The following is a 218573-nucleotide window of genomic DNA, read 5'->3' on the forward strand; positions in this document are numbered from 1 at the left end:
TGCCGTCGGCGGAGACCTCATGCGGCTTGCCGGCGATCTTGGCCTTGCAGACCTCCATCAGCTCGCCCGCGCCGCAGATCATGCACGAGGTCGTGCCGCAGATCTGCACGTGCGCCACCGAGCCGACCGGCTGCAGCTGGAACATGAAGTAGAAGGTCGCCACCTCGAGCGCGCGGATGTGGGCCATGCCCAGCATGTCGGCGACGTATTCGATGGCGGGCCGGGTCAGCCAGCCCTCCTGCTCCTGCGCGCGCCAGAGCAGCGGGATGATGGCGCTGGCCTGACGGCCCTCGGGGTACTTGCTGATCTGCGCTTCGGCCCAGTCCATGTTGGCGGGCGTGAAAGCGAAGCTCTCGGGCTGTTCGTGATGAAGACGGCGCAGCATGGCAAACGGACCTTCGGTTCATGTCGTGGGCCGGGGGCGAGACGCCACCGCGGCATTGGGACGGGGCCGGGCCCCGCCGCTCTGTAATCTGTCAGCCGGCCGCTGTCTCGGCGGCCTCAGCGTCAAGCGCCGCAGGCTCCGCCGCGGGGGCGCAGCTGCCGGTCACGAGGCGCACGCCGCCGGTGTCGGTGGGCACCGCCTGCTCGGTCTTGACCTTGTAGGAGGCGATGTCCTGCACCTGCTCGCGGGTCAGGCCGGTCTGCAGCTCGACGGGCTGGTAGTCGCCTTCGGAGACCAGCGCGCAGCCGATCGAGGTCACGGCGTCGTCCCAGGCCATGAGGTCCTGCTCGTCGGTGCCTTTCGGCGGCATGGCACAGGCGGCGAGAAGGCCGAGGGCTGCGAGGGCGGCGGAAACACGGATCATCGGTCAACCTCTCCGAACACGATATCGAGCGAGCCGAGAATGGCCGCGACGTCGGCCAGCTGGTGGCCCTTGCACAGGTAGTCCATCGCCTGCAGGTGCAGGAAGCCCGGCGCGCGCAGCTTGGCGCGGTAAGGCTTGTTGCTGCCATCGGCGACAAGATACACGCCGAACTCGCCCTTCGGCGCCTCGACCGAGACGTAGACCTCGCCCGCGGGGACGTGGAAGCCCTCGGTGTAGAGCTTGAAGTGGTGGATGAGCGCCTCCATCGAGGTCTTCATCTCGGAGCGCTTCGGCGGGGTGATCTTGCCGCGCGCCAGCACGTCGCCCTGGTTCTCGGGCAGCTTCAGCTTCTCGCAGGCCTGGACCATGATCTTCACGCTCTCGCGCATCTCGGCCATGCGGACGAGGTAGCGGTCGTAGCAGTCACCGTTCTTGCCGACGGGGATCTTGAAGTCGAACTCGTCGTAGCACTCGTAGGGCTGTGCGCGGCGCAGGTCCCAGGCGAGGCCGGAGCCGCGCACCATGACGCCCGAGAAGCCGTGCTGCTGGATGTCGTCCTCGGTCACCACGCCGATGTCGGCGTTGCGCTGCTTGAAGATGCGGTTCTCGGTCAGCAGGTCGTCGATGTCCTGCAGGCGGGCCGGGAACTGCTGGCACCACTCGGCGATGTCGTCGATCAGCTCGGGCGGCAGGTCCTGGTGGACGCCGCCGGGCCGGAAGTAGGCCGCGTGCAGGCGCGCGCCGCAGGCCCGCTCGTAGAAGATCATCAGCTTCTCGCGTTCCTCGAAGCCCCAGAGCGGCGGCGTCAGCGCGCCCACGTCCATGGCCTGCGTGGTCACGTTCAGCAGGTGGTTCAGGATGCGCCCGATCTCGCAGTAGAGCACGCGGATCAGCTGGGCGCGGCGCGGCACCTCGACCTTGCAGAGCTTCTCGATCGCCAGCACCCAGGCATGTTCCTGGTTCATCGTGCCGACATAGTCGAGCCGGTCGAAATACGGCAGGTTCTGCAGGTAGGTGCGGCTTTCCATCAGCTTCTCGGTGCCGCGGTGCAGCAGGCCGATGTGCGGATCGCAGCGCTCGACGATCTCGCCGTCAAGCTCGAGCACGAGGCGCAGCACGCCGTGGGCCGCAGGGTGCTGCGGGCCGAAGTTGATGTTGAAGTTGCGGATCTTCTGCTCGCCCGAGAGGGCGTCGTCGAAACCTTTGGAGCCGTCCATCACTTCGCCCCCTCCTCGGCCTTTTCATCGCCGGGCAGCACGTATTGCGCCCCTTCCCAGGGCGACATGAAATCGAACTGGCGGTATTCCTGCACCAGCTTCACCGGCTCGTAGACGACGCGCTTGAGCTCTTCGTCGTAGCGCACCTCGACATAGCCCGTGGTCGGGAAGTCCTTGCGCAGCGGGTGGCCGCGGAAGCCGTAGTCGGTGAGGATGCGGCGCAGGTCCGGATGCCCCGAGAAGAGGATGCCGAACATGTCGAACACCTCGCGCTCGAGCCAGTTGGCCGAGGGGTGCAGCGACGTGACCGACGGTACGATCTCGTCCTCGCGCACCGAGACGCGCAGGCGGATGCGGTGGTTCTGGTACATCGACAGGAAGTGGTAGACCACGTCGAAGCGCTTGGGGCGGTTCGGGTAGTCGACCGCGGTGATGTCCACCAGCGTCGAGAAGCGGCAGGTCGGGTCGGCGCGGAGAAACTCCACCATCCCGGCGATGTTCGCCGGGGCCACGTCCACGTTCAGCTCGCCATGGGTCACGTCCCAGGCGATCACGCAGTCGGGGCGCTTCGCCTCGATATGGGCGCCCAGTTCGCTCAGTGCTTGCGTCATTGCATCCCCTCCCGCGCTCAGCGCACGATCGTGCCGGTGCGGCGGATTTTCTTCTGCAGGGCCATCAGCCCGTAAAGCAGCGCTTCGGCCGTCGGCGGGCAGCCGGGCACGTAGACGTCGACCGGGACGACCCGGTCGCAGCCGCGCACCACCGAATAGCTGTAGTGATAGTAGCCGCCGCCGTTGGCGCAGGAGCCCATCGAGATCACGTAGCGCGGCTCGGGCATCTGGTCGTAGACCTTGCGCAGCGCCGGGGCCATCTTGTTGGTCAGCGTGCCGGCGACGATCATCAGGTCAGACTGGCGCGGGCTGGCGCGCGGCGCGGTGCCGAACCGCTCGAGGTCGTAGCGCGGCATCGAGGTCTGCATCATCTCGACGGCGCAGCAGGCCAGGCCGAAGGTCATCCAGTGCAGCGAGCCGGTGCGCGCCCAGTTGATCACGTCATCGACGGTGGTCAGCAGGAAGCCCTTGTCCTGCAGCTCGCGGTTCAGCGCCTGAGTCGCGACCTCACGGTCGCCACCGGCGGTGTTGAGCCCGGTCATCACTCCCATTCGAGAGCCCCTTTCTTCCATTCATAGGCAAAGCCCGCGGTCAGCACCGCGAGGAACGCCATCATCGACCAGAAGCCGACCATGCTCACGTCCTTGAACGCGGTGGCCCAGGGGAAGAGGAAGGCGATCTCGAGATCGAAGATGATGAAGAGGATCGAGACCAGGTAGAACCGGACGTCGAACTTCATCCGCGCGTCGTCGAAGGCGTTGAACCCGCATTCATAGGCCGAGACCTTTTCGGGGTCGGGGCTGCGCACCGCCAGCACGACGGCGGCGAGGATGAGCACGAGACCGAGCGCGACCGCTACGGCGAGGAATACGAGGATGGGAAGATATTCCCGCAGCATCTCGTCCACGTTGTGGCTCCTTTGCGAGGCGCACCGCAAGGCGGTGCGGAGACCATGGCTTTGTTGCCTTGCTGTGAGTGACTTATCGCCGAGTGAGAGCCGGGTCAACAACCGCCCAAGATATTCACGAATGATGAAAATACTTTCACGACAATGGGATACGGAAGCTTCCGCCGGGTAATCCCTGATGTTTCGAGATTTTTTCCGTCGACCGTTGCATACATTCTGCGCGGAGCCGCAGACTCAGCCCCTTGCGACTGCCGAAGAAAGCGCCATCCTCACGGACTCGCGAGGATGGCGGGGCATGTAAAGGCTCCCTAGCGGAATGCCTTGCGGGTTGCGGCCGCGGGGCCGCGCCCCCGGGTTCAGTCCTGCTGCGCCTGCACCCAGGGCGCCGGGCGCTTGTCGAAGAAGGCCGCGATGCCCTCCTGCGCCTCGGCGGTCTCCCAGCGCGCGGCGAGCGCGTCGATCGCCATGTCGACCTGCGCCGGTGTCACCTGCCCCGCCAGCGCATTGAGCAGCGCCTTGCTCTCGCGCACCGCCCCCGGCGCGCAGGCGAGATAGGGCGCGATCTCGGCCTCGACCGCTGCCTCCAGCGCCTCCGGCGCCACGACGCGGTTGAGCAGACCCAGCCGCTGCGCCTCCTCCGCCCCGAAGATGCGGGCACTCATGAAGACCTCGCGCGCCCTCGTTCCGCCCATCCGCGCGATCACGTAGGGGCCGATATTGGCGGGCAAGAGGCCAAGCCGCGTCTCGGTGAAGCCGAACTTCGCCCCTTCAACGCCGACCACCACGTCGCAGACCGAAATGAGCCCCATGCCGCCGCCGAAGGCATTGCCCTGCACCTTGCCGATCAGCGGCTGCGGCAGCGCCGCCAGCGCGGCCAGCGCCTCGGCGATGCGCCGCGACTCGCGGCGGCGGGTCTCGCCGTCCATCTCGAACTGCGCGCGCATCCAGGCGAGGTCCCCACCGGCGCAGAAGCTGCCGCCCTCGGCCGCCAGCACGACGACACGGACGCCCTCCTCCGCCGCCAGCGCCTCCGCCGCGGCGACCAGCTCGGTCATCATCTCCGCCGACAGCGCGTTGTGCTTCTCGGGCCGGTTCAGCACCAGCTCCGCCACGCCGCGCGCGTCGATGCGCGTCTCGATCAATGCCATCTCAATCCTCCATCGCCGCCGCGATCCGCGCCGCGGCCCCTTCCATTTTCTCCACCGCCGTGTCGATCCGCAGATCCGCCCCCGGCCAGGGCCGGTAGTCGCGCGCCTGCACCGCCGCCCAGTCCGGCAGGACGAGCCCCGCGACCTCCGGCGCCCGCGCCTCGACCCGCCGCCGGTGCTCGCCCGCGTCCGTGCAGAGCAGTTCCACCCGCAGCACCCGGTACCCCGCCCCCGCCGCCTCCCAGGCCTCCCGGGTCAGCGGCCAGGGGTTCACGCAATCGCCGATCACGTCGAGCCCCTGCGCCAGCGCGCCGCGCGCCACCGCCTGCGCCGCGGCATAGCCGCCGTCGGCAAGGTCGGTGAATGCCATGTGCGAGCCGCGCATCGCCTGCTCGATCGCGTCGATCCGCAGCCAGAGCGCCCCGGTCCGCGCCGCGAGCGCCCGCGCCACCGCGCTCTTGCCGACCCCCGGCAGGCCCGCGAGCACGACCAGCACCGCCACTCAGCCCGCCCGCATCCGGCGCGCCATGGCCGCGGCCTCGTCCAGCACCGCGCGGTCGAGCCCGGTCTCGTAGCCGAGCGCCGCGAGCCGGTCCGCCACCGCCTCTGTCGCCACGTTGCCCGCCGCCCCCGGCGCGTAGGGGCAGCCGCCAAGCCCGCCCACCGCCGCGTCGAAGACCCGCAGGCCCATGGCCAGCGCCGCCTCGACATTGTCGAGCGCCCGCCCGCCGGTGTCGTGGAAATGCCCCGCGAGCCGCTCGGGCGGCACGACCTGCACCACCGCCGCCAGCATCGCCGTCACCGCCTCCGGCGTCGCGCGCCCGATCGTGTCGCCGAGCGAGACCTCGTAGCAGCCCATCTCGTGCAATGCCTTCGCCACCGTCGCCGCCTGCCCCGGCGCCACCGGTCCATCATAGGGGCATTCGACCACGCAGGAGACATAGCCGCGCACCGGCAGCCCGGCCGCCCGCGCCGCCTCGGCCACCGGGGCAAAGCGCTCGAGGCTCTCGGCGATCGAGGCATTGATATTGGCGCGGCTGAACCCTTCCGAGGCCGAGCCGAAGATCGCCACCTCGTCGACCTTCGCCGCCAGCGCCGCCTCGAGCCCCTTCATGTTGGGCGTGAGCGCGGCATAGCGCACTCCCGGCGCGCGGATGATCCCCGCCATGACCTCGGCCGAGGTCGCCATCTGCGGCACCCATTTGGGGCTGACGAAGCTGGCGCATTCGATGCGGCGGAACCCGGCCCGGCTGAGGCAGTCGACCAGCGCGATCTTCTCCGCCGCCGGGATCAGCCGCGCCTCGTTCTGCAGCCCGTCGCGCGGCCCCACCTCGAAGATCTCGACAAACTCGCCCATCGCTCCGCCCTCTTCCCCTGACCTTCTTCTCTTTCCAAATACGCACGGCCCGGCGCCGCCGCCGGGCGCACCGCCGCTCAGGTGCCCGGCAGGTCCCAGGCGGGGTAGAACGCGCGGGTATAAAGCCGCTCGCCCTCGCCCGGCAGCGCCCGCCCGAAGCCCGGCCGCGCGGTGATCCGCCCGTACCAGTCGCCGAGCCGCTCCAGCCCCTCGATGGCGCGGAAGTGCCGCCCGATGTAGACCGCCTGCCCCACGGCGATGTCCGCCGCCGAGAAGCCGTCCAGCAGGTGATCGCCGCTCTTCGCCAGCCGCGCCTCGATCGCCTCGTAGCACTTGCCGAGCCGCGCCGCTTCCAGCTGCATGATCACCGGCGAGCGCATGTGATCCTCGCGCAGCATCAGGTGCTGCTGGGTGAGCGCCGCGCAATGCTGGCTCATGGTCTCGGCGAAATGCAGCCAGACGAGGTAGTCGCGCCGCTCCGCGTCGCCGCGCATCCGCCCCAGCCCCTTGTCGGGGTAGAGCTCGCAGAGATACTCGAGGATCGCGCCGGACTCGAACATGGTCTCGCCGCCGATCTCCAGCGCCGGCACCCGCCCGGCGGGCGAGAGCGCAAGGTAATCCTGCCGCCGCAGCGACTTGTCGAAGCGCTCGGTGACCAGCTCGTAGGGCAGCCCCAACTCCTCCAGCAGCCACAGCACGCGCATCGAGCGCGACTGCGGCACGTGGTGGAGCCGAATCACGCCTCCTCCTCCTCGAGCCGGATCAGCGCCGCCCCTGCCTCGACCTGCGAGCCGGCCTCGACCAGCACCTCGGCGACGATGCCGTCGCGCGCGGCGCGCAGCGTGTGTTCCATCTTCATCGCCTCGAGCAGCGCCAGCCGGTCGCCCGCCGCGACCTGCGCCCCGGCCTCGGCAAAGACCGCGACCACCTTGCCGGGCATCGGCGCCTCGACGAGGTTGCCGCCCGCCCCCGCCTCGGCCACCCGGTCGAGCGGCTCGACGAGGTCGAAGCGCATGCCGTAATGGGCAAAGACCGTCACGTGGCCGTCCTCGCGGAAATGCCCGGCGGCGGGGCGCCCGTCGAAGCTCCAGCGCCCCTGCGAGCGGGCGGCCAGCACCGTCGCCCCCCGCACATCGATCTCGACGAGATCCGCCCCCTTCACCCGCAGCACGCAGGGCAGATCCTCCTCGCCCCGGCGCAGCAGCACCGAGCGCGCCAGCGGCGCCCAGAGGGTGAAGCCCACCTCCCAGCCCGCCGCCCCATCGAGCCCCGCGAGCACCAGCGCAGCCTCGGCCACCACCTGCGGCGCCAGCTCGGGCACCGAGACCAGCGTCTCGAGATCGCGCCCGATCAGTCCGGTGTCGACCTCGCCAGCGGCAAAGCCCGCGTGCCCGGCCAGCGCCCCGAGGAAGGCGAGGTTGGTCACCGTCCCCGCCACCCGCGTGTGGCGCAGCCCCTGCGCCAGCCGGCGCAGCGCCACGGCGCGGGTCGGCCCGTGCACGATCAGCTTGGCGATCATCGGATCGTAGTGGGGCGAGATCGCATCCCCCGAGCGCACGCCGCTGTCGGCCCGCACGTCGGCGGGGAACTCCAGATGCGCGAGCCGCCCGGTGGCGGGCAGGAAGCCCGCCGGCACGTCCTCGGCATAGAGCCGCGCTTCGAAGGCATGGCCGTTTATGGAAAGCTCCTTCTGCGAAAGCGGCAGCGGCTCGCCGCCCGCCACGCGCAGCTGCCACTCCACCAGGTCGACGCCGGTGATCATCTCGGTGACCGGGTGCTCGACCTGCAGGCGGGTGTTCATCTCCATGAACCAGAACCCGTCGGGGCGCAGCCCGTCCGAGCCGTCGACGATGAACTCCACCGTGCCCGCGCCCTTGTAGCCGATCGCCTCGGCGGCGCGCACGGCGGCGGCACCCATGGCGGCGCGCATCTCCTCGCCCATGCCCGGCGCGGGCGCCTCCTCGATGACCTTCTGGTGGCGCCGCTGCAGCGAGCAGTCGCGCTCGAAGAGATGCACCGCCTTCTCGCCGTCGCCGAAGACCTGCACCTCGATGTGGCGCGGCGCGGTGATGTATTTCTCGATCAGCACCGCCTCGTTGCCGAAGGCGCCGCGCGCCTCGGCCTTGGCGCCCTCCAGCGCGGCGGCGAAATCCGCCGCCTTCTCGACCAGCCGCATGCCCTTGCCGCCGCCGCCCGCCACCGCCTTGATCAGCACCGGGTAGCCGATCGCCCCGGCCTCCCGCGCCAGCCGCGCCGGGTCCTGGTCCTCGCCGAGATAGCCCGGCACCACCGGCACACCCGCCGCGTCCATCAGCCGCTTCGCCGCGTCCTTGAGCCCCATCGCCCGGATCGCCGAGGCCGAGGGCCCGACGAAGATCAGCCCCGCCGCCTCCACCGCGTCGACGAACTCGGGGTTCTCCGACAGGAAGCCGTAGCCCGGGTGGATCGCTCCGGCCCCGGTCGCCAGCGCCGCCTCGATGATGCGCTCGCCGCGCAGGTAGCTCTCGGCGGGCGCCGCGCCGCCGATGCAGACCGCGAGGTCGGCCTCGGCCACGTGGCGCCCGCCCGCGTCGGCCTCGGAATAGACCGCCACGGTGCGCAGACCCAGCGCCCTTGCGCTGCGCATCACCCGGCAGGCGATCTCGCCCCGGTTGGCCACCAGCAGAGTGTCAAACATCGCGCCCTCCAAGCCCGTCCCGGCTTCCACATGGTAAAAATATCCCGGGGGAGTCGCCGCAGGCGACGGGGGCAGCGCCCCCATTTTCCCAAATTGCGGACCCTTGGCCCGCGGGGGCAGCGCCCCCTCTCTTCAAACACCCGTCCATCACATCCGGAACACGCCAAAGCGCGTCTCCTCGATCGGCGCGTTCAGCGCCGCGCTCAGCGACAGCGCCAGCACGGCGCGCGACTTGCGCGGGTCGACGCAGCCGTCGTCCCAGAGCCGGGCCGAGGCGTAGAGTGGATGCGACTGCTCCTCGAACATGTCGATGGTCGGCTGCTTGAAGGCGGCCTCCTCGTCGTCCGACCAGCTGCCGCCCGCGCGCTCGATGGCGTCGCGCTTGACCGTGGCCAGCACCCCCGCCGCCTGCGCCCCGCCCATCACCGAGATGCGGCTGTTGGGCCAGCTCCAGAGGAACCGCGGCTGATACGCCCGCCCCGCCATGCCGTAGTTGCCCGCTCCGAAGGAGCCGCCGACCAGCATGGTGATCTTCGGCACGTTGGTCGTCGCCACCGCCGTCACCATCTTGGCGCCGTGGCGGGCGATGCCCTCGTTCTCGTATTTGCGGCCGACCATGAAGCCGGTGATGTTCTGCAGGAAGACCAGCGGGATGCCGCGCTGCGAGCAGAGCTCGACAAAATGCGCGCCCTTCTGTGCCGCCTCGGAGAAGAGCACGCCGTTGTTGGCGACGATCCCCACCGGGCAACCCTCGACATGGGCGAACCCCGTCACCAGCGTCTCGCCGTAGCGCGGCTTGAACTCGTCGAAGCGCGAGCCGTCGACCATCCGGGCGATGACCTCGCGGATGTCGTAGGGGGTGCGCAGGTCGGCGGGGACCACGCCGAGGATCTCCTCGGGGTCATAGGCCGGGGCTTCGGGCGACTGCCAGTCGACGCCAGAGGGCTTGACCCGGTTGAGCCCGCCCACCGCGCGCCGCGCCAGCGCCAGCGCGTGGGCGTCGTCCTCGGCAAGGTAGTCCGCCACGCCCGAGAGCCGCGTGTGCACGTCGCCGCCGCCGAGCTCCTCGGCACTGACCACCTCGCCCGTCGCCGCCTTCACCAGCGGCGGGCCGGCGAGGAAGATCGTGCCCTGTTCCTTGACGATGATGGTCACGTCCGACATGGCCGGCACGTAGGCGCCGCCCGCGGTGCAGGAGCCCATGACCACGGCAATCTGCGGGATGTTCTTGGCGCTCATCCGCGCCTGGTTGTAGAAGATGCGGCCGAAGTGGTCGCGGTCGGGGAAGACCTCGTCCTGGTTCGGCAGGTTCGCGCCGCCGCTGTCGACGAGGTAGACGCACGGCAGGTGGTTCTCCTCGGCGATCTCCTGCGCGCGCAGGTGCTTCTTGACGGTCATCGGGTAGTAGGTGCCGCCCTTCACCGTGGCGTCGTTGCACAGCACCATGACCTCGCGGCCCATGACCCGGCCGATGCCCGCGATCACCCCGGCGCAGGGGGCGTCGCCGCCATACATGCCATGCGCCGCCGTGGCGCCGACCTCGAGGAAGGGCGTGCCCGGATCGAGCAGGTTGGCGACGCGCTCGCGGGGCAGCATCTTGCCGCGCGAGACATGGCGCTCGCGCGCCTTTTGCCCGCCGCCCGCGGCCGCCTGCGCGGCGGCCTGTTCGATCACCCGCAGCGCCTCGAGATGGCCGGCGCGGTTGGCCCGGAACGTCTCGGAGGACGGGATGGCCTGCGATTTCAGTTTCATGTGTCCTCCTGAACCCTTGCGCGCTCTGCCTCGGCCGTTGCACGAGCCTTCAGCTCCTTGCGGATCACCTTGCCGGTGACCGTCATGGGCAGCGCCTCAAGAAACGATATTTCCCTTGGGCAGGAGTAGGTTGCGAGACGCTCTTTCACCCATGCCTTCAAAGTTTCCGCATCCGTCTGCGCGCCCTCCTTCAGGACCACGTAGGCCTTGACGATCTCGGTGCGCAGCGGGTCGGGCTTGCCGACCACGCCGACGGTCAGCACCGCCGGATGGGTGATCAGGCAATCCTCGATCTCGGCCGGGCCGATGCGGTAGCCGGCCGAGGAGATCACGTCGTCCTCGCGCCCGAGGAAGCGCAGGTAGTCGCCCTCCCAGGTGCCGCGATCACCGGTCAGCAGCCAGTCGCCGCGGAACTTCTCGGCCGTGGCCTGCGGGTTCCGCCAGTACTCCAGCATCATCGAGCCCGAGCCCCGGCGGATCGCCACATCGCCCTCGCCCTCGGTGGGCTGGCCCTCGAGGTCGATCACCGCGATCTCGTGCCCCGGCACCGGCTTGCCGATGCAGCCCGGGCGCGGATCGAAGAGCGTGCCCGCCGAGCTTGCCACCATGTTGCATTCGGTCTGGCCGTAGAACTCGTTGATCGTCAGGCCAAAGGCGGCACGGCCCCAGGCCAGCATCTCGGCCCCGAGGGGCTCGCCGCCACTGGCGACCGAGCGCAGGCCGGGGATGCGGGCGTCCGCCGCCTTCAGCATGCGCAGCGCGGTCGGCGGGAAAAACACATTTTTCACAGAGTGTTCCGCGCAGATCTTCGCGCACTCCGTGACCTCGAACTTGGCCATGCGGGCGGCCACCACCGGCACGCCGAGCGCCAGCGCGGGCATCGCCACGTCGAAGAGCCCGCCGATCCAGGCCCAGTCCGCCGGGGTCCAGAGCACGTCGCCGGGCTGGCCGAGCCGGTCGTGGCTCATCTCGACACCCGGCAGGTGGCCCATCAGCACCCGGTGCCCGTGCAGCGCGCCCTTGGGCTTGCCGGTGGTGCCGCTGGTGTAGATGAGGATCGCCGGATCCTCGGGGCCGGTGTCGGCGACGGGGCTTTCCGAGGGCGCCTCAGGCAGGTCGGTGACGACATCCAGATCGAAGGGCGCGAGCATCGCCGCCCCCTCTTCGTCGGTCACAACCACCTTCGCCCCGCTGTCGCCGAGCCGCGAGCGCAGCGCGTCCTCGCGGAAGAGCTTGAAGAGCGGCACGGAAATGGCCCCCATCCGCCACGCCGCGATATGGGCGGCGGCGCAGAGCGGCGACTGCGAGAGCAGCACCCCCACCCGGTCGCCGCGCGCCACGCCGCGCGCCTCGAGCGCCGCCTGCACCCGGCGCGACATGAGCGCGAGCGCGCCATAGGTGACCCGGCCGCGGCCATGGTCGAGGATCGCCACCCGCGCGGGCTCGAGCGCTGCCCAGTCGTCGCAGACCTGCGCGGCCATGTTGAGCCGCGGCGGGAAGCGCCAGTCGAAGCGCGCCCGCATCTCGTCGTAGGTGCCTTCCGGCAGCGTCACTCTCATGTCTGCGGCCCCCTCCTGACCCGCGCGTGAAGGATGCGCCCCAGCCGGTCCATCTCGTAGACATGCGCAAGGTCCTCCCGCGCGCAGGTCACCACGATCCAGACCGGCGCCTCCGCGGGGCGCCCCGTGCAATCGCTTCTCTCGGCCCCCTCCGGGCCGGTCTCGACGTAGAGCGTGGCGGCGGCGGCGATCGCCTCGGTCTCCGTCAGCTCCGCCGCCTGCATCCCGGCCCGGTAGGCCACCAGCGCCACCAGCGCGAGAAGCGCCAGCACGGGGGCGTACCAGAGCGGCCGGGACGGCATGGTCAGCCCATTGCCGCCATCAGCTCGCGGCCCACCAGCATCCGGCGGATCTCCGAGGTGCCGGCACCGATCTCCATCAGCTTGGCATCGCGGAAGAGTCGCGCCACCGGCGCATCGGCAAGGAAGCCCGCCCCGCCCATCGCCTGCACCGCCTGGTGCGCCTGCACCATCGCCTGTTCCGAGGCGTAGAGGCAGCAGGCCGCGGCGTCCTGACGGGTCACGTCGCCGCGATCGCAAGCCTTGGCGACCTCGTAGACATAGGCGCGGGCCGAGTTCATCGCCGTGTACATGTCGGCGATCTTGCCCTGCATCAGCTGGAACGACCCGATCGGCTGGCCGAACTGCTTGCGCTCGGCCATGTAGGGCATGATCTCGTCGAGGCAGGCGGCCATGATGCCGGTGCCGATGCCCGCGAGCACCACGCGCTCGTAGTCGAGCCCCGACATCAGCACGCGCACGCCCTTGCCCTCCTGACCGAGGATGTTCTCGAAGGGCACTTCCACGTCCTCGAAGATCAGCTCGGCGGTGTTCGAGCCGCGCATCCCGAGCTTGTCGAAATGCGGGCTGGTGGAGAAGCCGGTCATGTCCTTCTCGATGAGGAAGGCGGTGATGCCCTTCGACCCGGCCTCGGGGTCGGTCTTGGCATAGACCACCAGCGTGTCGGCGTCGGGCCCGTTGGTGATCCAGTACTTGTTGCCGTTGAGGATGAAGCGGTCGTTCTTCTTCTCGGCGCGCAGCTTCATGCTGACCACGTCGGACCCGGCGTTGGGCTCGGACATGGCAAGCGCGCCGACGTGCTGACCCGAGATCAGCCCCGGCAGGTACTTCGCCTTCTGCTCCGGCGAGCCGTTGAGCTTGATCTGGTTCACGCAGAGGTTGGAATGCGCGCCGTAGGAGAGCGAGACCGAGGCCGAGGCCCGGGCGATCTCCTCGACCGCGACGACATGCGCAAGATAGCCCATGCCCGCGCCGCCGAATTCCTCGGGCACGGTGATGCCCAGAAGGCCAAGCTCGCCCATCTCGCGCCAGAGCTCGTTCGGGAAGGCATTGTCCCGGTCGATCTGCGCCGCCATCGGCCTGACGCGCTCCTGCGCCCAGCGGTGCACCATCTCGCGCAGCGCGTTGACGTCTTCACCCAGATCAAAGGTCATGACCGCGTTGAACATCAAACCGCCCCTCCCCTGGCAGTTATTGAACACTTGTTCATATCTAAGCGCGCGTCCCCGCACCCGTCAACAACAAAGGCGCGTGACCCGGTCGTGACCCCGAGGAACGGCCCGGCGGCCTCCGCGTTGGGGCCCTGAAGACAGGAAAAGGAGAGACGAGATGCCCAAGGATCACATGACCGACCTCAAGGCCGATTTCTGGAAACACCTGAAGGACGTGCGCGCCGGGATGCTGGCGGCGGAGGGCGAACGCCCGGTGCCGATGGCGCCGCACGCCGACAAGGACGAGAACGCCATCTGGTTCATCACCGCCAAGGGCTCGGCCGCCGACCGCGCCGCCAGGAACAGCGGCGAGGTGAACTTCCTCGTGGCCGACACCAAGGCGCATCTCTACGCCAACGTCGTCGGCACGGCGTCGATCTCGAACGACGAGAAGAAGCTCGACGAGATCTGGAGCATCGTCGCGAGCGCCTGGTTCAAGGACGGACGGGACGATCCGGCGGTCCAGCTGGTCAAGATGACCCCGAAGGAAGCCGAAGTCTGGGTCAGCGATGGCGGCGCCAGCTTCCTCTACGAGATCGCCAAGGCACAGATGACGGATGACACGCCCGATCTCGGCGCGCATGGTCGGGTGACATTCTGATCACCTCCCGGAGACTCGCCATGAAACCCGCCCTCCTCGCCCTCCTGTGCCTGCTGCCCTCGATGACGCTCGCGGAGCAGGTCGGCGAGGTGGGCGTGGACTGGGTCGGCAATGACATCGAGATCGAGGCCATTGCCGATCCCAAGGTGCAGGGCGTCACCTGCCACATCGCCTATTTCGACCGCGGCGTGCTCGACCGGCTGTCCAAGGGCAACTGGTTCGAGGATCCGTCGAATGCCTCGATCTCCTGCCAGCAGACCGGGCCGATCGTGATCGGCGACATCGACCGCGACAAGGATGGCGAGGACGTGTTCCGCACCTCGCGCTCGATCATCTTCAAGTCGCTGCGGGTGAAGCGCATCTACGACGAGAAGAACCAGACGCTGATCTACCTCGCCCACGCGGCGGAACTGACGGAGGGCTCGGCCAAGGTCTCGCTGTCGACCGTGCCGCTCTACGGCACCGAGGTCACCTGGGCCGGGAAGTGAGGGGTCAGGCGACCTTCGTCGCGTCGTAGCCGTAGATCCAGTCGAACTGGCCCAGCATCCGGTCGGGCGCCACGCGCCCCAGCATCCCCATGCCGAGATGCGCGACCCCGCGCAGCAGCGGGTTGCGCAGGTGGTACTTCCAGGCATTGCCGTTCGCCGCCTCGACCACCTTGACGCAGCGCTCGCGGCGCAGCTCCTGGTAGCGCGCCAGCGCGGCCTCCTGGTCGTCGATGGAGGAAAGGCAGGCGGCCAGTACCCAGGCATCCTCGAGCGCCATGTTGGCGCCCTGCGCCATGAAGGGCAGCGTCGGGTGCGCCGCATCGCCGAGGATCGCCACGCCCGGCCCGTGCCAGCGCCGCGCCACCGGATGGCGGAAAAGCCCCCAGAGGCCCGGCTGCTCGACCGCCGCCAGCAGCTGCGGCACCTCGCCGCCGAAGCCGGCGAAGGCAGCGCGCAGGTTCGCCGGGTCATCGAAGTGGGACCAGCCCTCCTCGGTCCAGGCGCGGCGCTCCTCGACCGCGACGAGGTTCACCATCCGCCCGCCGCGCAGCGGGTAGCTGACGAGGTGCCGCCCCGGGCCCATGTGCACCCGCGCCTCTGGCGGATGGCCGCCGAGGTTCGGCACCACCGCCCGCCAGGCCACCTGCCCGGTGAAGAAGGGCGCAACCACGCCGTTGAGCGCGCCGCGCAGCACCGAGTGCAGCCCGTCCGCGCCGATCACCAGGTCCGCCGAGCAGGAATCGCCGGTCGCCATCTCGAGCCGCACCGGCGCGCCGGGATGGACGGCGGCGACCTTCTGCAGGAGCCGCAGCTGCACGCCCGCGTCGCGCGCCGCCTGCGACAGCAGCCCGATCAGGTCGGCGCGATGGACGAAGTGGTATTCCTCGCCGGCCCGCAGCCGCGCGAGGTCGAGCCGCAGCACCTCGGTCCCCCTGCGGTGATCGCGCAGCGACACCGCCTGCGCCCGGCAGGAGCCCGCGCGCAGCGCCTCGCCGAGCCCGAGCGCCTCCAGCACGTGCAGCCCGTTGGGGCTGATCTGCAGCCCGGCGCCGACCTCGGCGGTCGCTTCGGCCTGTTCCAGCACGCGCACGTCGAAGCCGCGCTGGCGCAGCGCCAGCGCCGCGGCAAACCCGCCGATACCCCCGCCGATGATCGTGACTGACTTGCCGGTCACCCTGCCGCTCCCGCTTAAGGCGAAAAAGTAAAACGCCGGAGCCAATGGCCCCGGCGTCCTGTCTTGTCAAGCCTTTGGCCCCCCGGCTGCCGACCGGCGGTCCCGCGGGCTCAGTCGTCGCGATGCACCTTTTCACGGCGCTCGTGGCGTTCCTGCGCCTCGAGGCTCATCGTGGCGATCGGACGCGCGTCGAGCCGCTTGAGGCTGATCGGCTCTCCGGTCACTTCGCAGTAGCCGTATTCGCCGTGCTCGATGCGGCGCAGCGCCGAGTCGATCTTGGCGACCAGCTTGCGCTGACGGTCACGGGTGCGCAGCTCAAGCGCGCGATCGGTCTCTTCGCTGGCACGGTCGGTCACGTCGGGAATGTTCCGGGTGGCTTCCTGCAGCGCCTCGATCGTGTCGCGGCTTTCGGCGAGGATGTCGTTTTTCCATGCGATCAGCTTACGGCGGAAATACTCCGTCTGACGCTCATTCATGAAAGGTTCGTCTTCGGCCGGACGGTAATCGTCGGGCAGAAAAGTTTCGGGCTTCATTTCTGCTCCCTCTTCAAAACCGGTGTCCGGCGAGGAATTCCTGACCGGTCCCGGCACCCCTTGCGAGGCTGCTGTTATCCCACCCACCCCTCGATGTCACTACACAATGGGATAGGTCGCGAACGAATATTCGGCAGGTGCCCATTTTGTAACCACCATATGACAGGAAGGTTCCGGCACGCCCGGAATCGCCGCTTGAAGCGGTCCCTGCGCGCCTTTATCCCTGCATGCGTCGCCGTCGAGGAGGAGCCCGATGCAGGACCCCAAGAGCCTGAGTTTCCACGGAACCGACGCCTACGTGGCGACCGAGGACCTGACCATGGCGGTGAACGCCGCGATCACGCTCGAGCGGCCGCTGCTGGTCAAGGGCGAGCCCGGCACCGGCAAGACCGAGCTGGCGCGGCAGGTGTCGCAGGCGCTCGGCCTGCCGATGATCGAATGGTCGATCAAGTCCACCACCCGCGCCCAGCAGGGGCTCTACGAATACGACGCGGTGAGCCGGCTCCGCGACAGCCAGCTCGGCGAGGAGCGCGTGCACGACGTCGGCAACTACATCCGCAAGGGCAAGCTCTGGCAGGCCTTCGAGGCCGACGGGAAGGTCGTGCTGCTGATCGACGAGATCGACAAGGCCGACATCGAGTTTCCGAACGACCTGTTGCAGGAACTCGACCGCATGGAGTTCCACGTCTACGAGACCGGCGAGACCATCCGCGCCCGCCAGCGCCCGATCGTCATCATCACCTCGAACAACGAGAAGGAACTGCCCGACGCCTTCCTGCGGCGCTGCTTCTTCCACTACATCCGCTTCCCCGACGAGGCGACGCTGCGCCGCATCGTCGAGGTGCACCACCCCGGCATCAAGCCCGCGCTGCTGACCGAGGCGCTGACCCAGTTCTACGCGCTGCGCGAGCAGCCGGGGCTGAAGAAGAAGCCCTCGACCTCCGAGGTGCTCGACTGGCTCAAGCTGCTGCTGGCCGAGGACCTCGACGCCGCCGACCTGCGACGGGACGCCGGCGACGCACTGCCGAAGCTGCACGGCGCGCTCTTGAAGAACGAGCAGGACGTGCACCTCTTCGAACGGCTCGCCTTCATGGCCCGGCGGCAGCGCTGAGTCCCTGCCGCCGCGACAGAATCCTGCGAAGAGGCGCCGAAAGCGTCACGATTCCGTGTCCCCAGGGCCTCAGAATCGGTTGAAACCGTCGTTTTTCCGGCGAAAATCCCGTCGAGATTGACCTTTCCCGCCTGATTCCGGTACAAGCCCGCATCATGGCTGCCTCAGGGCGGCTCTTTCGGGCCATCCGGGCCCTTTCTCAGACGCGCGGGCCACGTTTCAGAGTCCGCATCGCATCGGACCTACATGACCAAGTTTACTGACCTGAACCTGAACCCCAAGGTGCTGAAAGCCATCGAAGAGGCGGGCTACGAGACGCCCACCCCGATCCAGGCAGGCGCCATCCCCCCCGCGCTCGAGGGCCGCGACGTGCTGGGCATCGCCCAGACCGGCACCGGCAAGACCGCGTCCTTCACGCTGCCGATGATCACCCTGCTGGCGCGCGGCCGCGCCCGGGCACGGATGCCGCGCAGCCTCGTGCTCTGCCCGACGCGCGAACTCGCGGCGCAGGTCGCCGAGAACTTCGACGTCTACACCAAGCACCTCAAGCTCACCAAGGCGCTGCTGATCGGCGGCGTCTCGTTCAAGGAGCAGGAGCAGCTGATCGACAAGGGCGTGGACGTGCTGATCGCCACCCCCGGCCGCCTGCTCGACCATTTCGAGCGCGGCAAGCTGCTGCTCACCGGCGTACAGATCATGGTGGTCGACGAGGCCGACCGCATGCTCGACATGGGCTTCATCCCCGACATCGAGCGCATCTTCTCGCTGACCCCGTTCACCCGCCAGACGCTGTTCTTCTCGGCCACCATGGCCCCCGAGATCGAGCGCATCACCAACACCTTCCTGTCCGCCCCCGAGCGGATCGAGGTCGCCCGCCAGGCCACCGCCTCCGAGACGATCGAGCAGGGCGCGGTGTTCTACAAGGCCTCCCGCAAGGACCGCGAGGCCACCGAGAAGCGCGCCGTGCTGCGCGCGCTGATCGACAAGGAAGGCGACGCCTGCACCAACGCGATCATCTTCTGCAACCGCAAGGTCGACGTCGACATCGTCGCCAAGTCGCTGAAGAAATACGGCTACAACGCCGCGCCGCTGCATGGCGACCTCGACCAGTCGCAGCGCATGCGCACGCTCGACGGCTTCCGCGACGGCTCGGTCCGCCTGCTGATCGCCTCCGACGTGGCGGCGCGCGGGCTCGACGTTCCGTCGGTGAGCCACGTGTTCAACTTCGACGTGCCGAGCCATGCCGAGGATTACGTGCACCGCATCGGCCGCACCGGCCGCGCCGGGCGCACCGGCAAGGCCTTCACCATCGTCGTGCCGAAGGACGAGAAGAACTTCGACGCGATCGAGGCGCTGATCCAGAAGGAAATCCCGCGCATCGAGTCGCCGCTGCGAGGCACGCCGGTCTCCGACGCGCCGGTCATCGCCGACGAGGAAGAGCGCCCCGCCAAGCGCAGCCGCTCGCGGTCGCGCCGCGGCGAACGCAGCGAAGCCGCCCCCAAGGTGGCCGTGCAGCCCGAGCCCGTGATCGAGGCCGCCGCCCCCGCCCCTGTCGCCGCCCCCGCCCCCGCTCCGGTCGAGACCGCCGAGCGCGGCGAGCGCGAGCGTGATCGCGGCCCGCGCGGCGGCGACAAGTCGCGCAACCGCGGCCGCAAGGGCGAACGCGAGACGACCGTGGTGGGCATGGGCGATCACATGCCCGAGTTCATCGCCCTCAGCTTCGAGCAGCGCCGCGCCAGCTGAGGCCGCGCGCTCCGGAAACGAAAGAGCCGCCCCGAGGGGCGGCTCTTTTCGTTCCGGCCGAGGCCACGCTCCAAGCGCGCGCCCCGTCTTCTCTTTCCAAATACGCCGGGGAGCGCGAGGGGCAGCGCCCCTCGCTTCCGCCGCCGGTCAGGCCAGCTTCGCGTCCATGGTGATCTCGGCGTTCAGCAGCTTGGAGATCGGGCAGCCCGCCTTGGCCTTGCCCGCCGCCTCGAGGAAGGTCTCCTCGGTCGCGCCGGGGATGACCGCGGTCAGCTTGAGATGGCTCTTGGTGACCGCGAAGCCGCCGTCGACCTGCTCCAGCGTGACCGTTGCGACGGTGCTGATGTCGTCGGCCTTGAGATCGTAATCGCCGAGGATATTGCTCAGCGCCATCGAGAAGCAGCTGGCATGGGCCGCTGCGATCAGCTCCTCGGGGTTGGTCCCGGCCTCGTCGCCGAAGCGCTTGTTGAACCCGTAGTTCTGCTTGTTCAGCACGCCGGACTCGGTCGAGACGGTGCCCGTCCCGTCCTTCAGCCCGCCCTGCCAGTTCGCCGATCCGCTCTTGTTGATCATGTCGGTGTCTCCCTCTCCTTGCCCCGCGGGGCGTTCGATAGCTGACCTAGCCCGCCGCCGGGCGAGGTCACGGGCGCGGGAAAAACTTCATCCGTCCCCCGCCCCGCCGTCCTCCGCATCGGGCTCCGCCGCGCGGTCGACATGGCCGAGGTCGCGCCCGGGGGCGATCACGTCGCGCAGGCGCTGCTTGATCTGCTTGGGCTCGGGGAAACCGCCGTCGCGCTTGCGCTCCCAGAGCAGCGTGCCGTCCACCGAGATCTCGTAGACCCCGCCGTAGCCCGGCACCAGCGTCACCCCGCCAAGATCCTGCCCGAAGCTCTGCAGCAGTTCCTGCGCCATCCAGCCGGCGCGCAGAAGCCAGTTGCAGCCGGTGCAGTAGGTGATCGAGACCACGGGCTTCGGCGGCTCGGGCGACTCGGGTGTGTCGGTCATGGTGCCTCCTCCTCAGAGCGGCAGCGCGTTGGTGTTCTTGATCTCCTCCATCGAGAGCAGCGCGGTGACGTTGTAGACCTTCACCTCGGAGATCAGCGCCTGGTAGAATACGTCGTAGGCGCGGGCGTTCTTCACCCGCACCTTGAGAATATAATCGATCTCGCCCGCGAGGCGATGCGCCTCCATCACCTCGGGCCGCTCGCGCAGCGCCTTGAGGAACTTGCGCTGCCAGTCGGCCTCGTGCTCCGACGTGCGGATCAGCACGAAGAAGCAGGCCTCGAAGCCCAGCTTCTCGGGGTCGGGGATGACCACCTGCGGGCCGATGATCCCGGCCTCGCGCATCTTGCGGATGCGATTCCACACCGGGGTCTTCGAGGACCCCACGGCGCGGGCGATCTCGTCCAGCGAGCGTCCCGCGTCCTCCTGCAGTTCCAGAAGGATTTTCCGGTCGGTCTCGTCGATCGTCATTGCTGTTCCGTCCTTTTGTCCGCATTGGAACGTCCGCCCCATCCTTAACCACGGAACGGAACGTGTGTCCTTATATTTCCGCCCCTCTGGCCGCAAGGGGGGACAAAATTCTATATTGAGCGGCAACGAACCCCTCCCGGAGTGTATCCCGATGCCGAAGCCCTTCACGCCCAAGGTCGTCACCGCAAACGCGCTGATCGAAGGCGACGTGATCTATCTCGCAGCCGACGACAGCTGGGTGCGCGATCTGACCAAGGCCGAGGTGATCACCGACGAGGCCATCGCGCAGATCCGCCTGCTCGACGCGCAGGCGCGCCCCTCGGAAGCGGTCGGCGTCTACCTCGCCGACGTCAAGCTGGGCGCAAGCGGCGCCGAGCCCACGCACTTCCGCGAGGAGTTCCGCCGCACCGGCCCCTCGAACTACTTCCACGGCAAGCAGGCCGAAGCCGACGCCTGACCCGGCGCCCCCTCTCGACACGAAAAGCGCCCAGGCCCGCAGCAGGAGACCCAGATGTACCGCTACACCGAGTTCGACACCGCCTTCATCCAGGAACGCAACCGCCAGTTCCGTGCCCAGGTCGAGCGCCGCATCGCCGGCAACCTGACCGAGGACGAGTTCAAGCCGCTGCGCCTGATGAACGGTCTCTACCTCCAGCTGCACGCCTACATGCTGCGCGTGGCGATCCCCTACGGCACGCTCTCCTCGGCGCAGATGCGCCAGCTCGCGCTGCTCGCCGAGAAGTGGGACAAGGGCTACGGCCACTTCACCACGCGCCAGAACATCCAGTACAACTGGCCGAAGCTCTCTGACGTGCCGGACATGCTCGACGCGCTGGCCGAGGTGAACCTGCACGCCATCCAGACCTCGGGCAACACGATCCGCAACGTGACCGCGGACCATTTCGCCGGCGCTGCCGCCGACGAGATCGCCGACCCGCGCCCGGTGGCCGAACTGCTGCGCCAGTGGTCCACCGACCACCCCGAGTTCCAGTTCCTGCCGCGCAAGTTCAAGATCGCCGTCACCGGTGCGCCGAACGACCGCGCCGTGATCAAGGCACATGACATCGGCATCGAGGTCGTCTCGAAGGACGGCAAGCTGGGCTACCGCGTGCTGGTGGGCGGCGGTCTCGGCCGCACCCCGATGATCGGCAAGGTGCTGTCGGACTTCGTGCCGCAGGAAGACCTGCTGCCCTTCGTCGAGGCCACCGTCTCGGTCTGGAACCTGCTTGGCCGCCGCGACAACAAGTACAAGGCGCGCATCAAGATCACCGTGCACGAGCACGGCATCGAGGAAATCCAGCGCCTCGTCGCGGAGCGCTTCGTCGAGACCAAGGCCGCCTTCAACGGCGCCGACCTCGAGCTCTTCGAGGAGATCAAGGCCAGCTTCGCCGCGCCCGCCTTCCGCAACGCGCCGGAGGACGAGTTCGCCGCCGCCTACGACGCGGACCCGGTCTTCCGCTCCTGGGCCGACACCAACCTCGCCGAGCACAAGGCGCCGGGCTATGCCATCGTGCAGGTCTCGCTGAAGGCGCATGGCCAGACCCCGGGCGACGCCTCGGCCGAGCAGATGCGCGTGCTGGCGGACCTCGCCGAGCGCTTCGGCCACGACGAGCTGCGCATCTCGCACGAGCAGAACGTGATCCTGCCGCATGTCCACAAGTCGGACCTGCCGGAGCTGCACAAGATCCTCAAGGCGCATGGCCTCGCCACCGCCAACATCGGCAAGATCTCGGACATCATCGCCTGCCCGGGCATGGACTACTGCGCGCTGGCCACGGCCCGCTCGATCCCGATCGCGACGCAGATCGCCACCCGTTTCGACGAACTCAAGATCGAGCACGAGATCGGCGACCTGAAGATCAAGATCTCGGGCTGCATCAACGCCTGCGGCCACCACCACGTGGGCCATATCGGCATCCTCGGGCTGGATCGCGGCGGCGTCGAGACCTACCAGATCACCCTCGGCGGCGATGCCACCGAGACCGCCGCGCTCGGCGAGCGCACCGGTCCGGGTTTCTCCTACGAAGAGATCGTGCCGGCCATCGAGCGGATCGTGGACACCTACCTCGAGCAGCGCGAGAGCGCCGACGAGACCTTCCTGCAGGCCTATCGCCGGATCGGCATGGCCCCCTTCAAGGAAGCGCTCTACGAGGCGGAAGAGGCGGAAGCGGCCTGAGCCGATGACCCTCCAACTCCCTCCCAACACGCCCGAGACAGGCGCGAAGGCTCTGCGGCCGGATGAGCTGGCAGAGCTGCGCGCCCGGGTGGACGCGCTCAACGCGCGCTACCGGCACCACGGCGCGACCGCGGTGCTGGAGGGGGCCCTGCGGGATCCCGAGGCGGGGCGCATCGCCATGGTCTCGTCCTTCGGGGCGGAATCGGTGGCGCTGCTGCACCTCGTGGCAGTGGTGGACCGGACGACCCCGGTGCTGTTCATCGACACGCGGCTGCTCTTCGCCGAGACGCTGGACTACCAGCTCGAGGTGTCCGAGCGGCTGCGCCTGTCGGACGTGCGGATCATCCGCACCGACGAGGCGCTGCTGCAATCGCGCGATCCCTACGGCGCGCTGCGCTTCTCGGATCAGGACGCCTGCTGCGCCCTGCGCAAGACCTTCCCGCTGGAGCAGGCCCTCTCGGGCTTCGACGGCTGGATCACCGGGCGCAAGCGCTACCAGTCGAAGACCCGCTCCGGCCTCGAGTTCTTCGAGCTCGAAGAGGAAACCGGGCGCATCAAGGTGAACCCGATGGCGCATTGGGCGCCCGAGGACATCGGCGCCTACATGGACGAGAACCGCCTGCCCCGGCACCCGCTGGTGGCGCAGGGTTACCCGTCCATCGGCTGCGCGCCCTGCACCAGCAAGGTCGCCGCCGGAGAGGACCCCCGCGCCGGACGCTGGCGCGGGCAGGACAAGGTTGAATGCGGCATCCATTTCGTGAATGGCCAGGCCGTGAGAGAAGGACAGAGCCAATGACCGTCATCGTGACCGACGAGGGCTTCGGCCCGGACAGCTGGGCAGGGCTCGCAGCCCCGGTGCTGGACCTGCCCTCCGATACCGATCCCGCCACGCTGGAGGTGCCGGAAGGCACCGCCCACGTGCGCATCGCCTTCCCCAGCTTCGCCGACGGCCGCGGCTTCACGCTGGCCCGGCTGCTGCGCCTGCGCGGCTACACCGGCACGCTGCGCGCCGCCGGCCACGTGATCTCGGACCAGTACGCCATGGCCCGCCGCTCGGGCTTCGACGAGGTCGAGATCTCGGACGAGCTGGCCGCCCGCCAGCCCGAGGACGAGTGGAAATTCCGCGCCGACTGGCAGCGGCACGACTACCAGTCGCGGGTGCGCGGCTAAGACGCCTTTCCCCTGACCTGCATCGAAGATATAGCCAAGGGACCGGCTGATCGGCCGGCGAGAGATACCATGACAGAGTTGAAACCCGTGAACGAAGCCACCGCAGCGAAAGCCGATGCGCCGAAGAAGATGGTGCTTCCCGACGCCCAGACCGTCACCTTCGTGAAGCACTGGACGGACCGGCTGTTCTCCTTCCGCGTCACCCGCCCCGCCAGCCTGCGCTTCCGCTCGGGCGAGTTCGTGATGATCGGCCTCATGGGCGATGTCGACCCCAAGACCGGCAAGCAGAAGCCGCTGCTCCGCGCCTACTCGATCGCCTCGCCCAGCTGGGACGAGGAACTCGAGTTCTACTCGATCAAGGTGCAGGACGGCCCGCTCACCTCGAAGCTGCAGCACATCAAGGTCGGCGACGAGCTGATCCTGCGCCCCAAGCCAGTCGGCACGCTGGTGCATGACGCGCTGCTGCCCGGCAAGCGCCTCTGGTTCTTCGCCACCGGCACCGGCTTTGCGCCCTTCGCCTCGCTGCTGCGCGAGCCGCAGACCTACGAGGATTACGACGAGGTCATCATCACCCACACCTGCCGCGAGGTCGGCGAGCTGGAATATGGTGCCGCGCTGATCGAGAGCCTGAAGACCGACGAACTGCTCAACGAGCTGATCGGCGAGGGCTTCTGGAAGAAGATCAAGTACTACCCGACGACCACCCGCGAGGAGAGCCCGAAGATGGGCCGCATCACCGACCTGATGCGCTCGGGCGAGGCCTTTGCCGATCTCGGCGTCGCGCCGCTGAACCCCGAGACCGACCGCGCGATGATCTGCGGCAACCTCGCCTTCAACCTCGAGCTGAAGCAGATGTTCGAGGATTACGGGCTGGAAGAAGGCGCCAACTCGGACCCCAAGCACTACGTGGTGGAGAAAGCCTTCCTCGACTGAGGCCGCCCTGCCCCGACCAATGCGAAAAGCCCCGGCAGTGCCGGGGCTTTTTCTTTGGCGAAGCACCGTCCGTGCGGATGGAGACGCGCCCCTGCGGCCGCTCAGTTCGGCGCCCGGCCGTCCGGCGGGTAAAGCGAGGTCCCGGGAGCGAGAGCCACCAGCAGCAGTGCCGAGAAGAGCCCGAGCAGGCAGAGCGCGGTGTAGATCGACATCGCCTCGGCAAAGCTCAGCGCCAGCGGCGCGCCGACGTGGAAATTGTGCACGAAGAGCACCGAGATGATCCCCGAGAGCCCGGCCAGCGCCGCAAGCACCGGGACCTCGAGCCGCACCAGCCGGGTGCTGCCGAGCGCCACGAGCCCGAGCGCCCCGGTCAGCACCCCGGCGATCGTGCCCGTGGCCATGCTGTCGCCCGGCGCCCGGCTCGCGACAAGCGCGTCGAGCCCGGCCGCGTCGAGGCGGATGAAGACGGAATTGGTCAGCGCGACCGCGGCGGCAAGCCCGGCGCAGAACTGCACCGCCCCGCGCGGGCTATCGCGCCGCAGGTGCAGGAGCAGCCCGCAAAAGAGCAGCCCGAGGCTGATCGCCGTGCTCGGCACCATCGCGGCCCGGCCCGGCGCGCCGCGCACCAGCACCTCGCTTCCGAAGAGCCAGCCCGCCAGCACCGCGGCGACGAAGGTCAGCCCCGAGGCCGCGACGAGAAACGGGATCCGGCGGTGAACCAGGTCAGGTCTGTAGACTCGCATGGGCGCCCTTTCCGGACTCGATTGCCACCACGTCGATTTGCGTACGGCATCCTACTCGGTCCGGATCATCCCCGCGCCGGGAATTTGCGGCACGGGGACAGGTTTTTTCGTGTCAGCCCGTGCGGCCTCAGAGCCCGAGCCGGACGCGCGCCTCGTCGAGCACCGCGGCCAGCTGGTCGGGCGCGTCCTTGACCGAGGCCAGCGCCGACTTGGTCGCCTCCTTGGCGGCGAAGCCGAGGTCGGATTGCTCGATGTAGGCGACGGCCTTGTCGTAGTCGAAGCCCTCGACGGTGAAGAGCTCGTGCACCTGCTCGTCGGTCATGTTCGCCACCTCGGCCCCGGCGGCCGCGGTGCTGTCCATCGCCGAGCCGGCCGCGCCCTGGGCCTTGGCCACCGCCGCTTCGGACGAGGCGAGGGCGCTGTCGCTCGCGGACTTGGCGGTCGCCATCGCGTCCTTCGTCGCGTCCGAGACGGCCTCGGCGGCGCCCTCGACGGTCTCGGCGGCCTTGCCGGCGGCGTCCGAGATCGCATCCATCGCGTTGTTGGCGGCCTCGCCCGCCTTGTCCATCGCCTCGCGTCCCGCCGCGGCGGCATCGTCGGCGGCCTTTTCAAGGGTCTGCGCGGCATCATCCGCCGCGGCCCCGGCCTCGGACCCGGCATTTTCCATGGTCTGATCCACTGTCCCGGTCACCGTCTCGTCGCTGCCGACGGGAACCCCCTCGTCCCCGCCCCGCATTCCGAAGACCACGATGCCCAGCAGCACCACGGCGCCCACGATCAGAATCGCTTGTCTCATCTCAGATGTCTCCAGTCTCGCATGAGTGTCGCGTCGGTGTGAGATAGGCATTCACCTTGCCATGATCACCGGGGGCGTGGGCTCTCGGCGGCCTCTCGCGCGGCGGATGAGCGGGTTGAGGCTCGCTGCGCCGCAAGTTCGGCCAATTGTCGCTTGAAACACCCGGCCCGGAGCACTACTTTGCGCGCCTACGAGACACGGCAACAAAGGACGAAAACCATAGCTCGCAGACCTCACAACGCGCCCCCGACGCGCGACACCGGCCCCCGCGTCAACGATCGCATCCGGGGTCCTGAAATCCGTCTGATCGGCGCTGAAGGCGAAAACCTCGGTGTCCAGACTCCCGCGCGCGCGCTGGAGATGGCAGAGGAAGCGGGGCTCGATCTGGTCGAGATCTCGCCCAACGCCAAGCCGCCCGTCTGCAAGATCATGGACTTCGGCAAGTTCAAGTACGAACAGCAGAAGCGTGAAAGCGAAGCCCGCAAGAAGCAGAAGACCATCGAGGTCAAGGAAGTCAAGTTCCGCCCCGGCACCGACACGCACGACTACGACGTCAAGATGCGCAACGTGCTGAAGTTCCTCGAAGGCGGCGACAAGGTGAAGATCACCCTGCGCTTCCGTGGCCGCGAGATGGCGCACCAGAACCTTGGCCGCGACCTGCTCGAGCGCGTGGCGGAAGACGTCAAGGAAGTGGGCAAGGTCGAGAACATGCCCAAGATGGAAGGCCGCCAGATGGTCATGATGATCGGTCCGGCCCCCAAGTGATACGTTCCAAGTGATCCCCTCCGGGATCCGCTGAGGAAAACCCGCCGCGCTGCCGCCGGCGGGTTTTGCTTTTCCGGGGGCCATTTTTTCCTGCAGAGAGGCCCGGGCGGTCAGCCTTCGCGCGGGCGCGGGCGCGAGGGCGGCTCCTTCAGCAGCCCGCCGACGCCCATGGCGGCGATCTCCGCCGGGCTCACCTCGACCCCGCAGACCACCCGCTCGAGCACCCAGTCGGCGCCGTTGATCGCCGGAGAGCGGGCGCAGCCCGGCAGGCCAATCACCGGTCGCGTGCCGAGACTGCCGAAGAACAGCAGGTTGCCGGGGTCCACCGGCATGCCGAAATGCCGGACCTCTCCCCCCGCCGCGCGCAGCGCCTCGGGGGCGACGTCGTGCAGGTCGGAGGTGGCCGAGCCGGTGAGGATGAGGATGAGATCGCCCGGCGCCTCGCGGATCGCCTCGGCCAGCGGCGCGGTGCGGTGCGGGACGAGGACGCGCGGGCCGAGCTCGGTGCCGAAGCGCTCGAGCCTTGCGCGGGTGGCGCGGCGCCCCTTGTCGCCGGGATCGGTGCCGACCTCGGTCTCGATCAGCGTGGCGCTCTTCGCCACCGGCCCGCGCAGGCGCAGCGCCCCGCCCTGCGCCGCGGCGCAGGCGGCGTCGAGCGCGGCCTCGGGCACGGCGTAGGAGATGATCTTGACCGTCGCCACCATGGCCCGCGGCGCGCAGCGCTGCCAGGGCCGGAGCGTGGCCACGGTGATCATCGGGTGCACCGCGTTGACCGCGTCGATCCGCGCCGCGTCGACCTCGAGCACGCCGGGGCCGAGCGCGTGCAGGTTCACCCGCCCCGTGGTCGCCGGCCCGATGCGCAGCTGCGCGGCGGAGGGGGCCGGCAGCAGCGCCTCGGCCAGTCGGCGCGCCGCCACGTCCTCGGCCACGTCGCCGGGCTCGAGCCGGGCCGCGATCACCTCGGTGAGCCCCGTGTCCCGCATCCTGTCCAGGTCCGCGTCGGTCAGCACATGGCCCTTCTTCAGCTTCGCCCCGGGCAGCGAGACGGAATGGGCCAGCACCGCCCCCCCGGCCTCGGCCAGCGGAACCGGGCCGAACTTCATGCGCCCTTCCTCAGCACCCGGGTCATCTCGGCAAGGATCGAGACGGCGATCTCGGCCGGACCCGAGGCGCCGATGTCGAGCCCGATGGGGCCGTGGATGAGGCCGATCTCGGCCTCGGTGAAGCCCGCCTCCGACAGCCGCGCCACGCGCTTGGCATGGGTGCGGCCGGAGCCGAGCGCACCGATGTAGAAGACCTTGCTGCGCAGCGCCGCCTCGATCGCCGGATCGTCGAGCTTGGGGTCGTGGGTGAGCAGCACCAGCGCCGTACGGGTGTCGAGCCCGAGCCGCGTGACCGCCTCGTCGGGCCAGTCGTCGAGGATGGTCTCGCCCGGGAAACGCGCCTGCGAGCCGAAGGCGCCGCGCGGGTCGATCAGCACCGGGTCGTAGCCGGCAATGCGCGCCATCGGCAGCAGCGCCTGCGCGATATGCACCGCGCCCACCACCAGCAGCCGCAGCGGCGGATTGTGGATGGCGACAAAGGTGCGGCTTTCCTCGACGAAGCCCGAGCGGTCCATGCGGAAGGCACTCTCGTGCCCGTCATAGGCGAGCTGCCGCTCCTGGCTGTCGAGATCGACCACGTAGGCCACCGGCTTGCGCGCGGCGCGGGCATGGCAGAGCTCGGCCAGCAGCGCCTCGGGCAGGGCCGTGCCCACCGGCTCGACCAGAACGCGGATGGTGCCGCCGCAGGCGAGGCCGACGGCAAAGGCATCATCGTCCGAGACGCCGAATTCCAGCTCGCGCGCCTTGCCCGCGTCCAATGCCTCGAGCGCCTCGACGATCACCGCCCCCTCAACGCAGCCGCCCGAGACCGAGCCCTCGATCTCGCCGTCGCCCGAGATCGCCAGCTGCGCGCCGGTGCGGCGCGGCGCCGAGCCCCAGGTCTGGATCACCGTGGCCAGCGCCGCGCGGCGGCCGTCGCGGTGCCAGGCGAGCGCGGTTTCGGGGATGTTGTCGAACTCGCGGCTGGCGGCGGGTTTCGGATCGCTGATGGTCTTGGTCATGGGACGCTCCTCCGCGTCTTGAAGTCGTGCTGGCGGGGACGCTGCCCCCGCCTTTCAGGTGGCGTGCTGGTAGACCGCCGAGACCTCGGCGCGAAGGATGCGGGCGATCAGCGCGCAATCCTCGAGGCTGAAGGTCAGCGGCAGGCGCATGTCGAGAATGCCGGTCAGGATGCGATCCGTCGCGGGCATCGGCTCGGACGGGGCGTAGCGCCAGCTGTCATAGCGCGAGGTGAAGGCGACGGGCTCGGCCCCGCCGAACCACTTGAGCTCGACGCCGCGCGCGGCGCAGCGCCGCAGCACCTCCTCGATCGCGGCGGGCGCCCAGTCGAGCAGCAGCGCCTGGATCGACGAGCCGACGAAGCGCTCCTTCGCGGGGCGCGCGACCAGCCTCAGCCCCGGCGTGCCCCGCAGCCCCTCCTCGACCGCGCAGTAGCGCTCGTTCCAGCGCGCGATCTGCGCCGGAAGCCCGGCGAGCTGCGGGCGCAGCAGCGCCGCGCGCAGGTTGTCCATCCGTCCCGAGACGTTGGGCGTGACGTATTTCACCCGCTCGAAGACCTCGGGGCCCGGCGCGGCAAGATGGCGCCCGTAGAGCATGTAGCTGCCCGACAGGATCACCGCGCGGGCGGCGATCTCCTCGTCATCGGTGACGAGAAAGCCGCCCTCGCCCGAGTTCATGTGCTTGTAGGTCTGCGTCGAGTAGCAGCCGATCGCCCCGTGCCGCCCCGAGGGCGTGCCGTCCCAGGACGCGCCCATGGTATGCGCGCAATCCTCGATCACCCGCACCCCGGCCGCCTCGCAGAGCGCCATCAGCCGGTCCATGTCGCAGATATGCCCGCGCATGTGCGAGAGCATCAGCACCCGCGCCTGCGGCAGCTTGGCCGCCAGATCGTCGAGGTCGATCACCAGGTCCTCGGTCACGCCCACGTAGACCGGCACCGCGCCCACCGCCGCGATCGCCCCCGGCACCGGCGCGAGGGTGAAGGCATTGGTCAGCACCGGCTCGCCCGGCTCCACCCCGAGCGCCCTGAGCGCGCAACCGAGCGCGTAGCCGCCCGAGGCCAGCGCCACGCAGTAGCGCGCGCCGGTGAAGGCGGCGAACTCCTGCTCGAGCAGCGCGGTCTCGGCGGTCTCTCCGGGGGCCGTGTTGTAGCGGTGCAGCCGGCCGTGGCGCAGCACCTCCAGCGCGGCGGCGATCCCGGCCTCGGGGATCGGCTCCTGCTGGGTGAAATTTCCGGTGAACCGTTCGGTGATGAGGCTGTCTGTCATGGCGCATTGATGCGCTTCGGCCGCGCCGCGGTCAATGCGCAAGGGCTCACGGCAGCGTTCCGGCCCGGTCGGGTGCGGCGAGCGGCCCATGCAGCGCGTAGTGATGCGCGACGAGCCATTCCTCGTGTTCCGGCTCCGCGCCTCGGCGGCATGGGTGACGGTCTCGCCCGCACGGGTGCGCCCCCCAGCGAGCCAGAGCTGGTCGGGGTGGCGGTTGCGCAGACCGATGTCGGCGGCGCGGCGGGAGATGCCGAAATCGGCGTCCGAGGCGGTGCATTCCGGCACTTGGTCCGCGTCGGCCACGGCAAGGAACAGCAGGATGTCGTCGAGACCGGGTCCGTCTTTCATTCCTGAAAGTCCCCTTCCCGAATTCGCGGCTGATCCTCGCGAGCATCGCCCGGCAACTGGGGGCCGACAAGGAGACGCCTCTCAATATGAGAGGGAGAACCGCGATGCAGGGTCCATTGCAGCCGCTGCGCCAGCCGCCGCGGGCCGAAATTGAGGCGCCGCGCCGCGCGGTGCGGCTCAGCCGATGAGCCTTGCCACCGCGCCCGCGAGCTCGTCGAAATGGCCGATCATCGCCTCGGGCTCCAGCGCCGAGACCGCGGTGCCATCCGGGCCGAAGCCGACGAGGATGCAGGGCACGCCCGCCGCCCGCGCGGTGTTGCGGTCGGTCGCGGTGTCGCCCACCAGCAGGCTCTGTGCCACCTGCCCGCCCGCGCGTTCCACCGCCGCCACGTAGGGCGCGGGGTCGGGCTTGCGCACCGGCAGCGTGTCGGCGCCGATGAGCGCGTCGAAATGGCCGCGCGCGCCCATGCGCTGCATCAGCGTCTCGGCCAGCCCCTCGGGCTTGTTGGTGCAGATGCTGACCCTGTAGCCTGCCTCACGCAGGGCCTGCACGGCGTCGAGCGCGCCCGGGTAGAAGCGGGTGTGCCGGTCGATTGCCGCGCCGTAGATCGCCAGCAGCTCGGGATACCAGCGCGCGATCAGCTCCTCCGAGAAGGCCCCGGCGCGCTCAAGCCCCGCCGTCAGCATGGCCCGGCCGCCCTTCACCGCGATGCCCGCATCCGCGACCGGATCGAGCCGCACCGCCAGCCCCATGCCCTCGAAACAGGCGTTGGCGGCGGCGATCAGGTCGCCGCTGGTGTCGGCAAGCGTGCCGTCGAGATCGAAGACCACCGTACGCATTCTGCCTTGTCCCTTTTGCCGCGCCCTGTCACAGGCTGAAATCCAACGTGACCCGGGGCACCTTGCCCCCCTGCCCCAAGCGGATAAAACGGGCGCAGGCAGAAGACAAACAGGAAACCGCATGAGCCTTGCTCTCATCCTCCTTGCCGCAGGCAAGGGCACCCGCATGGAGTCCGATCTCCCCAAGGTCCTCCACCGCCTCGCCCAGGCCCCGCTGCTCTGGCACGCGCTGCGCGCCGGCCAGGCGCTGGAGCCCGCCCGCTCGGTGGTCGTGGCAGGCCATGGCGCCGCCGAGGTCGAGGCCTCCGCCGCCGAGGTCGCCCCCGAGGCGCAGGTGGTGATCCAGGAGGAGCAGCTCGGCACCGCCCATGCGGTGGCGCAGGCCAAGTCCGCGCTCGCGGGGTTCGAGGGCGACGCGCTGGTGCTCTACGGCGACACGCCCTTCATCACCGTCGAAACGCTCGAGGCGATGCGCGACGCGCGCGCCGGGCATGACGTGGTGGTGCTCGGCTTCGACGTGGCCGACCCCGACGCGCGCTACGGCCGCCTGGTGACCGAGGGCGACGAGCTTCTGCGCATCGTCGAGTTCAAGGATACCACCGAGGAAGAGCGCGCCATCCCGCTGTGCAATTCCGGCGTGGTCATCGCCGACGCCGCGACGCTGATGTCGCTCGTGGACGCGGTGGGCAACGACAATGCCTCGGGCGAGTACTACCTCACCGACATCGTCGAGATCGCCCGCGCCCGCGGCCTCTCTGCCGGGGTTGTGCGCTGCGAGGAGGCCGAGACGCTGGGCATCAACTCCCGCGCCGAGCTGCGCGCCGCCGAGGCCGCCTTCCAGGCCCGCAAGCGCGAGGAGCTGCTCGACGACGGCGTGCTGATGAGCGCCCCCGAGACCGTCTTCTTCGCCTGGGACAGCTACATCGGCCGCGATGCCGAGATCGAGCCCAACGTCGTCTTCGGCCCCGGCGTGACGGTCGAGAGCGGCGCGCTGATCCGCTCCTTCTCGCATCTCGAGGGCTGCCACGTCAGCCGCGGCGCCATCGTCGGCCCCTTCGCCCGGCTGCGCCGCGGCGCCGAGCTGGCCGAGGAGGTGCATGTCGGCAACTTCGTCGAGGTGAAGAACTCCTACCTCGCCGAGGGCGTGAAGGCCAACCACCTCACCTATCTCGGCGACGCGGATGTGGGCGAGCGCACCAATGTCGGCGCGGGCACGATCACCTGCAACTACGACGGCTTCTTCAAGCACCGCACCACCATCGGCCGCGAGGCCTTCATCGGCTCGGCCACCATGCTGGTCGCCCCGGTCACCGTCGGCGACGGCGCGATGACCGGCTCGGGCACGGTGGTGACCGAGGCAATCCCCGCCGGCGCGCTGGCGCTGGCCCGCACGAAGCAGGTCACCAAGCCGGGCCTGGCGACGAAGATGCGCGACATGCTGCGGGCCCGGAAGGCCGCGCAGAAGTCCGCCAAGGAAGGATAAGGCCAATGTGCGGAATCGTCGGCGTCCTGGGCAAGCACGAGGTTGCCCCCATGCTGGTCGAGGCGCTGAAGCGGCTCGAGTACCGCGGCTATGACAGCGCGGGCATCGCCACCGTCAACGACGGCCGGCTCGACCGCCGCCGCGCGGTCGGCAAGCTGGTGAACCTGCAGGACATGCTGGTGCACGAGCCGCTCGCCGGCAAGGCGGGCATCGGCCACACCCGCTGGGCCACCCATGGCGCGCCCACCACGCGGAACGCCCATCCCCACAGGGCGGGCAAGGTCTCGGTCGTGCACAACGGCATCATCGAGAACTTCCGCGAACTGCGCGCCGAGCTCGCCGCCTCCGGCTACGCCCCCGAGTCCGACACCGATACCGAGACCGTCGCCATGCTGGTCTCGCATTACCTCGGCAGCGGCATGACCCCGGTCGAGGCAGCCTCGACGGCGCTCGGCCGGCTCGAGGGCGCCTTCGCCCTCGCCTTCCTCTTCGACGGCGAGGAGGACCTCCTCGTCGCCGCCCGCAAGGGCTCGCCGCTGGCCATCGGCCATGGCGAGGGCGAGATGTTCGTGGGCTCGGACGCCATCGCGCTCGCGCCGATGACCGACCGCATCACCTATCTCGAAGAGGGCGACTGGGCCGTGGTGACCCGCGCCGGCGCGCAGATCTTCGACATCGACGGCCAGCCGGTCACCCGCGAGACGCGGCAGGTCCGGCTCGACCAGACGCAGGTCGACAAGGGCGGCTACAAGCATTTCATGGCCAAGGAGATCGCCCAGCAGCCGAGCGTGCTCGCCGACGCGCTGCGCGCCTATCTCGACGGCGACACGATCGTGCTGCCCGCGCCGGGGCTCGACTTCACCCAGGTCGAGCGGCTGGTGCTGGTCGCCTGCGGCACCGCCTACTACGCCTGCCTCACCGCGAAATACTGGTTCGAGAAGCTCGCCCGCATCCCGGTCGAGGTCGATATCGCCTCGGAGTTCCGCTACCGCGAGCCCCCCGTCACCAAGGGCACCGTCGCGCTCTTCGTCAGCCAGTCGGGCGAGACCGCCGACACGCTGGCGGCGCTGCGCTACTGCGCCGGCCGCGCCGACCGGATCGTCTCGGTGGTCAACGTCGAGACCTCGACCATCGCGCGCGAGAGCGACCTCGCCCTGCCGATCCACGCTGGGGTGGAGGTGGGGGTCGCCTCGACCAAGGCCTTCACCTGCCAGCTCAACGTGCTGCTGCTGCTGGCGATCGAGGCCGCCGTGGCGCGCGGACGCATGGGCGCCGCCGAGAAGTCCGAGCTGCTGGCGCAGCTGCGCGCCCTGCCCGGGCTCTTCAACGCCGCGCTCGACCGCGACGGCGCCATCGCCGAGGCCGCGCGGAAGATCTCCGAGGCCCGCGACGTGCTCTTCCTCGGCCGCGGCATGATGTACCCGCTGGCGCTCGAGGGCGCGCTGAAGCTCAAGGAGATCAGCTACATCCACGCCGAGGCCTATGCCTCCGGCGAGCTGAAACACGGGCCGATCGCGCTGATCGACAAGACCGTGCCGGTGATCGTCATGGCGCCGCGCGACGGGCTCTTCGACAAGACCGTCTCGAACATGCAGGAGGTGATGGCGCGCGGCGGCAAGGTCTGCCTGATCTCCGACGCCCGCGGCATCGAGGAGGCCGGCGACGGCATCTGGCAGAGCATCACCCTGCCCGAGGTCGACGACCGGCTCGCGCCGCTGCTCTACGCCCTGCCCGCGCAGCTGCTGGCCTACCACGCCGCCATCGCCAAGGGCACCGACGTGGACCAGCCGCGCAACCTCGCCAAGTCGGTAACCGTCGAGTAAGGCGCCCCCGCCGCGCCACCGACACCCGCCCGTCGATCATGCAAGAAGCCCCGGGAGTCCGCGCGACTCCCGGGGCTTCTTCTCTTTCAAAATACGCAAATCCGGCGCTAGGGCCGGGCCCGCGGCCGGGCGTGGGCTCAGGCGAAGAGCTCGTGCGCCAGCTCCAGCGCCTCGACCAGCACGTCGACCTCGGCCTCGGTGTTGTAGAGCCCGAAGGAGGCGCGGCAGGTCGCCGAGACGCCGAGATGGTCCATCAGCGGGCCGGCACAGTGGTGCCCCGCGCGCACCGCGACGCCCTTCTTGTCGAGGATCGTCGAGATGTCGTGCGCATGCGCCGCGCCGTCGAGGGTGAAGGAGAAGATCGCCGCCTTGCCGGGCGCGGTGCCCTGCAGGTTGAGCCAGTTCAGCCCCTCGAGGCGCGCGCGTGCGTAGCCCGCCAGCTTCGCCTCGTGCGCCGCGATGTTCTCCATCCCGAGGCCCATCATGTATTCGAGCGCCGCGCCGAGGCCGATCTGCTGCACGATGCCGGGGGTGCCGGCCTCGAACTTCATCGGCGGCTCGGCATAGGTGATGCCGTCCTTGTGGACCTCGCGGATCATGTCGCCGCCGCCGAGGAAGGGGCGCATCTCGGCCTGCCGTTCCTTGCGGACCCAGATCGCGCCCGAGCCCGAGGGGCCGTAGAGCTTGTGCCCGGTGATGGCGTAGAAATCGCAACCGAGGTCCTCGACATCGACCGGCATGTGCACGGCGCCCTGCGAGCCGTCGACCAGCACCGGCACGCCCTTCTCGCGCGCGCCCGCGGCGATGGTCTTCACGTCGACCACCGTGCCCAGCACGTTCGAGACCTGCGTCACCGCGATGAGCTTGGTTCTGGGCGTGATCGCGTCCAGCACCTTCTGCGGATCGAGCGCGCCGGTGGCGTCGACGTCGACCCACTTGATGACCACGCCCTGCCGCTCGCGCAGGAAGTGCCACGGCACGATGTTGGCGTGGTGCTCCATGACCGACAGGATGATCTCGTCCCCGGCCTCCATGCGCGGCATGGCCCAGCCGTAGGCGACGAGGTTGATGCCCATGGTCGAGCCGTTGGTGAAGACCACCTCCTCCTCGTCCCGGGCGCCGAGGAAGCGCGCGATGGTGCCGCGCACGCCCTCGTATTTCTCGGTGGCGAGGTTCGACAGGTAGTGCAGCCCGCGGTGGACGTTGGAATACTCCTCGGCATAGCCGCGGGTCACCGCGTCGATCACCACCTGCGGCTTCTGCGCCGAGGCGCCGTTGTCGAGATAGACCAGCGGCCTGCCGTTCACCTCGCGCGAGAGGATCGGGAAGTCGCTGCGGATTTTCTGGACGTCATACATAGCTTGCCATCCCGTTCGGGCCCGCTCCCAGCAGGGAGACGATCATTGTCAGCGCCGCGACCAGCGCCATGGTCGCGAGTATCAGCACGAGAAGCGCCTTTAAAGGGCTGCCGAACCCGTGCGCCTCGTCGAGGAAGGCGACGAGGATCCGCAGGCCCGCCAGCAGCGCCGCCAGCACCAGCAGCACCGCCAGCCCGCCCGAGACCGCGCCGACCAGCCCCACCACCACCTGCGCAAGGGCGCGCAGCCCCTGCAGCCAGATCAGCAGCACCGCCACGTCCTCGATCCGGGCCCGGCCGCCGAAGCCATGCCCGGCCCAGGTCATCACCGCGATCGAGCCCGCCAGCATCACCGCCAGCAGGAGCCCCATCGGCACCGGCATCAGCCCGCCCATGGCGGCAAGCTCGCCGCCCAGCTGCATCAGCCCGACGATGAGCGTGTTCACCACCACGACCAGCGCGAAGCCGGTGAGCAGCACCTCACGCGACAGATGCAGCCCGAGCAGCATCCGCGCCACCTCGCGCGGGGCGACCACAGTCCGCCACGCGAGCGCCAGAAGGTCCGCTGCCGTCATGCGGCGGGCCGTTCGGCCATCTGTTCCGCCGGCCATTCGGCGACCCTCAGGCCGCTGATCCAGAACCACAGGAACACCACGAACCACAGGAGCCCCACGAGCGAGAGCTGCGCGCCCGCACCCATGAAGCCCGCCACCAGCCCGTTGAGCAGCGCCAGAGGGCTGGCCGCCAGCAGCGCCCAGAAGAGCGCCAGCCGCGCGCCGTAGCCGGTGCCCCGGCAGCGGAAGAGCCTTGCCACCACGTGGCTCAGCGCCGCCAGCACGTAGAGCGCAAGCGGCAGGATCACCAGGCAGGCCAGCAGCGAGGCGCCCATGAGCGGGTTGAGCTCGACCCCCTCGAGATGGGCCTGCCGCGCGAGCGCCGGCATCTGCGCGACGAAGAACATCGCGCAGGCTGCCATGACGAACATCAGCGCCCGGTCCTCGCGGGGGCCCTGCGACAGCAGGCGGCGCATCACCGCGCCCGGCCCCCGGTAGGTGGCGACGATCTCGCGCGAGAGCGACATCAGCCGCGGCGCCGGCCCAGCCAGGCCGCGACCAGCTCGTTGATCTCGGTCTGGATGCTCTCGTCCTCGACCTCCTGCACGGCCTCCGCGATGAAGGCGATGGTCAGCAGGTCCTCGGCGGTGCCGCGCGGCACGCCGCGGGCGCGCAGGTAGAACAGACCGTCCTCGTCGATCGCGCCCGAGGTCGAGCCATGCGAGCAGGCCACGTCGTCGGCGTAGATCTCGAGCTCCGGCTTGGCGAGGAACTGGCTGTCCTCGTCCAGAAGCAGCGACTGGCTGATCTGGTAGCCGTCGGTCTTCTGCGCGCCGGGCTTGACGAGGATCTTGCCCTGGAACACGCCGGTCGCGCCGTTGCGCAGCACCTTCTTGAAGATCTGGCGGCTTTCGCAGTTCACCGCGTCATGGGTGATGAACACCGTGTCGTCATGGTGGAAATCGCCGTCACCCATGCAGGCGCCCGCGACATGCACCGCGGCGTCGTCGCCGGTCAGCTCGATCACGCACTCGTTGCGGGTCAGCACGCCGTTCACCGTGAGGGTGAAGGTCTTGAACGTGCTCTCGGTGCCGAGGCGGCCGAAGATATGCGTCGCGGCGCGGCGCTCGTGGTCGCGGCCCTGCACGCGTACGTGGTGGAAGCCCGCGCCGTCGGCGACGTCGACTTCCAGCACCTTGTTGAAGCGCGCCGCGGCCGGGCCGGATTCGAGCAGCGTGACGTCGCCGCCCTCCTCGACCTTGACCACGTGGTGCAGGATCGCGTCCGAGGTCTCGTCCTCGTGGCGATAGAGCAGGTGCAGCGGCTTCTCGACCTTGCCGGTCACGCGGATCAGCAGGCCGTCGGTGGCGAAGGCGGTGTTGAGCGCGGCGAGCGGACGCTCGACCGGGGTCTGGCCGTTGGTTTCCAGCGTGCCGTAGAGGTCCTTCGCCCAGTGGATGTCCGAGGCATCGGCAAGGCGCTCGATGGTCAGCCCCTCGAGGGCCAGATCATCGGACTCCTCGGCGCTGAACACGCCGTCGACGAAGACCACCTTGAGCCGGTCGCGGGCACCGAAGACCGGCGCCTCGTCGGTGACCTTGAGCACGGCGGCCGCGGGTGCGGCGACGGCGGTCAGCGTGTCCGGACGGGTGTATTTCCAGTACTCGTCACGGCCGCCGGGCAGGCCCATGGCCTGCACGCGGGCAAGGGCCGCCTCGCGGGCGGGGCGCGACCAGCCGCCCTCGGGCAGGCTCAGCGCCGCCAGCCGCGCGTCGGTCGCGGTCTGCTTGACTTGGGGAAGTGCCATTACGCCTCCTCCTCGAGCAGGTCCGCGTAGCCGTTGTTCTCGACCTCGAGCGCCAGCTCGGGGCCGCCGGTCTTGATGATGCGGCCGTTGGCCATGATGTGCACGACGTCCGGCTTGATGTGGTCGAGCAGGCGCTGGTAGTGGGTGATCACGAGGAACGAACGGCCTTCGTCGCGCAGCGCGTTCACGCCGTCGGCGACCAGCTTCATCGCGTCGACGTCGAGGCCGGAGTCGGTCTCGTCGAGGATGCACATCTTCGGCTCGAGCATCGCCATCTGCAGGATCTCGTTGCGCTTCTTCTCACCGCCCGAGAAGCCGACGTTGACCGGGCGCTTGAGCATCTCGGCGTCGATCTTCAGCGACTTGGCCTTCTCGCGGACGACCTTGAGGAACTCGGTCGAGGACATCTCCTCCTCGCCGCGGGCCTTGCGCTGCGCGTTCACCGCGGTGCGCAGGAAGGTCATGTTGCCGACGCCGGGGATTTCGACCGGGTACTGGAAGGCGAGGAACAGGCCGGCCGCGGCGCGCTCTTCGGGCTCCATCTCGAGGATGTTCTCGCCGTCGAGCGTGGCTTCGCCACCGGTCACCTCGTAGCCGTCCTTGCCCGAGAGCACGTAGGACAGGGTCGACTTGCCCGAGCCGTTCGGGCCCATGATCGCATGCACCTTGCCCGCTTCGACGGTCAGGTTCACACCCTTGAGGATCTGCTTGTCCTCTTCTTCCAGCTTCACCTGAAGGTTCTTGATTTCCAGCATAGGTTTCCCTCCTTGGGGGTGCGGTCAGGGCCGCACGGTCAGTTTCATGATCCGCAGCAGGTCCTTCACCGGGAAGGCCTGTGGGACGATCTCGAACCGGGCCATGCGCCCGGTCATTTGCGGTTGGCCGAGCCAGTGCTCGACCTTGTGATAGTGTTTGCGCGGCGCGTAGTCGTCGAAGAGCAGCACCAGCGGTTTCTCGGTCAGGAAGGCCGCGGCAAGCGCGCAGCCCTCGCGAAATCGGCCATCCACCAGCACCACGTCGGGCTGGCGGAACTCGGGCAGCTCCCAGACCTTCAGCGGGTACTCCGGGAAGCTGCGCCACTCGATCTCGTCGACCGGGTGGCCCCATTCCTTTGTCGGCCCGATGTCGGACCAGATGATGTCCACCTCCGAGCCCGCGGCGGGCGGGTTCTCGGCGAACCAGCGGCGCATCATCTGCGCCCAGTCCCGGTCCGACTCGACCGAGAAGACGGTCTTGCCGGGCATCCCGGCGGCCAGCGCGGTCGAGCCTCCCGAGCCGTATTCGAGGATCACCCCTGCCCGCGCGTATTCCGCGTGCAGAAGCGCCGCCTCCGCCTCGGGGAGCGTCAGCTCCGGCCGGGCCGTCGCCTCGGTCATGGGGTGATCACCACCGCCGTGCCCGACACCGAGACCATGAGCATCGAGTCGCCCACCACCTCGTAGTCGAGATCGACGCCGACCACCGCGTTCGCCCCAAGCGCGACGGCGCGCTCCTTGAGCTCGCGCATCGCCACGTCGCGGGCATCCTGCAGCTTGGCCTCGTAGGCGCCGGAGCGCCCGCCGATGACGTCGGTGACCCGCGCGAAGAGATCGCGCACGATGTTGGCCCCCATGATCGCCTCGCCGACCACCACGCCCTTGTAGGCGGTGATGCGGTGGCCCTCGATGTTCGGCGTGGTGGTGACGATCATCTGCCCGCCCTCAGCCCTGCACGAAGTAACGGATCGCGGTCAGCGCGACGAGCGCCAGACCGCCGGCCGCGGTCGCGGTGAGCAGCACCGAGCCGGCCAGCAGCCCCTCGGTATTGCCCTTCCGCTTGCGCATGCCGAACCCGATCAGCACACCGAGGAAGATGCCGATGGCCGCCCCGGCGGATTGAAGCACCAGCTGTTGCAGCATCCGGCGTCTCCTTCGCGGCGGGCCTTAGCCCACCGAGCCTTCGAGCGAGATGGCGACGAGCTGCTGTGCTTCCATGGCGAACTCCATGGGCAGCGCCTGCAGCACTTCCTTGCAGAAGCCGTTGACCACCAGGGCCACCGCCTCTTCCTCGTCCATGCCGCGCTGGCGGCAGTAGAAGAGCTGGTCGTCGTCCACCTTCGAGGTGGTCGCCTCGTGCTCGACGCGCGAGGAGTTGTTCTTCACCTCGATGTAGGGGACCGTGTGGGCCCCGCACTTGTCGCCGATCAGCAGGCTGTCGCACTGCGTGTAGTTGCGCGAGTTCTTCGCCTTCGGGTGCATCGACACCAGGCCGCGGTAGGTGTTCTGCGCCACGCCCGCCGAGATGCCCTTCGAGACGATCCGGCTCTTGGTGTTCTTGCCAAGGTGGATCATCTTGGTGCCGGTGTCGGCCTGCTGGTGGTTGTTGGCGATGGCGATCGAGTAGAACTCGCCCTGGCTTTCATTGCCGCGCAGGATGCAGGACGGGTATTTCCAGGTCACGGCAGAGCCGGTTTCGACCTGGGTCCACATCACCTTGGCGCGGTCACCACGGCAGTCGGCACGCTTGGTGACGAAGTTGTAGATGCCGCCACGGCCTTCCTCGTCGCCGGGGAACCAGTTCTGCACCGTGGAGTATTTCACCTCGGCGTCTTCCTCGACGATGATCTCGACCACGGCCGCGTGCAGCTGCGCGGTGTCGCGCTTGGGCGCGGTGCAGCCCTCGAGGTAGGACACGTAGGAGCCCTTGTCCGCGATGATCAGCGTGCGCTCGAACTGGCCGGTGTTCTCGGCGTTGATCCGGAAGTAGGTCGACAGTTCCATCGGGCAGCGGACCCCCGGCGGCACGTAGACGAAGGAGCCGTCCGAGAAGACCGCCGAGTTCAGCGTGGCGTAGAAGTTGTCCGACACCGGCACGACCGAGCCGAGGTACTTCTTCACCAGCTCGGGGTGCTTCTTGATCGCCTCGGAGATCGAGCAGAAGATCACGCCCGCCTTCTCGAGTTCCTTCTGGAAGGTGGTGCCCACCGAGACGGAGTCGAAGACCGCGTCCACCGCGACCTTGCGGCCCTCGGCGGGTGCGTCCTCGGCGCCCTCGACGCCGGCAAGGATCATCTGCTCCTTGAGCGGGATGCCGAGCTTTTCATAGGTGGCGAGCAGCTTCGGATCGACCTCGTCCAGCGACTGCGGCTTGGTCTCGAAGCTTTTCGGACGCGCGTAGTAATACTGGTTCTGGAAGTCGATCTTGGGGTAGTTGACCATCGCCCAGGTCGGCTCTTCCTTCTGCAGCCAGCGGCGATAGGCCTCGAGGCGCCATTCGGTCATCCACTCCGGCTCGCCGTTCTTGTCCGAGATCAGACGCACGATGTCCTCGTTGAGGCCGATCGGCGCGTATTCCATCTCGATGTCGGTGTCCCAGCCGTACTTGTAGGTGGAAACGGCCTCGACCGCGTCCACGGTCTCCTGCTCGACACCTTCCTTGACGGTGATGTTGTCAAAAGCTGCCATCAGCCTTTATCTCCTGTCGTCCCGGGGCTGACGCGCCGCGCCGCCCTGCGTTTCCGGTCACGCGCGCAGGCCTCAGAGCCCCGGCGCGTATTTCTTGCGATATTGACGCGCCCACGCCTCGGCGAAGCGCAGCACGTCCTCTTCCCGTGTCGACGGCCCCATGCTCACGCGGATCGCGCAGCCGGCCACATCGTCGTCGAATCCCATTGCCCGCAGCACGCGGGAGGCGCGGACCTTGCCGCTGGAACAGGCCGACCCCGCCGAGATCGCGAAACCGGCGAGGTCCATCTGCATCACCTGCGTCTCGCCCTTCCAGCCCGGCAAAGCGAAGCAGGAGGTGTTCGGCAGGCGCGGCGCACCATTCCCGACAAAAATAGTCTCTGGAGCGGCAGCCGCAATAGCATTCTCTAGAATAGTTCTAAGTTTTTCGATTCCTGTCCACACGTCATCGGCCAGATCGCGCGCGGCTGCCTCTGCGGCTGCGCCAAAACCCGCTATGCCGACGAGGTTTTCCGTGCCGGCGCGGCGGCCCATCTCCTGCCCGCCGCCCTTCAGCTGCGACGGAATGTCCGTGCCGCGCCGCATCACCAGCGCGCCGATTCCCTTGGGCCCGCCCAGCTTGTGCGCCGAGACGATCGCCATCTGCGCGCCGGACCAGTTGAAGGCAAAGGGCAGCTTGCCGAAGATCTGCGTCGCATCGATGACGGCCAACCCCTGCGGCAGGTCCTGCACCACCCCGGTCTCGGAATTCGCCGCCTGCAGCGCGCTGCGCGCCGGATCGGCCACGCTCACCCGCCCCTGCGCGTCAACCGGCAGGTCGAGCTCGAGCCAGGCGGCCATGGCGTCATGCTCGACCGCCGCGCCATGCAGCCCGCGCCCGGCGCAGGCCAGCGCCGCCGCCTCGGTCGCACCCGAGACGAACACCACGTCGGCGCCGTCCGCCCCCAGCGCCGAGGCGACCTGCGCCCGCGCCTTCTCCATCAGCCCCTTTGCCGCGCGCCCCTCGGCATGGACCGACGAGGGATTGCCCACGAGGTCCATCGCCGCGATCATCGCGTCGCGCGCCTCGGGCCGGAGCGGCGCCGTGGCATTCCAGTCGAGATAGGCTCGCGTCACGCCGCCCCCTCTTTCATCTTCCATGAGTTCCGTGTCGTGCCGTGTCGCGGGGCTCAGGCCTCGTCGGACAGGACATCCTCGTGCTCGTCATCCGAGACCGGCTCGTCGACCACCGCGAAGAGCGAGGGCACTGCCGGACAGGGCGCCAGCGCGTTGCCGACGACGTCCGAGAGCCGCGCCTGGTGCAGGTAGACGTAGACATGCGCCGAAAGCGACTGCCAGAGCCGGTTCGACAGCGACTGCGCCCGGCTGCCCGAGGCCCCGCCCGAGGCGCCGGCGCCCTTGTGCATCGCATCGACGCTCTCGTCGACCGCCGCCAGCACGTCGACCACGCGGATCTGGTCCGGGGTCCGCGCAAGGCGGTAGCCGCCGCCCGGCCCCCGCACCGAGGCCACCAGCCCGGCGCGCCGCAGCTTGACGAAAAGCTGCTCGAGATAGGGCAGCGAAATGTCCTGACGCTTGGAAATGTCCCCCAGCGTCACCAGGTCGCCTTCGGGCTGCAGCGCGATATCGACCAGCGCGACCATCGCGTAACGCCCTTTCGTGCTCAACTTCACGCTTGCCTCCCGGGCACCTTTGCGCCCAACCGATTGACCTTGACCGGGCAATTGCATATCTGCAATCAAGCCCTCTCCCGTGCCCGCACGGGATTTAGAAACGTTCTAAAGTGCCGCAGAAATTTCGTCAATAATTTCGCGCACACCGATCAGGAGCACTTCCGCCCGATGCCCGAGGTCATTTTTCCCGGACCCGAAGGCCGCCTCGAAGGCCGCTATCATCCGCAGAAAGACAACGACGCCCCCATTGCCATCGTCCTGCACCCGCATCCGCAGTTCGGCGGGACGATGAACAACAAGGTCGTCTATAACCTTCACTACGCCTTCTACAACATGGGATTCACCGTGCTGCGGTTCAACTTCCGCGGCGTGGGGCGCAGCCAGGGCGAATACGACCAGGGCATCGGCGAGCTTTCCGATGCTGCCTCGGCGCTCGACTACCTGCAGTCGATGAACAACAACTCCAAGCATTGCTGGGTCGCGGGCTTCTCCTTCGGCGCCTGGATCGGCATGCAGCTGCTGATGCGCCGCCCCGAGATCACCGGCTTCGTCTCGGTCTCGCCGCCCGCCAACATGTACGATTTCTCGTTCCTCGCCCCCTGCCCCTCGTCGGGCCTGATCATCAACGGCACCAATGACCGCGTGGCGCCGCCCGCGGACACCACGTCGCTGGTCAACAAGCTCAAGGAGCAGAAGGGCATCACCATCACCCACGAGCAGGTGGAAGGTGCCGGCCACTTCTTCGAAGAGCCGCACATGGGCACGATGATCGACAGCGTCACCGGCTACGTGAAGCGCCGCCTGACCGAGACCACGCGCTGAGCCGCCAGTCGGGGAGCCGAGCCACATGAGCAGCCTCACGCAGGAGCTGGCCGACAAGCTGGCCGAGGACACGTTCAAGGTGATGAAGCTCACCGGCGACGACCGCTTCTTCATGGAGGTGGCGAAGGTCATCGGCGCCTCCTCCACGACGCTCGAGGAGGCCTTCCTGACCTCGGTCCGGGTGCGCCTCGCCGAGCGCCGCGCGCGGGCCTTCCTCGTCGAGCGGCTGAACGCCGCCAAGGCGGGCGAGGCCGCGCCCGGGGACGGACAGCCATGAGCAGCGACCGGCTCGACGCGCAGATGGCCTTCCTCATCGAGGCGGGCCGCCTCTCCGCGGTGACCCGCGCCACCAAGACGTCGGACGGCGCGCGTTTCGAGAATTCCGCCGAGCACAGCTGGCACCTCGCGCTCTTCGCGCTGGTGCTGGGCGAGCACGCCCCCGAGGGCGTGACCATCGAGCGCGTCATCAAGATGCTGCTGCTGCACGACCTCGTCGAGATCGACGCCGGCGACAACCCGTTCTTCGGCGAGGTCGACGAGGCCGCCAAGGAGGTCGAGGAAGCCCGCGCCGCCGACCGGCTCTTCGGGCTGCTGCCCGCCGACCAGGGCGCCCAGCTGCGCGCGCTCTGGGACGAATTCGAGGCCAACGAGACCCCCGACGCGCGCTTTGCCAAGTCCGTCGACCGTTTCCAGCCGCCGAACATGAACCTCGTGACGCAAGGCGGCTCCTGGGTCGACTACAAGGTCACCTGGCCGGTCTTCGAGCAGAAGATGGCGCCGAAGATCCAGAGCGGCGCCCCGAAGCTCTGGGACTGGCTGGCCCCGAAGGTCGAGGCCTTCCTCGCGCGCCTCACCCACTGAGAGCGCGCCGACAGGGGGCGCTGCCCCCTCTTCGCCTGCGGCGAATTCACCCCCGGGATATTTCCGACATGTGGAAGACGCGGGACTGCGCACATCCACATGGTCCAAATATCCCGGGGGAGTCCGCGCCAGCGGACGGGGGCAGAGCCCCCTTCTTCCTCAGCTGAACGCCTTTGGCGGGCGGAAAGCAAAAGGGGCGCCTCGCGGGCGCCCCTTCGTTTTTCCGAAGCGTCGCGGTCTCAGAAGTGGATCGCGCGGCCGTAGGCGTCGAGGACGCTCTCGTGCATCATTTCCGACAGGGTCGGGTGCGGGAAGACGGTGTTCATCAGGTCCTCCTCGGTGGTCTCGAGCTGGCGGCCCACGACGTAGCCCTGGATCAGCTCGGTCACTTCCGCGCCGACCATGTGCGCACCCAGCAGCTCGCCGGTCTTCTCGTCAAAGATCGTCTTCACCAGCCCCTCGGGCTCGCCGAGCGCGATCGCCTTGCCGTTGCCGATGAAGGGGAAGCGGCCGACCTTGACCTTGTAGCCGGCCTCCTTGGCCTTGGCCTCGGTCAGGCCGACCGAGGCGACCTGCGGGTGGCAGTAGGTGCAGCCGGCTATGGACGAGGGCTCGACCGCGTGCGGATGGCCGCCGGCGATGAGCTCGGCCACCATGACCCCCTCGTGCGACGCCTTGTGCGCCAGCCAGGGCGCGCCGGCGATGTCACCGATGGCGTAGACGCCCTCGATGCCGGTGCGGCAGTGCTTGTCCACGACGACGTGGGTGCGCTCGACCTTCACGCCGAGCGCCTCGAGGCCCAGCCCCTCGGTGTTGCCGACGATGCCGACCGCCGAGATCACCGTGTCGAACTCTTCCCTGGTGACCTTGCCGTTCTGCTCGATATGCGCGGTGACCTTGCCGTTCGCGCGGTCGAGCTGCTTGACCATGGTCTTCTCGCGGATGGTCATGCCCTGCTTCTCGAACTGCTTCTTGGCGAATTTCGAGATTTCCTCGTCCTCCACCGGCAGGATGCGGTCCATGACCTCGACGACCGTCGTCTCGGCGCCGAGCGTGTTGTAGAAGCTGGCGAACTCGATGCCGATGGCGCCCGAGCCGATGACCAGCAGCTTCTTCGGCATGCGCGAGGGCACCAGCGCGTGCTTGTAGGTCCAGACGAGATCACCGTCGGCCTCGAGGCCCGGCAACTCGCGCGCCCGCGCGCCGGTGGCGATCACGATGTTCTTCGCGGTCAGCTCCTCGGTGCCCTTGTCGGTCTTGACGGTGACCTTGCCCTTGGCGGGGATCGTCGCCTCGCCCATGAACGCGGTGACCTTGTTCTTCTTCAGCAGGTGGGTGACGCCGGAGTTCAGCTGCTTGGCCACGCCGCGCGAGCGCTTGACCACCGCGTCGAGATCGTAGCCGATCTTCTCGGCGGTCAGGCCGTAGTCCTTGGCGCGCTGCATGAAGTGGTAGATCTCCGAGCTGCGCAGCAGCGCCTTGGTCGGAATGCAGCCCCAGTTGAGGCAGATGCCGCCCATGTGCTCGCGCTCGACCACGGCCACCTTGAGGCCGAGCTGCGCGCCGCGGATGGCGGCAACGTAGCCCCCGGGTCCGGCACCGATGACGATCATGTCGAAGCTTTGCGAAGCCATGGCTCTCTCCCGCCGAGTCAAATTAGTTTGATATTAAACCATCTCCCACGGGGCTTCAACGCCACCCACGAAAGATCGTCTTCCGCACGGTCAGCTAGGGCACTGCCGGACCGAGAGCAAGGTGGCTGGCCGGAGCGGAATGCGCAACCCGCCATGGCAAACCGGGCTGACGGCACGCAAAGACCCGCGCGATCCGATCGCGCGGGCCCTGGAAATAGAGCTGTGGCCCGGGTCAGGCCGCCTGGGCGGTCTGCAGCCTGCGCAGCACCTCGCCGTAGCCGCCGCCCTGGAGGTAGCCGCTCTCGGGCGCGGTGGTGGCGCGGGACAGCGCCTCGTTCCGGGTCGGGAAACGGCCGAACTCGCGGATCACCTCGCGGTGCGCCCGCGCGTGCAGCAGGTTCGACTCGCCGGTCTCGGCCAGCCGTTCCTTCATCAGCCGGATGCAGCGCTCCTGGTCGCAGAGGTTCTCGGAATGCATCAGCGGCACGTAGAAGAACTGCCGCGCGGGCTCGTCGATCTTCATGTCCCAGCCGCGCCAGATCGCCTGCTTGGCCGCCGCGAGGGCGATCGCGTCCGAGGCAAAGGCCTTGGCCGTGCCGCGGAACATGTTCCGCGAGAACTGGTCGAGCAGGATGACATAGGCCAGCGCGCCGCTGGGATAGGTCAGCCAGAGACCGAACCGCCCCTCCATCGCCGCCTCCCAGGTCTCCTCGAACCGGGCGCGGATCTCGGCGTCCAGCGCCTCGTCCGCGGTGTAGCGTTTCTCCGGCGGGGTTTCGTCGAGCCAGAATGCCAGAATGTCTTCGGGGGCTTTCATAGTTCCATCCTTACGTGCCGCTCCGTCGTCACTGAAAGGTTACATTCGCTGCTGCCGCAAGGCGAAGTCACAAATTCTGTCAATTGCGACAATCCCTGCGTCATTCTCACAACGCCCAAAATTCAGGCGCTCAACGGGAGGTGGGATCGCTACCAGCCGCATGCCGCGCAGCTTCCTCGGCCTCGGCCTCGGCCGCCTCCTGCGCCTCGATGGCCACTTCCTGCGCCAGTTCGACCGCCACGGGCGACGAGACCGGGCCCACCGCGGTCACGCTCGCGGCATCGTCCGAGGCCGGTGCCGGGCGCTGCGTCATGCGCCATCCGGCATAGGCGGTGAGGCCCAGCATCAGCGCCGAGATCAGCACGAAGAAGCCGCCCGGCCCCATCAGCTCCATCACGTAGCCCGAGATCAGCGGGCCGGCGATGGCGCCGAGCCCGTTGATGAACAGCAGCCCCGCCGAGCCCGCCGCCATGCGCTCGGTGCCGAGAAAGTCGTTCGTATGCGCGATGAGGATCGAATAGAGCGGGTTCGACGCGCCGCCGATCAGGAAGGCCGCGACCAGCAGCACGGTGAAATTGCCCGAGAGCGTCACCGCGACCGCCGCGGCAATCCCGCCGACCAGCGCCACGATCACCACCAGCAAGCGCCGGTCCATCCGGTCCGAGACCCAGCCGAGCGGGTACTGGGTGACCAGCGCGCCAACGTAGAAGGCCGCCACGAAGGTCGAGATCTGCGCCAGCGTCAGCCCCGCCTCGGAGCCGTAGACCGCCGCCATGCCGAACTGCGAGGCGAAGACCCCGCCAAGCAGGAACATCCCCACCATGCCGAGCGGCGAGACGTGGTAGAGTTCGCGCAGGCTCATCGGGCTGGTGGTGTCGAAGGCCGGGGTCGGCGAGATCGACAGCAGGATCGGCGCGAAGGCGATCGACACCAGCACCGAGGGAATGACGAAGAGCAGGAAGCCCGAGGGATCGGGAACCAGCAGCAGCATCTGCGCCGCGATGATCCCGACCATCTGCACGATCATGTAGGCCGAAAGCGCCTGGCCGCGGTTCTCGTTCGACGAGGCGTTGTTGAGCCAGCTCTCGGCGGTCACGTAGACGCCGCAGTAGCAGAAGCCGATGACCATGCGCTCGATGGTCCAGACGATGGGATGCGGGAAGGCCGGGTAGAGGATCAGCACCGCCGAGATGAACGAGCCGAGCGCGGCGAAGACCCGCACGTGGCCGACGCGGCGGATCATCCCCGGTGTCATGCGCGAGGCGAGCAGGAAGCCGGCGAAATAGCCCGCCATGACCACCGACATGGAAAAGGCCGAGAAGCCCGCACCATTGCCGCGCACGCCGAGCAGGGAGCCTTGCAGGCCGTTGCCGACCATCAGCAGCATGACCCCCAGCAGCAGCGCCCAGGAGTGTTTCAGAACCTCAGTCATAAGTCAGACCCTTTGTCCCATTCTTGCCGCAAGGCTCGGCATCGATTCCACTCTGATCCCTGCCCTGCCCGTGCCGCGTCTCCGGTGCAAGGGCATTCGCGGATCGGCGCGAAATTGGGCAAAATTCGCCTCCGAAACACGGCCTGTCTGTGAAATTCCGGCTCGAATCTCGCCAAAGTTGCACCCAAAACGAAAAATAAATGTCTCAATAAACCAATTCGTTACTTGATATCACATTCATCATTACCGATGCATTAGCCCGCGTTCTCCAATTTGCCGCAATTCAGGCGCAATCCGGTCGCCAAATGTGATTGTGCGGGACATGTTTTCCCGCCGGAGGAGGAACCAGTACAGGGGGCGCATCCCATGTCGACGCGCACGTTTGGAAGGGTCGGAACACCTGCAGTTTTCACATTCGCCCGCGGCCTGCCGTTAGGGAAGAGGTTTCGAGAGGAGGAGGAGGGATCGCTGACGGTGGAGGTCGCGATCTGGGGGCCGCTGCTGATCGCCCTGCTCGCCGTGCTTCTCGATTTCGCGTTCATGATGGTGCTCGACGCCAACATGTGGAACGCCGCCCGGGACACCGCCCGCGCCGTCTCGATCCACCGCGTGCGGCCCGAGGATGCCGACGCCTACCTGCGCGAGCGCCTGTTCTTCAAGGGCGCGCCCTACACGATCTCGGTCGAGACCGGGCCTGACGAGGTCGACGCCCGGGTCGCGCTGGCGGCGGCCAAGGCCTCGCTGACGCCGGTCGTCGGGCGCTACGTCGTCGGGGATCTGCAGGTTTCGGTCTCGATGCTGCGGGAGCCGAACTGATGGCGTCCCCGCGTCTCAGCGCCCGCGCGGCGCGGCTCGCACCGTCCGAGGACGGTGCCGGCACCATCTACGCGCTCTTCCTGCTGGTCACCAGCCTGCTCGTCGGCGGCGCCGCGGTCGATGTCGCCAATGCCTGGCGGGTGCAGGAGATCCTGCAGTCGAACGCCGAGGCCGCGGCGCTCAGCGCCGCGATCCGCGCCTCGGAACCGGTGACGCTCGAATCCCCGCGCGCCGTGGCCGAGCGGATTGCCGGCACCGGGCTGCAGGCGGCGGCGCGCGACAACGCCTGGCACGAGGGCAGCTTCGAGATGGGCCGGCGCGACCCGGACAGCGGTGCCTTCCTGGCCGCCGCCACCCCCTATGACGCGGTCCGGGTCACGCTCAACCGCGACGCCGCGCATGAGAGCGCCGAGCCGCTGATGTTCATCGGCCTCTTCGGCTACGATCCGTGGAACATCCAGGGCCAGGCGGTGGCGCAGTTCCGCACCCGCGGCGCGCTCGACTGCCCTGCCCCGCTGCTGTCGCTGCAGACGCGGGTGGACGTCTCCGAGCTCGACGTCTTCCTTGGCATCTGCCTCATGGCGAATGCGGGCGTCAGCTATGGCGAGATGCCGCTCTGGCGCACCGAGGAGACCGACCGGCTGATCGACAGGCTGCTCGTCCAGAGCCTGTCGCTGCCGACGCTCGAGCTCTTCGGGTTGGAGGCGCTGACGCTCGGTGATATCGAGGATGTGGCCCGCACCGCGACGCAGCACATCGACATCAGCGATCTCGACGACATCTCGGTGCTCAGCGACGGCAGCGTCTACCTCGACTGCGAGGCCGGGGAAGTGGTCCGGCTCGGCGACGGCTTCGTGGTGGAGAACGCCGCAATCTTCTCGGAATGCCCGATCCGCTTCGAGGGCGAGGTGTCGCTGCGCGCCAGCCTCGTGGTGTCGAACCTGCTGTCGCTGGTGCGCGACCTCGACGAGGTGCGGCTGCGCCCGGACAGCATCCTGTCGGGCTCGCCGGACTGCGCGCCGGGGGACGGGGTGAAGGTGCTGCTCTTTGCCGATCTCGACGCGGTGGCGGGCATTCCCGCGCTGGTCTCGACCGCCTCGCCGCTGGGCGTGCTGCTCGACGACACCGTCGAGGAATCCGGCACCTTCCTTTCGGGAACGCTCAATCTGCTCGGCAGCATCGTCAACCCGCTGGTGCGCGACATCTCGGAGATCACCACCAACCTCCAACTGCTGCCCATCTGCCTCAACGCGACGACCATGCTGAACGGCGACACGGTGGTGCTGCGCTAGACAGCCCCGCGTCAGGGGATCAGCAGCGAGGCGTCGCCGTAGGAGAAGAACCGGTAGCGCTCGGCCAGCGCATGGGCGTAGACGCGGTCCATCCGCTCCTTGCCCATGAAGGCTGCGACCAGCATCATCAGCGTCGATTTCGGCAGGTGGAAGTTGGTCATCAGCGCGTCGGCGACGTGGAACTCGAAGCCCGGGTAGATGAAGATGTCGGTGACCCCGGTCCAGGGCGCGATGGCCCCGGTCTCGCGCGCGGCGGTCTCGATGAGGCGCAGCGCCGTGGTGCCGACGGGGATCACCCGGCCGCCCGCCACCTTGGTGGCGGCGATCTCGGCGGCGGCACTCTCGGTCACCTCGCCCCATTCGCCGTGCATCTTGTGGGTGGTCACGTCATCGACCTTGACCGGCAGGAAGGTCCCCGCGCCGACGTGCAGCGTGACATGGGTGAAGGTGACGCCCCGTTCCTTCAGCGCCTCCAGCAGCGGCGCGTCGAAATGCAGCGAGGCGGTCGGCGCGGCCACCGCGCCCGAGGCCCGCGCCCAGACCGTCTGGTAGTCTTCCTTGTCCTGTTCGTCGGCGGCGCGCTTGGCGGCGATGTAGGGCGGCAGCGGCATCGCCCCGGCCTCGGCCAGCGCCGCGTCGAAATCCTCGCCCGTGAGGTTGAATCGGAACAGCCCCTGCCCCTCATCGCGCGCCTCGAGCGTCGCCGAGAGCCGGTCGGACAGCACCACCGTCTCGCCCTCGCGCAGCTTCTTCAGCGGTTTCACCAGCGCCGCCCAGAGCCCGCCCGCGCGCGGCTCGAGCAGCGTGATCTCGATCCGCGCCTCGGTCTCGCCCTGTGCGCTCGAGCGGTGACGCAGCCCCGACAGGCGCGCCGGGATCACCTTGGTGTCGTTCAGTACCAGCCGGTCGCCGGGCTGCAGCCACTCCGTCAGGTCGCGCACGATGGCATCGGTGATCGTCTCGCCCTCGGCCACCAGCATCCTCGCCGAAGAGCGCGGGTGCGCCGGGCGCGTGGCGATGAGGTCCTCGGGCAGAGGGAAGTCGAAATCGGAAAGCTGCATGGGTCTCGGGGTCTCTGGCGCTACTGACTCACCTGCGGGGGTGGGCGGCGGAAGATGTCACGGAACATGCCCGGGGTGAAGACCGAAAGCGGGTTCACGCTGACCGCCGGGTCGGCGACCGGTCCGCGCAGGTTGAAGTTGAAGCCGATCAGCCCCTCGCCCTTGCGCGAGAAAAGCTGGCCGATGCCGTTGATCACGTAGATCGGGGAGAGCACCCCCTGCATGTCCATCATGCCGGTGGCAAGGTTGGCGTAGCCGTCCATCGAGATGCCCATCGAGGGGCCCGTCGCGCTCGAGCGGGTGAGGATGATCTGCTGCGGCGTCATGCGGAACCGCGCCTCGACCTCCGAGAAGAAGATGCCCGGCCCGTTCAGCTGGTCGATGATGCCGACGACGCTGATCCCGTCGAGCAGCTGCACCACCGCCGGGTTCTTCTGCATCCGCGTGCCCTCGATCTTCAGCAGCCCGTCATATTCGCCGCTCTTGCCCTTCACCGGCACGAGCGTCAGGTCGAAGGTGCCGTCCTGGATGTTCTGCATGACCCCCGCGCCCTTCAGCACGTCGCCGGCGTCGCGGGCGCGGATGCGGATCGCCGTGCCGCCGTTCTGCGGCACCACGTCGCCCTGGATCGCGGCCTTGCCGACCGCGCCGGTGAAGGTGCCGTTGAGCCCCCGGGCCGTCGAGAACTTGCCCTGGAAGTCGCGGACGGCGATCTTGTCCGTCACCTGCAACTGGGCGACCGCGACCTCGATCGGCCCGCCACCCCCGCCGCCGCCCGACCCGCCGAGCGGCGCGCCGCGCATGTCGAGCGCGTTGCCGGTGATGCGGATCGCGGGCGCGGCGTTGCGCCCCCGCCCGACCAGCACCGCCGAGCCGTCGAGCCAGCCACCCGTGCGCAGCACCGGCAGCGACAGGCGGCGCAGCGTGCCGTTCTCGTTCAGCGCGACCGAGCCCTGCGCGGTCAGGCCCGGCGCCTTGATCGCCAGCTTCTCGACCGAGACCGGCGTGCCGAGCGTGCCCTCGACCTCGAGCGCGCCGGTGCCCGCCGGGGGCAGCCGCCAGCCAAGCTGCGGCAACGACACGCCGAGCCCCGCCATGTCCGAGGTCAGCACGAAGCTCGGCGGCTGGCCATGCGCCAGGGTGATGTCGATCTTCCCGCGCCCCTCGCCCGAGAAGGTGCCCTTCGGCAGGCCGATCCCCAGCGCCTGCGACACCGCCTCCGAGAGCACCACCTCGCCCTCGACCTTGCCCGGCGTGTCCGGGGTGAAGGATTGCGACCAGGCCCCGTCGAAGGGCGCGCCGGAAAGGTCGCCCTGCCCGCGCACGCTCACCCCGGTGTCGTCCACCGCCACGTAGAGCGCGTCGGAGCGCAGCACCTTTCCCGGCACCAGCTCGGCACTCTCGACGCCGGTCACCGTGGCATCGGCGATGACGTTGATCTCCTCGCGCTGCACGCCGTGCTTGAGCGGCGTCACCACGCGTACATCCGCGGCGACCTCGCCGGTGCCGAGCGCCACGGGCTTGTTCGCCTTCTTCATTACCTCGAGCGGCTCCTCGTCGAGGTAGGAGAGCGCCGCCTCGAGCGGGCCGGTGGCGTGGACCATGACCTCGCCGGTCATCGGGCGCGCCGCGAGGTCGGGGATGACGAAGCTCGAGCCCTCGCCCTGCAGCACGCCGCCCTGCCGCGGCCGCACCTCGCCGGAATCCAGCGCGACGGTCAGGCGGTTGCGCAGCAGGGTCAGCAGCCCCACCCCCTCGTAGAGCCGCGGCAGGGTGCGCGAATAGGTCAGCTCGACCCCGGTGAAACGGCTCTGCAGGTAGGGCACGAGGGAGCCGCCCGGCTCGAGCCGCAGCGCGGCGGTCACGTCCTGGAAGGTGCCCGCGTAGATGTTCTTCTCGATCCACTCCCGCGCCTTGTCTGCGGCGGAGCGGGGCCAGTAGGACAGCAACGTCGCGGGGGTCAGCGTGTCGAGCTGCGCGTCGAGCGAGAAGCGCCAGCCGCCCTCCTCGGCCGAGAGCAGCCCGCTCGCCCGCAGCGGCAGCGCCGGATCGGTGACGCGGAGGCGCCCGAGCTCGAAGCGGAACGGGTTGAAGCTGAGCCGCCAGTCGGTCTCGGCCCCCGCGAGCTTCAGCTTGTCGTCAAAGAACCCCTCGGGGTCGGCCTCGAGCCGCGAGAAGCGGAACTGGCCGACCATCGCGTCGGGCATGCCGCCCACCGGACCCTCGAGCACCGCGCGCCCGTCCGAGACCATGGTGCCGATCCGGCTCTTCACCGAGATCTCGTCGAAGGTCAGCGTGTTCGTCGCGGGATCGAAGGAGAAATAGGTGCGCGCGTCCTCGAAGGGGATCGGCTGGGTGTCGGCACGCGGCTGCAGCACCCCCGCGCCGATCTGCAGCGTCGCGGAAAGCTCACCGAGCTCGCCCGCCTCGGTGATCGCGCCGCGCAGCGCGCCCGAGATCGGCGCGCGCAGGCCGTTGAGCCAGGCCAGCGCCGGGGACTGGGTGGCGATGTCCTGCGTGTCGAGGCTGTTCAGCGTCACGCCGAAGCTCGCCGCGCCGGTGCCGATCGGACTTTCGGCGTTGAAGGCCAGCGTCGCCGGCACGTCGCTCCGTCCCAGCAGCGCCACGTCACCCGAAAGCCGCAGCGATGCCCCCTCGCGGTGCAGCCCGACGCGCCCGCCGTCGACCGTCCAGGCGCGCCCGGCGCGGGCATCCTCGTAGCGCAGGGTCAGCGCGTCGGCCTCGACCGACTGCAGCCCCGCAAGCCGCGGATCTATCGCCAGCCTGTCGATCAGCTTCATGATGGTGGGCAGGTCGGGCGCCGGTCCGCGTCGTCCCAGCAGATCGTCGAAGCCCATGGTCAGCCGCCCGGCCGCGTCGCGCCGCGCCATCAGCTGCACGCCCGAGACCCGCGCCACGCGCAGCTCGTACTCGCCGCGCAGAAGCTCGGTCGGGGCAAGCCCGGCCTCGATCAGCCCAAGCGCGGCAAGCTGCTCGCCGTCCGGGCCGCGCAGCTCGACATCGGTCAGCGCGATCCGGGCCAGCCAGTCGGGCTGGAGCCGCAGCCTCAGGTCACCGAAACTCACTTCGGTGCCGGGCAGCGCATCGGCGATGCGCGCCTCGACCGCCGAGCGCAGCCAGTCCGGGGCCGAGACCGAGCTGCCCTTGGCGTACCAGATCCCGCCCGCGACGAGCAGCAGCAGAAGCAGCAGCGTGCCCAGCCCGCAGCCACAGCCCCAGAGCACGACGCGGCGGCGTCTCGAGCGCGGTTTTCGGTGGCTCTTGCCGGCTGTCACTGGCGGTGCGCTCTCATCTCGCTATTGTCCTACTCCGGGTTCTAGCCCAAGAACCCAGCAAAGCGAACCGCCCAAAGGAGATGCGCAATGTCGGACATGGCCCCCGATTTCACCCTTCCCGTCACCGGCGGCGGAGAGGTCACCCTGTCGGCGCTGCGCCCCGAGAAGGTGGTGCTGTTCTTCTACCCGCGCGACGACACCTCGGGCTGCACGGTCGAGAACCAGGATTTCTCGCGGCTCATGCCCGAGTTCGAGGCGCTCGGGGTGAAGGTCTTCGGCATCTCGGCGGACTCGCTGGAGAGCCACGAGAAGTTCCTCCTCAAGAAGTCCCTCGCCGTGCCGCTGCTGTCGGACGAGACCGCGCAGACCTGCACCGCCTTCGGCGTGTGGAAGGAAAAGAAGATGTACGGCAAGACCTTCATGGGGATCGAGCGCAGCACCTTCCTGATCGACGGCACCGGCCGGATCCTGCGCGAATGGCGCAAGGTGAAGGTGCCGGGACATGCCGACGAGGTGCTGGCCGCGGCCAAGGACCTCTGAGCGACGGGCAACTCCCTTCAAAGGGAGTTGCAACGTCCTTCCAAGGACGTTGCGGACCCGCCCGGGCCCGCGCGCCCCACACCGGACACATTCCCTGCCCGGAAAACAGGCGAAAAAACGGGCAGATCCTATCCAAAAGAAGTAGCTGAGATCGGCAGGTTTTCGCCGTTTGCGCGCCGTTCCGCCTTACGCGACGAATCGCAAGCCCAAAATTGTTGCGATTTCGAGGGGGTCTGTTAGTCCCTTTGCAGGTTTGGGGATTAGGGGACCCGGGCCGGAATTGGGACGGAATAAGGGACAGACACGTGCGGACGCGGCTTGCGATCAAATGGCACGCGCTTCTTGAGCGCTATTTTCCGGAACGTCGACTCTTTCTCAGGTCGGACACCGACACGCGGTTCATCCGCCTCCGATCCGGGACACAGGCCATCGCGACCCTGGGCATCGCCCTCACCGTCGGCTGGACCATCGTCGCCACCGCCATCCTGCTGATGGACAGCATCAGCGCCGGCAATTTCCGCGAACAGTCCCGCCGCGACCAGACCACCTACCAGCAGCGCCTCAACGAGCTTTCGCGGGAGCGCGACGTCCGCGCCGCCGAGGCCAAGGCCGCGCAGGAACGCTTCAACACCGCCCTCGCCCAGGTCTCCGAGATGCAGTCGCAGCTGCTCGACAGCGAGACCCGCCGCCGCGAGCTCGAGACCGGGATCGACGTGATCCAGTCCACTCTCGGCACCGCGATGAAGGAACGCGAGGACGCCAGCACCCGCCTCGCCGCGCTCGAGGACCAGGTGGCGAACGGCGGCACCGCGCTCGCCGCGGCCGGCGGCGAGGGTGACGGCACGCTCGACCTCTTGTCGGGGATGCTCGCCCGCACCGCCGCCGAGCGCGACCAGGTCGTCGCCGACGCGCAGGACGCGCTGGTGCGCGCCGACGAGATCGCCACCGAGATGCGGCTGATGGAAGAGCAGAACGACATCATCTTCCGCCAGCTCGAGGACGCGATGACCATCTCGGTCGAGCCGCTGGACAAGATGTTCAAGGCCGCCGGCATGAACCCCGACACGCTGATCAAGCAGGTGCGCAAGGGCTACTCGGGCCAGGGCGGCCCGCTCACCCCGCTGACCTTCAGCACCCGCGGCCAGGAACCTTCGGCCGATGCCGAGCGCGCCAACCGCATCCTCGGCGAGATGGACAAGCTCAACCTCTACCGCATCGCCGCCGAGCGGGCCCCCTTTTCCGTCCCGCTGAAGGATCCCTTCCGCTTCACCTCGGGCTTCGGCCGCCGCTGGGGCCGCATGCACGAGGGCACCGATTTCGCCGCGCCGCACGGCACGCCGATCTACGCCACCGCCGACGGGGTGGTCATCCACGCCGGCTGGATGTCCGGTTACGGGCGCCTCGTGAAGATCCAGCACGAGTTCGGGATCGAGACCCGCTACGGCCACATGTCCAAAATCAACGTGAAGGTCGGCCAAAGGGTCTCGCGCGGACAGCAGGTTGGTGCTATGGGAAATACAGGACGGTCGACCGGCACGCATCTTCACTACGAGATCCGCGTCGGCGGTTCGCCCGTCAATCCCATGATCTACATCAAGGCTGCCAACGATGTTTTCTAAGAGCAAGATCAATGAACCCGGGCCCAAGGCCGAGGAAGCCGTGGCGAAACCCGCGGTCTCCGATGCGCCCCGGTCGACCGAGTTCAAGCCGACCGCTCCGAAAGCCAAGCCGCCGGCTTCGGTCCTGTCGAGCGATCTGCACATCACCGGCAACCTCAAGACCACCGGCGACATCCAGGTCGAAGGCACCATCGAGGGCGACATCCGCGCCCACCTGCTGACCGTCGGCGAGACTGCCACGATCAAGGGCGAGATCGTCGCGGATGACGTGGTGATCAACGGCCGCATCGTCGGCCGCGTGCGCGGCCTGAAGGTGCGCCTGACCGCCACCGCCCGCGTCGAGGGCGACATCATCCACAAGACCATCGCCATCGAGTCCGGCGCCCATTTCGAGGGTTCGGTGCAGCGCGCCGACGATCCGCTCTCGACCGGCAAGGCCAAGGCCGCGCCGACCCCGACCGCGGAACCGACCGCCGGCTGAGCCGCGGCGCAGCGCGCAGGAATGACGACGCCGGGCCTTCGCCCGGCGTTTTTCGTTTCCCGGTCCTTCTTCCGGCCCGCCCCGTCAGGCGTCGAGCTCGGCATCCCAGTAGAGGAAGTCCAGCCAGCTCTCGTGCAGGTGGTTCGGCGGGAACTTGCGGCCGACGTTCAGCAACTCCCCGGCGGTGGGCTGGCGCGGCGCGCGGTAGAGCGACATGCCGGCGCGGCGCAGGCTCTTCGAGCCCTTGCGCAGGTTGCAGGGCGAGCAGGCCGCCACCACGTTCTCCCAGCTGGTGATCCCGCCCGAGGCGCGCGGCACCACGTGGTCGAAGGTCAGGTCGCCCTTGCTGCCGCAGTACTGGCAGCGGAACTCGTCCCTCAGAAAAAGATTAAAGCGCGTGAAGGCCACGCGCTTTCTGGGTCTTACGTAATCTTTGAGGACGACGACACTCGGTATCTTCAGCACCATCGAGGGGCTTCGGACCTCCTCGTCGTACTCGGCGACGATGTCCACCCTGTCGAGGAAGGCCGCCTTCACCGCTTCCTGCCATGGCCAGAGCGACAGTGGGTAGTAGGAGAGCGGGCGATAGTCCGCGTTCAGCACCAGCGCCGGGTGTTGGCGGAGCGCCGAGGGCTCTCGTACGAAGTGGGTCCTGAAGTCGCCGTCCATGAGTGAGTCGTCCCCCGCTCTGTCTGCTCGTAAGGGCACCAGAGCGGGACCACCCGCCCCAGCTACAAAACCACTATATATCGCGGATAGGCTCTGACAAGCCTCGCTATGTGCCCTGATGCCCCTGTGGATAGGTGATGCTCATGACATGAGCATGACACCACGGGGCGTCATCGGCTAGTCTTCTCGCATGCGTGATCCATCCATGACCGATGCCGCCCCGCCGCCCTTCCTTCTGGAGGCGGCGCTCTATTGTCCGGACATCGACGCCGCCGAGGCCTTCTACGAGGGGGTCATGGGGCTGAAGAAGCTGAAGCGCCTCGACTCCCGCCACGTCTTCTTCCGCGTCGGCACGGGGGTGCTGCTGCTCTTCAACCCGGACGAGACCGAGAAGCCGCCGCACAACCCCGCGCTGCCGGTGCCGAGCCACGGCGCGCGCGGGCCGGGGCATGTCTGCCTCGCGATGCCCGGGGCGGCGCTGGAGCGCTGGCGCAAGCGGCTGCAGCAGGCGGGCGTGCACATCGAGGCGGACTTCACCTGGCCGAACGGTGCGCGCTCGATCTATTTCCGCGACCCGGCGGGCAATTCGGTGGAACTGGCCGAGCCGCGGCTCTGGGAATAGCCGGTTGCGCGATGCCCCGCGCGCACCGGCAACACCCCTTGGCAGGCGCGCCCGCGGGTCCGCCTTGCGGACCCGCTACACGCGCGGCGCGTCAGGCGGGCAAGCCCGCCGACGCGCTAGAACCCGCACTTGTCGCGCAGGAAGGCCAGCGCCACGCCCAGCCCCTCGGGGTCGATGCCGTGGCCGGTGCCCTTCATCACGTGGGCGTAGACTTCCTTCCAGCCGGCGCCCTGCAGCGCCTCGGCGGCGGCGGGCAGCGACTCGGGCGGCACCACCTCGTCGTGGTCGCCATGCACCAGCAGCACCGGCGGGCGGCTCATCACCTCATCGGCCAGCAGCTCGGGCGAGATCAGCCGGCCCGAGAAGGCCACGACACCGGCCAGCTCGTCCTCGCGCCGGGGCGCCACGTGCAGCGACATCATCGAGCCCTGCGAGAAGCCGAAGAGCGCCACCTGCTCGGGCAGCAGGTCCTCGTCGACCATCAGCGCGTCGAGGAAGGCGTTCAGATCCTCGATCGCCCGCACCATGCCCTGCATGGATTCCTCTTCGGATGAGCCGTCGATCCACGGGATCGGGAACCACTGGAAACCCATGGGCGAGCCGGCGCAGTCCTCCGGCGCATCGGGCGCGACGAAGAGCGTGTCGGGCAGGTGCTCGGCCAGCGGGTCCGCGAGGCCGAGGAGGTCGGCGCCGTTGGCGCCATAGCCGTGCAGGAAGACGACGCAGGAGCGGGTCTCGCCCGATGCGGGGCCCTTGCGGCCGGCCTGGAGAACGCGGGTCATGCAATACCTTCTCTTTGCTTGCGCACATGGTAGTAGGCCCAGAGCGCGCGCGCCGCAACTGCCCGCCAAGGGCTCCATGCCTCGGCCATCTCGCGCAGGGCACGCTCCTTGGGGCGGTCTTCCAGATCGAAGAGCAGCCGCGCGGATTCCTGCAGCGCCAGATCCCCCGGCGCGAAGACATCGGCATGGCCGAGCGAGAACATGGCGTAGATCTCGGCGGTCCAGACGCCGATGCCCTTCACCGCGGTCAGCGTCTCGACCACCACCGGCGTCGGCGCGGTCCGCAAGGCGTCGAAGTCGATGCCCTCGGCGGCCAGCGCCTGAGCGTAGGTCGCCTTCTGCCGCGACAGCCCCAGCGCGCGCAGCCCCTCGAGATCGGTGGACAGGATCGCCTCGGGCGCGGTCATTCCCGCCGCCTCGAGCCGTGCCCAGATCGCCCGCGCCGAGGCGACGCTGACCTGCTGGCTGACGATCGCCGACAGGAGCTGCCCGAACCCGTCCTCGCGCCGCCGCAGCGGCAGCGGGCCGGTCAGCTCGAGCGCATGGGCAAAGCGCGGCTCGGCCGAGGCCAGCCAGTCGCAGCCCTCGGCCACGCAGGCATCGGAAAAGATGATCCGTCCGACTGTCTCGTTCTGCTCTGCCATATGCGCTCCGCCTCCGGTCCTGCCCTGTCCTAGCGCAGACGCGGCCCGCTTGCCACCATGGCGCGGCACATCTGCGCCCCCTTGTGCTCGCGCGCGCACCGCCCTACCGATATGGCCATGCAAGCTTCCTCCGCGTCCCGCGCCCGCCGCAATGTCATGGTTCTGGTTCTCGCGCAGGCGTTTCTGGGCGCGCAGATGCCGATGATCTTCACCATCGGGGGGCTCGCCGGCCAGTCGCTGGCCCCGAACCCCTGCTTCGCCACGCTGCCGATCTCGCTCATCGTGCTCGGCTCGATGCTCTCGGCGACGCCGGTCTCGGCCTTCATGCAGCGCTTCGGCCGCCGCGCCGGGTTCTTCCTCGGCACCACCGGCGGCACGCTCGGCGGCATCGTCGGGGCGACGGGGCTCTACCTGCAATCCTTCCCGATCTTCCTGCTCGGCAGCCTGCTGACCGGGCTCTACATGTCGACGCAGGGCTTCTTCCGCTTCGCCGCCGCCGACACCGCCAGCCCCGAGTTCCGCCCCAAGGCGATCTCCTACGTGATGGCGGGCGGGCTGGTCTCGGCGCTGATCGGCCCGCAGATGGTGAAACTCACCGCAAACGCCTACGTGGTCCCCTTCTTCGGCACCTATGCCACGGTGATCGCGGTGAACCTGCTGGGCTCGCTGCTCTTCCTCTTCCTCGACATCCCGAAGCCCCCGGCCCGCGCTCCGGGCAGCGACTACGGCCGCACGCGCTGGCAGCTGCTGACCACGCCGCGCATCGCGGTCGCGGTGATCTGCGGCATGGTGAGCTACGCGCTGATGAACCTCGTGATGACCTCGACGCCGCTCGCGGTCGTCGGCTGCGGCTACCAGACCTCGGACGCGGCCAACGTGGTGAGCGCCCACGTGCTGGCGATGTTCGCGCCGTCCTTCTTCACCGGCCAGCTGATCAGCCGCTTCGGGGTCGAGAAGATCATGGGCACCGGGCTGCTCATCCTTGCCTGCGCCGGGGGCGTGGCGATGACCGGGGTTGAGCTCGAGAACTTCTTCCTCGCGCTGGTGCTGCTCGGGCTTGGCTGGAACTTCGGCTTCATCGGCGCGACCACCATGCTCGCGGGCGCCCACACCGCCGAGGAGCGCGGCCGCATGCAGGGGCTGAACGACCTGCTGGTCTTCGGCGGGGTGACCTTCGCCTCGCTGGCCTCGGGCGGGCTGATGAACTGCTCGGGCGGCACGCCGCAGGAGGGCTGGAGCGCCGTGGTCATGGCCATGGCGCCGTTCCTCGTGCTTGCCGGCGGCGCGCTGATCTGGCTGCTGCTGCGCCCGGTGGAGCAACCGGCGGAGTGAGCGCACCTTCCTTCGAAGGAAGGTGCAAGTCTCCTCGAAGAGACTTGCCCTAGACCCGGCCGCGGAACGCCGCCGCCACCAGCCGCGCCCGCTTGGAGAATTCCGACAGTTGCAGCGTGCCCTCGGCGACGCGCCCCGGCTCCTTCGCCGCAAGCGCCAGCAGCGGCCCCGCCTGCCAGCCCGCCAGCAGCGCCGGACGCGCCGATTTCGGCATCTTGCCAAACCCCCTGCGCGCCCGCTTCAGCCGCTCGAGCCCGCCACGCGCCAGCGCCGCCACGCCCTCGGGCCGCCCGTCGAGCAGCGGCACCCGGCCCTTGCCCTCGAGCTCCGGCACCGCGCGCAGGAAGGCCGCAAGACCGAAGGCATAGCCCGCGTCCAGCGCCACCTCTTCGTCGATGCCGCCAAGCGCCCGCCCCGCCGCCAGCAGCAAGAGGCCCGAGGTCTCCTCGAGATAGCGCGTGAGGTGCCCCTCGTCCTCGAAGGGATCGCGGTAGATGTCCCAGCGCCGCGCGCCGACCAGCGGGTCGAGCCGCGCCGCGGTCTCGGCGTCGAGCACCTGCGCAAGCGGCGTCACCACCTCGTGCCGCCGCACCGCGCCGCCCTTCGCGATCTCTTCCAGAGCGTCGCGCCACCATTGCAGGCGCATCTCGGCGATCATCGTCTCCTGCGTCACCCAGGGCGCGCGGGCGACCTCGAGGTTGAAGGCATAGAGCGGGAAGAGCACGCGCCGCGCCTCGGGCGGCGCGGCCATGGCGGCGGCGAACCGGTCGGGATCGCCGCGCTCGAGCAGGCCCGCGCAGGCGATCAGGTCGTCACTGAGCTGCACGCGCCACCCCGTCGCAATCGCGGATCAGCTTCCAGCGCACCGCATCGAGCAGCGCCTCGAACGACGCATCCACTATGTTCGCGCTGACCCCGACAGTCTGCCAGCGCCGGCCCGAGCCGTCCTCGCTGTCGATGATGACGCGGGTCACGGCCTCGGTGCCGCCCTGGGTGATGCGCACCTTGAAGTCCACCAGCCGCATGTCGTCGATCACCGACTGGTAGGGCCCAAGGTCCTTGGCCAGCGCCTTGGCGAGCGCGTTCACCGGGCCGCGGTCGTGCCCCTCGGTGTCGAGGCTGTCCGAGACGGAAAGCTTCTTCTCGCCGTCGATCTTCACCACCACCACGGCCTCCGACAGCGAGACCATCTTGTCGTACTTGTTCTTGCGCCGCTCGATGGTGACCCGGTAGCGCTTCACCTCGAAGAACTCGGGCAGGCAGCCCAGCTCCTCGCGCGCCAGCAGCTCGAAGCTCGCCTGCGCGGTGTCGTAGGTGTAGCCCTCGGCCTCCTGCGTCTTGATCCGGTCGAGGATGCGCCCCAGCGCCGGGTTGCCGGGCTCGACCTCGAGCCCCGCCTCGGCGAGCCGGCGGCGCAGGTTCGACTGGCCCGCCTGGTTCGACATCGGGATGACCCGGCGGTTGCCGACCACGCCCGGCTCGATGTGCTCGTAGGTGGTGGGGTCCTTGAGGATCGCGCTCGCGTGCAGCCCCGCCTTGTGGGCGAAGGCCGAGCTGCCGACATAGGGCGCCTGGCGCATCGGCACGCGGTTGAGGATCTCGTCGAGCATCCGGCTCACCTGCGTGATGCCCTCGACCGCCTCGAGGCTCACCCCGGTCTCGAAGCGCGAGGCATAGGGCTCCTTCAGCAGCAGCGTCGGGATGAGCGTGGTGAGGTTGGCATTGCCGCAGCGCTCGCCGAGCCCGTTGAGCGTGCCCTGCAGCTGCCGCACGCCCGCGTCGATCGCCGCCAGCGTGCCGCCCACGGCGGTCTCGGTGTCGTTGTGGGTGTGGATGCCGAGCTTCTCGCCCGGCACGCCCGCCGCGATCACCTCGCGCACGATGCGGCCGATCTCCTCGGGCAGCGTGCCGCCGTTGGTGTCGCAGAGCACGACCCAGCGTGCGCCGTTCTCCAGCGCCGCCTTCACGCAGGAGAGCGCGTAGCCGGGGTTGGCCTTGTAGCCATCGAAGAAATGCTCGGCGTCGAACAGCGCCTCGCGCCCGAGGCCGACGCAATGCGCCACCGAGGCCGAGATCGCCTCGAGGTTCTCCTCGAGCGTGATGCCGAGCGCGGTGGTCACGTGGAACTCGTGGGTCTTGCCGACGAGGCAGACCGAGGGCGTGCCCGCGTTCAGCACCGCCGCCAGCACGTCGTCATTCGCCGCCGAGCGCCCGGCCCGCTTGGTCATGCCGAAGGCGGTCATCGTGGCGCGGGTCTTGCCGACCTCGTCGAAGAAGGCGCTGTCCGTGGGGTTCGCCCCGGGCCAGCCGCCCTCGATGTAGTCGACCCCCAGCGCGTCGAGCGCCGCAACGATGCGGTGCTTCTCGGCGGTCGAGAACTGTACGCCCTGCGTCTGCTGCCCGTCGCGCAGCGTGGTGTCGTAGATGTAGAGACGCTCCTTCCCCATCACGCCCCTCCTTTCATCTTTCCAGAAATACTCCGGGGGCGCGGGGGCTGGCCCCCGCATCCCGCTGCCCGCCCGCACAAGGCCATCCCGCTTCGCATCACACCAGCCCCTCCAGCTTGGCCGCGTCGAACCCGGCGCCGGGCAGAAGCTCGACACCCGCCTTCGACATGCGCACCTCGACCCCGGCCGCGATCAGCGCGGTCTTGAGCCGGTCGACCTCGGAGAAATCCTTGCTCTCCATCGCCTGCGCCCGCACGCCCGCGAGGTGGTCCGCCAGACCCGAGAGGTCCGGCCCCGCGCTCACCCAACCGCCCAGCTCGTCCGTCAGCAGGCCCAGAAGCTGCGCCGAGGCAAGAAAATCCTCCACGGAAACCGGGCCTTCAGGCGTATCCACGCCTCTCTCAAGAGCCGATGCCATCGCGTGAAGACGTGCGATAACACCCGCGGTATTCAAATCGTCCTTGAGCGGTGCGATCTCGATTTCGCTTGGAGTGCCGGGCTTCACGCCTTCGGTAATCTTCCGCCACCTCCGCAGAGTCGCCTCGGCCTGCGCCGCCTTCTCGGCGGTCCAGTCCATCGGCTTGCGATAGTGCGTCGAGAGCATCACGAAGCGGATCACCTCGCCCGGCACGGCGGGCTGGCCGTCGTGGCCGTCGAGCAGGTCGCGCACGGTGAAGAAGTTGCCGAGCGACTTCGACATCTTCTTGCCCTCGACCTGCAGCATCTCGTTGTGCAGCCAGACCTTGGCGAAGTCGCCATGCGGGTGCGCGCAGCAGCTCTGCGCGATCTCGTTCTCGTGGTGCGGGAACATCAGGTCATTGCCGCCGCCGTGGATGTCGAAGCTCTCGCCCAAAAGCTCGTAGGACATCGCCGAGCACTCGATGTGCCAGCCCGGACGGCCCCGGCCCCAAGGCGAGTCCCAGCCCGGCAGCTCGGCGTCCGAGGGTTTCCACAGCACGAAGTCCATCGGGTTGCGCTTGTAGGGCGCGACCTCGACCCGCGCGCCGGCGATCATGTCGTCGACCGAGCGACCGGAAAGGGCGCCGTAATTCTTGTAGCTCTCGACCGCGAAGAGCACGTGGCCCTCGGCCTCGTAGGCATGGCCGTCCGCGATCAGCCCCTCGATCATCGCGACCATCTGCGGGATGAACTGCGTGGCGCGCGGCATGTGGTCGGGCTCGGCCACGCCGACCGCGCCCATGTCCTGCAGGTACCAGCCGATCGTCTCTTCCGTCCGCTCGGCGATCAGCGCCTCGAGGCTGCGCGGATCGCCCGCGGCCTTGCGCGCCTGCGCGGTGGCGTTGATCTTGTCGTCGACGTCGGTGAAGTTGCGCACGTAGGTGACGTGCTCCGCGCCGTATTCGTGCCGCAGCAGCCGGGCCAGCACGTCGAAGACGATGGCCGGGCGGGCGTTGCCGAGATGCGCGCGGTCGTAGACCGTCGGCCCGCAGACATACATGCGGACGTTCTGCGGATCGATCGGGGTGAAGGGCTCTTTCCGGCGGGTCTTCGAGTTGGTCAGCGAGATGGTCATGTCGCGCTCCTTCGCGGCGGTCGCGGCGGGATTAGCAACTTCGTCTCTCGATTGGAATAGAAGACCGGCCCGCCGAAGTGATCAGCAGGTAATGCAGCAAATCCGGATGAGGGTGCGCATGGTCATGACCCGCTTCTAGCGCGTCTCTTCCGCTGCGTCCAGCAGCTGGATGAGCTTGCCGAGCGACGAGAGGTTCCGCGCGGTGAGCGGCGCCCCCGCGACCGCCTCGAACCGCTGCGCCAGCTTCGAGCGGCCGAAGCCGCCGGGCGTGTGCAGCCAGAGGATGCCCTGTGCCTCGGCGATCTCGTCGCCGGGGGCCGCGTGGCGCTCGAAGAGCGCGCAGTCGATCCGCGCCGGGCCGAAGAGGAAGCCGGCGTGGACCTGCTTCGGCGCCGCCGGGGCGAAGGGGCAGCCGCTGACCGCGCGACGGATCTCCGAAAGCGGCAGGACCAACACCGGCACCTCGAGCCCCCGCGCCGCGAGCGCCGCCCGCAGCGCCGCCGCCAGCTCGGGGCGCGCGCCCTCCGCCGCGAAGACGAGGTTGCCCGAGGTGAGGTGGCTCTGCACATCCGTCCAGCCGAGCCCCTCGCAGAGCCCGCGCAGGTCAGCCATCGGCAGCGTGTTCGCGCCGCCGACGTTGAGCCCGCGCAGCAGCGCCACGCGAAGGGTCATCGCCGCCACCCCTGCCCTGCGCCGGTCCCGCGCCTGCCCGGGCCGCACCCATGGAAAAGGCCCCGTCCTTTCGGCGGGGCCTTCTCGAAACTTGCGCACCTGTGCGTCGGCGCGGCCACCTTACTCGGCGGCGTCCGGTGCGGAGCCGCCATTGCTCGCGGCTTCCTCGGGCTTCTTGCGCGGCTTGCGGGCGCGCTTGGGCTTCTCGGGAGCGGCCTCTGCGGCGGCGCCACCCTCGGCGGCCCCGGCGGCGTCACCGGCGGGCTCGGAGGGCTTGCTGCGGCGGCTGCGCGGCTTGGGCTTGATCTCCGCGCGGCTTTCCGGCGTCTCGACGAGGCCGCTGTCCTCCTCGTCGTCATGGCCCGTGTCCAGCAGGTCCGGCTGGTCGCCGAGACCCGGCACGCTGGCCTGGTCGAGATCGGCGCGCGGCGCCTGCGGCTCGTAGCCGGCCTCGGGCTGCTGCCCGCCCTCGCCGCGGCCTTCGCCGCGGGACTGGTCACGGCCCTGGTCACGGTGGTCCGAGCGGTCACGGTCGCGCTGCTGCTGGCGCTCGCGGTTCTCGCGCTCCTGCTGTTCGCGGCGCTGCTCGACCTCCTTCTGCGCTTCGGAAAGCATGCGCAGGTAGTGTTCGGCGTGCTGCTGGAAGTTCTCGGCGGCCACGCGGTCGTTGGCCAGAGCGGCATCGCGGGCAAGCTGGTTGTACTTGTCGATGATCTGCTGCGGCGTACCGCGCACCTTGCCCTCCGGGCCCGAGCTGTCGAACACGCGGTTGACGACGTTCCCAAGGGTGTTGCGGTTGCGGTTGTTCTTCGACCGCGAGCGGGATTTCGAGGATCGCATCTTGTCTGCTATCAGCCTTGTGTCTGACTGTCCCTGTGATCGCGGCGCTGCACCTGTTCGGCGCGGTCTTGACCGTGATCACTCCAATGTCGGGTTAAAGTCGAGCGGGACCGCTGTGAGGCATCCACCGCTCCGACCTCTCCTGCTAACCATTTCGAGACGGGCCTGACAAGAGAAAAATCGTCCGAAAACCGACGATTTCCCGCCGAGCGCGTCCGACGGGTGCCTCAAAGCGCGTCGAGACGGCCGCTGACCACGCGATTCCGCCCGTCGAGATCGGCGATCACCGCCACGTCGCGCAGCCCGGCCGCCTCGAAGAGCGCCGCAACGTCAGGCCCCTGCAGCGGCCCGATCTCGACCAGCAGCCGCCCGCCCGGATGCAGGTGCGCCACGGCCCCGGCGGCGATCGCGCGGTAGGCCGCGAGCCCGTCGCCCTCGTCGGTGAGCGCCATGCGCGGCTCGTGCTCGCGCACCTCCGGCGACAGGCCCGCCATCTCGGAGAGCGCGATGTAGGGCGGGTTCGACACGATCAGGTCGAAGCGCTCGGGCGCCTGCCCCAGCGCGCCCCACCAGTCGCCCTGCGCCAGCGCCGCGCGCGGCTCGAGCGCCAGCGCGTTGCGGTTCCAGAAGGCCACTTCCAGCGCCTTCTGGCTGAGGTCTGTGCCGATGCCCGTGGCCCCCTCGCGCTCGGCCAGAAGCGTCAGCAGGATGCAGCCCGAGCCGGTGCCGAGGTCGAGCACCCGGGTGAACGGGCCCGAGAGCGCCGCCTCGATGAGAATCTCCGTCTCGGGGCGCGGGTCGAGCACCTCGGGGGTGACGAGGAACTCGCGCCCGTAGAACTGCCGCCGCCCGATCAGGTGCGAGACCGGGACGCGCGCGGCGCGGCGGTCGATCAGCGCGTCGAAGATCACCACGTGCTCGGGCGCGACCGGCTCGGGCAGGAAGAGGGTCAGCCGCCCGGGCGGCACCTTCAGCACATGCGCCAGCAGCCGCCGGGCGTCGCGGCCGGGATCGGCCACCCCCGCCTCGACCAGCCGCGCCGTCGCGCGGGCAAGCAGCGCGGAGCCCGTCGCCGTCATGCCATTTCCGCCAGCAGCGCGGCCTGCGCGTCGGCGGTCAGCGCGTCGATGATCTCGTCGAGGTCGCCGCCGAGGATCGCCTCGAGCCGGTAGAGCGTGAGGCCGATGCGGTGGTCGGTCATCCGGCCCTGCGGGAAGTTGTAGGTGCGGATGCGCTCCGAGCGGTCGCCCGTGCCCACCTGCGCCTTGCGGTCCGAGGCGCGGCTGTCCGCCGCCTTCTGCCGCTCCATGTCGTAGAGGCGGGCGCGCAGCACGTTCATCGCGATCTCGCGGTTGCGGTGCTGGGACTTCTCGGACGAGGTCACCACCAGCCCGGTCGGCAGGTGGGTGATGCGCACGGCGGAATCGGTGGTGTTGACGTGCTGACCACCCGCGCCCGAGCTGCGCATCGTGTCGATGCGGATGTCGTTCGCATTGATCTCGATGTCCACCGCCTCGGCCTCGGGCAGCACCGCCACGGTGGCCGCCGAAGTGTGGATGCGCCCGCCGCTCTCGGTCTCGGGCACGCGCTGGACGCGGTGCACGCCGCTCTCGAACTTGAGCCGAGCAAAGACGTTGTCGCCCTCGATGCGCACCACCAGTTCCTTGATGCCGCCAAGCTCGGACATCTGCTCCTCGATCACCTCCCAGCGCCAGCCGCGGGTCTCGGCGTAGCGCTGGTACATGCGGGCGAGGTCGCCGGCGAAGAGCGCCGCCTCGTCGCCGCCGGTGCCGGGACGGATCTCGAGGATCGCCGGCCGGGCGTCGGCCGCGTCGCGCGGCAGCAGGGCGAGTTGCAGCGCGTGCTCGGCCTCGGGGAGGCGGGCGCGCAGCTGCGGCAGTTCCTCCTCGGCCAGCGCCTTCATCTCGGGGTCCGCGAGCATCGCCTCGGCCTCGGCGAGATCGGCCTGCAGCCCCTCCCACTCGGCGATCTGGTCGACCACGGGCCTCAGCTCGGCATATTCCCGTCCGAGCGCGGCGATGTCGCCACGGCCCTCGGCCATGCAGGCCTGGACATACTCGAAACGGTCACGGATCTGGTGAAGGCGGTCTGCTGGGATCATGCCGACCTCCTTTCCCGATTGCCGCGCGGCGGTCAAGAGCGGGCATCGGCCAGCCCTCGCCCACAGCGGCGGGAAGGTTTGACCAAGGGTCGATATGTTGATATCAACGTAAGAGTTGATATCAACCCTTCTCATTCCTCTCAGGCATTCCGAAAGGGTCACGTCCATGACCACCAATTTGACCGAAACCCCGCTCACCGTCGTCGCCTTCGACTGGGTTCCGCCCTTCGCCCAGGGGCTCGTGCGCGACCTGCGCGTCCGCTGGGCGCTGAAGGAGGCCGGCCTGCCCTACGAGGTGGACCTGCTGGCGATGGGCACCCAGGGCCAGCCCGCGCATCTTGCCCGCCAGCCCTTCGGCCAGGTGCCGGTGCTGGCCACCGGCGAGACGACCATGTTCGAGAGCGGCGCGATCCTGTGGCGCATCGCCGAGGCCAGCGGTGGCGCGCTCCTGCCCGCGGACCGCGCCGGGCAGGACCGCGCGCTCAGCTGGGTCTTTGCCGCGCTCAACACCATCGAGCCGCCGATCCTGATGCTGCAGCAGGCCGGGCGCCTCGCCGTAGACAAGGCGGCGGCCGAAACGATGGAGGGCGAGATCCGCAAGGCCATCGAGCGCCGCCTCGGCCAGCTTCAGGCGGCGATGGAGGGGCGTCAGTGGCTCGCGGGCGACGGTTTCACCGTGGCGGACCTGCTGATGGCCAGCGTGCTGCGCAACCTGCGCAATACCGACATCGTGGCGCAATTCCCGAAACTGGACGAGTTTCTCGGCCGCTGCACCGCCCGGCCCGCCTTCACCGAGGCGCTCGAGGAGCAGATGGTGCCCTTCGCCGAGAACGCCGCGCGCTACGCCGCGGAGTGAGCGGCACGCACAACGCTCCCGCGGCGACCGCGGGAGCAAATCTCTTGGAAGAGATTTGCAAGGTCCTTCGAAGGACCTTGCCGCCTCAGTCCTGCTGCGCGTCCAGCTTGGCGAGCCAGTCGTCGACGCGGGCCTTGTTGACCCCCATGTCGGACTGTCCGAAGCGCTGGCGCGCGTAGAGCCCGAGCTGGCCGTCGTTCTGCTGCACCGTGGTGTAGTCCGGGAAGCCCATCCATTTCGAGCGCGAGACGTAGGTCGCCCGCCCCTCGGCAGGGCTGCCCGCCAGCACCTCGGTGCGCGGGCTCTCGAGGATGATCCGGTGCAGCGCCTCGAAGGTCTTCTCGCCGCCGGGGATGCGCCGGCGCACGCCGCTGGCAAGATCCTGGTCGGCGCTCACCTGCGGATCGACGTTCCAGACGGCGGGGTCCGAGGGCGCCAGCCGTATCCACGCCAGACCGGCGATAACCAGCAGAAGCACAATCCAGAATATGATGCGCACCACGCGTTCCTTTCGTCGCTTGCCGCCCGCCGCGGATGACGCAACGGATGGCTCCTGATTTCACAATTCCCGCGCCCGTTCAAAGCGCCTCACGCGCCGCTCGCGGGATTGTGCCCATCGGCTCAGCGCCGGGTCCAGCCCCAGAGGCACAGCAGTTCCATCGCCACGTGCGCCCCCGCGATGGCGGTCGCGCCGGTGGTGTCGAAGGGCGGCGAGACCTCGACCACGTCGCCCCCGACGAGGTTGATCCCCGCCAGTTCGCGCAGGCAGACCGCCGCCTGGTGGCTCGAGAGCCCGCCCCAGACCGGCGTGCCGGTGCCCGGCGCGAAGGCCGGGTCGAGCGCGTCGATGTCGAAGGTAAGGTAGACCGGATGGCCGCGCACGATCTCGCGCGCCCGCGCCGCCGCCGCCTCGGGGCCGATGCGGTGCAGCTCCCGCGCGTCGATGATGTTGAAGCCGAGCGTGTCGGGATTGTCGGTGCGGATGCCGATCTGCACCGAGCGCGCCGGGTCGACGAGCCCCAGCTTCACCGCCTTGTACATGAAGGTGCCGTGGTCGATCCGCGCGAAGTCGTCATCCGCCCATGTATCGGTATGCGCGTCGAACTGGATCACCGACATCGGCCCGTACTTGGCGGCATGGGCCTTGAGGATCGGCAGGGTGATCGAGTGATCACCACCCAGCGTCACCGCCGCGGTCTCGGTCGCGAGGATGCCCGCGATGTGCCGCTCGAGCGTTTCGGGGAAGGCCGGCACGTTGGCATAGTCGAAGGCCAGATCGCCACAGTCGGCAATGGCGAACTCGGACAGCACGTCGTAGCCCCAGCCATAGGGCGCGTCGCAGGGCTGCAGCAGCGACGCCTCGCGGATCGCCCGAGGCCCGAAGCGGGTGCCGGTGCGGTTGGTCACCGCCTGGTCGAAGGGCACGCCGGTCACCGCGATGTCGGCCGCCGCGAGGTCCTTGGTGTAGCGCCGGCGCAGGAACGAGGCCGCACCCCCGAAGACATTCTCGAAACTCGGACCCTTCAGCTCCTCGCGGGTGAAGGCGTGGTCGACCTGGGATTTCGCGTCTTCGAGGGCCATGGGATCACTCCTGAAGCGGCAGCGCGGTCTCGATCAGCCGCGCGAAGAAGCTCGCACCAATGGGCGCGATCTCGTCGTTGAAGTCGTATTTCGGGTGGTGACAGCCGAAGGTGTCGCCCTGCCCGAGGAACAGGTACGCCCCGGGGCGCGCCTCGAGCATGTAGGAGAAATCCTCGGCGGGCATGATCGGATCGCAATCGTCAACCACCTTGTCGGCGCCGACGATCTCGCGCGCCACCTGCGCCGCGAAGGCCGCCTGCGCCGGGTGGTTCACCGTCACCGGATAGCCGCGGTCGTAGGTCAGCTCGGCGGTGCAGCCGTAGACCTGCGCCTGCGCCTCGACGATCTCGCGGATGCGGCGCTCGGCAAGGTCGCGGATCTCTGCCGAGAAGCAGCGCACGGTGCCGGTCAGGTAGGCGGTGCCGGGGATGATGTTGAAGGTGGTGCCAGCGTGGAACTCGGTCACCGACACGACCAGTCGGTCGAGCGCGTTGACGTTGCGGCTGACGATGGTCTGCATCGCCTGCACGATGGCGGCCCCCGCCGGTATCGGGTCGATGCAATCCTGCGGCGAGGCGCCGTGGCCGCCCTTGCCGGTGATGTCGATGCGGAACTCGTCGGCCGAGGCCTGCAGCGGGCCGGAAGTGGTCAGGAAATGCCCCTGCGCATCGCCCGGCGCGTTGTGCATGCCGTAGACCTCGGCGATGTCGAAGCGGTCCATGATGCCTTCGTCGATCATCGCCTTGGCCCCCGCGCCGCCCTCTTCGGCGGGCTGGAAGATCAGCGCCACGCGACCGGCGAAATTGCGCGTCTCGGCAAGGTACTTGGCGGCGGCGAGCAGCATGGTGGTATGGCCGTCATGACCGCAGGTATGCGCGACGCCCGGCACCTTGGAGGCATGGTCGGTGCCCGACAGATCCTCCATCGGCAGTGCGTCCATGTCGGCGCGCAGCCCGATGGTCCGCCCGGTGCCGCGCCCCTCGATGATCGCCACGACGCCCGACTGCGCGATGCCCGGATGGATCTCGGTGATGCCGAAGCTTTCCAGCTTCCCGACCACGAATTTCGCCGTCTCGTGGCAGTCGTACTGCAGCTCGGGATGCTGGTGCAGGTGGCGCCGCCAGGCCTTCAGCGTCTCGGCGTCGGCGGCGATGGAATTGATGACGGGCATTCGCGGTCTTCTCTCGGGTCAGCCCCCGGCCGGGATGGCCGGGGTCGCGTCTTGCCCGCAATGAAGACCGAAAAGTCTTACGCCCGCAAGGGTTGCCGAGTCTCGATGATCTTGACGAAATAGGAGGCGCCGAGCGGTGCCGCCTCGTCGTTGAAGTCGAACTTCGGGTGGTGCACCGACGGCCCGATCCCCTGCCCGAGATAGACGAAGGACCCCGGCCGCGCCTCGAGCATGTAGGAGAAATCCTCGGCCCCCATCGAGGGCGCGATCTCGTCCAGCACCTCGGGCACGACGCCCCTCGCCACCTTTACCGCGAACTCGGTCTGCGCGGCGTGGTTGACGGTCGGCGGGTAGTTCGGCTGGAAGTCGAGATCGGCGGCGACGCCGTAGGCCATGGCCTGCCCACCCACGATCTCGCGCAGGCGGCGCTCGGCCATCGCGCGGATGCCGGGATCGAAGCTGCGGATCGTCCCCGCGAGCCGCACCGTCTCGGGGATCACGTTGGTGGCCGAGCCGCCCTGCACCGTGGTGAGCGAGACCACCAGCGATTTCAGCGGGTCGGCGTTGCGCGACGGAACCGACAGCAGCGCCTGCCCGATGGCCAGAGCGCAGGGCACCGGGTCGATGCAGAGGTCGGGATGCGCCGCGTGGCCGCCCTTGCCGGTCAGCACCAGCTCGAAGTCGTCCACCGCCGCCATGATCGGGCCCTTGGTGGTCGCCATGGTGCCGAGCGGCAGCGACGGGTCGGTGTGGATCGCATAGACCTCGGAGACCCCGAACCGGTCCATGATGCCGTCCTCGACCATGATGCGCCCGCCGCCGATCGTCTCCTCGGCGGGCTGGAAAATCAGCGCGACCTTGCCGGCGAAGTTGCGCGTCTCGGCAAGGTAGCGCGCGGCGCCCAGCAGCATCGTGGTATGCCCGTCATGGCCGCAGGCATGCATCTTGCCGGGCACGAGGCTGGCGTGCTCCGCGCCGGTCTCCTCGTCCATCGGCAGCGCGTCCATGTCGGCGCGCAGCGCGGTCACCGGGCCCTCGCCCTGCCCCTCGATGATCGCCACGACGCCCGACTCGGCGATGCCCTCGTGAATCTCCGTGATCCCGAACTCGCGCAGCCGGGCGACGACAAACTTCGCCGTCTCGTGGCAGTCGAGGCTCAGCTCGGGGTTCTGGTGCAGATGGCGGCGCCAGGCGCGCATGTCGTCGGCGTAATCCGCGATCCGGTTCACGATGGGCATGGGTGGACTCCTGAAGGTCTTTGAAGCAGGAAAAGGTCAAATACACATTTGGCGGAGAAGTCCATGACCCTCGATGCGCGTGACGAGCTGATCCACGATCCCAGGGGCGGCATGCCCCGCCTGCTGGAGATCATGCGCCGCCTGCGCCACCCCGAGACCGGCTGCCCCTGGGATCTCGAGCAGGATTTCGCCACCATCGCCCCCTACACGATCGAGGAGGCCTACGAGGTCGCCGACGCCATCGAGCGCGAGGCCTGGGCCGAGTTGAAGGGCGAGCTGGGCGACCTGCTCTTCCAGTCGGTCTTCCACGCGCAGATGGCCGAGGAGCGCGGGCTCTTCAGCTTCGACGACGTGGCCAACACCATGTCCGACAAGATGGTCACCCGCCATCCGCATGTCTTCGGCGACGAGAGCAACGAGAAATCCCCCGAGCAGCAGACCGCCGACTGGGAGAAGATCAAGGCCGCCGAACGCGCCGCCAAGGCCGAGAAGGGCGTGCTCGACGGCGTCGCCATGGGTCTCCCGGCGCTCCTGCGCGCGGTCAAGCTGCAGAACCGCGCCGCCCGCGTCGGCTTCGACTGGCCCTCGACCGACGAGGTGATGGACAAGCTCATCGAGGAGGTGCAGGAGCTGCGCGAGGCCACCGACCCCGATCACGCCGAGGAGGAATTCGGCGACCTGCTCTTCGTCATGGCCAACCTCGCCCGGCACATGAAGATCGACCCCGAGCAGGCGCTGCGCCGCGCCAACGCCAAGTTCACCCGCCGGTTCAAGTCGATCGAGGCCGCGCTCGACGCCCGCGGCAAGCGCCCCGAGGACAGTGACCTCGCCGAGATGGACGCGCTCTGGGACGAGGCCAAGGCCGCGGAAAAGGCTCAGAAGGCCGCCCGCGCCAATCCGGCGCAGCCGGTCACGAAAGCCTGATCTTTCCTCTAAGGCATTGACCTGATAATTTCACTCGGGATATTGACCCGCAAGAATTGGCCCATCCCGACTTGCATGACCGGAGGACTTTGATGCTGCGTCTCGGAACCGCCCTCGCCCTGATCGCCTGCGCCGCACCCGCGCTGGCCGAGGAAGTGAACCTCTATTCCTACCGTCAGCCCGAGCTGCTGCAGCCGCTGACCGACGCCTTCACCGCCGCCACCGGCATTGACGTCAACGTGGCCTACATCGACAAGGGGCTCGAGGAGCGCCTCGTCGCCGAGGGCGACCGCTCGCCCGCGGACCTCATCTTCACCGTCGACATCTCGCGCCTTGCCGCCGCGGTGCAGGCGGGGGTGACCCAGCCGGTGCACAGCGACGTGCTCGACGAGAACGTGCCCGCCCAGTACCGCGACCCCGACGGGCAATGGTACGGGCTGACCACCCGCGCGCGCATCGTCTACGCCGCGAAGGACCGCGTCGATCCCTCCGAGATCACCACCTACGAGGATCTGGCCGATCCGAAGTGGAAGGGCCGCATCTGCACCCGCTCCGGCACGCATGACTACAACGTCGCGCTGGTCGCCGCGATGATCCACCACCACGGCGAGGAATACGCCAAGACCTGGCTGCAGGGGCTGAAGGACAACCTCGCCCGCCGCCCGCAGGGCAACGACCGCGCGCAGGTCAAGGCGATCTGGGCCGGCGAATGCGACATCGCGCTCGGCAACACCTACTACATGGGCCAGATGCTGAACGACCCCGAGCAGGTGGACTGGGCCAACTCGGTCAACGTGCTCTTCCCGGTCTTCGAGCACGGCGGCACCCACGTGAACATCTCGGGCGTGGCGATGACCAAGTCGGCACCGAACCGCGAGAACGCGCTGAAGATGATGGAATACCTGTCCTCGCCCGAGGCGCAGGAGATCTACGCCCACGCCAACTTCGAATACCCGATCGCCCCCGGCACCGAGGCGGACGACCTGGTCAAGGGCTGGGGCAGCTTCACCGCCGACGACACCAACCTCATGACCCTCGCGCAGCAGCGCGGCGCCGCGCTGCGGCTGGTCGAAGAGGTCGATTACGACGGCTGATCCCGCTCCGGGTTGAACGCCTAAGGGGCCCCGCGGGGCCCCTATTTCATGCGCGGTCCCCGCGGCCCGCGCGGCAGGAGGGGGCGCCGCCCCCTCGGCGCTGCGCGCCTCACCCCCGGAGTACTTGCGGAAAGATGAAAGGCAGGGGGCGCGCCCCTGCCCTTCTTCTCTTTTCAAATACGCATATCCCGCACGCGTCAGGCCACGCGGCGCCCGTGGCTCCAGACCCCCCGCAGGCAGGGCTGGCCCTCGATCCGGCGCAGCCGCACCACGTCGGCGAGCAGCCCCGGCGCGAGCCGGCCGCGGTCGTCCAGCCCCGCGGCGGCGGCGGGCGCGGCGCTCACCGTGGCGATGCCGCGCGGCAGGTCGTCCCAGAGGTCGGCCAGCAGGAAGGCCGCGCCCATCAGCGCCGCCGGCACGTAATCGGACGAGACGATGTCCAGCAGGTCGAGCCGCGCCAGCTCCTCCGCCGCGACGTTGCCCGAGTGCGACCCGCCCCGGATGAGGTTCGGCGCGCCCATCATGACGGCGATGCCGGAGGCCTTGCAGGCCCGCGCCGCCTCGACCGTGGTCGGGAACTCCGCCAGCCGCACGCCGTAGCCGCGGCTCACCTCGACATGCCCGGCGGTGGTGTCATCGTGGCTCGCCAGCACCGCGCCGAGCCGCTGCGCCGCGGCGACGGCGCCGGCCTCGTGCGCCTCGCCGAGCTCGGCGCGCAGCCGGGTGAGCGTGTCGACATGGTCGATGAAATCCTCGTCCGACAGCCCGTGCTTGCCGCAGACGTATTCCTTGAACTTGCCCATGTCGCGGAACTGCCGCTGCCCGGGCGTGTGGTCCATCAGCGAGACGATCCCCACCCGGTCCGCCGCGCCGAACTCCGCCAGTTCCTCGAGCAGCGTCTCCGAGCAGGTCTCGGCGCGCAGGTGCAGGAAGTGGCTGATCTTCAGCATGTCGCGCGCCCGCGCCTCGAGCAGCTCGCCCGCCAGCGCGCGGGCATACTTGCCGTAACGCGACTTGCGGTCGGTGATCACCGAGCCCACGCGCATCGCGTCGAAGACGGTGGTGATCCCCGCCGAGGCGAGCTCGGCATCATGCGCGAGGATCGCCGCCGCGTGCGGCCAGTTCACATTCGGGCGCGGCTGCATGTGCCGCTCGAGGTTGTCGGTGTGCAGCTCGATGAGCCCGGGGATCAGCAGATCGCCGTCGCAATCCTCCGCCCCCGCCGCGACACCCACACCGGGATCGATCGCGGCGATGCGCCCCTCCTCCATCACCAGCGAGCCGGTGATCACCTCGTTTTCGAGCACGATCCGCGCATTGCTCAGGATGGTCCGTGCCATGGTCTACCTCTTTCTCTCGGCGCCCTTTGCGCCGTCATGCAACTGTGACATGACGCTGTCATGACGCGCGCCATGCAAGATTATTCCCGTTACGCCATCTACTACGCCCCGCAGCCGGGGCCTCTGGCCGACTTCGCCGCCGCCTGGCTGGGCTGGGACCCCGCCCGCGGCATATCCGTTCCCCATCCCGCGCTGCCCGGCCTGCCCCGGCCGGTCTCGGAGATCACCGAGTCGCCGCGCAAATACGGCTTCCACGGCACGCTCAAGCCGCCCATGCGGCTGGCCGGCGGCCGCGAGGCGCTGCAGGGTGACCTGCAGGCGCTGGCGGCGCGGCTCGCGCCGGTCACCCTGCCCGGCCTTGCGCTGAGCCGCATCGGCAGCTTCCTCGCGCTCACCATCGACGGCGACGCCGCGCCGCTTGCAAGGCTCGCCGGAGAGGTGGTCGCGGCGCTCGACGCGCACCGCGCGCCGCCCTCCGAGGCCGAGCTCGCACGCCGCCGCAGCGCGCGGCTGAGCCCGGCGCAGGAGGCGAACCTCGCGCGCTGGGGCTATCCCTACGTGATGGAAGAGTTCAAGTTCCACCTCACGCTCAGCGGCAAGCTGGCCTTCGGCGAGGCCGAGACGGTCGCCGAGGCGCTGCGCCCGGCGCTTGCGCCGCTGCTGCCGCAGCCCTTCGAGATCCGCGAGCTCTGCCTCTTCGGCGAGGCGGAGGACGGGCGCTTTCACCTCATCCACCGCTACGCCCTCACCGGCTGAAGCAGTGCCACCAGCCGGTCCGCCGCCACGTCGAGTGGGCCGGAATTGTCGATCTCGTGCACCTTCAGGCCCGCCGGCAGCGGCAGCGCCGCGCGCGAAAGCCGCGCGGTGATCTCCGTGGCGCTCTCGCGCCCCCGCGCGGCCAGCCGCTCGGCCAGCACCTCGGGACGGGTGGTCACGTGCAGCACCTCGAGCTCGGGCAGCGCCCCCGCCGCCTGCTCGAGCGCCCCGCGTGAGCCGTTGAACACCACCGGGCGGCCCTGCGCCCGCGCCGCCAGCTCGCTGCGGCGGATGCCGTAGCGCAGCCCGTGCGCGCCCCAGTGCAGGGCAAAGCCCCCCTCCGCCAGCATCTCGTCGAAGCGCGCCTCGGAGACCGCGAGGCAGGGCTCGCCCCCGGCGCCGGGCGCGCGGGTCACCACGCGCTGCACCACGTAGAGGCCCGGCACCCGCGCCGCCGCCTCGGCGAGCAGGCTGTCCTTGCCCACCCCCGAGGGGCCGACGAGGGCGAAGATGCGCCCGCTCATGCCGCCCGCGCCGGGGTGAAGGCGCTCACGTCGATCTCGCGGTCGCAGACGCGCTCGCGCGCCTCGACGTCGTGGAAGATGCCGACGATCGCCGCGCCGCGGGCCTTGGCCTCCTCGATCAGCTCCAGCACAACCGCGCGGTTGGTGGCGTCGAGCGAGGCGGTGGGCTCGTCGAGCAGCAGCGCCGGGAAGGCATGGGCAAAGCCGCGCGCGATGTTGACCCGCTGCTGCTCGCCGCCCGAGAAGGTGGTGGGCGAGAGGCTCCAGAGCCGCTCGGGGATGTTGAGCCGCGCCAGCAGTTCGCGCGCCCGCGCCTCGCCCTCGGCGGCACTGCCGCCCGCGGCCAGCACCGGCTCGGCGACCACCTCCAGCGTCGGGACGCGCGGCACCACGCGCAGGAACTGGCTGACGTAGCCCAGCACCTCGCGGCGCAGCTTCAGGATCTCGCGCGGCTCGGCCTGCGCCACGTCGACATCGCCCACGAGGATGCGGCCCGACGCGGCAAGGTAGTTGCCGTAGATCATCCGCATCAGCGTGGACTTGCCCGCGCCGGAATTGCCCACCAGCGCGACGCATTCCCCGGGCGCCACGGAAAGCGAGGCGCCCTCCATCACCGGGATCACCGCGCTGCCCTGGTTGTGCAGCACGAAGCTCTTCGACACGTCCGAGATCCGGATCATCGCCCTTGCCCTTCTTCTCTTTTCAAATACGCAAATCCCGCCCGCGCCACGGGCGCCGCGCGCCTCATACCTGCAGCACGCTCGACACGAGCAGCTGCGTGTAGCCGTGCTGCGGATCGTCGAGCACCTGGTCGGTGAGCCCGGTCTCGACCACGCGCCCCCCCTTCATCACCATCAGCCGGTCGGCGAGCAGCCGCACCACGGCAAGATCGTGCGTCACGATGACCGCCGAGAGCCCCATCTCGCGCACGAGGCCGCGCAGGAGGTCGAGCAGCCGCGCCTGCACCGAGACGTCGAGCCCCCCGGTCGGCTCGTCCATGAACACCAGCCGCGGCCCGGTGACGAGGTTGCGGGCGATCTGCAGGCGCTGCTGCATGCCGCCCGAGAAGGCGCGCGGGCGGTCGTCGACCCGGTCCTCGGCGATCTCGACCCGGCCCAGCCAGTCGATCGCCTGCGCCCGGATGCCCGCGTAGTTGCGCGCGCCGACGGCCATCAGCCGCTCGCCGACGTTGCCGCCGGCCGAGACGCCCATGCGCAGCCCGTCGCGCGGGTTCTGGTGCACGAAGGCCCAGTCGGTGCGCGCCAGCATCCGCCGCTCGGGCTCGGACATGGTGAGCACGTCCTGCGGGCCATCCGCGCGGGTGTCGAAGACCACGTTGCCCGCGTCGGGCGCCAGCTGGCCCGAGAGGCACGACAGCAGCGTCGACTTGCCCGAGCCGCTCTCGCCGACGATGCCCATGACCTCGCCCGGCCAGAGATCGAAACTCACCTCGCCGCAGCCGAGCCGCGCGCCGTAGTGCTTGGTCACGCCCTGAACGGAGAGCAGCGGGGTCATGCGAATTCCTCCTGCGGGGAGAGTGCGCCACGATGCCCTTGGGCCTGTCGCGAGGCGCAGAAGTCGGTGTCGGAGCAGACGAACATCCGCCCGCCCGCGTCGTCGGTGATCACCTCGTCGAGGTAGCTCGTGCCGCAGCCGCAGAGATCGCAGTCGTGGTCCGCCTTGCTGGGCTCGAACGGGTGGTCCTCAAAATCGAGGCTGACCACCTTCGTGTGCGGCGGCAGCGCGTAGATGCGCTGCTCGCGGCCCGCGCCGAAGAGCTGGATCGCCGCGCTCTCGAGCCTCGGGTTGTCGAACTTGGGGATCGGCGAGGGATCCATCACGTAGCGCCCCTCGACCTTCACCGGGTAGGCATAGGCCGTCGAGATCGCGCCGTTATGGGCGATGTCCTCGTAGAGCTTGACGTGCATCAGCCCGTATTCCTCGAGCGCGTGCATCTTGCGGGTCTCGGTCTCGCGCGGCTCGAGGAAGCGCAGCGGCTCGGGGATCGGCACCTGGTAGACGAGGATCTGCCCCTCCCTGAGCGGCTGCTCGGGGATGCGGTGGCGGGTCTGGATGACGGTCGCCTCCTCGGTGTGCTCGGTCGTCTCCACCTCGGCGGTGCGCTCGAAGAACTTGCGGATCGAGACGGCGTTGGTGGTGTCGTCGGCGCCCTGGTCGATGACCTTGAGCCGGTCCTCGGGGGTGAGGCAGGCGGCGGTCACCTGCACGCCCCCCGTCCCCCAGCCGTAGGGCATCGGCATCTCGCGGCTGGCGAAGGGCACCTGGTAGCCCGGCACCGCCAGCGCCTTGAGCAGCGCCCGGCGGATCATCCGCTTGGTCTGCTCGTCGAGATAGGCAAAGTTGTAGGCCTGCGCGGTCATGCGTCCGGCTCCTCGCCGAAGAGATAGATTTCGCCCCAGACGATCTCGTCGCCGAGTTCCGGGTCGCTGAAGGCCTCGAGCAGGCCCTCGTCGACCGCGCCGTCCTCGTCGAGCGGCAGGTCCGAGGGCGAGGCGATCAGCTTCACGTCCTCGATGCTGCCCGCGACGCCGCCGCATTCGGCGACATGCTCGGCCAGCTGCACCTCGACCTCGGCCGGGGAATTGGCCGAGAGGCAGATCCACAGCACCGCCAGCGCGGCCTCGTCGTCGATCGCCTCTTCCTCGTCGCCGAAGAAGGGAGAGACGGTGCCCGGCATCCGGATCACCTCGACCAGCGCGCAGTACCAATCCTGCCCGGCGGGCAGTTCGGGCAGTTTCGCCCCGTGATAACCCTTGCTCATTCCGCAGCCTCCCTCAGCTGTGTGGTGCCCATCGCCTCTGCCCGCATCCTGCGGACCAGTTCCAGCTCGGACTGGAAGTCGACATAGTGCGGCAGCTTGATGTGTTCGAGAAAGCCCGTGCCCTGAATGTTGTCGGAATGGGCAAGAACGAACTCCTCGTCCTGCGCCGGGGCGCCGACGTTCTCCTCGCCCAGCTCCTCCCAGCGCAGCGCCCGATCGACCAGCGCCATCGAGATCGCCTTGCGCTCGGTCTGGCCAAAGACCAGCCCGTAGCCGCGGGTGAACTGCGCGGGCTCGGTCTTCGAGCCGGCGAACTGGTTGACGGTCTCGCATTCGGTGAGCGTGAGCTCGCCGATGCAGACGGAAAAGCCCAGTTCCGGCACCTCCATCTCGACCTCGACCGCGCCGATGCGCAGCTCGCCGACGAAGGGGTGGTTGCGGCCGTAGCCGCGCTGGGTTGAATAGGCCATGCCGAGCACGAAGCCCTCGTCGCCGCGGGTCAGCGCCTGCAGGCGCAGCGGGCGGCCGGCGGGGTATTCCATCGGCTCGCGGGTCATGTCGGGGGGCGTTCCGTCCGAGCGCGGCTCGTCCTGGATGAGCCCGTCGCGGTTGAGGAACTCGGTCACCCGCGGCGTCGGCTCGCGGCGCGGCGCGGCCTCGCGCGCCCGCGGCGCCTCGCCCTCGGCCTCCAGCGCGAAGTCGAGCAGCCGGTGCGTGTAGTCGAAGGTCGGCCCCAGCACCTGCCCGCCCGGCACGTCCTTGAAGGTCGCGCTGATGCGCCGGTCGCAGCGCATGGCGCCGGTGTCGACCGGGGCGGAATGCCCGAGCCGCGGCAGGGTCGTGCGGTAGGCGCGGATCAGGAAGATCGCCTCGATGAGATCGCCGCGCGCCTGCTTGATCGCGAGCGCCGCGAGGTCGGGATCGTAGAGCGAGCCCTCGGCCATCACCCGGTTCACGGCGAGCGCCATCTGCTCGCGGATCTGCGGCACGGTCAGCTCGGGCACGGCGGTGTCGCCCCGCCGCTCCTCGGCCAGCCATTCATGCGCCGCGTCGATCGCGCGCTCGCCGCCTTTCACAGCCACATACATCAGAGCGCCTCCACTTTCGTCGTGCGCGGCAGCGCCGCAAGCCTGTCTTCGCAGGTGAGGTAGCAATCCCAGCCCAGCGGGAAGAGCAGCGCATTGCGGGCGAAGGCCTCGACCTCGGGCAGGCTCAGCGCCGCCTCGGTCTCGATGCCCGGTCCGGTGAGCCTCATGCCCGCGTTTTCCAGCGCCTCCACCTCGACGATCAGCGTCACCGAGCGATCAGGGTATTCCGCCGTGCCGATGCGGTAGCGGTCGAGCGGCTTCAGCGCCTCCCAGCCGCCGAGGGCGAACATCGCCTCTTGGGCGGGCACGATCGGCGCGCCGAGGTGGAAGGCGATCCAGCGCCGCAGCGCCTCGCCGTCGCAGCCGGGCGCGAGGTGGATCGGCGTCTCGCGGTCGCAGAGCGTCAGCAGCAGAACCGCCGCCGCCGTGGAGATCCCCGGCGCCTCGGCACCCTCGACCGTCTCGATCCGGCCCGGCCGCGCCATCGCCTCGAGCGCCGCGCGGAAGGCCCGCGCCGCCTGCACCGGGGCGTCGGCAAAGCCGCCCGTCAGCGCGTCGCCGTTCAGAAGATCCGCCATCGTCACTCCCCCCGCACCATGGTGAAGAAGTCCACCTTCGTCGCCGCGGCCCGTGCCGCCCGCGCGTCGCGCCGCGCCGCCTCTTCCGAAGCCAGCGGCGCCAGCACGGCGGCCTGCATCTCGCCCGCCCGCGGCCCCTGCATCAGCGCATCCACCAGCGCGGCGCGCTCGGCATGGGCGCGGCTGCGCCCCTGCACATGGGCATGGCCGACTTCGCCGGACTCCAGCCGCAGCGCGCAGCGGGTGACGGTCATCTCGCCGAGGTTGAAGGGCGCGCCGGTGCCGCCCATGCGGCCGCGCACCATGACGCCGCCGGTCTCGGGCACGCGCAGCCAGTCGAAGCCGGGCAGAGCCGCCCCCTCCAGCAGTGCCGCCAGCCGATCCGCCGGGGCCCGCGCCAGCAGGCCCATCCAGCCCTGCCGCGCGGCGATTTCCTGTTCAGGAGTTTCCATCTGGACACCTTGCCGATTTGTCTAGATAACTATACAACTAGACATGTCATACGCCTGTCGCCCCGAGTCGGGCAAGGGCCGATCGCATGAAGTTTCGGTGACAAAGGTCCGCACATGCCCCGTTCCCCCGTCTGGCACGCCATCGCCACCACGCTCGAAGGCGAGATCTCGCGCGGGCATTATCGCCCCGGCGACAAGCTGCCGACCGAGGCCGAGCTGGCCACCCGCTTCGGCGTCAACCGCCACACGGTGCGCCACGCGCTCTCGGACCTCGCCGAGCGCGGCCTCACCCATTCGCGGCGCGGCGCCGGCGTCTTCGTGCGCATGGCGCCGATGGACTACCCGATCGGCGGGCGCACCCGGTTCAGCCAGAACGTCCGCGCCTCGGGTCGCCTGCCCGACCGCCGCCAGTTGCGCATGGAGACCCGCCCCGCCGACGCGTCCGAGGCCGAGGCGCTGCAGCTGACCCCGGGCGAGCCGGTGCTGGTGCTCGAGGGCATCTCGCTGGCGGGCGGCGTGCCCATGGCGCATTTCGTCTCGCTCTTCCCGATCACCCGCCTGCCCGGGCTCGACGCCACCCTGCGCGAGGTGAACTCGGTCACCGAGGCGCTGCGCCGCCACGGCATCGCCGACTACACCCGCGCGATGACAAGGCTCACCGCCGAGCCCGCCTCGGCCACCCAGGCACTGCACCTCGGCCTGCGCGAGGGCGAGCCGCTGCTGCGCTCCACCGCGCTCAACCTCGGCCCCGACGGCGCACCGGTGGAACAGGGCCACACCTGGTTCGCCGGGGACCGGGTCGCGCTGACCATCAGCCATGACGACACCTCCGCCGCACCACGTCACGCCGGTGACACAGAGCCGGGGTAGAACCTGCCGAAACCCCAGAGCAGCCACGGCGGGTGACAAGCATGACTGCCCTACTTCCCCCCCTGCGCCTCACCGGCGCGACCCTTCTTCGCGACGGCGCGCTGCAGAAGCGCTCGCTGGTGATCGAGGGCGGCGTGATCAGCAAGGGTCCGCACCCCGAGGTCGACCTGTCGGGATACCTGATCCTGCCGGGCATCATCGACCTGCACGGCGATGCCTTCGAGCGCCACATCGCGCCGCGCCCCTCCGCGCCCTTCCCGATCCTCGCCGGCCTGCGCTGGACCGACCGCGAGGCCGCCGCCCACGGCGTCACCACCGCCTGGCTCGCCCAGTGCTGGAGCTGGGAGGGCGGCATGCGCGGCCCGGATTTCGCCGAGCAGGTCATGGCCGCCCTCGCCGCCTACCGCCCGCGCGCCCAGACCGACCTGCGCCTGCAGATCCGCTGCGAGACCCACATGCCCGAGACCCGCGAGCGCCTGCTCGAGGCGCTGCTGCGCCACGGCGTGGATTACGTGGTGTTCAACGACCACCTGCCCGAGGCGCTCGACGTCGCCGCGCGCGATCCGCACCGGCTGGCGCTCTGGGCCGAGCGCGCCGGCGAGACGCCGCAGGATTTCATCAACCGCCTGCACGCCGCCAAGGCGCGCGGGCGCGACGTGCCGCGCCACCTCTGCGCGCTGGCCGAGAAGTTCGACGGGCTCGACATCCGCTACGGCAGCCACGACGACCCCGACGGCGAGACCCGCGAGTATTACCGGCTCATCGGCGCCCGCATCGCCGAGTTCCCCACCACGGTCAGCGCCGCCAAGCTGGCCCGCGCCTTCAACGACCCGGTGCTCATGGGCGCGCCCAACGTCGTGCGCGGCCAGAGCCAGGCCGGCAATGTCTCGGCCCAGCACCTCGTCGCCGCCGGGCTCTGCGACGCGCTGGTCTCGGACTACCACTACCCCTGCCTCGCCGAGGCCGCCTGGACGCTGGTCGACAAGGGGCTGAAGTCCCTGCCCGAGGCCTGGGCGATGATCTCGACAACACCGGCCGAGATCATGGGCCTCGTCGACCGCGGCGCGCTCGACCATGGCCGGCGCGCGGACTTCGTGGTGGTCGACGCCGCCAGCCGCGCCATCGAGGCCACGGTCTGCGGCGGCCGGCTCACCTACCTCTCCGGCGAGGCCGGCGCCCGGCTGGTCTCGGCCATGCAGGGCCAGCGCATGGCGGCCGAGTAGCGGGCCGCGGCGCCCGGCGGGATCTTTCGCACCGGCAGCACGGCGCGCCGCGGTTAGGCGCTTGTTCAGTCTTTCGTGGTTGAACAGGCGGCATCGCCCGGCGCAGCGCCGCGCCAGCCGCCACAGGAACACGCCATGCCCCGCCTGCGCAGCCTTTCGGTCAGCCTCAAGCTGCCCGCGCTGATCATCGTCATCGCGCTCGGCTGCCTCGGCGTGGCCGGGGCGGTCGCCTACAAGGCCTCGCTGGCCCAGCTGATGCAGGAAGTGTCGCTGCGCCTCTCGATGCTCGACGAAACCCGCGCCGCGCTGATCGAGGATTGGGGCGCGCGGATGCGCACCGCCCTGTCCGAAGAGGCGGCCGAGCCCTCGATGATCGAGGCCGTGAGCCGCCTGCTGGTCGGCTACCGCGGGCTCGGCAGCGAGGCCAACGCGCATCTGCGCAGCGGCTACGTGGACGGCAACCCGAATCCCGCCGACCAGCGCGCCGAGCTGCTGGCGGCCCCCGACGGCACCGCCTACGCGCGCTTCCACGCGCTCTACCACCCCGCGATGCGCGCCCGGGTGAAGGCGATCGGGCTGCGCGACCTGCTCATCGTCTCGGCCGCGGGCGACGTCCTCTACTCGGTCCGCAAGGAGGGCAATTTCGCCACCAATGTCGCCGCGGCCCCGGGCAGCCTCGGCACGGCCGTCCGCGCCGCGCTCGCAGAGGGGGCGGAGTTCGGATTCGGCGATTTCGCCACCGACCCGGAGGCCGGGGGCGCGGCCGCCGCCTATCTCGCCGCGCCGCTGCACGACGCCTCGGGCGCGGTCGTGGCCGCGCTGGTCTTCGAGCCGGACGGGCGCGAGATCGCGCGGATCGCCGAGATGCGCTCGGGCCGCACCGACTCGACGCGGCTCGCGGTGATCGCCCCGGACCTCACGCTGCGCAGCGCCCGCGGCCTCGACGGAACGCCGGAGGCACTCGGCACGCCCCTCCCCCTCGGCTCCGCCCTGGACGCGGTGCTGGCCGGCGCGGCGGATGGCGAAAGCGGCATGGCCCGGATCACGCTGCCCTCGGGCACCGAGGTCGCCGCCGCCTTCCAGCCGGTCAGTTTCGCCGGGCAGCGCTGGCTGCTGCTCGCCGCCGAACCCTCCGAGGTCATCGCCGCCGGCCCCCGCGCGCTGCTCGCGCAGCTCGCCCGCGCCACCGCCGCGGCTCTGGTCGTCGCGCTCTTGCTGGCCTGGCTTGCCGCCCGCAACCTTGCGCAGCCGCTGCGGCGGATCGCGGCGGCGGTGGGCAAGGTCGCCGCCGGCGACTACGAGAGCGAGATCCCCGCCCAGGCGCGCGGTGACGAGATCGGCCGGATCTCCCGCGCGCTCGACGCGCTGCGCGGCGACCTGCGGCGGAACCGCGACGCGCTCGACGCCGGCGCAAGCGCCCGCGCCGCGATGCTGGCGGCGCAGACCGACGTGGTCGAGGCGCTGCAATCGGCGCTCGCCCGGCTCGCCGGGGGCGATCTCGGCAGCGTCATTTCGCGCCGTTTCCCCGACGAGTACGAGCAGCTGCGCAGCGACTTCAACCGCGCCACCGACCGGCTGCACCAGGCGATGATCGACGTGTCGCAAAGCGCCGAGGCGATCGGCCAGGACGTCGATCACATTGCCCAGGCCTCCGAGGAGCTTGGCCAGCGCACCGAGCGCCAGGCCGCCACGGTCGAGCAGACCGCCGCCGCGCTCGACGAACTGACCGCCTCGGTCTCGGAGGCAGCGAAGAACGCCGCCGAGGTTGACACGCTGGTCGGAAAGGCGCGCGAAGACGCGAGGACCAGCGGCGAGGTCGTCCGCGAGACGATCGAGGCGATCGGCGTCATCGAAGCCTCGTTCCAGCAGATCTCCGGCAATATCAAGGTGATCGACGACATCGCCTTCCAGACGAATTTGCTCGCGCTCAACGCCGGGGTCGAGGCGGCGCGGGCCGGCGAGGCCGGGCTCGGCTTCGCCGTCGTCGCCTCCGAGGTGCGGCTCCTCGCGCAGCGCTGCTCCGAGGCCGCGCGGGAGATCAACATCCAGATCACCGATTCGTCGGAGCATGTGCAGAACGGCGTGCGCCTCGCCGGGCGCACCGGCGGCGCGCTGAAGGAGATCATCGCCGCGATCCGCATCATCGCCGAGCGCGTCACCGCCATCGCCGAGTCCGCGCGCGAACAGTCAACCGGCCTGTCGGAGCTCAACAGCGCGGTAAGCGAGCTCGACATGACCACCCAGAAGAACGCCGCCATGTTCGAGGAAACTTCGGCCGCCAGCGCCGACCTGCGCCGCGCCGCGCTGGGGCTGCGCCAGCATGTCGGTCGGTTCACCCTCGGCAGTGGCGCCGAAAGCTGGGAGGGCGCGGAGGCGGCCGAGCTGCCGCCCGCCCCCCGATCGGCCCCCGCGTGAGAGGGCTCGCCGCGATCCCCGCGCGCCCGCGCTCAGGCCGGCTCGGTGGGTGCGGTCTCGTATTTCTCGAGGAAGGCCTCCGCCGGCAGGCTGCGGAAATCCGAAAGCCGCGCGCGCAGGATCTCGTGCGGCCAGTCCCACCAGGCGAGCGCCATCATGCGCTCGGCCAGTTCGGGCGCGAAGCGCGGCCGCAACGGCTGCGCCGGGACCCCCGCCACGATCGTGTAGGGCGCGACGTCCTTGGTCACCACCGCCGAGGCGGCAACCACCGCGCCATGGCCGATCGTCACCTCGGGGCGCACCACAGCGCCGTGCCCGATCCAGGTGTCATGGCCGATAAAGGCGCGCCGCGCGTGGCGGGCGGCAAAGAAACCCTCGTCGGGCCCGGTGTCCTCCCAGTAATATTCCGAGCGGTAGAGGAAATGGTGCAGCGAGGCATTGCCCATCGGGTGATCGGTCGGCCCGATCCGGGTAAAGCTCGCGATATTGGCGAACTTGCCCACCGTGACATTCGCAAGATCGGCGTAGCGGTCGCAGTAGGAATAGTCGCCCATCTCCACCCGGTTCAGCCGCGCGCCGCGGCCGATCTCGACATAGGCCCCGAGCTCGGTCTCGGTGACCTCGCAATCGGGATGGAAATAGGGGTCGGGTCCAAGGCGTGGCATTCAGTTTCCCTTGATCAGTTTGCGGCGCAGCCAGCCCGAGGCGCTGTCCATCGCCATCACCATCAGCACGACGAGGATGATGTAATATGTGACCTCTTCCCAGTCCTTCTGGGTGATCATTGCCTGGGTCAGCAAGAGGCCGATGCCGCCGCCGGTGATCGCGCCGATGATCGTCGCCGAGCGGGTGTTGGATTCGAGGAAGTAGAGCACCTGGCTCACCAGCACCGGCACGATCTGCGGGATCACCCCGAAGCGGTAGCGCTGCACCGGTTTCGCCCCGGTCGAGGCGACGCCCTCGATCTGCTTGCCATCGACGTTCTCCAGCGCCTCCGAGAAAAGCTTGCCGAAGCTGCCGGTGTCGGTGAGCAGGATGGCCAGCGCCCCGGTCAGCGGGCCGGGACCGAAGGCGCGGCTCAGCACGATGGTCCAGATCAGCCCGTCCATGCCACGCAGGAAGTCGAAGACCCGCCGCACGCCGAAGCGCAGCGCCATGAGCGGCGCGAAGTTCCGCGCCGACAGGAACGCCAGCGGCAGCGCGACCAGCGCCGCGCCCATGGTGCCGAGGAAGGCCATGAGGATGGTCTCGAAAAGCGCCCAGGCCACGTCGGCATGGCGCCACATGGGGTTCTGCCAGAAGTCGTGCCAGGCGCCCGAAAGGTTGGACCGCGCCGGGTCGATCTGCGCGCCGAAGAGGATCTCGGTGATGCCGTGGCCGTGGTAGGGGCTGTCGAGCGTGAAGAAGAAGAGCTCCCAGCCGGGGAAGTAGCGGAAGAGCTCGGTCTTGGCGCGGGTCAGCGAGACGCGCGCGCCATCGGCCGTGACCTGCAGCCGCGAGGAGGAGGCCGAGATCCAGTCGGGCAGACCCGTTTCGGGCAGGTTGCTGACGATCTCGCGCCCCTCGAGCCGCGCCTCGATCAGACCGTAGCCCGGCACCTCCCAACGAAAGCCGTTGCCGGGCAGAAGGATCACCTGCTGGCCTTCCTTCAGCGCGACGCGGACCGCGCCATTCTCGAGCGGGCTCACCCAGTCGGGGGCCGTACCGGCCGGGTACTCGCCCTTGCGCTCGCCCTCGATGGCGACCGCGACGTCGCCGCTGCGGTTGTCGCGGGTGACGTGGGTCTTGTAGCTCCAGGTGTCGGAAAGCAGGATGCGCGCGTTGTCCCAGCGCGCCCGCTCGGCAAGGCCCGGCAGGTCGAAGGCGAAGAAGATGTAGCCGAGGTAGGCGAGGATCAGCGCCGGCAGGCCGAAGGCGACGAGGCGCTTGCGGCGGAACAGCCGGTCGGCCGAGGCGTAGAGGACGGCGTCGGCCATCTCAGTGGCCTCCTTTCCTGGAAGAGATCATGGCATTGCGCACGTGGCTCGAGAGCTGGTCGACGACGACGATGGTCAGGAAGAGCAGCAGGAAGATCGCCGCCGCCTCGTCGAAGCGGCCCTTGCCCCAGGCCATGGCGTTGCGCAGCTCGTAGCCGATGCCCCCCGCCCCGACGAAACCGAGGATGGCCGAGGCGCGGATGTTGATCTCGAAGCGCAGCAGCGCGTAGCTGAAGTAGTTGGGCGAGACCTGCGGCACCACGCCCAGCCACATGCGCTGCAGCCAGGTGGCGCCGACCGACGACAGCCCCTCGACGGGCTTGAGGTCGGCGTTCTCGTTGACCTCGGAGAAGAGCTTGCCGAGCGCGCCCGCGGTGTGCAGCGCGATGGCCAGCATCGCGGGCACCGGCCCGCCGCCGAGCACGAAGATCAGCACCAGCGCCACGACGATCTCGGGCAAAGCGCGCAGGATGTCCATGACGCGCCGGAAGAGCGGGATCAGCCGCGGCCAGCGCGCGAGCCCGCGGGTCGAGAGCAGCGACAGGACAATGGCCCCGATGCTGCCGAGCAGGGTCGAGACCGCGGCGATGTTGATCGTCTCGACCAGCGCCGGGAAGTATTTCACCAGGTGCGCTGGCAGCAGTGACAGCTTCGGCAGCGTGTCGGCGATGACGTCGGCGGGGAAGTCGAAGACCTGCGGCAGCCCGCTCCAGAACCCGCCCGCGTTGCGATCGTCGGCCAGCATGAAGCCGGAGACCATCAGCAGCACGAAGAGCGCCAGGGTGAGCCCGCCGTAGAGGCGCCTCTGCGCCATCAGGGCCATGTAGTGGCCGCGCGGGTCGTGCGGCGCGTCGGGGGTCTGGGTCATCGGGGGCCTTCCTCGGAGGCGGGGGATGCCCCGCCGCAAACGAAAAGGGACCCCGCGCCGGCGGGGTCCCTCGATTGGACGTCGATCAGTTCGACACGGACTTGCGCGCGGCGACGATCGACTCGTACTCGGCGTGGGTCACCGGGATGAAGTCCTTGGCATCGCCCGCGGCCACGCCGTAGGCGCAGGTCGGGTCCTCTTCCCAGAGGTTGGCAGTCAGCTCGGTGACCTTGTCCTTCACGTCCTGCGGCAGCGCCTTGCGGATCACGAAGGGGCCCTCGGGGATGATGTTCGACTGCCAGATCTGCACGAGGTCGTTCATGTCGACGAGGCCCGCGTCCACCGCCTTGCGCAGCGCGCCCGAGTTGTAGCCGTCTTCCCAGTTGCCCTGGCCGTCGGCCCAGGTCACGCCGCCGTCGACGTCACCGTTGTTCACCGCGACGATGGTCTGCTCGTGGCCGCCGGTGAAGACGACATCGCCGAAATAGGCACCGGGGGTCATGTCGAAGCCGGCGGCGGCGATCTCGATCGACGGGATCAGGTAGCCCGAGGTCGAGTTCGGGTCACCGAAGCCGAACTTCTTGCCCTTGAGATCCTCGAGCGAGGTGATGCCGCTGTCGGCGCGCGCGAAGCCGATCGAGTAATAGCCGATGGAGCCGTCCTCGTTCTGCTTGACCAGCACGGGCTCGACGGCCTCGGGGTCGGCGAGGTAGGTGCCGGCGTAGGACGAGGCGCCCATCCAGGCCGCGTCGATGGTGCCGCCGAGCAGACCCTGCATCACGCCGTTGTAGTCGGCCGGGGTGAAGACCTTCACCTCGACGCCGAGCGCCTCGGCGATCTTGTCGGCGTAGCACTGGTTCGAGGCCAGGCGGTCCTGGGCGTTCTCGCCGCCGAGAATGCCGAGGCGGAACTCGGTGATCTCCTGCGCCTGGGCGGCGCCCACGAGCACGGTGCTGGCCAGAACGGCTGCGATCAGTTTAGTCATCTTCTGTCCCTCATGTCAGGATTTGGGCCCGTCCCGATGGGCCCGGGTGATCAGACCGCGACTTCCGCAGCCCGGATTTCCGCCGCGACCACCGGGTCGCGGATTTCGGTCGAGGTGGCGTTCTCCGAGAAATCAGACCCCGCCCCGTAGATGTCGCGCGCGACCCCGGTGGTCAGCTGCGCCGGGGTGCCGTCGAAGACGATGCGCCCGTCGCGCATGCCGATGACCCGGTCGCAGTAGCGCCGCGCGGTATCGAGCGTGTGCAGGTTGGCGATCACCATGCGGCCGTCCTCGTCGTGGATGCGGCGCAGGCTGTCCATCACCAGCTGGGCATTCATCGGGTCGAGCGAGGCGATCGGCTCGTCGGCGAGGATCACCTTCGGATCCTGCATCAGGGCCCGGGCGATGGCGACGCGCTGCTGCTGCCCGCCCGAGAGCGCCTCGGCGCGCTTGGCCGCATGGGCCGCGATGCCGAGCCGCTCGAGGATGTCGATGGCGCGGTGCACGTCCTCGCGCGGGTAGAGGTTGAACAGCGTCGGCAGCGTCGCGCGCCGCGCCAGCGTGCCGTGCAGCACGTTCGACACCACGTCCATGCGCGGCACCAGGTTGAACTGCTGGAATATCATCGCGCAGTCGGACTGCCAGGCGCGCTTCTCGGCGCCCTTCAGCTGCAGCACGTCGCGGCCTTCGAAGACCAGTCGCCCCTCGGTCGCGTCGGTCAGGCGGTTCATCATCCGCAGGAAAGTCGACTTGCCGGCGCCCGAGCGGCCGATGATGCCGATCATCATCGGGCGGTCGACGGCAAAGCTCGCGCGGTCCACGGCGGTGTTCGCGCCGAAGCGCTTCGTCAGGTTCTCGACGGTGAGCATGGTTCCCCCAGTCTGTCCGAGGCGGCTTCTCGCCCCGCACGGTATCGAGGCTGTGACGGCCCGGATTCGGTTGCGTGTCGTTTCGGTGAAGCTTTCGTGACAGGCCGGGATGACATTCAAATCCGGACCTTTCTGGCGCCGCGCTGCCCGGAACTTCGCCGAAATCCCGGGCGCTGCCGTGGCCGGACGGCCTCGCAGCCCGCGGGGCGGTGCCCTCGGGGCATTGCCCTCGCCCGCCAAGGATGGTCTATGTCCGGACAAAAGCCCGCACGAGACTGGATTCTGCACCGTGCCCACGCGCCTGCCCGTGACCCCGACCCCGCTCACCCGCCTCACCGGCCTGCTGATGGTCGTCATCACCGGCATCGTCATCGTCCAGGAATGGCACCTGACCGGCGCGCTCGACTGGCTGGTGGTGCCCGCGGTCACGCTGCTGGTCGGGGTGCTGACGCTGCAGGTCGCGGCGGGCCGCCGGCTCTTCGTGGTCGCCGCGGTGCTGCTCGGCCTCGCGCTGGTCTGGCGGGTCGAGGACTGGCAGACGGTGCTGGTCAAGGCCTTCCAGTCCGCCGCCTTCATCGCCGCCTTCTTCGCCGCGCTCGCCACGCTGCGCAGCGCCGCGCAGCAGGCGGACTCGATCCGCGCCGCCGGGAACTTCCTCGCCCTGCAGCCGCCGGGCCGGCGCTACCTCGCGCTGACCCTCGGCGGCCAGGCCTTCTCGCTGCTGCTCAACTACGGCGCCATCGCCCTGCTCGGCAGCCTCGCAACCGCCGCCGCGAAGGACGAGCCCGACGCCGAGATCCGCAGCCACCGCACCCGCCGCATGCTGCTGGCGATCCAGCGGGGTTTCGTCGCCTCGCTGCCCTGGTCGCCGATGTCCTTCTCGGTGGCGATCACCACCGCGCTGATCCCCGGCACGAGCTGGGGCTCGGTGGTGCTGCCCGCGCTCGGCACCTCGGCGCTGATCACCCTCACGGGCTGGGCGCTCGACACGATCTTCAAGCCCCGGCTCTCGCAGCCGGTCGCGCCGCGCGCCGCGCCCGACGGGAGCTGGGCGCTGATGGCGCCGCTGCTGGTGCTGCTCGGCCTGCTCGGGGTCAGCGTGCTGGTGCTGCAATCGCTCACCGGGCTCCGGATCATCGCCATCGTGCTGCTGATCGTGCCGCTCATGGCCACGGTCTGGGTGCTGATGCAGGCCCGGGACGGCGGCGCGCCGCTGCGCGAGCGGGCGGCGGGCTTCGCCTTCCGCGAACTGCCCTCCTACCGCGGCGAGGTCACGCTGCTGATGATGGCGGGCTTCATCGGCACGGTCGGCGCGCCGCTGCTGGCGCCGCTGGTCAAGGCCTCGGGCTTCCACCCCGAGGACCTGCCCCCCGCGCTGGTGCTGGTCGGGCTCGTCTGGATCATCCCGCTGCTGGGACAGCTCGGCATGAACCCGATCCTCGCGGTGACGCTGATCGCGCCGCTGGTGCCCCCGGCCGAGCTGCTCGGCGTCACGCCCGAGGTCGTCGTGGTCGCGATCACCGCCGGCTGGGCGCTCGGCGGCATCAGCTCGCCCTTCACCGCCACCACGCTGCTGATCGGCAGCTTCGGCAATGTCAGCGCGCGCCACGTCGGCCTGCGCTGGAACGGCAGCTACATGCTCGCCCTGCTGCTCCTGCTTCCGGCCTGGGTCCTCGTCCTCGGCCAGCTGCTCACCTGATCCCCCGCCCCCGGCTTCCTGGAAAGACCGCTCATGACTCACGCCTCCACCCCGCCCATCTTCGACGGCCACAACGATCTCCTGCTGCGCCTGCTGGGCGGCGCCGTCACCGCAAGCGGCGTGACGAACGGGCTCTCGAGCGGCCACATCGACCTGCCGCGCGCGCAGGCCGGCGGCTTCGGCGGCGGCTTCTTCGCCATCTTCGTGCCGAGCCCGGCGAAGGCCGGCGTCGACATGGACCACGCGATGAGCCAGCCGCAGTACGATCTGCCGCTGCCCGCGATGATCCCCCAGCCCGAGGCGCTCGAGACCACCTGGCGCGGGGTCGAGGCCTTCGAGGCGCTGGCCGCCGCCGGGGCGATCACCCCCTGCACCACCGCGGCCGAGATCGAGGCCGCGCTCGGTGGGCCGAAGATGACCGCCGTGCTGCACCTCGAGGGTGCCGAGGCGATCGGCCCGGATCTCGCGGAACTCCACGCGCTCCACGCCCGCGGGTTGCGCTCGCTCGGCCCGGTCTGGTCGCGCCCGACGATCTTCGGCAACGGCGTGCCCTTCCGCTACCCCGCCACCCCCGACATCGGCGACGGGCTCACCGAGGCCGGCAAGCGGCTGGTCAGGGAATGCAACGCGCTCAAGGTGATGATTGACCTCTCGCACCTCAACGAGAAGGGCATGAACGACGTCGCCGCGCTTTCCGACGCGCCGCTGGTCGCCACCCATTCCAACGCCCACGCGGTCACCACCCATGCCCGCAACCTCACCGACCGGCAGCTGGCGATGATCGCCGAGAGCGACGGCATGGTCGGCATCAACTTCGCCACCGCCTTCCTGCGCGAGGACGGGCGGATGGGCAGCGACTGCGGCCTCGACGTGGTGCTGCGCCACCTCGACTACCTGATCGGCAAGCTCGGCGAGGACCGCGTCGGCTTCGGCTCGGATTTCGACGGCGCGACGATCCCCGAGGGCATCACCGACGTCGCCGGCCTGCCGACCCTGCGCGCCGCGCTGACCGCGCATGGCGTCGATGCCGCGCTGATGGAAAAGCTCTGCTTCGGCAACTGGCTGCGGGTGCTGCGGAAGACCTGGGGCGCCTGAGCCGCCCTTCATCTTTCCGAAAATACTCCGGGGGAACGGCGCGCAGCGCCGTGGGGGCAGCGCCCCCACCCCTTCCGGAGCCGCCTCTCCCCCCTTTCCCTCGCCCGCCCATCTGATAGTCTCGCCCGCACCTAGGGGGGTCCCGGCAAGGGGCTGAGATACTGCTGGCAGCGATGCGGCGCAGTGACCCTTCGAACCTGATCCGGGTCATGCCGGCGAAGGGACAGGTGGAGCTGACCGCATGCCCTCGCCGGCCTCAGTTTGGAGGCCGAGCCTATGCCAACCCCCTCATCCGCGCCCCGCGCGCGGATTCCCAACCTTCTCACCATCGCCGGCACCGATCCCTCGGGCGGCGCCGGAATACAGGCCGATCTCAAGGCCTTCTCGGCGAACCGCGCCTACGGGATGAGCGTGATCACCGCCGTGGTGGCGCAGAACACCCGCGGCGTGCGGGCATTCGAGGCGCTGGCGCCCGCCTTCGTCGCGGCGCAGATCGACGCGGTCTTCGACGACGTGCGCGTCGACGCGGTGAAGATCGGCATGGTCGCCAACGCCGGCATCATCCGCGCCGTGGCCGAGCGACTGCGGGCGCATGGCGCGCGGAACGTGGTCTTCGATCCGGTGATGGTGGCCAAGAGCGGCGACGCGCTGCTCGACCCCGAGGCGGTGGCGGCGCTGCGCGAGGAGCTGGTGCCGCTCGCCACGATCATCACCCCAAACCTGCCCGAGGCCGCCGTGCTGCTGGCGCGCGGCGACGACTGGACCGCCGAAGAGATGGCCGCGCAGCTTCCCGCGCTGGCCGCGATGGGGCCGGAGGCCGTGCTGCTGAAGGGCGGACACCTCTCCGGCAGCGCCGAGAGCACGGACCTTCTCTGGTGGCAGGGCGAGACGCACAGTTACTCCGCCCCGCGCATCGCCACGAAGAACGACCACGGCACCGGCTGCACGCTTTCGGCCGCCATCGCCGCGCTGCTGCCACGCATGGAGCTGCCCGAGGCGGTCGGCGCGGCGAAGCGCTACCTGCAAGGCGCGCTCGCCGCCTCGGACCAGCTGGAGGTGGGCGGCGGCCACGGGCCGCTGCACCATTTCCACGAGATGTGGGGCTAGGCTTCGGCCCAGGCGCGGGCGATCTCCCGCGCCGCCGCCTCGGGGTCGGGCCGGCCGCAGATCGCCGAGACCACCGCGAGGCCCTGCGCCCCCGCCGCCTTCGCTTCGGCCGCGTGATGCGCCTTCAGCCCGCCGATCGCCACGGCGGGCACCGGGCTCGCCGCCACCTGCGCGGCGAGCCCCGCCCAGCCCACGGGCTGCTTGTGGTCGGGCTTGGTCGGTGTGGCAAAGACCGGCCCCGCGCCGACGTAATCCACCAGCGCGGGATCGACCGCCCGCGCGAGGTCGGGGCTTTCCACCGAGAGCCCCAGCAGCATCTCCGGGCCAATCTTCGCCCGCGCCTCGGCGGGCGACATGTCGCCCTGCCCGACGTGCAGCCCGTCCGCGCCGATCTCCAGCGCCGCCCGCACGTCGTCGTTGACGATCAGCAGCGCGCCCGACCCCGCCAGCGCCGCCTTCAGCGCCCGGCCGGTCTCGATCATCCGCGCCGTGCCGCCATCCTTGTCGCGCAGCTGCACCATCGTGGCGCCGCCGCGCACGGCGAGCCGCGCCGTCCGGGCCATGCCGATTCCGGCGCAGAGGCCGGGATCGAGCACGAGGTAGACGGAAAGGTCAAAGCGCCTCATGCCGCGCCTGCCGGCACGCGGATGTCGGCCTCGGTATCCAGCGCCTCGGGCGTCAGCGCGTGCAGCGCGTCGAGGAAGCGCGGCCCGAAGCTGCCCGGCCCCGCCGCCCCCTCATGCGCGCGGCTCCCGGCGACGGCGTAATGCGAGAGCGCCGCGACCGTGGCCTCGAAGGGATCGCCGCCCAGCCCCGCGTAGGCACCGCAGAGCCCGGTGAGCGAGCACCCCAGAGCGGTGTTGAGCGGCATCAGGAGCGAGCCGCCGCCGATCCGCACCGCCCGCTCCCCGTCGGTGACGAAATCCACTTCGCCGGTCACCGCGACCACGCCGCCGGTCCGGAGCGCCAGCGCGCGGGCTCCGGCCTCGGCGGCCTCCACCCCGTCGCGCCCGTCGACGCCCTGTCCCCGGCTGGCCTCTCCGGCGAGCGCGAGGATCTCCGACGCATTGCCGCGCAGCACCGTCGGCCCGAGCGCCAGCAGCTCCGCCGAGACCCGCCGCCTGAGCCCGGTCGCCTGGCAGGCCACCGGGTCGAGCACCCAGGGTTTGCCCGCCGCCTGCGCCCCGGCGATGGCCGCCTTCATCCCCTCGACGAAGGGGCCCGAGAGGGTGCCGATATTGACCGTCAGCGCATGGGCGAGGCCGGCGAATTCGCCGGCCTCCTCCGCGTCCGAGACCATGGCGGGCGAGGCCCCCGCCGCCAGCAGCACGTTCGCCGCGATGTTCATCGCCACGTAGTTGGTGATGCACTGGACCAGCGGATTGACCGCGCGCAGCTCGCGCAGCAGCGCGCCGGGGGTCATGCCTCGTCCTCCGCCAGCGGCAGGTAGAGCGCGCCGCCCTCGCGGAACTTCTCGGCCATCTTCGCCATGCCCTCCTTTTGCGCCTCGGCGCGAATGTCGTGGCTGATCCGCATCGAGCAGAACTTCGGCCCGCACATCGAGCAGAAATGCGCCACCTTGTGCGCCTCCTTGGGCAGGGTCTCGTCATGCATGGACCGCGCCGTGTCGGGATCGAGCGAGAGGTTGAACTGGTCCTCCCAGCGGAACTCGAACCGCGCGCGCGACAGCGCGTCGTCGCGGACCTGCGCCGCCGGGTGGCCCTTGGCAAGGTCGGCGGCATGGGCGGCGATCTTGTAGGTGATCACCCCCACCTTCACGTCGTCGCGGTCCGGAAGGCCAAGGTGCTCCTTCGGCGTCACGTAGCAAAGCATCGCCGTGCCGAACCAGCCGATCATCGCCGCGCCGATGCCGGAGGTGATGTGATCGTAGCCGGGCGCGATGTCGGTGGTAAGCGGCCCGAGGGTATAGAACGGCGCCTCGCCGCAGGTCTCGAGCTGCTTGTCCATGTTGGCCTTGATCTTGTGCATGGCGACGTGGCCCGGCCCCTCGATCATCACCTGGCAGTCGTGCTTCCATGCGATCTGCGTGAGCTCGCCCAGCGTTTCCAGCTCGGCGAACTGCGCCTCGTCGTTGGCATCGGCGATGGAGCCCGGCCGCAAACCGTCGCCGAGCGAGAAGGAGACATCATAGGCCCGCGCGATCTCGCAGATCTCCTCGAAGTGCTCGTAGAGGAAGCTCTCGCGGTGGTGGTGCAGGCACCACTTGGCCATGATCGAGCCGCCCCGGCTGACGATGCCGGTCACCCGGTTCACCGTCATCGGGATCATGTGCAGCCGCACGCCCGCGTGGATGGTGAAATAGTCCACCCCCTGCTCGGCCTGCTCGATCAGCGTGTCGCGGAACACCTCCCAGCTGAGATCCTCGGCGATGCCGCCGACTTTCTCGAGCGCCTGGTAGAGCGGCACGGTGCCGATCGGCACCGGCGAGTTGCGCAGGATCCAGTCGCGGATGTTGTGGATGTTCCGCCCTGTCGAGAGGTCCATGACCGTGTCCGCGCCCCAGCGCGTCGCCCAGACCATCTTCTCGACCTCCTCGGCCATCGAGGAGGTCACCGCCGAGTTGCCGATGTTGGCGTTGATCTTCACCAGGAAGTTGCGGCCGATGATCATCGGCTCGAGCTCGGGGTGGTTGATGTTGGCAGGGATGATCGCGCGGCCTCGGGCAATTTCGTCGCGCACGAACTCGGGCGTCACGAAATCGGGGATCGCGGCGCCCCAGTCCTGCCCGTCGCGCACGAGCGCGGCCTTTGCGGCCTTGCGCCCGAGGTTCTCGCGGATCGCGACGAATTCCATCTCGGGCGTGACGATCCCGGCGCGGGCATAGGCCAGCTGGGTGACCGCCCGGCCGCCCGTGCCCTTGCGGGGCGCGTGGCGGACCGGGAACTCGGGCACCAGCCGCGCGCCCTCGGCAAAGCCGTTGTCCTCGGGCGTCACGTGGCGACCGGCGTAGCTCTCGGTGTCGGCGCGGGCGGCGATCCAGCCCTCGCGCAGCCGCGGCAGCCCGCGGTCGAGGACGATGTCGGCGGCGGGATCGGTGTAAGGGCCGGAGCTGTCGTAGACGGTCACCGGCGGCTCGCCGGCCGAGGGGTGCAGGTCGATCTCGCGCATCGGCACGCGGATCTGCGGATGCAGCGAACCCTCGTGCCAGACGCGGCGCGAGGCGGGCAGCGGCCCGCAGGTGACGGTTGGGGTCAGGTCTTTCATCGGTCGGAGCCTCCAAGCTCGAAGCGGTGGAGACCCAGTTCCGTGCGTGAATGGAGAGACGCCGCTGCATGGGGACGGGGGACTCCCCCCGTGGTCCTTTCCGCAGAACAGGGGCGCAGAGCCCCCGGCAACGCCTGTGCACCATCCCTACGCCAGTATGAACTGGATCAGGTTCGTCGGGTCACTGCGCTGCGCGGACGCCAGCAGTATCTCAGCCCCTTGTCGGGACCCCCCGGGTGTAGTGGCGCCACCCTGCGGCGAGTCGGGCGGGGCGTCAAGGTGGTGCCTCGGGCCAATGGGCGGGGCTAGCGGAGGGGTGGACTCGAGTATTTGGAGAAAGATGAAAGGGCGGATGCGGCGCCCGGAATGCGGAAAGGGCGGCGCCGCGTGGCACCGCCCTTTGCGTTTTCAGGCGACTGGCTAAGCGCTCAGACGGCTTCGAGCGCCGCCTTCACGTCCTCGGGCGCGCCGACGTTGCGCAGCGCGGCGCTGCGCTCGATGCGCTTGACCATGCCCGAGAGCGCCTTGCCCGCGCCGATCTCCCAGAACTCGGTGACGCCCTGCGCCACCATGTATTCCACCGACTCGCGCCAGCGCACCGAGCCGGTGACCTGCTCGACCAGCAGCGCGCGGATGCGGGCGGGGTCGGTGACAGCCTCGGCGACGACGTTGGCGACGAGCGGCACGCTCGGGGCCTTGATCTCGACCTGCTCGAGCGCCTCGGCCATGACCTCGGCGGCGGGGGCCATCAGCGCGCAGTGGAAGGGCGCGCTCACCGGCAGCAGCAGCGCGCGCTTGGCGCCCTTGTCCTTGGCGATGTCGAGCGCCCGCTCGACCGCGGCCTTGCTGCCCGAGATCACCACCTGCGACGGGTCGTTGTCGTTCGCCGCGGCGCAGACCTCGCCCTGCGCGGCCTCCTCGGCCACGGCGCGGGCACCGGCGAGATCGAGGCCGAGCAGCGCGGCCATGGCGCCTTCGCCCACCGGCACGGCGGCCTGCATCGCCTTGCCGCGGGTGCGCAGTAGCTTGGCGGCATCGCCGACGCTGAGCGCGCCGGCGGCGGTCAGCGCCGAGTATTCGCCGAGCGAATGGCCGGCGACGAAGCTCGCCGCGCCGATCTCGATGCCCTCGGACTCGAGCGCGCGCATGGCGGCGAGCGAGGTCGCCATCAGCGCCGGCTGGGCGTTCTCGGTCAGGGTGAGCGTCTCGATGTCGCCCTCCCAGATCAGCGCCGAGAGGCTTTCGCCCAGCGCCGCGTCCACCTCGTCGAACACGGCTTTCGCCGCCGGGTAGGCCTCGGCCAGCGCCTTGCCCATGCCGATGGTCTGCGCCCCCTGACCGGGGAAGATGAAGGCTCGCGTCATGATCGTCTCTCCTAAGGCTCACGCGGTCGCGTTTTGGCGCGCTTTGGCGCGCAGTCCTAGCGCCAAGCGCCCCTTCGCGCAACGCCCGGCTCCGGTGCGCCCCGGACGATGGCGCTAGGCCACCTTTGTCAGCGCGCTATTTCCCACGTAAGAGGGGCGCGTCGGGCCCGCCCGCCCCCGCAGAACGAGGAGACGCGACCAAGATGACCCTGATGCGACGCACCCTGCTGGCGCTTGCCGCCGCCGCTGCCCTGACCCCCGCCGCCCTGCGCGCGAAGGACGCCGGCGGCGCGCCGATCAAGATCGGCGAGATCAACCACTTCAAGCGCCTCGCCGCCTTTGCCGAGCCCTATCGCAAGGGCATCGAGCTGGCTGTCTCCGAGATCAACGCGCAGGGCGGCGTGCTCGGCCGGCCGCTGGAATTCGTCTTCCGCGACGACCAGGGCGATCCGGCCGAGGCGGTGCGCATCGCCGAGGAGCTGATGACCCGCGACGGCGCGGTGATGCTGACCGGCTCGATCCTCAGCAACGTCGGGCTGGCGATCAGTTCCTTCGCCGCCGAGAAGCACTACGTCTACCTCGCCTCCGAGCCGCTGGCCGACACGCTGGTCTGGGGCTCGGGCAATCCCTACACCTTCCGCCTGCGCACCTCGACCTGGGTGCAGGCCGCGCTGCTGGCCGAGAAGGCCGCCGCCACGGATGCGGTGAGATACGCCACGATCGCGCCGAACTACGCCTATGGCACCGAGGCGGTCGAGGCCTTCAAGGCCAACCTCACGCGGCTGAAACCCGAGGTCGAGTTCGTCGCCGAGCAATGGCCGCCGCTCTTCAAGATCGACGCCGGCGCCGAGGTGCAGGCGCTGGAGCGCGCCAAGCCCGACGCGATCTACAACGTCACCTTCGGCACCGACCTTGCCAAGCTCGTGCGCGAGGGCACCGACCGCGGCCTCTTCGACGGGCGCGACGTCTACGGCCTGCTGACCGGCGAGCCGGAATATCTCGAGCCGCTCGGCGACGAAGCTCCCGAGGGCTGGTTCGTCACCGGCTTCCCTTGGTATGGCTTCGCCGAGGGCACCCCGGGCAGGACCTTCGTCGACGCCTACGAGGCCGCGACCAGCGAGACCCCGAAGAACGGCAGCCTCGTCGGCTACCTGACCGCGCTCTCGGTCGCCGCCGCGCTGGAGCGCGCGGGCTCGACCGAGACCGAGGCGATCCGCCAGGCCTTCGAGGGGCTCGACATCCCCGAGACCCCGGTCGGCCCGCTGCACTACCGCGAGATCGACAACCAGTCGACGCTGGGCGCCTTCACCGGCACCACGGCGCTGAACGACGCGGGCGAAGGGGTGATGGTGGACTGGGAGTACAAGGATCCCGCCCCCTACATGCCCACGGACGCGCAGATCCGCGAGATGCGCCCCGCCGAGTGATCCCAGCCGGGGGAGGTGCCGCCTCCCCCTTTCATCTTTCCGCAGATACTCCGGGGTGAATTGGCCGCAAGGCCAAGAGGGGCAGCGCCCCTCCCCCCGCCAGCCGAGCCCGCGCCATGGCCTTCTTCCTCGCCCAGTTCCTCACCGGCCTTGCCAACGCGGCGGCGCTCTTTCTCGTCGCCTCGGGCCTGTCGCTGATCTTCGGGGTCACCCGGATCGTCAACTTCGCGCATGGCTCGTTCTACATGCTCGGCGCCTTCATCGGCGTGACGCTGATGGACATCCTGCCCGGCGCGGTGGGCTTCTGGGGCGCCATCCTGCTGACCGGGCTCGCGGTGGGGCTGATCGGCGCGCTGGTCGAGATGGTGATCCTGCGCCGCATCTACCGCGCGCCGGAGCTTTTCCAGCTGGTCGCCACCTTCGGGGTGATCCTCGTCATCCAGGATCTCGCGCTGATGACCTGGGGCGCCGAGGACCGGCTGGGACCGCGCGCGCCGGGGCTGCGCGGGGTCTGGCGCATCTTCGGCGAGCCGGTGCCAAAGTACGACATCGTGCTCATCGCGATCACGCCTTTCATCCTCCTTGCGCTCTGGTACCTCATCACCCGCACGAGGCTCGGCATCCTCGTGCGCGCCGCGACGCAGGACCGCGAGATGGTCGGCGCGCTCGGCGTCAACCAGGCCTGGCTCTTCACCGGGGTCTTCGCGCTCGGCTCGGCGCTGGCGGGCTGGGGCGGCGCGCTGCAGCTGCCGAAGGGCGGCGCGGACCTTCTGATGGATTTCAACATCATCGGCGCGGTCTTCGTGGTGGTGGTGATCGGCGGCATGGGAAGCCTGCCCGGCGCCTTCATCGCCTCGGTGCTGATCTCGGTGCTGAACGTCTTCGGCGTGACCTACCTGCCGCAATCGACGCTGGTGCTGATGTTCGTGGTCATGGCGCTGGTGCTGATCGTCCGCCCCTACGGCCTGCTCGGCCGCGAGGAGGTGGCGGGCGAGCACGGGCAGGTCGGCGCGCCCGAGACACCCATCCGCCCCTACGGCCCGATCGGCGTGGCGCTCACCGCCGCGCTGCTGCTGGTGCTCGCCGCCCTGCCCGCCCTTGCCGAGCCCTTCGTGCTGACGCTGGTCATCGACATCACCGTCTTCGCGCTCTTCGCCGCCTCGCTGCATTTCATCCTCGGCACCGGCGGGATGGTGAGCTTCGGCCATGCCGCCTTCTTCGGCGGCGGCGCCTATGCGGCGGCGCTGCTGGTCTTCCACACCGGCACGCCGATGGAACTGGCCTTCCTCTTCGCCCCGCTCGCCGCCGGGCTGCTGGCGCTGGGGATCGGCTGGTTCTGCATCCGCCTCTCGGGGGTCTATTTCGCCATGCTGACCCTCGCCTTCAGCCAGCTGGTCTGGTCGCTGGCCTTCCAGTGGCGGGCTCTGACCCGCGGCGATGACGGGCTGATCAACATCTGGCCGGCGGACTGGCTGAATGCCACGGTGCCCTATTACTACTTCACGCTGGCGCTCGGGGTCGGCGGCATCCTCACGCTGCGCCATGTCATCCACTCGCCCTTCGGCTACGCGCTGCGCGCCGGGCGCGACAGCCCGCGGCAGGCCGAGGCGATGGGGATCGACGTCAAGCGCGTGCAGCTTGCCGCCTTCGCGCTGGCGGGGATGATGGCGGGGCTCGCGGGCGGGCTCTTCGTCTTTGCCAAGGGCTCGGTCTTCCCCACCGAGCTCGAGATCGCCAAGAGTTTCGACGCGCTGATCGTGGTCTTCCTCGGCGGGGTGAAGACGCTGGCGGGCGGCGTGGTCGGCGCCAGCTTCATGACCGCGGTAGAGCACTGGCTCACCCGGCTCGAGTACTGGCGGCTGCTGCTCGGGCTGGTGATCCTCGCGGTGGTCATCCTGATGCCCGAGGGCATCGTCGGCACGCTGCGCAGCCTCGCGCGGCGCCTGCGCCCAACGGACGGGGAGCGCCTCCGATGACCGATATCCTGCGCGCCGAAAACCTGCGCAAGAGCTACGACGGCTTCGTCGCCGTGAACGGCGTCAGCTTCTCGGTCCGGCAGGGCGAAATGAAGGCGCTCATCGGCCCCAACGGCGCGGGCAAGTCGACCTGCTTCAACATGCTCACCGGCCAGCTGAAGCCCAGCGCGGGCGAGGTCTACCTGAGCGGCGCGCGGATCACCGGCAGGCCCCCGCGCGAGATCTGGCGCATGGGCGTCGGGCGGACCTTCCAGATCACCGGCACCTACCAATCGATGAGCGTGATCGAGAACGTGCAGATGGCGCTGATCAGCCACCACCGCCGCATCTTTTCCTTCGGCGCGCGGGCGTGGAAGCTCTACCGCGGCGAGGCGCTGGATTTCCTGCGCACCGTCTCGCTCGAGGATCAGGCGGACCGGCCCTGCTCGGTGCTGGCCTATGGCGATCTCAAGCGGCTGGAGCTGGCGATCGCGCTCTGCCACCGCCCGCGCCTGCTGCTGATGGACGAGCCGACGGCGGGCATGGCCCCCTCGGCGCGGATCGGGCTGATGCAGCTGGTGGCGGACATCGTGAAGGAACAGGGCCTGTCGGTGCTTTTCACCGAGCATGACATGGACGTGGTCTTTGCCCATGCGCATCACATCATGGTGCTGAACCGAGGCGAGCTGATCGCCGATGGCAGCGCCGACGAGGTGCGCAGCGATCCCCGCGTGCAGGAGGTCTACCTCGGCGGCGGCACGCTCTTCGGGGAGACGCACCATGCTTGAGGTCTCGGCGATCCACAGCTTCTACGGCAAGGCGCATATCCTTGACGGGCTCAGATTCTCGGTCGCGCGGGGCGAGGTGGTGGCGCTGCTCGGGCGCAACGGCGCGGGCAAGACCACCACGATGAAATCGGTGATGCAGCTGGTGCAGCCCCGGCAGGGCTCGGTGCGCTTCGAGGGGCGCGAGTTGGTCGGCCTGCCGGCCTACCGCGTCGCCAAGGCCGGGATCGGCTACGTGCCCGAGAACCGGCGGGTGTTCAGCGACCTGACGGTGTTCGAAAACCTCGAGGTCGGCCGCCAGCCCCGGCGCGAGGGCGCACCGCATTGGACGGTCGAGCAGCTTTTCGAGCTTTTCCCCAACCTCGCCGAGCGCAGGAACAACCGCGGCAAGCACATGTCGGGCGGCGAGCAGCAGATGCTCACCATCGCCCGGACGCTGATGGGCAACCCCGCGCTCCTGCTGCTGGACGAGCCTTCCGAGGGCATCGCGCCGGTGATTGTCGAGCAGATGGCGCGCAGCATCCTCCGGCTCAAGGCCGAGGGGCTGACCGTGCTGATCTCGGAACAGAACCTGCATTTCGCCCGCGCCGTCGCCGACCGGGCGATCATCCTCGAGGCCGGGCGCAAGAAGTTCGACGGCAGTTTCGAGGCGCTCGAAAATCAACCGGAAATCCGGGACGCCTACCTCTCGGTCTGAGATTGACGCCAAGTAGCGCCAGCTCGACGTTGCGATGAGCGCCTCTCCGCCCTAGGTGTGGAACAGACGGAGGAGTGCAGACCTTGGCCGAGATACCGAAAGCCCGCACCAGCGAAGACCATGGCTACCTGCTCGACGAGCAGGTCGGCTTCCTGCTCCGCAAGGCCTACCAGCGCAGCTGCACCCTCTTCGCCGAGCGCGTCGAGGCGCGGCTGACCCCGACGCAGTTCGCGGTGATGCACCGCCTCGCCGAGGTGGGGCCGATGTCGCAGAACCTGCTGGGCCGGTCGGTGGCCATGGACGCGGCGACGACCAAAGGCGTGGTCGACCGGCTGACCGCGCGGGGCCTGCTGCGCACCGAGCGCGATCCCTGCGACCGGCGGCGGCACCTCGTCTCGCTCACCGCCGAGGGGGTGGCGATGGTCGACACGGCGACGGATGCGGCGATCGAGGTCAGCGCCGACACGCTGGACCCGCTGAGCAGGCGCGAGCAGGAAACGCTGATCCGGCTGCTCGGCAAGATCGCCTGAGCGCTAGAGCTCCATCACCAGCGGGCAGTGGTCCGACACTTCCGGTACGCGCACCACGTCGAAGCCGCGCACCGCGTCCAGCGCGCTCACCAGCATGTAATCCGCGAACTTGCCGGGCTTGGCATACTGCGCGCTGCGCGTGCCGTCGAAACCGCGCGCGGTGACGAGCTCGGTCATCCCCGCCTCCTCCAGCAGCTGCAGCGTGGCGCTGCCCGGCTCGACGTTGAAATCCCCGCAGGCGACGCGCAGGTCGCCCGGTTCGGCCACCTGTTCGAGCAGGGTGAGGAAGCGCCGCGCCTGCACCGCGCGCTCGGGCGTGTCGAGCTTGCCGCGCAGGTCGCGCAGCCCGTGCATCTGCGCGATGCTGACCGCCCGCCCCTGCGCATGGTCGAAGACCCGCACCGCGTGGCCATTGCGCGAGCGCGGATGTTCGCCGAAGCCGTCCGGCGCATAGCCCTTGTGCACGAAGCCCTGCGCCTGCCCGATGACCGGCAGCGCGTGGTGCACGAAGGTCGCCAGCCCCCAGCGCGAGGGCACCGGCGTCTCGCCATCCCAGAGCATCCCCTGCGCCGCCGGGCAGAAGATCGCCACATGCTCCGGCAGGGCCGCCGCCACCTCGGCGAAGAGGTTGGCGCGCTGCGGCAGCACGTGGTCGCCGTCGCGGTAGATCAGGTCCGCCTTGTCGGTCTCGGGGCTGTGGATCACCTCCTGCAGGCAGAGCACCTCGGGCGCCTCCGCAGCGAGATAGGTCAGCAGCGGCGCGTGCAGCGTGCCGCCCCAGCCGTTCAGAGACATGATGCGCATCGCCTGCCCTCCCACGAAAAACCCCGGGACGCGGAACGCCCCGGGGTTCAGGCTAGCGGAACGGGCCCGGCAGGGAAACGTCAGGCAGCCGCCTTGCCGCCCTTCACCTTGTGCACCAGCCGCATGACCAGCACGTAGAAGCCCGGCACGAGGAAGATGCCGATCACCGTCGAGGCCAGCATCCCGCCGATCACCCCGGTGCCGATGGCGTTCTGCGCCGCTGCCCCCGCTCCGCTGGCGGTGGCCAGCGGCACCACGCCGAGGATGAAGGTCAGCGCGGTCATCAGGATCGGCCGCAGGCGCAGCTGCGCCGCTTCCCTGGCGGCCTGCGCGATGGTTCGGCCCTGCCGCCTCAGGTCCTCGGCGAACTCGACGATCAGGATCGCGTTGCGCGCCGCAAGGCCGATGGTCGTCAGGATCCCCACCTTGAAGTAGACGTCGTTCGACTGGCCGAACCAGTAGGCCGCCAGAAGCGCGCCGAAGAGGCCGACGGGCACCGACAGCATCACCGAGAAGGGGATCGCCCAGCTTTCGTAGAGCGCCGCCAGCGCGAGGAAGACCACGAGGCCGGAGATGGCATAGAGCAGCGGCGCCTGCGCGCCCGACTGCTGCTCCTGGTACGAGAGCCCCGTCCAGGCAAGGCCGTAGCCCCCGTCCATGCCCTCGACCAGTTCCTGCATGACCTCCATCGCCACGCCCGAGCTGACGTCTGCGCTCGGCGAGCCCGAGACCTCGATCGCCTGCGTCGCCGAGTAGCGCTGCAGCTTCGGCGCCACCGGCTCCCACTCGGTCTTCATGAAGGCCGAGAAGGGCACCATCTCGCCGTCCGAGTTCTTGGCGTACCAGTCCATGATGTCCTCGGGCTGCATGCGATGCTGCGCGTCGGCCTGCACGATCACCGGGCGCAGCTCGGAGCCGAGGATGAAGTCGTTCACCTCGCTGCCCGAGAAGATCACCGAGAGCATGGAGTTGATCTCCGACAGGGTGAGCCCGAAGCTCTCGGCCTTCTCGCGGTCGATGGAGATGCGCAGCGCGCTCTCGTCCTCGGTGCCCGAGACGCGGACGTTGGCGATCTCGGGACGGGCAGCGGCCAGCGCCTCGAGATTGTCCGCCGCGTCCTGCAGCGCCTCGATGCCGTTGCCCGCCTGGTCGACGAGGTAGAACGAGAAGCCGCCGGTGTTGCCGAGGCCGCGGATGGCGGGGGGCTGCATCACCATGATCTGCCCGGCCCGGCTCGACGCAAAGGCGGCGGTGGCCCGCGCCGCGACGGCGCTGGCGGACAGCTCGGGATGGCCCTCGCGCACCGCGAAGTCGCGCAGCTTGACGAAGACCATGGCCTGGTTCTGCCCCGAGCCGCCGAAGCCGAAGCCGAGCGAGGCGAAGGTGCTCTCGACCGCCTCGCCCTCCTGGTTCAGCAGGTAGTCCTCGACCTGCTCGAGCGTCGCCAGCGTCTGCTGCGTGGTTGCGCCCTCGGTGAGGTTGATCATGGTCATCAACACGCCCTGGTCCTCGGCCGGGATGAACGAGGAGGTCAGCCGCTCGTTGACCATCCACGCCCCGCCAAGCGCCGCCGCCAGCACGATCAGCACCAGCGCGGGCATCTTCAGCGACCAGTCCACCGCGCGGCCGTAGCCCTCGGTGACCCTCGCAAGCCCGGTGTTGAACCAGCGCGCCGGCGGGAATTTCGCCGGGCCGTGCGCGGGCCGCAGCAGCCGGGCCGACATGGGCGGCGAGAGGATGATCGCCATGATGAGCGAGATCGCCATGGCCGCGACCATGGTGATCGAGAACTGCCGGTAGATCACCCCGGTGGAGCCGCCGAAGAAGGCCATGGGCAGGAACACCGCCGCCAGCACCACGTTGATCCCGACGAGCGCGCTGGTGATCTGGCTCATCGAGCGTTTCGTCGCCTCGTAGGCCGAGAGCTTTTCCTCGTCCATCAGGCGCTCGACGTTCTCGACCACCACGATGGCGTCGTCGACCAGGAGACCGATCGCAAGCACCATGGCGAACATGGTCAGCGTATTGATCGAGTAGCCCGCCACCATCAGCACGCCGAATGTGCCCAGCAGCACGACCGGCACGGCGATGAGCGGCACCAGCGTGGCGCGCCAGCTCTGCAGGAAGACCAGCAGCACGGCGAGCACCAGCACCACCGCCTCGAAGAGCGTGTGATAGACCTGCTCGATCGACAGCTCGACGAAGGGCGAGGTGTCGTAGGCGGTGCGGAACTCCACCCCCTCGGGCAGCGCGGCGCTCAGCTTGTCGAGCTGCGCCCGGACGGCGGCGGCGGTGTCGACGGCATTGGCCCCGGTCTCTAGGTTGACCCCGAAGCCCGAGGAATTGAGCCCGTTGAACCGCGAGTCCCCGCCGTACTCCTCCTGCCCGATCTCGACCCGCGCCACGTCGCCGAGCCGCACCACGCCGCCCTCTTCGGACGAGCGCAGCAGGATCGAGTCGAACTCGTCCACGGTGGTCAGCTGGCTCTGCGCGGTGATCGTCGCGGTGAACTGCTGACCCCTGGTGGTGGGCTGCTCACCCAGAGAGCCGACCGAGACGGTGGAGTTCTGCGCCGAGACCGCGCTCACCACGTCCGAGGCGGTGAGCTGGTAGCGCGCCAGCGACAACGGATCGAGCCAGATGCGCATGGCATAGCCCGAGCCGAAGCTCTGCACGCCGCCCACACCCTCGGTGCGCTCGATCGGCCCTTCCACCGTGGTCGACATGATGTCGCCCAGCTCGACCGTGCTGTAGGTGCCGGTGGTGTCGACCAGCGCGCCGACCATCAGGATCGACGAGGACGAGCGCGAGACCCGCACGCCCTGGCTCTGCACCGAGGTCGGCAGGCGGCTTTCGACCTGGCTGACCTTGGATTGCACCTCGTTCTGCGCATCCACCGGATCGACGCTCTCGTCGAAGGTGATCTCGATCGAGGCGGAGCCCTTGGAGGAACTCGAGGTCATGTAGAGCATGCCCTCCAGCCCGGTCATCGCGTCCTCGATCTCGCGTGTCACCGAGTTCTGCACCGCCTCGGCGGTGGCGCCGGTATAGGTGGCCGAGACGCGCACCGTGGTGGGGGCGATGTCGGGATACTGGCTGACCGGCAGCGTGACCACCGCCAGCGCGCCCGCCAGCATGGTGAGGATCGCCAGCACCCAGGCGAAGACCGGGCGCGCGATGAAGAAATTGCCCATGCCGTCAGCCCTCGTTGCCCGCCGCCGCGCCCGGTGCCGGAGCCCCGCCGAAACTGTCACTCGTGCCGTCGGTCCGGGTGACCACCCCGGTGTCCGAGATCACCACGTCCACCGGGCTAACCGCCGCACCGTTCTGCAGGTTGCGCAGACCGTCGACGATGAGCCGCTCGCCCGCCTCGACACCCTCGGTGACGATCCATGCGTTGTCGTAGCTGCCCTGCGAGGAGAGCGTGCGCTTCTCGGCCTTGCCGTCCACGAGGACGAAGGCGGTCAGCGTGCCGTCCGAGGCGCGCGAGGTGGCGCCCTGCGGCACGAGGATCGAGCTCGTCGTGCCGAAGGTCAGCTTCACCCGCAGGAACTGCCCCGGCAGGATGCCGCGGCGCGGGTTGTCGAAGCGCAGCCGGATCACCGAGGTGCCGGTGGTGGTCGAGACGCTGACCGGGGGCGAGACGAACGTGCCCTGCCCCTCGAACATCGCGCCGTTCTCGAGCTCGAGCTCGGCCTCGATCCGCTCGCCCCGGGTGAGCGAGCCCTTGGCGAGCCGCTCGCGGGTCTGCTGCACGCGGGTGATGGATTCCTGCACGTCGACGTAGATCGGGTCGATCCGCGTCACCGTGGTCAGCTCGCCCTCCTGGTTGGCGGTGACGAGATCGCCGACCGAGACCTCGGGCAGCACGGCGATGCCGTCGATCGGGCTGGTGATCTCGGTGCGCTCGAGGTCGAGATTGGCCAGCTCGCGCGCCGCCTGCGCCGCGCTCAGCGTCGCCTTGGCCTGCATCACCGCCACCTCGGCGGTATCGACGTCGGCGGCCGTGACGCCGGTGCCGACCAGCTTCTGGTAGCGCGCGAGCGTCGTCTCGGCGCTGCGCAGCGCGGCCTCGGCCCCGGCGACGTCGGCCTCGGCGGCATCGACGTCGGCCTGATAGGTGTCGCCGTCGATGCGGAAGAGCACAGTGCCCTTCTTAACATCGCTGCCCGGCTCGTAGAGGATCTCCGAGATCACCCCCGAGACGCGCGGCCGGATTGCCACCTCCTCGAAGGCGGTGGAACGGCCCGGCAGGGTCACCGAATAGGGCACATCGGTCGGCGCAAGCGTGATCACCCCCACCTCGCGCGCGGCGGCCGCGCCCTGCGGCGCGTCCTGTGCCAGCAGCTGCGGGGCCTGTGAGAGGGTGAGCGCGAGCGCTGCGGCAAGGACGCGGACGGTCCGGGGGGTGCGGCTAGACGCCATCTTCTTCTCCTTCGGTCGATCGCCCGGGCAAACACCGCCCGCGCGGAACACCTGATACGCGCCAATGATGTTCTTCCGTCGCGGCAATTCAAAGACAATCTCTGACCTTTTCGTGAACGGCGAAGACCCCGTCCTGTCCGGCACTCAGAATGAAAAAGGGGCGCGCCGCGGCACGCCCCTTTCCCTGTTCCGTCCGGTGGATGTCAGCCCACCCGGCGCTGCGCCGTCTTGGCGACGATGCCGCCGGCTGCCGCCTGCTTAGCCTCGCGCGCCGCGGGCTTTCGGGCCTGGGCGATCCAGGCCACGACCAGCATGATCGCGACCCCGAGCGGCGGCAGGCACCAGCCCATCCAGACCGCCTCCGGATTGCCCGCCATCAGCCCCTGGAAGGCCAGCGCGACGATCGTGCCGGTGCAGAAGACCAGCAGGCCCTGCTGGCCCAGCAGCCGCAGCGGCGCCGCGCCCTTGCTGGCGCAGGCCCGCGTCACCGACGGCAGGCAGGACACGATGTAGGCCAGCGCCAGGATGTTGAGCAGCCGCGGCAGCGCCACGAAGGTCTTGTCATGGGTGGTCAGGTGGAACGGGATGCCGGCCTGGTAGAGCCGCGCCATCTGGTGGTTGATCACCGCGCCGAACTCGGGGATGAACTTCCACGCCACCACCATCACGCAGTAGCCGACGCTCGCCCAGAAGAGCGGGCGCGAGACCGGCACGAAACGCTCGCCGCGGCGCATGGCCAGGCCGGTGAGCATGCCGATGGCGAAGAGCAGCTCCCAGGCGATCGGGTTGAAGAACCAACCGCCCGGGTTGGGGAAGTTCGGCAGGTTGAGCCGCCAGAGCCCGGCCACCATCCACACCCCAAGCGCGGTCCAGAGCAGCGCCTTGGGTTTCCACAAACCCAGCAGCAGCATGGCGGGCGCGAAGAACAGCAGCACCGAATAGGCCGGCAGGATGTTCACGTAGCCCAGCTGGTGGGTCAGCGCCGCGATCCCGAAGACCGCCTCGCCGGTGTTGTTGAACACCTGCCGCAGGTTGATCTGCTCGAGCAGCTCGGGCACGTTGTAGATGCCCGCCGCCGCCGCGAAGATGCCGATCGCCCAGACCGTCATCAGGATATGCGCGCGGTAGAGCGTCCAGGCGCGCTTCCACATCGGCAGCACGCCGTTCAGCAGCCCGTGCTCTGCCCGCGCCTCGGCCGAGAGCTTGCCCGAATAGGCCAGCGCCGCGGCGAGGCCCGACATGATGAAGAACGCCTCGGCCGCATCGGAATGCGCGAAGTTCCGGATCGTCAGGTACTCGTAGGGATTCCCCGGCACGTGGTCGACGAAGATCATCACCAGCGCCAGCCCGCGCAGCGCGTCGATGCGCAGGTCGCGCGGACGGCGCGCCTGGGCCGACTTGGCGCCCGGGAAGGAAACGAGTTTGTGTTCAGGCTGCGGCATGTCGTGCCTCCTGTCCGGAGCCCGGCTGCGGTTGCGGCGCCACGGGGGCACCGCTCCAGCGGGCGTGAATGTCACGGTAGGCACGCACCACCGGTGCGGGGTCCAGTTCGTCGGGAGTGATGAAGAGCTTGTGGGTCAGCGGGCGCGAGCTCCACGAGATCAGCACAGGCGCAAACAGCATCGGCAGGCAGACCGGCAGCAGCCACGGCACGAGATCGGGCGAGAGCCAGGCGGTCACGGTCAGCGCCACGGCGCCGGTCACGGTGATCCAGAGCCCGGCGCGGATGCCCTGCACGAGGGTCAGCTGCCCCTCGCCGCGCTGGCTCGCCGGCCAGCCACCGTCGCGGCCGGACAGCACCTGCAGCACGGCCTTGGTCTGGTACATCAGCATGAGCGGCGCGACGAGCGAGGTCAGCACCACCTCGGTCATCACCGACCAGAAGGCGCGCATCGCCCCGCCGAAGCCGCGGACCCGGCGGGTCAGCGCGCTTTCGATGAGGATGGCGAACTTGGGCATGATGAGCAGGCCGAAGATGCCGATCATCAGCGCGATCATCTCCTTCGTGCGGTCGCTCGGGAAGACCGGGAACAGCAGGTGCGGCTCGGGGAAATAGTCCGGCGGCGGCGCGGTCACGGCGGCGATCACCGAGGCCACGAGGAAGCCGAACCAGAGCAGCGACACGAGGTAGGAGAAGATGCCGAGCACGAAGACGAAGCGGCTCCACGGCGCGAGGCCCGGCGCGAAGAGCAGCCGGATGTGCTGCAGGTTGCCCTGGCACCAGCGGCGGTCGCGCTTGGCGAAGGAGAGCAGGTTCTCGGGCCCTTCCTCGAAGGAGCCGTCGATGCTGGCATCGACCTCGACCTTCCAGCCGGCGCGCGCCAGCAGGGCGGCCTCGACGTAGTCATGGCTGAGGATGTGACCACCGAAAGGCGGCTTGCCCTGCAGCTCGGGCAGGCCGCAGCTCTCGGCGAAGGCATTGACCCTCACTATGGCATTGTGCCCCCAGAACGGGCCGGTCGCCCCCTGCATCCGGGCGAGCCCGCGGGTGAAGACCGGACCGTGGAAGGCCGCGGCGAACTGCATGGCGCGGCCGAAGAAGCTGCGCCCGCCGACGATGCGCGGCAGGGTCTGCAGAAGGCCGATCTGCGGATCGGCCTGCATGCGCGCGACCATCCGGCGGATCGCCTCGCCCTCCATGAGGCTGTCGGCGTCGAGGATCACGGCAAGCTCGTAGGCCCCGCCGGAGCGGCGGAAGAAATCCTCGATGTTGCCGGCCTTGCGGCCGCGGTTGTCCTCGCGGCGGCGATAAAAGATGCGCCCCTGCCCGCCCGTCTCCTCAAGCAGGCGCACGAAGGTCCGCCGCTCTTCCGCGGCATTGCTCTCGTCGCGCGTGTCCGACAGGATCGCCACGTCCGCACTCACCCCGGCGGCGATGATCGAGCGGTCCATCGCGGCGATGCGCGCGAAGGTGGCCACCGGATCCTCGTTGCAGATGGGCACCAGCACGACCGTGCGCGGCTGCGGCATCTGCAGCTCGGCCGCCGCCCGGCGGCGCAGCGGCACCAGCCCGCAGAGCGCGAGCGCGGCACCCCAGGCAAGCCAGGCAGTGGTCACGAGGATGAGCCCCGCACGCACGAAGTCCCACACCTCGACCCCGTCCTGCAGGGCCACTTCCAGCAACAGCCCCGTGGCTGTGCCGGCAGCGGTCAGCGCGAAGACGGCGGCGAATAGGCGGGTGGCGACCGTTTTGCGGTCGGGCGAAGGCAGAACAGGCATGTCCGGGTCCTCAGGCGCGCTGGCCGGGCATCAGGATGCGCAGGATCATGTCCTGCAGGGAGACGCGGTCGGCGCGGCGCGCCTCGACCTCCTGGTGCGGCATGTCCATCGGCGCATCGGGCGGGGCCCAGTGCGGCATCTCGACGGCGCGAGCCTCGGCCACGTCCTGTTCTTTCATCGGTTCAGCATTCATTCCTTCACCCATTGATAAGTCCAGGTTTCGGTAAGCATACGACCATACCCCTTGAGCCCCGCCTTCAGTTCCGCGACGGAGCCGTTGGGCGCCGTCACTTCCAGAACAAGACGCCATGTCTCGGTCCCCGAGATCCGGCTCACAACCGCCTCGACGATCTCGCCGTTGGCGGCACTCGCTTGTGGTTCAACTTCGGCGCCCGCGGGAAGTTCCCCGAGAGTTCCGCCTTCGAAATCGATGACGAATTTCCGCCGATCGGTGTCCTGCTCGACCCCCGATACGCCGCCCTTGCCAACCCGCGTGCGCACCACGCGGGCCCGGTCGACAGCCCCGTCACCCAGCGGGGACGTGCCCCAGTGCAGGCGATAGGAGAATTCCAGCGCATCCCCGGCCTTGGTCTCGGCCTTCGGGATCCAGAATGCGACGATGTTGTCGTTGGCCTCGAGATCCGAAGGGATCTCGACCAGCCGCACCGAGCCCTCGCCCCAGTCGCCGATCGGCTCCACCAGCAGCGTCGGGCGCTTCTCGTAATGGGCCTGGGCGTCGAGGTAATGCTCGAACTCGCGGGTGCGCTGGACGAGGCCGAAGCGCACCGGGCTCAGCGCGCCGAAGTAGGAGCTGGCAAGCCGGGGCGGGTTGTTGAGCGGGCGGAAGAAGGTCTCGCCGCCCTGGGTGGTCAGCACCAGCGCCTCGCTGTCGTGCACCGCCGGGCGGAAATCGTCGAAGCCGCCCATGTCGGGGCCGCCAAAGAGGAACATCGAGGTCAGCGGCGCGATGCCGAGCTGCTGGATGTCGTTGCGCAGGAAGAGCCGCGCGGTCACCTCGATCTGGGTGTCCTGCCCGGGACGGATCACGAAGCGGTAGGCCCCGGTCACCGAGTCGCTGCCGAGCGCCGCGTAGACGGTCATGTGCTCGGCGCCCGGACCAGGACGCTCGAGCCAGAACTCGTTGAAGCGCGGGAATTCCTCGGCACCCGAAAGGCCGGTGTTCACCGCGAGCCCGCGGGCGCTGAGCCCGTAGGTGTTGCCACGGCCGAGCGCGCGGAAATAGCTCGCGCCGAGGAAGGCGACGAGCTCGTCGAACGTGTCGGCCCGGTTGATCGGGTTGTGCAGGCGGAAGCCGGCGACGCCGGGCATCTCGGTGTTCTCGGGGATCGGCGTCTCGACGTCGGAATAGTCGAAATCGGCGGTCGAGAAATGCATCTGCCGCGCTTCGCCGTTGACCACCTCGTGCAGGCGCACGGGCTGCTTGAAGAGCCAGCCGAGGTGGAAGGCGTGCAGGCGGAAGGTGTCGTCCGGAAGGTCCGCCCAGCGGGCCTTTTCCGGGTTGAAGCGGATGCGCTGGTAGCCGTCGTAGTCGAGCTCGGCGAGGAAGCCCTCGACCTGCTCGGGCTCCTGCGGTTCGGATTTCGCGGCCTCGGCCATCTGCGCCGAGAGGATGTCGAAGGAGAAGGGGGTCGTCTCGGCCTGAGGGGCTTCCTCGGTCGCCGCCACGACCTCCTCGGTCGCCTCCTGCGCGGCAAGGGACGTCGCGCTCAGGAGCGCGGGGACGGCGGCGGAGCCGGCAAGTCGGGCCAGGAACTGGCGTCGGTTTTGACGCGCCACGAACGCACGTCCGGACACAACAGGACTAGGGATCGGAAACTTCCGCAAATGTCTGCTCCAAGGGGTGGTACTGGGCGGGAATGTGATAACGAGTACGGGAAAGACAACACCCCGTAGTCTAAGGGGTTCCCTTCAAAAGCGGGCTTTTGCTGCGCGGCGGCAAGACTCTGCCGAATCTCCGCTCATGCTGCGCTTTCGAAGGCAATCCACTGGCGGATTGCCGCAGTTTCAGTCGCTTGGCAAGCGGAGTTTCGCTCGCATCGCAAGCGCCGCATGTAAAATGGGCGAAACAAGAATGCAAGGAACGTGATCGGCGAGTCGGTCCGCCGCCTCGCCAAGGGGTCCGCCCCCGATGATCACCGCCTCGGCCCCGTCGCGATGCGCGAGCTTCACGGCGTAAAGCAATGCGGCGTCGAGTTTTTCCGGGTCTTTCGACAGCGCCACCGGATCGCCCTCGGCAAGGTAGGTGCCAAGGTAGCGCGCGCCGGGTGCGGCATTGTGCATCAGGGCGTCGATGCTCGTTTCCAAGGCAGGCGTATGGGTCACCACGGCGAAGCTGCGGCCTCCCCGGGCCGCCGCGCGCGCCGCCGCCTCCCCGATTCCAATTACGGGAACCCGCAACCGGGCGGCCAGCGCCGCGCGCCCCGGATCGCCGAAAGCGGACACGATCACCCCCGCGATGCCCTCGGGAATTGCTGCAGCTGCAACATGGCCCGCGGCCTCGGCCAGCGCCTCGGGCGAGGTGATGAGCGGCGGCCCCGCCGGCGCGGTCCAGCCGGTCACATCGGGCAGCACGCGGCCCGCGATGGCGCACATCGCGCGGGTGGTCGCGGCGTTGCTGTTGGGGTTGACCAGCAGCACGCGCAGGGGCGCGCCGGGCTCAGCCAAGCTCGACCGTCGCCTCGATCTCGACCAGCGCATTCGCCGGCAGCGAGGTCACGTTGACGGCGGTGCGGGCATGACGCCCGGCCTCGCCCCAGAGGTCGATGAAGAGTTGCGAGGCGCCGTTCACGATCAGCGGCCCGTCGGCGTAGCCATGCGGCGCGGCGACGAACCCGCCGAGCCGCACCACGCTGGTCACCCGGTCGAGCGAGCCGGCGACGGCCTTGATCGAGTAGAGAAGGTTGAGCGCGCACATACGCGCCGCCTCCTGCCCCAGCTTCACGTCGAACCCCTGCGGCACCGGGCCGAAATACTTGGGCACGCCCTCCCACTCGCAGATCTGCCCCGACAGGAACAGCAGGTTGCCGCTGATCTTGCCCGGCAGGAACAGCGCGCGCGAGGGGGCCGAGGGCGGCAGCGCCAGACCCATAGCGGCAAGCTTCGTCTCGATCCCGTCCATTGATCCTCCGTGCGTCCCGGCTTCAGGCCGGGACTGCGTATCCCGCCGCGATCCGGTACGCCAGAGCGATCAGCGACAGGTCCGAGCCGCGCGGCCCGATCAGCGACATCCCGTAGGGCGCGCCGTCGAGGCTGCCCGCCGGGAAGACCACCTGCGGCAGTCCTGACAGGCCCGCCACGCACAGGAGCCGCGAGCAGTCGTGGCGGAAGCCGTCGAAGACCTCGAGCGGCGGGTCGAGCCGGAAGGGCGCGTCATGCACCGCCGGGGCGAGGATCACCCCCGAGGGGCCCAGCAGCGCCTCGACATGGGCGGTGAAGGCGCGGCGGGCGGCCTGCCCGCCCGCGATCTCGGCCCCGGTCAGCGCCTCGGCGGCGTCGGCGCGCTGGTCGATGCCGCGCGCCACCGGCATGCCGCTCTGGCGGATGTAGGGCAGCACCCAGTCGCGGGCATCCGCGCCGATGGTGCGCAGGAAGGCGGTGTAGGCGGCGTCCACCCCCTCGGGGTAGACGCGCACGTCGCGGGCGGGAAGATCGCCGAACCGCGCCTCCCAGACCGCCAGCGCCTCGGGGCCGAGCTGAGCCAGCATATCGACCGGGCGCAGGAACTCGGGCACCTCGGTCAGCGGCGCGGTCTCGCCGTCCAGCAGCACCGTCATGGCGCGCAGCAGCGTCTCACCGTCGCGGGCGAAGAGCCCGCAGGTGTCGTAGCTCGCCGCCAGCGGTTGCGCGAGGTCGAGCGAGATGCGCCCGTGCGTCGGCCGGATCCCCCAGATGCCGCAGAAGCTGGCCGGGGCGCGGATCGAGCCGCCGGTGTCCGAGCCGATGGCGATGTCGGCGAGCCCGCCGGCCACCGCCACGGCGGAACCCGAGGAGGAGCCGCCCGGGATGCGGTCCGGCGCAGCGGGGTTCACCGGCGTGCCGAAATGCACGTTCATCCCGTACATCGACCAGGCGAGCTCGTCGGTGTGGGTCTTGCCGACGAAGCGTGCGCCCGCGTCCAGCAGTTTCTGCGCCGCCGGCGCGGTCGCGGCGCGCACCGGGCTCGCCGCCAGCCGCAGCGGGCAGCCCGAGCCGGTGCGGTAGCCCGCCACGTCGAAGATGTCCTTCACCGCTAGCGTGAGGCCCGCGAGCGGCCCTTCCGGGGCGCTCTCCACCGGCACCGGCTCGTAGGGCATGAAGCAGCGGTAGGGGTCGTCCTTGATCAGCATGTCCGCCCCCTCATTCCGCCGCGATCGCGGGCTCGGCCTTCACGCAGGCGACGCGGCGGCGCGGCGCGGGGGTGAAGACCGGCGGCAGCGCGGCGCGGCACTCGGCGGTGGCATGGGCGCAGCGCGGCGCGAAGGAGCAGCTGTCCGGCTTGGTCTCGAGCGAGGGCGGCGCGCCGGGAATGGCGTTGAGCCGCGCGCCGCGTTCGACATCGTGCAGGTTCGCGGCCAGCAGGCCCTGCGTGTAGGGGTGCTTCGCCGATTTGATGATCTCGGACGTCGTCCCCTCCTCGACGATCTGCCCGGCGTACATGACCGCGACGCGTTCCGAGATTTCCACCGCCACGCCGATGTCATGGGTGACGAAGATCACCCCCATGCCGAACTCCTTCTGCAGCTCGCGCAACAGCAGCAGGATCTGGATCTGCACCGTGGCGTCGAGCGCCGTCGTGGGCTCGTCGGCCAGCAGCAGCCGCGGACGGCAGGCCAGAGCAAGCGCGATCATCACCCGCTGGCGCATCCCCCCCGACAGCTCGTGCGGGTAATTGTGCAGCCGCCGGTTGGCGGAAGGAATGCGCACCCGGTCGAGCATGTCGAGCGCGGTCGACATCGCCTCGGCCTTGCTGACGCCCTTGTGGCGCATGACGGACTCGGCGATCTGGTGGCCGACGGTATAGACCGGGTCGAGCGCCAGCGCCGGCTCCTGGAACACCATCGAGACCTCGCCGCCGCGGTATTTCTGCAGCTTCCGGCCCGAGAGGCTGAGGACGTCGATGCCGTTGACCTCGATCTTGCCCTCGATCTCGGTGCGCTTCGGCGGCAGGAGGCCGAGGAGCGCCTTCAGCGTCACCGACTTGCCCGAGCCGGACTCGCCGAGCAGCGCCAGCGTCTCGCCCTGCTCCATGCTGAGCGAGACGTCGTTGATCGCGTGCACCGTGCGCTTGCCCTTGAAGCGCAGGGTGAGGTTCTGGATGTCGAGCAGCTTGGTCATTTGCCCTCCTCCGGCTTGGTCTGGGACGTGGGGGCGGTCTTGGGCGCGGTCCAGAAGACCTCGCGCTTCCGGGTGGCGCAGTTTCCCGAGAGGATCATTGCGGCACCCCCTGCCCGGCCCTGGGATGGCCCGAGCTCGTGTCGTGCAGGTGGCAGGCGGCGAGGTGCTCGGCATTGCCCGGCAGGCCCATGAGCTTTGGCGCGACGCTCTTGCAGACCTCGCTGGCAAAGCGGCAGCGGGTGTGGAAGCGGCAGCCCTTGGGCGGGTCGATCGGGTTCGGCGGATCGCCCGCAAGCGGCGGTTCCTGCGTGCGGTTGTCGGGGTCCATCGAGGGCATCGCCGAGAAGAGCGAGCGCGTGTAGGGATGCGCCTGTTCGTGCCAGATGCTGTCCACCGGCGCGACCTCGACCACCTCGCCGAGATACATGACAAGGATGCGGTCCGAGATATAGCGCACCACGTTCAGGTCGTGGCTGATGAAGATGTAGGTGAGCCCGAACTCCTTGCGCAGGTCCGACAGCAGGTTCAGCACCTGCGCCTCGACCGACTTGTCGAGCGCCGAGACCGCCTCGTCCAGCACCACCAGCCGCGGCGACATGGCAAGCGCGCGGGCGATGTTCACCCGCTGGCGCTGGCCGCCCGAAAGCTCGTGCGGGTAGCGGTGGGCAAAGCGGTCGGGATCGAGCCCGACGCGCGCCATCAGGCTGCGCGCCCGGCCGTTCGGATCGTCGAGCCCCTGCACCTTGGCGCCGAAGGCCACCGAGTCCTCGATGGTCAGGCGCGGGTTGAGCGAGGCGTAGCTGTCCTGGAAGACCATCTGCACGTCCTTGCGCAGGTCCTTCAGCGACAGTGTCTCGCCCAGCCCCTGCCCGTCGAAGATGATCTCGCCCTTGTCCTTCTCGATGAGGCCGATGAGCAGCCGCGCGGTGGTGGACTTGCCGCAGCCGGACTCGCCGACGATGCCCAGCGTCTCGCCCTTCTTCACCTCGAAGGACACGCCGTCGACCGCCTGCACCATCGCCTGCGTGCGGCCGAGGATGCCGCCGCGGACGGGGAAGTGCTTCTGCAGGTCCTTCACGATGACCAGCGGCTGCGCCGGGCCGCCCTTGTCGCGGCTCTCGGGGGCGGCGGTCTTCGGTTTGAGTGCGGGGGAAAGGTCAGTCGCGGACATTCATCGCGCTCCTCAGTCCGTCGCTCAGCAGGTTGAGGCAGAGCGAGGTGATAAAGATCATCACCCCCGGCAGCGCCGAGAGCCACGGGTTGATGTAGATGGCCGAGCGCAGCGTGTTCAGCATGAGGCCCCATTCGGGCTCGGGCGGGCGCACGCCGATGCCGAGGAACGACAGGCCCGCGGCGAGGATCATGCAGACCGAGGTGAGCGAGGTGGCATAGACGAAGATCGGCGAGAGCACGTTGCCGATCACGTGCACGCGGATCACCGTCAGCGCGTTCGCCCCCGTCGCGCGGGCGGCGTCGATGTAGTCGAGCGCCCGCACGCCCGAGGTGACGGCCTCGGCAACGCGGGTGATCGGCGGGATGAAGACGATGGTCAGCGACACGAGGCTGTTGACGATCCCCGCCCCCAGCGCGCCCGAGATGGCGATCGCCAGCAGCACCGAGGGGAAGGCGAAGAAGACGTCGACCACGCGCATGATGATGGTGTTGGTCATGCCGCCGACATAGCCCGCCACGATGCCGAGCGCCGAGCCGATGAAGAAGGCGAAGACCACCGGCATGAGGCCGATGAAGAGCGTGAGCCGCCCGCCGTAGATCAGGCGCGCCAGCATGTCGCGGCCCTGCTCGTCGGTGCCCAGCAGGTGCCCCTCGGTGCCGAGCGGTTTCAGGCGGGCGATCATCGAGCCCTTGTAGGGGTCGGGCAGGCCGATATAGGGCGCGAAGATCGCCGAGAGGATCAGCAGCAGCACCACGGCAAGGCAGATCATCGACACGGGGTCGCGCACCACGCGCGCGCCCACCCCGGCCCAGTAGCCCTGCGGCTTGGCGGCCTTCGAGTCGGTCATGGGTTCGGTTTCCGCAAGAGCCATGGGTCAGGTCCTCTTGATGCGCGGATCGATCGCGGCCTGCGCCACGTCGACGATGAGGTTCATCGCCACGAAGAACAGGGCGAGGACGAGGATCGTGCCCTGCAGGAGCGGCAGGTCGCGCTGGAAGATGGCGTTCGAGAGCAGGAAGCCCGAGCCCGGCCAGTTGAACACGGTCTCGATGAGGATCGAGCCGCCGAGCAGGTAGCCCAGTTGCAGGCCCATCACCGAAAGCGCGGTCGAGGCGGCGTTGCGCGCGACGTGGCGCAGCACGTCGCCGCGGCTCATGCCCTTGGCATAGAGCGCCTGCACGAAGTCCATCGTCAGGATGTCCCCGGCCAGCGCGCGCACGGTGCGCGCGACGATGCCGATCGGCACGACGGCGAGCGTCACCGCGGGCAGGATCAGGTGGCGCATGTGCAGCCAGTCCCATTCCCAGCTCTGCGAGCCGCCCGGCCCCGCCCCCATCGAGGGCAGCCAGCCGAGGTTCACGGAAAAGATGATGACCAGCACGATGCCGAGCCAGTAGTTCGGCACCGACACGCCGGTGATCGAGAGCGCGGTGACCGCGCGATCCAGCAGCGTGTCGCGGAAATAGCCGGCGAGGAAGCCGAGGAAGATGCCGATCGGGAAGGCGATGACGGCGGCCGAGACGGCCAGCAGCAGCGAGTTCTGCACCGCGCCGAAGACCTCCTGCGCGACCGGCCGGCCGGTGGCGATGGACTTGCCCATGTCGCCCTGCGCGAGGTTGCCGATCCAGATCGCGTATTGGACGGGCAGCGGCTTGTCGAGCCCGTAGGCGGCGCGCATGGCGGCCTGTTCCTCGGCGGTGGCATCGACGGGCATGATGGCGGTGAGCGGATCGCCCGGGGCGATCTGGACCAGCATGAAGCAGATCACCGAAACCCCGAAGGCCACGGGCAGCACGAGGAGAAGGCGGCGGAAGAAATAGCTGAGCACGGGTAGGTGGTCCCTGGCTTGTAGGGTCCCCGCCGCGGCACGCGCGGCGGGGTCTCGCCCTTGCGGGCGTCGTCGGGAATTACTCGTCGATCGTGATCGACGAGAAGTTCTGGTACCAGTTCTGGGCCTGCACGAAGCCCTTCACCTTCGGCGACATGGCGCGCGGCGCGACGTCGTGGGTGACCATCAGGAAGAGCGCGTCGTTGACGTATTTCTCATGCGTCTTGCGCAGCACCTCGTCCTGGGCGACCGGGTCGAAGGTGGTCTTGATCTGCTTGAACAGCTCCTGCATCTCGGGATCGCTGTAGTGGCCCCAGTTGGTGCCGTTCGGCGCGATCAGGTTCTCGTCGAGGTGACGGATGAGGCCGGTGAACGGGTCCTGGATGAAGTAGGTGAAGTTGATCGACTGGGCGCCGTCCACCGAGGGATCGGCCGCGCCGGCACGCCACAGGTTGATCATCTGGTTCCACTCGACGACCATGAACTCGACGTCGATCCAGATCTCGGCGAGGCTCTGCTGGACATATTCGTTCATCGGCAGCGGCAGCATCTGGCCCGAACCCGAGGGCGAGATCAGCGCCTTGACGGCAAGGTGCTTGTCGGGGCCGTAACCGGCCTCTTCCATCAGCGCCTTCGCGGCGTCGAGGTCATACTTCACCTCGAAGGTCGGGTTGCCGAACCACTGCGAGCTCGGCGGCAGGAAGCCCTTGGCGGGAACCATCAGGCCACCCAGCAGCGGCATCATGCCCTCGCGGTCGATGGCGAGGTTGGCGGCCTTGCGCACGCGGATGTCGTTCCAGGGCGAACCCTCGAGACGCGACAGGTGCCAGGTCCAGTTGTGCGGGTAGGCGTTCGACGAGATGACGAAGCCGTTGCCCTGCATCGCCGGGATGGTGTCGGGCGCCGGGGCCTCGATCCAGTCGACCTGGCCCGAGAGCAGCGCGGCCGAGCGGGCGTTCGGCTCGGGCAGCGGGATCAGCACCATCTTGTCGAGCTTGGGAATGCGGGTCTCGTCCCAGTAGGCGTCGAAGGGTACCATCTCGGCGCGCTCGCGCGGCACGAAGGTTTCCAGCTTCCACGGGCCGGTGCCCGAGGGATGGCCGGCGACCTTTTCCCAGTCCTTGTCCATGGCTTCCCAGTTCGCCTTGGACGACATCAGGATCCAGGTCATCTGGTAGGGCAGCGTGGCGTCCGGCTCCTTGGTGACGATCTCGAGCGTGTAGTCGTCGATCGCCTTGTAGGAGGCGACGGCGGGGATGCGCGACTTGCCCTGCGCCGCCTGGCGCGGGTCGTACTGCTCGGAGCCCTCGACGAGGATCTTGTCGAGGTTCCACACCACGTCGGCGGCAGTGAATGGCGCGCCGTCGTGGAAGGTCACGCCCTCGCGCAGCTTGAAGGTCCACTTGGTCTTGTCCTCGGCATCCACCGACCATTCGGTCGCGAGGCCGGGGATCAGCACCGACGGCTTGTCGGCGCTGGTCAGATCCCATTCGATCAGCGAGTCATAGACCGTGTAGCCCATGAAGCGCATGCCCTCGCCGCCCTGGTCGGTCTGACCGGTGGTGAGCGGAATGTCGGCCGCGGTCATGCCGACGCGCAGCGTGCCCTGCGCCCAGGCGGCGCTGGCCATGGTGGCGGCGACGGCAAGGGCCGCAATGCCAGCTTTCAGACGAAGCATAAGAACCTCCGAGATGTCCCTGTTGATTGGCCCGGCATTTTCAGTCCGCCGGTCCTGATACCAACTTGACCTTGGGGTTCGTTCTTGTGCAGGTAGGCACCGGGGGCTGGGTTTGATCGGACCGAAAATTCGGAAGAACTGCTCAAACATTCCTCACTTTGCACCAAGCAGCACAGGAAACGGGCAGTCTGATATCATTTTTACACAAATGAATTGGCAATCCGGGCGCTCCGGCGACCCGTTGCGAATTAGCCTCACGCAATAGTAGAAAATATAACTTTCCGTTCGCGTTATCTTTTGAATTACCGGAACGGGCAATTAAAGATCGGGAAAACGCGTCCCGAAAGCCGAATAATGCCGAAAGACGATATACGAGTGCTCAACAGACGTCACATGCTTGCGGGGGCTGCGGCGATGGCCATGGCCGGCGGGAAGGCCGCCGCCGAGTCCGAGGAGTCCATCCAGTGCTGGCGCCTCTGGCGCGCCCGCTTCGTGCAACCCGACGGGCGCGTCGTCGACGATTTGCAGAACGCGACCAGCCATTCCGAGGGACAGGGCTACGGCCTCCTGCTGGCGCAGGCCCATGGCGACGAGCGCACCTTCCGGCAGCTCGAGGACTGGACCGCGCACAACCTCGCGATCCGCGACGACAACCTCATGGCCTGGCAATGGGTGCCGCGGCGGCGCGACAACATAGAAGACTGGCACAACGCCACCGACGGCGATCTCTTCCGCGCCTGGGCGCTGCTGCGGGCGGCGCGCGACAGCGGCTGGTACCAGTACCACGAGAAGGCCGTCGCCATCGCCCGGGACATCGCCGCGCTCTGCCTCGCGCCCGACCCGCGCGCGCCGGGCGAGCTGCTGCTCAAGCCCGGGGCGGAATCCCGCGCCACGCCGGAGCGGGTGCTCTTCAACCCCTCCTACCTCATGTCCCGCGCCCTGCGCGAGCTCGGCTTCGCCGCCGAGGAGCCGGGGCTGATCCGCGCCGCCGACCATGGCGAGACGGTGCTGGCCGAGCTGGCACGCCAGCCGATCCTGCCGGACTGGATCGACGTCACGCCCGAGGGCTTCGCCCCGCCGCAGGAGCACGAGCTCCGCTCTGGCTACGACGCGCTGCGCGTGCCGCTCTACCTCGTCTGGTCCGGCCGCGGCGGCAACCCCGCCGTGACCAAGATGCGCGACGCGCTGAAGAGCGCCCCCACGCAGGGGATGATCGGGGTCAACTTCGACGCCTCCGGCGCCCTGCTCGACGAGTCCGACTATGCCGGCTACCGCGCCATCGCGGCGCTTGCCGACTGCGCGCCGCTCGCGCCGCACACGCCGCGGGACTCGGCGCAGAGCTACTACCCCGCCACCCTGCAGCTTCTTGCCAGCATAGCGAAACGTGAACAGACGCAGTGCTGAAAGCCCTGCTCTGGCCACATTCCTTCATGATAGACGCAGCGAACGCCCCTCCCGCCCAAGGGAGGGGGCCAGCGCCGGCTTGCACGTGGCTAAGGGCTGCGGTGTAATGCACGGCAAAACAGGCAGAAAATCGCGAGCAGAACATGAAGTACACCCGTCTCATCATCGGTATCGCCGCAATTCTCGTCGCGCTCTGGGTGATCATCGGCGAGCAGATGACCGCCGCCAGTGCCAACGCAGTCGTGAATGCGCCCGTGGTGACGCTGCGCGCGCCCATCGCCGGGACCGTCGAGCTGCAGGGCCACGCGCTCGGCGGGCGGGTGGCGGCGAACGAGCTGCTCGCGACGGTCACCGACCCGCTTGTCGACCCGGTCCACCTCAACGACCTCCAGCGCGACCTTGACCTCGTCGACGCCGAGGTCGCCCGGATCCAGTCCGAGATCGCCGCGCGCGGCCACGAGCGCGACGTCCTCGCCGCGCGCACCGAGGCCTTCCGCAACGCCCGCACCGCCGAGATCGAGGCCCAGCTCGCCGAGGCGCGCGTGCGGGTGGAGCTGCTCGGCAAGCCCGGTGCCACCGAGGTCGCGGGCCCCGACGTCTCGGCCAGCCGCGCCATCGCCCTGTCGCAGGCGCGCGAGCGGGTCGAGACGCTGCAGGTCGCGCGCGACGCGCTGAAGGACGGGGTCTTCCTCGGCGACGGCTACAACGACGCCCCCTATTCCGAGCAGCGCGGCTTCCAGCTCGACGACGAGATCGCGCAGCTTGGCCTGCAGCGCACCGAGGCCGGGCTGCGCCGCGGCGCGCTCGACCGCCGCGTCACCCGCGCCCGCCAGCAGCTCGGCCTGCGCAGCCGCACCGAGCTGCGCGCCCCGGCGCCCGACATGCTCTACTGGGAGACCCTGCAGGCCGACGCGGTCAGCGTGCAGCGCGGCGATCCGCTGCTGCGCCTCGTCGACTGCGGCCACAGCATCGTCACCCTGTCGGTCACCGAGCGGGTCTACAACTCGCTGCGCATCGGGCAGGACGCCAGCTTCCGCTTCACCGGCCAGTCGAAGCTCTACCCGGCCACCGTCGGTCGCCTCGCCGGCAGCGGCGCGCGCACGATCTACGCCAACCTCGCCGTCGCCCCGAGCGAGAAGCACCTCGAGCGCTACGACGTGACGCTGCTGGTGCCCGAGCTGAACGACGACACCGAGCTCGGCTGCGCCATCGGCCGGACCGGGCGCGCCTTCTTCGACGGCCGCCCGCTGGATCTCTTCCGCGGCTGGTTCGACTGACATGGCCCCCTTCCCGCACATCGGCGAGCTCGGCTCGAGCGGCACCTACCTGCTGCTCGTGGCCGGGATCGGGCTGGTGCTGCCCGTCATCGTCGATCCGAACAGGACCCGCGACCGGGCCATTCTCTTTGCCATCGCCTTCGTTCTCGCCGCACGCTACGCATGGTGGCGCGGCGCCGAAACCCTCGCCCCCCTCGGTTTCACGCTCGAAGCGGCGCTGAGCTACCTGCTCTACGGGCTGGAGCTGCTGACCCTGATCGGCTCGCTCAGCGCCTTCGTGATCCTCGCGCGGTTCCGCGACCGCCGCGACGAGGTCGAGGCGCACGCGCGCTGGTGGGGCGAGGACGATCCCAAGGTGGCGGTGATGATCGCCACCTACAACGAGGACCGCGAGGTGCTGGAACGCACCATCATCGGCGCCAAGTCGCTGCGGCACCCGAACAAGGAGATCGTCGTCCTCGACGACAGCCGCCGCGACTGGCTGCGCGACTACTGCGCCGAGCAGAACGTGCGCTACATGCGCCGCCCCGACAACAAGGGCTCGAAGGCCGGCAACATCAACCACGCTCTGGACCGGATGGCCGAGGATCCCGAGCCGCCGCAGTTCTTTGCCGTGCTCGACGCCGATTTCGTGCCGCACCGGGGATTCCTGTCGCGCAGCCTCGCGCTGTTCCACGACCCGAGCGTCGGGCTGGTGCAGACCCCGCAGCACTTCTTCAACGCCGACCCGATCCAGCACAATCTCGGGCTGAGCGCCTCCTACCCCGACGAGCAGCGCTTCTTCTTCGACCACATGCAGGCGTCGCGCGACGCCTGGGGCATCGCGATCTGCTGCGGCACCTCCTCGATCTGCCGCTGGGACGCGGTGCGCGAACTGGGCGGTTTTCCCACCGAGAGCGTGACCGAGGACTTCATGCTCACCATCGCGCTGCAGAACCTCGGCTACAAGACCGTCTACCTCAACGAGCCGCTCACCGAGGGGCTCGCCCCCGAGGGGCTCAAGGAATACATCACCCAGCGCGCCCGCTGGTGCCTCGGGCTGATGCAGATCGCCCGGTCCTCGCTTGGCCCGTTCTCGAAGTCGAAGCTGCGCCTGCGCGATCGATGGAGCGTGATCGACTCGGTGTTCTTCTGGGGAACCAGCTTTCCCTTCCGCATCGCCGCCATCGTCTTTCCGCTGCTCTACTGGTTCTTCGGCATCACCGTCGTCGATGCGCAGCTGGCCGACGTGCTGTTCTACTTCGGCCCCTACTTCCTCTGGGTCACGATGATCATGAACCTGCTCTCGCGCGGCCTGATGATCCCGGTGATGCACGATGTCAGCCAGCTGATCGGCGCCATCCCGATCACCCGCGCCGCCTATTCCGGGCTGTTCCGGCCCAAGGGGCACAAGTTCTCGGTGACCGCCAAGGGCGGCGACCGCTCGAAGGTGGTGATCCAGTGGCGGCTCATGATGCCCTTCGCCCTGGCCCTGATCCTCAGCGCGGTGGGGCTGACGCTCGGCATCGTCAGCGACGATTTCACGATGAACGACGCGGGCGACGGCAAGTGGGTGATCCTGTTCTGGACGCTCTACAACGTCGTGGTGCTCGCGGTGACCTGCTTCACCTGCGTGGAGCTGCCGCGCTCAGAGGTGCACATGGCCGACAAGCCCGAGCGCGTCACCTTCACCGCCGGGGGCCGCACCGACGAGCTCTGGATCACCTCGCTGACGCTCGACACCGCAAGGCTGCGCGGGCGCCCCTACCCGCCGCAGACGCGCGGCGTGCTGCACCTGCCCGACGTGGGCGATCTCGAGGTCTACGTGATCGCGCCCACCACCGACGGCGCGCGGCTGCAGCTGGTGCCGACCCCCGAGCAGCGCGAGGCGCTCTTCGTGCGGTTCTATGCCGAGGGTGACGCGCCCGGCGTGGTCACCACCCGCGTCTCGGCGGTGATCGCCGACATCGCCCGGCGGATCAGCTTCGGCCTGCCGGGCTGATCCCGCGGCTCCGTCTCAGAAGGTGTTGACCGAGACGCCGACGAAGAACTCCTCGGAGTCGAAGCGGTAGCCGGCGCGCAGGCTCACCGGGCCGCGGATGCGCTGGCTCACCGCCAGTGTCGTGTCGTGGTAATTGTCGCTGCCGCCGGTCGAGAGCTCGGTGCTGAAGCCCGAGTCGCCCCAGCCGGTGGAGGCCAGCAGGAACCAGCTGCTGTCGATGCTGTTGACCTCGGCGAGCCAGTAGAACGAGCCCCAGTCGGTCGCCGTCCAGCGGTCGAGCGCGACGCGCAGGCCAAGCTCGTAGTCGTCCTCCTCGCCGTCGCTGAACACCCCGCCGAGCGCCGGGCCCAGCTTGAGGCTGGCGCCGATGGGCGTGTCGATGCCGTAGACCACGCTGCCCACGACCGAGTAGCCGCCGTCCCAATGGCTGATGACGCCGCCGTAGGTCAGCCTGTCGCGGGTCACCGCAAGCACGCCCCCAGAGGTGGTCTCCGCCTGCTCAAGCTGCATGAAGCTGCCGTCCGCAAGCGCGGGACAGGCGGTCAGGACAAGCGCAGCCGCGCCGAGGGTGCCGGTGAGTTTCATGGGTGGTTCCGCCTGTACTGGGACTGCACGCCGGATCTTCGCCCGGCCCCCAAGCCATTGCAACGCAAGCCCGGCGATGCAAGGGGCAGCGCCCCCGCCGCGCCGCGCCGTGATCCCTCGGCGACAGGGCCGTCCTGATGCGCACCCCACGCGAAAAGGGGCAGAGGTTTCCCCCCGCCCCCTTTTCAGACTTGTCCGCCAAGGCTCAGACCGCCTCGAGCGCGATCGCGATGCCCTGCCCGACGCCGATGCACATGGTCGCCAGCGCCTTCTGGCCGGGCTTCAGCTCCAGCGCGGCGGTGCCGGTGATGCGCGCGCCCGACATGCCGAGCGGGTGGCCAAGCGCGATGGCGCCGCCGTTCGGGTTCACCCGCGCGTCGTCATCGGCGATGCCGAGGTCGCGCAGCGTGGCGAGCCCCTGCGAGGCGAAGGCCTCGTTCAGCTCGATCACGTCGAAGGCGTGCTGCGTCAGGCCAAGCCGCGCCATCAGCTTCTTCGAGGCCGGCGCCGGGCCGAAGCCCATGATGCGCGGCTCGACGCCCGCGGTCGCACCGCCGAGGATGCGCGCGATCGGGGTCAGGCCATGCGCCTTCACCGCCGCCTCCGAGGCGATGATCAGCGCCGCGGCGCCGTCGTTCACCCCCGAGGCGTTGCCCGCGGTGACCGAGCCGCCCTCGCGGAACGGCGTCGGCAGCTTGGCGAGCTGCTCGAGCGAGGTCTCGCGCGGGTGCTCGTCGGTGTCGACGACGATGGCATCCCCCTTGCGCTGCGGGATGCTCACCGGGGTGATCTCCTGCGCAAGACGGCCGTTCTTCTGCGCCCCCGCGGCCTTCGCCTGCGAGCGCAGGGCAAAGGCGTCCTGGTCCTCGCGGCTGATGCCGAACTGCTCGGCGACGTTCTCGCCGGTCTCGGGCATGCTGTCCACGCCATACTGCGCCTTCATCAGCTTGTTGACGAAGCGCCAGCCGATGGTGGTGTCGTGGATCTCGGCGCTGCGCGAGAAGGCCGAGGTGGCCTTGGGCATCACGAAGGGCGCGCGCGACATGCTCTCGACCCCGCCGGCGATGGCAAGCTCGATCTCGCCCGCCTTGATGGCGCGCGCGGCCGCGAGGATCGCGTCCATGCCCGAGCCGCAGAGACGGTTGAGCGTGGTGCCCGGCACCGCGACCGGCAGGCCCGCCAGCAGCGCCGACATGCGCGCGACGTTGCGGTTGTCCTCGCCGGCCTGGTTGGCGCAGCCGTAATAGACCTCGTCCACCGCCGACCAGTCGATGTCGTGGCGGGCCATCAGCGCCTTGAGCGGAATGGCCCCCAGATCGTCTGCGCGCACCGAGGAGAGCGCGCCGCCGAAGCGGCCGATCGGGGTGCGGACGTAGGAACAGATATAGGCGTCGGTCATCTCAGAGCTCCGGGCAGATCAGGTCGGCCACCGCGCCCTCGACATGCAGCGGCGCGCCGGTGAGCGCCTGCAGCTCGTCGAAGGAGATCGCGGGGACCTTCTCGCGCAGGACGAACTTGCCGCCCTCGATGTCGACTACGGCCAGCGAGGTGTAGACGCGGGTCACGCAGCCCACGCCGGTCAGCGGCAGGGTGCAGCTGGCCAGCAGCTTGGGCTCGCCCTTCTTGGTGACGTGGTCGGTCAGCACCGCCACGCGCTTGGCGCTCTGCACGAGGTCCATCGCGCCGCCGACGGCCGGAACGCCGCCCTTGCCGGTGGACCAGTTCGCCAGATCGCCGTTCTGCGCGATCTCGTAGGCGCCGAGGATGGCGACGTCGAGATGCCCGCCGCGCACCATGGCGAAGCTGTCGGCATGGTGGAAGAACGCGGTGCCCGGCTTGATGGTGATCGCCTTCTTGCCGGCGTTGATGCAGTCCCAGTCCTCTTCCCCGGGCTTCGGCGCCTCGCCGAAGTCCAGCACGCCGTTCTCGGTGTGGAAGATCGCCTGCTTGCCCTCGGGCTGGAACTTGGCGACCATCTCGGGGAAGCCGATGCCGAGGTTGACATAGGCGCCATCCTCGATGTCCTGCGCCGCGCGCCAGGCGATCTGGGCGTTGCTCAGCTTGATGCTGTCGATGTCGATCATCGTATCGCTCATGGGTAGACGGCCTCCGCCCGGTTCAGCTCTTCTTCCTGCGCCGCGTTCGGCACTTCGACCACCTTCGACACGAAGATGCCCGGGGTGATGACGTGCTCGGGGTCGATCCCGCCCAGCGGCACGACCTTGGTCGCCTGCACGATGGTATGGGTCGCGGCCATGGCCATCACCGGGTTGAAGTTGCGCGCCGCCATCCGGTAGGTCAGGTTGCCGTGCGGATCGGCCAGCTCGGCCTTGATCAGCGCGAAATCGGCCTTGAGCCAGCGCTCGCGGACGTAATGCTTGCCCTCGAACTCCTCGGAAGGCTTGCCCTCCGCCAGCTCGGTGCCGTAGCTCGTCGCGGTGTAGAAGGCCGGAATGCCCGCGCCGCCTGCCCGGATGCGCTCGGCGAGCGTGCCCTGCGGCACCAGCTCGAGCTCGATCTCCCCGGCAAGGTAGGCCTCGGTGAAGACGCGCGGATCGGCCGAACGCGGGAAGGAGCAGATCAGCTTCTTCACCCGCTTCTGCTCGATCAGCGCGGCAAGGCCGACATGGCCGTTGCCGGCGTTGTTGTTGACGACGGTCAGGTCCCTGGCGCCGTGGTCGATCAGCGCGTGGATCAGCTCGATCGGCGCGCCCGAGCCGCCGAAGCCGCCGATCATCACGGTCGCGCCATCGGGAATGACCGAGACGGCCTCCCGGACGCTGGCGATGGTCTTGTCCATGAAATCCTCCTTCGGGCGCGTGTCGCCCTCGGCGCCTGAAATATGACCTCCCGGTAACAGGAGCCACGAATTTCGTGCGCATATTGACATTTGTTCATATCCCGCGAGAAATCGTGCGCATGTTGAACAAACCGACCGATTTCATCGCCTCCCTCGCCAAGGGGCTTCAGGTGATCGAGTGCTTCCGCGCCGAGACGCCGCGCCTGTCGATCGCGCAGGTGGCCGAACGCACCGGGCTCGACCGCGCCACCGCGCGGCGCTGCCTGCTGACCCTGCACCGGCTCGGCTACGCCGATTACGACGGCAAGTTCTTCCAGCTCACCCCGCGCGTGCTGCGGCTCGGCATGGGGGCGCTCGCCGCCCTGCCCCTGCCGCAGCTGGTGCAGCCCTGGCTCGACCAGCTGTCGGAGCAGATCGGCCAGTCGAGCTCGGTGTCGATCCTCGACGAGACCGAGATCGTCTACCTCGCCCGCGCCGCGCAGCGGAAGGTGATGAGCATCGGGCTGATGCCGGGCTCGCGCCTGCCCGCCCATTGCACCTCGATGGGACGCGTGCTGCTCGCCGCCCTGCCCGAGGCCGAGATGCGCGCCCTGCTCGACCGCTCGGACCTCACCCCGCGCACGCCGCGCGCGCTGACCGACCCTGCCGAGATCGCCGCGCGCATCGCCCAGGTCCGGACCGAGGGCTTCGCGATCATCGACCAGGAGGTGGAGATGGGGCTGCGCTCGATCGCCGTGCCGCTCTTCAACGTGCACGGGCAGGTCGTGGCGGCGCTCAATACCGGCCTGCCGGCGATGCAGGCCGAGCCCGAGGATCTCGCCCGCGACTACCTGCCGGCGCTGCTCAAGGTGCAGGCGGGGCTGCGGCGCGTGCTGCCCTGAGCCCTTTCATCTTTCCATAAATACTCACCTCCCGCCCGTGGCAGCGGCGCGCCGTGAGTATTTGGGGAAAGATGAAAGCCAAGCGCGGCGTTCCGGGCGCAGCCAATGAAAAAGGGGCGAGGGTTTTCCCCGCCCCGATTTCATGAGTAAGGCCTGTGGAACCGCGACGCTTACTTGTCCTCGATGGTCAGCGCCACGAAGCGCGGGTCGCCGCCGCGGCGGACCAGCAGCAGGATCGACTTGCGGCCGGCATCCTTCGCCTCGGCGATCTTGTCCTCGAGGTCCTTGATGCTCAGCACCTCGGCCTGGCCGGCCTCGGTGATCACGTCGCCCGAGCGCAGGCCCTTGTCGAAGGCTTCCGACGCCTCGTCGACCTCGGTCACCGCAAGGCCCTTGGCGCCATCGGCAAGGCCTAGCTCGCTGCGCAGCTCGTCGGTCATCGGCGAGAGCGTAAGCCCCATGATGTCCTGGGTGGCGGGCGCCTCGGGCGTGCCCTGCTCCTGCGATGCGGGCAGCGGCTCGGGGGTTTCCTCGCGGCGTCCGAGCGTGACGAGCAGCGTCTCGGTGTTGCCGTTGCGGTTGACCACCACGCGGACGGCCTTGCCGACCTCGGTGTTGCCCACGATGCGCACCAGCTGGCGGGTATCGGTCACCGGCTTGCCGTCGAAGGAGACGATCACGTCCCCCGACTTCATGCCGGCATCCTTGGCCGGGCCGTCCGGCACGTCCGAGACCATGGCGCCGTCGGTGCTGGCAAGGCCGGTGGCCTCTGCCATGTCCGGGGTCACGTCCTGGATGCGCACGCCGAGCCAGCCGCGGCGGGTCTCGCCGAATTCCTTGAGCTGGTCGACGACCTTGGTGACCACGTTCGAGGCCATCGAGAAGCCGATGCCGATCGAGCCGCCGTTGGGCGAGAGGATCGCGGTGTTCACCCCGATCACGTCGCCGTTCATGTTGAACAGCGGCCCGCCCGAGTTGCCGCGGTTGATGGCGGCGTCGGTCTGGATGTAGTCGTCATAGGTGCCCGAGAGCGCGCGGTTGCGCGCCGAGACGATGCCGGCCGAGACCGAGAAGCCCTGGCCCAGCGGGTTGCCCATGGCCATGACCCAGTCGCCGACCTTGCTGTCGTCGGAGTTGCCGAACTTCACGAAGGGCAGCGGCTCGTCGGCCTCGACCTTCAGCAGCGCGATGTCGGTGTTGGGATCGGTGCCGACCAGCTTCGCGTCCAGCTCCTTGCCGGAGAAGAACTCGATGGTGATCTCGTCGGCGCCCTCGATGACGTGGTTGTTGGTGACGATGTAGCCGTCCTCCGAGACCACGAAGCCCGAGCCGAGCGCGGAAGAGCGGCGCGGACGGTCACCCTCGGGACCGCCGTTGGGATTCTGGAAGTCGCGGAAGAAGTCCTCGAAGGGCGAGCCCTCGGGAACGATGCCCTGCGGGCCGGTGCGCCCGGCGACCATGGTCGAGGTGGTGATGTTCACCACCGACGGGCTCACGCGCTCGGCAAGGCTGGAGAAGCTGGACGGTGCGCTCTGCGCCTGCGCCATGATCGACTGCGAGACGATCAGGAACATCGAAACCGTGGCCAGCCAGAACAGCCGTACCGGGCTCGACCCCTCCGTCACTGCAAGATTTTGTGGTTTCACAGGGAACTCCTTCTGTTCGGCGGCTGCCGCGCGGCCCCCGCGCGGCAGCTCTGCCTCCTCATGAACAAGCGTAACATAGGAGCTTTTGAGGGCCACCAAAGAAAAGGTTTCAAGCTTTCAAGCGCATGTGACATGCAGGTGAAAACCCATCCGTGCAGAAATGCAAGGCGCGCGCGGCGCGGCGCCTTCCCCGCGGCGCAAGCCGCAGGAAAGACTGGGCTCAGCCGCCGGATCGCCGCGCGATCCAGAGCAGCAGGACGCCTGTAACAAGTGTCACGAGGCCGAGCAGCCGGCGCGTCTCGAGCGGCATCTCCCGCAGCGCCACCAGCATCCGCTCGACAAGCGAAGGGGCCAGTGCGTACACCAGCCCCTCGATCACGAGGACCAGAGCGATCCCCGTCAGTATGTCGGTCCCCGTCACTCGGACGCGGTGCCGGCGGCGCCGGGGGCCGGCGCCGACGCGGCCGGCTTGCCCATCTCGCCCTGCGACTTGAAGTACTCGAAGAACTCGCCGTTCGGGGTCATGACCATCGAGGAATTGCCCGAGGCGAGCGATTTCTCGTAGGCCTGCAGCGACCGGTAGAAGGCAAAGAACTCGGGGTCGGCACCATAGGCCTCGGCGAAGATGCCGTTGCGCTCGGCGTCGGCCTCGCCGCGGATGATGTCGCCGTCACGGTTGGCTTCCGACTGCGTCTCGACCACGGTCCGGTCGGCCAGCGCGCGCACGCGCTGCGCCGCCTCGTTGCCGCGGGCGATCTCGTCGGCGGCTTCCCGTTCCCGTTCGGCGCGCATCCGGGCGAAGGTCGCCTCGAGGTTCTGCGACGGCAGGTTGGTCTGCTTGAGGCGCACGTCCACCACGTCGAGACCGAGCGACAGCGCCTCGCGCCGGGCCTGGTCCCGGATGCGGTTGGTGAGCACGCGGCGGTCTTCCGAGAGGATCACGTCCGAGGTCACCTGGTCGGCACCGAGCACTTCGCGGATCTGGGCGTTGAGGATGCCCGACAGGCGGTCCTCGGCGATGCGCAGCCCGCCGACGCCCACGGCCTGGCGGAAGCGGACGACGTCGGCGATGCGGTAGCGCGCGAAGGCGTCCACCACGAGGCGGCGGTCATCCGAGGGCGTGACCTCGATCGTGTCGGTGTCGAGCGACAGGATGCGGTCGTCGTATTTCACCACTTCCTGGATGATCGGGATCTTGAAGGCGAGCCCCGGTTCTTCCTTGACCGACTTGATCTGGCCGAACTGCAGGACCAGCGCCTTCTCGCGCTCGTCCACGACGAAGATCGACGAGAGGGCGATCACCGCCAGCACGACGATGACCGGCAGCACATAGGTAGATTTGCGCATGATCAGTTCCCTCCCTCGGTGCTGGGTCGGCTGTTCTGGAGCTGGTTCAGCGGCAGGTAGGGCACCACGCCCCCGCCCTCGCCGGTCAGCCCCTCGTCGAGGATGGTCTTGTCGACGTTGCCGAGCACCTTCTCCATCGTCTCGAGGTAGAGACGGCGGCGGGTGACCTCGGGGGCCTTGGCATATTCCTCGCGCACGGCCGAGAAGCGGCTGGCTTCACCCAGCGCCTCGTTGACCACGCGGGCGCGGTAGCCCTCGGCCTGCTCGCGGATCTGCGCGGCCTCGCCGCGGGCCTCGGCGACCACGCGGTTGGCATAGGCGTCGGCCTGGCGCTCGAGCCGGTCGCGTTCCTGCTCGGCGGCCTGCACCTCGCGGAAGGCGTCGATCACCTCGCGGGGCGGGTCGGCCGTGTCGAGGTTGATCCGCACGATGTTGATGCCGCTGTCATACTCGTCGAGCGTCGCCTGGATCTGCTCGCGCGCGGTGTCGGCGATGATGCCGCGGTCGCGGTTGAGGATCGGCGCGAGGTTCGACGCGGCGATGATCTCGCGCATCACCGCCTCGGAGACCGCCTGCACGGTCAGCTGCGGGTCGCGGATGTTGAACAGCAGCTTGGCCGCGTCGTTGATGTTCCAGACCACCTGGAAGCCGATGTCGACGATGTTCGCGTCGGTGGTCAGCATGAGGCTGTCCGCCGGGTCGCGGCCGTTGCCGATCGTCTCGGTGCGTTCCGAGGTCACGTTGACCACCTCGTGCGTCACGAAGGGCCAGGGCGCGAAGTTGAGGCCCGGATCGCCGGTCGAGGAATACTTGCCGAGGAAGAGTTCCACCGACTGTTCCTCGGGCCGCACGGTGTAGAAGCTCATCCAGGCCCAGACGCCGACCGCCGCCAGCGCCGCGAGGCCCAGCGTGCTGCGGTTGAACTTGGGACCGCCGGGCGCGCCGCCCGTGCCGCCGCTGCGCCCACCCGAGCCGCCGCGACCGCCCATCAGCACGCGCAGCCGCTCCTGGCCCTTCTTCATCAGCTCGTCAATCTCGGGGATCTGCGGATCCTCGGGGCGCTTGCCCCCGTTTCCGCCGCCACCGCTGGGCGGCCTGCCGCCGCCCTGATTGCCACCGCCGCCCCAGGGGCCGCCGCCGTGTCCTGCCATTAGGTTCCTTCCCTCTCGCTCACTTGTCCGTGTTTCCCCCTACCTGTGCATTATCCCCGCAGATTCAAGCGGTGCGCACAGGGTTCCGCATGGTCACGATCTCTTCGGCCATGGTGGGATGCACCGCTACGGTGCGGTCGAAATCTTCCTTGGTCGCGCCCATCTTCACCGCGATGCCCGCCAGCTGGATCATCTCGCCGGCGTTCGGCGCGACGATATGGCAGCCCAGAACGCGGCGCGTCGCCTTCGAGACGATGAGCTTCATCATCACCCGGTCGGGCCGTCCGGCAAAGGCCGTCTGCATCGGCCGGAACGAGGTGGCGTAGACCTCGATCGGCTCCTGCTCGGCGGCGTCCTCCTCCGACAGGCCCACCGTGCCGAACTCGGGCTGGGTGAAGACCGCCGAGGGGATCAGCTCGTGATCGACCTTGGTGGGGTTGTCCTTGAACACCGTCTCGACGAAGGCCATGCCCTCGCGGATCGCCACGGGGGTCAGGTTCACCCGGTCGGTCACGTCGCCGATGGCGTGGATCGAGGGCACCGCGGTGGCGCTGTAGTCGTCCACCACGATCTCGCCCTTGCGGCCGAGCTTCACCCCGGCCTCCTCGAGCCCCATGTTCTGCGTGTTGGGCGCGCGGCCGGTGGCGAAGAACACCTTGTCGAAGACCTTCACCTCGCCGTTGGTGCCCTTCACGAGGATCGGCCCCTCGCCCGGCGTGCCGCCGCTGCGGTCGGCCAGCATCTCCTGCATCGACGCGCCCATCGACACGCCCGCGAGTTCCTTGCCCTCGAGATCCTCGGCGGTGGCGCGGCGCATCTCGAGGATGTCGGTGCCGCAATGCAGGTGCACGCCGTTCTCGATCATGCTCTCGGCGATCAGCCCGCGCGCCTGCTCGTCGAAGCCGCGCAGGATCTGCGCGCCGCGGTAGTATTGCGTCACCTCGACCCCCAGCCCGTTGAGGATGCAGGCAAACTCGCAGGCGATGTAGCCGCCGCCGACGATCAGGATCGACTTCGGCAGCTCCTCGAGGTGGAAGATGTCATCCGACACCAGCCCCAGCTCGGCATTCGGGATCTCGGGACGCACCGGGCGTCCGCCGGTGGCCACGAGGATGTGTTTGGCCGTGAACGTCTCGCCGGTCGAAAGTTCGACGGTGTGGGCGTCCTTCACGATGGCCCGCGCGTCGTAGGAGGTGACGCCGGAATTCTTCAAAAGGTTCCGGTAGATGCCCTCGAGCCGGTCGAGCTCGGCGTTGAGCCGGTGCTGGAAGCTGCTCCAGTCGAAGCTGCCCGCCGCGATGTTCCAGCCGTAGCCCCGCGCGTCCTCGGTGATCGAGCCGTATTCGGAGGCGAAGACCATCAGCTTCTTGGGCACGCAGCCACGGATGACGCAGGTGCCGCCATAGCGATCCTCCTCGGCCAGCGCGACCTTCGCGCCGGTCTCGCCCGCCGCGACCCGCGCCGCCCGGACGCCGCCGGATCCGCCGCCGATGACAAAAAGATCATAGTCAAAGTCGCTCATGGCTCGCCTCTTGGTCTGTTGGCCGAGAGGTAGACCACAGGCCGCTACGGAAGGCCAGAGGCGGCGGGACCGGATGGGCCGCAGGCCCGGCGTCCCGGGCGCGCTGATCGGCAATGAAAAAGGCCGCCCGAATGGGCGGCCTATCGGCTTTCCTGACCGGTAGGGAGCTTACAGTCCCGCCGCCTCGGCAAGGTCGATCTCGCTCACGCTCACCGCCCCGCCGGCGCCGTCGCGCAGCTCGGCCCGGCCGTCCTCGTGGCCGATCACCACCTTGTCGCAGATGCCGATGAAGAGCCCGTTCTCGACCACGCCGGGGATCTGGTTCAGCGCCAGCGACAGCGCCTTCACGTCGCCGATCCGCTTCAGGTGCAGGTCGAGCACGTGGTTGCCCTCGTCGGTGATGAAGGGCTGGTCGCCGGCCATGCGCAGCGAGGTCTCGCGCCCGTCCACGTCCATGTCGGCCAGCAGGCGCTCGACCAGCGTGCGGGTCGAGACGCCGCCGAAGCGGATCACTTCCAGCGGCAGAGGGAAGGCGCCCAGCGTGGCGACGTCCTTGGCCGCGTCGGCGATGACGATCATCTGGTCCGAGGCCGAGGCCACGATCTTCTCCTGCAGGTGCGCGCCGCCGCCGCCCTTGATCAGGTTCAGCGCCGGGTCGAACTCGTCGGCGCCGTCGATGGTGAGGTCGAGCCAGCCGGCCTCGTCGAGGCTGATCACCTCGATGCCGACCTTGCGCGCCAGCTCGGCGGTGCGGGTCGAGGTCGGGACCGCGCGGATCTTCAGCCCCTCGTCGCGCACGCGGCGGCCGAGGTATTTCACCAGCCAGGCGGCCGTCGATCCGGTGCCGAGACCGACGCGCATGCCGTCCTCGACGAAATCGGCGGCGCGGCGCGAGGCCACGAATTTTGCAATGTCGGTCGGCGAAAGCTCTGCGGTCATCGCTGCGATTCCTCTGTTTCCGGATGTCGCGGCGCTTATAGGATGATCGCGCCGCGCAGCGATAGGCCAAACTCGATGACTCCCGCAGCGTTTTCCTTCGCCGAAATGCCGCAAATCTCCATGTGATCCGGCGCCGCCCCGGGCTAGGGTCCGCCGCAACCGCAGAGCAGAGTCGAGGTCCCCGATGTTTCTTTCCGTGTTCGAGATGTTCAAGGTCGGCATCGGCCCGTCGTCGTCGCACACCATGGGGCCGATGGTCGCCGCCGCGCGCTTCCTCGACCGGCTGCGCGCCGCGCCCTTCGCCGCCTCGGGGCTGCGCGCCTCGCTGCACGGCTCGCTCGCCTTCACCGGCGTCGGCCATGCCACCGACCGCGCCACCATCCTCGGCCTCGCCGGCTTCGCGCCCGAAAGCTACGACGCCGAGGCCGCCGAGGCGGCGCTGGCCGCGATCGCCGAGACCGGCATGGTTCACCCCGAGGGGCTGGCCCCGCTGAAGTTCGACCCCAGGACCGACCTGCGCTTCGACTACGACCGCGCCCTGCCCGGCCACGCCAACGGCATGATCCTGATGGCCACCGACGCGCAGGGCGACGTGATCCTGCAGGAGACCTACTACTCGGTCGGCGGCGGCTTCGTGCTGACCGAGGCCGAGCTCAGCTCGGGCGAGGACAAGGACCACGGGCCCGCCGTGCCCTTCCCCTTCCGCAGCGCCGCCGAGATGCTGGAGATGGCCGCCACGTCGGGCCTCTCGATCGCCGAGATGAAGCGCCGCAACGAGCTCTCGCGCCGCCCCGCCGCCGAGCTTGACGCCGGGCTCCTGCGGATCTCCGAGGTGATGATGAATTGCCTCGACCGCGGCCTCGAAGGCGGCGGCATCCTTCCCGGCGGGCTGAACGTCAAGCGCCGCGCCGGCAACATCCACGCGCAGCTCATTGCCGAGCGCGGCCGCAACCTCACCGCGCCGCACGTGATCAACGACTGGATGAGCTGCTACGCCATGGCGGTGAACGAGGAGAACGCCGCCGGCGGGCAGGTGGTCACCGCCCCCACCAACGGCGCGGCGGGCGTGGTGCCCGCGGTGCTGCGCTACTGGCTCGACTTCGTGCCCGGCGCGACCCCCTCGCGCATCCCCGAGTTCCTGCTCACCGCCGCCGCCATCGGCGGGCTGGTGAAGTACAACGCGTCGATCTCCGGCGCCGAGGCCGGCTGTCAGGCCGAGGTCGGCAGCGCCTCGGCCATGGCCGCCGCAGGGCTCTGCGCCGTGCTGGGCGGCACGCCCGCGCAGATCGAGAACGCCGCCGAGATCGCGCTCGAGCACCATCTCGGCATGACCTGCGACCCGGTGAAGGGGCTCGTGCAGGTGCCCTGCATCGAGCGCAACGGGCTCGGCGCGATCAAGGCGGTCTCGGCCGCGTCGCTGTCGCTGCGCGGCGACGGCACGCACCTCGTCTCGCTCGACGCCTGCATCGAGACCATGCGCCAGACCGGCCGCGACATGGGCCACGAGTACAAGGAAACCTCGCTCGGCGGCCTCGCGGTCAACGTGCCGAACTGCTGAGGCGGGGCGTCAGGCCGCCCGCGCGCCCAGCCGGTACATGAACAGCGTCGCGTCCCGCCGCGCCGTGCCTTCCGGGGCCAGCGCGTATTCGGGAATTTCTCCCGCGGGGAGGAAGCCGCAGGAAGCGTAGAGCCGCTGCGCCGCGTCGCCGGTGCGGGTGTCGAGCGTGATGAGATCCCGCCCCAGCCCCTCGGCGCGGGTCAGCAGCGCCTCGACCAGCGCCCGCGCCAGACCGCGGCGGCGGAACTCCGGGTGCACCAGCATCTTCGAGATCTCGGCCCTATGGGTCTGGTTCGGCATCCCCGCCAGCGCCAGCGAGACCGTGCCCACCATGCGCCCTCCCTCGAAGGCGCCGAAGAGGATGCGGCCGCCGCTCTCGATCTCGGGAACCAGCCCCTCCCAGAAGCGCAGCGCCTCGGCCTCGCCGAAGGGCATGACGAAGCCCACGCTCGCCCCGTCCGCCACGCAGGCGGCGAGGATCTGCGCCAGATCCCGCAAGTGGTCGCGGATCCCGGATGCGGGAATCTCGCGGATCACGGCGTCACCAGCACCAGCACGTAAAGCGCCGGTTTCTTCTTGCTGAGCGCCGAGAACCGCGTCGGCCCCTCGAGCCGGTAGCGCAGCGTGTCGCCGGCGGAAAGGTCATGCGCCGTGCCCTCGACCTCGACCCGCAGCTTGCCCGACAGCAGGTGCAGGTGGTGCTCGAGCCCGGCCACCGGCGAGGCGTCATAGGCGATCTCGGCCCCCGGCTGCAGCGTGCATTGCAGCATCTCGGCGGCGAGCCCCGTGGCGGCGGGCGAGATCACCCGGCGGGTGAAGCCAGTGGCCTCGTCGGTCCATTCCGCCTGCCCGGCGGCGGGCACCAGCGCGGTGAACCCCTCCTCGACCATGGCCATCAGCCGCGACATGCTGAGCCCGTAGGCAAGGCAGAGCTTGCCCAGCACCTCGGCGGTGGGGCTGGTCTCGGCCTTCTCGAAGCGCGACAGCGCGGCGCGCGAGATGCCGCTGCGCTCGGCCAGCTGGTCGAGCGTCAGCCCGGCCTCGGCGCGCAGCGCGGCCAGCCGCCGGGCAAGCCGCGCCGAGAGGCTGGAGGGATCGTCGGCGGCGGGGACCGCGAGGGCAGGCTCGGACATGCGCGAACTCCGGGAATAGAATCTCGATAACGAGAAATATTCCCGAATTAGGCCGCAATGGCAAGCCGCGGCTCAGGCCTGCGCCTTCTCCCGCCCCGCCGAGAGCGATTTCACCGCAGACGAGGCGATCACCTCGCCCGAGCCCGCGAAACGGTCGTGGTACTGCTCGACCTTCGCAAGATCGTAGAGGTAGTTCACCATCGTCCCGCCCGACTGGCGCTGGCCATTCTCGGACGTGTCCGCCCCCGCGTGCACCGCGTGGACCATGGCACCGTTGCCGAGGTGGAAGCGCGCCACCGGGTCGCGCGGCCGCCCGTCGGCGGTCTTGGCGGTCAGCAGGTAATGCGCCGCGAGCTGGGTCATCCGCTTCGCATCCGCCGGGTCATAGGCCACGCCCTGCTCCTCGAGCCAGCGCACCAGCCCGGGGATCGGCGAGAGCGTGACGAAGGTCTTCAGCCCCGGCAGCGCGCTCGAGAGATCCGCGACCACCTGCTTGATCAGCGAGTTGCCGAAGGAGATCCCCGCCAGCCCCGGCTGGCAGTTGGAGATCGAGTAGAACACCGCCGTGTCGGCGCTGGCCTCGCCCATCGGCGCCCGCTCCTCGCCGAGCAGCGCCTGGATCGAGCCCGGCACGCCGCGGGTCAGCGCCACCTCGACGAAGATCAGCGGCTCATCCGGCATCGCCGGGTGGAAGAAGGCAAAGCAGCGCCGGTCGGGCGGCGCGAGGCGGCGGCGCAGGTCGTCCCAGCTCTGGATCGCGTGCACCGCCTCGTAGGCGATGATCTTCTCGAGCACATGCGCCGGGCTCTCCCAGCTGATCGGGCGCAGCACGAGGAAACCGCGGTTGAACCAGCTCTTGAAGAGGTGGCGGAAATCCTCGTCCAGCGCCTCGAGCTCGGGCTCGCCCCGGCCCAGCCGCAGGAGGTCGGCGCGCATCCGCACCAGCCGCTCGGTCGCGCCGGGCACCATGTTGAGCCGGCGCAGGAGCTCGGCGCGCGGCGGCTCGGCGGCGGCCATGAAGGCGCGGTAGCTCTGCCCCGAGGGCGCGGCCTCGTAGGCCGCCAGCGCCGCGCGCACCGCCTCGGCGTCGACGTTGAGCGCGGCGAGGCCATGGAAGGCCTCGAGCTTCTCCTCGCCGGTCATGCCGTCGTAGCGCTGCAGCACGTGGCGGGCGAGCATGGCGGCGACGCTCTCGCTGCGCGCCTCGAGAAGTTCCCGCACCAGCGCCGGCAGCGGCCGCGGATCGCGCCGCAGCCGCGGCACCACGTCGGCGCGGCGGTCGAAGATGGTTCCGAGCAGATCGGCCAAGAGACTCATGGGCCCTCCTTTCCGGCTCCCCCCTCTGCAAGCCTGCGCAGCGGGCCGCGCCGTGACAAGCCCGTTCGCGACGGTGCGCGGGCTTCCCCCATCTCTTCGAGACGTGCAGCCATCGCGCCCCGGACCGGCGCAAGGCCCCCGGACGCGCCCCGCAAGAAAAGATGAGCGCCCACGGCCGATTTCAGCCTAAACTTGCGCGCCGCGCCCGGGCCGCGCCCTCCTGCCCGTTCGCTAGGCACCTACCCGCGCCCTGCCCATGCTGCAGGCGAAATTTCCGCCGCCCGGCACGGCGCCAATTGCCTCGAATCAATGCGTTCCTTACCGAATGGTAAAAAATTCACACGGCACCCACAGGGATGGAAAAGGATAGACGGATGGTTGTTACGAAACAGGCCGGGCTGCTGACCCGGAGATCCATGCTGATGCGCAGCGGAGGTCTGGCCGCCCTCGCCGGCACCGGGCTCGCCGGCAGGCTCATGGCGCAGGAGCCGATCAGCGTGGCGGGCATCTACACCGTGCCGGTCGAGCAGCAATGGGTCAGCCGCATCCACGTCGCCGCCGAGGCGGCCAAGGCGGCGGGGCTGATCTCCTACACCTATTCCGAGAACACCTCGAACACCGACTACCCGCGCGTCATGCGCGAATACGCCGAGAGCGGCGCCAAGCTCATCGTCGGCGAGATCTTCGGCGTCGAGCAGGAGGCCCGCGAGGTCGTGCTCGACTATCCCGAGACCGCCTTCCTGCTCGGCTCGTCCTTCCTGCCCGACGAGGCCTATCCGAACCTCGGCGTCTTCGACAACTACATCCAGGACGCCTCGTATCTCTCGGGCATCATCGCCGGCGCGATGAGCGAGAGCGGCAACATCGGCATGGTCGGCGGCTTCCCAATCCCCGAGGTGAACCGGCTCATGCATGCCTTCATGGCCGGCGTGAAGGAAAGCAAGCCCGAGGCCACCTTCCAGGTCAGCTTCATCGGCTCCTGGTTCGATCCGCCCAAGGCCAAGGAAACCGCCTTCGCGATGATCGAGAACGGCGCCGACCTGCTCTACGCCGAACGCTTCGGCGTCTCGGACGCGGCGCAGGAGAAGGGCGTCCTCGCGATCGGCAACGTCATCGACACCCAGGCCGACTACCCCGAGACCGTGGTCGCCTCGGCGCTCTGGGACTTCGGCCCGACGCTGGCGGCGGCGCTGGCCAAGGTGGCGGACGGCAGCTTCTCGGCCGAGAACTACGGCAGCTATTCCTTCATGAAGGAAGGCGGCTGCGCGCTCGCCCCGCTCGGCACCTTCGAGGGCAAGATCCCGCAGGCGGCGCTCGATCTGGTGGCAGCGAAGGAAGCGGCGATCAAGGACGGCTCCTTCACCGTCGAGATCAACGACGAAGAGCCCAAGTCCTCGTGAGGACGCGGGTGAGGAACCGGCAATGACCAAGACCAAGGAGGCGCAGGACATCGTCCTGCGCCTTTCCGGCATCACCAAGCGCTTCGGCGCGCTGACCGCCAACGACGCCATCAGCTTCGAGCTGGCGCGCGGCGAGGTCGTGGCGCTGCTGGGCGAGAACGGCGCCGGCAAGACCACGCTGATGAACATCCTCTTCGGCCATTACACCGCCGACGAGGGCACGGTCGAGGTCTTCGGCCAGCCGCTGCCCCCCGGCCTTCCGGGCGCGGCGCTGGCGGCGGGCGTCGGCATGGTGCACCAGCATTTCACCCTCGCCGACAACATGACCGTGCTCGAGAACATCCTGCTCGGCACCCGTCCCCTCTGGACCCCCGGCCTCGGCCGCGCGGCGGCCCGGCGGCGGGTGCAGCAGCTCTCGCGCGATTTCGGCCTCGCCGTGCATCCCGACGCCCGCGTCGCGACGCTCTCGGTGGGCGAACGGCAGCGGGTCGAGATCCTCAAGGCCCTCTACCGCGAGGCCCGCATCCTGATCCTCGACGAGCCCACCGCCGTGCTCACCCCGCAGGAAAGCGACGCGCTCTTCGAGACGCTGCGCCGCGCGGTGGCACAGGGGCTCTCGGTGATCTTCATTTCGCACAAGCTGCACGAGGTCATGGCGGTTTCCTCCCGCGTGCTGGTCCTCCGCCATGGCAGGCTCGTCGGCGAGGTCGCCACCGCCGACACCGACCGCCACCAACTCGCCGAGCTGATGGTCGGGGCCGAGATCACGCCCCCCGCCCCCGCCGAGGCCCGCCCCGGTGCCACCTTGCTGAGGCTGGACAAGGTCTCCACCCTCGCGCGCGGCAACCGCACCGGGCTGCGCTCGGTGGATCTCGAGCTGAGGGCCGGGCAGATCCTCGGCCTCGCCGGGGTCTCCGGCAATGGTCAGGGCGCGCTCGCCGACCTGCTGTCGGGGCTCGAGACGCCCAGCGCGGGCCGCATGGAGCTGGCCGGGAAGGCCGTCACCCGCTGGTCCCCCCGCGACGCGCTCGCCGCCCACATCGGCCGCATCCCCGAGGACCGCCACAGGACCGGCACCATCGCCGATTTCACCCTGACCGAGAACGCCGTGCTGGAGAGCTACGCGGAGGCCCCCGTGGCGAAAGCCGGATGGATGGACTGGTCCGCCGCCCGCCGCGCCGCCGAGGAGATCATCGCCACCTACGACGTGCGCTGCCCCGGCCCCGACACCCGCATCCGCCTGCTGTCGGGCGGCAACATGCAAAAGCTCATCCTCGGCCGGGTGCTCGGGGCACAACCGATGATCATCCTCGCCAACCAGCCCGTCCGCGGCCTCGACATCGGCGCGGTCACCTACGTGCAGGAGCGCCTCATCGCCGCCCGCGACGCCGGCGCCGCGGTGCTGCTGATCTCCGAGGACCTCGACGAGGTGCTGACCCTCTCGGACGTGGTGCGGGTGATCTGCGAGGGAAGGCTCTCGCCGGAATTCCCGCGCGGCAGCCGGACCCCTGCGGAACTCGGCCAGTGGATGGCCGGACAGGGCTTCGACGATGCCGCCTGAAATCCTGTCTGAAACCCCGCCCCACCCCCCGCGCTACCCCTGCGCTTCTTCTCTTTCCAAATACGCAGATCCCGCCGCTGCCGCCCGCGCCCCCGCCCGGGCAGGGGCGCAAGACCCCAGAGCCCCCGCCAGAGCCTCCCATGCGCCTTGATCCCATCACCGCCCCCTCGCCCGCCCGCAGGCTCGGCCTGCCCGCGCTGGCGCTCGGCGCCACGGTGCTTGTCGCCATGGGCCTCGCGCTGATCGCCGGGGCCGACCCGCTCGCCACGCTGGGCCTCATCGTCAAGGGCGCGGCGGGTTCGAAATTCGCCCTGCTCGAGACGCTGAACCGCGCGACGCCGCTGATCTTCACCGGGCTCGCCGTTTCGGTCGCCTTCCGAGCCCGGCTCTGGAACATCGGTGCCGAGGCGCAGCTCTACGCCGGGGCGCTGATCACCGTGGTGATCGGCACGCAGCTCGGCCTGCCGGGGCCCCTCGCCCTGCCGCTCATGGCGCTCGGCGCGGTGCTCGCGGGTGCGCTGGTGCTGCTCGGGCCGGTGCTGCTGAAAACCCGCCTCGGCGTCGATGAGGTGGTCACCACCTTGCTGCTCAACTTCATCATGGCGCTCTTCATCTCCTACCTGCTCGAGGGGCCGCTGAAGGACCCGATGGGCATGGGCTGGCCGAAATCCCCGGCCCTGCCGAAGGACGCGCGCCTGCCGCGGCTCATCGAGGGGCTGCGGCTGCACTGGGGCTTCGGCCTCGCGCTCATCTCGGCACTCGCGGTCTGGGTCATGCAGACCCGCACCACGCTCGGCTACGAGATCCGCGCCACCGGCCTCAACGCCGAGGCGGCGCGCTTCGCCGGCATCCCGGTCGGCCGGGTGCTGGTGAAGACCGCGCTCATCTCCGGCGGGCTTGCCGCGCTGGCGGGCTTCTCGGAAGTGGCCGGCCTCAAGGGCAACCTCACCGCCGACCTCTCGCCCGGCTTCGGCTACACCGGCATCGTGGTCGCCATGCTGGCGCTCCTGCACCCGCTCGGCGTCGTTGTCTCGGCGCTCTTCGTCGCCGGGGTCTTCGTCGGCGCCGACAGCATGTCGCGCGCCGCGGGCGTGCCGACCTACATCGCCGACATCCTGCTGGCCACGGCGCTGCTCTTCATGGTGCTGGCGATCCTTCTCACGAAAGTCCGGGTGGTGCGCGGATGACCGACCTCATCGACATCCTGCTTTCGGCGAGCTTCTGGGCCGCCGTGCTGCGCATCGCCTCGCCGCTGATCTTCGCCACGATGGGAGAGCTGATCTGCGAACGCGCGGGCGTGCTCAACCTCGGCATCGAGGGGATCATGGTCTTCGGCGCCTTCGCCGGCTGGATGGCGGTCTACGCGGGGCTCGGCCTCTGGCCCGGCGTGCTGGTCGCGCTGCTGGCCGGAATGGCGTTCGGCGCCCTGCACGCGCTGCTGACCGTGCCCTTCGGCCTCTCGCAGCACGTGGTCGGGCTCGGCATCACCATGCTCGCCACGTCCTCGGCCTATTACGCCTACCGGCTCGCCCTGCCCGAGGTGACCAGCCCGCCGCGCATCGCGCCCTTCCAGCCGCTGCACATCCCGGTGCTGTCGGACATCCCGTGGCTCGGGCAGGCGCTCTTCTCGCAGACCGCGCTGACCTGGGCCGGCTTCGCCTGCGTCGCCGTGGTGGCGCTGGTGCTCTACCGCACGCCGCTCGGCCTCGCGGTGCGCGCCGCCGGAGAGAACCCGCAGGCGGTCGAGGCGCAGGGGCTTTCCGTCGCCGCGATCCGCATGGGCGCGGTGATCGTCGGCTCGGGGCTGATGGCCGTGGGAGGAGCTTTCCTCACCATGTCGGCCTTCTCCTCCTTCTTCTTCGAGATGGTCAATGGCCGCGGCTGGATCTGCATCGCGCTGGTGGTCTTCGGCGCGTGGAAGCCCGGCAAGGCGCTCTTGGGCGCGCTGCTCTTCGCCGGCTTCGACGCGCTGCAGATCCGCCTGCAGCAGACCCCGATGGGGCAGATCGTGCCCTACCAGGTCTTCCTGATGATCCCCTACGTGCTGTCGATCCTCGCCCTCATCCTCATGTCGCGCCGCGCCGAAGTTCCGGCGGCGCTGATGACCCCCTTCAACCGCGGAGAGCGCTGAATGGCTTCCTTCGACATCCTCGTGACCGGCGGCACCCTGCCGGACGGGACCACCGCCGACATCGGCATCACCAAGGGCCGCATCGCCGCCATCGGCGACCTGACGGGCTCCGAGGCGGGCGAGACCATCGACGCCTCCGGAGACCTCGTGTCGCCGCCCTTCGTCGATCCGCATTTCCACATGGACGCGACGCTGAGCTACGGCACGCCGCGGATCAACGCGAGCGGCACGCTGCTCGAGGGCATCGACCTCTGGGGCGAGCTGCGCGAGCAGGCGACGGTGGACGAGATGGTCACCCGCGCGCTGGAGTATTGCGACTGGGCGGTCTCGCTGGGCCTGCTGGCGATCCGCAGCCATGTCGATACCACGCCAGATCACCTGAACACCGTCACCGCGATGCTGGAGGTGCAGGAGAAGGTGAAGCCCTACCTCGACCTGCAGCTCGTCGCCTTCCCGCAGGACGGCTTCCTGCGCACGCCCACGGGGCGCGAGAACCTGATCCGCGCGCTCGACATGGGCGTCGGCGTGGTCGGCGGCATCCCGCATTTCGAGCGCACCATGGCGGATGGCGCCGCCTCGCTGAAGGAGCTCTGCGAGATCGCCGCCGAGCGCGGCCTGCTGGTCGACATCCATTGCGACGAGACCGACGATCCGCTCTCGCGCCACATCGAGGCGCTGGCCTACGAGACGCAGCGCCTTGGCCTTCAGGGCCGCGTCGCGGGCAGCCACCTCACCTCCATGCACTCCATGGACAACTACTACGTGTCAAAGCTTCTCCCGCTGATTGCAGAGGCGGAGATCTCGGCCATTCCCAACCCGCTGATCAACATCACCCTGCAGGGACGCCACGACAGCTACCCCAAGCGCCGCGGCCTCACCCGGGTCAAGGAGATGCAGGCGCAGGGCATCCGCGTCGGCTGGGGGCAGGACTGCGTGCGCGACCCCTGGTACTCGCTCGGCACCGGCGACATGCTCGACGTGGCCTTCATGGGGCTACACGTGGCGCAGATGACCTCGCCGCAGGAAATGGCGCGCTGCTTCACCATGGTGACCGAGGAGAACGCGAAGATCCTGCACCTGCAGGATTACGGGCTGGCGGTCGGCAACACGGCCTCGCTGGTCGTGCTCGACGCGGGCGATCCGATCGAGGCGCTGCGGCTGCGGCCCGACCGTCTCTGCGTGATCTCGAAGGGCAAGGTGGTCTCGCGGCAGGCGCGCAACGACGCGAAGCTGGCCCTGCCCGGCCGCCCCGGCAGCGTGCGGCGGCGGCACAAGGTCCCGGCCTGAGCACACGAGACGCGAAACGCTGTCCCTGCGGGGACAGCATTTTCCGCCACCCGGAGGGCAAGACACACAAACGCGAAAAGGGCACGCGGAAGCCGCGCGCCGTTCGGCGTCTCGCTCATGTCGATGTCATGTCGAAGTCATGGGAGAAGTGGCAGCCCGTAGGGGAATCGAACCCCTCTTTCCAGGTTGAAAACCTGGCGTCCTAACCGATAGACGAACGGGCCATGCTGGAATTTCACCGCACCAGATGTGCGCGGCGAGGCTTCCTGGGCGAGCCTCTTGTACCCCAGCTGACCCGGTGTCTGACCCCCGGTTTTGCCTGTCCCCGCGGGGACGAAAGCAAAACCAGTGGCAGCCCGTAGGGGAATCGAACCCCTCTTTCCAGGTTGAAAACCTGGCGTCCTAACCGATAGACGAACGGGCCGTGCCGGCTGGTGAGGGGCGTTCTAGTCAAAGCTCAGACCCCTTGCAAGCGGAATTTTACGGTTTTTTGAGCCCTCGGTGATTTTTTCTCAAGTCACTGAAAAACAACGTAAAATTAGGCATGAAAATGCCTTACCCAGCGGCAGGTGCGGCGTCCTCGAGTCGCATCTGCACCGACCGCCGACCGTTCCACTCGTTGATCTCGAAGCGCCCGGCGAGGTGGAATCGTGCGCCCTTGTGCTGGCTCAGCGCCTGGCCCATCGGCGTGTCGAAGGCGCCGAAGCAGATGGCGTCGATCTTCGCGCCGAGCCCGTCCCCGGCGGTGATCTTGAGGTGCCCGGTGCCGACTTCCTTGGCAAAGAGGATCTGCGCGTCGGGCATCGCAAAGCGCGGACCCGGCGCGCCCGCACCGAAGGGCCCGGCCTGCTCGAGCCGGTCGCAGAGGTCGGTGCTCGCCACCCCCGGCATCATCAGCCCGTCGAGCCGCAGGTCCGCCGCGCCGCCCTGCCCGGCGCCCTGCTTTGCGAGAATCTCCGCCAGCCGCGCCATGGCCTCGTCGAGCTTGCCCTCGGCCACTGTGAGACCCGCCGCCATCTTGTGCCCGCCACCCTTGATCAGCAGCCCCTCGGCGGCAAGCTTCTGGATGCTGGCGCCGAGATCGACGCCCGAGACCGAGCGGCCCGAGCCCTTGCCCTCGCCGCCGTCGAAGCCGATCACCACCGACGGCCGGTTGGTCATCTCCTTGAGGCGCGAGGCGACGATGCCCACGACGCCCGGATGCCAGCCCTCGCCCGCCGCCCAGACCAGCGGCGCGTCGAGGCCGCGCTCCTCGGCCTGCGCGATCGCCGCGGCACGCACCGCCTCCTCGACCTCGCGGCGCTCGGAGTTGAGCTTGTCGAGCCGCTCGGCCAACGCCTCGGCCTCGTGCCGGTCGCGGGTGGCCAGCAGCCGCGCGCCGAGGTCGGCCTGCCCGATCCGCCCGCCGGCGTTGATCCGGGGGCCGAGCACGTAGCCGAGGTGATAGGCGGTGGGCGCCGTGTCGAGCCGCGCCACGTCCGAGAGCGCCACCAGCCCCGCCCGCTCGCGCCGCGCCATGACCTGCAGCCCCGCGCGCACGAAGGCGCGGTTGACCCCGCGCAACGGCGCCACGTCGGCAACGGTGGCCAGCGCCACGAGATCGAGCAGCGACATGAGGTCGGGGCCCTGCGCCCCCGCCTCGCGAATCTGCCTCCCGCAGTCGACCAGCACCATGAAGACCACGGCGGCGGCGCAGAGATGCGCCAGCGCGCCATCCTCGTCCTGCCGGTTGGGGTTCACCACGGCCACGCAATCGGGCAGCGTCTCGCCGCCGAGGTGGTGGTCGAGCACCACGACATCGGCGCCTTGCGCCGCGGCGATGGGCTCGTGCGAGAGCGTGCCACAGTCGACGCAGATGATGAGGTCATGCGCGGCGGCCAGCTGCTGCATGGCGGGCACGTTGGGCCCGTAGCCTTCGTCGATGCGGTCGGGCACGTAGAGCGTCGCCTCGAGCCCGAGCTGGCGCAGCCAGTCGACCAGCAGCGCCGCCGAACTGCCGCCGTCGACATCGTAATCGGCAAAGATCGCGATGCGCTCGCGACCCCGCACCGCCTGCAGGATGCGGGCCGAGGCCTTCTCCATGTCGCGCATCGAGCGCGGGTCGGGCATCAGGTCGCGCAGCTTGGGATCGAGGAAGCCCGGCACCTCCTCGCCCGGCACGCCGAGCCGCGCCAGCACCGCGCAGAGCGGGCGCGGCAGGTGCGTCGCCTGCACCAGCGCCTCGGCCTGCCGCTCGACCTCGACCGCCGGCCCCACCCAGCGCCGCCCGGTCAGCGACTGCTCCACACCCAGATAGCTCATGCGCCCCTCGCGTTTCTTCTCTGCCCCGATTGGCCCCCTCCCTAGCGCGAAACGGCGGGAAACGGAACAAGCCGAAGCGCCGCGCCCCTGCCCGGCGCCGCGCCCGGCGGGACGGGCGGGATTTGCGTATTTGGAAAGAGAAGAAGCCGGGGGTCTGCGGAAACGGAAAGGGGCCCGCGCCGCGAGCCCCCTTCTTCTCTTTTCAAATACGCAAATCCGGCGCCGGCCGGACCGCGCTCAGCCGTGGAACGGGTTGCGGTACTGCACGCGGCGCACCGAGCCGGTCTTCGAGCGCATCAGGATGGTCTCGGTCTCGATCCAGCCCGGGCTGCGCTTGATGCCCGACAGGATCGAGCCGTTGGTCACGCCGGTGGCGGCGAAGATCACGTGGTCGGTGACCATCTCGTCGCGCTTGTAGATCTTGTCGAGGTCGGTGATGCCCGCCTTGGCGGCGCGGCCGCGCTCGTCGTCGTTGCGGAAGAGCAGGCGGCCGTACATCTGCCCGCCCATGCATTTCAGCGCGGCGGCGGCAAGCACGCCCTCGGGCGCGCCGCCCGAGCCCATGTACATGTCGATGCCGGTGATCTGCGGCTCGGCGCAGTGCATGACGCCGGCGACGTCGCCGTCGGTGATCAGCCGGATGCCGGCGCCGGTGGCGCGGACCTCGGCGATCATCTCCTCGTGGCGCGGGCGCTCGAGGATGCAGACGGTGATGTCGGTCTGCGCGCAGCCCTTGGCCGCCGCCAGCGCCGCGACGCGCTCGGAGGGGGTCATGTCGAGCGTCACCACGCCCTCGTCGAAGCCCGGGCCGATCGCCAGCTTGTCCATGTAGACGTCGGGCGCGTGCAGCATCGAGCCGCGCGGGCCCATGGCGATGACGGTCAGCGCGTTGGGCATGTCCTTGGCGGTCAGCGTGGTGCCCTCCAGCGGGTCGAGCGCGATGTCCACGCCCGGGCCGTTGCCGGTGCCGACCTCCTCGCCGATGTAGAGCATCGGCGCCTCGTCGCGCTCGCCCTCGCCGATCACCACCACGCCCGCGATGTCCAGCAGGTTGAGCTGTTCGCGCATGGCGTTCACCGCCGCCTGGTCCGCGGCCTTCTCGTCGCCACGGCCGATCAGGCTGGCAGAGGCGATGGCGGCCTGTTCGGCGACACGGGCAAGGCCGAGGGAAAGCATGCGGTCATTGAAATCGACGGGAGCAGACATGGGGTCTTCCTTGAAAAATTTAACGCTTGGGAAGGGTGTAGCGCGGCGGGTCCGAGAAGGGCAAGTCCGCTGGCGCTAACCGGCCGGCCCGCCGGCGCGAACCGGCGGGTCCGGGGGTTTCGCGGGCGCCGCCGCCGCCGCGCGTGACGGCGCGGCGACGGGGAGGTGTCAGGGATGTGTCAGCCCGGGGTCGGACAGGGGCCGGGGCGGAGTCAGACCGCCTCGATCCGCAGCGCCACCGGGGTGCCGTGCACCACGCCGGTCTCGGCCATGGCCGACAGCGCCGAATCGAGCGCCGCGCGGGTCGTCTTGTGGGTGACGATCAGCACCGGGGCGGTGTCCGCCGTGGTGCTCTGCCCGTATTGCCGCAGGCGGTTGATCGAGACCCCGGCCTCGCCGAGCGCAGTCGCCACCTTGGCCAGCGCGCCCGGGCGGTCGACCAGCGCCATGCGCAGGTAATAGGGCGCGGGGGTGGTCGCCATGGCCGAGACGGTCTTCACCAGGCTCGAGGCCGGCGCGCCGAAGGTCGAGATCCGCGTGCCGCGCGCGATGTCCATCACGTCGCCCATCACCGCCGAGGCGGTCGGGCCCTCACCGGCGCCGGCGCCGCGCAGCACGATCTGGCCGACCTCGTCGCCCTCGATCACCACCATGTTGGTGCCGCCCTCGAGCTGGCCGAGCGGCGAGGAGGCGGGCACGAGGCTCGGCGCCATCGACTGCTCGAGCCCGCGCTCGGTCATCCGGCAGACGCCCAGCAGCTTGATGCGGTAGCCCATGTCGGCGGCCTGGCGGATGTCCTCGATCGACACCCGGCCGATGCCCTCGAGCTCGACCCCGTCGAAGGCGACCTGGGTGCCGAAGGCGATCGACGAGAGCAGCGAGAGCTTGTGGCCGGCGTCGATGCCGCCGACGTCGAGCTCGGGATCGGCCTCGAGATAGCCCAGCCCGTCGGCCTCGGCGAAGGCTTCCTGGTAGGAGAGGCCCGCGGTCTCCATCCGGGTCAGGATGTAGTTGCAGGTGCCGTTCATCACGCCGATGACGCGGGTGATGCGGTTGGCGGCAAGGCCTTCGGTCAGCGCCTTGATCACCGGGATGCCGCCGGCGACCGCCGCCTCGAAGCGCAGCACCGAGCCCGAGGCCTCGGCCAGCTCGGCCAGCGCCTGGCCATGGTGGGCGAGCAGCGCCTTGTTGGCGGTGACCACGTCCTTGCCGGCCTTGAGCGCCGCCTCGGCGGCGGCCTTGGCCGGGCCGTCCGAGCCGCCCATGAGTTCGACCAGCACGTCGACATCGTCGCGCTTGGCAAGGGCGACGGGATCGTCCTCCCAGGCGTAACCGGCCAGCGACACGCCGCGGTCCTTGTCGCGGTTGCGCGCCGAGACGGCCGAGATCACGACCTTGCGGCCGGAGCGGGACTCGAGCAGCTCCGCCTTCTGCTGCACGATCTTGACGACGCCGGCACCGACGGTGCCAAGGCCCGCAATCCCCAGGCGCAGAGGTTCAGTCATGTGCGGGATCCTTCCTACTCGGTGTCTTCGTTTGATTTGGTTGGGCTTGCCTTAGCCCTATCGCAGGCGGCGTGCAACGTCGCGGAAGCGGGCCGGCGCGGCATCGCACCGCGCCTGTTGCGGGCGCGCTTTACGCGCCCGGCACCTCGGGGAAGACGACGCCGCCATCCATGCGCCCGCGCGCCGTCTCGTCCACCACGTCGCCCTGCAGCGCCGCGGCGCGGCGGCGCAGCGCCTCGGCCCGGGCATCGAGATCCGTGGCCATTTCGGGGGCGGCGCGCGGGGCCGGCTGCGCCTGCATCAGCCCGGCCAGCGGCACCAGCTTCGGCCAGGGCGCCGAGGCAACGCCGGGGCTCTGCGAGCCGTCGAACTCGGGGAAGTCCGAACAGGCGGCGGCCAGGGCGCAGAGGCCGAGGACCGGAACCAGGGACAGGAGGCGCATGGGGGCTTTCAGGACGGGTCTCCGGGCGGCTTGCTTGGCGGGGTTCCTTGCGGACTGTGCCCGTCTTGCCGCAAGCGGCGCTACAGGGCAAGCCCGGGGCGCGGCGCGCTTGATCTGAACGGACGTTCAGATAAACATGGGGCATGGCCCGTACCGCTGGATCGCATTCCGACATCACCGGGCCGCGGATCCGCGAGGCGGCGCTGCGGCTCTTTGCCAAGCACGGCTATGCCGCCGTCTCGATGCGCCGCATCGCGTCGGAGGTCGGCGTGCAGGCGGGGGCGCTCTACAACTACATCCCCGACAAGCAGGCGCTGCTCTTCTCGCTGCTGCGCGGCCACATGGACGAGCTGCTCGAGGCCTGGGCCGAGCAGCCCCACCCCGGCGATCCGCTGGCGCGGCTCGAGGAGTTCGTGCGCTTCCACATCCGCTTCACGCTGCGGCGGCCGGAGTCGATCTTCATCTCCTACATGGAGCTGCGCAACCTCGAGCCGGAGAACTTCGCGGTGATCGAGGCGCTGCGCGGGCGCTACGAGGGCGTGCTCGAGCAGATCCTGCGCGACGGCCAGGCAGAGGGGCAGATCTCGGTGCCCGACACGCGGATCGCGGCCTTTGCGCTCATCGGCATGCTGACCGGGGTGAACACCTGGTACCGCGAGGGCGGGCGCCTGTCCGAGGACGAGGTCGCCGCGCTCTACTGGGACATGGCGCGCAAGGCGGTCGGCGCGGGCTGAGCGGGCAAGAGCCTTCGAAGGCTTCTGCAGGTTTCCTCGAAGAAACCTGCCTTACTTCGCTTGCTGGATCGATTCGAGATATTCGAGCAGCGCCACCATCTTGCGCGGCGTCGGCGTCAGGATGCCGTCGCCGGTGTCGAGCGGCACCTCGTCGCCCTTCAGCAGCTCGCCGAATTCCGGCATTCCCGGCCCGGTCATGTCCGAGCGCGCATAGCCGTCGATCATCGAGAGCACCTCGGCGCGGGGGAAGTCGCCGCCGCGGCGCGCCGCGATATGCGTCAGATCCGCCGGCTTGATGCCGAGATCGGCGGCCAGCTCTCCGTTGCCCACCGCCGTCGGCCCGTGGCAGGCGGCGCAATAGTCCATGAACAGCGCCCGGCCGTCCGCCGCCTCGGGCATCGCGGCCTCCATGCAGGCGCCGAGCCCCAGCAGCCCCGCCGCGGACATTGCCCAGATCCCGCCCTTCATCGCGCTTTTCATGATACCTGCTCCCTCGCCCTGTCCGGGTGTTTCTGCCTCGTTGCCCCCTGTGTCGCCCGGCGCAGGGCGCGGATCAAGCCCGGATCGGCGCGGCCCGTGCGTTCGGCGGGTGACAATCGCCGCGCGCCGCGCCAGTGTCGCGGCGACAGCGACCACGGAGACCGCAAGATGCCCACCCAAGCCCTCGTCATGCTCGCCGCCGGGATCGGCATCCCGGTGCTCGCCGCGCTCAACTCGCGGCTCGGGGCCTGGCTCGGCTCGCCCGCCGCGGCGGCGGTGATCCTGTTCTGCGTGGCGCTGAGCGCGAGCCTGATCGTGCTCTTCACCCTCGATGCGCGGCCGATCGCACGGGCGGTGGACGCGCCGAAACACCTGTTCCTCGGCGGGCTCTTCGTCGCCTTCTACGTGCTGAGCATCACCTATGTCGCGCCGACCTTCGGGGTCGGGCGGGCGGTGTTCTTCGTGCTGCTGGGGCAACTGATCAGCGCCGCGGCGATCGACCATTTCGGCCTTTTCGGCGTGCGTGCCGCGCCGATCTCGATGCAGCGCGGCATGGGGCTGGCGATGATGGCCGCCGGGGTCTTCCTCGCGCAGCGCTGAGGCGTCGCCGTCAGGCAATCCTCAGGCCGCCACCTCGCCGACGAAGGCAAGGCTGGCCGAGGTGATCGGTCCGCTGCGCCCGACCAGCGTGACCGAGGCGCCGTTGTTCAGCGTCACGACCAGCCCCGAGGCGCTGGCCACCTGCGAGACGATCACCGGGGCGAGCGCGCCGGTGTAGCTGAAGACGATCATGTCCTCGGCCTCGTCGAAATCCTCGATGATCGCGCCGTCGGCGAGCACGAAGCGGTCGGCCCCTGCCCCGCCGAGGCCGATGTCGCCGTCGCCGAGCATCAGCGTGTCGTCGCCCGCGCCGCCGATGACGAGGTCGGCCTCGCCGTCGTCGCCCTCGGGGTCCGAGCCCCAGAGCAGGTCGTCGCCCGAACCGCCCAGCAGCGTGTCCGCGCCGCTGCCGCCGGTGATCGTGTCGGCACCGCTGCCGCCCTCGGCATAATCCGCGCCGCTGCCGGCCGAGATGCTGTCGGAGCCCGCGCCGCCCGAGATCACGTCGTCCCCCGCGCCGCCGATCAGCGTGTCGGCAAGGTCGGAGCCGGTGATCCGGTCGTCGCCGTCGGTGCCCTCCACGGTGCCGGTCCCGCTGCCGGTGGTGTCCTCGCCGGTGCCGGTGGTGTCTTCGCCCGTCCCGGTGGTGTCCTCACCCGCGCCAACGGTGTCTTCGCCAGTGCCGACGGTGTCCTCACCCGCGCCAACGGTGTCTTCGCCCGTCCCGGTGGTGTCTTCGCCGGTGTCGGGTCCGGTCTCGCCGCCCGTATCCTCGCCGCCCGTCTCCCCGTCCTCGACGGGCAGGATCACGTCGTCGCCGCCGCCGGTGTCGGTGTCGGAGTCGTCCTCGCTGCTGTCCTCCGGCGCGTCTCCCTCGTCGTCGCCGCCCTTGTCGAAGGGGAAGGCGACCGCGGCGAAGGGCAGCAGGGCCACGAGCGCTACAAGGAATTCGATCGGCATGGAGGGCTCCGGAGGGGCGGGTCAGCTGGGGATTTGCCCGGACCCTGCGCGCGGAGTTTGACGAAAATTGGGCGCATCCGCGGCCCTGCGGGGGTCATCCCGGGGCCACGCGCACGCGGCGCGCGCCCCCGGTCAGGCCCTCGGCCGCGCCTCAGAGCGCGATCAGCTGCCCGCCGCGCAGCTCGACCTGCCGGTCCATGCGGCCGGCGAGCTCGAGGTTGTGGGTGGCGATGAGCGCCGAGAGGCCGGTGTCGCGCACCAGCGCCATGAGCGCGCCGAAGACCCGGTCCGAGGTTCCGGGATCGAGGTTGCCGGTGGGCTCGTCGGCCAGCAGCAGCTTCGGCGCATTGGCCATGGCGCGGCAGAAGGCGACGCGCTGCTGCTCGCCGCCGGACATGGCGGCCGGGCGGTGCGCCGCGCGGCCCTCGAGCTCGACCGAGGCGAGCAGCTGCCGCGCCCGCGCCGTCGCCTGTTTCGCCGGAACGCCGTTCGCAAGCTGCGGCAGGGTGATGTTCTCGATCGCCGAGAACTCGGGCAGCAGGTGGTGGAACTGGTAGACGAATCCCACCTCCTGCCGGCGCACGATGGTGCGGCGGCGGTCGGACTTGCCGCCGAGCACCTCGCCCGCGATGGCCACCTCGCCGCCGTCGGCGGTGTCGAGCAGCCCGGCGATGTGCAGCAGCGTGGACTTGCCCGCGCCCGAGGGGGCGACCAGCGCCACGACCTCGCCGCGCGTCACCTCCAGCTCGGCGCCGCGCAGCACCTGGACCTCATTCGGCTGGCCGCGGTTGTAGAATTTCTCGATGCCGGACAGGCGCAGGACGGACTCACTCATAGCGAAGCGCCTCCACGGGGTTCATGCGCGCGGCGCGGCGCGCGGGGAAGATGGTCACGATGAAGCTGAGGCCGAGCGAGAGCGCCATGGCCGAGAGCACGTCGCCGAGCTGCAGCTTGGCGGGCAGCGAATAGATGCCGCGCACCGCCGGATCCCAGACGCCGCCGCCCGCGACGTAGTTCACGAAGGAGAAGATCGGGTCGATGTAGATGGCGAAGAGGCAGCCGAGGATCACGCCGAGGATGGTGCCGATGACGCCGGTGAAGGCGCCGCAGATGAAGAAGACGCGCAGCACCGAGCCCTCGGTCAGGCCCATGGTGCGCAGGATGCCGATGTCGCGGCCCTTGTTCTTGACCAGCATGATGAGGCCCGAGACGATGTTCATCGTGGCGATCAGCACCAGCACCGAGAGGATCACGAACATCACGTTGTCCTCGACCTCGAGCGCGCGCAGGAAGCCGCCGGAGGCGTCCTGCCACGTCCAGACCAGCGCGCCGGGACCGGCGGCCTCCTGGATCGGCACGGCCAGCGCGTCGACCTGCTCGGGATCGTTGACCATCACCTCGAGCTCGTCCGCCACGCCCTCGCGGTTGAAGTAGAGCTGCGCCTCGGCGAAGGGCATGTAGGCGCGGGTGCGGTCGATGTCGTAGCGCCCGGCGGTGAAGATCCAGACCACCTCGTAGGCCTTGACCCGCGGCGAGACGCCGAAGGCGGTCTTCACCCCGTCGGGCGAGATGAGCTTGACCTGGTCGCCCACATCAACCCCCAGCTCGCGCGCCACGCCCGAGCCGAGCGCGATGCCCTCGCCGAAGCGCGACAGGTCGCCATAGCCGGTCTCGGGATCGACGACGCGGCGGATGCCCTGCAGATCCCCGGCGGAGATGCCGAAGATCTCGACCCCGGCGTTGCGGCCGTTGGCATTGGCCATGACCTGTCCCTTGACCAGCGGCGCGGCGCGCTCGACGCCCGGCACCCTGGCGACAGCCTCGGCACGGGCGGTGTAGTCATCGAAGGTGCGCACCATCCGCCCGGCGTCGTCCGCCCGCGCCGAGGCGTAGACGGTGACATGGGCGTTGGAGCCGAGGATGGTGTCGACGAACTCGGCCCGGAAGCCCGAGCGCACCGACAGCGTGGCAATCAGCGCGAAGACCGCGAGGGTGATGCCGATCAGGCTGATCCAAGTCATCACGCTCACCCCGCCTTCGGCGCGCCGGGCACGCAGGTAGCGCCAGGCGATCATCCATTCGAACGGGGCAAAGGGCGGCGGGGTCTGGGCCATGGGCACTCTTTCCGGGTCAGCGTATCGCGCGCGAACCTGACCGCAAGCCCCGGCAGGGTCAATCCCTCGCCGCCCGCTGTTTCCTCACTGTCGCCCGCGGTCTGCTCCGCGGCCTCGTCCACGGGCCCCTTCCGGCGCCGCGGGGTGGGGTGATCGCTCCGGCCCGAAGCCAGCCACGCGACCACCCAGGCCTGCCCGAGGCTCACCACATGCCTCGCGGCAGGCGGGCCTGCTCGATCTTCGGCGGCAGACCCATGTCGCGCCGTGCGGCGTTGTCGAGCGCGTCGAAGCGCAGCGCCTCGCGGTGCTTGCGGTCCTCGCGGATCAGGAAGTCCTTCAGCCAGAGCCAGAACGGCTTGCGGCGCGGACGGGTGCCGAGGCTCTTCGGCAGGGCGATGTACTGGACCATGACGTCCTCCTTGTCTGGTCACCGCACGGCGGGACTGCCGCGGGATGCCGACTTGTGACAGGGGCGCGTGATCGGCCCGTTGCCGCTGCGTCAACGCCGCGCGAACGGCGCCGGGAATCTGCGTGAATTCCCGGCCGCATCCGCTGCTTTCGGCCTATTGCCAGCGCTTTTCCGCTGCGGCATATCTCGGCCATGACTGGACCCCGCTACACCCCGCTCGTCGCATCGCTTCCCGAAACCGTGCCCTTCGTCGGGCCGGAAACGCAGGAGCGCGAGCGTGGCGCCCCGTTCCGCGCGCGCATCGGCGCCAACGAGAACGTCTTCGGCCCCTCGCCCCGCGCGATCGAGGCGATGCAGCGCGAGGCCTCGGAGATCTGGAAATACGGCGACTCGACCAGCTTCGAGCTGCGCCACGCCATCGCCGCGGCGCATGGCGTCGCCCCCGAGAACGTGATGGTCGGCGAGGGCATCGACGGGCTCTTGGGCTATCTCGTGCGGCTGGTGGTCGGCGAAGGCGACGCGGTGGTGACCTCCGACGGCGCCTATCCCACGTTCAACTACCACGTGGCGGGCTTCGGCGGGGTGCTGCACAAGGTGCCCTACGCGGACGACGCCGAGGATCTTCCGGCGCTGCTGGCCCGGGCGGCCGAGGTCGATGCAAAGCTCGTCTACTTCGCCAACCCCGACAACCCGATGGGCTCGTGGAAGCCGGGCGCCGAGATCGCCGCGCAGCTTGGCGACGTGCCCGAGGGCACGGTGCTGATCCTCGACGAGGCCTACGTCGAATTTGCCCCCGAGGGCACCGCCCCCGAGATCGACATCGACGATCCGCGGGTGATCCGCTTCCGCACCTTCTCGAAGGCCTATGGCATGGCCGGGGCCCGCGTCGGCTACGCGCTGGCCGCGGCGCCGCTGATCCGCGCCTTCGACAAGATCCGCAACCATTTCGGCATGAACCGCGCGGCGCAGGCCGGGGCGCTGGCCGGGCTGCAGGACCGCGACTGGCTCGAGCAGACGGTTCAGAAGGTCGCCTCGGCCCGCGCCCGCATCGCCGCCATCGCGCAGGCGAACGGGCTCTCGGCCCTGCCCTCGGCGACCAACTTCGTCGCGGTGGACTGCGGCGGCGACGGCGCGCTGGCAAAGGCCGTGCTGACGGGCCTGAGCGCGCGCGGCGTCTTCGTGCGGATGCCCTTCGTGGCGCCTCAGAACCGCTGCATCCGCATCGGCGCGGGCACCGAGGCCGACCTCGACGCGCTGGAAGAGGCGCTGCCCGCGGCGCTTGCGGAGGCGCGCGCCGCCGTCGCCTGAGCGGGCCGGTCCCGGCTTTGCACAAAATTTCCGCCGATGCGTGGCAATGCATCGGCAGGAAAGGGTTTTGAAACCTGTTTTGATCAGCCTGATGCGTGACCCCGGGCCCGGGTGCGCTACCCTTGTGCTATTGCATGACCCGTTCCGGAACGTTCTGTCCCAGTCTGTCTGAGGATCGCATTATGGCACATCCCTCCGAACCCCCGCGGCCGGATTTCTTCAGCGCCAACCTCGTGCTGCTCTTCGTGGTGATTTTCTTCGTCTTCCTGCTGCTTTGGATCGGCTACGGGCTTGGCCCGGTGCTGATCGCCGCCGTGGCGGTCAACCACGTCATCTCGGTCATCGACCACCGCCGCAACGGCGCGCACGAGTCGCCGCCGCAGACCTGAGTCGCCGCGCAGGACCACGGCAGCGACTCGCAGCCGGGCATGTGACTGCCCGGCCGGATGATTTCATATGTGTCCCTTCACGAAGGACCGGCACTGCGGGGTGCCTGTCAGCCCTTGGCGATCTCGGCCGCGGCGGCGGCCAGCGCGCCCGGACCGTGCGGAATGTCGAGCGAGGTGAAGCCCGCCTCGATCACCCCGAGCAGGCCGAGGATCATGTGCGCGTTGACATGGCCCATGTGGCCGAGCCGGAAGAAGCCGGTGCCCGCGGGATCGTCGGGTTCGGTCATGCCGAGCCCCACGCCCAGCGTCACGCCCGCCTCTGTCTCGCACCACTTGCGCAGCTGCGCGCCGTAGGGCTTGCCGAGCCGCAGCGCGGTCACCGCGTGGCTGCGCAGCCCGCGGTCGGCGACGTTGAGCGTCAGCGGCCCGCCCTGCCCCCAGGCCTCGGCCGCGGCCCAGACCGTGCGGGCCAGCACCGCGTGGCGGTGCCAGACCTGCTCGATGCCTTCCTCGCGGATCATGTCGAGCGCGACGCGCAGCCCGTAGAGGTGATGCGTCGGCGCGGTGCCGCCGAAATACTCGTAGAAGAAGTCGGGCGTGCCGCGCGGGATCCAGTCCCAGTAGCGCGAGACGCGGGTCATCTCGGCGCGGCGCGCCTCCGCCTTGTCGTTGAAGAAGACGAAGCCCAGCCCCGGCGGCACCATCAGGCCCTTCTGCGAGCCAGTGACCATGATGTCGACGCCCCAGTCGTCCATGCGGAATTCCTCGACACCCAGCGAGGCGACGCAGTCGGCCATCAGCAGCGCCGGGTGGCCGGTGGCGTCCATCGCGGCGCGCAGGCTCGGCAGGTCGTTGCGGATCGAGGTGGCGGTGTCGACGTGGCTGGCGAGCACGGCCTTGATCCGGCGTTCCTTGTCGGCCCGCAGCGCCTCGGCGACCAGCGCCGGGTCGTAGGTCGAGCGCGTGCCGAACTCGATCAACTCGACCTCGGCCCCGAGCCCGCGCGCCATCTCGGCCCAGCCATGGGCAAAGCGCCCGGTCGCCGGCACCAGCACCTTGTCGCCCTCGCCCACGACATTCGCCAGCGCCGCCTCCCAGGCGCCATGCCCGTTGGCGATGTAGATCGCCACCTTGGCCGCCGCGCTCTGCGCCACGTAGCGCAGGTCGGGGATCAGCCCGGCCACCATCTCGACGATCGCGCCCTCGTAGATATTGGGCGAGGCGCGGTGCATGGCGCGCAGAACCGCGTCGGGCATGACGGAAGGACCGGGGATGGCCAGATAGGGGCGACCATGGGCGAGAGACATGCGAAAACTCCGAAAGCACCCCTTGAAAATACGGGGCGAGGGCCAACCTAACCGCGGTTGCGCCGAGGTCAATTGCCGAAGGCGCACCCCCCGCCATGCCCCCGGCGCAGGGCGGGTCATTGACGCGCGGAAGGCACGAAGCTTGCCAGCAGGGGCCGATCCCCGTAAACCGCCGCGCGACAGCCACAGGAAGTGACGGATGCTGACCAAGTTCTGGGACAAGATCGAGACCGCGGAGCGACGCTTCCGCAGGTCCTTCGGCAAGGACATCTCGACGCCCGGCGCCCGGATGCTGTCGAAGCTGCACTACAACGTCTTCGACCACGCCTTCCTGCGCCTCTTCTGGCACAATTTCTGGCAGATCGCCCCCGGCGTCTGGCGCTCGAACCAGCCGACGCACCGGCGTTTCGAGAAATATGCCGAGATGGGGATCAAGACCGTCATCACCTTGCGCGGCGAGGAGAAGTACTCGCATTATCTCTTCGAGAAGGAGAGCTGCGAGAAGCTGGGCCTGACGCTGCTGCACGCCAAGCTCTGGGCGCGCATGGCACCCAAGGCCGAGCGGATCACGCATCTCATCGACACGATGCGCGAGGCCGAGAAGCCGATGATGTTCCACTGCAAGTCGGGTGCCGACCGCGCCGGCTTTGCCTCCGCCGTCTACCTGATGGTGTTCGAGGGCGTGCCGGTCGAGATCGCGCGCAAGCAGATGGGGCTGAAATACGCCCACCTCGAGTTCACCAAGACCGGGATCCAGGGCTACATCCTCGACATGTACGCGGCGCGCAACCGCCGCGCGCCGATCGCCTTCGAGGACTGGGTGCGCACCGAGTACGATTCCAAGACGGCGCAGGCCGGCTTCGACGCCAAGCGCCCGCCGGAAGAGCTGGCATGAGCGACGGGTCCAAAAAGCGGGGCAGCCTGCTCTACTGGCTCGGGCGCTACTACCTCTGGCGCTATCGCTGGCAGATCGCCATCGCCTTCGTCTTCATGATGCTCGAAGGCTCGATGTTCGGCTTCCTCAGCTACATGATGAAGCCGATGTTCGACGACGTGCTGGTCGGCGGCAGCCGCGCGGCGCTCAACTGGGTCGGCATCGCGATCTTCACCATCTTCATGATCCGCGCGCTGGCCAGCGTGATCCAGAAGGTGCTGCTGACCCGGGTCTCGCAGCTGACCGTCGCCGACATCCGGCAGGACCTGCTGGCGCACCTGATGACCCTCGACAGCGGCTTTCACCAGAAATACGGCCCCGGCTACCTCATGCAGCGGATCGAGGGCGACGTCGACGCGATCAACAAGGTCTGGCGCATCCTGATCACCGGCACCGGCCGGGACGTCATCGCGCTCTTCTCGCTGTTCGGCGTGGCGCTCAGCATGGACTGGCGCTGGACGCTGGTGGCGCTGATCGGCGTGCCGATCATGGTCGCGCCGTCGATGATGCTGCAGCGCTACGTGCGCAAGTACGCCCGCCGCGCCCGCGACATCTCGGCCGGGCTCTCGACCCGGCTCAACGAGATCTTCCACGGCATCGTGCCGATCAAGCTCAACCGGCTCGAGAAATACGAGGCGGGCCGCTACAAGGCGCTGACCAAGGAGCGGATCCGCACCACCGTCGCCTCGAGTCTCGGCCAGTCGGCCCTGCCCGGCCTGATCGACGTGATGTCGGGCATCGGCGTGCTCGGCGTGCTGCTCTACGGCGGCGGCGAGATCATCTCGGGGCAGAAGACGGTCGGCGACTTCATGGCCTTCTTCACCGCCATCGGCCTCGCCTTCGAGCCGCTGCGCCGGCTCGGCGCGGTGAGCGGCACCTGGCAGATCGCCGCGGCCTCGATCGAGCGGATCAAGGAACTGCTCGAGCTCGAGCCCGAGCTGCGCGACCCGCCGCATCCGGTGCCCGCCCCGAAGGGCGTGCCCGAGATCGTGCTCAAGGGCGTCGAGCTGAACTATTCCGGCTCCGCCGTGCTGCGCGGCACCAGCTTCACCGCCGAGGCGGGCAAGACCACGGCGCTGGTCGGCGCCTCGGGCGCGGGCAAGTCGACCGTGTTCAACGTGCTGACCCGGCTCGTCGATCCCGACGCGGGGGACGTCACCATCGGCGGCGTGCGCACCGACGCGATGAAGCTCGCCGACCTGCGCGGGCTCTTCTCGGTGGTCAGCCAGGACGCGCTGCTCTTCGAGGACAGCCTGCGCGAGAACATCCTGCTCGGCCGCGAAGACGTGGCGGACGAGCGGCTCGACGAGGTGCTCGAGGCGGCGCATGTCGCCGATTTCGTGCCGCGCCTGCCTGACGGGCTCGACAGCCTTGCCGGCACCCGCGGCAGCAACCTCTCGGGCGGGCAGCGCCAGCGCGTGGCGATCGCCCGCGCCCTGCTGCGCGACACGCCCATCCTGCTGCTCGACGAGGCGACCTCGGCGCTCGACGCCGCCTCCGAGCAGGTGGTGCAGGCGGCGCTCGACAAGCTCTCGGCCGGGCGCACGACGCTGGTCATCGCGCACCGGCTCTCGACCATCCGCAACGCCGACAAGATCGTCGTGATGGACGCGGGCCACGTGGTCGAGGAAGGCACGCATGACGAGCTGATCGCCCGCGACGGCGCCTATGCGCGGCTGCACGCGATGCAGTTCGAGGATGAACAGACCGTCTGAGCCCCGCCCCCTGTCACCCGCTCCGGGCTGCGCCTATAGTCGCGGCAAAGGACAAAGGACGGAACACCCATGACCGCCACCACAGCCACCCCGCGCAGCGTGCTGCGCGTCAGCGGCCCCGAGGCCAGCGACTTCCTGCAGAACCTCGTCACCAACGACCTCGGCAAGCTGAGGGACGGGCTGGTCTATGCCGCGCTGCTGACCCCGCAGGGCAAGTACCGGGCGGATTTCTTCCTTGTGCCGCAAGCAGATGGCTCGATCCTGATCGACGTGGCCGAGCCGCTGGCGGCCGACCTGACGCGCGCGCTGACGCTCTACAAGCTGCGCGCCAAGGTCGCGCTCGAGCCCACCGGCATCACCGTCACCCGCGGCACCGGCCCCGCCCCCGAGGGCGCCTTTGCCGATCCGCGCGACGCCTCGCTCGGCTGGCGCGGCTATGACGGCCAGCCCGGCGACACCGCGGACTGGGACGCGCTGCGGGTCGCCGCCTGCGTGCCCGAAAGCGGCGTCGAGCTCACTCCCGACACCTTCATCCTCGAGGCCGGGTTCGAGCGGCTGCACGGCGTCGATTTCCGCAAGGGCTGCTACGTCGGGCAGGAGGTGACCGCGCGGATGAAGCACAAGACCGAGCTGCGCAAGGGGCTGGTGACCGTCGAGGTCGCCGGCGAGGCCCCGGTCGGCACCGAGGTGGTGACTGGCGAAAAGCCCGCGGGCACGCTCTACACGCAGGCGGGCGGGCGCGGCATCGCCTACCTGCGCTTCGACCGGGCCGAGGGCGAGATGACCGCCGGCAGCGCCACGCTGCGCCGGGTCCCTTGAGCAGAGGCGCGCTCGAGCAGGCGCTCGGCGCGCGCATCACCGGCAGCCGGGCGCTGCACGGGGGTGATCTCTCGGAGGTCTTTCTCGCCACGCTGGCGGATGGCCGCGAGGCCGTGCTGAAGCGCGGCCCGCGCGTTGCTGCCGAGGCGCGGATGCTGCGCGCCATCGCCGCCACCGGGGCGCGTGCGCCCGAGGTGCTGGCGCAGGCTGAGGGCTGGCTGGCGCTGGAGGCCCTGCCCGAGACCGCGCCGAGCCCTGCCGGGTGGCAGGCGCTGGGGCAGGAGGTGCGCCGGCTGCATGGCTGCACCGGGCCGGGTTATGGCTGGGCCGAGGGATACGGCTTCGGCCCCCTGCCCCTCGACAATGCGCCCCGCCCGGACTGGCCGGGCTTCTGGGCCGAGGCGCGGCTGCGGCCCTTCCTGCCGCATCTGCCCGCGCGGCTTGCGCGGCGCGTCGCGGAGCTTGCCGCGCGCCTGCCCGATCTCCTGCCCGCCGTCCCGCCCGCCGCGCTGCTGCATGGCGATCTCTGGACCGGCAACGCGCTCTTCATGCAGGGCGCGGCCGCGCTCATCGACCCGGCCTGCTACCACGGTCATGCCGAGGTGGACCTTGCCATGCTCGAGCTCTTCGGCACCCCGCCCGCCGCCTTCTGGCAGGGCTACGGGCCGACGGAGCCCGGCCGCGAGGCCCGCCGCCCGGTCTACCAGCTTTTCCCGGCGCTGGTGCACCTGCGGCTCTTCGGCGGCGGATATGCGGGCATGGTCAGCGGGCTGCTCGATCAGGCGGGCGCCTGAAGGCGCTTTTCCAGCACCTCGACCGCCCCGATGGCCCCGGCGCCCAGCATCAGCGCGCGCGAGGGTGCGTTGGCGGCCTCCACGCGGGTGATCCAGCCCTGCGCGCCCTGCCCGGCGATCTCGGCCTCGAACCCGGCGATGAGCCGCCGCGCCACGCCGCGCCGCCGCCACGAGGGCTCTACCCAGATGTGCTCGAGCACCGCCCGGCGCGGCCCCTCGCCGCCCTGCCAGCGCCACACGAGGTAGCCGCGCGGCACGCCCCCCACCCGGTAGGCGCGCAGCTGCGCGCCCGCGTCCATCGCGGCGGCAAGATCATCGCGCAAACCGGCCTCGCCGGTTGGGCCGAGCCCGCGCAACATCCCGGCAAGCGCGGGAATGTCCGTTGAATCGCAAGGGGTAAACATGGAAAGGGCCTCCTGGCTTTGCGCCGGAGGCCCTCTGGTTCCGTTACTCTGCGCCCCCGGATCGCACGGGGACTGAAGTCGTCGGCGCGCGGGTTATGCGCGTTCCGAATACTCCATGGTCTCGGTGTTCACGATGATCATCTCGTCCTGGCCGACGAAGGGCGGCACGAGGACGCGCACGCCGTTGTCGAGCACGGCGGGCTTGAAGCTGTTGGCAGCGGTCTGGCCTTTGACGACCGGCTCGGTCTCGACGATCTTGCAGGTGACCTTCTGCGGCAGGGTCGCGTTCAGCGCCTCTTCCTCGTGGAATTCGACGAGGATGGTCATGCCGTCCTGCAGGAAGGGGCGACGCTCGCCGAGGATGTCGGCGGGGAGCTGCACCTGCTCGTAGGTCTCGGCGTCCATGAAGATCAGCTGGCCGGCGTCCTCGTAGAGGAACTGCATGTCCTTCTGCTCGAGACGGACGCGCTCGACCTTGTCCGCCGAACGGAAACGCTCGTTCAGCTTGGAGCCGTTGCGCAGGTTCTTCATCTCGACCTGGGCAAAGGCGCCGCCCTTGCCGGGCTTGACGTGGTCGACCTTTACCGCGGCCCAGAGGCCGCCGTCATGCTCCAGCACGTTGCCGGGGCGGATCTCGTTACCGTTGATCTTGGGCATGGTCAGAAAACTTCGCAGTAAGGTTGAAGGGGTTTTCCGGCCTCCTATATATGGCCGGTTCGCCCCGTGCAAGACAACGATATCTCGCGTTCCGCACAAGCCGAGGTATGCACCAGACGCAACGACGTTATGCGTTTCTGCCGTATCAGAATCAATCGGAATGGTCCATAACGCCGCACACGCCAGAAAAGACAAGAGCAATAATCATAAAGGTCAAAAGATGAAGGATTTCGTGGACAGCACAGCCTACCATGCCGAACAAGGCAACCGCGCGCGGAAACTTTTTGCCGCTGTGGTTCTGGCTGCGCTCGACGATGCAATCGCCGACGACAAGAAATACGGCAATGGTCCGGAGCAGATCGCCCGCTGGGCACGCTCGCGCGACGGCCGTGAAGTACTGAGCTGCGCTGGTATCGACCCGAACGAGCGGGTTGTGTCCGGCCTGATGGAATTCGTTTCGAAAGGTGTTCGCACCTCGGTCGCGCTGTCGCGCGAAGAGAGCGAGCGTCGTCACGCAGCTGCAGCCGCGGAACAAGCCGAAGCCGCTTGATCCCGGTTCCGGGGGTCCACCCCCAGCCAGTCGAAGGCGCGCCCCCACAAGGGCGCGCCTTCGGCGTTTCCGGCACCCGGACAGGCCGGATCCCGCCTATTTCCCAGAGGATCAGCCAAAAGCCGCCGGCCCCGGACACGAGGGTGCCGGGGCCGTTGGCCCGAAACATCTGTCCGGAAAATCAGTCCTGATCGTCGCTTGCGAGGATACGCTGCAGTTCGCGGCGCACCATCTTGCGCACGTTCCGCCCGACGCGGTCGCCGAGCACGCCCTGAAGTTCCTCGCGCACCACCTCGGCGACGAGCTGGCGCAGGCGGTCCTCGTCGATCCCGGCCAGCGGGGCCTCGGGCGCGGGGGCATCCTCCACGGGCGAGGCGGGCTCGCTGCGCAGGCTGCTCTGGCTGCGCTGCCAGACCGGGTTGCGCAGGATCTTCACCGGGCGGCGCGGCGCGGGGGCCGGCTCGGGCTCGATCGCCTCGGCGGCCTCGTCCCCGGCATGGCCACGGGCGAAATTGTCATCCTCGGGCTCTTCGTCCAAGAGCGTCTCGTCGAGATCCTCGGGCTCCTGCGCCACGGGGAACGGCTCGTCGACCAGCTCGGGCTCGGGCATCGGGCGGCTTGCCAGCTCGGCATCCTCCTCGGCCACGGCAACCGGCTGCGGCGCGGCGGGCTCCTGCGCCGCCGGCTGGTGCCGGAAGATCGCCGCGGGGGCTTCCTCGCCCTGCTCGGGCTCGAACTCGGTGGTGCTGCGGGCGATCATCTCCTCGAGCTCGGCAATCTTGCGGGCAAGGCTGCCTTCCTTCGCCTCGGGCTCCGGGGCGGGCTCGACCGCCGGAGCGGGCGGGGTCGAATCGCGCAGCTTCAGCGCGAAGAAATCGGCGATCGAGGCCTCGGCCAGCGGGCCCTCGGCGCTCTCTTCCACCTCGACGAAGGGGGCCTCCTCGATCTCCTCCTCGGCGACCGAGTCCTCAGACGCGGCGGCGGGCTCCCCTTCGGGGCGCAGCAGGGTCAGCGGGTTGCGGCGAGCGGCCTCGGCGACCTCTTCCTCGGCCGGGAACAGCCGTGCGGCGACCGGGGCGGCATGGCGTTCACGCTCGCGCTCGGCGGCCTCTTCGCCCTGCCGCTCGTCCGGGCGGGGCTCCTGCACGCGCAGCGCCGGGGTCAGCACCAGGCGGCCCGACGCGGCGGGCCGCGGCGTCATCGGCGCATCTGGCTGGGATTCGGAACGGGAATCTTCGGACACCAACCTCCGGATAGAGGAAAGAACATCCTCGATTTCCGCATTGGTCACGGGATCGGACATTTATGTACCACTCTTGCCTGTCCCCCGAGTGTAGCGGCTCGGGGGGTGCCAGACAACAAGGACGAGGAGAAGCTTACTGCTTCCCCATCGCCTTCAGGATGCGGTTCAGATCCTCGCCCTGGCGGGACTGGACCGGGGCCGACTTGACCAGGTTGTAATACTCGGCCGGGTCGTAGCGCGGCACGTTCAGCGCGAGATCCTCGGCGGTGAGCTGGCCCATGGTGTAGAGCACCGAATAGGCCGCGATGGTCTCGTCGACCTCTGCCGAGATCTGGGTGTTGCGCGCGTCGAGCAGTTCCTGCTCGGCATCGAGCACGTCGAGCGTGGTGCGCGCGCCGAGCGTCGCTTCCTCGCGGGTGCCGCGGAAGGCGACGGTTGCGGCGCGGACCTGCTCGTCCGAGGCGGCGCGGGCCGCCTGCGCGACGCGCAGGTTGGCATAGGCGTTGGCAACGGATTGCGGGATCGACTTGGTCAGCTGCAGCAGCGCCGCGCGGTTCTGGTCGCGGGTGGCGATCGACTGGCGCTTCAGCGAGCTGAGGTTGCCGCCCTGGTAGATCGGGCCGCCGAAGTTGAGGCCGATGGTGCCGCCGCGGGTGCCGGCCTCGCTGTCGAAGCTCTCGTCGTAGCCGTAGGTGCCCTGCAGCGCGACGGTCGGGCTCATCGAGGCCTGGGTGACCGCGATGGCGATCTCCGAGGCGGCCACCTGGTGCTGCACCTGGATGATGTCGGGATGCGCGCGCAGCGCGATGCGCTTGGCGTCCTCGGCGGTGGCCGGGATGCGCGGCAGGCTGCCCGGCGACACGAGATCGCCCGGAAGACGGCCGACGGAGGCGCGGTATTCCTCGCGCGCCTGCGCCAGCGCGCCCTCGGCGGCGGCCAGCAGCGAGCGGGCGGCGGCAAGGCGGGCCTCGGCGGAGGCGACGTCGGTGCGGGTGACTTCCCCCACCTCGAAGCGGTCCTCGGCGGCGCGGAGTTCCTCGCCGATCACGCGCACGTTGTTCTGGCGCAGGGCCAGGGTCTCGATGGCGCGGCGCACTTCCATGAAGGCGTTGACGGCGCGCAGCAGCACGTCCTGCTCGACCGACACGAGGCCGGAGCGGGTGGCAAGGACGGTTTCCTTGGCCGCGTCGACCGACAAGCGGTTGGCGCCGCCGTCGAACAGGGTCAGCGTGGCGGAAAGGCCGATCGAGGCGGTGTCGGTGGCCGAGCCGGTCCATTCGAAGCCGGTTGCGAGGCTGCGCGTGGTGCCGTAGCTGCGCGAGATGTCACCGGTCCAGGCGATGACCGGCCGCAGCGCGGCGATGGCCTGCGCGACCTCTTCGTCGGCGGCGCGCAGCACCGCGCGGTTCTGCTCGAGCAGGCCGCTGGTGTTGTAGGCCCCGGCGAGTGCATCCGCCAGCGACTCCGCCGCGGCGGGCATCGCGAGCCCGGCCGCGAGACAGACGCCCGTCATCAAAGTCTTCAGCGATTTACGCGCCATCATCCTGCCCTCTCGATCCTGTTTGCTGCGCGCCTGCCCTTGGGGTCAGAGCGCGAAGGCCACCTCTTTTTCGAACCCGGCAAGCACCGGCGCGGTGGCGTTGAAAGAAAACCGCCAGGTGATGGTGCCGTCGATCTTCCAGCCGACCTTTACCGTTCCCAGCGCCCCGTCCATGAAAATGCAGGCAATCCGCCCGCCGTCCTTGAGCTGTGCCTCGATGGAGGCGGGCAGCGTCTCGATCCCGCCCTCGACGACGATCGCGTCGTAGGGGCCGTGCTGCGGCGCGCCTTCGACAAGCGGGCCGGTGTGCAGGATCACGTTGTCCGCATGCTCCATCAGCAGCGGCTGCGCCTCGGCGGCGCGGTCCGCGTCGTCCTCGACCGCGACCACCGCCTCAGCGATGCGCGCGATGACCGCGGAACTGTAGCCGAGCCCGGCGCCGATATCGAGGACGAGGTCGTCCCCGTCGACGTTCAGCGCGTCGAGCATCTTCGCGAAGGTGCGCGCGTCGAGCACGACACGTCCTTCGCCAAGGTCGATGTTGTGCCCCACGTAGGCCGCGTCGGCCAGTTCGTCCGGCACGAAGACTTCGCGCGGAACCCGGAGCATGGCTTCGATGACAGGGAACTTGGTGACGTCCGAGGGACGAACCTGCGTATCAACCATCATACGGCGGAGGGTGACGAAATCGGTCATCCGCTAAACTCTTCCGTTCAGATATCCTTACAAAATCTTCTGCCACACTTGCCCCGCGGGGGCAATGTCCGGGTGCCTACAAAAGAACACACCCACACCAGACTGTGGCGCGGGCGCTTCGAAAGCAATAGATTTTTAAGGCTCTGGCGCAAGAATCCGGCTGATCTCAGGGGCCTGCGGCGGCGGGCGTGTCAGTCCTTGCGCATCGCCTGCCCCGCCGCGCGACCCGCCAGGAAGGCCTCGACGAGCGAGGTGACCGGCGCGCCGGTGCCCACCGGAGTCGCGCTGAGCCGCGGTCGCACGGGCAGGTAGAAGAGCAGCAGCGCCAGCACGAGGTAGACGCCGCCGACCACCAGCGCCGCGACGATCGCGCCCTGCGCCTCGACCAGCGCGAGCCAGCCCGCGACAGTAAAGAAAATCGCCGCGACGGCCATGCAGACCGCCCCGGCGATGTTGCGGCCGACCCGCGTCAGGCCGGCCCTCAGTCTTGCCTCGAACAGGGCGAACAAGCGTACTTACCTCCGGCTGCCGATGTAACCGATGAGGAAACCGACGGCCGCGGCAAGGCCGATGGCCTGGAACGGGTTGGCCTGGATCTGGCCGCGCGCGCTGTTCTCGAGCTCGGCCACGCGGACACCGGCCTCGCGCAGGGCCTCCTCGCCGCGGTCGCGCATCTCCTGCGCCTTGGCTTCGCCGGCGGCCTTGTACTCGGCGCCGCGGCGCTTGCCGATCTCGCCCACCAGCTCGGCCAGCGAGGCCATGTCGGCGCGCAGCGTCTTGATCTGATCGCTCAGTGCCTCGCTGTCGGTCGGCAGCGGCTCGGCGACCTTCGGGGTGCCGTTCGATTTGGTTGCAGTCTGGGCCATGGTGACGTCCTCCGTCTGCGATTGGCTTTTGCGACCAACCCGGGAAGTCTGCGCGAAGTTCCCCGGTTCACGCAAGTTTCATTACCCGGCGGAACGCGGGCCGTCCTTGAGCAGGATCAAGCCGGAGAGCGGCTTCTATTCGCCGAGCGCGATGCCCTCGCGCCGCGGATCGGCGCCGCCGGTAAGGGTCTCGCCCACCCCGATGGCATGCAGCCCCGAGTTGAGATCCTGCGCCTTGGTCTCGAAGCCCATCTCGCCGAGCGGTCCGGCCAACGCCTCGGCATCCGTGCCCGCCTCGAGATCCATCGTGCCGAAGCGGTTGAGCACATGCGGCATGGCGACCGCCTGTTGCACGTCCATGCCCCAGTCGAGATGGGCGATGACCGCCTGCGCCACGTAGCCGATGATCCGGCTGCCCCCCGGAGAGCCGACCACCATCACCGGCGCGCCGTCCTTCATCACGATGGTCGGCGCCATGGACGAGCGCGGCCGCTTGCCCGGCTCGAGCCGGTTGGCGATGGGCACGCCGTTCTCGTGGGTCTCGAAGCTGAAGTCGGTCAGCTCGTTGTTGAGCAGGAAACCCCGCACGAAGAGCCGCGAGCCGAAGCCGTTCTCGATCGTGGTGGTCATCGACAGGGCGTTGCCCTCGCCGTCGACGATGGAGATGTGCGAGGTCGAGGGGAACTCGATCGACCGGTCGTCGGCGCGAAGCTCCGCGTGGTCCCAAGCGGGATCGCCGGGCGCCACCTCGGTCAGCGCCGTGGTGCCGCCGAGCAGCTCGGCGCGGCCCTTGAGGTAGGCGGGATCGACCAGCCCCTCGGTCGGCATGGGGACGAAATCGCTGTCGGCCATGTAGCGGCCGCGGTCGGCGAAGGCGAGGCGCGAGGCGTCGCCGATCAGCCGCCACGCCTCGGCGCTGTCCGGCCCGAGCGTTGCGAGGTCATAGGGCTCGAGCGCGCCGAGGATCTGCCCGACGGTGAGCGCCCCGGACGAGGGCGGGCCCATGCCGCAGACGTCATGGGCGCGGTACTCGACGCAGACCGGAGCGCGCTCGATCACGTCGTAGAGCGCGAGGTCGGCGGTGCTCAGCAGCCCAGGGTTGCCCTCGGCCCCGCGCACGGTCCGCACGATTTCCGCGGCGATCTCGCCGCCGTAGAAGGCGGCGCTGCCCTCCGCGGCGATGGCCCGGAGCGTGTCGGCATAGGGCTGGTTCAGCACCACGTCCCCGGCCTGCAGCGCGGTGCCGCCGGGGAAGAAATAGGCGTCGGTCTCGGGGAAGCGGCGCAGCGCGTCCCCTTCCTCGGCGATCAGCCCGGCAAGCCGGGGCGAGACGGCAAAGCCCTTCTCGGCAAGGCTGATCGCCTCATCGAAGAGCCCCGGCCAGCTGGTCCTGCCCCAGCGCCGGTGCGCCTCCTCGAGCAGCCGCGGCGTGCCCGGCGTGCCGACCGAGAGCCCGCCGATCACCGCGTCGAGAAAGCCCAGCGGCTCGCCGTTGGCGTCGAGGAAATAGGTGGGCTTCGCCTCGAGCGGCGCGGTCTCGCGCGCGTCGAGCGTGGTGAGCGCCTTGGTCTTCGCGTCGTACCAGACGAGGAAGGCGCCGCCACCAAGCCCCGAGCTCTGCGGCTCGACCAGCCCCAGCACCGCCTGCACGGCGATCATGGCATCGGCGGCGCTGCCGCCCTCGCGCAGCACCCGCGCGCCCGCCTCGACCGCCAGCGGGTTGGCGGCGGCGACCATCCAGTCCTTCGCCTCGGTCGGCTTTCCCTGCGCCTTGGTCTCGGTCGCGGCCCGCGCCGCGGCGGAGAGCCCGACGATCTCGGCGGTCTCGGTCGCGGCCTCGGGCGCCACCGCGTCGGTGGCCTGCTGCGCCGTGAGGGGCGCGGCGAGGGCAAGGGCCAGAAGGTTGCTCAGGATGATGGCGCGCATGGGGTCCTCCCTGTCTGGCGCCCCCGCGCGGGGGACGATGGACAGGAAGGTAACCCGAAGCGCCGGTTTCTCAAATCGGCGAAGCCGGTCAGCCGAACCGGCCGACCCGGTCAGGCCAACGGCCCGCCCCGGTCAGCCCAGCGGGCCGACCTCGACCAGCGCGGTGTGCGCCGAGCAGCCCTGCCCCAGCGACGAGGTGCCCTTGTCGCGGGTCAGCACGTTGGGGTTGCCGTGCGGGTCGATGTTCTCGGACGCGTCGCCATACCAGGCGCCGGTGGGCAGCGCGACAACGCCGATGCGGATGTCCTCGGTCACCACGGCCCGCGCCCGGGCCGCGCCACGCGCGTTGCGCACCAGCACGAGATCACCCGAGACGATGCCGCGCGGACGGGCGTCCTCGGGGTGGATGAGCAGCCGCTCGGGCCGCGCGTCGGGCTGATCCGCCAGCGCGCTCTCGAGCTGGCTGTGCAGCTTGTCGCCCGGCTGCGGCGAGACGAGGTGCAGCGGCGTCTGCGGCGTGGCGGTGCCGAGCCATTCGGTCGGCGCGAGCCAGGCCGGGTGGCCGGGGCAGTCGGCATAGCCGAAGCCGTCGATGGTTTCCGAGAAGATCTCGATCCGGCCAGAGGGGGTGTTCAGCGCCTTGCCCTCGGGGTCGGCGCGGAAGCGGGCGAGGAAGGAGGGCAGCGGCGGCTCCTGCACGATGGGCAGCTTGACCCAGTTCTGCTCGCGCAGCGCGTCGAAGCCCGGCACGTCGATGCCCGCCTCCTCGCCGCTGGCGCGGTAGCCCTCGTAGAGATGCCGCAGCCAGTCCTCGCTGCTGCGCCCCTCGGTGAAGCGCGCGCCCTCGCCGATGCGCTCGGCAAGCCCGGCGAAGATGTCGTAGTCATCCCGCGCCTCGCCCACCGGCCCGATCAGCGCGGGCATGTTGAAGAGATACTCGTCGAGGTCGGTGCGGCCGATGTCCTCGCGCTCGTAGCTGGTGGTGGCCGGGAAGACGATGTCGGCGCGCTTGGCGGTGGCGGTCCACCACGGCTCGTTGACGATCACCGTCTCGGGGCATTTCCACGCCTCGGAGAGCCGGTTGAGATCCTGGTGGTGGTGGAACGGGTTGCCGCCCGCCCAGTAGACGAGGCGGATGTCCGGGTAAGGCTCGCGGCGGCCGTTGAAGTCGTAGGGCACGCCGGGATTGGCCAGCATGTCGGCGATGCGCGCGACGGGAATGAAGGTGCCGACCGGGTTCTGCAGCTGGTCGAGCGTCACGCCGCGCAGCGATTTCATCGACTTGCCGATGCCGCCGATGGCGCCGTAGCCATAGCCGACACCGCCACCCGGCAGGCCGATCTGCCCCAGCATCGCCGCCAGCACCGCCGACATCCAGTAGGGCTGCTCGCCATGCTCGGCGCGCTGCAGCGACCAGGCGACGGTGATCAGCGTGCGGGTGCTGGCCATGCGCCGGGCCAGCGCGCGGATCGTGTCGGGATCGACGCCGCAGATCGGGCTCGCCCATTCCGGGGTCTTGGGCATCCCGTCGCTTTCCCCCATCAGGTAGGGGCGGAAACGCTCGAAGCCGACCGTGTAGCGCGCGAGGAAACCCTTGTCCGTCAGCCCCTCCTGCTCGAGCACGAAGGCCAGCGCCAGCATCAGCGCGGTGTCCGAGCCCGGGCGGACCGGCAGCCACTCGCAGCCCTCGGGCGCGTCGCGGCGCTGCGGGCCGATGTTGAGGCAGCGCATACCCTTCTGGTGGAAGCGGTCTAACCAGCTTGCCGTGTCGTGGCGGGTGATCCCGCCCATGCTGACCTGCGCGTTCTTCTTGTTGATGCCGCCGAACATCACCAGCGTCTCGGTGTTCTCGGCGATGGTCTGCCAGCTGTCCTGCTCGTTGTAGAGATAGCGCAGGAACGAGACGCCGAAGACGTGCGGCATGATCGCCTGCGCGCAACCGGTGGAATAGCTGCCGAAGGAGGCGACGTAGCCGCCGATGCTGTTGAGGAACCGGTGCACCTGGCTCTGCGCGTGGTGGAAGCGCCCGGCCGAGGACCAGCCGTAGGAGCCGCCGAAGATCGCCTTGTTGCCATGCTCGCTGCGAATGCGGTCGATTTCCTGAGCGGCGATGTCCAGCGCCTCGTCCCAGGGCAGCTCGACGAACTCGTCGCTGCCACGGCCGGAGCGGTCGCGGCGCTCGAGCCAGCCGCGGCGGATCGAGGGGCGCGCGACGCGGCTGCGGTGGTAGACCGCCTGCGGCAGGATGCCGGGGATCGCCGAGGGGTCCGGGTCGTCGGCAAAGGGCGCGGTGCCGGTGATGCGCCCGTCTTCGGTGGTCACCTCGAAGGCGCCCCAATGGCTGGTGGTGACGCGGGTGCGGCGGTCGGGTTGCGAGGACATGAGGCTGGCTCCGGCGGCTGATGTGGCAGCGTGATTTTCGCCAGAGTAACACGGCAAAGCGCGGGAAATGGCAAGAGAGCGCCCTAGGGAAGCCCGGCGGGGCGGCAAGACCCTGGCCCCCGCCCCCGCGCCGCCTGGGATTTCGCGTTTGTTGACCGTGGCTTGCCATCATTCCTCGTCCTCGAACGGGGCGGCGCTGAAGTCGAAATCGAAGTCCATGGCAGCGGACTGGACCGGGACGCCGCCCTCCTCCCCCTCGCCGGTGTCGAAATCGCCGCCGAAGCCGAAATCGCCCATGCCGGTGTCCGGCAGGTCGGGAAGGCCCGACGCCATCTCGGCAAGGCCGAACTCCGGCGGCGCCGCGGCGGCGGCCTGCGACGGGGCCGGATCCGCGGCGAAGGCGCGCGGCGCGGGCGGCGGCGCCTCGCCGGCCCCAGCGCCCCGCGGCCAGGCGAGGCGCACTGCGCGCATCCCGTTGACCTGCCCGAGCCGCCCGCCGGCCACGGGCGTGCCCGGCCCCGCGTGCAGCGTCACCCGGTCGAGCATCTCGGGCGTGAGCGGCAGCAGGTCCCCCGGGCGCAGCGCCTGCACCTTCGAGAGCGGCAGCCGCAGCGCGCCGAGCACGGCGCGCATCTCGGCGGGCAGCAGCGCCATCTTCTGCGCGTGCGCGCCCGCCTTGCCCGCCCCGTCCGCCCCGTCCGCCCGCCGCGCGCCGGGGCGTTCGGGCAGGAACAGGCGCAGCTCGCCCCGGCGGCGCCCCAGCGCGAGGTCGAGCGCGGCGCGGAACACGCGGTAGCCGGGCGCGTCCAGCAGCAGCGCGGCGGCGCGCGCATCCTCGAGCATGGCGCCGAAGCGGAACCCCTCGACCTGCGGGCGCAGCGGGTGATCCTCGAGAAAGCGGGGAAATCGCTCGAGCGTGGCGTCGAGCAGCGGCGCGGTCATCGCCGCGTCGGTGGCGGTGAGCGGGCGCGGATCGGCGGGCATCTGGGTGACCTGCAGCATGGTCTGCACCTCGATCAACCCGGCGACCAGCTCGCGCTCGAGCGTCACGAAGCCGACCACCCCGTCCGGCCCGTCGAGCAGGATCAGCAGCGCGTCGGGCGGCAGCTGCGCGACCACCCCGTCCTGGTCGAGATGCTCCTCCTCGACCGAATGGGCGACGAGCGCGAGATCCCACAGCACGTCGGCGCTGCGCGCCAGCGCGCGGCGCAGCGCCTTGGCCGGCGACATGGCGCGCGCCTCGAAGGCGCGGCGTGCGGCGTCCGCCTTGCGGCTGAGCACGTCCTGCCCGGAGGCCCGGGCGGCGGCCTGTCCCCGCGTCTGTCTGGGTGCCTGTCCGGCGGCGTCTGGCATCGTTCCCGTCGATCCGATCTTCCCTGGAGTTCCGGGTCAGATGCTTGCCGGGATTTGGTTACCAACGGCTTTAGCGCGCGCAGAAAGCGCGCCTTTGCGCGCTATTCGGCGGCCACCGCCAGATCGGCGGGCAGGCTTACCCGGAACGAGGCGCCGCCGCGCCCCGGCACGTAGGTGATGTCGCCGCCGAGCCGGGTGACGATCTGCCGGCAGATCGCCAGCCCCAGCCCCGCGCCGCCGGCCTTCTGGTCGCTGACCCGGCTGAACTTCTCGAAAATCACGTCCTGCGCCTCGGCCGCGACGCCGCTGCCATTGTCGGTGAAGTCGATGGCCAGCCGCGTGCCCGCCCGCACGCTGATCTCGAGCCGCGGGCGCGGCGCGTCGCAATACTTGCGGGCATTGGCGATGAGGTTGATGAAAACCTGGCTGAGCCGGTCGAGGTCGGTGTGCAGCACGATCTGCTCGGAGGCGTGATCGCGGCGGATCTCGAGCCTCCGCCCGGCCTCGTCCGCCGCCGCCGCCGCCACCGCGCGGTCGAGCACGTCGGACAGGCGCCCCTGCCGCAGGTTGAGGTTCACCTGCCCGTTCTCCAGCACCGAGAGATCCAGAAGGTCGTCGAGCAGCCGCGTCAGGCGGATCGCCTCGTCGTGGATGATCGAGGCGTACTTGGTCTTTTCCGCGGCGCGCAGCCCCGTCGTGTCGCGCAGGATCTCGGAAAATGCGCGGATCGAGGTCATCGGGGTGCGCAGCTCGTGGCTGATCTGGCTGAGGAAGGCGTCCTTCTGCACCGACAGGCGCGTCAGCTTGGCATTGGCCTCGCGCAGCTGCGCGGCGGTGCGGGCGAGTTCCTGCGATTGCGCCTCGAGCCGGGCCGAGTATTCCATCATCTGCGCGGTCTCGTCGGCCACGGCCATGAGATCCTCGACCGAGACCGACATGCCGCCGACGATCTGCCCGACCATGGCGTGCGCGGTGGCCGCGCCGACCGAGCCCGCGAGTTCGCGCTCGAGCGTCTCGAGGAAGCGCGGCGTCACGTCCGGCAGCGGGCCGCGCCCGCCCTGCCGCTCGGCCTCGCGCTCGAACAGGTCCTGCGCGTCGCGCGCGCCGAGGATGCGCTGCGCCATGATCATCAGGTCCTCGCTCTGCGCGACGTTTCCGGTCCAGCTGCGCGGCCCCGTCGAATGCTCGAAGACGTTGACGAACTGCGCGCCCTGCAGCCGCTCCAGCGGTTGCGGGAAACTGAGCAGCGAGCCGAGGATGAAGCCGCCGGTGTTGAGGCTCATCGACCAGAAGAAGGCGTGCAGCAGCGGGTCCATGTCGGTCAGGCCGAAGAGCGCCTGCGGGCGCAGGAAGTCGAGCCCGAAGGGCCCGTGCGCGAGCCAGGCCTCGGGCAGCAGCACCCCGGCGCCGAAGGAGGGCAGGAACAGCGTGTAGCCCCAGCAGCAGAAGCCGAGCAGCAGCCCGGTGAAGGCGCCGGTCTTCGAGGCGCCGCGCCAGAAGATCCCGCCCAGCATCACCGGCAGCACCTGCGCCACGCCCGCGAAGGAGACGAAGCCGATGGTCGCCAGCGCCTCGCCGCCGCCCGACAGCCGGTAGTAGAGATAGCCCAGCATCACCACGCCGACGATCGACAGCCGCCGCGCCAGCAGCACGACGCTGCGCACGTCGCCCGAGATCGTCGCGCCGGTCTCGGTGAAGCGCAGCCAGAGCGGCATGACCACGTGGTTCGACACCATGGTCGAGAGCGCGATGGCCGCGACGATGACCATCGAGGTGGCCGAGCTGAACCCGCCGAGGAAGGACAGCGCCGCCAGCCCCACCTTTCCCTGCGACAGCGGCAGGGTCAGCACGAAGAGATCGGGGTTCGAGCCCTCGGGCAGCAGGTCGAGGCCGATCACCGCGATCGGCACGACGAAGAGGCTCATCAACCCGAGGTAGAGCGGGAAGGCCCAGCTCGCGGTGCGCAGGTGGGTCTCGTTGTCGTTCTCCACCACCAGCACCTGGAAGATGCGCGGCAGGCAGAGGAAGGCCGCGGCCGAGAGCAGCACCACCCCGGCCCAGCGGCCGCCGTCGATGCGCCAGCGCCCGAGTTCCGAGGCGTCGATCCGCGCCAGCGTCTCCGTCAGCCCGCCGCCAAGGCCCCAGACCACGAAGACGCCGACCGCGAGCAGCGCGAAGAGCTTCACCACCGCCTCGACCGCGATGGCCATGACGACGCCGTTGTGCCGCTCGTTCGCGTCGAGGTTGCGGGTGCCGAAGATCACGGTGAAGAGCGCGAGCCCGGCGGCGACCCAGAGCGCGGTCTGGCCGGTCTCCTCGCCGGTGGCGAGATCGCCCGCGGCGAAGACCTCGAAGCTCAGCGTCACCGACTGCAGCTGCAGCGCGATGTAGGGCGTGGTGCCGATCACCGCGAGGATGGTCACCCCCACCGCCAGCAGGTTCGACTTGCCGTAGCGCGACGAGACGAGGTCGGCGACCGAGGTGATGCGCTGCGAGCGGCCGATGCGCACCAGCTTGCGCAGGATCCACCACCAGCCGATCAGCACCAGAGAGGGGCCGAGATAGATCGCCATGTACTCGAAGCCGGTGCGCACCGCCGAGCCGACCGCGCCGTAGAAGGTCCAGGCGGTGCAGTAGATCGACAGCGACAGCGTGTAGACCACCGGCGAGCGCAGCCAGCGCGCCTGCCCGTGCGCCGCGATGCGCTCGGCCGCGAAGGCGATGGCGAAGAGGAACAGCGCGTAGGTGATGCAGACGGCGACGAGCGTGTTGAGCATGGCGTCAGTCACCCCCGTCGGACTGGCCGCCGTCCACCAGCCCGTCGCCCGGCCCCGGACGCCCCAGCGCCCAGGCGATGAATCCCGCCAGCAGCACCAGCAGCAGCCAGACGCCGAAGAGGTAGACGATCACCGCCGAGCTGCGCACGCCCTCCGCCGGGTCCTCCTGCCAGAGCAGCGGCACCAGCCAGAGCAGCGCGCCGAGGAAGGGCAGCACCCGCGCGCCGTCCATGACCCGCCTGCGCCGGTACGACTGCCGCTCCAGGAAGAGCGGCGGCGTGCCACGGCGGGGCGAGTCCTCGCTCATGCCTCTTTGTGCGCGCCGTTCAGCAGGGCCCGCACCGTGTCCAGCATCTCGCTGTTCGCAAAGGGTTTCGACATGAAGGCACTGACCCCCTCGCGCTCGGCCATCTCGCGGTCGCGGCTCTGGCCCCGGGCGGTCAGCATCAGCACCGGCAGCGCGGCCGTGGCCGGGTCGGCGCGCAGCTCGCGCAGGATGTCATAGCCGCTCTTGCCGGGCAGCATGACGTCGAGGATCAGCAGGTCGGGACGCGCGCCGCGCAACTTCTCGTTGGCCGTGGTGCCATCGGAATGGGTCTCCACCGCGAGCCCGTCGCGCGACAGGATGAAGCTGATCGCCTCGATGATATTCGGCTCATCCTCGATCAGCAGCACGTGTTTGGACATGCACCCCTTTCCCCAAGGCCCCGGACTCTCCCCTTTCCGGTGCCGAGGCTAACTCCCCCGTGATTTCCTGTTATCGCCAATGTTTACCCCCCTGTCAAAATAAGACCTTGCTCAGGCGTCCCGCTCCGCAACGTCACCCAGCAGCGAGGGCTCGCGCCGCGCCGGGCAGGACCTGCGCGCGCAGATGCGGCAGGTGACGCCGACCAGCTCGGTCTCCTCGCCGCCGCGGGCCGGGCCGTCGGGGGTGAACATCATGTGCGCCTCGAAGATCGGGTCGCGGTTGGCCTGCGGCGGGCTGGCCGGCTGGGCCACCGCAAAGGCGCGCACCGCCCCGCCCTGCCGCCCGGCGAACTGCACCCGGCGCGAGAGCACCGCCATCGGACGGCTCAGCGCCGGGAAGAGCGGCCAGAGCGGGCAGTCCGCGCCGAAGCGCGGGATCGGGAACTCGGGCAGCGGCTTGCGGAAGATGAGCGCGCCCGAGGCGTCGCAGATCGCAAGGCCCACCGGCCCGCAGGGCGCCGCCGCCGGCAGCGCGGCAAGGCGGCGCATGGCGCGGGCCGGGTCGCAGCCGAAGCGCTGCACCAGCTTCAGCGGATCGGCCCCGTCCTGCGCGACTGCCGTAAGCAGCGCCGGCAGCGGCAGCGCGGCGGCGTCGCGGGCATAGACGCCGAGCGCCCGGCGCAGCAGGGCGCGCGCGCTGTCCGACAGGTCGCCCTCGAGGTCCAGCGCCAGCGCCTCGGCCGACTGCCCCGCCTCGAGCGCCGGGAAATGGTATCCCGCCGCGTCGAAGATCGCGGTCACCTCCTCCTGCGGCGTGCCGCTTTCCGAGGCCGCCTTGCCCTCGGCCTCGAGGTAGTTGACGAGGCTGCGGCTGCTCTCGGCGAGGCGCGCGCTGTCCTCGTGGATATTGCGGTGAAAGCGCCGCTGCCAGTCGGGGTCGATGCCCTCGGGCTCGTTGAGGATCGAGGCGGCGGAGCGGATCGCGGTGACGGTCGAGAGCATCTCGTGCAGCGCCTCGGCCAGCTGCGGGTCATGCGCCAGCCGGTCGCTGAGCGTCTCGACGCTGCGCTCGAGCGTCTCGATCCGCGCGCGCGCCTCGGCCAGCAGCCGCGCCCAGCCGGGAAAGCGCCCGGCGAATTCGTCGACCCTGTCCAATTCCGCGGCGCTGCCCCGGCTTGCACTGGCCGCCTCGCGCAGCGAGGCAATCAGCGCCGCCTCCGCCCCCTCGGTCAGCATCGAGGGTTCGACCTTGAGGATTTCCGCCAGATCGAGCAGCAATTTCCCGCCGATTCTTCGGCGGTTATGCTCGATCAGGTTGAGGTAGGATGCGGAAATTCCCGCATCCCTTGCAAGGTCCGCCTGCTTGAGGCCAAGTATCGTGCGTCTTTCGCGGATGCGGCTTCCAGTAAGCGTGTCCCGTGGCATGGTGGATCTTGAACCCTTTCAAGGTCTTTCTGCGGCGCAAGATAATTTATTTACACTCTACCCTAATACCTTGTGCATTTGTTGACAAAAAAATTGTTAACTCAAAAGCAGTTGTTGCGTGATTTTCTTTCGTGGTCCGATACTGATTTTGCACGGACACGTGTTTTGCACCCCCCCGGGAAGAGGAGCCCGGCGGTGCAAATTCGAAAACGGGAGGAATTCAATGTCCAAATCCACTCTGACACGCCGCGGCGTGCTGAGGTCGGGTGCCGTGGCGGGAGCCGGCGTCGCGCTGCCGACGATATTCACCAGCTCGCCCGCATCCGCCTTCACCAACGAGCCCACCGGCGACACGGTCACGCTGGGGTTCAACGTGCCCCAGACCGGCCCCTATGCCGACGAGGGCGCCGATGAGCTGCGCGCCTTCGAGCTGGCCGTCGAACACCTGAACGGTGGCGGCGACGGCGGCATGCTGCAGACCTTCTCGTCCAAGGTCCTCGACGGCACCGGCATCCTCGGCAAGAAGGTGACCTACGTCACCGGCGACACCCAGACCAAGTCCGACGCCGCCCGCGCCACCGCCAAGTCGATGATCGAGAAGGACGGCGCGGTGATGATCTCCGGCGGCTCGTCCTCGGGCGTGGCCGTGGCCGTGCAGGGCCTCTGCCAGGAGGCCGGGGTGATCTTCATGGCGGGGCTCACCCACTCGAACGACACCACCGGCAAGGACAAGAAGGCGAACGGCTTCCGCCACTTCTTCAACGCCTACATGTCGGCCGCCGCGCTCGCGCCGGTGCTCTCGAAACTCTACGGCAACGACCGCCGCGCCTACCACCTGACCGCCGACTACACCTGGGGCTGGACGCAGCAGGAATCCATCGCCGCCGCCACCGAGGCGCCTGGCTGGCAGACCGTCGAGAACGTGCTGACGCCGCTCGCGCAGACCGACTTCTCGTCCTACATCGCGCCGGTGCTGAACTCGGGTGCCGACGTGCTGGTGCTCAACCACTACGGCGGGAACATGGTCAACTCGCTGACCAACGCCGTGCAGTTCGGCCTGCGCGAGAAGCAGGTGAACGGCAAGAACTTCGAGATCGTCGTGCCGCTCTACTCCGAGCTCATGGCCAAGGGTGCGGGCAAGAACATCGCCGGCATCGTCGGCTCGCAGAACTGGGACTGGAAGCTCGAGAACGAGAAGGGCGCCAAGTACGCGGGCACCAATGCCTTCGTGAAATCCTTCGGCGAGAAGTTCGGCTTCCCGCCGAGCCAGGCGGCGCAGACCTGCTACGCGCAGACCCTGCTCTACGCCGATGCCGTCACCCGCGCGGGCAGCTTCAACCCCTGCGCCGTCGGCGAGGCGCTCCAGGACTTCGCCTTCGACGGTCTCGGCAACGGGCCGACCACCTATCGCGCCTCCGACCACCAGTGCTTCAAGGACGTGCTCGTGGTGCGCGGGGCCGAGAACCCCGAGGACGAATACCACCTCGTCGAGATCATCGAGGTGACCCCGGTCGAACAGGTGACCTACGATGCCGAGCATCCGATGTTTGCCGGCGGCAACCTCGGCTCGTGCAACGCCGGCGTCTGAGCCGCGTCAGATCGCGTCGCGCCCCGCGCGGCGCGTTTCCCGCGTTCCCGGCCCCGCGCCGGGAACGCTCGCACATCCCTTGACCTGAAGGCCGGGACATGGACGCCATCATTCTTCAAATCCTGAACGGGCTCGACAAGGGCTCGGCCTATGCGCTGATCGCGCTCGGGCTCACGCTCATCTTCGGCACGCTCGGCGTCGTCAACTTCGCGCATGGCGCGCTGTTCATGATCGGCGCCTTCTGCGCCGTGACCCTCAATCGCATCCTCACCCTGTCCCACCAGGTCCTCGACGAGAGCCGCAAGGACTTCCTCGGCAATCCGCTCAAGGTCGACGTGCCCTATGTCACCGAATGGTTCGGCGACCAGGCGGGCGCGGCGATCATCGACTGGGCCGTGCCGCTGGCGATCCTCTTCTCGATCCCGGTGATGATCCTCATCGGCGTGATCATGGAGCGCGGCCTCATCAAGCATTTCTACCGCCGCCCGCACGCCGACCAGATCCTCGTGACCTTCGGCCTCGCCATCGTGCTGCAGGAGATCATCAAGTATTTCTACGGCGCCAACCCGATCCCGACGCCCGCGCCCGACGTGTTCCGCGGCTCGTTCGACTTCGGCGTGCTGCTCGGCTTCGATCCCAACGTCATCATCTACCCCTACTGGCGGCTCGTCTACTTCGCCTTCGCCGCGCTGATCATCGGCGGGGTCTTCGCCTTCCTGCAGTTCACCACCTTCGGCATGGTGGTGCGCGCCGGCATGGCCGACCGCGAGACCGTGGGGCTGCTGGGCATCAACATCGACCGCCGCTTCACCATCATGTTCGGCCTCGCGGCCGCGGTGGCGGGGCTCGCGGGGGTGATGTACGCGCCGATCAACTCGCCCAACTACCACATGGGGATGGACTTCCTCGTGCTCAGCTTCGTGGTGGTGGTCGTCGGCGGCATGGGCTCGCTGCCCGGCGCGGTGCTGGCGGGCTTCGTGCTCGGCATCCTCGAGAGCTTTGCCTCGATGAACGAGATCAAGTCGATCCTGCCCGGCATCGACCAGATCATCATCTACCTCGTCGCCATCATCATTCTGCTGACCCGTCCGCGCGGCCTCATGGGCCGCAAGGGCGTGATGGAGGACTAAGACCATGCTCGGACTTGGCAAGAAAGATACCGCCGTCTTCACGGTCGTCGTCATCCTGGCGCTCTGCGCGCCCTTCATCCTGAACCCCTTCCCCACCGGCAGCTCGCTGGCGCAGTTCAACGCGGGCTATCCCGACCTGATGCAGCGCTTCGTGATCTTCGGCATCTTCGCCATCGGCTTCAACCTGCTCTTCGGCCTCACCGGCTATCTCAGCTTCGGCCACGCGGCCTTTCTCGGCACCGGCTCCTACGCCGCGGTCTGGATGTTCAAGCTGCTGAGCATGAACGTCATCCCGGCGATCCTGCTGTCGATGATCGTGGCCGGGCTCTTCGCGGTGGTGATCGGCTACGTCAGCCTGCGCCGCTCGGGCATCTACTTCTCGATCCTGACGCTGGCCTTCGCGCAGATGAGCTACAACCTCGCCTACTCGGTGCTCACCCCGATCACCAACGGCGAGACCGGGCTGCAGATCACCCTCGACGATCCGCGCATCCTCGGCAGTTCCGCCACCGCAGACGGCTCGATCCCGGTGACCAACCTCTTCGGGCTCGAGATGCGCCACTTCACCACCGTCGACATCGCCGGCTGGAGCTTCAACTTCTCGGTCGGCTACTACCTCTGCGCGGTGATCATGATCCTCGCCTTCTACGTGGCGGTGCGCATCTTCCGCTCGCCCTTCGGCATGATGCTGCGGGCGATCAAGTCGAACCAGCAGCGGCTCTACTACACCGGCCTCAACGCCCGCCCCTACACGCTCGCCGTCTTCGTGATCTCGGGCATGTACGCGGGGCTCGCGGGCGGGCTCATGGCCTCGATGGACCCGCTGGCCGGGCCCGAGCGGATGCAGTGGACCGCCTCCGGCGAGGTGGTGCTGATGACCATCCTCGGCGGCGCCGGCACGCTCATCGGCCCGGTGCTGGGCGCGGGCTTCATCAAGTATTTCGAGAACATCTTCTCGAAGATCAACGACGGCGTGCTGCACGGCTGGTTCTCCTTCCTGCCCGACGGGCTCGAGAACTTCGTGATCGCCGTGCTCAACCCCTTCGTCGGCAAGGGCTGGCACCTGACGCTGGGCCTGATGTTCATGCTGGTGGTGATCTTCCTGCCCGGCGGGCTGGTGGAGGGCGGCCAGCGCATCTCGAGGACGCTAAAGCGCGGCAAGTCGTCAGACGCTGCCGCGCGGAAGGCCAGCCATGAACCCGCGGAATGAGGAGGCGCAGATGGGCATTCTTGAAGTCAAGGACGTGAACAAGCGCTTCGGCGGGCTCAAGGCCCTGTCGGACGTGAACCTGAGCGTCGCCGAGAACACCGTGCACGCGATCATCGGCCCCAACGGCGCGGGCAAGTCGACCCTGCTCAACTGCCTCGTCGGCAAGCTGATCCCCGACACCGGCTCGGTGATGTTCGACGGGCAGTCGGTGCTCGGCCGCAAGCCCTTCGAGATCAACCAGATGGGCATCTCCCGCGTGTTTCAGACCCCCGAGATCTTCGGCGACCTGACGGTGATGGAGAACATGATGATCCCGCTCTTCGCCCGGCGCGACGGGGCCTACCGGCTGCACGCCTTCCGCTCGGTCGAGAGCGAGACGGACCTGCGGACCCGGGCCGAGGCGATGCTCGCCGACGTGAAGATGCTCGACAAGCGCAACATGCACTCGGCCTCGATGTCGCGCGGCGACAAGCGGCGGCTCGAGATGGCCATGTGCCTCGTGCAGGAGCCGCGCCTCTTGCTGCTCGACGAGCCCACCGCCGGCATGGCCCGCGCCGACACCAACAACACGATCGACCTGCTGAAGGAGATCAAGGAGCGGCGCGACATCACCATGGCGATCATCGAGCATGACATGCACGTGGTGTTCAGCCTCGCCGACCGGATCACCGTGCTCGCTCAGGGCACGCCGCTGGTCGAGGATTCCCCCGAGAACATCAAGGGCCACCCCAAGGTGCGCGAAGCCTACCTCGGCGAAGCGGCGTAAGGAGAGAAGGCGATGAACGTCAGACCGGACTTTTCCAGGAACGCCAACATGGCCGAGACGGCCCCGGCTTTCCTGTCGGTGTGGGACATGCATTCCTACTACGGCGAGAGCTACATCGTGCAGGGCATCAGCTTCAACGTGCACGAGGGCGAGATCGTCGCCCTGCTCGGCCGCAACGGCGCGGGCAAGACCACGACGCTGCGCTCGATCGCGCGGCTCGACTCGCCGCAGGTCCAGCGCGGTGAGATCTGGCTCGACCACAAGCCGCTGCACAGCATGAGCTCGCACCAGGCGGCGGTGGCCGGGCTCGGCCTCGTGCCCGAGGACCGGCGGATCATCCCCGGGCTCACCGTCGAGGAGAACCTGCAGCTGGCGCAGATTGCCCCGCCGATCGGCTGGTCGATCGAGCGGCTCTACGACCTCTTCCCGCGCCTCGGCGAGCGCCGCAGGCAGGAGGGGGTGACACTCTCGGGCGGCGAGCAGCAGATGCTCGCCATCGCCCGCGCATTGGCGCGCGACATCAAGGTGCTGCTGCTCGACGAGCCCTACGAGGGGCTGGCCCCGGTCATCGTCGACGAGATCGAGAAGACCCTGCGCCACATCAAGGAACAGGGCATGACCACGATCCTCGTCGAGCAGAACGCGGTGCGCGCGCTGCAGCTTGCCGACCGGGCGATCATCCTCGACACCGGCTCCATCGTCTTTGACGGCACCGCCGCCGAAGTGCTCGAGAACGCCGAGCTTCGGGCGGAGTACCTGGCCATCTGACGATGGCCCATGGCTCCCCGGCGGACCGCGGACCGTCGGGGGCGCGCGGGGGGCATTGGGGAGCCGCCCGCGCGCATGAACCCGCCCCGCACCGGGCCGCCTGGCCGGTGCTCCGCGGAACCGTGAGCGCGAGTCGCACGATGCGGCCTTGCATTCGGCGCGCCGGGACGCATCCTGCAGGCAACACAGGAGGAGACACCATGACGCAGACCGTCCTTCACCCGCCGTCCGAGGATTTCGTCGCGACCGCGCATGTTGACGCGGCGCGCTACGAGGAGATGTACGCGCGCTCGATCGCCGATCCGGACGGGTTCTGGGCCGAGCAGGCGCAGCGGCTCGACTGGATGGCGCGGCCGACGCGCATCAAGGACACCAGCTTCGAGCTCGGCAAGGTCTCGATCAAGTGGTTCGAGGACGGCGTGCTGAACGTCGCCTACAACTGCATCGACCGCCACCTGCCCGCCCGCGCGGGCCAGACCGCGATCATCTTCGAGCCCGACAACCCCGAGGATCCGGCGCGGCACATCACCTATGCCGAGCTCTACGACAAGGTGAACCGCATGGCCAACGTCCTGCTTTCGCAGGGCGTCATGCGCGGCGACCGCGTCGTCATCTACCTGCCGATGATCCCCGAGGCGGCCTATGCCATGCTCGCCTGCGCGCGCATCGGCGCGATCCATTCCATCGTCTTCGCCGGCTTCTCGCCCGACGCGCTCGCCAACCGCATCAACGACTGCGGCGCCAAGATCGTCATCACCGCCGACACCGCGCCGCGCGGCGGCCGCCGCACCGCGCTCAAGTCCAACACCGACGCAGCCCTCCTGCACTGCTCGGACAAGGTGCGCTGCCTCGTCGTCAAGCACACCGGCGACCAGACCAGCTGGATCGACGGGCGCGACGTCGACGTCAAGGCGCTGATGGAGACCGCCGGCCCCGACTGCCCGCCGCGGCCGATGAATGCCGAAGACCCCCTGTTCATCCTCTATACCTCGGGCTCGACCGGCAAGCCCAAGGGGGTTGTACATTCGAGTGGTGGATATCTGGTTTACGCCGCCCTCACCCACGAGGTGGTCTTCGACTACCACGAGGGCGACATCTACTGGTGCAGCGCCGACGTCGGCTGGGTCACCGGCCACAGCTACATCGTCTACGGCCCGCTGGCCAACGGCGCGACCACGCTGATGTTCGAGGGCGTGCCGACCTGGCCCGACGCCTCGCGCTTCTGGCAGGTCTGCGAGAAGCACAAGGTCAACCAGTTCTACACCGCCCCCACCGCGATCCGCGCGCTGATGGGCCAGGGCGACACCTTCGTCGACGGCTGCGACCTGTCCTCGCTGAAGCTGCTCGGCACCGTCGGCGAGCCGATCAACCCCGAGGCCTGGAACTGGTACAACGACAAGATCGGCAAGGGAAAATGCCCGATCGTCGACACCTGGTGGCAGACCGAGACCGGTGGCCACCTGATGACCCCGCTGCCCGGCGCCCACGCGACCAAGCCGGGCGCGGCGATGAAGCCCTTCTTCGGCATCCTGCCGGTGGTGCTCGAGCCGACCTCGGGCGTCGAGATCACCGAGCGCCCGACCGAGGGCGTGCTTGCCATCAAGGACAGCTGGCCGGGGCAGATGCGCACCGTCTGGGGCGACCACGAGCGCTTCGAGCAGACCTATTTCCAGCAGTACAAGGGCTACTACTTCTCGGGCGACGGCTGCCGCGCGGACGAGGATGGCGACTACTGGATCACCGGCCGGGTCGATGACGTGATCAACGTCTCGGGCCACCGCATGGGCACCGCCGAGGTCGAGAGCGCGCTCGTCGCCCATGCCAAGGTCGCCGAGGCCGCCGTGGTGGGCTACCCGCACGCGGTCAAGGGCCAGGGCATCTACTGCTACGTGACGCTGATGAACGACGTCGAGCCCTCGGAGGACCTCAAGAAGGAACTCCGCGCCTGGGTCCGCACCGAGATCGGCCCGATCGCCTCGCCCGACCTCATCCAGTGGGCCCCCGGCCTGCCGAAGACCCGCTCGGGCAAGATCATGCGCCGCATCCTGCGCAAGATCGCCGAGAACGACTACGGCGCGCTCGGCGACACCTCCACCCTCGCCGACCCCTCGGTCGTCGACGACCTCATCGAGAACCGCGCGAACAGGGACTGACCGCAGCGCCGCGCGTCCCTGCGGGGCCCCTTCGGGGGCCCTCGCTTTGTCAGGGTCCTGTTAACCAGTTTACCGAAAAGACAGGAGAATTCGCCCGATCCTGATGCCGCGGGCGCGCCCTTGTGCTAGTCTTTACCCGTGGGGACCGACAGCAGACGGAGCATTTCGATGCAGTTGACAGGTGTTCCCCAAGTGGTGGCACCTCTGGCCACCGGGCACCCCCTCGGCTTGCCCGGCGCCCCGGTCAGAACGGCCGAGGAGACCAAGGTGCAGCCGGTCAAGGAGCAATCCACGACCGACACGGACCATGCCACCGACCACGGATCCGAGGGCCAGTCGGCCAGCGGCCTCTGGCGCAGCCTTACCGGCGTTCCCGATCCCGCGAACCACGTGGCGCCGCCCTCGATCATGCAGATCCGCATCTCGGCCCTGCTCGAGGAGCAGGCCGAGGCGCTCCTGAAGGAGCTGCGCGACAAGGCCATCGCCCGCATGACCGCCGCGGCGCCCGAGCAGGGCGGCGAGGCCACGGAAGAGCCCGCCGCCGCAGGCAAGGCGACGGCGACCGAGGACGCAGCTCCGCCGTCCCTGCCGGGCGTCCCGGGCTCCGGGGACAGGCCACCTCTGCCCGCCCTGCCCGAGACCGCGCTGCGTGGCACCGCGCCCGAGGAGGCGCCCCCGCTGCCCGGCACGCCCGAGGCAGGGGCCACAGGCGATGACGGGCCGCCGCCCGAAGAGCCCGCGATTGCCATTCCCGGCCGTGCACAAGGTGGTGATTCGCCTTGGCAAAACCCAGCACGGAAGGCCTCGACAACGGGCTGACCGCCGCCCCGCCGGCCCCGTCCGGCACCCTGCCGCGCCCTCTTGCCACCGCTCCGGGCCCCGTTCCCGGGCCGATCCGCCACGGTTTGCGCCCCACTCGCGCCGGTTTTCCCGCACCGCCTCGCTTTTCATGCGCCAAAGCTTGTCCTATAAGCGCGAAATCATCAGGCCCTGCACAGACCGGGCCCAGCATAAAACCGGCGAGGACCGCATGAGCAAAGACAACCACGAAGCCGACGTGGCCTTCATCAAGGCACTGGCTGAGCTGCTCCGTGAAAACGACCTGACCGAACTGCAGGTCAAGCGCGAATACGGCGAGGAAGACAGCCTCAACGTTCGGGTGAGCCGCGTGCAACCGCAGGCTCCGATGATGACCACCGTTTCCGCAGCCCCCGCTGCCGCCCCGGTCGCCGCCGCCCCCGCAGCCGCTCCGGCCGCCGAGCTGCCCGAGGATCCGGCCGCGCATCCGGGCGCCGTCACCTCGCCGATGGTCGGCACGGTCTACATGCAGCCCGAGCCCGGTGCCCCGTCGTTCATCACGGTCGGCGCGCAGGTCAAGGAAGGCGACACGCTGGTCATCGTCGAGGCGATGAAGACGATGAACCACATCCCCGCCCCGCGCGCGGGCACCGTCAAGCGCATCCTCGTCGAGGACGGCGCCCCGGTCGAATACGGCGCCCCGCTGGTCATCCTCGAGTAAGAGGCAGGGCATGTTCGACAAAATCCTCATCGCGAACCGTGGCGAGATCGCGCTCCGCGTGATCCGCGCCTGCCGCGAGATGGGCATCGCCTCGGTGGCGGTCCACTCGACGGCGGACGCCGACGCCATGCACGTGCGCATGGCCGACGAGACGATCTGCATCGGCCCCGCCCCCTCTTCGGAAAGCTACCTGTCGCCGCTGGCCATCATCTCGGCCTGCGAAGTGACCGGCGCCCAGGCGATCCACCCGGGCTACGGCTTCCTGTCGGAGAACGCCCGCTTCGTGCAGATGGTCGAGGACCACGGCCTCACCTTCATCGGCCCGACCGCCGAGCACATCCGGATCATGGGTGACAAGATCACCGCCAAGGACACGATGAAGGCGCTCGGCGTGCCCTGCGTGCCCGGCTCCGACGGCGGCGTGCCCGACCTCGAGACCGCCAAGAAGGTCGGCCGCGAGATCGGCTACCCGGTGATCATCAAGGCCACCGCCGGCGGCGGCGGGCGCGGCATGAAGGTCGCGAATTCCGAGGCCGAGATGGAGCGCGCCTTCCAGACCGCGCGTGCAGAGGGCAAGGCCGCCTTCGGCAACGACGAGGTCTACATCGAGAAGTACCTCCAGCGCCCGCGCCACATCGAGATCCAGGTCTTCGGCGACGGCAAGGGCAAGGCGGTCCACCTCGGCGAGCGCGACTGCTCGCTGCAGCGCCGCCACCAGAAGGTCTTCGAAGAGGCCCCCGGCCCCTGCATCACCCCCGAGGAGCGCGCGCGCATCGGCAAGGTCTGCGCGGACGCCGTGGCCAAGATCAACTACATCGGTGCCGGCACCATCGAGTTCCTCTACGAGGACGGCGAGTTCTACTTCATCGAGATGAACACCCGCCTGCAGGTGGAGCACCCGGTGACCGAGGCGATCTTCGGCGTGGACCTCGTGCGCGAGCAGATCCGCGTCGCCTCCGGCATGGACCTCTCGTTCACCCAGGACGAGCTCGAGATCAACGGCCACGCCATCGAGGTGCGGATCAACGCCGAGCGTCTGCCGACCTTCGCGCCCTGCCCCGGCAAGATCACCCAGTACCACGCTCCGGGCGGCCTTGGCGTGCGCATGGACAGCGCGCTCTACCAGGGCTATTCGATCCCGCCCTACTACGACAGCCTCATCGGCAAGCTGATCGTGCACGGGCGCGACCGGAACGAGGCGCTGGCGCGGCTCGACCGCGCGCTTGGCGAGCTGATCGTGGACGGCGTCGACACCACGCTGCCGCTCTTCTCCGCGCTGCTGCGCGAGAAGGACATCCAGACCGGCAACTACTCGATCCACTGGCTGGAAAAATGGCTGGCCAGCAAGCTCGCCGACGCCTGATCCGCGCGTGAGCAGAGCGGACCGACCCTCGCTTGCGGCCCCTTCCCGATCCCGGGGAGGGGCCGCATGACTCTGAGCCCCGAGATCCTGCTGCAAGCCTACCGCGCCGGGATCTTTCCCATGGCCGAGCACCGCGACGATCCCGATCTCTTCTGGGTCGATCCGCGCCGCCGGGGCATCATCCCGATCACCGGCTTCCGCATCTCGCGCAGCCTTGCGCGGCGGTTGCGCAAGGCTGACTACGACGTGAGTTTCGACCGCGATTTCGAGGGGGTGATCGACGCCTGTGCCGACCGGCGCGAAACCTGGATCAACTCCGAGATCCGCGCGCTCTTCACCGAGCTGCACCGGCGCGGCCATGCCCATTCCATCGAGGTCTGGATGCAGGACGAGCTGGTCGGCGGGGTCTACGGGCTGGAGGTGGGCGGCGCCTTCTGCGGCGAGTCGATGTTCTCGCGCCGCCGCGACGGCTCGAAGATCGCGCTGGCCTGGCTGATCGACCTGCTGCGCCGCGCGGGGTTCACCCTCTTCGACACGCAGTTCCTGACCGAGCACCTCGCCTCGCTTGGCGCGATCGAGATCCCGCGCCACCAGTACCGGGCCCAGCTTGCGACGGCCCTGCAGGTCACGCCGGACCTTGCCGGCACGCCGCTGGCCGCCTCAGGTCAGGAAGTCGTGCAGCGCAGCACCCAGACGTCGTAGCGCTGGTGGTCGAGCGGGTTGAGCGCCGGCGACGAGGCGATCATCCAGCCGCGGAACACCGGGTCGGGTTTGCCCGCCTCGCGGATCGTCAGGAAGGCGAAGGCATCGCCTGCGCGGTTGCCTTCCGGGTAGCGGCAGTCCTGCAGCGCGATCTCGATGCGGCCGAACTCGACGCTGGAGCCCGACGCGACCTCGAGGTCGGTGACCCGTCCGGTCAGCTTGTCGAGCCCGCGCAGCGTCGCGCCCGTGCCCTCCTCGGTGGCTTCCTGCGCACCAGCCACGGTTGCGGCCAGCATCAGGATCCCTGCCAGAGCACGTTTCATTCGCTGCCTCCCGCGACATATTTCAGAAGCAGGGAGATCAGGCTGACCGAGCCCTGCGTGTCCAGCACCTCGTCGCCCGGCCCGTAGAAGAAGGGCGAGCCGCCGGGGCTGATCTCGACGAAGTTCCCGCCCAGCAGCCCCTCGGAGGAGATCACGATGGAGCTGTCGTCGGGCAGCCGCACACCGTCCTGCACCTTCAACTTCATGTCGGCGCGATAGGTTTCCGGGTTGAGACGGATCTCGCTGACCGAGCCCACCTTCACCCCCGCGAGGCGCACGTCGCTGCCCACCGAGATCCCCTCGAGCGAGCGGAAGCTGGCGCTCAGCGCGTAGCCCTTGTCACCTCCGGCGGAAAAGCCGGTGGCGCTGACCGCATAGGCCCCGAAGGCGATGGCGCCGGCCAGCACCAGCCCGCCGACGATCACCTCTGTGGCTGTGTGCGACATGGGGTTATTCCGGGCTCCAGGCCTCGTAGTCGCGGCGCGGAGCCGGCTCGGGGCGGCGGATCGAGCCCTGCGGCGCGTATGCGAGCGCGGTGCCGGTCAGGTTCTCGACATGCGGCTTTTCCCACGCCTTGTGCGGCAGCGGGCGCTCGGTCGGCGGCAGGTCGAAGGTGTGGTGCAGCCAGCCGTGCCAGTCGGGGCTCACGCGGGTGGCCTCGGCCTCGCCGTTGTACATCACCCAGCGGCGCTTGCCGTCCTTGGTCTGGTAGAAGACGTTCCCCTGCTCGTCCTCACCGACGCGCTGGCCCTTGCGGGACGTGTAGAGCTGGGTGTTCAGCGTCGCCCCGTTCCACCAGGTGACGGCCCGCAGCAGCGTGTTGAGAATGCCCATGGACGACTCCTCTTGATCCTGACCCGTGTATGACCAAATCCGCCGCCGAGGTCCAGCGGCGACGACGCGGCTCCGGCGTCAGGCCGGGGCGAGTGTGGTCAATTCGATTTCGATCCGGAACTTCGGGTCGATCAGCGCCGCCTCGATCATCGTCGCGGCGGGCGGGTTGTCCCCGAAGGCCTCGCGCAGGACCGGCCAGCAGGGTTCGAACTCGGCGGCGTCGGGCAGGTAGTAGGTGACCCGCACCGCGTCGGCGAAGCTCGCCCCGGCCTCGGCCAGCGCCTTCTCGATGGTGGCCAGCGCCGAGCGGCATTGCTCGACCACCGTCTCGCCCTGCCCCACGGTGCCCGCGACATGCACGAAGCCGCCGGCGACCACGGCGCGGCAATAGCCGATCTTCGCCTCGAATTCGCCGCCCGAGGAAATGCGCCTGATGGTCATGGGTGTCAGCTCCCGTTGCGGATGCGTGCCGCGAGGCGGCCCTCGGCGGAGAAGATCTGCAGGTCCTCGCCGGTGGCGCTGCGCATGTACCAGTTGCCCGGGGCGTCCAGCGCCTGCTGCAGCTCGTCGCCAAGCCCGGCCTTCCACTCGGCCTCGCAGAGCGCCAGGACGTCGATCGGCAGCGCCCCGAAGAGCCGCTCCGGCGTCTGCCGCCATTCGCCGCCGTAGCGCTCCCACCAGGCGGTGCCGAGCGCCGAGGTCGGCGGCGTGCGGGCGATGCCCGTCCCCGTCCGCACGATGGCATAGGAACAGCTCGGCGCACCGTCCTCGGACGAGGCGGTGATCTTGCTGGCCAGCACCGTGTCGATCGGCAGCAGCCCCCCGAAGACCTTGCGCGCATAGGCCTCGGCCGTGTCGCCGCCGCCCATGGGCAGCATCGCCGCGAGGGTCTTGCCGGTCAGCCCTTCATGGCTGCCGAGCGCGCCATACGGCTCGGCGCCGCGGCCCTGGACGTAGGCGAACCATGCCCACCCCCCCAAAAAGAAGATGCCTGCCACGACGGCAAGCATCCTCAAAGCGTTCTGTACCAGCTGAGCAAGTATCCACGTCATTTACTCATACCAAAGTCACTTACTACACGTCTTAGCCCGCGGACGCTGGCTCCTTCTTCGGATCAGCGTAGATCAGCAGCGGCTTGGCGTCGGCGGTCACGGATTCCTCGTTCACCACGACCTCGGTCACGTCCGCCATGCCGGGCAGCTCGAACATGGTGTCGAGCAGGATGCCCTCGAGGATCGAGCGCAGGCCGCGCGCGCCGGTCTTGCGTGCGATGGCACGCTTGGCGATGGCCGCGAGCGCATCCTCGGTGAAGGTCAGCGTGGTGTCCTCCATCTCGAAGAGGCGCTGGTACTGCTTGACCAGGGCGTTCTTCGGCTGGGTGAGGATCGTCACCAGGGCTTCCTCGTCGAGGTCCTCGAGCGTTGCGATCACCGGCAGACGGCCGACGAATTCCGGGATCAGGCCGAACTTCAGCAGGTCCTCGGGCTCGAGCTCCTTGAAGATCTCGCCGGTGCCGCGCTGGTCGGGATCACGCACGTCGGCGCCGAAGCCCATGGCAGAGCCCTTGCCGCGCTGCGCGATGATCCGGTCAAGCCCGGCAAAGGCGCCGCCGCAGATGAACAGGATGTTCGTGGTGTCCACCTGCAGGAACTCCTGCTGCGGGTGCTTGCGGCCGCCCTGCGGCGGAACCGAGGCCACGGTGCCTTCCATCAGCTTCAGCAGCGCCTGCTGCACGCCCTCGCCCGACACGTCGCGGGTGATCGAGGGGTTCTCGGACTTGCGGGTGATCTTGTCGACCTCGTCGATGTAGACGATGCCGCGCTGCGCGCGCTCGACGTTGTACTCGCTCGACTGGAGAAGCTTCAGGATGATGTTCTCGACATCCTCGCCCACGTAGCCGGCTTCGGTCAGCGTGGTCGCGTCGGCCATGGTGAAGGGCACGTCAAGGATGCGTGCCAGCGTCTGCGCCAGCAGCGTCTTGCCGCAGCCGGTCGGGCCGATCAGCAGGATGTTGGATTTCGCCAGCTCGATGTCGCCGCTCTTCTGGGCGTGGTTGAGCCGCTTGTAGTGGTTGTGCACGGCCACGGAGAGCACGCGCTTCGCCTTCATCTGGCCGATCACGTAATCGTCCAGCACGTCGCAGATCTCGCGCGGCGTGGGCACACCGTCAGAGGACTTCAGGCCAGCGCCCTTGGTCTCTTCGCGGATGATATCCATGCAGAGCTCGACACATTCGTCGCAGATGAAGACGGTCGGTCCCGCGATCAGCTTGCGGACCTCGTGCTGGCTCTTGCCGCAGAAGCTGCAATACAGGGTGTTCTTGCTGTCGCCGCCGGAGTTCGTCGCCATGTCGCACCTTTCCAGGCCTTGTGTTCGCAGTGGTCGGGGCCGTTGCCCTGACGAGGCCTATCGTCTCTGCCAAGTCCGGAAAGTCTAGGACAGCCCTTTCCGGTCCACAATGTCAAAATTGCCGCGCGCGGATCGGCGCGCGGCAGGGACGGCGGGTTACGCCGCGTCCGCCGTGCCGCGCTTCTCGACGATCTCGTCGATGAGGCCCCAGGCCTTCGCGTCCTCGGGCGACATGAAGTTGTCGCGCTCGAGCGCCCGCTCGACTTCCTCGAGGGTGCGGCCGCAATGCTTCACGTAGATCTCGTTGAGGCGGCGCTTCAGTTTCAGCGTCTCCTCGGCGTGGATCATGATGTCGGTCGCCTGGCCCTGGTAGCCGCCCGAGGGCTGGTGCACCATGACGCGGCTGTTCGGCAGCGAGAAGCGCATGCCCGGCTCGCCGGCGGCGAGCAGCAGCGAGCCCATCGAGGCCGCCTGGCCGATCACCAGCGTCGAGACCTTCGGCTTGATGTACTGCATCGTGTCGTAGATCGACAGGCCCGAGGTCACCACGCCGCCCGGGCTGTTGATGTACATCGAGATTTCCTTGCTCGGGTTCTCTGCCTCGAGGTGCAGCAGCTGCGCCACGATCAGCGAGGACATGCCGTCATGCACGGGGCCCGAGAGGAAGATGATGCGCTCTTTCAGCAGGCGCGAGAAAATGTCGTAAGCCCGCTCGCCGCGGCTGGTCTGCTCGACGACCATGGGGACGAGGGTGTTCATGTACGTTTCAAAAGGATCTTTCATCTTCGCCTGCCTGCTGTGTCTTGTCCAAATGGTGCCTAGCGCGCGCGCGTTAAACGAGTCTTAGTGTCGGGTCAGAAGGGCTGCAAGGGCTGGCGCGCCATTTCCGCCGCTCATGCCCCGCCCCAGTCCTGCGGTGATGCGCAACTGTGCCGGCTGCACTCGAGCTCGAGCGTCACCTGCCGCAGCCCGAAACGGCTCTGCATCTCGGCCTTCACCGCGTGCTTGATGCCGTCGGCGCGGGCCCAGGATCCCTCGTCGACCACGAGATGCGCCTGCAGCGCGGTGGTGTGCTCGTCGACCTGCCACAGGTGCGCCTTGTGCAGCCCGGCCACGCCCTCGATCGCCTGCGCCGCCTCGAGCACCTGCGCCGGCACCACGTCCGGCGGGCTGCCCAGCATCAGCACCCGGATCACGCCGCCGATCTCGGAGAGCGCCATCCACAGGATGTAGCCGGCGATCAGCAGCGTCACGAGCGGGTCGATCCAGGTCCAGCCGAAGAGCAGGATCAGCGTGCCCGCCACGATCACCGCCAGCGAGCCCATGGCATCGGCCACGTTGTGCAGGAAGGCGGCGCGGATGTTGTGGCTGTCCTTCGCCATCGAATAGGTCAGCAGCGCGGTCGCCACGTCGATCACCAGCGCCACGCCGGCGATAATTACCACCATCCAGCCCTCGACCGGCTCGGGCGAGAGGAACCGCAGGATCGCCTCGATCATCAGGTAGACGCCGATGACGATCAGCGTGGTGTAGTTGATCAGCGCCGCCACGGTCTCGGCCCGCGCGTAGCCGAAGGGCATCTCGGCATTGGCTGGGCGCCGCGCGATCTTGCGCGCCAGCGCCGCGATGATCAGCGAGATCGCGTCCGAGAAGTTGTGCAGCGCATCGGCGATCATCGCGAGGCTGCCCGAGAGGATGCCGCCGACCACCTGCGCGACGGTGAGCAGCATGTTCACGCCCACCGCAAGCGCCATGCGCATGTCGCCAGCCTCGGGTTCCACGTGGTGATGGTGGTGGTGATGACTCATGCCGGCATCAGGCGCCTGTCGGCCGGGAAGGTCAATAGGGGCAGCAGGATTGGCGGTGCCGCACCGGCCCCTGCTGCGCAAAGCCCTCGCCCGGGGGCGCTTTTCGCCTCAGAGCAGCGCGTCGCGGGGCTGCGCCTCGGTATGGTGCAGGCTGCGGGTCAGCTCGTAGCCGGGCGCCTCGGGATGCGAATTCCGGGGCAGGAAGCCGAGTGCCGCTGACAGCGAGAGCACGGCGGCGATGCAGAGTATCCAGTGGCGGAAAGTCATCGGGGCGTCCTTCTTTTTTGCCTGATCGTTCGGGGCGCTGACCTTTCATATGTGTCATGACGCGGCTCAGAAAAGGATGGTCGCGGAAAATGGCGGAATCACGCCACTCACGATGCTGCGAGTGGGCAATTTTCGGACGATCAAGGGGCTGCGGCGCGATATTTTCGCCGCACCGTGCCGGTTTACTCGACGTCTTCGCGGGGAATGTCCGGGTTCAGCTCGCGCTCGAGGTCCTCGAAGCCCTCGTCGTCAAGCTCGAGGTAGCGCCCCTCCTCGAGGAAGATGAGCCCCTCCTCGACGCCCCGCGTGGCGGTGCCGAAGAAGTCGCGGATCGAGGCGTAGCGCAGCTCGGGCGGGAAGCCTTCGACATGGTTCCAGACCGGCAGGCCCGCGCCCCCCGCCTCGCGCAGGTCGACGGTGAAGAAATCGCCCATCCCGTCGGCAAGGATCGGGAAGAGGTGCTCGGGCCAGTCCTCCTCGCCCGAGCGGCCATGGACGGCACCGGTGCCGGTCTGGTGCGCGGTTACCGCCTCGGCGATCGACAGCGGGTAGTAGCCGGGGAAGATCTGCATCTGGTCGAGCGTGAAATCCCCCTCGACGATGCCGTTCATCGCGCTCCAGAAGGCGTGAAGCTCGGGATCGGGACTCAGCCCGAGCTCGCGCAGCCGCGCGTCCACCTCGTCCGGCGCGATGCCCGGGGCGAGCTTCTCGGCGACGGGCCAGCCCATCCCCGCCAGCCGGTCCAGATAGGTCTGAATCGTTTCGTTCAATGACATGGAAGTCCCCCCTGGAAGCCCTGCGTGGAGTCTAGGCAGCCGGCGACGGGCGGGCAAGCGCAACCGCGCGGCCGCCGACCCCGCGCCGCCGATGCCTGCTGGATGTAAGGAGCGGCCGCCGAAGGCGTTACGCCTCAGCTCATCTCGCGCAGGCGCGCGACGTAGCGGGCCATGGTGTCGATCTCGAGGTTGACCTTGTCGCCCAGCTTCACGCCGCCCCAGGTGGTCACTTCCTTGGTGTGCGGAATGAAATTGATGCCGAACACCGTGCCCTGCACCTCGTTCACCGTCAGCGAGGTGCCGTTCAGCGCGACCGAGCCCTTGGAGGCGATGAACTTCGCCAACTCGTCGGGCGCGCGCAGCTGCACGCGGGTGCTGTCACCCTCGTCCTGCACCGAGATCACCTCGGCCAGCCCGTCGACATGCCCCGAGACGATGTGCCCGCCCAGCTCGTCGCCGACCTTGAGCGCGCGCTCGAGGTTGACCCGCTTGCCGGGCTGCCAGCCGCCGAGGTTGGTCTTCGACAGGGTCTCGGCGCTGATCTGCACGTCGAACCAGTCCTCGCCCAGCGTCACCACGGTCAGGCAGACGCCGTCGCAGGCGATGGAGGCGCCGATCTCGATGCCCGCGGTGTCATAGGCGGTGCCGATGCGCGCGGTCAGGTCGCCCGCCTGCTCGAGCGCCCGGATTTCCCCCATGTCGGTGACGATGCCGGTGAACATCTGCAAATCCTCTCGCTGGCCCCGCGCGCCGCTGCGCGCTGGTCAGGGGCCTTATTTTGGTCAAATATTGCCGCTAGGGAGGGCCACCGGACCGCAGGGCCGGGCGTCAACCCCTTACGAGTAGGCCGATCCTTAACGAGTGCCCATGACCAAGGCAACCGCAGAGCACATCCCGGCGCAGCCGCGCCGCGTCTTCCTCTTCCTGCAGGGACCGCACGGGCCGTTCTTTCACCGGCTCGGCACCATGCTGCGCCGCACCGGGGCCGAGGTCTGGCGCGTCGGCTTCAACGCCGGCGACCGCGCCTTCTGGTTCCACGGCGCGAGCTATCTGCCCTTCGGCGGCAGCCCGGCGGACTGGCCCGGCCACCTCCGCGCGCTGCTCGATGAAAAGCGCGTCACCGACCTCGTGCTCTACGGCGACACCCGCCCCATCCACGCGCAGGCGGTGGCCGAGGCGCGCCGGCGCGGACTGCGGGTGCATGTCTTCGAGGAAGGCTACATGCGCCCCTACTGGGTCACCTACGAGCGCGGCGGCGCCAATGGCCACTCGCGGCTGATGGAGATGGGTGTCGGCGACATGCGCGCGGCGCTGGAACGGTCGGACATGGAGGCGCCCCTGCCCCCCGGCCACTGGGGCGACATGCGCCAGCACATCTTCTACGGCGCGCTCTACCACTGGTTCGTGATGTTCCGGAACGGCGAGTACCGCAACTTCCGCGCCCACCGCGACCTGCCCGTCGCGCGCGAGTTCCAGCTTTACCTCAAGCGCCTGCTGCTGATGCCGCTGACCCGGATCGAGCGCTTCCTCGAGACGCTGCACATCCGCCACGGCGGCTATCCCTACCACCTCGTGCTGCTGCAGCTCGAGCACGACTCGAGCTTCCGCCAGCACTCGCCCTTCGACAGCATGGCCGAGTTCGTCGACCTCGTGCTCGAGGGCTTCGCCAAGGGCGCGCCGGGGCACCATCACCTGGTGTTCAAGGCCCACCCGCTGGAGAACGGGCAGGTGCCGCTGCGCCGGATGATCGCCACCGCGGCCCGCCGTCTCGGCATCGCCGGGCGGGTCCATTTCGTCCCCGGCGGCAAGCTGGCGCGGCTGCTCGACGATGCGCGCAGCGCGGTGACGGTGAACTCCACCGCCGGCCAGCAGGTGCTCTGGCGCGGCATTCCGCTCAGGACCTTCGGCCGCGCGGTCTATGCCAAGCCCGAGTTCGTCTCGGACCAGCCGCTCCCCGAGTTCTTCGCGCAGCCGACCCGGCCCGACAGCCGCGCCTACAAGGACTACCGGCGCTATCTGCTTGAAACCAGTCAGGTTCCGGGCGGATTCTACGCGTCGCGCGGCCGCAGACAACTTCTGCGGCAGGTGGTCGACATGATGCTCTCGCCACACGATCCTTACGACGCGCTGCACAATGGCACCGCGGCTCCACGGCAACAGTTGCGGCTGGTCCGCTGACGCCACGCAAAGGCCGGACTCGCTTTTGAAACCGGTTTTCCGTACCTTACGCAAAAAACCTGAGGCAGATAAGAACAGGTCGAGGAGACCGAGCCGTGAAACAGTCCCGCTCCCGATGGGCGAAATCCGCCGCCCTTCTGGCCGCAGTGTCGATTCTGGCATCCTGCGCCCTGCCGCGCGTCGGTCCCAACAAGGGTGAAATCTACTCCGGCTCCGTGATGCGCGAAGGCGACGCCTTCATCATCTCGGTGAACGACCGTGTGACCCGCGCCACCGCCGTCGTGCCCGCGCTCGGCTTCTCCGACCAGTTCCAGGGCGCCGGCCTCGTCGGCTCCGACACGATCCAGCCCGGCGACACGCTCGGCCTGACGATCTGGGAGAACGTCGACGACGGGCTGCTCGCCGCCGCCGAGACCAATGCCACCTCGCTCGAGGAAGTGCAGGTCGACGGCTCGGGCTTCATCTTCGTCCCCTATGCCGGCCGCATCAAGGCCTCGGGCAACTCGCCCGAAGCGGTGCGCCGGATCATCACCGAGAAGCTCCAGGACCAGACCCCCGACCCGCAGGTCGAGGTGCGCCGCCTTGCCGGTGACGGCTCGACCGTCAGCCTCGTCGGCGCGGTGGGTGGCCAGGGCGTCTACGCCATCGAGCGCCCGACCCGCACGCTCTCGTCCATGCTGGCCCGCGCCGGCGGCATCACCATCCAGCCCGAGATCGCCCAGATCACCGTGCTGCGCGGCGGCAGCCAGGGCAAGATCTGGTTCCAGGACCTCTACAAGAACCCGCGCTACGACATCGCGCTGCGCGGCGGCGACCGCATCCTCGTCGAGGAGGACACCCGCGCCTTCACCGCGCTCGGCGCCACCGGCACTCAGGCCCGCGTGCCCTTCGAGACCCAGACGCTGTCCGCCGTAGAGGCGATCGCCCAGGTCGGCGGGCTCGTGCCCTCGGCCTCGGATCCGACCGGCGTCTTCATCTTCCGCAACGAGCCCGCCGACATCGCCAACCAGGTGCTCGGCCGCAGCGACCTCGTCGGCGCGCAGCGCATGGTCTACGTGCTCGACCTCACGAAGCCCAACGGCATGTTCATGGCGCGCGACTTCGTGGTGCGCGACCAGGACACGCTCTACGTCACCGAGGCGCCCTACGCGCAGTGGAGCAAGGCGATCACCTCGCTGACCGGCACGCTGACCGCCATCGCCACCGTCTCGACCGTCCGTGACGCGGTGGCCAACTGACCAAGGTAAAGGCCCTGAATAATCATAACGAGGGACAGGGCAGCGCCGGGGGAGAAATCCCCCGGCGTCTCTATGTCTACACCGGCGGTTTCCTGACCCAGCCCCGGCTGCGGCGGATCCTGACGCTGGCGGGCTGGAAGCTCTCGCTGGGCCGGCCCTCGGCGCAGGATCAGGTCGGGGTCTGGGGCCAGTCCCCCTATGCCGCGCGGGGCGAGGCCATGGCGGCGCGCAGCGGCGCGTCCCTGCTGCGCATCGAGGATGCCTTCCTGCGCTCGCTGCACCCGGGCCGGAAGGGCGAGCCGCCGCTCGGGCTGCTGATCGACCGGACCGGCGTGCATTTCGACGCCTCCGCGCCCTCGGACCTCGAGACCCTGCTCGCCACCCACCCGCTCGACGACCACGCGCTGCTCGAGCGCGCGCGCGGCGGCATCGCCCGGATGCGCGAGGCGCATCTCACCAAGTACACCGGCTTCGACCCTGCCACGCCCGTGCCCGAGCCCGGCTACGTGCTGGTCATCGACCAGACGCAGGGCGACGCCTCGGTCCACGCCTCGGGCGGCGACCGCAACCGCTTCCTCGAGATGCTCTACTGGGCGCAGGAGGAAAACCCCGGCGCCCGCATCGTGATCAAGACCCACCCCGAGACCGCGCAGGGGCTGCGGGCGGGGCATTTCACCGCCGCCGACGCGCAGGGGCGGATCAGCCTCTGCACGGATCCGGTCTCGCCCTGGGCGCTGCTCGACGGAGCGGTCGCGGTCTACACGCTGAGCTCGCAGATGGGCTTCGAGGCGATCCTCGCCGGGCACCGCCCCCGCGTCTTCGGCACGCCCTTCTACGCCGGATGGGGGCTCACGCAGGACGAGACGCCCCTGCGCCGGCGCGGCCGCAGCCTGACCCGCGCGCAGCTCTTCGCCGCCGCGATGATCCTCTACCCGACGTGGTACGACCCCTGCCGGGACCGGCTCTGCACTTTCGAGGACGCGCTCGGCGCGCTCGAGGCGCAGACACGGGCCTGGCGCGAGGATCACCGGGGCTGGGTCGCCTCGGGTATGCGCCTCTGGAAACGCAAGCCGCTGCAGGGCTTCTTCGGCGGGCAGAAGGCGGTGATCTTCGCCGAAGGTGCCAAGGCCGAGGCGAAGGCCGCACAGACCGGCCGCCGCCGCATGGCATGGGCCGGCAAGGCCGGGGGAGACGTGGTGCGGGTCGAGGACGGCTTCCTGCGTTCGCGCGGGCTCGGGGCCGAACTGGTGCCGCCGCTCTCGCTGGTGCTCGACGATCTCGGCATCTACTACGACCCCGCGCGCCCGTCGCGGCTCGAGAAGATCATCGCCGAGATGCCCGAGCTGCGCCCCGACCAGCGCGACCGCACGCAGCGGCTCATCGAGCGGCTGACCGGCGCGGGGCTCACCAAGTACAACCTCGGCGCCGCGCCGCCCGCCCTGCCCGAAGGCCACCGCATCCTCGTCGTGGGGCAGGTCGAGGACGACGCCTCGATCCGCCTCGGTAGCCCCGACATGCAGACCAACGCCGAACTGCTCGCCCGCGCGCGCGCCGCGAACCCGGGGGCCGTGCTGCTGTGGAAGCCGCACCCGGACGTCAGCGCCGGGCTGCGCAGCGGGGCGGTCGGGGCACCCGAAAGATGGGCCGACCTCACGGTCGAGGGGGCGGACATGGGAGCGCTGCTGCGGCAGGTGCAGGAGGTCTGGACGATGACCTCGCTCACCGGCTTCGAGGCGCTGCTGCGCGGCGTGCCGGTGACGACGCTGGGCGCGCCCTTCTATGCCGGATGGGGGCTCACGCGCGATCTCGGCCCGGTTCCGCCGCGCCGCCTTGCCGGCCGGCGGCCGACGCTCGAGGCGCTGGTCCATGCCACGCTCATCGCCTACCCGCGCTACCGCGACCCGGTGAGCGGGCAGCCCTGCACGGTCGAACTGGTCGCCGAGCGGCTCGAGACCGGGACGATCCCGCATCCCGGCCTGCCCAACCGCCTGCTGTCGAAAGCGCAGGGCATTTTCGCCTCGCAGGCGCATCTCTGGCGCTGACGCGCCGGGCGCATCTCTGGCGCTGACGCGCCGCAGGTCAGCCCCGGATCACCCCCGCCCGCGAAGCCCGTGCAGGCTTGCCGTCACGGCAAAGATCAGCGTCGCGGCGCAGACCATGCTCGGCCCGGCGGGCGTGTCGAAGAGCAATGCGCCCTCGAGCCCGGCCAGCGCCGAGACCCCGCCGATGCCCGCCGCCAGCAGCGCCATGACCTCGGGCGTGCGGGCAAAGGGCCGCGCCGCCGCCGCCGGGATCAGCAGCATCGCCCCGATCAGCAGCACGCCCACCACCTTGATCGCCACCGCCACGGTGAGCGCCAGCGCCACGGTCAGCACCCGGCTTTCGAGCCGCGGGTTGATGCCGCTGGCAAAGGCGAGATCGGGCGAAAGCGTCGCGGTCAGCAGCGCCTGCCAGCGCCAGAGCAGCAGCCCGATCACCAGCGCCGCCCCGCCCCAGATGATCGCGAGATCGCCGCGCGTCACCGCGAGGATGTCGCCGAAGAGATAGGCCGAGAGGTCGAGCCGCGCGCCCGGCACGAAGGTGATCGCCACGAGGCCGATCGCCAGCGCGCCATGCGCCAGCACGCCGAGCACGGTATCGATACCAAGGCCGCGCTCGCTCAGTGCGCCGACCAGCACCGCCATCACCAGCGCGACGATCAGCGTGCCCGCGAAGATCGGCAGCGACAGCGCGAGCGAGAGCGCCACGCCGAGGATCGCCGCATGGGCGGTGGCGTCACCGAAATTGGCCATGCGCCGCCACGACACGAAGCAGCCGAGCGGTGCCGCGGCCAGCGCGAGGCCAAGCCCCGCCAGCGCCGCGCGTACAAGGAAATCGTCCAGCATCAGTGCCCCTGCCCCGCGTGATCGTGGTGAGTGTGGTCGTGGCCATGCGCGTGATCATGGCCGTGGTCATGTGAATGGTCGTGATCGTGGGAATGGTCGTGCGTGTGGGTGTGCTCGTGCCGGTAGAGCGCCAGCGCCCCATGCGTGCCGGTGCCGAAAAGCGCCCGGTACTCCGCCGCCTGCGCCACGGTCTCGGGATGGCCCTGGCAGCAAACATGGCCGTTGAGGCAGACCACCCGGTCGCTCGCGCTCATCACCACGTGCAGCTCGTGGCTGACCATGACCACCGCGCAGCCGAGCCGCGCGCGGATCTGCTCGATCTGCCGGTAGAAGGCGGCCGAACCCGGCTGGTCGAGGCCCTGCGTCGGCTCGTCGAGCAGCAGCACCTCGGGCTTGCCGAGGATCGCCCGCGCCAGCAGAACGCGCTGGAACTGCCCGCCGGAAAGCCCCGCCATCGGGCGCTCTTCCAGCGCCCCCGCCCCGGCCTCTTCCAGCGCGGCGCGCCCCTCGGCGCGGTCGATCCGGTGCGGCAGCGACAGGAAGCGCGCCACGGTCAGCGGCAGGGTCGCGTCGATCTGCAGCTTCTGCGGCACGTAGCCGAGCCGCAGCCCCGGTTTGCGCAGCACCCGTCCCGCCTGCGGCTTCACCGCGCCGATGAGCGTGCGCAGCAGCGTCGACTTGCCCGATCCGTTCGGCCCGACGATGGTGACGATCTCGCCCGGATCGACGTGGAAATCCACGCCCTGCAGCACCGGATGATCGCCGAGCGTGACCTGCAGCCCCTGCGCCTCGATGAGGTTCATGCGGCGGCTCTCCGGCATTGCGGGCAGAGCCCCTCGGCCTCGACCACCATGCGCTCGAGCGCGAAGTCCAGCTCCTCGGCGGCGGCCTTCACCGCCTCGCCGATGGCGCGCGAGGGCATCTCGGCCACCAGCCCGCAGGCGCTGCAGAGCAGGAAGGCAGGCTTGTGCCGCTCGCCGGGATGGGCGCAGGCGACGAAGGCGTTGAGCCGCTCGATCTTGTGCGCGAAGCCGTTGGTCACGAGGAAGTCGAGCGCCCGATACACAGTCGGCGGCTGCGCGCCCTGCCCCTCGTCGCGCAGCGCGTCGAGCAGCTCGTAGGCGCCCATCGCCTTGTGCTTGCGCAGCAGCAGCTCGAGCACCCGGCGGCGCTGCTTGGTCAGCGAGAGCCCCTCGCGGGCGCAGGTCTCCTCGGCCGTCTGCAGCGCCTGCTCTCGGCAATGCGCGTGATCGTGCTGTGTGAAGCCGAGCGGATCGGTATGGTCTGTCATGTCGCCTGCCCTTTGCCTGCCATCCCTGCCGCGTCCGGTCCCGTCGCCGTGAAGGGGCCGCGGAGGAAGGGGGTTGATATGTTATAGTGTAGCCGATATCAACCCCGCCATATGTTACTTTATAACATACGCTGATTCCAGACATCCGACGCACGAGGCCCCGATGATCCGCACCCTCCTTCCCGCCCTGCTGCTTGCCAGCCCCGCCCTCGCCGAAGTGCCGAAGGTGGTCACCGACATCGCCCCCGTGCAGGGGCTGGTGGCGAGCGTCATGGGCGATCTCGGCACGCCCGGCCTGCTGATCCCCGCCGGGGCCTCGCCGCACAGCCACGCGCTGAAGCCCTCCGAGGCGCGCGCCCTGCAGCAGGCCGACCTGATCTTCTGGATCGGGCCGGAGCTGAGCCCCGACCTCGCCCGCAAGATCGATGCGATCGCCGCGGAAGGCACCGCCGTCGCGCTCTTCGACCTGCCGGGCACGCGGCACCTCGCGGCGCGGAGCGACGTGCTCTTCGCCGAGCCCGGCGCGGAGGAGGGCCATGACCATGGCGCGCACGAGGATCACGACGACCACGATCACGAGGATCACGACGCGGAGGGGCACCACCACGAGGGCGGCGACCCGCACGCCTGGCTTTCGCTCGACAATGCCGCGACCTGGCTGACCGCGATCACCGCGACCCTCTCCGAGGCGGACCCCGAGAACGCGCCCGCCTATGCCGCCAATGCCGAGGCCGCGCAGGCCCGCCTCGCCGAGGCCCGCGCAACCGCCGAGGCCACGCTCGCCCCGGTGAAGGACCAGCGCTTCGTCGTCTTCCACGACGCCTTCCAGTACTATGAGGACACCTTCGGCCTGACCGTGCTGGGGGCAATCTCGCTTTCCGATGCGACGACCCCCAGCCCGGCCCGGCTCGACGCGCTGCGCGACGCGCTTGAGGGCGCCGGCGCCGCCTGCGTCTTTGCCGAACCGCAGTTCGACCCGCGCCTCATCGCCGCGGTGACCGAGGGCGCGGGCACCCCGGTCGCGGAACTCGACCCGCTCGGCGCGAAGCTCGAGCCCGGACCCGGCTTCTACCCCGCGCTGATCGAGGACATGGCGCAGCGCATCGCCACCTGCGCCGCGCAGTAAGCCCGCCGCACCGCGCGACACCGGCCCCTTTGCTTGATGGCAAAGGGGCTTTTCCTTGCCGAATTTCCCGACTAATTAGCTTGGATAAAGGACGCGGGCGCCGCGTCGCCGGGCCTGCCGATCGCGCGCGCCCCGGAGACCAGGGCGCCACAGCCGCGCAAGGAGCCAGGATGCACGCACCCCACGCCCGATTGAGCCGCCGCGGATTTCTCGCCGGGGCGGGCTGCCTGCTCGCCGCGACGCCGCTGCGCGCCGGCGGAGGAGAGCTGCGCTTTGCCCATGCCTATGGCGAGACCGTGCTGGCCGCCCCCGCGACCCGGGTCGTCTCGCTCGGCTATACCTCGCAGGACAGCCTGCTGGCGCTCGGCGTCGTGCCGCTGGCGGTGCGCTACTGGTACGGCGACCACCCCGGCGGGGTCTGGCCCTGGGCGCAGCCGCTGCTCGGCGGCGCCGAGCCGCTGCTGATGACCGGCGAAGTGTCGATCGAGACCGTCGCGAGCCTCGCCCCCGATCTCATCGTCGCCATCGGTTCGGGCATCTCCGAGGCGGAATACGCGCTGCTCTCGCAGATCGCCCCGGTGCTGATGCACGCCCCCGAGGTCACCACCTACGGCATGCCCTGGGACGCCGAGCTGCGGATGGTGGCCCGCGCCACCGGCACCGAAGGTCGCGCCGAGGAGCTGATCGCCGGGCTGCGCGGGCGCTTCGAGGCGCTGCGCGAGCGGCACCCCGACTGGCAGGACCGCAGCGCCGTCTGCGCCTGGCACTCGGGCGGGCAGACCAGCGCCTTCCTCGGCGGCGACAGCCGGGCGCAATTCCTGCGCGAGCTGGGCTTCAGGCTGCCCGAGGCGCTGGACGGGATGCAGGGGGACGACGGCTTCTACACCGCGCTTTCGCCCGAGGACCTCTCGCCCATCGACGCCGACGTGCTGCTGTGGATCTCCTCGGGTGGACAGGCCGAAGACCTTGCCGCGCTCGCCATGCGCCGCACCCTGCGCGCCAGTGCCGAGGGGCGCGAGGTGTTCTGCGACGCGCTGCTGTCGGGCGCGCTCTCCTTCGGCAGCGTGCTCTCGATGCCCTTCGCCCTCGACCGGCTCGAGCCCGAGATCGCCGCGGCGATCGATGGCGACCCGGCCACGGTGGTGCAAAGCGCCGAAGAGGCCGGCCTGCTGCAATGATGCGCCTCTTCGGCCTTCTCGCGCTGCTGGCGCTCGCGCTGGTGCTGGCCCTTTCGGTCGGTGCCCGCCCGGTGACGCCCGCCGTGGCGCTGGAGGCGCTGCGGGCCTATGATCCGACCAACCCCGACCACGTGACGATGATGGCGATCCGCCTGCCGCGCCTCGCGGCGGGGCTGATCGCGGGCGGCGCGCTCGGCATCGCGGGCACGGTCATGCAGGTGATGACCCGCAACCCGCTGGCCGATCCGGGCCTTCTGGGCGTCAACTCCGGCGCGGCCTTCGCGCTGCTGATCGGCGCGACCGTCTTCGGCGCCGCTGACGAGGCCTCGGTGGCGCTGCTGACCTTCCCCGGCGCGGCGCTCGCCTCGGCGCTGGTCTTCGTACTCGGCGGCGGGCTGCGCGGCGACGTGGGGCCGGTGCGGCTGACGCTGGCCGGCGCGGCGCTGAACGCGCTGCTGCTGTCGCTGGTCACCGCCATCGTGCTGGTGCGGCAGGACACGCTCGACATGTTCCGCTTCTGGGTGGCGGGCTCGCTGACCCAGGCCGCCAGCCGCCCGCTGGCCGAGATGGCGCTGATCGCCGCGGCCGGGGGCCTCTTCGCGCTGGCCGTCGCGCCGCAGATCGAGGCGCTGTCGCTGGGCTCGGCGCTGTCGCGCGGGCTCGGGACGAAGCCGCGCCGGGTGCAGGCGGCGGCGCTGGCGGTGGTGACACTCTGCACCGGGGCGGCGGTCGCCGTGGCCGGCCCCATCGCCTTCCTCGGCCTCATGGTGCCGCCGCTCGCACGGATCGTGGCCGGGCATTCGCTGCGCCGCGAGCTTGTCGCCTCGGCCCTCCTCGGCGCTGCACTGCTGCTCTTCGCCGACACGCTCGGCCGGGTGGTCATGGCCCCCTCCGAGGTCCGCGCGGGCGTGATGACCGCGCTGATCGGCGGGCCGGTGTTCCTCTGGGTGGCGCGGCGCCTGCGCCCCGGGGCGACCGCATGAGAGGCGCGCTGACCCTCGGCTTGCTTCTCTTCGCCGCGACGCTCGCGGCGGTGATGCTGGGCCCGGTGCGGCTGAGCCCGGCGCTGCTCTGGCAGGGGCTGAGCACCGGCGAGGGGCCCGGCGCGCTGGTGCTCGGCACGATCCGCGGCCCGCGCGTGATGACCGCGCTCGGCGCCGGGGCGGTGCTGGGCCTTTCGGGCGCGCTCTTCCAGGCGCTCTTCCGCAACCCCTTGGCGGCGCCCGACATCATGGGCTTCACCTCGGGCGCGGGGCTGACGATCATCGCCGCCATCGCGCTCGGCCTCTCCCTGCCCATGCCGCTGCTCGCGGCGGGCGGCGGTCTTATCGCGGCGGCGCTGGTGGTGCTGCTCTCGCAGCGCAGGGGCCACGCGACGCCGCCGCTGACGATGATCCTCGTCGGGCTCGGCATCGGCTTCATCGCCTCGGCGCTCTCGAGCTTCCTGCTGACCTTGCTGCCGCACACGCAGGCCGCCGAGGCGCAGCGCTGGCTGACCGGCTCGCTGGCGGCGCGCGACTGGGGACAGGTGGCGCAGGTCTGGCTGGTCGGCGCGCTGCTCGCGGCACTGGCGCTGGCGCAGCTGCGCCGCCTCGCCGCGCTGGAGCTGGGCGAGGATCTTGCCGCCGGGCTCGGCCTGCGGGTCGGCCGGGCGCGCATGGCGCTGGCGGCAACCGCGGTGCTGCTGGCGGCGGCGGGCGTGGCGGTGGCGGGCCCCGTGCCCTTCATCGCGCTGATGTCCGGCCCGCTCGGCGCGCGGCTCACCGGGGCGCGGCGCCTGCCGGGCCGGATGCTGGCGGCGGGGGGCACCGGCGCCCTGGTGCTGGTGGTGGCCGACCTTGCCGCCCGCGCCGCGCTTCCCGGCATCCAGCTGCCCGTCGGGGTGATGACCGGCCTTCTGGGCGCCCCCTACCTGCTCTGGCGCCTGTCGCGCGAAATGGAGAAAGGCGAGCTATGAGCCTCGATCTGCACACAACGGGCCTCAGGGCCGAGGGCCTCTCGCTGGGCTATGCCGAGCGCCCGGTGATCTCGGACCTGTCGCTCGACCTGCCGCGCGGCGAGATGACCGCGATCCTCGGCCCCAACGGCTGCGGCAAGTCCACGCTGCTGCGCGCCATGGCCCGGCTGCTGGCGCCTTCCGCCGGGCGGGTGACGCTCGACGGGCAGGACATCCACCGCCACGACACCCGCGCCCTCGCCCGCGAGCTGGCGATCCTGCCGCAGGCGCCGATCGCCCCCGAGGGGATCACCGTCGCCGACCTCGTGAAGCGCGGCCGCACGCCATGGAGGGGCCTCTTCAGCCCGTGGCGCGAGGAGGACGCTTCCGCCTGCGCCGAGGCGCTTGCCGCCGTGCAGATGAGCGAGTTCGCCGACCGCCCCCTTGGCGAGCTGTCGGGCGGGCAGCGCCAGCGGGCGTGGATCGCGCTGGTGCTGGCGCAGTCCGCGCCGCTCTTGCTGCTCGACGAGCCGACCACCTACCTCGACCTCGTGCACCAGATCGACGTGCTGGCGCTGCTGCGCCGCCGCAACCGCGAGGCCGGGCTGACCGTGGTCTCGGTGCTGCACGACCTCAACCTCGCCGCGCGCTTCTCCGACCGGCTGGTGCTGCTGGGGCGCGACGGGCTCGTCGCCACCGGCGCGCCCTGGGAGGTTCTGACGCCCGAGAACCTGCAAACCGCCTTCGGCCTTGCCGCCCGCGTCGATCCCGATCCGGTCACCGGCACGCCGATGATCATCCCGCTCTGAGCGACAGGAGAGCGCCCGTGACCCTGCCCATCCGCCCCACCTCCTCCAGTCGCTTCGACGGCGCCCTGCCCGAGGGCTTCGTCGCCCACCTGCGCGCCCATCTCGAGGAATACGGCGTGCCGCTCGAGGAACGCGGCGCGCGGCTGACCGCCCGCTACGCCAAGGCCGACGTGGCGCTGCACCTCGACGCCGGGGGCTTTGCCGTCGAGATCGCCGCCGAGGACGAGCTGCCGCTGCACCAGTGCCGCGAGACGGTGATCTACCTGCTCGACCACCTGCTGCCCGAGGCCGGGGCACGGATGAGCTGGAGCGGCGTGGCCGAGGCGCGCACCCCGCCCAACTTCCACTTCGCCACCGTGCTCTCGACGCGGCGGATCACCCCGAACTTCCTGCGGCTCGAGATGGCCTGCGACGGCATCGCGGCGCTTTCCGAGGGCGGCATGCACTTCTCGCTGCTGCTGCCACCCGAGGGCAGCAGCCCGCGCTGGCCCGAGCTGACCGAGCAGGGCCGGACGATCTGGCCCGACGGCGCCTGCGCGCTGCACCGGGCGGCCTATACCTTCGTCTGGCTCGACGCGGCGGCGGGGCGCTTCGCCTTCGACATTTTCGAGCACGAGGGCGGGCGCACCACCGACTGGGCGCGGCGCGCGGCGCCCGGCGAGACGGTCGGCATCATGGGGCCGGGTGGCGGCGATTTCCCGCAGGCCGAATGCCTGCTGCTGGCCGGGGACGAGACCGCCCTGCCCGCGATCCGCCGCATCCTCGAGCACTCGCCCACGACCCGTCGCGGCACGGTGCTGATCGAGACCGGCTCCGAGGGCGACCGGCCCGAGCTGCCCCTTCCCCCGGGCATGAGCCTGCGCTGGATTCCCCGCGAGGGCGGCGGGCTCGAGGCCGCGCTGGCCGAGGTCACGGAGATCGAGGACGGCCAGCACGTCTGGCTCGCCGCCGAGAAATCCGTGGTCCGCGCCGCCAAGGCGCAGTTCAAGGCGCTCGGCCTGCCGCGCGAGCTGGGATATTTCTCGGCCTACTGGATCCGGGGCTGACGGGCTCCCCCAAAAACAGACGCGGGGCTCCCGGCCCCGCGCCCTTCGTCTTCGATCGTGAGGTCGCTCAGACCCCGCCGGTGCGCCCCGGGAAGACCGCCAGCGTCACGCCCGCGCCTTCGAGCGCCGCGCGCACCGAGCGGGCGATCTCGAGCGCGGTCTTGCCGTCGCCATGCAGGCAGATCGTGTCCACCGCCGCCGGGATGTGCCTGCCGCTCTCGGTGATGATCGCGCCCGCCTGCACCATCTTGACCATGCGCTCCGCCGCCAGCGCGGGATCGTGGATCACCGCCCCGGGCAGCGACCGGTCGACCAGCGTCGCGTCGTCGTTGTAGGCGCGGTCGGCGAAGATCTCGCCCGCCCAGCGGCAGCCCAGCTCCTCGACCGCCGCCTGCTGCTGCGTCGCCGCCAGCACCATGACGATGATCCCGGGATCGACCGAGAGCGCGCCCTCGTAGGCGGCCATGGCCATCGCCTTGTCCTCGGCGCACATGTTCGCGAGCGCGCCGTGCAGCTTCAGGTGCCGCACCGCGCCGCCCGCCATGGCCGCCATCGCCTGCGCCGCGCCGAGCTGGTAGGCCGCGAGGTTGCGCAGGCTGGCCTTCGACAGGTCCATCCGCCGCCGCCCGAAGCCCTGCAGGTCGGGAAAGCCCGGATGCGCGCCG

The 218573-nt window shown here is 69.5% G+C and carries 216 protein-coding genes, 2 tRNA genes and 2 riboswitches (2 of these 220 only partly in view); of the genes, 75 read left to right on the forward strand and 143 right to left on the reverse strand.

What is annotated here, in order from left to right; all coding sequences use genetic code 11:
• The 15 genes from PVT71_RS00800 to PVT71_RS00870 all read right to left on the reverse strand — a co-directional run.
• Positions 1-385 carry the 5' portion of an NADH-quinone oxidoreductase subunit E gene (locus PVT71_RS00800; RefSeq protein WP_353472594.1) on the reverse strand. Its footprint begins 764 nt before the window's first position, so 385 of the gene's 1149 nt are visible here — the first part of the coding sequence; it begins with the start codon at positions 383-385; its stop codon lies off the left edge, out of view.
• A 91-nt stretch (positions 386-476) separates the two neighbouring features.
• A complete protein-coding gene (locus PVT71_RS00805) occupies positions 477-809 on the reverse strand; it encodes a hypothetical protein (protein WP_353472595.1) in 333 nt (110 codons plus the stop codon).
• Positions 806-2026, reverse strand: coding sequence for an NADH-quinone oxidoreductase subunit D (locus PVT71_RS00810; RefSeq protein WP_353472596.1), 1221 nt, complete (start codon positions 2024-2026; stop codon positions 806-808). Before PVT71_RS00810 ends, PVT71_RS00805 begins: the two co-directional genes overlap by 4 nt.
• The gene (locus tag PVT71_RS00815; RefSeq protein WP_353472597.1) at positions 2026-2637 is read right to left on the reverse strand and encodes an NADH-quinone oxidoreductase subunit C; all 612 of its coding nucleotides are present in this window, start codon (positions 2635-2637) and stop codon (positions 2026-2028) included. Before PVT71_RS00815 ends, PVT71_RS00810 begins: the two co-directional genes overlap by 1 nt.
• A gap of 17 nt (positions 2638-2654) precedes the next feature.
• Positions 2655-3188 (reverse strand): NADH-quinone oxidoreductase subunit B, encoded by a 534-nt coding sequence (locus PVT71_RS00820; RefSeq protein ID WP_194132731.1) that lies wholly within the window; start codon positions 3186-3188, stop codon positions 2655-2657.
• Positions 3179-3544, reverse strand: a complete 366-nt coding sequence (locus PVT71_RS00825; protein WP_353472598.1) for an NADH-quinone oxidoreductase subunit A — start codon at positions 3542-3544, stop codon at positions 3179-3181. The genes PVT71_RS00820 and PVT71_RS00825 overlap by 10 nt, the downstream gene beginning before the upstream one ends.
• Before the next feature lie 356 nt (positions 3545-3900).
• Positions 3901-4692, reverse strand: coding sequence for a crotonase/enoyl-CoA hydratase family protein (locus PVT71_RS00830; protein ID WP_353472599.1), 792 nt, complete (start codon positions 4690-4692; stop codon positions 3901-3903).
• 1 nt (position 4693) lies between these two features.
• Entirely contained in the window at positions 4694-5194 is a 501-nt protein-coding gene (locus PVT71_RS00835) for an AAA family ATPase (protein ID WP_353472600.1), read from the reverse strand.
• Complete coding sequence (locus PVT71_RS00840; RefSeq protein WP_353472601.1) at positions 5195-6049, reverse strand: hydroxymethylglutaryl-CoA lyase; 855 nt, start codon at positions 6047-6049, stop codon at positions 5195-5197. It lies immediately after the preceding gene.
• Positions 6050-6126: 77 nt separating this feature from the next.
• Positions 6127-6789, reverse strand: coding sequence for a glutathione S-transferase family protein (locus tag PVT71_RS00845; protein WP_353472602.1), 663 nt, complete (start codon positions 6787-6789; stop codon positions 6127-6129).
• On the reverse strand, positions 6786-8726 hold the full coding sequence (locus tag PVT71_RS00850) for a biotin carboxylase N-terminal domain-containing protein (protein ID WP_353472603.1): 1941 nt from the start codon (positions 8724-8726) through the stop codon (positions 6786-6788). The genes PVT71_RS00845 and PVT71_RS00850 overlap by 4 nt, the downstream gene beginning before the upstream one ends.
• Before the next feature lie 147 nt (positions 8727-8873).
• A complete protein-coding gene (locus PVT71_RS00855) occupies positions 8874-10478 on the reverse strand; it encodes a carboxyl transferase domain-containing protein (RefSeq protein WP_353472604.1) in 1605 nt (534 codons plus the stop codon).
• The gene (locus tag PVT71_RS00860) at positions 10475-12037 is read right to left on the reverse strand and encodes an AMP-binding protein (RefSeq protein WP_353472605.1); all 1563 of its coding nucleotides are present in this window, start codon (positions 12035-12037) and stop codon (positions 10475-10477) included. Before PVT71_RS00860 ends, PVT71_RS00855 begins: the two co-directional genes overlap by 4 nt.
• Positions 12034-12339 (reverse strand): hypothetical protein, encoded by a 306-nt coding sequence (locus PVT71_RS00865; RefSeq protein WP_353472606.1) that lies wholly within the window; start codon positions 12337-12339, stop codon positions 12034-12036. Before PVT71_RS00865 ends, PVT71_RS00860 begins: the two co-directional genes overlap by 4 nt.
• Before the next feature lie 2 nt (positions 12340-12341).
• Positions 12342-13505 carry an isovaleryl-CoA dehydrogenase gene (locus tag PVT71_RS00870; protein ID WP_353472607.1) on the reverse strand — a complete coding sequence of 388 codons (1164 nt, stop codon included), beginning with the start codon at positions 13503-13505 and terminating at the stop codon, positions 12342-12344.
• Between the two features lie 160 nt (positions 13506-13665).
• Between PVT71_RS00870 and PVT71_RS00875 the strand changes: the two genes are divergently transcribed.
• Both PVT71_RS00875 and PVT71_RS00880 read left to right on the forward strand, forming a co-directional pair.
• Positions 13666-14148, forward strand: coding sequence for a pyridoxamine 5'-phosphate oxidase family protein (locus PVT71_RS00875; RefSeq protein ID WP_353472608.1), 483 nt, complete (start codon positions 13666-13668; stop codon positions 14146-14148).
• Positions 14149-14168: 20 nt separating this feature from the next.
• Positions 14169-14636: a CreA family protein gene (locus PVT71_RS00880; RefSeq protein WP_353472609.1), complete on the forward strand. Its 468-nt coding sequence runs from the start codon at positions 14169-14171 to the stop codon at positions 14634-14636.
• A 4-nt stretch (positions 14637-14640) separates the two neighbouring features.
• On the opposite strand, the gene PVT71_RS00885 is transcribed toward PVT71_RS00880, so the two are convergent.
• Positions 14641-15810, reverse strand: coding sequence for an FAD-dependent monooxygenase (locus tag PVT71_RS00885; protein WP_353472610.1), 1170 nt, complete (start codon positions 15808-15810; stop codon positions 14641-14643).
• A 110-nt stretch (positions 15811-15920) separates the two neighbouring features.
• A complete protein-coding gene (gene dksA / locus PVT71_RS00890; protein ID WP_353472611.1) occupies positions 15921-16343 on the reverse strand; it encodes an RNA polymerase-binding protein DksA in 423 nt (140 codons plus the stop codon).
• Positions 16344-16614: 271 nt separating this feature from the next.
• Between dksA and PVT71_RS00895 the strand changes: the two genes are divergently transcribed.
• Positions 16615-17454 carry a MoxR family ATPase gene (locus PVT71_RS00895; protein WP_353473896.1) on the forward strand — a complete coding sequence of 280 codons (840 nt, stop codon included), beginning with the start codon at positions 16615-16617 and terminating at the stop codon, positions 17452-17454.
• 246 nt (positions 17455-17700) lie between these two features.
• Positions 17701-19197, forward strand: coding sequence for a DEAD/DEAH box helicase (locus PVT71_RS00900; protein ID WP_353472612.1), 1497 nt, complete (start codon positions 17701-17703; stop codon positions 19195-19197).
• A 147-nt stretch (positions 19198-19344) separates the two neighbouring features.
• Here the strand turns inward: PVT71_RS00900 and PVT71_RS00905 are convergent, their stop codons facing one another.
• The 3 genes from PVT71_RS00905 to PVT71_RS00915 all read right to left on the reverse strand — a co-directional run bounded on the left by PVT71_RS00905 (position 19345) and on the right by PVT71_RS00915 (position 20670).
• Positions 19345-19770, reverse strand: coding sequence for an OsmC family protein (locus tag PVT71_RS00905; RefSeq protein WP_353472613.1), 426 nt, complete (start codon positions 19768-19770; stop codon positions 19345-19347).
• An 87-nt stretch (positions 19771-19857) separates the two neighbouring features.
• Entirely contained in the window at positions 19858-20202 is a 345-nt protein-coding gene (locus PVT71_RS00910) for a SelT/SelW/SelH family protein (protein WP_353472614.1), read from the reverse strand.
• Between the two features lie 12 nt (positions 20203-20214).
• Complete coding sequence (locus PVT71_RS00915; RefSeq protein WP_194132717.1) at positions 20215-20670, reverse strand: Lrp/AsnC family transcriptional regulator; 456 nt, start codon at positions 20668-20670, stop codon at positions 20215-20217.
• Positions 20671-20821: 151 nt separating this feature from the next.
• Between PVT71_RS00915 and PVT71_RS00920 the strand changes: the two genes are divergently transcribed.
• The 5 genes from PVT71_RS00920 (at position 20822) to PVT71_RS00940 (ending at position 24949) form a co-directional block, all read left to right on the forward strand.
• Positions 20822-21127, forward strand: a complete 306-nt coding sequence (locus PVT71_RS00920) for a DUF2849 domain-containing protein (protein WP_353472616.1) — start codon at positions 20822-20824, stop codon at positions 21125-21127.
• A gap of 54 nt (positions 21128-21181) precedes the next feature.
• Complete coding sequence (locus PVT71_RS00925; protein ID WP_353472617.1) at positions 21182-22846, forward strand: nitrite/sulfite reductase; 1665 nt, start codon at positions 21182-21184, stop codon at positions 22844-22846.
• A 4-nt stretch (positions 22847-22850) separates the two neighbouring features.
• Complete coding sequence (locus PVT71_RS00930) at positions 22851-23642, forward strand: phosphoadenylyl-sulfate reductase (protein ID WP_353472618.1); 792 nt, start codon at positions 22851-22853, stop codon at positions 23640-23642.
• Entirely contained in the window at positions 23639-24016 is a 378-nt protein-coding gene (locus tag PVT71_RS00935; protein WP_353472619.1) for a DUF934 domain-containing protein, read from the forward strand. Before PVT71_RS00930 ends, PVT71_RS00935 begins: the two co-directional genes overlap by 4 nt.
• Positions 24017-24145: 129 nt before the next feature.
• Entirely contained in the window at positions 24146-24949 is an 804-nt protein-coding gene (locus tag PVT71_RS00940) for a ferredoxin--NADP reductase (RefSeq protein WP_353473897.1), read from the forward strand.
• A 101-nt stretch (positions 24950-25050) separates the two neighbouring features.
• On the opposite strand, the gene PVT71_RS00945 is transcribed toward PVT71_RS00940, so the two are convergent.
• A complete protein-coding gene (locus PVT71_RS00945) occupies positions 25051-25692 on the reverse strand; it encodes a hypothetical protein (RefSeq protein ID WP_353472620.1) in 642 nt (213 codons plus the stop codon).
• 127 nt (positions 25693-25819) lie between these two features.
• Positions 25820-26488: a hypothetical protein gene (locus PVT71_RS00950; RefSeq protein WP_353472621.1), complete on the reverse strand. Its 669-nt coding sequence runs from the start codon at positions 26486-26488 to the stop codon at positions 25820-25822.
• Positions 26489-26707: 219 nt separating this feature from the next.
• Between PVT71_RS00950 and infC the strand changes: the two genes are divergently transcribed.
• Positions 26708-27253: a translation initiation factor IF-3 gene (infC, locus tag PVT71_RS00955; RefSeq protein WP_353473898.1), complete on the forward strand. Its 546-nt coding sequence runs from the start codon at positions 26708-26710 to the stop codon at positions 27251-27253.
• A gap of 110 nt (positions 27254-27363) precedes the next feature.
• On the opposite strand, the gene PVT71_RS00960 is transcribed toward infC, so the two are convergent.
• The 4 genes from PVT71_RS00960 to PVT71_RS00975 form a co-directional block, all read right to left on the reverse strand.
• A complete protein-coding gene (locus tag PVT71_RS00960; RefSeq protein ID WP_353472622.1) occupies positions 27364-28356 on the reverse strand; it encodes a molybdopterin-binding protein in 993 nt (330 codons plus the stop codon).
• Positions 28353-29357: an XdhC family protein gene (locus PVT71_RS00965; RefSeq protein ID WP_353472623.1), complete on the reverse strand. Its 1005-nt coding sequence runs from the start codon at positions 29355-29357 to the stop codon at positions 28353-28355. Before PVT71_RS00965 ends, PVT71_RS00960 begins: the two co-directional genes overlap by 4 nt.
• Positions 29358-29411: 54 nt before the next feature.
• Positions 29412-30608 carry a DegT/DnrJ/EryC1/StrS family aminotransferase gene (locus PVT71_RS00970; RefSeq protein WP_353473899.1) on the reverse strand — a complete coding sequence of 399 codons (1197 nt, stop codon included), beginning with the start codon at positions 30606-30608 and terminating at the stop codon, positions 29412-29414.
• A 540-nt stretch (positions 30609-31148) separates the two neighbouring features.
• Positions 31149-31811 (reverse strand): HAD-IA family hydrolase, encoded by a 663-nt coding sequence (locus tag PVT71_RS00975; protein WP_353472624.1) that lies wholly within the window; start codon positions 31809-31811, stop codon positions 31149-31151.
• Positions 31812-31932: 121 nt separating this feature from the next.
• Between PVT71_RS00975 and glmU the strand changes: the two genes are divergently transcribed.
• Positions 31933-33294: a bifunctional UDP-N-acetylglucosamine diphosphorylase/glucosamine-1-phosphate N-acetyltransferase GlmU gene (gene glmU / locus PVT71_RS00980; RefSeq protein WP_353472625.1), complete on the forward strand. Its 1362-nt coding sequence runs from the start codon at positions 31933-31935 to the stop codon at positions 33292-33294.
• 5 nt (positions 33295-33299) lie between these two features.
• Positions 33300-35117 (forward strand): glutamine--fructose-6-phosphate transaminase (isomerizing), encoded by a 1818-nt coding sequence (gene glmS / locus PVT71_RS00985; protein WP_353472626.1) that lies wholly within the window; start codon positions 33300-33302, stop codon positions 35115-35117.
• A gap of 137 nt (positions 35118-35254) precedes the next feature.
• Here glmS and PVT71_RS00990 read toward each other — a convergent pair whose 3' ends face one another.
• From PVT71_RS00990 to PVT71_RS01040, 11 genes are all read right to left on the reverse strand, one after another.
• Positions 35255-36475 (reverse strand): cysteine desulfurase, encoded by a 1221-nt coding sequence (locus tag PVT71_RS00990; RefSeq protein WP_353472627.1) that lies wholly within the window; start codon positions 36473-36475, stop codon positions 35255-35257.
• Complete coding sequence (locus PVT71_RS00995; protein WP_353472628.1) at positions 36468-37049, reverse strand: YIP1 family protein; 582 nt, start codon at positions 37047-37049, stop codon at positions 36468-36470. The genes PVT71_RS00990 and PVT71_RS00995 overlap by 8 nt, the downstream gene beginning before the upstream one ends.
• Positions 37046-37555 carry a YIP1 family protein gene (locus PVT71_RS01000; protein ID WP_353472629.1) on the reverse strand — a complete coding sequence of 170 codons (510 nt, stop codon included), beginning with the start codon at positions 37553-37555 and terminating at the stop codon, positions 37046-37048. The genes PVT71_RS00995 and PVT71_RS01000 overlap by 4 nt, the downstream gene beginning before the upstream one ends.
• A complete protein-coding gene (gene sufD / locus PVT71_RS01005; RefSeq protein ID WP_353472630.1) occupies positions 37555-38835 on the reverse strand; it encodes a Fe-S cluster assembly protein SufD in 1281 nt (426 codons plus the stop codon). Before sufD ends, PVT71_RS01000 begins: the two co-directional genes overlap by 1 nt.
• Positions 38835-39590 (reverse strand): Fe-S cluster assembly ATPase SufC, encoded by a 756-nt coding sequence (gene sufC, locus PVT71_RS01010; RefSeq protein ID WP_353472631.1) that lies wholly within the window; start codon positions 39588-39590, stop codon positions 38835-38837. The genes sufD and sufC overlap by 1 nt, the downstream gene beginning before the upstream one ends.
• A 24-nt stretch (positions 39591-39614) precedes the next feature.
• Positions 39615-40211, reverse strand: a complete 597-nt coding sequence (locus PVT71_RS01015) for a hypothetical protein (protein ID WP_353472632.1) — start codon at positions 40209-40211, stop codon at positions 39615-39617.
• Entirely contained in the window at positions 40208-40525 is a 318-nt protein-coding gene (locus PVT71_RS01020; protein ID WP_353472633.1) for a heavy metal-binding domain-containing protein, read from the reverse strand. The genes PVT71_RS01015 and PVT71_RS01020 overlap by 4 nt, the downstream gene beginning before the upstream one ends.
• Positions 40526-40535: 10 nt before the next feature.
• Positions 40536-40733, reverse strand: coding sequence for a hypothetical protein (locus tag PVT71_RS01025; RefSeq protein WP_353472634.1), 198 nt, complete (start codon positions 40731-40733; stop codon positions 40536-40538).
• 24 nt (positions 40734-40757) lie between these two features.
• Positions 40758-42278, reverse strand: a complete 1521-nt coding sequence (gene sufB / locus PVT71_RS01030; RefSeq protein WP_353472635.1) for a Fe-S cluster assembly protein SufB — start codon at positions 42276-42278, stop codon at positions 40758-40760.
• Positions 42279-42350: 72 nt separating this feature from the next.
• On the reverse strand, positions 42351-43394 hold the full coding sequence (locus tag PVT71_RS01035; protein WP_353472636.1) for a cysteine desulfurase family protein: 1044 nt from the start codon (positions 43392-43394) through the stop codon (positions 42351-42353).
• A 53-nt stretch (positions 43395-43447) separates the two neighbouring features.
• Entirely contained in the window at positions 43448-43951 is a 504-nt protein-coding gene (locus PVT71_RS01040; RefSeq protein ID WP_353472637.1) for an Rrf2 family transcriptional regulator, read from the reverse strand.
• A 168-nt stretch (positions 43952-44119) separates the two neighbouring features.
• Between PVT71_RS01040 and PVT71_RS01045 the strand changes: the two genes are divergently transcribed.
• Genes PVT71_RS01045 through PVT71_RS01055 form a run of 3 tightly spaced genes read left to right on the forward strand, consistent with a single transcriptional unit; the run spans position 44120 to position 45634 of the window.
• Positions 44120-44773 (forward strand): alpha/beta hydrolase, encoded by a 654-nt coding sequence (locus PVT71_RS01045; RefSeq protein ID WP_353472638.1) that lies wholly within the window; start codon positions 44120-44122, stop codon positions 44771-44773.
• 25 nt (positions 44774-44798) lie between these two features.
• Complete coding sequence (locus PVT71_RS01050; RefSeq protein WP_353472639.1) at positions 44799-45050, forward strand: hypothetical protein; 252 nt, start codon at positions 44799-44801, stop codon at positions 45048-45050.
• Positions 45047-45634 (forward strand): HD domain-containing protein, encoded by a 588-nt coding sequence (locus PVT71_RS01055; protein ID WP_353472640.1) that lies wholly within the window; start codon positions 45047-45049, stop codon positions 45632-45634. The genes PVT71_RS01050 and PVT71_RS01055 overlap by 4 nt, the downstream gene beginning before the upstream one ends.
• Positions 45635-45873: 239 nt before the next feature.
• On the opposite strand, the gene lpdA is transcribed toward PVT71_RS01055, so the two are convergent.
• The 3 genes from lpdA to PVT71_RS01070 form a co-directional block, all read right to left on the reverse strand.
• Entirely contained in the window at positions 45874-47268 is a 1395-nt protein-coding gene (gene lpdA / locus PVT71_RS01060; protein ID WP_353472641.1) for a dihydrolipoyl dehydrogenase, read from the reverse strand.
• A gap of 232 nt (positions 47269-47500) precedes the next feature.
• Positions 47501-48085, reverse strand: a complete 585-nt coding sequence (locus PVT71_RS01065) for a DUF924 family protein (RefSeq protein WP_353472642.1) — start codon at positions 48083-48085, stop codon at positions 47501-47503.
• 130 nt (positions 48086-48215) lie between these two features.
• A complete protein-coding gene (locus PVT71_RS01070; protein ID WP_353472643.1) occupies positions 48216-49517 on the reverse strand; it encodes an MFS transporter in 1302 nt (433 codons plus the stop codon).
• Positions 49518-49991: 474 nt separating this feature from the next.
• Between PVT71_RS01070 and PVT71_RS01075 the strand changes: the two genes are divergently transcribed.
• Both PVT71_RS01075 and PVT71_RS01080 read left to right on the forward strand, forming a co-directional pair.
• Positions 49992-50333, forward strand: a complete 342-nt coding sequence (locus tag PVT71_RS01075; RefSeq protein ID WP_353472644.1) for a TadE/TadG family type IV pilus assembly protein — start codon at positions 49992-49994, stop codon at positions 50331-50333.
• Entirely contained in the window at positions 50333-51625 is a 1293-nt protein-coding gene (locus PVT71_RS01080; RefSeq protein ID WP_353472645.1) for a TadG family pilus assembly protein, read from the forward strand. Before PVT71_RS01075 ends, PVT71_RS01080 begins: the two co-directional genes overlap by 1 nt.
• Positions 51626-51636: 11 nt before the next feature.
• On the opposite strand, the gene queA is transcribed toward PVT71_RS01080, so the two are convergent.
• Both queA and PVT71_RS01090 read right to left on the reverse strand, forming a co-directional pair.
• Positions 51637-52686, reverse strand: coding sequence for a tRNA preQ1(34) S-adenosylmethionine ribosyltransferase-isomerase QueA (gene queA, locus PVT71_RS01085; RefSeq protein ID WP_353472646.1), 1050 nt, complete (start codon positions 52684-52686; stop codon positions 51637-51639).
• A 20-nt stretch (positions 52687-52706) separates the two neighbouring features.
• Complete coding sequence (locus tag PVT71_RS01090; protein ID WP_353472647.1) at positions 52707-55982, reverse strand: AsmA-like C-terminal region-containing protein; 3276 nt, start codon at positions 55980-55982, stop codon at positions 52707-52709.
• A gap of 87 nt (positions 55983-56069) precedes the next feature.
• Between PVT71_RS01090 and PVT71_RS01095 the strand changes: the two genes are divergently transcribed.
• The 3 genes from PVT71_RS01095 (at position 56070) to PVT71_RS01105 (ending at position 58622) form a co-directional block, all read left to right on the forward strand.
• A complete protein-coding gene (locus PVT71_RS01095; RefSeq protein WP_353472648.1) occupies positions 56070-56522 on the forward strand; it encodes a peroxiredoxin in 453 nt (150 codons plus the stop codon).
• Between the two features lie 305 nt (positions 56523-56827).
• Positions 56828-58141 (forward strand): M23 family metallopeptidase, encoded by a 1314-nt coding sequence (locus tag PVT71_RS01100; protein WP_353472649.1) that lies wholly within the window; start codon positions 56828-56830, stop codon positions 58139-58141.
• Positions 58131-58622 carry a polymer-forming cytoskeletal protein gene (locus PVT71_RS01105; protein WP_353472650.1) on the forward strand — a complete coding sequence of 164 codons (492 nt, stop codon included), beginning with the start codon at positions 58131-58133 and terminating at the stop codon, positions 58620-58622. The genes PVT71_RS01100 and PVT71_RS01105 overlap by 11 nt, the downstream gene beginning before the upstream one ends.
• Before the next feature lie 84 nt (positions 58623-58706).
• Here PVT71_RS01105 and PVT71_RS01110 read toward each other — a convergent pair whose 3' ends face one another.
• Entirely contained in the window at positions 58707-59291 is a 585-nt protein-coding gene (locus tag PVT71_RS01110) for an HNH endonuclease (RefSeq protein WP_353472651.1), read from the reverse strand.
• Between the two features lie 205 nt (positions 59292-59496).
• Here PVT71_RS01110 and PVT71_RS01115 point away from each other — a divergent pair, with 205 nt between their 5' ends.
• Entirely contained in the window at positions 59497-59913 is a 417-nt protein-coding gene (locus tag PVT71_RS01115; protein WP_353472652.1) for a VOC family protein, read from the forward strand.
• Between the two features lie 116 nt (positions 59914-60029).
• Here PVT71_RS01115 and PVT71_RS01120 read toward each other — a convergent pair whose 3' ends face one another.
• Complete coding sequence (locus PVT71_RS01120) at positions 60030-60695, reverse strand: alpha/beta fold hydrolase (RefSeq protein WP_353472653.1); 666 nt, start codon at positions 60693-60695, stop codon at positions 60030-60032.
• Positions 60692-61339: a DNA-3-methyladenine glycosylase 2 family protein gene (locus tag PVT71_RS01125; protein ID WP_353472654.1), complete on the reverse strand. Its 648-nt coding sequence runs from the start codon at positions 61337-61339 to the stop codon at positions 60692-60694. Before PVT71_RS01125 ends, PVT71_RS01120 begins: the two co-directional genes overlap by 4 nt.
• A gap of 117 nt (positions 61340-61456) precedes the next feature.
• Between PVT71_RS01125 and PVT71_RS01130 the strand changes: the two genes are divergently transcribed.
• The gene (locus PVT71_RS01130) at positions 61457-62671 is read left to right on the forward strand and encodes an MFS transporter (RefSeq protein ID WP_353472655.1); all 1215 of its coding nucleotides are present in this window, start codon (positions 61457-61459) and stop codon (positions 62669-62671) included.
• 49 nt (positions 62672-62720) lie between these two features.
• Here PVT71_RS01130 and PVT71_RS01135 read toward each other — a convergent pair whose 3' ends face one another.
• From PVT71_RS01135 to prfA, 7 genes are all read right to left on the reverse strand, one after another.
• The gene (locus PVT71_RS01135) at positions 62721-63497 is read right to left on the reverse strand and encodes a squalene/phytoene synthase family protein (protein WP_353472657.1); all 777 of its coding nucleotides are present in this window, start codon (positions 63495-63497) and stop codon (positions 62721-62723) included.
• On the reverse strand, positions 63484-65118 hold the full coding sequence (gene cimA / locus PVT71_RS01140) for a citramalate synthase (RefSeq protein WP_353472659.1): 1635 nt from the start codon (positions 65116-65118) through the stop codon (positions 63484-63486). Before cimA ends, PVT71_RS01135 begins: the two co-directional genes overlap by 14 nt.
• Positions 65119-65215: 97 nt before the next feature.
• Positions 65216-66652 carry a cysteine--tRNA ligase gene (gene cysS, locus PVT71_RS01145; RefSeq protein ID WP_353472660.1) on the reverse strand — a complete coding sequence of 479 codons (1437 nt, stop codon included), beginning with the start codon at positions 66650-66652 and terminating at the stop codon, positions 65216-65218.
• A 135-nt stretch (positions 66653-66787) separates the two neighbouring features.
• A complete protein-coding gene (locus tag PVT71_RS01150; RefSeq protein WP_353472661.1) occupies positions 66788-67324 on the reverse strand; it encodes a DUF1697 domain-containing protein in 537 nt (178 codons plus the stop codon).
• A 120-nt stretch (positions 67325-67444) separates the two neighbouring features.
• Complete coding sequence (locus PVT71_RS01155) at positions 67445-68164, reverse strand: DUF4167 domain-containing protein (RefSeq protein WP_353472662.1); 720 nt, start codon at positions 68162-68164, stop codon at positions 67445-67447.
• Positions 68165-68391: 227 nt separating this feature from the next.
• Positions 68392-69243, reverse strand: coding sequence for a peptide chain release factor N(5)-glutamine methyltransferase (gene prmC / locus PVT71_RS01160; RefSeq protein WP_353472663.1), 852 nt, complete (start codon positions 69241-69243; stop codon positions 68392-68394).
• Positions 69240-70286, reverse strand: coding sequence for a peptide chain release factor 1 (prfA, locus tag PVT71_RS01165; RefSeq protein WP_353472664.1), 1047 nt, complete (start codon positions 70284-70286; stop codon positions 69240-69242). Before prfA ends, prmC begins: the two co-directional genes overlap by 4 nt.
• A gap of 166 nt (positions 70287-70452) precedes the next feature.
• Between prfA and PVT71_RS01170 the strand changes: the two genes are divergently transcribed.
• Complete coding sequence (locus PVT71_RS01170; protein ID WP_353472665.1) at positions 70453-71142, forward strand: glutathione S-transferase family protein; 690 nt, start codon at positions 70453-70455, stop codon at positions 71140-71142.
• A gap of 85 nt (positions 71143-71227) precedes the next feature.
• Here the strand turns inward: PVT71_RS01170 and PVT71_RS01175 are convergent, their stop codons facing one another.
• From PVT71_RS01175 to PVT71_RS01190, 4 genes are all read right to left on the reverse strand, one after another.
• Positions 71228-71641, reverse strand: coding sequence for a DUF1499 domain-containing protein (locus tag PVT71_RS01175; protein WP_353472666.1), 414 nt, complete (start codon positions 71639-71641; stop codon positions 71228-71230).
• A gap of 122 nt (positions 71642-71763) precedes the next feature.
• Entirely contained in the window at positions 71764-72723 is a 960-nt protein-coding gene (gene speB / locus PVT71_RS01180) for an agmatinase (protein ID WP_353472667.1), read from the reverse strand.
• 4 nt (positions 72724-72727) lie between these two features.
• On the reverse strand, positions 72728-73894 hold the full coding sequence (locus PVT71_RS01185) for a M20 aminoacylase family protein (RefSeq protein ID WP_353472668.1): 1167 nt from the start codon (positions 73892-73894) through the stop codon (positions 72728-72730).
• Between the two features lie 77 nt (positions 73895-73971).
• On the reverse strand, positions 73972-75132 hold the full coding sequence (locus PVT71_RS01190; protein WP_353472669.1) for a M20 aminoacylase family protein: 1161 nt from the start codon (positions 75130-75132) through the stop codon (positions 73972-73974).
• Positions 75133-75195: 63 nt separating this feature from the next.
• On the opposite strand from PVT71_RS01190, the gene mazG reads away from it, so the two are divergent.
• Both mazG and PVT71_RS01200 read left to right on the forward strand, forming a co-directional pair.
• On the forward strand, positions 75196-76056 hold the full coding sequence (mazG, locus tag PVT71_RS01195) for a nucleoside triphosphate pyrophosphohydrolase (RefSeq protein ID WP_353472670.1): 861 nt from the start codon (positions 75196-75198) through the stop codon (positions 76054-76056).
• Between the two features lie 92 nt (positions 76057-76148).
• Positions 76149-77150 (forward strand): Fe(3+) ABC transporter substrate-binding protein, encoded by a 1002-nt coding sequence (locus PVT71_RS01200; protein ID WP_353472671.1) that lies wholly within the window; start codon positions 76149-76151, stop codon positions 77148-77150.
• Between the two features lie 197 nt (positions 77151-77347).
• Here PVT71_RS01200 and PVT71_RS01205 read toward each other — a convergent pair whose 3' ends face one another.
• Positions 77348-78490 (reverse strand): alpha-D-ribose 1-methylphosphonate 5-triphosphate diphosphatase, encoded by a 1143-nt coding sequence (locus PVT71_RS01205; protein ID WP_353472672.1) that lies wholly within the window; start codon positions 78488-78490, stop codon positions 77348-77350.
• Positions 78491-78562: 72 nt separating this feature from the next.
• On the opposite strand from PVT71_RS01205, the gene PVT71_RS01210 reads away from it, so the two are divergent.
• Positions 78563-79246, forward strand: coding sequence for a DUF1045 domain-containing protein (locus PVT71_RS01210; protein WP_353472673.1), 684 nt, complete (start codon positions 78563-78565; stop codon positions 79244-79246).
• Here the strand turns inward: PVT71_RS01210 and phnN are convergent.
• The 8 genes from phnN to phnG form a co-directional block, all read right to left on the reverse strand.
• Positions 79228-79770 (reverse strand): phosphonate metabolism protein/1,5-bisphosphokinase (PRPP-forming) PhnN, encoded by a 543-nt coding sequence (gene phnN / locus PVT71_RS01215; protein WP_353472674.1) that lies wholly within the window; start codon positions 79768-79770, stop codon positions 79228-79230. The two genes, PVT71_RS01210 and phnN, sit on opposite strands and share 19 nt — an antisense overlap.
• A complete protein-coding gene (phnL, locus tag PVT71_RS01220; RefSeq protein WP_353472675.1) occupies positions 79767-80450 on the reverse strand; it encodes a phosphonate C-P lyase system protein PhnL in 684 nt (227 codons plus the stop codon). The genes phnN and phnL overlap by 4 nt, the downstream gene beginning before the upstream one ends.
• 64 nt (positions 80451-80514) lie before the next feature.
• Entirely contained in the window at positions 80515-81285 is a 771-nt protein-coding gene (gene phnK / locus PVT71_RS01225) for a phosphonate C-P lyase system protein PhnK (RefSeq protein WP_353472676.1), read from the reverse strand.
• Positions 81282-82151, reverse strand: coding sequence for an alpha-D-ribose 1-methylphosphonate 5-phosphate C-P-lyase PhnJ (locus PVT71_RS01230; protein WP_353472677.1), 870 nt, complete (start codon positions 82149-82151; stop codon positions 81282-81284). Before PVT71_RS01230 ends, phnK begins: the two co-directional genes overlap by 4 nt.
• Complete coding sequence (locus PVT71_RS01235) at positions 82148-82552, reverse strand: hypothetical protein (protein WP_353472678.1); 405 nt, start codon at positions 82550-82552, stop codon at positions 82148-82150. The genes PVT71_RS01230 and PVT71_RS01235 overlap by 4 nt, the downstream gene beginning before the upstream one ends.
• Positions 82549-83640, reverse strand: coding sequence for a carbon-phosphorus lyase complex subunit PhnI (locus PVT71_RS01240; RefSeq protein WP_353472679.1), 1092 nt, complete (start codon positions 83638-83640; stop codon positions 82549-82551). Before PVT71_RS01240 ends, PVT71_RS01235 begins: the two co-directional genes overlap by 4 nt.
• Positions 83640-84206, reverse strand: coding sequence for a phosphonate C-P lyase system protein PhnH (phnH, locus tag PVT71_RS01245; protein ID WP_353473900.1), 567 nt, complete (start codon positions 84204-84206; stop codon positions 83640-83642). Before phnH ends, PVT71_RS01240 begins: the two co-directional genes overlap by 1 nt.
• A gap of 14 nt (positions 84207-84220) precedes the next feature.
• On the reverse strand, positions 84221-84670 hold the full coding sequence (gene phnG / locus PVT71_RS01250; protein WP_353472680.1) for a phosphonate C-P lyase system protein PhnG: 450 nt from the start codon (positions 84668-84670) through the stop codon (positions 84221-84223).
• 114 nt (positions 84671-84784) lie between these two features.
• On the opposite strand from phnG, the gene phnF reads away from it, so the two are divergent.
• The 3 genes from phnF to PVT71_RS01265 all read left to right on the forward strand — a co-directional run bounded on the left by phnF (position 84785) and on the right by PVT71_RS01265 (position 89178).
• Entirely contained in the window at positions 84785-85540 is a 756-nt protein-coding gene (gene phnF, locus PVT71_RS01255) for a phosphonate metabolism transcriptional regulator PhnF (RefSeq protein ID WP_353472681.1), read from the forward strand.
• Positions 85541-85581: 41 nt separating this feature from the next.
• A complete protein-coding gene (locus PVT71_RS01260; RefSeq protein WP_353472682.1) occupies positions 85582-86763 on the forward strand; it encodes an alpha-D-ribose 1-methylphosphonate 5-triphosphate diphosphatase in 1182 nt (393 codons plus the stop codon).
• A gap of 135 nt (positions 86764-86898) precedes the next feature.
• Positions 86899-89178, forward strand: a complete 2280-nt coding sequence (locus PVT71_RS01265) for a methyl-accepting chemotaxis protein (RefSeq protein WP_353472683.1) — start codon at positions 86899-86901, stop codon at positions 89176-89178.
• Between the two features lie 32 nt (positions 89179-89210).
• On the opposite strand, the gene PVT71_RS01270 is transcribed toward PVT71_RS01265, so the two are convergent.
• The 5 genes from PVT71_RS01270 to phnC form a co-directional block, all read right to left on the reverse strand.
• Positions 89211-89843, reverse strand: coding sequence for a chloramphenicol acetyltransferase (locus tag PVT71_RS01270; RefSeq protein ID WP_353472684.1), 633 nt, complete (start codon positions 89841-89843; stop codon positions 89211-89213).
• Positions 89844-91154 (reverse strand): phosphonate ABC transporter, permease protein PhnE, encoded by a 1311-nt coding sequence (phnE, locus tag PVT71_RS01275; protein ID WP_353472685.1) that lies wholly within the window; start codon positions 91152-91154, stop codon positions 89844-89846. It lies immediately after the preceding gene.
• Between the two features lies 1 nt (position 91155).
• Positions 91156-92022 carry a phosphonate ABC transporter, permease protein PhnE gene (phnE, locus tag PVT71_RS01280; RefSeq protein WP_353472686.1) on the reverse strand — a complete coding sequence of 289 codons (867 nt, stop codon included), beginning with the start codon at positions 92020-92022 and terminating at the stop codon, positions 91156-91158.
• Positions 92023-92107: 85 nt separating this feature from the next.
• Entirely contained in the window at positions 92108-93007 is a 900-nt protein-coding gene (gene phnD / locus PVT71_RS01285; protein WP_353472687.1) for a phosphonate ABC transporter substrate-binding protein, read from the reverse strand.
• A gap of 50 nt (positions 93008-93057) precedes the next feature.
• Entirely contained in the window at positions 93058-93876 is an 819-nt protein-coding gene (gene phnC / locus PVT71_RS01290) for a phosphonate ABC transporter ATP-binding protein (protein WP_353472688.1), read from the reverse strand.
• Between the two features lie 289 nt (positions 93877-94165).
• Between phnC and PVT71_RS01295 the strand changes: the two genes are divergently transcribed.
• The 3 genes from PVT71_RS01295 to thiD all read left to right on the forward strand — a co-directional run bounded on the left by PVT71_RS01295 (position 94166) and on the right by thiD (position 97777).
• A complete protein-coding gene (locus PVT71_RS01295; RefSeq protein WP_353472689.1) occupies positions 94166-95575 on the forward strand; it encodes a hypothetical protein in 1410 nt (469 codons plus the stop codon).
• Between the two features lie 33 nt (positions 95576-95608).
• Entirely contained in the window at positions 95609-96670 is a 1062-nt protein-coding gene (locus PVT71_RS01300) for a dipeptidase (RefSeq protein WP_353472690.1), read from the forward strand.
• Positions 96671-96793: 123 nt separating this feature from the next.
• Positions 96794-96912: riboswitch (TPP riboswitch) on the forward strand.
• Positions 96913-96946: 34 nt separating this feature from the next.
• Positions 96947-97777, forward strand: coding sequence for a bifunctional hydroxymethylpyrimidine kinase/phosphomethylpyrimidine kinase (gene thiD / locus PVT71_RS01305; protein WP_353472691.1), 831 nt, complete (start codon positions 96947-96949; stop codon positions 97775-97777).
• Here thiD and thiE read toward each other — a convergent pair.
• The 4 genes from thiE to fabD all read right to left on the reverse strand — a co-directional run bounded on the left by thiE (position 97774) and on the right by fabD (position 102366).
• Positions 97774-98403 (reverse strand): thiamine phosphate synthase, encoded by a 630-nt coding sequence (thiE, locus tag PVT71_RS01310; RefSeq protein ID WP_353472692.1) that lies wholly within the window; start codon positions 98401-98403, stop codon positions 97774-97776. The two genes, thiD and thiE, sit on opposite strands and share 4 nt — an antisense overlap.
• Positions 98400-99200: a hydroxyethylthiazole kinase gene (thiM, locus tag PVT71_RS01315; protein WP_353472693.1), complete on the reverse strand. Its 801-nt coding sequence runs from the start codon at positions 99198-99200 to the stop codon at positions 98400-98402. Before thiM ends, thiE begins: the two co-directional genes overlap by 4 nt.
• Positions 99197-101002, reverse strand: a complete 1806-nt coding sequence (gene thiC / locus PVT71_RS01320; RefSeq protein ID WP_353472694.1) for a phosphomethylpyrimidine synthase ThiC — start codon at positions 101000-101002, stop codon at positions 99197-99199. Before thiC ends, thiM begins: the two co-directional genes overlap by 4 nt.
• Positions 101003-101128: 126 nt before the next feature.
• Positions 101129-101247: riboswitch (TPP riboswitch) on the reverse strand.
• A gap of 183 nt (positions 101248-101430) precedes the next feature.
• On the reverse strand, positions 101431-102366 hold the full coding sequence (fabD, locus tag PVT71_RS01325) for an ACP S-malonyltransferase (protein WP_353472695.1): 936 nt from the start codon (positions 102364-102366) through the stop codon (positions 101431-101433).
• Positions 102367-102569: 203 nt separating this feature from the next.
• Here fabD and PVT71_RS01330 point away from each other — a divergent pair, with 203 nt between their 5' ends.
• From PVT71_RS01330 to PVT71_RS01350, 5 genes are all read left to right on the forward strand, one after another.
• Positions 102570-103793 carry an ABC transporter substrate-binding protein gene (locus tag PVT71_RS01330; RefSeq protein WP_353472696.1) on the forward strand — a complete coding sequence of 408 codons (1224 nt, stop codon included), beginning with the start codon at positions 102570-102572 and terminating at the stop codon, positions 103791-103793.
• A gap of 116 nt (positions 103794-103909) precedes the next feature.
• The gene (locus tag PVT71_RS01335) at positions 103910-105769 is read left to right on the forward strand and encodes an ABC transporter permease (RefSeq protein ID WP_353472697.1); all 1860 of its coding nucleotides are present in this window, start codon (positions 103910-103912) and stop codon (positions 105767-105769) included.
• Entirely contained in the window at positions 105766-106536 is a 771-nt protein-coding gene (locus tag PVT71_RS01340) for an ABC transporter ATP-binding protein (RefSeq protein ID WP_353472698.1), read from the forward strand. The genes PVT71_RS01335 and PVT71_RS01340 overlap by 4 nt, the downstream gene beginning before the upstream one ends.
• A complete protein-coding gene (locus PVT71_RS01345) occupies positions 106529-107230 on the forward strand; it encodes an ABC transporter ATP-binding protein (RefSeq protein ID WP_353472699.1) in 702 nt (233 codons plus the stop codon). Before PVT71_RS01340 ends, PVT71_RS01345 begins: the two co-directional genes overlap by 8 nt.
• A gap of 83 nt (positions 107231-107313) precedes the next feature.
• Complete coding sequence (locus PVT71_RS01350; RefSeq protein WP_353472700.1) at positions 107314-107760, forward strand: MarR family transcriptional regulator; 447 nt, start codon at positions 107314-107316, stop codon at positions 107758-107760.
• A 3-nt stretch (positions 107761-107763) separates the two neighbouring features.
• Here PVT71_RS01350 and PVT71_RS01355 read toward each other — a convergent pair whose 3' ends face one another.
• The 15 genes from PVT71_RS01355 to PVT71_RS01425 all read right to left on the reverse strand — a co-directional run bounded on the left by PVT71_RS01355 (position 107764) and on the right by PVT71_RS01425 (position 126222).
• The gene (locus PVT71_RS01355; RefSeq protein WP_353472701.1) at positions 107764-108564 is read right to left on the reverse strand and encodes an endonuclease/exonuclease/phosphatase family protein; all 801 of its coding nucleotides are present in this window, start codon (positions 108562-108564) and stop codon (positions 107764-107766) included.
• Positions 108565-108644: 80 nt separating this feature from the next.
• Complete coding sequence (locus PVT71_RS01360; protein ID WP_353472702.1) at positions 108645-111758, reverse strand: multidrug efflux RND transporter permease subunit; 3114 nt, start codon at positions 111756-111758, stop codon at positions 108645-108647.
• A gap of 4 nt (positions 111759-111762) precedes the next feature.
• Positions 111763-112989: an efflux RND transporter periplasmic adaptor subunit gene (locus PVT71_RS01365; protein WP_353472703.1), complete on the reverse strand. Its 1227-nt coding sequence runs from the start codon at positions 112987-112989 to the stop codon at positions 111763-111765.
• Positions 112990-113192: 203 nt separating this feature from the next.
• A complete protein-coding gene (locus PVT71_RS01370; protein WP_353472704.1) occupies positions 113193-114431 on the reverse strand; it encodes an OpgC domain-containing protein in 1239 nt (412 codons plus the stop codon).
• Positions 114418-116208 carry a glucans biosynthesis glucosyltransferase MdoH gene (gene mdoH, locus PVT71_RS01375; RefSeq protein ID WP_353472705.1) on the reverse strand — a complete coding sequence of 597 codons (1791 nt, stop codon included), beginning with the start codon at positions 116206-116208 and terminating at the stop codon, positions 114418-114420. Before mdoH ends, PVT71_RS01370 begins: the two co-directional genes overlap by 14 nt.
• A 10-nt stretch (positions 116209-116218) precedes the next feature.
• Positions 116219-116386 carry a hypothetical protein gene (locus tag PVT71_RS01380; protein ID WP_353472706.1) on the reverse strand — a complete coding sequence of 56 codons (168 nt, stop codon included), beginning with the start codon at positions 116384-116386 and terminating at the stop codon, positions 116219-116221.
• An 11-nt stretch (positions 116387-116397) separates the two neighbouring features.
• The gene (locus PVT71_RS01385; RefSeq protein WP_353472707.1) at positions 116398-118005 is read right to left on the reverse strand and encodes a glucan biosynthesis protein G; all 1608 of its coding nucleotides are present in this window, start codon (positions 118003-118005) and stop codon (positions 116398-116400) included.
• A gap of 228 nt (positions 118006-118233) precedes the next feature.
• Entirely contained in the window at positions 118234-118866 is a 633-nt protein-coding gene (locus tag PVT71_RS01390; RefSeq protein ID WP_353472708.1) for an aspartate/glutamate racemase family protein, read from the reverse strand.
• A gap of 19 nt (positions 118867-118885) precedes the next feature.
• Positions 118886-119347: a RidA family protein gene (locus PVT71_RS01395; protein ID WP_353472709.1), complete on the reverse strand. Its 462-nt coding sequence runs from the start codon at positions 119345-119347 to the stop codon at positions 118886-118888.
• A gap of 22 nt (positions 119348-119369) precedes the next feature.
• A complete protein-coding gene (locus PVT71_RS01400; protein WP_353472710.1) occupies positions 119370-120554 on the reverse strand; it encodes an amidase in 1185 nt (394 codons plus the stop codon).
• A 10-nt stretch (positions 120555-120564) separates the two neighbouring features.
• Positions 120565-121542 carry an ABC transporter ATP-binding protein gene (locus PVT71_RS01405; protein WP_353472711.1) on the reverse strand — a complete coding sequence of 326 codons (978 nt, stop codon included), beginning with the start codon at positions 121540-121542 and terminating at the stop codon, positions 120565-120567.
• A 94-nt stretch (positions 121543-121636) separates the two neighbouring features.
• Entirely contained in the window at positions 121637-122713 is a 1077-nt protein-coding gene (locus tag PVT71_RS01410) for an ABC transporter ATP-binding protein (RefSeq protein ID WP_353472712.1), read from the reverse strand.
• Positions 122700-123563 carry an ABC transporter permease gene (locus tag PVT71_RS01415; RefSeq protein WP_353472713.1) on the reverse strand — a complete coding sequence of 288 codons (864 nt, stop codon included), beginning with the start codon at positions 123561-123563 and terminating at the stop codon, positions 122700-122702. Before PVT71_RS01415 ends, PVT71_RS01410 begins: the two co-directional genes overlap by 14 nt.
• Before the next feature lie 27 nt (positions 123564-123590).
• Positions 123591-124544 (reverse strand): ABC transporter permease, encoded by a 954-nt coding sequence (locus tag PVT71_RS01420; RefSeq protein ID WP_353472714.1) that lies wholly within the window; start codon positions 124542-124544, stop codon positions 123591-123593.
• Positions 124545-124623: 79 nt separating this feature from the next.
• A complete protein-coding gene (locus tag PVT71_RS01425) occupies positions 124624-126222 on the reverse strand; it encodes an ABC transporter substrate-binding protein (protein WP_353472715.1) in 1599 nt (532 codons plus the stop codon).
• A 375-nt stretch (positions 126223-126597) separates the two neighbouring features.
• Here PVT71_RS01425 and PVT71_RS01430 point away from each other — a divergent pair, with 375 nt between their 5' ends.
• From PVT71_RS01430 to PVT71_RS01440, 3 genes are all read left to right on the forward strand, one after another.
• Positions 126598-127626, forward strand: coding sequence for a glycosyl hydrolase family 8 (locus PVT71_RS01430; protein ID WP_353472716.1), 1029 nt, complete (start codon positions 126598-126600; stop codon positions 127624-127626).
• A gap of 143 nt (positions 127627-127769) precedes the next feature.
• On the forward strand, positions 127770-128903 hold the full coding sequence (locus tag PVT71_RS01435; RefSeq protein WP_353472717.1) for an HlyD family efflux transporter periplasmic adaptor subunit: 1134 nt from the start codon (positions 127770-127772) through the stop codon (positions 128901-128903).
• A gap of 1 nt (position 128904) precedes the next feature.
• Positions 128905-130884: a glycosyltransferase gene (locus PVT71_RS01440; RefSeq protein ID WP_353472718.1), complete on the forward strand. Its 1980-nt coding sequence runs from the start codon at positions 128905-128907 to the stop codon at positions 130882-130884.
• Positions 130885-130899: 15 nt separating this feature from the next.
• Here PVT71_RS01440 and PVT71_RS01445 read toward each other — a convergent pair whose 3' ends face one another.
• From PVT71_RS01445 to PVT71_RS01460, 4 genes are all read right to left on the reverse strand, one after another.
• Positions 130900-131469, reverse strand: a complete 570-nt coding sequence (locus tag PVT71_RS01445) for a hypothetical protein (protein ID WP_353472719.1) — start codon at positions 131467-131469, stop codon at positions 130900-130902.
• Between the two features lie 205 nt (positions 131470-131674).
• The gene (gene pcaF / locus PVT71_RS01450) at positions 131675-132868 is read right to left on the reverse strand and encodes a 3-oxoadipyl-CoA thiolase (RefSeq protein ID WP_353472720.1); all 1194 of its coding nucleotides are present in this window, start codon (positions 132866-132868) and stop codon (positions 131675-131677) included.
• 1 nt (position 132869) lies between these two features.
• Positions 132870-133565, reverse strand: a complete 696-nt coding sequence (locus PVT71_RS01455; RefSeq protein WP_353472721.1) for a 3-oxoacid CoA-transferase subunit B — start codon at positions 133563-133565, stop codon at positions 132870-132872.
• Complete coding sequence (locus PVT71_RS01460; protein ID WP_353472722.1) at positions 133562-134269, reverse strand: 3-oxoacid CoA-transferase subunit A; 708 nt, start codon at positions 134267-134269, stop codon at positions 133562-133564. The genes PVT71_RS01455 and PVT71_RS01460 overlap by 4 nt, the downstream gene beginning before the upstream one ends.
• A gap of 119 nt (positions 134270-134388) precedes the next feature.
• Here PVT71_RS01460 and PVT71_RS01465 point away from each other — a divergent pair, with 119 nt between their 5' ends.
• Positions 134389-135150: an IclR family transcriptional regulator gene (locus PVT71_RS01465; protein ID WP_353472723.1), complete on the forward strand. Its 762-nt coding sequence runs from the start codon at positions 134389-134391 to the stop codon at positions 135148-135150.
• Between the two features lie 170 nt (positions 135151-135320).
• On the opposite strand, the gene PVT71_RS01470 is transcribed toward PVT71_RS01465, so the two are convergent.
• The 6 genes from PVT71_RS01470 to rpiA all read right to left on the reverse strand — a co-directional run bounded on the left by PVT71_RS01470 (position 135321) and on the right by rpiA (position 141755).
• A complete protein-coding gene (locus PVT71_RS01470; RefSeq protein WP_353473822.1) occupies positions 135321-136724 on the reverse strand; it encodes a DegQ family serine endoprotease in 1404 nt (467 codons plus the stop codon).
• A 292-nt stretch (positions 136725-137016) separates the two neighbouring features.
• On the reverse strand, positions 137017-137217 hold the full coding sequence (locus tag PVT71_RS01475) for a DUF2065 domain-containing protein (RefSeq protein WP_353472724.1): 201 nt from the start codon (positions 137215-137217) through the stop codon (positions 137017-137019).
• On the reverse strand, positions 137214-138143 hold the full coding sequence (locus tag PVT71_RS01480; protein ID WP_353472725.1) for a protease modulator HflC: 930 nt from the start codon (positions 138141-138143) through the stop codon (positions 137214-137216). Before PVT71_RS01480 ends, PVT71_RS01475 begins: the two co-directional genes overlap by 4 nt.
• Positions 138144-138145: 2 nt before the next feature.
• Positions 138146-139294, reverse strand: coding sequence for an FtsH protease activity modulator HflK (gene hflK / locus PVT71_RS01485; RefSeq protein ID WP_353472726.1), 1149 nt, complete (start codon positions 139292-139294; stop codon positions 138146-138148).
• 64 nt (positions 139295-139358) lie between these two features.
• Positions 139359-140816: an FAD-dependent oxidoreductase gene (locus PVT71_RS01490; RefSeq protein ID WP_353472727.1), complete on the reverse strand. Its 1458-nt coding sequence runs from the start codon at positions 140814-140816 to the stop codon at positions 139359-139361.
• A 168-nt stretch (positions 140817-140984) separates the two neighbouring features.
• Positions 140985-141755 carry a ribose-5-phosphate isomerase RpiA gene (gene rpiA, locus PVT71_RS01495; protein ID WP_353472728.1) on the reverse strand — a complete coding sequence of 257 codons (771 nt, stop codon included), beginning with the start codon at positions 141753-141755 and terminating at the stop codon, positions 140985-140987.
• Between the two features lie 184 nt (positions 141756-141939).
• Here rpiA and PVT71_RS01500 point away from each other — a divergent pair, with 184 nt between their 5' ends.
• Positions 141940-143313 (forward strand): L-serine ammonia-lyase, encoded by a 1374-nt coding sequence (locus PVT71_RS01500; RefSeq protein ID WP_353472729.1) that lies wholly within the window; start codon positions 141940-141942, stop codon positions 143311-143313.
• 9 nt (positions 143314-143322) lie between these two features.
• On the opposite strand, the gene PVT71_RS01505 is transcribed toward PVT71_RS01500, so the two are convergent.
• The 3 genes from PVT71_RS01505 to PVT71_RS01515 form a co-directional block, all read right to left on the reverse strand.
• Positions 143323-143850, reverse strand: coding sequence for a GNAT family N-acetyltransferase (locus PVT71_RS01505; RefSeq protein ID WP_353472730.1), 528 nt, complete (start codon positions 143848-143850; stop codon positions 143323-143325).
• A complete protein-coding gene (locus PVT71_RS01510; RefSeq protein WP_353472731.1) occupies positions 143847-144446 on the reverse strand; it encodes an XRE family transcriptional regulator in 600 nt (199 codons plus the stop codon). Before PVT71_RS01510 ends, PVT71_RS01505 begins: the two co-directional genes overlap by 4 nt.
• A 72-nt stretch (positions 144447-144518) precedes the next feature.
• On the reverse strand, positions 144519-145763 hold the full coding sequence (locus PVT71_RS01515) for a malonyl-CoA decarboxylase (RefSeq protein WP_353472732.1): 1245 nt from the start codon (positions 145761-145763) through the stop codon (positions 144519-144521).
• 374 nt (positions 145764-146137) lie between these two features.
• Here PVT71_RS01515 and PVT71_RS01520 point away from each other — a divergent pair, with 374 nt between their 5' ends.
• The 5 genes from PVT71_RS01520 (at position 146138) to PVT71_RS01540 (ending at position 152142) form a co-directional block, all read left to right on the forward strand.
• A complete protein-coding gene (locus tag PVT71_RS01520) occupies positions 146138-147163 on the forward strand; it encodes a BMP family protein (RefSeq protein WP_353472733.1) in 1026 nt (341 codons plus the stop codon).
• A gap of 22 nt (positions 147164-147185) precedes the next feature.
• A complete protein-coding gene (locus PVT71_RS01525; RefSeq protein WP_353472734.1) occupies positions 147186-148724 on the forward strand; it encodes an ABC transporter ATP-binding protein in 1539 nt (512 codons plus the stop codon).
• Positions 148725-148864: 140 nt separating this feature from the next.
• Positions 148865-149911 carry an ABC transporter permease gene (locus tag PVT71_RS01530; protein ID WP_353472735.1) on the forward strand — a complete coding sequence of 349 codons (1047 nt, stop codon included), beginning with the start codon at positions 148865-148867 and terminating at the stop codon, positions 149909-149911.
• Complete coding sequence (locus tag PVT71_RS01535) at positions 149908-150855, forward strand: ABC transporter permease (RefSeq protein WP_353472736.1); 948 nt, start codon at positions 149908-149910, stop codon at positions 150853-150855. Before PVT71_RS01530 ends, PVT71_RS01535 begins: the two co-directional genes overlap by 4 nt.
• Positions 150856-152142, forward strand: a complete 1287-nt coding sequence (locus tag PVT71_RS01540) for an amidohydrolase family protein (RefSeq protein ID WP_353472737.1) — start codon at positions 150856-150858, stop codon at positions 152140-152142.
• Positions 152143-152291: 149 nt separating this feature from the next.
• Here PVT71_RS01540 and PVT71_RS01545 read toward each other — a convergent pair.
• From PVT71_RS01545 to PVT71_RS01570, 6 genes are all read right to left on the reverse strand, one after another.
• Positions 152292-152366: transfer RNA gene (locus PVT71_RS01545), tRNA-Glu, on the reverse strand.
• A gap of 125 nt (positions 152367-152491) precedes the next feature.
• Positions 152492-152566, reverse strand: a tRNA-Glu gene (locus PVT71_RS01550).
• A 131-nt stretch (positions 152567-152697) separates the two neighbouring features.
• On the reverse strand, positions 152698-154443 hold the full coding sequence (recJ, locus tag PVT71_RS01555; protein ID WP_353472738.1) for a single-stranded-DNA-specific exonuclease RecJ: 1746 nt from the start codon (positions 154441-154443) through the stop codon (positions 152698-152700).
• A gap of 237 nt (positions 154444-154680) precedes the next feature.
• On the reverse strand, positions 154681-155649 hold the full coding sequence (gene glpX / locus PVT71_RS01560) for a class II fructose-bisphosphatase (protein WP_353472740.1): 969 nt from the start codon (positions 155647-155649) through the stop codon (positions 154681-154683).
• 212 nt (positions 155650-155861) lie between these two features.
• The gene (locus PVT71_RS01565; protein ID WP_353472741.1) at positions 155862-157154 is read right to left on the reverse strand and encodes a homoserine dehydrogenase; all 1293 of its coding nucleotides are present in this window, start codon (positions 157152-157154) and stop codon (positions 155862-155864) included.
• Positions 157155-157284: 130 nt separating this feature from the next.
• On the reverse strand, positions 157285-157596 hold the full coding sequence (locus PVT71_RS01570) for a hypothetical protein (protein WP_353472742.1): 312 nt from the start codon (positions 157594-157596) through the stop codon (positions 157285-157287).
• Between the two features lie 143 nt (positions 157597-157739).
• On the opposite strand from PVT71_RS01570, the gene PVT71_RS01575 reads away from it, so the two are divergent.
• Entirely contained in the window at positions 157740-158330 is a 591-nt protein-coding gene (locus PVT71_RS01575; RefSeq protein ID WP_353472743.1) for a TetR/AcrR family transcriptional regulator, read from the forward strand.
• A 51-nt stretch (positions 158331-158381) separates the two neighbouring features.
• Here PVT71_RS01575 and PVT71_RS01580 read toward each other — a convergent pair whose 3' ends face one another.
• Entirely contained in the window at positions 158382-158810 is a 429-nt protein-coding gene (locus PVT71_RS01580; RefSeq protein WP_353472744.1) for a c-type cytochrome, read from the reverse strand.
• 168 nt (positions 158811-158978) lie between these two features.
• On the opposite strand from PVT71_RS01580, the gene PVT71_RS01585 reads away from it, so the two are divergent.
• A complete protein-coding gene (locus tag PVT71_RS01585) occupies positions 158979-159410 on the forward strand; it encodes a DMT family transporter (protein WP_353472746.1) in 432 nt (143 codons plus the stop codon).
• A 21-nt stretch (positions 159411-159431) separates the two neighbouring features.
• Here the strand turns inward: PVT71_RS01585 and PVT71_RS01590 are convergent, their stop codons facing one another.
• The 4 genes from PVT71_RS01590 to PVT71_RS01605 form a co-directional block, all read right to left on the reverse strand.
• Positions 159432-160370: a calcium-binding protein gene (locus tag PVT71_RS01590; protein ID WP_353472747.1), complete on the reverse strand. Its 939-nt coding sequence runs from the start codon at positions 160368-160370 to the stop codon at positions 159432-159434.
• A gap of 151 nt (positions 160371-160521) precedes the next feature.
• Positions 160522-161205: an ABC transporter ATP-binding protein gene (locus PVT71_RS01595; protein WP_353472748.1), complete on the reverse strand. Its 684-nt coding sequence runs from the start codon at positions 161203-161205 to the stop codon at positions 160522-160524.
• Positions 161198-162484: a lipoprotein-releasing ABC transporter permease subunit gene (locus PVT71_RS01600; protein WP_353472749.1), complete on the reverse strand. Its 1287-nt coding sequence runs from the start codon at positions 162482-162484 to the stop codon at positions 161198-161200. Before PVT71_RS01600 ends, PVT71_RS01595 begins: the two co-directional genes overlap by 8 nt.
• Before the next feature lie 202 nt (positions 162485-162686).
• Positions 162687-162893, reverse strand: coding sequence for a hypothetical protein (locus PVT71_RS01605; protein ID WP_353472750.1), 207 nt, complete (start codon positions 162891-162893; stop codon positions 162687-162689).
• Between the two features lie 192 nt (positions 162894-163085).
• Here PVT71_RS01605 and PVT71_RS01610 point away from each other — a divergent pair, with 192 nt between their 5' ends.
• Both PVT71_RS01610 and PVT71_RS01615 read left to right on the forward strand, forming a co-directional pair.
• A complete protein-coding gene (locus PVT71_RS01610) occupies positions 163086-164201 on the forward strand; it encodes a pyridoxal phosphate-dependent aminotransferase (protein ID WP_353472751.1) in 1116 nt (371 codons plus the stop codon).
• A gap of 182 nt (positions 164202-164383) precedes the next feature.
• Entirely contained in the window at positions 164384-164590 is a 207-nt protein-coding gene (locus PVT71_RS01615) for a histidinol phosphate aminotransferase (protein WP_353472752.1), read from the forward strand.
• A 107-nt stretch (positions 164591-164697) separates the two neighbouring features.
• Here PVT71_RS01615 and PVT71_RS01620 read toward each other — a convergent pair whose 3' ends face one another.
• Positions 164698-165897 carry an aminotransferase class V-fold PLP-dependent enzyme gene (locus tag PVT71_RS01620; RefSeq protein WP_353472753.1) on the reverse strand — a complete coding sequence of 400 codons (1200 nt, stop codon included), beginning with the start codon at positions 165895-165897 and terminating at the stop codon, positions 164698-164700.
• A gap of 199 nt (positions 165898-166096) precedes the next feature.
• Here PVT71_RS01620 and PVT71_RS01625 point away from each other — a divergent pair, with 199 nt between their 5' ends.
• The 4 genes from PVT71_RS01625 (at position 166097) to PVT71_RS01640 (ending at position 170159) form a co-directional block, all read left to right on the forward strand.
• Positions 166097-166792, forward strand: a complete 696-nt coding sequence (locus PVT71_RS01625; RefSeq protein WP_353472754.1) for a tyrosine-protein phosphatase — start codon at positions 166097-166099, stop codon at positions 166790-166792.
• Positions 166789-168546, forward strand: a complete 1758-nt coding sequence (locus PVT71_RS01630; RefSeq protein ID WP_353472755.1) for an ABC transporter ATP-binding protein — start codon at positions 166789-166791, stop codon at positions 168544-168546. The genes PVT71_RS01625 and PVT71_RS01630 overlap by 4 nt, the downstream gene beginning before the upstream one ends.
• A gap of 69 nt (positions 168547-168615) precedes the next feature.
• Positions 168616-169365 carry a folate-binding protein gene (locus PVT71_RS01635; RefSeq protein WP_353472756.1) on the forward strand — a complete coding sequence of 250 codons (750 nt, stop codon included), beginning with the start codon at positions 168616-168618 and terminating at the stop codon, positions 169363-169365.
• Entirely contained in the window at positions 169362-170159 is a 798-nt protein-coding gene (locus tag PVT71_RS01640; protein WP_353472757.1) for a fructosamine kinase family protein, read from the forward strand. The genes PVT71_RS01635 and PVT71_RS01640 overlap by 4 nt, the downstream gene beginning before the upstream one ends.
• On the opposite strand, the gene PVT71_RS01645 is transcribed toward PVT71_RS01640, so the two are convergent.
• Together PVT71_RS01645 and efp are read right to left on the reverse strand one after the other, a co-directional pair.
• Positions 170144-170563, reverse strand: a complete 420-nt coding sequence (locus tag PVT71_RS01645) for a GNAT family N-acetyltransferase (protein ID WP_353472758.1) — start codon at positions 170561-170563, stop codon at positions 170144-170146. The two genes, PVT71_RS01640 and PVT71_RS01645, sit on opposite strands and share 16 nt — an antisense overlap.
• A gap of 93 nt (positions 170564-170656) precedes the next feature.
• Positions 170657-171220, reverse strand: a complete 564-nt coding sequence (efp, locus tag PVT71_RS01650; protein WP_353472759.1) for an elongation factor P — start codon at positions 171218-171220, stop codon at positions 170657-170659.
• A 220-nt stretch (positions 171221-171440) separates the two neighbouring features.
• Between efp and PVT71_RS01655 the strand changes: the two genes are divergently transcribed.
• Entirely contained in the window at positions 171441-171770 is a 330-nt protein-coding gene (locus PVT71_RS01655) for a DUF6280 family protein (protein ID WP_066101377.1), read from the forward strand.
• Positions 171771-171951: 181 nt separating this feature from the next.
• Here the strand turns inward: PVT71_RS01655 and PVT71_RS01660 are convergent, their stop codons facing one another.
• The 12 genes from PVT71_RS01660 to PVT71_RS01715 all read right to left on the reverse strand — a co-directional run bounded on the left by PVT71_RS01660 (position 171952) and on the right by PVT71_RS01715 (position 186665).
• Positions 171952-172971, reverse strand: a complete 1020-nt coding sequence (locus PVT71_RS01660; protein WP_353472760.1) for a hypothetical protein — start codon at positions 172969-172971, stop codon at positions 171952-171954.
• Positions 172972-173146: 175 nt separating this feature from the next.
• Positions 173147-174526, reverse strand: coding sequence for a TolC family outer membrane protein (locus PVT71_RS01665; protein WP_353472761.1), 1380 nt, complete (start codon positions 174524-174526; stop codon positions 173147-173149).
• A gap of 72 nt (positions 174527-174598) precedes the next feature.
• Entirely contained in the window at positions 174599-175249 is a 651-nt protein-coding gene (locus PVT71_RS01670; protein ID WP_353472762.1) for a protein-L-isoaspartate O-methyltransferase, read from the reverse strand.
• A 191-nt stretch (positions 175250-175440) separates the two neighbouring features.
• On the reverse strand, positions 175441-175758 hold the full coding sequence (locus PVT71_RS01675) for a hypothetical protein (protein WP_353472763.1): 318 nt from the start codon (positions 175756-175758) through the stop codon (positions 175441-175443).
• Between the two features lie 6 nt (positions 175759-175764).
• Positions 175765-176115 carry a DUF883 domain-containing protein gene (locus PVT71_RS01680; protein ID WP_353472764.1) on the reverse strand — a complete coding sequence of 117 codons (351 nt, stop codon included), beginning with the start codon at positions 176113-176115 and terminating at the stop codon, positions 175765-175767.
• Positions 176116-176250: 135 nt separating this feature from the next.
• Positions 176251-178041 (reverse strand): gamma-glutamyltransferase, encoded by a 1791-nt coding sequence (ggt, locus tag PVT71_RS01685; RefSeq protein ID WP_353472765.1) that lies wholly within the window; start codon positions 178039-178041, stop codon positions 176251-176253.
• A 132-nt stretch (positions 178042-178173) separates the two neighbouring features.
• Positions 178174-180423 (reverse strand): molybdopterin-dependent oxidoreductase, encoded by a 2250-nt coding sequence (locus PVT71_RS01690; RefSeq protein ID WP_353472766.1) that lies wholly within the window; start codon positions 180421-180423, stop codon positions 178174-178176.
• Positions 180424-180591: 168 nt separating this feature from the next.
• Positions 180592-181776, reverse strand: coding sequence for a FliM/FliN family flagellar motor C-terminal domain-containing protein (locus tag PVT71_RS01695; protein WP_353472767.1), 1185 nt, complete (start codon positions 181774-181776; stop codon positions 180592-180594).
• A gap of 101 nt (positions 181777-181877) precedes the next feature.
• Positions 181878-184553 carry an ATP-binding protein gene (locus PVT71_RS01700; RefSeq protein ID WP_353472768.1) on the reverse strand — a complete coding sequence of 892 codons (2676 nt, stop codon included), beginning with the start codon at positions 184551-184553 and terminating at the stop codon, positions 181878-181880.
• A gap of 4 nt (positions 184554-184557) precedes the next feature.
• On the reverse strand, positions 184558-184860 hold the full coding sequence (locus PVT71_RS01705; RefSeq protein WP_353472769.1) for a hypothetical protein: 303 nt from the start codon (positions 184858-184860) through the stop codon (positions 184558-184560).
• A complete protein-coding gene (locus PVT71_RS01710) occupies positions 184857-185240 on the reverse strand; it encodes a response regulator (protein WP_353472770.1) in 384 nt (127 codons plus the stop codon). Before PVT71_RS01710 ends, PVT71_RS01705 begins: the two co-directional genes overlap by 4 nt.
• Before the next feature lie 111 nt (positions 185241-185351).
• Positions 185352-186665: a helix-turn-helix domain-containing protein gene (locus PVT71_RS01715; RefSeq protein WP_353472771.1), complete on the reverse strand. Its 1314-nt coding sequence runs from the start codon at positions 186663-186665 to the stop codon at positions 185352-185354.
• A 223-nt stretch (positions 186666-186888) separates the two neighbouring features.
• Between PVT71_RS01715 and PVT71_RS01720 the strand changes: the two genes are divergently transcribed.
• The 10 genes from PVT71_RS01720 (at position 186889) to aat (ending at position 197864) form a co-directional block, all read left to right on the forward strand.
• Positions 186889-188253 (forward strand): substrate-binding protein, encoded by a 1365-nt coding sequence (locus PVT71_RS01720; protein WP_353472772.1) that lies wholly within the window; start codon positions 186889-186891, stop codon positions 188251-188253.
• Between the two features lie 98 nt (positions 188254-188351).
• Positions 188352-189383 carry a branched-chain amino acid ABC transporter permease gene (locus tag PVT71_RS01725; protein WP_353472773.1) on the forward strand — a complete coding sequence of 344 codons (1032 nt, stop codon included), beginning with the start codon at positions 188352-188354 and terminating at the stop codon, positions 189381-189383.
• Positions 189384-189387: 4 nt separating this feature from the next.
• Positions 189388-190593, forward strand: coding sequence for a branched-chain amino acid ABC transporter permease (locus tag PVT71_RS01730; protein ID WP_353472774.1), 1206 nt, complete (start codon positions 189388-189390; stop codon positions 190591-190593).
• A 10-nt stretch (positions 190594-190603) separates the two neighbouring features.
• Positions 190604-191359: an ABC transporter ATP-binding protein gene (locus tag PVT71_RS01735; protein WP_353472775.1), complete on the forward strand. Its 756-nt coding sequence runs from the start codon at positions 190604-190606 to the stop codon at positions 191357-191359.
• Positions 191360-191371: 12 nt separating this feature from the next.
• On the forward strand, positions 191372-192127 hold the full coding sequence (locus PVT71_RS01740) for an ABC transporter ATP-binding protein (RefSeq protein WP_353472776.1): 756 nt from the start codon (positions 191372-191374) through the stop codon (positions 192125-192127).
• Between the two features lie 200 nt (positions 192128-192327).
• Entirely contained in the window at positions 192328-194280 is a 1953-nt protein-coding gene (gene acs, locus PVT71_RS01745) for an acetate--CoA ligase (RefSeq protein ID WP_353472777.1), read from the forward strand.
• Positions 194281-194547: 267 nt separating this feature from the next.
• A complete protein-coding gene (locus PVT71_RS01750) occupies positions 194548-195099 on the forward strand; it encodes a hypothetical protein (protein WP_353472778.1) in 552 nt (183 codons plus the stop codon).
• A gap of 211 nt (positions 195100-195310) precedes the next feature.
• Positions 195311-195799, forward strand: a complete 489-nt coding sequence (accB, locus tag PVT71_RS01755; RefSeq protein WP_353472779.1) for an acetyl-CoA carboxylase biotin carboxyl carrier protein — start codon at positions 195311-195313, stop codon at positions 195797-195799.
• A 10-nt stretch (positions 195800-195809) separates the two neighbouring features.
• Positions 195810-197162 (forward strand): acetyl-CoA carboxylase biotin carboxylase subunit, encoded by a 1353-nt coding sequence (accC, locus tag PVT71_RS01760; protein ID WP_353472780.1) that lies wholly within the window; start codon positions 195810-195812, stop codon positions 197160-197162.
• Positions 197163-197228: 66 nt separating this feature from the next.
• On the forward strand, positions 197229-197864 hold the full coding sequence (aat, locus tag PVT71_RS01765; RefSeq protein WP_353472781.1) for a leucyl/phenylalanyl-tRNA--protein transferase: 636 nt from the start codon (positions 197229-197231) through the stop codon (positions 197862-197864).
• Here aat and PVT71_RS01770 read toward each other — a convergent pair.
• The 11 genes from PVT71_RS01770 to PVT71_RS01820 form a co-directional block, all read right to left on the reverse strand.
• Positions 197828-198187: a DUF2155 domain-containing protein gene (locus tag PVT71_RS01770; RefSeq protein WP_353472782.1), complete on the reverse strand. Its 360-nt coding sequence runs from the start codon at positions 198185-198187 to the stop codon at positions 197828-197830. The genes aat and PVT71_RS01770 overlap by 37 nt on opposite strands.
• Complete coding sequence (gene mlaD / locus PVT71_RS01775; RefSeq protein ID WP_353472783.1) at positions 198184-198633, reverse strand: outer membrane lipid asymmetry maintenance protein MlaD; 450 nt, start codon at positions 198631-198633, stop codon at positions 198184-198186. The genes PVT71_RS01770 and mlaD overlap by 4 nt, the downstream gene beginning before the upstream one ends.
• Positions 198634-198637: 4 nt before the next feature.
• A complete protein-coding gene (locus PVT71_RS01780; protein ID WP_353472784.1) occupies positions 198638-199021 on the reverse strand; it encodes an NADH:ubiquinone oxidoreductase subunit NDUFA12 in 384 nt (127 codons plus the stop codon).
• 78 nt (positions 199022-199099) lie between these two features.
• Complete coding sequence (locus PVT71_RS01785; RefSeq protein ID WP_353472785.1) at positions 199100-199462, reverse strand: RidA family protein; 363 nt, start codon at positions 199460-199462, stop codon at positions 199100-199102.
• A gap of 5 nt (positions 199463-199467) precedes the next feature.
• Positions 199468-200019, reverse strand: coding sequence for a hypothetical protein (locus tag PVT71_RS01790; protein WP_353472786.1), 552 nt, complete (start codon positions 200017-200019; stop codon positions 199468-199470).
• 85 nt (positions 200020-200104) lie between these two features.
• Positions 200105-201370 carry an ATP-dependent Clp protease ATP-binding subunit ClpX gene (clpX, locus tag PVT71_RS01795; RefSeq protein ID WP_353472787.1) on the reverse strand — a complete coding sequence of 422 codons (1266 nt, stop codon included), beginning with the start codon at positions 201368-201370 and terminating at the stop codon, positions 200105-200107.
• Between the two features lie 156 nt (positions 201371-201526).
• On the reverse strand, positions 201527-202153 hold the full coding sequence (locus PVT71_RS01800; protein ID WP_353472788.1) for an ATP-dependent Clp protease proteolytic subunit: 627 nt from the start codon (positions 202151-202153) through the stop codon (positions 201527-201529).
• A 110-nt stretch (positions 202154-202263) separates the two neighbouring features.
• Complete coding sequence (locus PVT71_RS01805; RefSeq protein WP_353472789.1) at positions 202264-203178, reverse strand: cation diffusion facilitator family transporter; 915 nt, start codon at positions 203176-203178, stop codon at positions 202264-202266.
• A gap of 108 nt (positions 203179-203286) precedes the next feature.
• Entirely contained in the window at positions 203287-203445 is a 159-nt protein-coding gene (locus PVT71_RS01810) for a hypothetical protein (RefSeq protein WP_353472790.1), read from the reverse strand.
• Positions 203446-203627: 182 nt separating this feature from the next.
• Positions 203628-204221 carry an SMI1/KNR4 family protein gene (locus tag PVT71_RS01815; RefSeq protein ID WP_353472791.1) on the reverse strand — a complete coding sequence of 198 codons (594 nt, stop codon included), beginning with the start codon at positions 204219-204221 and terminating at the stop codon, positions 203628-203630.
• Between the two features lie 134 nt (positions 204222-204355).
• Entirely contained in the window at positions 204356-204943 is a 588-nt protein-coding gene (locus tag PVT71_RS01820) for a riboflavin synthase (protein ID WP_353472792.1), read from the reverse strand.
• A gap of 145 nt (positions 204944-205088) precedes the next feature.
• Here PVT71_RS01820 and PVT71_RS01825 point away from each other — a divergent pair, with 145 nt between their 5' ends.
• The 3 genes from PVT71_RS01825 (at position 205089) to PVT71_RS01835 (ending at position 209679) form a co-directional block, all read left to right on the forward strand.
• Positions 205089-206399, forward strand: a complete 1311-nt coding sequence (locus PVT71_RS01825) for a capsular biosynthesis protein (RefSeq protein ID WP_353472793.1) — start codon at positions 205089-205091, stop codon at positions 206397-206399.
• A gap of 95 nt (positions 206400-206494) precedes the next feature.
• Positions 206495-207637 (forward strand): polysaccharide biosynthesis/export family protein, encoded by a 1143-nt coding sequence (locus PVT71_RS01830; protein WP_353472794.1) that lies wholly within the window; start codon positions 206495-206497, stop codon positions 207635-207637.
• Positions 207638-207855: 218 nt separating this feature from the next.
• Positions 207856-209679, forward strand: coding sequence for a capsular polysaccharide biosynthesis protein (locus PVT71_RS01835; RefSeq protein WP_353472795.1), 1824 nt, complete (start codon positions 207856-207858; stop codon positions 209677-209679).
• Positions 209680-209727: 48 nt separating this feature from the next.
• Here PVT71_RS01835 and PVT71_RS01840 read toward each other — a convergent pair whose 3' ends face one another.
• The 3 genes from PVT71_RS01840 to PVT71_RS01850 are packed head-to-tail and all read right to left on the reverse strand — an operon-like array spanning position 209728 to position 211813.
• Entirely contained in the window at positions 209728-210522 is a 795-nt protein-coding gene (locus PVT71_RS01840) for a metal ABC transporter permease (protein ID WP_353472796.1), read from the reverse strand.
• Positions 210522-211325, reverse strand: coding sequence for a metal ABC transporter ATP-binding protein (locus PVT71_RS01845; RefSeq protein ID WP_353472797.1), 804 nt, complete (start codon positions 211323-211325; stop codon positions 210522-210524). Before PVT71_RS01845 ends, PVT71_RS01840 begins: the two co-directional genes overlap by 1 nt.
• Positions 211322-211813, reverse strand: coding sequence for a transcriptional repressor (locus PVT71_RS01850; protein WP_353472798.1), 492 nt, complete (start codon positions 211811-211813; stop codon positions 211322-211324). The genes PVT71_RS01845 and PVT71_RS01850 overlap by 4 nt, the downstream gene beginning before the upstream one ends.
• 163 nt (positions 211814-211976) lie before the next feature.
• Here PVT71_RS01850 and PVT71_RS01855 point away from each other — a divergent pair, with 163 nt between their 5' ends.
• The 6 genes from PVT71_RS01855 (at position 211977) to PVT71_RS01880 (ending at position 217908) form a co-directional block, all read left to right on the forward strand.
• A complete protein-coding gene (locus PVT71_RS01855) occupies positions 211977-212939 on the forward strand; it encodes a zinc ABC transporter substrate-binding protein (RefSeq protein ID WP_353472799.1) in 963 nt (320 codons plus the stop codon).
• A 170-nt stretch (positions 212940-213109) separates the two neighbouring features.
• A complete protein-coding gene (locus tag PVT71_RS01860; RefSeq protein ID WP_353472800.1) occupies positions 213110-214117 on the forward strand; it encodes an iron-siderophore ABC transporter substrate-binding protein in 1008 nt (335 codons plus the stop codon).
• Positions 214114-215100: an iron ABC transporter permease gene (locus PVT71_RS01865; protein WP_353472801.1), complete on the forward strand. Its 987-nt coding sequence runs from the start codon at positions 214114-214116 to the stop codon at positions 215098-215100. Before PVT71_RS01860 ends, PVT71_RS01865 begins: the two co-directional genes overlap by 4 nt.
• Positions 215097-216074, forward strand: coding sequence for an iron ABC transporter permease (locus PVT71_RS01870; protein WP_353472802.1), 978 nt, complete (start codon positions 215097-215099; stop codon positions 216072-216074). The genes PVT71_RS01865 and PVT71_RS01870 overlap by 4 nt, the downstream gene beginning before the upstream one ends.
• Complete coding sequence (locus tag PVT71_RS01875) at positions 216071-216862, forward strand: ABC transporter ATP-binding protein (RefSeq protein WP_353472803.1); 792 nt, start codon at positions 216071-216073, stop codon at positions 216860-216862. The genes PVT71_RS01870 and PVT71_RS01875 overlap by 4 nt, the downstream gene beginning before the upstream one ends.
• Before the next feature lie 17 nt (positions 216863-216879).
• Complete coding sequence (locus PVT71_RS01880) at positions 216880-217908, forward strand: siderophore-interacting protein (protein ID WP_353472804.1); 1029 nt, start codon at positions 216880-216882, stop codon at positions 217906-217908.
• A gap of 67 nt (positions 217909-217975) precedes the next feature.
• Here the strand turns inward: PVT71_RS01880 and PVT71_RS01885 are convergent, their stop codons facing one another.
• Positions 217976-218573, reverse strand: partial view of a 5-oxoprolinase subunit PxpA gene (locus PVT71_RS01885; RefSeq protein WP_353472805.1) — the 3' portion only. The gene runs 179 nt beyond the window's last position; only the last 598 of its 777 coding nucleotides appear in the window; its start codon lies off the right edge, out of view; its stop codon occupies positions 217976-217978.

Source organism: Salipiger sp. H15 (assembly GCF_040409955.1).
Taxonomy (GTDB): domain Bacteria; phylum Pseudomonadota; class Alphaproteobacteria; order Rhodobacterales; family Rhodobacteraceae; genus Salipiger.

Excerpts from the sequence above, each read along its gene's own strand:
- PVT71_RS00805 (WP_353472595.1), bottom strand. The coding sequence starts at position 809 with ATGATCCGTGTTTCCGCCGCCCTCGCAGCCCTCGGCCTTCTCGCCGCC.
- PVT71_RS00810 (WP_353472596.1), bottom strand. The coding sequence starts at position 2,026 with ATGGACGGCTCCAAAGGTTTCGACGACGCCCTCTCGGGCGAGCAGAAG.
- PVT71_RS00815 (WP_353472597.1), bottom strand. The coding sequence starts at position 2,637 with ATGACGCAAGCACTGAGCGAACTGGGCGCCCATATCGAGGCGAAGCGC.
- PVT71_RS00820 (WP_194132731.1), bottom strand. The coding sequence starts at position 3,188 with ATGGGAGTGATGACCGGGCTCAACACCGCCGGTGGCGACCGTGAGGTC.
- PVT71_RS00830 (WP_353472599.1), bottom strand. The coding sequence starts at position 4,692 with ATGGCATTGATCGAGACGCGCATCGACGCGCGCGGCGTGGCGGAGCTG.
- PVT71_RS00840 (WP_353472601.1), bottom strand. The coding sequence starts at position 6,049 with ATGGGCGAGTTTGTCGAGATCTTCGAGGTGGGGCCGCGCGACGGGCTG.
- PVT71_RS00850 (WP_353472603.1), bottom strand. The coding sequence starts at position 8,726 with ATGTTTGACACTCTGCTGGTGGCCAACCGGGGCGAGATCGCCTGCCGG.
- PVT71_RS00855 (WP_353472604.1), bottom strand. The coding sequence starts at position 10,478 with ATGAAACTGAAATCGCAGGCCATCCCGTCCTCCGAGACGTTCCGGGCC.
- PVT71_RS00860 (WP_353472605.1), bottom strand. The coding sequence starts at position 12,037 with ATGAGAGTGACGCTGCCGGAAGGCACCTACGACGAGATGCGGGCGCGC.
- PVT71_RS00865 (WP_353472606.1), bottom strand. The coding sequence starts at position 12,339 with ATGCCGTCCCGGCCGCTCTGGTACGCCCCCGTGCTGGCGCTTCTCGCG.
- PVT71_RS00870 (WP_353472607.1), bottom strand. The coding sequence starts at position 13,505 with ATGTTCAACGCGGTCATGACCTTTGATCTGGGTGAAGACGTCAACGCG.
- PVT71_RS00875 (WP_353472608.1), top strand. The coding sequence starts at position 13,666 with ATGCCCAAGGATCACATGACCGACCTCAAGGCCGATTTCTGGAAACAC.
- PVT71_RS00880 (WP_353472609.1), top strand. The coding sequence starts at position 14,169 with ATGAAACCCGCCCTCCTCGCCCTCCTGTGCCTGCTGCCCTCGATGACG.
- dksA (WP_353472611.1), bottom strand. The coding sequence starts at position 16,343 with ATGAAGCCCGAAACTTTTCTGCCCGACGATTACCGTCCGGCCGAAGAC.
- PVT71_RS00900 (WP_353472612.1), top strand. The coding sequence starts at position 17,701 with ATGACCAAGTTTACTGACCTGAACCTGAACCCCAAGGTGCTGAAAGCC.
- PVT71_RS00905 (WP_353472613.1), bottom strand. The coding sequence starts at position 19,770 with ATGATCAACAAGAGCGGATCGGCGAACTGGCAGGGCGGGCTGAAGGAC.
- PVT71_RS00910 (WP_353472614.1), bottom strand. The coding sequence starts at position 20,202 with ATGACCGACACACCCGAGTCGCCCGAGCCGCCGAAGCCCGTGGTCTCG.
- PVT71_RS00915 (WP_194132717.1), bottom strand. The coding sequence starts at position 20,670 with ATGACGATCGACGAGACCGACCGGAAAATCCTTCTGGAACTGCAGGAG.
- PVT71_RS00920 (WP_353472616.1), top strand. The coding sequence starts at position 20,822 with ATGCCGAAGCCCTTCACGCCCAAGGTCGTCACCGCAAACGCGCTGATC.
- PVT71_RS00925 (WP_353472617.1), top strand. The coding sequence starts at position 21,182 with ATGTACCGCTACACCGAGTTCGACACCGCCTTCATCCAGGAACGCAAC.
- PVT71_RS00930 (WP_353472618.1), top strand. The coding sequence starts at position 22,851 with ATGACCCTCCAACTCCCTCCCAACACGCCCGAGACAGGCGCGAAGGCT.
- PVT71_RS00935 (WP_353472619.1), top strand. The coding sequence starts at position 23,639 with ATGACCGTCATCGTGACCGACGAGGGCTTCGGCCCGGACAGCTGGGCA.
- PVT71_RS00940 (WP_353473897.1), top strand. The coding sequence starts at position 24,146 with ATGGTGCTTCCCGACGCCCAGACCGTCACCTTCGTGAAGCACTGGACG.
- PVT71_RS00945 (WP_353472620.1), bottom strand. The coding sequence starts at position 25,692 with ATGCGAGTCTACAGACCTGACCTGGTTCACCGCCGGATCCCGTTTCTC.
- PVT71_RS00950 (WP_353472621.1), bottom strand. The coding sequence starts at position 26,488 with ATGAGACAAGCGATTCTGATCGTGGGCGCCGTGGTGCTGCTGGGCATC.
- PVT71_RS00960 (WP_353472622.1), bottom strand. The coding sequence starts at position 28,356 with ATGAAGTTCGGCCCGGTTCCGCTGGCCGAGGCCGGGGGGGCGGTGCTG.
- PVT71_RS00965 (WP_353472623.1), bottom strand. The coding sequence starts at position 29,357 with ATGACCAAGACCATCAGCGATCCGAAACCCGCCGCCAGCCGCGAGTTC.
- PVT71_RS00975 (WP_353472624.1), bottom strand. The coding sequence starts at position 31,811 with ATGCGTACGGTGGTCTTCGATCTCGACGGCACGCTTGCCGACACCAGC.
- glmU (WP_353472625.1), top strand. The coding sequence starts at position 31,933 with ATGAGCCTTGCTCTCATCCTCCTTGCCGCAGGCAAGGGCACCCGCATG.
- glmS (WP_353472626.1), top strand. The coding sequence starts at position 33,300 with ATGTGCGGAATCGTCGGCGTCCTGGGCAAGCACGAGGTTGCCCCCATG.
- PVT71_RS00990 (WP_353472627.1), bottom strand. The coding sequence starts at position 36,475 with ATGTATGACGTCCAGAAAATCCGCAGCGACTTCCCGATCCTCTCGCGC.
- PVT71_RS00995 (WP_353472628.1), bottom strand. The coding sequence starts at position 37,049 with ATGACGGCAGCGGACCTTCTGGCGCTCGCGTGGCGGACTGTGGTCGCC.
- PVT71_RS01000 (WP_353472629.1), bottom strand. The coding sequence starts at position 37,555 with ATGTCGCTCTCGCGCGAGATCGTCGCCACCTACCGGGGGCCGGGCGCG.
- sufD (WP_353472630.1), bottom strand. The coding sequence starts at position 38,835 with ATGGCACTTCCCCAAGTCAAGCAGACCGCGACCGACGCGCGGCTGGCG.
- sufC (WP_353472631.1), bottom strand. The coding sequence starts at position 39,590 with ATGCTGGAAATCAAGAACCTTCAGGTGAAGCTGGAAGAAGAGGACAAG.
- PVT71_RS01015 (WP_353472632.1), bottom strand. The coding sequence starts at position 40,211 with ATGACCGAGGCGACGGCCCGGCCGGAGCTGACGCTCCCCGAGGCGGAG.
- PVT71_RS01020 (WP_353472633.1), bottom strand. The coding sequence starts at position 40,525 with ATGATCGTCACCACCACGCCGAACATCGAGGGCCACCGCATCACCGCC.
- PVT71_RS01025 (WP_353472634.1), bottom strand. The coding sequence starts at position 40,733 with ATGCTGCAACAGCTGGTGCTTCAATCCGCCGGGGCGGCCATCGGCATC.
- sufB (WP_353472635.1), bottom strand. The coding sequence starts at position 42,278 with ATGGCAGCTTTTGACAACATCACCGTCAAGGAAGGTGTCGAGCAGGAG.
- PVT71_RS01045 (WP_353472638.1), top strand. The coding sequence starts at position 44,120 with ATGCCCGAGGTCATTTTTCCCGGACCCGAAGGCCGCCTCGAAGGCCGC.
- PVT71_RS01050 (WP_353472639.1), top strand. The coding sequence starts at position 44,799 with ATGAGCAGCCTCACGCAGGAGCTGGCCGACAAGCTGGCCGAGGACACG.
- PVT71_RS01055 (WP_353472640.1), top strand. The coding sequence starts at position 45,047 with ATGAGCAGCGACCGGCTCGACGCGCAGATGGCCTTCCTCATCGAGGCG.
- lpdA (WP_353472641.1), bottom strand. The coding sequence starts at position 47,268 with ATGGCTTCGCAAAGCTTCGACATGATCGTCATCGGTGCCGGACCCGGG.
- PVT71_RS01065 (WP_353472642.1), bottom strand. The coding sequence starts at position 48,085 with ATGAAAGCCCCCGAAGACATTCTGGCATTCTGGCTCGACGAAACCCCG.
- PVT71_RS01070 (WP_353472643.1), bottom strand. The coding sequence starts at position 49,517 with ATGACTGAGGTTCTGAAACACTCCTGGGCGCTGCTGCTGGGGGTCATG.
- PVT71_RS01080 (WP_353472645.1), top strand. The coding sequence starts at position 50,333 with ATGGCGTCCCCGCGTCTCAGCGCCCGCGCGGCGCGGCTCGCACCGTCC.
- queA (WP_353472646.1), bottom strand. The coding sequence starts at position 52,686 with ATGCAGCTTTCCGATTTCGACTTCCCTCTGCCCGAGGACCTCATCGCC.
- PVT71_RS01095 (WP_353472648.1), top strand. The coding sequence starts at position 56,070 with ATGTCGGACATGGCCCCCGATTTCACCCTTCCCGTCACCGGCGGCGGA.
- PVT71_RS01105 (WP_353472650.1), top strand. The coding sequence starts at position 58,131 with ATGTTTTCTAAGAGCAAGATCAATGAACCCGGGCCCAAGGCCGAGGAA.
- PVT71_RS01110 (WP_353472651.1), bottom strand. The coding sequence starts at position 59,291 with ATGGACGGCGACTTCAGGACCCACTTCGTACGAGAGCCCTCGGCGCTC.
- PVT71_RS01115 (WP_353472652.1), top strand. The coding sequence starts at position 59,497 with ATGACCGATGCCGCCCCGCCGCCCTTCCTTCTGGAGGCGGCGCTCTAT.
- PVT71_RS01120 (WP_353472653.1), bottom strand. The coding sequence starts at position 60,695 with ATGACCCGCGTTCTCCAGGCCGGCCGCAAGGGCCCCGCATCGGGCGAG.
- PVT71_RS01125 (WP_353472654.1), bottom strand. The coding sequence starts at position 61,339 with ATGGCAGAGCAGAACGAGACAGTCGGACGGATCATCTTTTCCGATGCC.
- PVT71_RS01130 (WP_353472655.1), top strand. The coding sequence starts at position 61,457 with ATGCAAGCTTCCTCCGCGTCCCGCGCCCGCCGCAATGTCATGGTTCTG.
- cimA (WP_353472659.1), bottom strand. The coding sequence starts at position 65,118 with ATGGGGAAGGAGCGTCTCTACATCTACGACACCACGCTGCGCGACGGG.
- cysS (WP_353472660.1), bottom strand. The coding sequence starts at position 66,652 with ATGACCATCTCGCTGACCAACTCGAAGACCCGCCGGAAAGAGCCCTTC.
- PVT71_RS01150 (WP_353472661.1), bottom strand. The coding sequence starts at position 67,324 with ATGACCCTTCGCGTGGCGCTGCTGCGCGGGCTCAACGTCGGCGGCGCG.
- PVT71_RS01155 (WP_353472662.1), bottom strand. The coding sequence starts at position 68,164 with ATGCGATCCTCGAAATCCCGCTCGCGGTCGAAGAACAACCGCAACCGC.
- prmC (WP_353472663.1), bottom strand. The coding sequence starts at position 69,243 with ATGACGGCGACGGGCTCCGCGCTGCTTGCCCGCGCGACGGCGCGGCTG.
- prfA (WP_353472664.1), bottom strand. The coding sequence starts at position 70,286 with ATGATCCCAGCAGACCGCCTTCACCAGATCCGTGACCGTTTCGAGTAT.
- PVT71_RS01170 (WP_353472665.1), top strand. The coding sequence starts at position 70,453 with ATGACCACCAATTTGACCGAAACCCCGCTCACCGTCGTCGCCTTCGAC.
- speB (WP_353472667.1), bottom strand. The coding sequence starts at position 72,723 with ATGGCCCTCGAAGACGCGAAATCCCAGGTCGACCACGCCTTCACCCGC.
- PVT71_RS01185 (WP_353472668.1), bottom strand. The coding sequence starts at position 73,894 with ATGCCCGTCATCAATTCCATCGCCGCCGACGCCGAGACGCTGAAGGCC.
- PVT71_RS01190 (WP_353472669.1), bottom strand. The coding sequence starts at position 75,132 with ATGCCCATCGTGAACCGGATCGCGGATTACGCCGACGACATGCGCGCC.
- mazG (WP_353472670.1), top strand. The coding sequence starts at position 75,196 with ATGACCCTCGATGCGCGTGACGAGCTGATCCACGATCCCAGGGGCGGC.
- PVT71_RS01200 (WP_353472671.1), top strand. The coding sequence starts at position 76,149 with ATGCTGCGTCTCGGAACCGCCCTCGCCCTGATCGCCTGCGCCGCACCC.
- PVT71_RS01205 (WP_353472672.1), bottom strand. The coding sequence starts at position 78,490 with ATGGCACGGACCATCCTGAGCAATGCGCGGATCGTGCTCGAAAACGAG.
- PVT71_RS01210 (WP_353472673.1), top strand. The coding sequence starts at position 78,563 with ATGCAAGATTATTCCCGTTACGCCATCTACTACGCCCCGCAGCCGGGG.
- phnN (WP_353472674.1), bottom strand. The coding sequence starts at position 79,770 with ATGAGCGGGCGCATCTTCGCCCTCGTCGGCCCCTCGGGGGTGGGCAAG.
- phnL (WP_353472675.1), bottom strand. The coding sequence starts at position 80,450 with ATGATCCGGATCTCGGACGTGTCGAAGAGCTTCGTGCTGCACAACCAG.
- phnK (WP_353472676.1), bottom strand. The coding sequence starts at position 81,285 with ATGACCCCGCTGCTCTCCGTTCAGGGCGTGACCAAGCACTACGGCGCG.
- PVT71_RS01230 (WP_353472677.1), bottom strand. The coding sequence starts at position 82,151 with ATGACCGCGCAGGCCTACAACTTTGCCTATCTCGACGAGCAGACCAAG.
- PVT71_RS01235 (WP_353472678.1), bottom strand. The coding sequence starts at position 82,552 with ATGAGCAAGGGTTATCACGGGGCGAAACTGCCCGAACTGCCCGCCGGG.
- PVT71_RS01240 (WP_353472679.1), bottom strand. The coding sequence starts at position 83,640 with ATGTATGTGGCTGTGAAAGGCGGCGAGCGCGCGATCGACGCGGCGCAT.
- phnG (WP_353472680.1), bottom strand. The coding sequence starts at position 84,670 with ATGGAAACTCCTGAACAGGAAATCGCCGCGCGGCAGGGCTGGATGGGC.
- phnF (WP_353472681.1), top strand. The coding sequence starts at position 84,785 with ATGCCCCGTTCCCCCGTCTGGCACGCCATCGCCACCACGCTCGAAGGC.
- PVT71_RS01260 (WP_353472682.1), top strand. The coding sequence starts at position 85,582 with ATGACTGCCCTACTTCCCCCCCTGCGCCTCACCGGCGCGACCCTTCTT.
- PVT71_RS01265 (WP_353472683.1), top strand. The coding sequence starts at position 86,899 with ATGCCCCGCCTGCGCAGCCTTTCGGTCAGCCTCAAGCTGCCCGCGCTG.
- PVT71_RS01270 (WP_353472684.1), bottom strand. The coding sequence starts at position 89,843 with ATGCCACGCCTTGGACCCGACCCCTATTTCCATCCCGATTGCGAGGTC.
- phnE (WP_353472685.1), bottom strand. The coding sequence starts at position 91,154 with ATGGCCGACGCCGTCCTCTACGCCTCGGCCGACCGGCTGTTCCGCCGC.
- phnE (WP_353472686.1), bottom strand. The coding sequence starts at position 92,022 with ATGACCCAGACCCCCGACGCGCCGCACGACCCGCGCGGCCACTACATG.
- phnD (WP_353472687.1), bottom strand. The coding sequence starts at position 93,007 with ATGACTAAACTGATCGCAGCCGTTCTGGCCAGCACCGTGCTCGTGGGC.
- phnC (WP_353472688.1), bottom strand. The coding sequence starts at position 93,876 with ATGCTCACCGTCGAGAACCTGACGAAGCGCTTCGGCGCGAACACCGCC.
- PVT71_RS01300 (WP_353472690.1), top strand. The coding sequence starts at position 95,609 with ATGACTCACGCCTCCACCCCGCCCATCTTCGACGGCCACAACGATCTC.
- thiD (WP_353472691.1), top strand. The coding sequence starts at position 96,947 with ATGCCAACCCCCTCATCCGCGCCCCGCGCGCGGATTCCCAACCTTCTC.
- thiE (WP_353472692.1), bottom strand. The coding sequence starts at position 98,403 with ATGAGGCGCTTTGACCTTTCCGTCTACCTCGTGCTCGATCCCGGCCTC.
- thiM (WP_353472693.1), bottom strand. The coding sequence starts at position 99,200 with ATGACCCCCGGCGCGCTGCTGCGCGAGCTGCGCGCGGTCAATCCGCTG.
- thiC (WP_353472694.1), bottom strand. The coding sequence starts at position 101,002 with ATGAAAGACCTGACCCCAACCGTCACCTGCGGGCCGCTGCCCGCCTCG.
- fabD (WP_353472695.1), bottom strand. The coding sequence starts at position 102,366 with ATGACGCGAGCCTTCATCTTCCCCGGTCAGGGGGCGCAGACCATCGGC.
- PVT71_RS01330 (WP_353472696.1), top strand. The coding sequence starts at position 102,570 with ATGACCCTGATGCGACGCACCCTGCTGGCGCTTGCCGCCGCCGCTGCC.
- PVT71_RS01335 (WP_353472697.1), top strand. The coding sequence starts at position 103,910 with ATGGCCTTCTTCCTCGCCCAGTTCCTCACCGGCCTTGCCAACGCGGCG.
- PVT71_RS01340 (WP_353472698.1), top strand. The coding sequence starts at position 105,766 with ATGACCGATATCCTGCGCGCCGAAAACCTGCGCAAGAGCTACGACGGC.
- PVT71_RS01345 (WP_353472699.1), top strand. The coding sequence starts at position 106,529 with ATGCTTGAGGTCTCGGCGATCCACAGCTTCTACGGCAAGGCGCATATC.
- PVT71_RS01355 (WP_353472701.1), bottom strand. The coding sequence starts at position 108,564 with ATGCGCATCATGTCTCTGAACGGCTGGGGCGGCACGCTGCACGCGCCG.
- PVT71_RS01360 (WP_353472702.1), bottom strand. The coding sequence starts at position 111,758 with ATGGGCAATTTCTTCATCGCGCGCCCGGTCTTCGCCTGGGTGCTGGCG.
- PVT71_RS01365 (WP_353472703.1), bottom strand. The coding sequence starts at position 112,989 with ATGGCGTCTAGCCGCACCCCCCGGACCGTCCGCGTCCTTGCCGCAGCG.
- PVT71_RS01370 (WP_353472704.1), bottom strand. The coding sequence starts at position 114,431 with ATGCCGCAGCCTGAACACAAACTCGTTTCCTTCCCGGGCGCCAAGTCG.
- mdoH (WP_353472705.1), bottom strand. The coding sequence starts at position 116,208 with ATGCCTGTTCTGCCTTCGCCCGACCGCAAAACGGTCGCCACCCGCCTA.
- PVT71_RS01380 (WP_353472706.1), bottom strand. The coding sequence starts at position 116,386 with ATGAAAGAACAGGACGTGGCCGAGGCTCGCGCCGTCGAGATGCCGCAC.
- PVT71_RS01395 (WP_353472709.1), bottom strand. The coding sequence starts at position 119,347 with ATGGACGGGATCGAGACGAAGCTTGCCGCTATGGGTCTGGCGCTGCCG.
- PVT71_RS01400 (WP_353472710.1), bottom strand. The coding sequence starts at position 120,554 with ATGCTGATCAAGGACGACCCCTACCGCTGCTTCATGCCCTACGAGCCG.
- PVT71_RS01405 (WP_353472711.1), bottom strand. The coding sequence starts at position 121,542 with ATGACCAAGCTGCTCGACATCCAGAACCTCACCCTGCGCTTCAAGGGC.
- PVT71_RS01410 (WP_353472712.1), bottom strand. The coding sequence starts at position 122,713 with ATGTCCGCGACTGACCTTTCCCCCGCACTCAAACCGAAGACCGCCGCC.
- PVT71_RS01415 (WP_353472713.1), bottom strand. The coding sequence starts at position 123,563 with ATGACCGACTCGAAGGCCGCCAAGCCGCAGGGCTACTGGGCCGGGGTG.
- PVT71_RS01425 (WP_353472715.1), bottom strand. The coding sequence starts at position 126,222 with ATGCTTCGTCTGAAAGCTGGCATTGCGGCCCTTGCCGTCGCCGCCACC.
- PVT71_RS01435 (WP_353472717.1), top strand. The coding sequence starts at position 127,770 with ATGAAGTACACCCGTCTCATCATCGGTATCGCCGCAATTCTCGTCGCG.
- PVT71_RS01440 (WP_353472718.1), top strand. The coding sequence starts at position 128,905 with ATGGCCCCCTTCCCGCACATCGGCGAGCTCGGCTCGAGCGGCACCTAC.
- PVT71_RS01445 (WP_353472719.1), bottom strand. The coding sequence starts at position 131,469 with ATGAAACTCACCGGCACCCTCGGCGCGGCTGCGCTTGTCCTGACCGCC.
- pcaF (WP_353472720.1), bottom strand. The coding sequence starts at position 132,868 with ATGACCGACGCCTATATCTGTTCCTACGTCCGCACCCCGATCGGCCGC.
- PVT71_RS01455 (WP_353472721.1), bottom strand. The coding sequence starts at position 133,565 with ATGAGCGATACGATGATCGACATCGACAGCATCAAGCTGAGCAACGCC.
- PVT71_RS01460 (WP_353472722.1), bottom strand. The coding sequence starts at position 134,269 with ATGGACAAGACCATCGCCAGCGTCCGGGAGGCCGTCTCGGTCATTCCC.
- PVT71_RS01465 (WP_353472723.1), top strand. The coding sequence starts at position 134,389 with ATGTTGAACAAACCGACCGATTTCATCGCCTCCCTCGCCAAGGGGCTT.
- PVT71_RS01470 (WP_353473822.1), bottom strand. The coding sequence starts at position 136,724 with ATGTTCCTGATCGTCTCGCAGTCGATCATGGCGCAGGCGCAGAGCGCA.
- PVT71_RS01480 (WP_353472725.1), bottom strand. The coding sequence starts at position 138,143 with ATGCGCAAATCTACCTATGTGCTGCCGGTCATCGTCGTGCTGGCGGTG.
- hflK (WP_353472726.1), bottom strand. The coding sequence starts at position 139,294 with ATGGCAGGACACGGCGGCGGCCCCTGGGGCGGCGGTGGCAATCAGGGC.
- PVT71_RS01490 (WP_353472727.1), bottom strand. The coding sequence starts at position 140,816 with ATGAGCGACTTTGACTATGATCTTTTTGTCATCGGCGGCGGATCCGGC.
- rpiA (WP_353472728.1), bottom strand. The coding sequence starts at position 141,755 with ATGACCGCAGAGCTTTCGCCGACCGACATTGCAAAATTCGTGGCCTCG.
- PVT71_RS01500 (WP_353472729.1), top strand. The coding sequence starts at position 141,940 with ATGTTTCTTTCCGTGTTCGAGATGTTCAAGGTCGGCATCGGCCCGTCG.
- PVT71_RS01510 (WP_353472731.1), bottom strand. The coding sequence starts at position 144,446 with ATGTCCGAGCCTGCCCTCGCGGTCCCCGCCGCCGACGATCCCTCCAGC.
- PVT71_RS01515 (WP_353472732.1), bottom strand. The coding sequence starts at position 145,763 with ATGAGTCTCTTGGCCGATCTGCTCGGAACCATCTTCGACCGCCGCGCC.
- PVT71_RS01520 (WP_353472733.1), top strand. The coding sequence starts at position 146,138 with ATGGTTGTTACGAAACAGGCCGGGCTGCTGACCCGGAGATCCATGCTG.
- PVT71_RS01525 (WP_353472734.1), top strand. The coding sequence starts at position 147,186 with ATGACCAAGACCAAGGAGGCGCAGGACATCGTCCTGCGCCTTTCCGGC.
- PVT71_RS01530 (WP_353472735.1), top strand. The coding sequence starts at position 148,865 with ATGCGCCTTGATCCCATCACCGCCCCCTCGCCCGCCCGCAGGCTCGGC.
- PVT71_RS01535 (WP_353472736.1), top strand. The coding sequence starts at position 149,908 with ATGACCGACCTCATCGACATCCTGCTTTCGGCGAGCTTCTGGGCCGCC.
- PVT71_RS01540 (WP_353472737.1), top strand. The coding sequence starts at position 150,856 with ATGGCTTCCTTCGACATCCTCGTGACCGGCGGCACCCTGCCGGACGGG.
- recJ (WP_353472738.1), bottom strand. The coding sequence starts at position 154,443 with ATGAGCTATCTGGGTGTGGAGCAGTCGCTGACCGGGCGGCGCTGGGTG.
- glpX (WP_353472740.1), bottom strand. The coding sequence starts at position 155,649 with ATGTCTGCTCCCGTCGATTTCAATGACCGCATGCTTTCCCTCGGCCTT.
- PVT71_RS01565 (WP_353472741.1), bottom strand. The coding sequence starts at position 157,154 with ATGACTGAACCTCTGCGCCTGGGGATTGCGGGCCTTGGCACCGTCGGT.
- PVT71_RS01570 (WP_353472742.1), bottom strand. The coding sequence starts at position 157,596 with ATGCGCCTCCTGTCCCTGGTTCCGGTCCTCGGCCTCTGCGCCCTGGCC.
- PVT71_RS01575 (WP_353472743.1), top strand. The coding sequence starts at position 157,740 with ATGGCCCGTACCGCTGGATCGCATTCCGACATCACCGGGCCGCGGATC.
- PVT71_RS01580 (WP_353472744.1), bottom strand. The coding sequence starts at position 158,810 with ATGAAAAGCGCGATGAAGGGCGGGATCTGGGCAATGTCCGCGGCGGGG.
- PVT71_RS01585 (WP_353472746.1), top strand. The coding sequence starts at position 158,979 with ATGCCCACCCAAGCCCTCGTCATGCTCGCCGCCGGGATCGGCATCCCG.
- PVT71_RS01590 (WP_353472747.1), bottom strand. The coding sequence starts at position 160,370 with ATGCCGATCGAATTCCTTGTAGCGCTCGTGGCCCTGCTGCCCTTCGCC.
- PVT71_RS01595 (WP_353472748.1), bottom strand. The coding sequence starts at position 161,205 with ATGAGTGAGTCCGTCCTGCGCCTGTCCGGCATCGAGAAATTCTACAAC.
- PVT71_RS01600 (WP_353472749.1), bottom strand. The coding sequence starts at position 162,484 with ATGGCCCAGACCCCGCCGCCCTTTGCCCCGTTCGAATGGATGATCGCC.
- PVT71_RS01605 (WP_353472750.1), bottom strand. The coding sequence starts at position 162,893 with ATGGTCCAGTACATCGCCCTGCCGAAGAGCCTCGGCACCCGTCCGCGC.
- PVT71_RS01610 (WP_353472751.1), top strand. The coding sequence starts at position 163,086 with ATGACTGGACCCCGCTACACCCCGCTCGTCGCATCGCTTCCCGAAACC.
- PVT71_RS01615 (WP_353472752.1), top strand. The coding sequence starts at position 164,384 with ATGGCACATCCCTCCGAACCCCCGCGGCCGGATTTCTTCAGCGCCAAC.
- PVT71_RS01620 (WP_353472753.1), bottom strand. The coding sequence starts at position 165,897 with ATGTCTCTCGCCCATGGTCGCCCCTATCTGGCCATCCCCGGTCCTTCC.
- PVT71_RS01625 (WP_353472754.1), top strand. The coding sequence starts at position 166,097 with ATGCTGACCAAGTTCTGGGACAAGATCGAGACCGCGGAGCGACGCTTC.
- PVT71_RS01630 (WP_353472755.1), top strand. The coding sequence starts at position 166,789 with ATGAGCGACGGGTCCAAAAAGCGGGGCAGCCTGCTCTACTGGCTCGGG.
- PVT71_RS01635 (WP_353472756.1), top strand. The coding sequence starts at position 168,616 with ATGACCGCCACCACAGCCACCCCGCGCAGCGTGCTGCGCGTCAGCGGC.
- PVT71_RS01645 (WP_353472758.1), bottom strand. The coding sequence starts at position 170,563 with ATGTTTACCCCTTGCGATTCAACGGACATTCCCGCGCTTGCCGGGATG.
- efp (WP_353472759.1), bottom strand. The coding sequence starts at position 171,220 with ATGCCCAAGATCAACGGTAACGAGATCCGCCCCGGCAACGTGCTGGAG.
- PVT71_RS01655 (WP_066101377.1), top strand. The coding sequence starts at position 171,441 with ATGAAGGATTTCGTGGACAGCACAGCCTACCATGCCGAACAAGGCAAC.
- PVT71_RS01660 (WP_353472760.1), bottom strand. The coding sequence starts at position 172,971 with ATGACGCCGCGGCCCGCCGCGTCGGGCCGCCTGGTGCTGACCCCGGCG.
- PVT71_RS01665 (WP_353472761.1), bottom strand. The coding sequence starts at position 174,526 with ATGACGGGCGTCTGTCTCGCGGCCGGGCTCGCGATGCCCGCCGCGGCG.
- PVT71_RS01670 (WP_353472762.1), bottom strand. The coding sequence starts at position 175,249 with ATGACCGATTTCGTCACCCTCCGCCGTATGATGGTTGATACGCAGGTT.
- PVT71_RS01680 (WP_353472764.1), bottom strand. The coding sequence starts at position 176,115 with ATGGCCCAGACTGCAACCAAATCGAACGGCACCCCGAAGGTCGCCGAG.
- ggt (WP_353472765.1), bottom strand. The coding sequence starts at position 178,041 with ATGCGCGCCATCATCCTGAGCAACCTTCTGGCCCTTGCCCTCGCCGCG.
- PVT71_RS01690 (WP_353472766.1), bottom strand. The coding sequence starts at position 180,423 with ATGTCCTCGCAACCCGACCGCCGCACCCGCGTCACCACCAGCCATTGG.
- PVT71_RS01695 (WP_353472767.1), bottom strand. The coding sequence starts at position 181,776 with ATGCCAGACGCCGCCGGACAGGCACCCAGACAGACGCGGGGACAGGCC.
- PVT71_RS01700 (WP_353472768.1), bottom strand. The coding sequence starts at position 184,553 with ATGCTCAACACGCTCGTCGCCGTCTGCATCACCTACGCGCTGTTCCTC.
- PVT71_RS01705 (WP_353472769.1), bottom strand. The coding sequence starts at position 184,860 with ATGAGCGAGGACTCGCCCCGCCGTGGCACGCCGCCGCTCTTCCTGGAG.
- PVT71_RS01710 (WP_353472770.1), bottom strand. The coding sequence starts at position 185,240 with ATGTCCAAACACGTGCTGCTGATCGAGGATGAGCCGAATATCATCGAG.
- PVT71_RS01715 (WP_353472771.1), bottom strand. The coding sequence starts at position 186,665 with ATGCCACGGGACACGCTTACTGGAAGCCGCATCCGCGAAAGACGCACG.
- PVT71_RS01720 (WP_353472772.1), top strand. The coding sequence starts at position 186,889 with ATGTCCAAATCCACTCTGACACGCCGCGGCGTGCTGAGGTCGGGTGCC.
- PVT71_RS01725 (WP_353472773.1), top strand. The coding sequence starts at position 188,352 with ATGGACGCCATCATTCTTCAAATCCTGAACGGGCTCGACAAGGGCTCG.
- PVT71_RS01730 (WP_353472774.1), top strand. The coding sequence starts at position 189,388 with ATGCTCGGACTTGGCAAGAAAGATACCGCCGTCTTCACGGTCGTCGTC.
- PVT71_RS01735 (WP_353472775.1), top strand. The coding sequence starts at position 190,604 with ATGGGCATTCTTGAAGTCAAGGACGTGAACAAGCGCTTCGGCGGGCTC.
- PVT71_RS01740 (WP_353472776.1), top strand. The coding sequence starts at position 191,372 with ATGAACGTCAGACCGGACTTTTCCAGGAACGCCAACATGGCCGAGACG.
- acs (WP_353472777.1), top strand. The coding sequence starts at position 192,328 with ATGACGCAGACCGTCCTTCACCCGCCGTCCGAGGATTTCGTCGCGACC.
- accB (WP_353472779.1), top strand. The coding sequence starts at position 195,311 with ATGAGCAAAGACAACCACGAAGCCGACGTGGCCTTCATCAAGGCACTG.
- accC (WP_353472780.1), top strand. The coding sequence starts at position 195,810 with ATGTTCGACAAAATCCTCATCGCGAACCGTGGCGAGATCGCGCTCCGC.
- aat (WP_353472781.1), top strand. The coding sequence starts at position 197,229 with ATGACTCTGAGCCCCGAGATCCTGCTGCAAGCCTACCGCGCCGGGATC.
- PVT71_RS01770 (WP_353472782.1), bottom strand. The coding sequence starts at position 198,187 with ATGAAACGTGCTCTGGCAGGGATCCTGATGCTGGCCGCAACCGTGGCT.
- mlaD (WP_353472783.1), bottom strand. The coding sequence starts at position 198,633 with ATGTCGCACACAGCCACAGAGGTGATCGTCGGCGGGCTGGTGCTGGCC.
- PVT71_RS01780 (WP_353472784.1), bottom strand. The coding sequence starts at position 199,021 with ATGGGCATTCTCAACACGCTGCTGCGGGCCGTCACCTGGTGGAACGGG.
- PVT71_RS01785 (WP_353472785.1), bottom strand. The coding sequence starts at position 199,462 with ATGACCATCAGGCGCATTTCCTCGGGCGGCGAATTCGAGGCGAAGATC.
- clpX (WP_353472787.1), bottom strand. The coding sequence starts at position 201,370 with ATGGCGACGAACTCCGGCGGCGACAGCAAGAACACCCTGTATTGCAGC.
- PVT71_RS01800 (WP_353472788.1), bottom strand. The coding sequence starts at position 202,153 with ATGAAAGATCCTTTTGAAACGTACATGAACACCCTCGTCCCCATGGTC.
- PVT71_RS01805 (WP_353472789.1), bottom strand. The coding sequence starts at position 203,178 with ATGAGTCATCACCACCACCATCACCACGTGGAACCCGAGGCTGGCGAC.
- PVT71_RS01810 (WP_353472790.1), bottom strand. The coding sequence starts at position 203,445 with ATGACTTTCCGCCACTGGATACTCTGCATCGCCGCCGTGCTCTCGCTG.
- PVT71_RS01815 (WP_353472791.1), bottom strand. The coding sequence starts at position 204,221 with ATGTCATTGAACGAAACGATTCAGACCTATCTGGACCGGCTGGCGGGG.
- PVT71_RS01820 (WP_353472792.1), bottom strand. The coding sequence starts at position 204,943 with ATGTTCACCGGCATCGTCACCGACATGGGGGAAATCCGGGCGCTCGAG.
- PVT71_RS01825 (WP_353472793.1), top strand. The coding sequence starts at position 205,089 with ATGACCAAGGCAACCGCAGAGCACATCCCGGCGCAGCCGCGCCGCGTC.
- PVT71_RS01835 (WP_353472795.1), top strand. The coding sequence starts at position 207,856 with ATGGCGGCGCGCAGCGGCGCGTCCCTGCTGCGCATCGAGGATGCCTTC.
- PVT71_RS01840 (WP_353472796.1), bottom strand. The coding sequence starts at position 210,522 with ATGCTGGACGATTTCCTTGTACGCGCGGCGCTGGCGGGGCTTGGCCTC.
- PVT71_RS01845 (WP_353472797.1), bottom strand. The coding sequence starts at position 211,325 with ATGAACCTCATCGAGGCGCAGGGGCTGCAGGTCACGCTCGGCGATCAT.
- PVT71_RS01850 (WP_353472798.1), bottom strand. The coding sequence starts at position 211,813 with ATGACAGACCATACCGATCCGCTCGGCTTCACACAGCACGATCACGCG.
- PVT71_RS01855 (WP_353472799.1), top strand. The coding sequence starts at position 211,977 with ATGATCCGCACCCTCCTTCCCGCCCTGCTGCTTGCCAGCCCCGCCCTC.
- PVT71_RS01860 (WP_353472800.1), top strand. The coding sequence starts at position 213,110 with ATGCACGCACCCCACGCCCGATTGAGCCGCCGCGGATTTCTCGCCGGG.
- PVT71_RS01865 (WP_353472801.1), top strand. The coding sequence starts at position 214,114 with ATGATGCGCCTCTTCGGCCTTCTCGCGCTGCTGGCGCTCGCGCTGGTG.
- PVT71_RS01870 (WP_353472802.1), top strand. The coding sequence starts at position 215,097 with ATGAGAGGCGCGCTGACCCTCGGCTTGCTTCTCTTCGCCGCGACGCTC.
- PVT71_RS01875 (WP_353472803.1), top strand. The coding sequence starts at position 216,071 with ATGAGCCTCGATCTGCACACAACGGGCCTCAGGGCCGAGGGCCTCTCG.